Source organism: Streptomyces sp. LHD-70, assembly GCF_031157275.1.
In the GTDB taxonomy this organism is placed as follows: Bacteria; Actinomycetota; Actinomycetes; order Streptomycetales; family Streptomycetaceae; genus Streptomyces.
Window position 1 is genome coordinate 225,684 of the sequence record NZ_JAVIFW010000003.1, and the last position, 230,686, is coordinate 456,369.

Annotated in this window: 191 protein-coding genes and 4 pseudogenes (1 of these 195 running past the window's edge); 91 read left to right on the plus strand and 104 right to left on the minus strand. The window is 72.0% G+C overall.

Features of this window, described 5'->3' with window-relative positions:
* The 4 genes from RCO28_RS09150 to RCO28_RS09165 form a co-directional block, all read left to right on the plus strand.
* A protein-coding gene (locus tag RCO28_RS09150) for an HNH endonuclease family protein (RefSeq protein WP_308940493.1) crosses the window boundary here: on the plus strand, window positions 1-216 show its end. The gene continues 507 nt to the left of window position 1, outside the view; 216 of the gene's 723 nt are visible here — the last part of the coding sequence; its start codon lies off the left edge, out of view; it ends in the stop codon at window positions 214-216.
* Between the two features lie 2 nt (window positions 217-218).
* A complete protein-coding gene (locus tag RCO28_RS09155) occupies window positions 219-488 on the plus strand; it encodes a hypothetical protein (RefSeq protein WP_374991126.1) in 270 nt (89 codons plus the stop codon).
* Between the two features lie 244 nt (window positions 489-732).
* Window positions 733-1,374, plus strand: a complete 642-nt coding sequence (locus RCO28_RS09160; RefSeq protein WP_308940494.1) for a PadR family transcriptional regulator — start codon at window positions 733-735, stop codon at window positions 1,372-1,374.
* A gap of 37 nt (window positions 1,375-1,411) precedes the next feature.
* Window positions 1,412-3,136, plus strand: a complete 1,725-nt coding sequence (locus RCO28_RS09165) for an acyl-CoA dehydrogenase family protein (protein WP_308940495.1) — start codon at window positions 1,412-1,414, stop codon at window positions 3,134-3,136.
* Window positions 3,137-3,247: 111 nt separating this feature from the next.
* Here RCO28_RS09165 and RCO28_RS09170 read toward each other — a convergent pair whose 3' ends face one another.
* From RCO28_RS09170 to RCO28_RS09270, 21 genes are all read right to left on the minus strand, one after another.
* Entirely contained in the window at window positions 3,248-4,168 is a 921-nt protein-coding gene (locus RCO28_RS09170) for a peptidoglycan-binding protein (RefSeq protein WP_308940496.1), read from the minus strand.
* Window positions 4,168-5,727, minus strand: a complete 1,560-nt coding sequence (locus tag RCO28_RS09175) for a DUF6519 domain-containing protein (protein ID WP_308940497.1) — start codon at window positions 5,725-5,727, stop codon at window positions 4,168-4,170. The genes RCO28_RS09170 and RCO28_RS09175 overlap by 1 nt, the downstream gene beginning before the upstream one ends.
* A 131-nt stretch (window positions 5,728-5,858) precedes the next feature.
* The gene (locus RCO28_RS09180) at window positions 5,859-8,000 is read right to left on the minus strand and encodes a hypothetical protein (RefSeq protein WP_308940498.1); all 2,142 of its coding nucleotides are present in this window, start codon (window positions 7,998-8,000) and stop codon (window positions 5,859-5,861) included.
* Between the two features lie 37 nt (window positions 8,001-8,037).
* A complete protein-coding gene (locus tag RCO28_RS09185) occupies window positions 8,038-11,814 on the minus strand; it encodes a putative baseplate assembly protein (protein WP_308940499.1) in 3,777 nt (1,258 codons plus the stop codon).
* Complete coding sequence (locus tag RCO28_RS09190) at window positions 11,811-14,942, minus strand: putative baseplate assembly protein (RefSeq protein WP_308940500.1); 3,132 nt, start codon at window positions 14,940-14,942, stop codon at window positions 11,811-11,813. The genes RCO28_RS09185 and RCO28_RS09190 overlap by 4 nt, the downstream gene beginning before the upstream one ends.
* Window positions 14,939-15,325, minus strand: coding sequence for a GPW/gp25 family protein (locus RCO28_RS09195; protein ID WP_308940501.1), 387 nt, complete (start codon window positions 15,323-15,325; stop codon window positions 14,939-14,941). Before RCO28_RS09195 ends, RCO28_RS09190 begins: the two co-directional genes overlap by 4 nt.
* Window positions 15,322-15,654, minus strand: coding sequence for a hypothetical protein (locus tag RCO28_RS09200; RefSeq protein ID WP_308940738.1), 333 nt, complete (start codon window positions 15,652-15,654; stop codon window positions 15,322-15,324). The genes RCO28_RS09195 and RCO28_RS09200 overlap by 4 nt, the downstream gene beginning before the upstream one ends.
* Window positions 15,655-15,682: 28 nt before the next feature.
* On the minus strand, window positions 15,683-16,219 hold the full coding sequence (locus tag RCO28_RS09205) for a phage baseplate assembly protein V (RefSeq protein ID WP_308940502.1): 537 nt from the start codon (window positions 16,217-16,219) through the stop codon (window positions 15,683-15,685).
* A gap of 42 nt (window positions 16,220-16,261) precedes the next feature.
* Window positions 16,262-17,353 carry a hypothetical protein gene (locus RCO28_RS09210; RefSeq protein WP_374991135.1) on the minus strand — a complete coding sequence of 364 codons (1,092 nt, stop codon included), beginning with the start codon at window positions 17,351-17,353 and terminating at the stop codon, window positions 16,262-16,264.
* A gap of 40 nt (window positions 17,354-17,393) precedes the next feature.
* Window positions 17,394-17,759 (minus strand): hypothetical protein, encoded by a 366-nt coding sequence (locus RCO28_RS09215; protein WP_308940504.1) that lies wholly within the window; start codon window positions 17,757-17,759, stop codon window positions 17,394-17,396.
* 10 nt (window positions 17,760-17,769) lie between these two features.
* On the minus strand, window positions 17,770-18,456 hold the full coding sequence (locus tag RCO28_RS09220) for a hypothetical protein (RefSeq protein ID WP_308940505.1): 687 nt from the start codon (window positions 18,454-18,456) through the stop codon (window positions 17,770-17,772).
* Complete coding sequence (locus RCO28_RS09225; protein ID WP_308940506.1) at window positions 18,456-19,052, minus strand: hypothetical protein; 597 nt, start codon at window positions 19,050-19,052, stop codon at window positions 18,456-18,458. Before RCO28_RS09225 ends, RCO28_RS09220 begins: the two co-directional genes overlap by 1 nt.
* A 26-nt stretch (window positions 19,053-19,078) precedes the next feature.
* Window positions 19,079-26,278, minus strand: a complete 7,200-nt coding sequence (locus RCO28_RS09230) for a DUF4157 domain-containing protein (protein WP_308940507.1) — start codon at window positions 26,276-26,278, stop codon at window positions 19,079-19,081.
* Window positions 26,275-26,571 carry a hypothetical protein gene (locus RCO28_RS09235; protein ID WP_308940508.1) on the minus strand — a complete coding sequence of 99 codons (297 nt, stop codon included), beginning with the start codon at window positions 26,569-26,571 and terminating at the stop codon, window positions 26,275-26,277. The genes RCO28_RS09230 and RCO28_RS09235 overlap by 4 nt, the downstream gene beginning before the upstream one ends.
* Window positions 26,562-28,571: an ATP-binding protein gene (locus tag RCO28_RS09240; RefSeq protein WP_308940739.1), complete on the minus strand. Its 2,010-nt coding sequence runs from the start codon at window positions 28,569-28,571 to the stop codon at window positions 26,562-26,564. Before RCO28_RS09240 ends, RCO28_RS09235 begins: the two co-directional genes overlap by 10 nt.
* A gap of 36 nt (window positions 28,572-28,607) precedes the next feature.
* A complete protein-coding gene (locus RCO28_RS09245; protein WP_308940509.1) occupies window positions 28,608-29,645 on the minus strand; it encodes a DUF4255 domain-containing protein in 1,038 nt (345 codons plus the stop codon).
* A 64-nt stretch (window positions 29,646-29,709) separates the two neighbouring features.
* The gene (locus RCO28_RS09250) at window positions 29,710-30,453 is read right to left on the minus strand and encodes a hypothetical protein (RefSeq protein ID WP_308940510.1); all 744 of its coding nucleotides are present in this window, start codon (window positions 30,451-30,453) and stop codon (window positions 29,710-29,712) included.
* Window positions 30,450-31,202 (minus strand): hypothetical protein, encoded by a 753-nt coding sequence (locus RCO28_RS09255; protein ID WP_308940511.1) that lies wholly within the window; start codon window positions 31,200-31,202, stop codon window positions 30,450-30,452. The genes RCO28_RS09250 and RCO28_RS09255 overlap by 4 nt, the downstream gene beginning before the upstream one ends.
* 78 nt (window positions 31,203-31,280) lie before the next feature.
* Complete coding sequence (locus RCO28_RS09260) at window positions 31,281-31,805, minus strand: phage tail protein (protein WP_282537086.1); 525 nt, start codon at window positions 31,803-31,805, stop codon at window positions 31,281-31,283.
* Between the two features lie 31 nt (window positions 31,806-31,836).
* A complete protein-coding gene (locus RCO28_RS09265; protein ID WP_308940512.1) occupies window positions 31,837-33,702 on the minus strand; it encodes a phage tail sheath C-terminal domain-containing protein in 1,866 nt (621 codons plus the stop codon).
* A gap of 423 nt (window positions 33,703-34,125) precedes the next feature.
* A complete protein-coding gene (locus tag RCO28_RS09270; protein ID WP_308940513.1) occupies window positions 34,126-34,566 on the minus strand; it encodes an STAS domain-containing protein in 441 nt (146 codons plus the stop codon).
* A gap of 357 nt (window positions 34,567-34,923) precedes the next feature.
* Between RCO28_RS09270 and RCO28_RS09275 the strand changes: the two genes are divergently transcribed.
* The gene (locus RCO28_RS09275) at window positions 34,924-36,111 is read left to right on the plus strand and encodes an acyl-CoA dehydrogenase family protein (protein ID WP_308940514.1); all 1,188 of its coding nucleotides are present in this window, start codon (window positions 34,924-34,926) and stop codon (window positions 36,109-36,111) included.
* A 136-nt stretch (window positions 36,112-36,247) separates the two neighbouring features.
* Here the strand turns inward: RCO28_RS09275 and RCO28_RS09280 are convergent, their stop codons facing one another.
* From RCO28_RS09280 to RCO28_RS09295, 4 genes are all read right to left on the minus strand, one after another.
* A complete protein-coding gene (locus RCO28_RS09280; RefSeq protein WP_308940515.1) occupies window positions 36,248-37,150 on the minus strand; it encodes a LysR family transcriptional regulator in 903 nt (300 codons plus the stop codon).
* Between the two features lie 22 nt (window positions 37,151-37,172).
* On the minus strand, window positions 37,173-38,363 hold the full coding sequence (locus RCO28_RS09285; protein WP_308940516.1) for a glycine C-acetyltransferase: 1,191 nt from the start codon (window positions 38,361-38,363) through the stop codon (window positions 37,173-37,175).
* Window positions 38,364-38,415: 52 nt separating this feature from the next.
* Window positions 38,416-39,444 carry an L-threonine 3-dehydrogenase gene (gene tdh, locus RCO28_RS09290; protein ID WP_308940517.1) on the minus strand — a complete coding sequence of 343 codons (1,029 nt, stop codon included), beginning with the start codon at window positions 39,442-39,444 and terminating at the stop codon, window positions 38,416-38,418.
* A gap of 198 nt (window positions 39,445-39,642) precedes the next feature.
* On the minus strand, window positions 39,643-41,961 hold the full coding sequence (locus RCO28_RS09295; RefSeq protein WP_308940518.1) for an FdhF/YdeP family oxidoreductase: 2,319 nt from the start codon (window positions 41,959-41,961) through the stop codon (window positions 39,643-39,645).
* A 234-nt stretch (window positions 41,962-42,195) separates the two neighbouring features.
* Here RCO28_RS09295 and RCO28_RS09300 point away from each other — a divergent pair, with 234 nt between their 5' ends.
* The 7 genes from RCO28_RS09300 to RCO28_RS09330 all read left to right on the plus strand — a co-directional run bounded on the left by RCO28_RS09300 (window position 42,196) and on the right by RCO28_RS09330 (window position 50,736).
* Window positions 42,196-43,371 (plus strand): Dyp-type peroxidase, encoded by a 1,176-nt coding sequence (locus RCO28_RS09300; protein WP_308940519.1) that lies wholly within the window; start codon window positions 42,196-42,198, stop codon window positions 43,369-43,371.
* A complete protein-coding gene (locus RCO28_RS09305) occupies window positions 43,368-44,180 on the plus strand; it encodes a family 1 encapsulin nanocompartment shell protein (RefSeq protein ID WP_308940520.1) in 813 nt (270 codons plus the stop codon). The genes RCO28_RS09300 and RCO28_RS09305 overlap by 4 nt, the downstream gene beginning before the upstream one ends.
* Before the next feature lie 102 nt (window positions 44,181-44,282).
* Window positions 44,283-44,909: a hypothetical protein gene (locus RCO28_RS09310; protein ID WP_308940521.1), complete on the plus strand. Its 627-nt coding sequence runs from the start codon at window positions 44,283-44,285 to the stop codon at window positions 44,907-44,909.
* Between the two features lie 136 nt (window positions 44,910-45,045).
* Window positions 45,046-45,921 (plus strand): oxygenase MpaB family protein, encoded by an 876-nt coding sequence (locus RCO28_RS09315; RefSeq protein WP_308940740.1) that lies wholly within the window; start codon window positions 45,046-45,048, stop codon window positions 45,919-45,921.
* Window positions 45,903-48,122 carry a serine/threonine-protein kinase gene (locus tag RCO28_RS09320; RefSeq protein WP_308940522.1) on the plus strand — a complete coding sequence of 740 codons (2,220 nt, stop codon included), beginning with the start codon at window positions 45,903-45,905 and terminating at the stop codon, window positions 48,120-48,122. Before RCO28_RS09315 ends, RCO28_RS09320 begins: the two co-directional genes overlap by 19 nt.
* A gap of 73 nt (window positions 48,123-48,195) precedes the next feature.
* The gene (locus RCO28_RS09325) at window positions 48,196-49,758 is read left to right on the plus strand and encodes an NAD(P)/FAD-dependent oxidoreductase (RefSeq protein ID WP_308940523.1); all 1,563 of its coding nucleotides are present in this window, start codon (window positions 48,196-48,198) and stop codon (window positions 49,756-49,758) included.
* An 84-nt stretch (window positions 49,759-49,842) separates the two neighbouring features.
* Window positions 49,843-50,736: a hypothetical protein gene (locus RCO28_RS09330; protein ID WP_308940524.1), complete on the plus strand. Its 894-nt coding sequence runs from the start codon at window positions 49,843-49,845 to the stop codon at window positions 50,734-50,736.
* Between the two features lie 132 nt (window positions 50,737-50,868).
* Here RCO28_RS09330 and RCO28_RS09335 read toward each other — a convergent pair.
* A pseudogene (locus RCO28_RS09335) lies at window positions 50,869-52,679 on the minus strand (serine hydrolase).
* A gap of 175 nt (window positions 52,680-52,854) precedes the next feature.
* On the opposite strand from RCO28_RS09335, the gene RCO28_RS09340 reads away from it, so the two are divergent.
* The 3 genes from RCO28_RS09340 (at window position 52,855) to RCO28_RS09350 (ending at window position 56,960) form a co-directional block, all read left to right on the plus strand.
* Window positions 52,855-53,970, plus strand: coding sequence for a nitronate monooxygenase family protein (locus RCO28_RS09340; RefSeq protein ID WP_308940525.1), 1,116 nt, complete (start codon window positions 52,855-52,857; stop codon window positions 53,968-53,970).
* Window positions 53,971-54,182: 212 nt separating this feature from the next.
* The gene (locus tag RCO28_RS09345) at window positions 54,183-55,733 is read left to right on the plus strand and encodes an acyl-CoA synthetase (protein WP_308940526.1); all 1,551 of its coding nucleotides are present in this window, start codon (window positions 54,183-54,185) and stop codon (window positions 55,731-55,733) included.
* Window positions 55,734-55,859: 126 nt separating this feature from the next.
* Window positions 55,860-56,960, plus strand: coding sequence for an ionic transporter y4hA (locus RCO28_RS09350; RefSeq protein WP_308940527.1), 1,101 nt, complete (start codon window positions 55,860-55,862; stop codon window positions 56,958-56,960).
* Here the strand turns inward: RCO28_RS09350 and RCO28_RS09355 are convergent.
* From RCO28_RS09355 to RCO28_RS09365, 3 genes are all read right to left on the minus strand, one after another.
* Window positions 56,950-57,153 (minus strand): ferredoxin, encoded by a 204-nt coding sequence (locus RCO28_RS09355; protein ID WP_308940528.1) that lies wholly within the window; start codon window positions 57,151-57,153, stop codon window positions 56,950-56,952. The genes RCO28_RS09350 and RCO28_RS09355 overlap by 11 nt on opposite strands.
* Window positions 57,154-57,226: 73 nt before the next feature.
* Window positions 57,227-58,450: a cytochrome P450 gene (locus RCO28_RS09360; RefSeq protein WP_308940529.1), complete on the minus strand. Its 1,224-nt coding sequence runs from the start codon at window positions 58,448-58,450 to the stop codon at window positions 57,227-57,229.
* 234 nt (window positions 58,451-58,684) lie between these two features.
* Window positions 58,685-61,165, minus strand: a complete 2,481-nt coding sequence (locus RCO28_RS09365; protein ID WP_308940530.1) for a penicillin acylase family protein — start codon at window positions 61,163-61,165, stop codon at window positions 58,685-58,687.
* Between the two features lie 151 nt (window positions 61,166-61,316).
* Between RCO28_RS09365 and RCO28_RS09370 the strand changes: the two genes are divergently transcribed.
* Window positions 61,317-62,840, plus strand: a complete 1,524-nt coding sequence (locus RCO28_RS09370) for an acyl-CoA synthetase (RefSeq protein ID WP_308940531.1) — start codon at window positions 61,317-61,319, stop codon at window positions 62,838-62,840.
* Between the two features lie 95 nt (window positions 62,841-62,935).
* Here RCO28_RS09370 and RCO28_RS09375 read toward each other — a convergent pair whose 3' ends face one another.
* From RCO28_RS09375 to RCO28_RS09400, 6 genes are all read right to left on the minus strand, one after another.
* A complete protein-coding gene (locus RCO28_RS09375; protein ID WP_308940532.1) occupies window positions 62,936-63,493 on the minus strand; it encodes a GNAT family N-acetyltransferase in 558 nt (185 codons plus the stop codon).
* Window positions 63,494-63,570: 77 nt separating this feature from the next.
* Window positions 63,571-64,863: a phenylacetate--CoA ligase PaaK gene (gene paaK / locus RCO28_RS09380; RefSeq protein ID WP_308940533.1), complete on the minus strand. Its 1,293-nt coding sequence runs from the start codon at window positions 64,861-64,863 to the stop codon at window positions 63,571-63,573.
* Window positions 64,864-64,998: 135 nt separating this feature from the next.
* Window positions 64,999-65,775 (minus strand): polysaccharide deacetylase family protein, encoded by a 777-nt coding sequence (locus RCO28_RS09385; RefSeq protein ID WP_308940534.1) that lies wholly within the window; start codon window positions 65,773-65,775, stop codon window positions 64,999-65,001.
* 168 nt (window positions 65,776-65,943) lie between these two features.
* Window positions 65,944-66,303 carry a hypothetical protein gene (locus tag RCO28_RS09390; RefSeq protein WP_308940535.1) on the minus strand — a complete coding sequence of 120 codons (360 nt, stop codon included), beginning with the start codon at window positions 66,301-66,303 and terminating at the stop codon, window positions 65,944-65,946.
* A gap of 122 nt (window positions 66,304-66,425) precedes the next feature.
* On the minus strand, window positions 66,426-67,490 hold the full coding sequence (locus RCO28_RS09395) for a glycoside hydrolase family 5 protein (protein WP_308940536.1): 1,065 nt from the start codon (window positions 67,488-67,490) through the stop codon (window positions 66,426-66,428).
* Window positions 67,491-67,755: 265 nt separating this feature from the next.
* Entirely contained in the window at window positions 67,756-69,381 is a 1,626-nt protein-coding gene (locus tag RCO28_RS09400; protein ID WP_308940537.1) for an acyl-CoA synthetase, read from the minus strand.
* Window positions 69,382-69,548: 167 nt separating this feature from the next.
* On the opposite strand from RCO28_RS09400, the gene RCO28_RS09405 reads away from it, so the two are divergent.
* The 5 genes from RCO28_RS09405 to RCO28_RS09425 all read left to right on the plus strand — a co-directional run bounded on the left by RCO28_RS09405 (window position 69,549) and on the right by RCO28_RS09425 (window position 73,919).
* Window positions 69,549-70,358 carry a crotonase/enoyl-CoA hydratase family protein gene (locus RCO28_RS09405; RefSeq protein WP_308940538.1) on the plus strand — a complete coding sequence of 270 codons (810 nt, stop codon included), beginning with the start codon at window positions 69,549-69,551 and terminating at the stop codon, window positions 70,356-70,358.
* Window positions 70,359-70,377: 19 nt separating this feature from the next.
* The gene (locus RCO28_RS09410; RefSeq protein ID WP_308940539.1) at window positions 70,378-71,322 is read left to right on the plus strand and encodes an OB-fold domain-containing protein; all 945 of its coding nucleotides are present in this window, start codon (window positions 70,378-70,380) and stop codon (window positions 71,320-71,322) included.
* Complete coding sequence (locus tag RCO28_RS09415; protein WP_308940540.1) at window positions 71,323-72,387, plus strand: thiolase domain-containing protein; 1,065 nt, start codon at window positions 71,323-71,325, stop codon at window positions 72,385-72,387.
* A complete protein-coding gene (locus tag RCO28_RS09420; RefSeq protein ID WP_308940541.1) occupies window positions 72,384-73,559 on the plus strand; it encodes a thiolase domain-containing protein in 1,176 nt (391 codons plus the stop codon). The genes RCO28_RS09415 and RCO28_RS09420 overlap by 4 nt, the downstream gene beginning before the upstream one ends.
* A gap of 117 nt (window positions 73,560-73,676) precedes the next feature.
* Window positions 73,677-73,919, plus strand: a complete 243-nt coding sequence (locus tag RCO28_RS09425; protein ID WP_308940542.1) for a DUF397 domain-containing protein — start codon at window positions 73,677-73,679, stop codon at window positions 73,917-73,919.
* Window positions 73,920-74,013: 94 nt separating this feature from the next.
* Here RCO28_RS09425 and RCO28_RS09430 read toward each other — a convergent pair whose 3' ends face one another.
* The 3 genes from RCO28_RS09430 to RCO28_RS09440 all read right to left on the minus strand — a co-directional run bounded on the left by RCO28_RS09430 (window position 74,014) and on the right by RCO28_RS09440 (window position 76,692).
* On the minus strand, window positions 74,014-75,042 hold the full coding sequence (locus tag RCO28_RS09430; RefSeq protein WP_308940543.1) for an NAD(P)-dependent oxidoreductase: 1,029 nt from the start codon (window positions 75,040-75,042) through the stop codon (window positions 74,014-74,016).
* On the minus strand, window positions 75,039-76,208 hold the full coding sequence (locus RCO28_RS09435) for a lactate 2-monooxygenase (RefSeq protein WP_308940544.1): 1,170 nt from the start codon (window positions 76,206-76,208) through the stop codon (window positions 75,039-75,041). Before RCO28_RS09435 ends, RCO28_RS09430 begins: the two co-directional genes overlap by 4 nt.
* 133 nt (window positions 76,209-76,341) lie before the next feature.
* Window positions 76,342-76,692 (minus strand): hypothetical protein, encoded by a 351-nt coding sequence (locus RCO28_RS09440; RefSeq protein ID WP_308940545.1) that lies wholly within the window; start codon window positions 76,690-76,692, stop codon window positions 76,342-76,344.
* Window positions 76,693-76,847: 155 nt separating this feature from the next.
* Between RCO28_RS09440 and RCO28_RS09445 the strand changes: the two genes are divergently transcribed.
* Together RCO28_RS09445 and RCO28_RS09450 are read left to right on the plus strand one after the other, a co-directional pair.
* Window positions 76,848-78,731 (plus strand): NAD-binding protein, encoded by a 1,884-nt coding sequence (locus RCO28_RS09445; protein ID WP_308940741.1) that lies wholly within the window; start codon window positions 76,848-76,850, stop codon window positions 78,729-78,731.
* 131 nt (window positions 78,732-78,862) lie between these two features.
* Window positions 78,863-80,314, plus strand: coding sequence for an aldehyde dehydrogenase family protein (locus tag RCO28_RS09450; protein ID WP_308940546.1), 1,452 nt, complete (start codon window positions 78,863-78,865; stop codon window positions 80,312-80,314).
* Between the two features lie 192 nt (window positions 80,315-80,506).
* Here the strand turns inward: RCO28_RS09450 and RCO28_RS09455 are convergent, their stop codons facing one another.
* From RCO28_RS09455 to phnA, 3 genes are all read right to left on the minus strand, one after another.
* On the minus strand, window positions 80,507-81,640 hold the full coding sequence (locus RCO28_RS09455; protein ID WP_308940547.1) for a TIGR03364 family FAD-dependent oxidoreductase: 1,134 nt from the start codon (window positions 81,638-81,640) through the stop codon (window positions 80,507-80,509).
* 72 nt (window positions 81,641-81,712) lie between these two features.
* Window positions 81,713-83,083, minus strand: a complete 1,371-nt coding sequence (locus RCO28_RS09460; protein WP_308940548.1) for an MFS transporter — start codon at window positions 83,081-83,083, stop codon at window positions 81,713-81,715.
* Window positions 83,084-83,187: 104 nt separating this feature from the next.
* The gene (gene phnA / locus RCO28_RS09465) at window positions 83,188-84,435 is read right to left on the minus strand and encodes a phosphonoacetate hydrolase (protein ID WP_308940549.1); all 1,248 of its coding nucleotides are present in this window, start codon (window positions 84,433-84,435) and stop codon (window positions 83,188-83,190) included.
* 248 nt (window positions 84,436-84,683) lie between these two features.
* On the opposite strand from phnA, the gene RCO28_RS09470 reads away from it, so the two are divergent.
* Entirely contained in the window at window positions 84,684-85,595 is a 912-nt protein-coding gene (locus tag RCO28_RS09470) for a LysR family transcriptional regulator (protein WP_308940550.1), read from the plus strand.
* A gap of 20 nt (window positions 85,596-85,615) precedes the next feature.
* On the opposite strand, the gene RCO28_RS09475 is transcribed toward RCO28_RS09470, so the two are convergent.
* Both RCO28_RS09475 and RCO28_RS09480 read right to left on the minus strand, forming a co-directional pair.
* On the minus strand, window positions 85,616-86,335 hold the full coding sequence (locus RCO28_RS09475; protein ID WP_308940551.1) for a carbon-nitrogen hydrolase family protein: 720 nt from the start codon (window positions 86,333-86,335) through the stop codon (window positions 85,616-85,618).
* A 43-nt stretch (window positions 86,336-86,378) separates the two neighbouring features.
* On the minus strand, window positions 86,379-87,581 hold the full coding sequence (locus RCO28_RS09480) for a helix-turn-helix domain-containing protein (protein WP_308940552.1): 1,203 nt from the start codon (window positions 87,579-87,581) through the stop codon (window positions 86,379-86,381).
* A 123-nt stretch (window positions 87,582-87,704) separates the two neighbouring features.
* Here RCO28_RS09480 and ureA point away from each other — a divergent pair, with 123 nt between their 5' ends.
* The 6 genes from ureA (at window position 87,705) to RCO28_RS09510 (ending at window position 96,263) form a co-directional block, all read left to right on the plus strand.
* Window positions 87,705-88,313 carry an urease subunit gamma gene (gene ureA, locus RCO28_RS09485; RefSeq protein WP_308940553.1) on the plus strand — a complete coding sequence of 203 codons (609 nt, stop codon included), beginning with the start codon at window positions 87,705-87,707 and terminating at the stop codon, window positions 88,311-88,313.
* The gene (locus tag RCO28_RS09490; RefSeq protein WP_308940554.1) at window positions 88,310-89,995 is read left to right on the plus strand and encodes an urease subunit alpha; all 1,686 of its coding nucleotides are present in this window, start codon (window positions 88,310-88,312) and stop codon (window positions 89,993-89,995) included. Before ureA ends, RCO28_RS09490 begins: the two co-directional genes overlap by 4 nt.
* 25 nt (window positions 89,996-90,020) lie before the next feature.
* Entirely contained in the window at window positions 90,021-91,676 is a 1,656-nt protein-coding gene (locus RCO28_RS09495) for an amidohydrolase (protein ID WP_308940555.1), read from the plus strand.
* A 108-nt stretch (window positions 91,677-91,784) separates the two neighbouring features.
* Complete coding sequence (locus RCO28_RS09500) at window positions 91,785-93,119, plus strand: MFS transporter (protein WP_308940556.1); 1,335 nt, start codon at window positions 91,785-91,787, stop codon at window positions 93,117-93,119.
* Entirely contained in the window at window positions 93,116-94,840 is a 1,725-nt protein-coding gene (locus RCO28_RS09505) for a thiamine pyrophosphate-dependent enzyme (protein WP_308940557.1), read from the plus strand. The genes RCO28_RS09500 and RCO28_RS09505 overlap by 4 nt, the downstream gene beginning before the upstream one ends.
* Window positions 94,833-96,263, plus strand: a complete 1,431-nt coding sequence (locus RCO28_RS09510) for an aminobutyraldehyde dehydrogenase (RefSeq protein WP_308940558.1) — start codon at window positions 94,833-94,835, stop codon at window positions 96,261-96,263. The genes RCO28_RS09505 and RCO28_RS09510 overlap by 8 nt, the downstream gene beginning before the upstream one ends.
* 354 nt (window positions 96,264-96,617) lie before the next feature.
* Here the strand turns inward: RCO28_RS09510 and RCO28_RS09515 are convergent, their stop codons facing one another.
* Entirely contained in the window at window positions 96,618-97,340 is a 723-nt protein-coding gene (locus RCO28_RS09515) for a leucine-rich repeat domain-containing protein (RefSeq protein WP_308940559.1), read from the minus strand.
* A gap of 45 nt (window positions 97,341-97,385) precedes the next feature.
* Here RCO28_RS09515 and RCO28_RS09520 point away from each other — a divergent pair, with 45 nt between their 5' ends.
* The 3 genes from RCO28_RS09520 to RCO28_RS09530 all read left to right on the plus strand — a co-directional run bounded on the left by RCO28_RS09520 (window position 97,386) and on the right by RCO28_RS09530 (window position 99,334).
* Window positions 97,386-98,018, plus strand: a complete 633-nt coding sequence (locus tag RCO28_RS09520; protein ID WP_308940560.1) for a CGNR zinc finger domain-containing protein — start codon at window positions 97,386-97,388, stop codon at window positions 98,016-98,018.
* 231 nt (window positions 98,019-98,249) lie between these two features.
* The gene (locus RCO28_RS09525) at window positions 98,250-98,663 is read left to right on the plus strand and encodes an ACT domain-containing protein (protein WP_308940561.1); all 414 of its coding nucleotides are present in this window, start codon (window positions 98,250-98,252) and stop codon (window positions 98,661-98,663) included.
* A 170-nt stretch (window positions 98,664-98,833) separates the two neighbouring features.
* Window positions 98,834-99,334, plus strand: coding sequence for a hypothetical protein (locus RCO28_RS09530; RefSeq protein WP_308940562.1), 501 nt, complete (start codon window positions 98,834-98,836; stop codon window positions 99,332-99,334).
* Window positions 99,335-99,417: 83 nt separating this feature from the next.
* On the opposite strand, the gene RCO28_RS09535 is transcribed toward RCO28_RS09530, so the two are convergent.
* A complete protein-coding gene (locus tag RCO28_RS09535) occupies window positions 99,418-101,397 on the minus strand; it encodes an N-acetylmuramoyl-L-alanine amidase (RefSeq protein ID WP_374991127.1) in 1,980 nt (659 codons plus the stop codon).
* 285 nt (window positions 101,398-101,682) lie between these two features.
* The gene (locus RCO28_RS09540) at window positions 101,683-102,918 is read right to left on the minus strand and encodes an ROK family transcriptional regulator (RefSeq protein ID WP_308940564.1); all 1,236 of its coding nucleotides are present in this window, start codon (window positions 102,916-102,918) and stop codon (window positions 101,683-101,685) included.
* A 189-nt stretch (window positions 102,919-103,107) separates the two neighbouring features.
* Here RCO28_RS09540 and RCO28_RS09545 point away from each other — a divergent pair, with 189 nt between their 5' ends.
* The 7 genes from RCO28_RS09545 to RCO28_RS09575 all read left to right on the plus strand — a co-directional run bounded on the left by RCO28_RS09545 (window position 103,108) and on the right by RCO28_RS09575 (window position 112,517).
* Window positions 103,108-104,622, plus strand: coding sequence for a sugar ABC transporter ATP-binding protein (locus RCO28_RS09545; RefSeq protein ID WP_308940742.1), 1,515 nt, complete (start codon window positions 103,108-103,110; stop codon window positions 104,620-104,622).
* Window positions 104,619-105,617, plus strand: a complete 999-nt coding sequence (locus RCO28_RS09550) for an ABC transporter permease (protein WP_308940565.1) — start codon at window positions 104,619-104,621, stop codon at window positions 105,615-105,617. Before RCO28_RS09545 ends, RCO28_RS09550 begins: the two co-directional genes overlap by 4 nt.
* Complete coding sequence (locus RCO28_RS09555; protein WP_308940566.1) at window positions 105,614-106,645, plus strand: ABC transporter permease; 1,032 nt, start codon at window positions 105,614-105,616, stop codon at window positions 106,643-106,645. The genes RCO28_RS09550 and RCO28_RS09555 overlap by 4 nt, the downstream gene beginning before the upstream one ends.
* Window positions 106,642-107,847 carry an ABC transporter substrate-binding protein gene (locus RCO28_RS09560; protein ID WP_308940567.1) on the plus strand — a complete coding sequence of 402 codons (1,206 nt, stop codon included), beginning with the start codon at window positions 106,642-106,644 and terminating at the stop codon, window positions 107,845-107,847. The genes RCO28_RS09555 and RCO28_RS09560 overlap by 4 nt, the downstream gene beginning before the upstream one ends.
* Window positions 107,844-108,716, plus strand: coding sequence for a sugar phosphate isomerase/epimerase (locus RCO28_RS09565; protein ID WP_308940568.1), 873 nt, complete (start codon window positions 107,844-107,846; stop codon window positions 108,714-108,716). Before RCO28_RS09560 ends, RCO28_RS09565 begins: the two co-directional genes overlap by 4 nt.
* A gap of 71 nt (window positions 108,717-108,787) precedes the next feature.
* The gene (locus tag RCO28_RS09570) at window positions 108,788-111,916 is read left to right on the plus strand and encodes a ThuA domain-containing protein (RefSeq protein ID WP_308940569.1); all 3,129 of its coding nucleotides are present in this window, start codon (window positions 108,788-108,790) and stop codon (window positions 111,914-111,916) included.
* A gap of 55 nt (window positions 111,917-111,971) precedes the next feature.
* Window positions 111,972-112,517 (plus strand): sensor histidine kinase, encoded by a 546-nt coding sequence (locus tag RCO28_RS09575; protein ID WP_374991136.1) that lies wholly within the window; start codon window positions 111,972-111,974, stop codon window positions 112,515-112,517.
* A 53-nt stretch (window positions 112,518-112,570) separates the two neighbouring features.
* On the opposite strand, the gene RCO28_RS09580 is transcribed toward RCO28_RS09575, so the two are convergent.
* Window positions 112,571-113,701, minus strand: a complete 1,131-nt coding sequence (locus tag RCO28_RS09580; protein WP_308940570.1) for an aminoglycoside phosphotransferase family protein — start codon at window positions 113,699-113,701, stop codon at window positions 112,571-112,573.
* A gap of 232 nt (window positions 113,702-113,933) precedes the next feature.
* On the opposite strand from RCO28_RS09580, the gene RCO28_RS09585 reads away from it, so the two are divergent.
* Entirely contained in the window at window positions 113,934-115,430 is a 1,497-nt protein-coding gene (locus tag RCO28_RS09585; protein WP_308940571.1) for a hypothetical protein, read from the plus strand.
* 156 nt (window positions 115,431-115,586) lie between these two features.
* Here RCO28_RS09585 and RCO28_RS09590 read toward each other — a convergent pair whose 3' ends face one another.
* The 4 genes from RCO28_RS09590 to RCO28_RS09605 all read right to left on the minus strand — a co-directional run bounded on the left by RCO28_RS09590 (window position 115,587) and on the right by RCO28_RS09605 (window position 120,062).
* Window positions 115,587-117,023: a SpoIIE family protein phosphatase gene (locus RCO28_RS09590; RefSeq protein ID WP_308940572.1), complete on the minus strand. Its 1,437-nt coding sequence runs from the start codon at window positions 117,021-117,023 to the stop codon at window positions 115,587-115,589.
* A 280-nt stretch (window positions 117,024-117,303) separates the two neighbouring features.
* A complete protein-coding gene (locus RCO28_RS09595) occupies window positions 117,304-117,864 on the minus strand; it encodes a dihydrofolate reductase family protein (protein WP_308940573.1) in 561 nt (186 codons plus the stop codon).
* Window positions 117,865-117,937: 73 nt separating this feature from the next.
* Entirely contained in the window at window positions 117,938-119,146 is a 1,209-nt protein-coding gene (locus RCO28_RS09600) for a lactonase family protein (RefSeq protein WP_308940574.1), read from the minus strand.
* A gap of 100 nt (window positions 119,147-119,246) precedes the next feature.
* Complete coding sequence (locus RCO28_RS09605) at window positions 119,247-120,062, minus strand: NAD(P)H-dependent oxidoreductase (protein ID WP_308940575.1); 816 nt, start codon at window positions 120,060-120,062, stop codon at window positions 119,247-119,249.
* Between the two features lie 257 nt (window positions 120,063-120,319).
* On the opposite strand from RCO28_RS09605, the gene RCO28_RS09610 reads away from it, so the two are divergent.
* The 4 genes from RCO28_RS09610 (at window position 120,320) to RCO28_RS09625 (ending at window position 125,794) form a co-directional block, all read left to right on the plus strand.
* Complete coding sequence (locus RCO28_RS09610) at window positions 120,320-122,320, plus strand: kelch motif-containing protein (protein ID WP_308940576.1); 2,001 nt, start codon at window positions 120,320-120,322, stop codon at window positions 122,318-122,320.
* A gap of 319 nt (window positions 122,321-122,639) precedes the next feature.
* Window positions 122,640-123,716, plus strand: a complete 1,077-nt coding sequence (locus RCO28_RS09615; protein ID WP_308940577.1) for a Ppx/GppA phosphatase family protein — start codon at window positions 122,640-122,642, stop codon at window positions 123,714-123,716.
* Between the two features lie 433 nt (window positions 123,717-124,149).
* Window positions 124,150-125,475, plus strand: a complete 1,326-nt coding sequence (locus RCO28_RS09620; RefSeq protein ID WP_308940578.1) for a dGTP triphosphohydrolase — start codon at window positions 124,150-124,152, stop codon at window positions 125,473-125,475.
* Between the two features lie 22 nt (window positions 125,476-125,497).
* Complete coding sequence (locus RCO28_RS09625; protein ID WP_308940579.1) at window positions 125,498-125,794, plus strand: hypothetical protein; 297 nt, start codon at window positions 125,498-125,500, stop codon at window positions 125,792-125,794.
* A 113-nt stretch (window positions 125,795-125,907) separates the two neighbouring features.
* On the opposite strand, the gene RCO28_RS09630 is transcribed toward RCO28_RS09625, so the two are convergent.
* A complete protein-coding gene (locus tag RCO28_RS09630) occupies window positions 125,908-126,789 on the minus strand; it encodes an alpha/beta fold hydrolase (RefSeq protein ID WP_308940580.1) in 882 nt (293 codons plus the stop codon).
* Between the two features lie 140 nt (window positions 126,790-126,929).
* Between RCO28_RS09630 and RCO28_RS09635 the strand changes: the two genes are divergently transcribed.
* Window positions 126,930-127,652: a methyltransferase domain-containing protein gene (locus tag RCO28_RS09635; protein ID WP_308940581.1), complete on the plus strand. Its 723-nt coding sequence runs from the start codon at window positions 126,930-126,932 to the stop codon at window positions 127,650-127,652.
* Window positions 127,653-127,890: 238 nt separating this feature from the next.
* Window positions 127,891-129,258, plus strand: a complete 1,368-nt coding sequence (locus RCO28_RS09640) for a M20/M25/M40 family metallo-hydrolase (protein ID WP_308940582.1) — start codon at window positions 127,891-127,893, stop codon at window positions 129,256-129,258.
* Between the two features lie 118 nt (window positions 129,259-129,376).
* On the opposite strand, the gene RCO28_RS09645 is transcribed toward RCO28_RS09640, so the two are convergent.
* The 6 genes from RCO28_RS09645 to RCO28_RS09670 form a co-directional block, all read right to left on the minus strand.
* On the minus strand, window positions 129,377-129,859 hold the full coding sequence (locus RCO28_RS09645) for a carboxymuconolactone decarboxylase family protein (protein ID WP_308940583.1): 483 nt from the start codon (window positions 129,857-129,859) through the stop codon (window positions 129,377-129,379).
* Between the two features lie 233 nt (window positions 129,860-130,092).
* Window positions 130,093-131,241, minus strand: a complete 1,149-nt coding sequence (locus RCO28_RS09650; protein ID WP_308940584.1) for a serine hydrolase domain-containing protein — start codon at window positions 131,239-131,241, stop codon at window positions 130,093-130,095.
* A gap of 122 nt (window positions 131,242-131,363) precedes the next feature.
* On the minus strand, window positions 131,364-131,867 hold the full coding sequence (locus tag RCO28_RS09655) for a GNAT family N-acetyltransferase (RefSeq protein WP_308940585.1): 504 nt from the start codon (window positions 131,865-131,867) through the stop codon (window positions 131,364-131,366).
* A gap of 405 nt (window positions 131,868-132,272) precedes the next feature.
* On the minus strand, window positions 132,273-134,000 hold the full coding sequence (ctaD, locus tag RCO28_RS09660; RefSeq protein WP_308940586.1) for a cytochrome c oxidase subunit I: 1,728 nt from the start codon (window positions 133,998-134,000) through the stop codon (window positions 132,273-132,275).
* 161 nt (window positions 134,001-134,161) lie between these two features.
* Window positions 134,162-135,379: a S1 family peptidase gene (locus tag RCO28_RS09665; protein ID WP_374991128.1), complete on the minus strand. Its 1,218-nt coding sequence runs from the start codon at window positions 135,377-135,379 to the stop codon at window positions 134,162-134,164.
* Between the two features lie 226 nt (window positions 135,380-135,605).
* The gene (locus RCO28_RS09670) at window positions 135,606-135,926 is read right to left on the minus strand and encodes a zinc-ribbon domain-containing protein (RefSeq protein ID WP_308940587.1); all 321 of its coding nucleotides are present in this window, start codon (window positions 135,924-135,926) and stop codon (window positions 135,606-135,608) included.
* A gap of 478 nt (window positions 135,927-136,404) precedes the next feature.
* Here RCO28_RS09670 and RCO28_RS09675 point away from each other — a divergent pair, with 478 nt between their 5' ends.
* Window positions 136,405-137,505: a pyridoxal-phosphate dependent enzyme gene (locus RCO28_RS09675; RefSeq protein ID WP_374991137.1), complete on the plus strand. Its 1,101-nt coding sequence runs from the start codon at window positions 136,405-136,407 to the stop codon at window positions 137,503-137,505.
* Window positions 137,506-137,882: 377 nt separating this feature from the next.
* Window positions 137,883-138,038, plus strand: a complete 156-nt coding sequence (locus tag RCO28_RS09680) for a hypothetical protein (RefSeq protein WP_308940588.1) — start codon at window positions 137,883-137,885, stop codon at window positions 138,036-138,038.
* 334 nt (window positions 138,039-138,372) lie between these two features.
* Here the strand turns inward: RCO28_RS09680 and RCO28_RS09685 are convergent, their stop codons facing one another.
* Window positions 138,373-138,780 (minus strand): ATP-binding protein, encoded by a 408-nt coding sequence (locus RCO28_RS09685; RefSeq protein ID WP_308940589.1) that lies wholly within the window; start codon window positions 138,778-138,780, stop codon window positions 138,373-138,375.
* 437 nt (window positions 138,781-139,217) lie between these two features.
* Between RCO28_RS09685 and RCO28_RS09690 the strand changes: the two genes are divergently transcribed.
* On the plus strand, window positions 139,218-141,176 hold the full coding sequence (locus tag RCO28_RS09690) for a hypothetical protein (protein ID WP_308940590.1): 1,959 nt from the start codon (window positions 139,218-139,220) through the stop codon (window positions 141,174-141,176).
* Window positions 141,177-141,306: 130 nt separating this feature from the next.
* Here the strand turns inward: RCO28_RS09690 and RCO28_RS09695 are convergent, their stop codons facing one another.
* The 3 genes from RCO28_RS09695 to RCO28_RS09705 form a co-directional block, all read right to left on the minus strand.
* Window positions 141,307-142,431, minus strand: coding sequence for an NAD(P)/FAD-dependent oxidoreductase (locus RCO28_RS09695; RefSeq protein ID WP_308940591.1), 1,125 nt, complete (start codon window positions 142,429-142,431; stop codon window positions 141,307-141,309).
* 110 nt (window positions 142,432-142,541) lie between these two features.
* Entirely contained in the window at window positions 142,542-143,621 is a 1,080-nt protein-coding gene (locus RCO28_RS09700; protein WP_308940592.1) for a phosphatidylinositol-specific phospholipase C domain-containing protein, read from the minus strand.
* Between the two features lie 80 nt (window positions 143,622-143,701).
* Window positions 143,702-145,462 carry a coagulation factor 5/8 type domain-containing protein gene (locus RCO28_RS09705; protein ID WP_308940593.1) on the minus strand — a complete coding sequence of 587 codons (1,761 nt, stop codon included), beginning with the start codon at window positions 145,460-145,462 and terminating at the stop codon, window positions 143,702-143,704.
* Window positions 145,463-145,767: 305 nt separating this feature from the next.
* Between RCO28_RS09705 and RCO28_RS09710 the strand changes: the two genes are divergently transcribed.
* The gene (locus tag RCO28_RS09710) at window positions 145,768-146,775 is read left to right on the plus strand and encodes a LacI family DNA-binding transcriptional regulator (RefSeq protein WP_308940594.1); all 1,008 of its coding nucleotides are present in this window, start codon (window positions 145,768-145,770) and stop codon (window positions 146,773-146,775) included.
* A gap of 80 nt (window positions 146,776-146,855) precedes the next feature.
* On the plus strand, window positions 146,856-147,785 hold the full coding sequence (locus tag RCO28_RS09715; RefSeq protein WP_308940595.1) for a carbohydrate kinase: 930 nt from the start codon (window positions 146,856-146,858) through the stop codon (window positions 147,783-147,785).
* A gap of 13 nt (window positions 147,786-147,798) precedes the next feature.
* Here the strand turns inward: RCO28_RS09715 and RCO28_RS09720 are convergent, their stop codons facing one another.
* The 3 genes from RCO28_RS09720 to RCO28_RS09730 all read right to left on the minus strand — a co-directional run bounded on the left by RCO28_RS09720 (window position 147,799) and on the right by RCO28_RS09730 (window position 151,362).
* A complete protein-coding gene (locus RCO28_RS09720) occupies window positions 147,799-148,536 on the minus strand; it encodes an aquaporin (protein WP_308940596.1) in 738 nt (245 codons plus the stop codon).
* A 246-nt stretch (window positions 148,537-148,782) separates the two neighbouring features.
* Complete coding sequence (locus tag RCO28_RS09725; RefSeq protein WP_308940597.1) at window positions 148,783-150,303, minus strand: amino acid permease; 1,521 nt, start codon at window positions 150,301-150,303, stop codon at window positions 148,783-148,785.
* Window positions 150,304-150,357: 54 nt separating this feature from the next.
* Entirely contained in the window at window positions 150,358-151,362 is a 1,005-nt protein-coding gene (locus RCO28_RS09730; protein WP_308940598.1) for a hypothetical protein, read from the minus strand.
* Between the two features lie 253 nt (window positions 151,363-151,615).
* Between RCO28_RS09730 and RCO28_RS09735 the strand changes: the two genes are divergently transcribed.
* The 3 genes from RCO28_RS09735 to RCO28_RS09745 are packed head-to-tail and all read left to right on the plus strand — an operon-like array spanning window position 151,616 to window position 155,810.
* Window positions 151,616-153,082, plus strand: coding sequence for an FGGY family carbohydrate kinase (locus tag RCO28_RS09735; RefSeq protein ID WP_308940599.1), 1,467 nt, complete (start codon window positions 151,616-151,618; stop codon window positions 153,080-153,082).
* Window positions 153,079-154,545 carry an FAD-dependent oxidoreductase gene (locus tag RCO28_RS09740; RefSeq protein WP_308940600.1) on the plus strand — a complete coding sequence of 489 codons (1,467 nt, stop codon included), beginning with the start codon at window positions 153,079-153,081 and terminating at the stop codon, window positions 154,543-154,545. Before RCO28_RS09735 ends, RCO28_RS09740 begins: the two co-directional genes overlap by 4 nt.
* Entirely contained in the window at window positions 154,539-155,810 is a 1,272-nt protein-coding gene (locus tag RCO28_RS09745; RefSeq protein ID WP_308940601.1) for an FAD-dependent oxidoreductase, read from the plus strand. Before RCO28_RS09740 ends, RCO28_RS09745 begins: the two co-directional genes overlap by 7 nt.
* Before the next feature lie 16 nt (window positions 155,811-155,826).
* Here RCO28_RS09745 and RCO28_RS09750 read toward each other — a convergent pair whose 3' ends face one another.
* Window positions 155,827-156,279: a hypothetical protein gene (locus RCO28_RS09750; RefSeq protein WP_308940602.1), complete on the minus strand. Its 453-nt coding sequence runs from the start codon at window positions 156,277-156,279 to the stop codon at window positions 155,827-155,829.
* A gap of 238 nt (window positions 156,280-156,517) precedes the next feature.
* On the opposite strand from RCO28_RS09750, the gene RCO28_RS09755 reads away from it, so the two are divergent.
* Window positions 156,518-157,831 carry a DUF1266 domain-containing protein gene (locus tag RCO28_RS09755; RefSeq protein ID WP_308940603.1) on the plus strand — a complete coding sequence of 438 codons (1,314 nt, stop codon included), beginning with the start codon at window positions 156,518-156,520 and terminating at the stop codon, window positions 157,829-157,831.
* A gap of 406 nt (window positions 157,832-158,237) precedes the next feature.
* Window positions 158,238-159,182, plus strand: a complete 945-nt coding sequence (locus RCO28_RS09760; protein ID WP_308940604.1) for a TauD/TfdA family dioxygenase — start codon at window positions 158,238-158,240, stop codon at window positions 159,180-159,182.
* A gap of 66 nt (window positions 159,183-159,248) precedes the next feature.
* On the opposite strand, the gene RCO28_RS09765 is transcribed toward RCO28_RS09760, so the two are convergent.
* Both RCO28_RS09765 and RCO28_RS09770 read right to left on the minus strand, forming a co-directional pair.
* Window positions 159,249-160,085, minus strand: coding sequence for a DUF4097 family beta strand repeat-containing protein (locus RCO28_RS09765; protein WP_308940605.1), 837 nt, complete (start codon window positions 160,083-160,085; stop codon window positions 159,249-159,251).
* Between the two features lie 55 nt (window positions 160,086-160,140).
* Entirely contained in the window at window positions 160,141-160,662 is a 522-nt protein-coding gene (locus RCO28_RS09770) for a hypothetical protein (RefSeq protein WP_308940606.1), read from the minus strand.
* Window positions 160,663-160,964: 302 nt separating this feature from the next.
* Between RCO28_RS09770 and RCO28_RS09775 the strand changes: the two genes are divergently transcribed.
* On the plus strand, window positions 160,965-162,005 hold the full coding sequence (locus RCO28_RS09775; protein ID WP_308940607.1) for a glutathione S-transferase C-terminal domain-containing protein: 1,041 nt from the start codon (window positions 160,965-160,967) through the stop codon (window positions 162,003-162,005).
* Between the two features lie 144 nt (window positions 162,006-162,149).
* Window positions 162,150-162,722 (plus strand): DUF4232 domain-containing protein, encoded by a 573-nt coding sequence (locus RCO28_RS09780; protein ID WP_308940608.1) that lies wholly within the window; start codon window positions 162,150-162,152, stop codon window positions 162,720-162,722.
* Between the two features lie 113 nt (window positions 162,723-162,835).
* Here the strand turns inward: RCO28_RS09780 and RCO28_RS09785 are convergent, their stop codons facing one another.
* Window positions 162,836-163,240 (minus strand): DUF5997 family protein, encoded by a 405-nt coding sequence (locus tag RCO28_RS09785; protein WP_308940609.1) that lies wholly within the window; start codon window positions 163,238-163,240, stop codon window positions 162,836-162,838.
* A gap of 108 nt (window positions 163,241-163,348) precedes the next feature.
* Between RCO28_RS09785 and RCO28_RS09790 the strand changes: the two genes are divergently transcribed.
* Window positions 163,349-164,161 (plus strand): LysR family transcriptional regulator substrate-binding protein, encoded by an 813-nt coding sequence (locus tag RCO28_RS09790; protein WP_308940610.1) that lies wholly within the window; start codon window positions 163,349-163,351, stop codon window positions 164,159-164,161.
* A 50-nt stretch (window positions 164,162-164,211) separates the two neighbouring features.
* Here RCO28_RS09790 and RCO28_RS09795 read toward each other — a convergent pair whose 3' ends face one another.
* The 4 genes from RCO28_RS09795 to RCO28_RS09810 all read right to left on the minus strand — a co-directional run bounded on the left by RCO28_RS09795 (window position 164,212) and on the right by RCO28_RS09810 (window position 168,141).
* The gene (locus RCO28_RS09795; RefSeq protein WP_308940611.1) at window positions 164,212-164,883 is read right to left on the minus strand and encodes a 1,4-alpha-glucan branching protein; all 672 of its coding nucleotides are present in this window, start codon (window positions 164,881-164,883) and stop codon (window positions 164,212-164,214) included.
* 23 nt (window positions 164,884-164,906) lie between these two features.
* A complete protein-coding gene (locus tag RCO28_RS09800) occupies window positions 164,907-166,136 on the minus strand; it encodes an alanine--tRNA ligase-related protein (protein ID WP_308940745.1) in 1,230 nt (409 codons plus the stop codon).
* 260 nt (window positions 166,137-166,396) lie between these two features.
* The gene (locus RCO28_RS09805; RefSeq protein WP_308940612.1) at window positions 166,397-166,924 is read right to left on the minus strand and encodes a GNAT family N-acetyltransferase; all 528 of its coding nucleotides are present in this window, start codon (window positions 166,922-166,924) and stop codon (window positions 166,397-166,399) included.
* 5 nt (window positions 166,925-166,929) lie between these two features.
* Window positions 166,930-168,141: a hypothetical protein gene (locus RCO28_RS09810; protein ID WP_308940613.1), complete on the minus strand. Its 1,212-nt coding sequence runs from the start codon at window positions 168,139-168,141 to the stop codon at window positions 166,930-166,932.
* Between the two features lie 414 nt (window positions 168,142-168,555).
* On the opposite strand from RCO28_RS09810, the gene RCO28_RS09815 reads away from it, so the two are divergent.
* The 3 genes from RCO28_RS09815 to RCO28_RS09825 all read left to right on the plus strand — a co-directional run bounded on the left by RCO28_RS09815 (window position 168,556) and on the right by RCO28_RS09825 (window position 170,966).
* Window positions 168,556-169,233 carry a cupin gene (locus RCO28_RS09815; RefSeq protein WP_308940746.1) on the plus strand — a complete coding sequence of 226 codons (678 nt, stop codon included), beginning with the start codon at window positions 168,556-168,558 and terminating at the stop codon, window positions 169,231-169,233.
* Between the two features lie 300 nt (window positions 169,234-169,533).
* On the plus strand, window positions 169,534-170,742 hold the full coding sequence (locus tag RCO28_RS09820; RefSeq protein WP_308940614.1) for a cytochrome P450: 1,209 nt from the start codon (window positions 169,534-169,536) through the stop codon (window positions 170,740-170,742).
* A 26-nt stretch (window positions 170,743-170,768) separates the two neighbouring features.
* Window positions 170,769-170,966 (plus strand): ferredoxin, encoded by a 198-nt coding sequence (locus tag RCO28_RS09825; protein ID WP_308940747.1) that lies wholly within the window; start codon window positions 170,769-170,771, stop codon window positions 170,964-170,966.
* Window positions 170,967-171,059: 93 nt separating this feature from the next.
* Here the strand turns inward: RCO28_RS09825 and rbsD are convergent, their stop codons facing one another.
* Genes rbsD through RCO28_RS09845 form a run of 4 tightly spaced genes read right to left on the minus strand, consistent with a single transcriptional unit; the run spans window position 171,060 to window position 176,023 of the window.
* Window positions 171,060-171,449, minus strand: coding sequence for a D-ribose pyranase (rbsD, locus tag RCO28_RS09830; RefSeq protein ID WP_308940615.1), 390 nt, complete (start codon window positions 171,447-171,449; stop codon window positions 171,060-171,062).
* Entirely contained in the window at window positions 171,446-173,419 is a 1,974-nt protein-coding gene (locus RCO28_RS09835; RefSeq protein ID WP_308940616.1) for a substrate-binding domain-containing protein, read from the minus strand. Before RCO28_RS09835 ends, rbsD begins: the two co-directional genes overlap by 4 nt.
* The gene (locus tag RCO28_RS09840) at window positions 173,409-174,986 is read right to left on the minus strand and encodes a sugar ABC transporter ATP-binding protein (RefSeq protein ID WP_308940617.1); all 1,578 of its coding nucleotides are present in this window, start codon (window positions 174,984-174,986) and stop codon (window positions 173,409-173,411) included. Before RCO28_RS09840 ends, RCO28_RS09835 begins: the two co-directional genes overlap by 11 nt.
* Window positions 174,983-176,023 carry a LacI family DNA-binding transcriptional regulator gene (locus tag RCO28_RS09845; RefSeq protein ID WP_308940618.1) on the minus strand — a complete coding sequence of 347 codons (1,041 nt, stop codon included), beginning with the start codon at window positions 176,021-176,023 and terminating at the stop codon, window positions 174,983-174,985. Before RCO28_RS09845 ends, RCO28_RS09840 begins: the two co-directional genes overlap by 4 nt.
* Window positions 176,024-176,506: 483 nt before the next feature.
* Here RCO28_RS09845 and RCO28_RS09850 point away from each other — a divergent pair, with 483 nt between their 5' ends.
* Window positions 176,507-176,986, plus strand: a complete 480-nt coding sequence (locus tag RCO28_RS09850; protein ID WP_308940619.1) for a hypothetical protein — start codon at window positions 176,507-176,509, stop codon at window positions 176,984-176,986.
* A 50-nt stretch (window positions 176,987-177,036) separates the two neighbouring features.
* On the opposite strand, the gene RCO28_RS09855 is transcribed toward RCO28_RS09850, so the two are convergent.
* The 3 genes from RCO28_RS09855 to RCO28_RS09865 form a co-directional block, all read right to left on the minus strand.
* The gene (locus tag RCO28_RS09855) at window positions 177,037-177,267 is read right to left on the minus strand and encodes a hypothetical protein (protein ID WP_308940620.1); all 231 of its coding nucleotides are present in this window, start codon (window positions 177,265-177,267) and stop codon (window positions 177,037-177,039) included.
* 143 nt (window positions 177,268-177,410) lie between these two features.
* Complete coding sequence (locus RCO28_RS09860) at window positions 177,411-179,405, minus strand: alkyl sulfatase dimerization domain-containing protein (RefSeq protein WP_308940621.1); 1,995 nt, start codon at window positions 179,403-179,405, stop codon at window positions 177,411-177,413.
* 300 nt (window positions 179,406-179,705) lie between these two features.
* Window positions 179,706-180,332, minus strand: coding sequence for a TetR/AcrR family transcriptional regulator (locus RCO28_RS09865; protein WP_308940622.1), 627 nt, complete (start codon window positions 180,330-180,332; stop codon window positions 179,706-179,708).
* A 183-nt stretch (window positions 180,333-180,515) separates the two neighbouring features.
* On the opposite strand from RCO28_RS09865, the gene RCO28_RS09870 reads away from it, so the two are divergent.
* Together RCO28_RS09870 and RCO28_RS09875 are read left to right on the plus strand one after the other, a co-directional pair.
* Window positions 180,516-180,692 (plus strand): hypothetical protein, encoded by a 177-nt coding sequence (locus RCO28_RS09870; protein ID WP_308940623.1) that lies wholly within the window; start codon window positions 180,516-180,518, stop codon window positions 180,690-180,692.
* 148 nt (window positions 180,693-180,840) lie between these two features.
* Window positions 180,841-181,320, plus strand: coding sequence for a GNAT family N-acetyltransferase (locus RCO28_RS09875; RefSeq protein WP_308940624.1), 480 nt, complete (start codon window positions 180,841-180,843; stop codon window positions 181,318-181,320).
* A gap of 30 nt (window positions 181,321-181,350) precedes the next feature.
* Here the strand turns inward: RCO28_RS09875 and RCO28_RS09880 are convergent, their stop codons facing one another.
* The gene (locus RCO28_RS09880; RefSeq protein ID WP_308940625.1) at window positions 181,351-182,370 is read right to left on the minus strand and encodes a LacI family DNA-binding transcriptional regulator; all 1,020 of its coding nucleotides are present in this window, start codon (window positions 182,368-182,370) and stop codon (window positions 181,351-181,353) included.
* Window positions 182,371-182,780: 410 nt separating this feature from the next.
* Here RCO28_RS09880 and RCO28_RS09885 point away from each other — a divergent pair, with 410 nt between their 5' ends.
* The 6 genes and pseudogenes from RCO28_RS09885 to pulA all read left to right on the plus strand — a co-directional run.
* A complete protein-coding gene (locus RCO28_RS09885; protein ID WP_308940626.1) occupies window positions 182,781-184,055 on the plus strand; it encodes an extracellular solute-binding protein in 1,275 nt (424 codons plus the stop codon).
* 90 nt (window positions 184,056-184,145) lie between these two features.
* Window positions 184,146-185,171, plus strand: a complete 1,026-nt coding sequence (locus RCO28_RS09890) for a sugar ABC transporter permease (RefSeq protein WP_308940627.1) — start codon at window positions 184,146-184,148, stop codon at window positions 185,169-185,171.
* A gap of 5 nt (window positions 185,172-185,176) precedes the next feature.
* Window positions 185,177-186,055: a sugar ABC transporter permease gene (locus RCO28_RS09895; protein ID WP_374991129.1), complete on the plus strand. Its 879-nt coding sequence runs from the start codon at window positions 185,177-185,179 to the stop codon at window positions 186,053-186,055.
* Between the two features lie 68 nt (window positions 186,056-186,123).
* Window positions 186,124-187,857, plus strand: coding sequence for an alpha-amylase family glycosyl hydrolase (locus RCO28_RS09900; RefSeq protein WP_308940628.1), 1,734 nt, complete (start codon window positions 186,124-186,126; stop codon window positions 187,855-187,857).
* The gene (locus RCO28_RS09905) at window positions 187,845-188,939 is read left to right on the plus strand and encodes a LacI family DNA-binding transcriptional regulator (RefSeq protein WP_308940629.1); all 1,095 of its coding nucleotides are present in this window, start codon (window positions 187,845-187,847) and stop codon (window positions 188,937-188,939) included. The genes RCO28_RS09900 and RCO28_RS09905 overlap by 13 nt, the downstream gene beginning before the upstream one ends.
* Window positions 188,940-189,338: 399 nt before the next feature.
* A pseudogene (pulA, locus tag RCO28_RS09910) lies at window positions 189,339-191,924 on the plus strand (pullulanase-type alpha-1,6-glucosidase); the annotation flags it as partial.
* Window positions 191,925-192,017: 93 nt separating this feature from the next.
* Here pulA and RCO28_RS09915 read toward each other — a convergent pair.
* From RCO28_RS09915 to RCO28_RS09925, 3 genes are all read right to left on the minus strand, one after another.
* The gene (locus RCO28_RS09915) at window positions 192,018-193,277 is read right to left on the minus strand and encodes an aminotransferase class I/II-fold pyridoxal phosphate-dependent enzyme (protein ID WP_308940630.1); all 1,260 of its coding nucleotides are present in this window, start codon (window positions 193,275-193,277) and stop codon (window positions 192,018-192,020) included.
* A gap of 183 nt (window positions 193,278-193,460) precedes the next feature.
* On the minus strand, window positions 193,461-194,240 hold the full coding sequence (locus tag RCO28_RS09920) for an alpha/beta hydrolase (protein ID WP_308940631.1): 780 nt from the start codon (window positions 194,238-194,240) through the stop codon (window positions 193,461-193,463).
* 28 nt (window positions 194,241-194,268) lie between these two features.
* Complete coding sequence (locus tag RCO28_RS09925; protein WP_308940632.1) at window positions 194,269-194,835, minus strand: GNAT family protein; 567 nt, start codon at window positions 194,833-194,835, stop codon at window positions 194,269-194,271.
* Between the two features lie 227 nt (window positions 194,836-195,062).
* Between RCO28_RS09925 and RCO28_RS09930 the strand changes: the two genes are divergently transcribed.
* Window positions 195,063-195,563 (plus strand): MaoC family dehydratase, encoded by a 501-nt coding sequence (locus RCO28_RS09930; RefSeq protein ID WP_308940633.1) that lies wholly within the window; start codon window positions 195,063-195,065, stop codon window positions 195,561-195,563.
* A 163-nt stretch (window positions 195,564-195,726) separates the two neighbouring features.
* On the opposite strand, the gene RCO28_RS09935 is transcribed toward RCO28_RS09930, so the two are convergent.
* A complete protein-coding gene (locus RCO28_RS09935) occupies window positions 195,727-197,082 on the minus strand; it encodes an LAETG motif-containing sortase-dependent surface protein (RefSeq protein WP_308940634.1) in 1,356 nt (451 codons plus the stop codon).
* A 308-nt stretch (window positions 197,083-197,390) separates the two neighbouring features.
* Between RCO28_RS09935 and RCO28_RS09940 the strand changes: the two genes are divergently transcribed.
* The 5 genes and pseudogenes from RCO28_RS09940 (at window position 197,391) to RCO28_RS09960 (ending at window position 200,637) form a co-directional block, all read left to right on the plus strand.
* Window positions 197,391-198,179: a hypothetical protein gene (locus RCO28_RS09940; RefSeq protein WP_308940635.1), complete on the plus strand. Its 789-nt coding sequence runs from the start codon at window positions 197,391-197,393 to the stop codon at window positions 198,177-198,179.
* A gap of 444 nt (window positions 198,180-198,623) precedes the next feature.
* Window positions 198,624-198,816: pseudogene (locus RCO28_RS09945) on the plus strand (alpha/beta hydrolase); the annotation flags it as partial.
* A 164-nt stretch (window positions 198,817-198,980) separates the two neighbouring features.
* Window positions 198,981-199,616: pseudogene (locus RCO28_RS09950) on the plus strand (dioxygenase); the annotation flags it as partial.
* Between the two features lie 171 nt (window positions 199,617-199,787).
* Window positions 199,788-200,210 carry a helix-turn-helix transcriptional regulator gene (locus RCO28_RS09955; RefSeq protein ID WP_308940636.1) on the plus strand — a complete coding sequence of 141 codons (423 nt, stop codon included), beginning with the start codon at window positions 199,788-199,790 and terminating at the stop codon, window positions 200,208-200,210.
* Between the two features lie 10 nt (window positions 200,211-200,220).
* The gene (locus RCO28_RS09960) at window positions 200,221-200,637 is read left to right on the plus strand and encodes a VOC family protein (protein ID WP_308940637.1); all 417 of its coding nucleotides are present in this window, start codon (window positions 200,221-200,223) and stop codon (window positions 200,635-200,637) included.
* Between the two features lie 34 nt (window positions 200,638-200,671).
* On the opposite strand, the gene RCO28_RS09965 is transcribed toward RCO28_RS09960, so the two are convergent.
* The 5 genes from RCO28_RS09965 to RCO28_RS09985 all read right to left on the minus strand — a co-directional run bounded on the left by RCO28_RS09965 (window position 200,672) and on the right by RCO28_RS09985 (window position 204,739).
* Window positions 200,672-201,439, minus strand: coding sequence for a hypothetical protein (locus RCO28_RS09965; RefSeq protein WP_308940638.1), 768 nt, complete (start codon window positions 201,437-201,439; stop codon window positions 200,672-200,674).
* Window positions 201,440-201,526: 87 nt separating this feature from the next.
* Window positions 201,527-201,760: a hypothetical protein gene (locus tag RCO28_RS09970; RefSeq protein ID WP_308940639.1), complete on the minus strand. Its 234-nt coding sequence runs from the start codon at window positions 201,758-201,760 to the stop codon at window positions 201,527-201,529.
* A gap of 16 nt (window positions 201,761-201,776) precedes the next feature.
* Window positions 201,777-202,463: a TNT domain-containing protein gene (locus RCO28_RS09975; RefSeq protein WP_308940640.1), complete on the minus strand. Its 687-nt coding sequence runs from the start codon at window positions 202,461-202,463 to the stop codon at window positions 201,777-201,779.
* 268 nt (window positions 202,464-202,731) lie between these two features.
* Entirely contained in the window at window positions 202,732-204,156 is a 1,425-nt protein-coding gene (locus RCO28_RS09980; protein ID WP_308940641.1) for a gluconate:H+ symporter, read from the minus strand.
* A gap of 46 nt (window positions 204,157-204,202) precedes the next feature.
* Window positions 204,203-204,739, minus strand: a complete 537-nt coding sequence (locus tag RCO28_RS09985) for a gluconokinase (RefSeq protein ID WP_308940642.1) — start codon at window positions 204,737-204,739, stop codon at window positions 204,203-204,205.
* Window positions 204,740-204,888: 149 nt separating this feature from the next.
* Between RCO28_RS09985 and RCO28_RS09990 the strand changes: the two genes are divergently transcribed.
* Complete coding sequence (locus RCO28_RS09990) at window positions 204,889-205,590, plus strand: FadR/GntR family transcriptional regulator (RefSeq protein WP_308940643.1); 702 nt, start codon at window positions 204,889-204,891, stop codon at window positions 205,588-205,590.
* A 63-nt stretch (window positions 205,591-205,653) separates the two neighbouring features.
* On the opposite strand, the gene RCO28_RS09995 is transcribed toward RCO28_RS09990, so the two are convergent.
* On the minus strand, window positions 205,654-206,163 hold the full coding sequence (locus tag RCO28_RS09995; protein WP_308940644.1) for a GNAT family N-acetyltransferase: 510 nt from the start codon (window positions 206,161-206,163) through the stop codon (window positions 205,654-205,656).
* A gap of 77 nt (window positions 206,164-206,240) precedes the next feature.
* On the opposite strand from RCO28_RS09995, the gene RCO28_RS10000 reads away from it, so the two are divergent.
* The 4 genes from RCO28_RS10000 to RCO28_RS10015 are packed head-to-tail and all read left to right on the plus strand — an operon-like array spanning window position 206,241 to window position 208,860.
* Window positions 206,241-206,852 (plus strand): TetR family transcriptional regulator, encoded by a 612-nt coding sequence (locus tag RCO28_RS10000; protein ID WP_308940645.1) that lies wholly within the window; start codon window positions 206,241-206,243, stop codon window positions 206,850-206,852.
* Between the two features lie 38 nt (window positions 206,853-206,890).
* Entirely contained in the window at window positions 206,891-207,496 is a 606-nt protein-coding gene (locus RCO28_RS10005) for a TetR/AcrR family transcriptional regulator (protein WP_308940646.1), read from the plus strand.
* Window positions 207,493-208,488 (plus strand): DMT family transporter, encoded by a 996-nt coding sequence (locus tag RCO28_RS10010; protein WP_308940647.1) that lies wholly within the window; start codon window positions 207,493-207,495, stop codon window positions 208,486-208,488. Before RCO28_RS10005 ends, RCO28_RS10010 begins: the two co-directional genes overlap by 4 nt.
* A gap of 24 nt (window positions 208,489-208,512) precedes the next feature.
* Window positions 208,513-208,860: a VOC family protein gene (locus tag RCO28_RS10015; protein ID WP_308940648.1), complete on the plus strand. Its 348-nt coding sequence runs from the start codon at window positions 208,513-208,515 to the stop codon at window positions 208,858-208,860.
* 6 nt (window positions 208,861-208,866) lie between these two features.
* Here RCO28_RS10015 and RCO28_RS10020 read toward each other — a convergent pair whose 3' ends face one another.
* Window positions 208,867-210,852 carry a DUF2264 domain-containing protein gene (locus RCO28_RS10020; RefSeq protein WP_308940649.1) on the minus strand — a complete coding sequence of 662 codons (1,986 nt, stop codon included), beginning with the start codon at window positions 210,850-210,852 and terminating at the stop codon, window positions 208,867-208,869.
* A gap of 20 nt (window positions 210,853-210,872) precedes the next feature.
* Window positions 210,873-211,853, minus strand: a complete 981-nt coding sequence (locus RCO28_RS10025) for a hydroxyacid dehydrogenase (protein WP_374991138.1) — start codon at window positions 211,851-211,853, stop codon at window positions 210,873-210,875.
* 440 nt (window positions 211,854-212,293) lie between these two features.
* Here RCO28_RS10025 and RCO28_RS10030 point away from each other — a divergent pair, with 440 nt between their 5' ends.
* On the plus strand, window positions 212,294-212,830 hold the full coding sequence (locus RCO28_RS10030) for a hypothetical protein (protein ID WP_308940651.1): 537 nt from the start codon (window positions 212,294-212,296) through the stop codon (window positions 212,828-212,830).
* Window positions 212,831-212,887: 57 nt separating this feature from the next.
* On the opposite strand, the gene RCO28_RS10035 is transcribed toward RCO28_RS10030, so the two are convergent.
* Complete coding sequence (locus tag RCO28_RS10035; protein WP_308940652.1) at window positions 212,888-213,661, minus strand: alpha/beta hydrolase; 774 nt, start codon at window positions 213,659-213,661, stop codon at window positions 212,888-212,890.
* Between the two features lie 145 nt (window positions 213,662-213,806).
* Window positions 213,807-215,096: an APC family permease gene (locus RCO28_RS10040; protein ID WP_308940653.1), complete on the minus strand. Its 1,290-nt coding sequence runs from the start codon at window positions 215,094-215,096 to the stop codon at window positions 213,807-213,809.
* 169 nt (window positions 215,097-215,265) lie between these two features.
* Here RCO28_RS10040 and RCO28_RS10045 point away from each other — a divergent pair, with 169 nt between their 5' ends.
* Complete coding sequence (locus RCO28_RS10045) at window positions 215,266-215,772, plus strand: hypothetical protein (protein WP_308940654.1); 507 nt, start codon at window positions 215,266-215,268, stop codon at window positions 215,770-215,772.
* Window positions 215,773-215,866: 94 nt separating this feature from the next.
* Here the strand turns inward: RCO28_RS10045 and RCO28_RS10050 are convergent, their stop codons facing one another.
* Complete coding sequence (locus RCO28_RS10050) at window positions 215,867-216,301, minus strand: MarR family winged helix-turn-helix transcriptional regulator (protein ID WP_308940655.1); 435 nt, start codon at window positions 216,299-216,301, stop codon at window positions 215,867-215,869.
* Between the two features lie 261 nt (window positions 216,302-216,562).
* On the opposite strand from RCO28_RS10050, the gene RCO28_RS10055 reads away from it, so the two are divergent.
* Together RCO28_RS10055 and RCO28_RS10060 are read left to right on the plus strand one after the other, a co-directional pair.
* Window positions 216,563-216,994 (plus strand): SSI family serine proteinase inhibitor, encoded by a 432-nt coding sequence (locus RCO28_RS10055; RefSeq protein ID WP_308940656.1) that lies wholly within the window; start codon window positions 216,563-216,565, stop codon window positions 216,992-216,994.
* A gap of 141 nt (window positions 216,995-217,135) precedes the next feature.
* Window positions 217,136-218,278 carry an acyltransferase family protein gene (locus RCO28_RS10060; protein WP_308940657.1) on the plus strand — a complete coding sequence of 381 codons (1,143 nt, stop codon included), beginning with the start codon at window positions 217,136-217,138 and terminating at the stop codon, window positions 218,276-218,278.
* Here RCO28_RS10060 and RCO28_RS10065 read toward each other — a convergent pair.
* Both RCO28_RS10065 and RCO28_RS10070 read right to left on the minus strand, forming a co-directional pair.
* The gene (locus RCO28_RS10065) at window positions 218,242-218,958 is read right to left on the minus strand and encodes an HAD family phosphatase (protein WP_308940658.1); all 717 of its coding nucleotides are present in this window, start codon (window positions 218,956-218,958) and stop codon (window positions 218,242-218,244) included. The two genes, RCO28_RS10060 and RCO28_RS10065, sit on opposite strands and share 37 nt — an antisense overlap.
* Before the next feature lie 55 nt (window positions 218,959-219,013).
* Window positions 219,014-219,502 (minus strand): Lrp/AsnC family transcriptional regulator, encoded by a 489-nt coding sequence (locus RCO28_RS10070; protein WP_308940659.1) that lies wholly within the window; start codon window positions 219,500-219,502, stop codon window positions 219,014-219,016.
* Window positions 219,503-219,753: 251 nt separating this feature from the next.
* On the opposite strand from RCO28_RS10070, the gene RCO28_RS10075 reads away from it, so the two are divergent.
* From RCO28_RS10075 to RCO28_RS10085, 3 genes are all read left to right on the plus strand, one after another.
* Window positions 219,754-220,671, plus strand: a complete 918-nt coding sequence (locus RCO28_RS10075) for a M23 family metallopeptidase (protein WP_308940660.1) — start codon at window positions 219,754-219,756, stop codon at window positions 220,669-220,671.
* Window positions 220,672-220,893: 222 nt separating this feature from the next.
* Window positions 220,894-222,405 (plus strand): FUSC family protein, encoded by a 1,512-nt coding sequence (locus RCO28_RS10080; protein ID WP_308940661.1) that lies wholly within the window; start codon window positions 220,894-220,896, stop codon window positions 222,403-222,405.
* Between the two features lie 101 nt (window positions 222,406-222,506).
* Complete coding sequence (locus RCO28_RS10085; RefSeq protein ID WP_308940662.1) at window positions 222,507-223,541, plus strand: lactonase family protein; 1,035 nt, start codon at window positions 222,507-222,509, stop codon at window positions 223,539-223,541.
* 133 nt (window positions 223,542-223,674) lie between these two features.
* Here the strand turns inward: RCO28_RS10085 and RCO28_RS10090 are convergent, their stop codons facing one another.
* The 5 genes from RCO28_RS10090 to mmuM form a co-directional block, all read right to left on the minus strand.
* A complete protein-coding gene (locus RCO28_RS10090) occupies window positions 223,675-224,601 on the minus strand; it encodes a hypothetical protein (RefSeq protein ID WP_308940663.1) in 927 nt (308 codons plus the stop codon).
* Between the two features lie 211 nt (window positions 224,602-224,812).
* The gene (locus RCO28_RS10095) at window positions 224,813-225,787 is read right to left on the minus strand and encodes a BadF/BadG/BcrA/BcrD ATPase family protein (protein WP_308940664.1); all 975 of its coding nucleotides are present in this window, start codon (window positions 225,785-225,787) and stop codon (window positions 224,813-224,815) included.
* A complete protein-coding gene (locus tag RCO28_RS10100; RefSeq protein ID WP_308940665.1) occupies window positions 225,784-226,461 on the minus strand; it encodes a uracil-DNA glycosylase in 678 nt (225 codons plus the stop codon). The genes RCO28_RS10095 and RCO28_RS10100 overlap by 4 nt, the downstream gene beginning before the upstream one ends.
* 186 nt (window positions 226,462-226,647) lie before the next feature.
* Window positions 226,648-227,805: an exo-alpha-sialidase gene (locus RCO28_RS10105; protein WP_308940749.1), complete on the minus strand. Its 1,158-nt coding sequence runs from the start codon at window positions 227,803-227,805 to the stop codon at window positions 226,648-226,650.
* A 658-nt stretch (window positions 227,806-228,463) separates the two neighbouring features.
* A complete protein-coding gene (gene mmuM / locus RCO28_RS10110) occupies window positions 228,464-229,420 on the minus strand; it encodes a homocysteine S-methyltransferase (RefSeq protein ID WP_308940666.1) in 957 nt (318 codons plus the stop codon).
* A 63-nt stretch (window positions 229,421-229,483) separates the two neighbouring features.
* Between mmuM and aroQ the strand changes: the two genes are divergently transcribed.
* Entirely contained in the window at window positions 229,484-229,945 is a 462-nt protein-coding gene (gene aroQ, locus RCO28_RS10115) for a type II 3-dehydroquinate dehydratase (RefSeq protein ID WP_308940667.1), read from the plus strand.
* Between the two features lie 88 nt (window positions 229,946-230,033).
* Here the strand turns inward: aroQ and RCO28_RS10120 are convergent, their stop codons facing one another.
* Window positions 230,034-230,462, minus strand: coding sequence for a nuclear transport factor 2 family protein (locus RCO28_RS10120; RefSeq protein WP_308940668.1), 429 nt, complete (start codon window positions 230,460-230,462; stop codon window positions 230,034-230,036).
* Window positions 230,463-230,686: the final 224 nt, after the last annotated feature.

Sequence of the window (230,686 nt, forward strand, 5' to 3'; positions counted from 1 at the left end):
GCCAACGACCTCACGCACCCCCAGCTGATCGCCGTCTCCGCCTCCTCCAACCGCTCCAAGGGCGACCAGGGCCCGGACGAGTGGCAGCCGCCCGCGAAGACGTACTGGTGCGTGTACGGGCGGGCCTGGGTCTCCGTGAAGTCCACGTACGAGCTGACCGTGACCGAGGCCGAGAAGCGCGAGCTCGACGAGATGCTGGACACCTGCGGGGCATGAGCGTGAGCGAGCGGCGACTCGTGGCCGACGTGCGGGCCGGGCCCGGTGGGGTCATGACGGACGAAGTCGGCGTCGTCACGGGGGAGTTGACCGTGGCCGCCGAGGAGCTGCCGGACGGCGGCGTGGCCGTCACCGTCCAGTACGCCGGTGCCGAGGAGTGGTACACGGTCACCGGCAGCCCTGTCCCCGCCCGGCCCGAGGGTCTCGCCGCTGTGCACGAGGAGATGTTGGCCAGGGTGCGGCGTGGCGGGGGAGCGACGGTGCGGGGCTAGGGCTTCTCTCTTCTCCCCGCCCCGCCCCTTCCCGAATCTCCTCAATCGCCGGAGGGGCTGAAAATCAGCCCCTCCGGCGATTGAGGAGTGGGGGTCCGGGGGTGGAGCCCCCGAAGCGCCGCAGGCCTTCGGGAAGGGGCGGGGCGGGGAGAAACACCAGGCCGTGCGCGTCCCGGGTGAGACGCGTCTCATCCGCCCAGCCTCGGCTTGCTTATGCAACAAGTTGCATAGCAGGATCCCTCGCATGGCGATCGAGCACGCGATCCTCGTGTCCCTCCTGGAGCGGCCGGGCTCCGGCTATGAGCTGGCCCGGCGGTTCGAGCGGTCCATCGGCCACTTCTGGACGGCGACCCACCAGCAGATCTACCGCGTGCTCAAGCGGATGGAGAACGACGGCTGGGTCGATGCGCTGGTGGTTCCGCAGCACGGGCGGCCGGACAAGAAGCAGTACTCCGTCGCCGACCTCGGCCGGGCCGCGCTCACCAGCTGGCTGCACGACCCGATCGAGCCCGAGACCGTGCGGCACGACCTCGCCGTGAAGATCCGGGGCGCCGCCTTCGACGATCCGAGCGCCCTGATCCGCGAGGTCGAACGGCACCGGCAGGCGCACACCGACCGGCTCGCCCACTATCTCGCCGGCGAGGAACGGGACTTCGGGCACGACACCGACGGCGGCCCCTACGGACCTGAGGACGCCGAGCGGGAACTGCAGCACGCCGTGCTGCGGGGCGGCATCGCGTACGAACGCATGATGATCGCCTGGCTCGACGACGTGCTCGCCACCCTCCACCGCTTCCGCGACGACCGCCCCAGCGCCGACCCCTCCAGCGCCGACCCCTCCAGCGCCGACCCCTCCAGCGAAGACCGCTCCCGCGCCGACCGCTGAACTCCGACCTCCCACCCCGCGAAAGGCGGCACCCCTCATGGCCGACCAGCTCCTCTTCAACCCGCACACCTACGACCCGGCGCACTTCGACCCCGAGACGCGGCGGCTGCTGCGCGCCACCGTCGACTGGTTCGAGGCACGCGGCAAGCGGAGGCTGATCGAGGACTACCGCGACCGCGCCTGGCTCGCCGACTTCCTCGCCTTCTCCGCGAAGGAGGGCCTCTTCGAGACGTTCCTGACCCCGGCCGCCGAGGAGGGCGAGGGCGCGCCGGACAAGCGCTGGGACACTGCCCGGATCGCCGCGCTCAACGAGATCCTCGGCTTCTACGGCCTCGACTACTGGTACGCCTGGCAGGTCACCATCCTCGGCCTCGGCCCGGTCTGGCAGAGCGACAACGCCGCCGCCCGCGCCCGCGCGGCCCAACTCCTCGCGGAGGGCGAGGTGTTCGCGTTCGGCCTGTCCGAGAAGACGCACGGCGCCGACATCTACTCCACCGACATGCTGCTCACCCCCGACGGCGCGGGCGGCTTCCGCGCCACCGGCTCGAAGTACTACATCGGCAACGGCAACGAGGCCGGTCTCGTCTCCGTCTTCGGCCGCCGCACCGACATCGAGGGCCCCGACGGCTACGTCTTCTTCGCCGCCGACAGCCGCCACGACGCGTACCACCTGGTCAAGAACGTCGTCGACTCCTCCAAGTACGTGAGCGAGTTCCGCCTGGAGGGCTACCCGGTCGCCGCCGACGACGTCCTGCACACCGGGCGCGCCGCCTTCGACGCCGCGCTCAACACCGTGAACGTCGGCAAGTTCAACCTGTGCACCGCCTCCATCGGCATCTGCGAGCACGCGATGTACGAGGCCGTCACGCACGCCCAGAACCGCATCCTGTACGGGCGTCCGGTCACCGCTTTCCCGCACGTGCGCCGGGAGTTGACCGACGCGTACGTCCGGCTCGTCGGCATGAAGCTGTTCAGCGACCGCGCCGTCGACTACTTCCGCACCGCGTCCCCCGACGACCGCCGCTACCTCCTCTTCAACCCGATGACGAAGATGAAGGTGACCACCGAGGGCGAGAAGGTCGTCGACCTCATGTGGGACGTCATCGCCGCCAAGGGCTTCGAGAAGGACAACTACTTCGCCCAGGCCGCCGTCGAGATCCGCGGCCTGCCGAAGCTCGAAGGCACCGTGCACGTCAACCTCGCCCTGATCCTGAAGTTCATGGGCAACCACCTCCTGAACCCGGCCGAGTACCCGCCCGTGCCGACCCGCCTCGACGCCGCCGACGACGCCTTCCTGTTCCGCCAGGGCCCCGCCCGCGGCCTCGGCTCGGTCCGCTTCCACGACTGGCGGCCCGCCTTCGACGCGTACGCGCACATGCCGAACGTCGCCCGCTTCCGCGAACAGGCCGACGCGCTCTGCGAGTTCGTCCGCACCGCCGCGCCCGACGAGCAGCAGAGCCGCGACCTCGACCTGCTGCTCGCCGTCGGCCAGCTCTTCGCGCTCGTCGTGCACGCCCAACTCGTCCTGGAGCAGGCGGGGTTGACGGACCTTGACGCGGACGTCCTGGACGAGCTCTTCGCCGTCCTCGTCCGCGACTTCTCCGCGCACGCCGTCGAACTGCACGGCAAGGACTCCGCCACTGAGGCGCAGCAGACCTGGGCGCTCGGCGCGGTCCGCCGCCCGGTCGTGGACGAGGCCCGCTCGGGCCGCGTGTGGGAGCGCGTGGAGGGGTTGTCCGGGGCGTACGAGATGAATCTCTAAGTCACCGTGTGGTTGGTGCGGCAACAGCATGCACCGTTCCCGCACCAACCAGGTGCCGACTCGGGGGCCAGCCCCCGGACCCCCGCTCCTCAAACGCCGGAGGGGCTGAATTTAGGACTTGGGCACCCGCAGCAGATCCCAGCTGACCTTGCCCGGGATGCCGTCCGCGTCCTTCCCCTTGAAGCGCAGATGCTGCTGCCACGCCTGGTACGACCTGCGGTCCGCGTCCGTCCACTCCGGGCTCGGGCCCACCTCGTACCGGCTGCAGCCCTCCTCCACCAGGCGCTTGCCCATGGCCTCGATGACCGGGTGCACCTGGCCCACGTGGAAGAAGCCGCTGCCGGGGAACGCCGCGTAGCCCGCGGGCTGTTCGGGCTTCGGCCGGGGCTTCGGCTTCGGGTCCGGCTGCGGCTTCGGGTCCGGGGCGTCGCCGTCCCCGCCGCCGCGCAGCCGCTCCGCGATGCGCCCCCGCATGCTGTCCATGGTGAAGCCGCGCGGGTCGATCTTGCCGGGCTGCCACTCCTTGTGGCCGATCACCGAGCGCTCGTTCCAGCCGTGCGCCCGGCAGATCGCCGCCGACACCCGCTCGATGGCCTCCTTCTGCGCGGCCGGCCACTCGTCCTTGCCGTTGCCGAGGTTCACGCACTCGAAGCCGTAGAAGTGCCGGTTGCCGTCCGTGTCGGCCTCGTCGTCGGCGGGCAGCCGCCGCTCGTCGACGACCGCGTTCAGGACGTCCCGGTCGCCGAGGCCCGCGTGGTTGGCGCGGCCGTTGCCGACCAGGTGCACATGGCCCTTCTTGTCGATCACGCCGTGGCACAGCGGGCCGGGCAGGCCCGCCCGGCCCTCGTAGCAGAGGTTCACCGAGCCCTCGGTGCCGGAGGACGCCGTGTGATGGATCATCACACCGTTCACCGGACCCCACGGCCCCTTCGCATTACGGTGGTGGCGGCGCCAGTTGCGCACCTCGTGGACCGTGAGGCCCTCGGCACGCAGGATCTCCACCAGCTTCCCCGCGGACAGCGGTTTCGCCATCACAGCCCCCCTTCGTCGACCGCCGCCTCCGCGGCGGACGTCGTCTCCGACCTGCTCATGCCGGACGGCGCCGCGTTCTCCGCCGCGTACTCCTCGTCGCGTGCCCGCGCCTCCGCCGCGAGCTCCGCGTCGCTCGCGTGCGGGATGCTGCGGGTGGCGAGCGCGCTGAACGCGAGCCGCAGGTCCACCGGCTCCTGCTCGCCCTTGACCAGGGCGAGCGGCGCGTAATGCCGCACGATGCCCGCGGGCCGGGCGAGCAGCGGCTTGCGGGCGGCGTTCACCGGCCACTCCACGTCCCCGGTCGCCGTGCGCGCCGCGACCGCCCAGTAGTCACCGGTGCGGTAGCGGCCGCCCTTCTCGAAGTACACCTCTACGCCGTCCTCAAGGGGCAGCCACGTGCCCTCCTCGACCTTCACAGCGCCGCCGCGCAGCGCCGCCGTACGGCCCTTGCGGCGCACGCCCTCGCGGTGGTCCCAGCGGCGCAGGAACGGGTGCAGCTCCGGTCGGCGCCCCACCCGCGCGTCCGGCTCGGCCGAAAGACGCACCCGGCGCCCCGGCAGGTCCAGCTCCTCCACCCGAAGCAGCGGCAGCGGCTCAAGGCGTGACACGTACGCGGTGTCCCCGAACTCCACCAGGTCACCCACGTCCAGATCCAGCTTGTCGTCCTGCCCCAGCGAGGCCAACTCGACCCAGGTGCCGTCGAGTTCCTCGACCGGGAACACCACCGAGCCGTTCTCCCGCGACCACTTGAACGTGGCCTCGCCCGCCGCGCCGCCCTCGTGGATCTCCACGCGGTACAGCTGGTTCTCCGGGCCCCGGTAGCGCGCGTCCGGCTTCACCAGGCACGGGTCCTCGTCGGCGTGCTCGGGCCGCTGCGCACGGGCCGCGAACCGGCCCGTCGACGCCTGCTCCCTGGCCCACCTGTCGAACGCGGAGCGCACCTCGGCCGGGTCGGCGCCCTCCGGGTCGTCCAGGTCGAGCGCCGACGCGGGCAGCGGCAGCGCCTGCCACACCACCTTCGCGCGCGCCGCCGTGTCCACCAGCGCCGCGCCGAGCGCCACCTCCCGCAGCGCCGGGTCCTCCACGGCCGTCACGGACCGCTCCCACACCTTCAGATACATCACGTACGGGTACGTGGTGGGCAGCCGGTCGCCCGGCCGCTCCGGGTCGCGGTACGCGTCGGGCTGGTCCCAGTAGTGCCAGACTGTCGGTGCCTCTTCGCGGGCGTCGTCGTCCTCCGAGCCCTCGTCCGGGACCGCGTCGCCGTCCGTGGGCCGGTCGGCGTCGCAGAGGATGCCGTCGACGTAGTAGCGGCCGCCGTGGATCTCCAGGTCGTCGATCTCCCGGTTGCCGCCCGGGAAGTGGATGTGGAAGCCCGCGTTCTCGCGCGGCCCGCCGTGCCGGCCGATCAGGTCGGCGGCGAGCGTGCGCGCCTGGTGGAGCTGGATCGCGGCCTGCTCGTTGGCGTCGGCGTCCAACTGCACGCGGCCCTGCTGGGCGAGGACCGCGGAGTAGTGCCGGCCGGGCCGGAACGTCGAGCGGGAGAGGTCTGCGTGCATGAAGGGGGTCCCCCTGGTTCAGGAATGTGCGGTTCAGCAAGTCGGTGGCGGGCGGCCCGTGGTGGTCGGGCGCCGTGGTTCAGGTCCCGTGGTTCAGTTCCGGTTCAGTTCCCGTGGTTCACGTCCCTGGTTCACGTCACGAAGAAGATCCCGGCGTCCGCCCCGGCGGGCACGTACTCGGCGAGCCGGGCGCGCAGGCTGTCCTCCCGCTGCGGGCGGTACAGCTCGTGGAACGCGCCCAGTTCGGCCCCGTCGTCCGCGCCCCGCCGGATCTCGGGCGCGCAGCGGTCCGCCAACTGCCCGTACCACGGTGTCCCGTAGCGCTCCGAGGCGAACAGTGGGCGCACCCGTGCCGCCTCGTCCGGGCCCACCAGGTCGGGCTGGCAGCGGTGCCGGCGCGGGGTGCGCGAGCCCGGCGGAACGTAGCTGTACCGGACGCAGCCGATGCCGCGCCGGGCCACGTGCACCCGGCCGGTGAACACCGCGTTCTCCGCGATCTCCACGGCATGCGTGTGCACCTCGCCGATCACCGTCGAGCGGTGCAGATGGAGCACGGCGTGCGCGTGGCGGCAGTCCGGCGCGGACAGGGCCTCCCGGTCGCTGCCGGTCGCGTCGAGGATGCTGTCCCGGATGTGGATGTCCAGGGGGTCCTCGGACACCTCGTCGCCGATCACCTCGATCGTGCCGAGGATGCTGTCCTCGACCTGAAGGCAGGCCGTGGTCCGCTCCAGGACGATGCTCGGCTCCTCCGGCGCGTGCGGATCGCACTCCGGCTCAAGTGACCACCCCGGTACGAGAGTCGAGTGCCGGACCACGACCGCGTCCACCGGCCCGGTGACGTTGATCCCGCGCCCGGCGACAAGGAGCCCGTCGAGCGTGACCCGAGGCCGCTCGCCGGGGGCGCAGTCCTCCGACAGGCCCCGGACGTTCAGCGCGTCCGGCCGGTTGCTGTACCAGTCGAGCAGCCGGATCACCGGCCGCGCGCCCTCGGCGGCCCGCAGCTCGAACCGGTCGCCCGGATCCAGGTCGAAGTCCAGCTGCTCCTGGTAGGCGCCGCTGTGCGTGATCTCCACGATCCCCTCGGGACCGCACCGCCCGGCCCTGCGGTCGTGCTGCCAGGCCCGGAAGGCGTCCATGATGCGCTGGTACGGCTGGTCGGGCCCGACCCGGTAGAACTCCGCGTCGGGCCGCTCGGGCCGGGTCCGCTCGTACTCTCCGCCGCCCATGTCGGCGCCGTACGCGTAGTGGTAGTCCACCCACACGCCCTGCCGGGGCGCGGAGCGCGAGCCGAACGCGATCCGGCCGAGCTCCGGGTCGACCGCCACCTGCCCGCGCTTCGGCCGGTAGCGCCAGTCCGACAGGTCCGCGACGACGATGTCCGACAGCGGCACCGGCCGGTCCTCGCCGTCGCGCCGGATCACGAAGCTCTTGCCGGGCCCGTAGTAGTCGGCGAGCCGGTCGTGCAGCTGGCGGCGCCGGATGAACGCCGGGACGTTGTCGACGGTCGCTATGTGGGTGGGCGAGGGCTCCGGCACCGGCTTGGTCACCAGCGGGCTGTCGTTGCCGAGGATCGAGAACGTGTACAGGTTGCGCGCCCGGTCGATGCAGTACGCGGGCGACGACGTCAGCGCGTACGCCTTCAGCCGCCACACGAAGAGCGCCACCCCGGCCGGACTCGAACTGCCCTGCCTGCGCGCCGAGTTGGCGCTGCGGACGTCGACCGTGCGGGCCGTGGTCCCGAACGGGCCGCCCGCCAGGTCGAGTTCGGCACCTTCCCGCACGTCGGCGAGGCGGCCGCGCGCGGCCCGGTGCGGCGCCCCGTCGGCAAGGAGTTTCACCGGCTGCTGGTGTGCCACGAGCCGGGACAGCTCCACGGCCCGCGCGGGCCACGCCGCGACCTGCTCGGAGATCTCCTCCAGGAGGTGCAGCGTGCCCTTGCGCCGCCGGTGCGCGACCGTCGCCGCCACATCCGCGCGCGGTGCAAGGGCCTGTGCGAGAGCCGCCGGGCTGGAGCCTCGAAGACCCGTCGTGAGGACCCGCTCGTACCCGGGCAGGGAACGATGCCCGACGAGATCGCCGATGTACGGCAGCACCCAGGGCGCCGCCGTCTCCACGAACAGGTCCTCGTAGCCCTGCTCCACGCCGTCCCGCACCCGGTCCAGCTGCTCCGCAAGCACCGCGAGCAGCGCCCGCAGCGGCTCACCCTCGGTGGAGTCCCGCAGCCGGTGCCACTGCGGCAGCAGCTCGGCGAGCCCGTCCGGTTCCCTGGACATCACATGACCTCCCACTCGAACTGCGCATCCAGGGCCATCACTTGACCTCCGTAAGAATCAACGTGTCCGCCGCCCGGGGCGACAGCAGCGCCAGCTGGGCCGGGCGGATCCCGCGGAACACATACACCGAGCTGCCCTTCTCCAGGCGGCGCGTGTCGGTGATGTCGGGGTTGAGGCGGAGCAGCTCGGCGAGCGGCAGCCCGTACCGCTCGCAGACCGACGAGAGCGTCTCCCCGCCCTCCTCGCGCACCGTGTGTACCCGCTCGTCGTACGTCGCCGTGCGCGCCGGAACCGCCGTGCGCGGCTCGCCGGGGTCGCGGACGATGTCGAGCAGTTCGGCGGGGGTCGCGGACGCGGGCACGCCCGTGAACACGTCGACGTCCACGTAGTCCACGCCCGGCACCGAGTGCGCCGCCGCGAGGACCTCGGACAGGGCGGCCGGCTGCCCCAACTCCCGCCCCTCGAAGCCGAGTCGGCGCAGGAGCGCCTGCCGGAGCCGGGGCTCCACCAGCGACCAGGTGTGGTCCGGCGCCACCTTCACGCGTGCGGCGAGCAGCAGCAGCACCAGCTCCCGTACGTCCACACGCACCGCGAGCCGCGGGTCCCCGTATTCCGAGAGGGAGGACCTGAGCGCCCGCAGCACATCGGCGTCATCCGCGATGGGAACGTCGTCCGTGCCCGCCACCGTGACGTGCAGGAGGCGGCGCCGGCCGTCGTACAGCTCGCGGGCCGAGGCGCGGCCGATGCCCGCACGGGAGCGCGCGAAGTCCTCGTAGTCGACGGGGGAGACGAGCCGGTCGAGTGCCGCCACCGCGAGCGGCACCGTGCGCCGGGTCAGGCCGGGCCCGTCCGCGTCCGAACCGCCCGTCGCGGGCACCGGGTTGGTGACCGCGGTGACGCCGAGCGGACGCGTCACGGCCTGCGTGATCCGGTCCGCGGGCACGTTCGCCGCGCGGCCGGTGCCGAAGCGGTAGCGGGCCCGCACGTTCTCGTGCCCGCTGGGAAGCCGCGCCCCGTGCACCCCGTCCCCGAACGTCACCGTCGTCCGGCCGTCCGAGGTGGACCCGGTGATGTAGACGCGCTCGCGCGGTCCGCGTCCGGCGAGGCTGTCCACCTCGTGCCAGAGCACCCCGTCGACCCGCACCTCCAACACCGGGGTCGCGCCAAGGGGGTTGTCGGCCGCCAGCCAAGTCAGCGGCGACTGCCAGAGCGCGAACGTCTGGTTCGTCCGGTCCGAGTCGCCGCTGCCGATCGGCTCGTCCCTGCCCTCGCCGTGCGTCGCCGCCACGACGTTGCCGAGCACCTTCACCGTCTCGCGGCGGTAGCGGTACGCCAGGTCCGTGGTGAGCGTGAGGCGGGTGTGCGGCGCGCCGCCGGGAGGCACCTGGTCGGCCACCGGGTCCGCCCTGTCGAGCACGACCACCTCGGTGGCCTCCACACCCGTCACCCCGGGCACGTCGCTGCGCTCCCCGGACACGATCAGCGTACGGCCGGGCTGCAAGCCCTCGTACAGCTCGGCCAGTTCGATCTCATTGCCGTGCACGTCCTCGCCGAGCGGCTCGTCCGCCATCCGCAGCACCTCGCCCGCCGCGTGCACGGTGGTGTCCCTGATATGCGAGAGCAGGACGTCGAACTCGTCCAGCCACGGGTCCGCGAGCACCAGTTCCGTACCCCGGCCGGTGATCCCGTAGTTGGTGTACGCGGCCGTACGCACCGCCTTGACCTGCGTCGTCACGAACGCCAGCTTCGGGTCGCCCGGGATGCCGCCCTCCTTCGGGTCCTTGCCCTTGCGCGGCCGCTCGATCGCCACCCAACTGCCCACCGTGATCCGGTCGTACACAGAGTCCAACTGGAGCACGTTCCGGTTCAGCGGCTCCGGCTTCGTCGCGATCACGATCTCCACGTTCGCGGGCGCACTGCCCACCGTGTACGAGACCGCCACCTCGTACTCGCCGTGCGTGAACTGCCGGGACTCGCCGGGCCTGAGCGTCTGCGGCTCCGTACTGCCGTTGTGCAGCAGCACCTGCACATGGCCCTCGTCGTCGGGCCGGGACACGAACAGGCCGCGCTCGGGCAGGCCCGCGAGCAGCCGGGCCGTCACGCCGGGCTCCTGCGAGTCGGTCGGGCGCCGCCCCAGCCAGCTCAGCTCCCGGTCCTGCCCGGCCCGCGCGGACAGCCGCACCCGGCCGGGCCCGAGCGGGAACTCCACCGGCTGCGCGCCGATCAGGTTCTCCGAGCGCTGGTCCGTGCCCGAACCCTCGACGTACTGGAACTCGGCCTTCTCCGGCACCTTCCCCGACGTGTCGAAGACGACCCGCATCGACGTCAGGACGGCCCCGGTGAGCGGCCAGTCCGCGGTGCGCACCACCCGGCCCCGGTCGTCCTGCACGGGCTTGAGCGGCGCGGTCGCACCGAACGGCGTCGCCCGCGCCCGCATCGCCAGGATGGCGCGCAGCAGTTGCGCCCCCGCCCCCGGCGCCTTCACGCCCCGCCACGCGCGCTGCAACGGGCCCCGCAGCTCGGGGTGCAGGGCCGCGAGCAGCCGTACGGGATCGGCGCCCGGTACTCCGCCTCCCGTCGTCCGCACGCGAGCTGACGCCTTGCCGCTGAGCGCGGGAAGCAGCCGCCCGAGCGCCGCCAGCGGATCGCCCTCCGTGGGCTCGGCGCGCAGCGGCCCCGGAGCCTCCTCCCGCTCCACCGGCTGCGCGGGCGCCAACTCCATCGCTCGCTCGGCGAGTTCGGCGAGGACCGCCTCCAACCGCGCGAACCACGCGGCGACATCCTCGTACGCCCCGGCGAGCACCTGCGCCTCACCGAGCCGCTCGACCGGGCCCGCGAGCCGCGCCGCGAACCGCTCCGGGGTGCCCGCCGACGGCAGGGTCTCCCGCAGCGGCGCGAGCACCTGCTCGTCGAAGTCCTCGATGTACCGGCTGATCGGACGCGGGTTGGGCACGTCGGGTGTGGGAGGCTCCTCGCCCGGCTCGCCGGGGCCCTGCGGCGCCGCGATCCAGCGCTGCGCCTCGTCGACGAGCTCCTGGAGCGTGGGCGGCGCCGAGCGCGGCAGGGCGAGCGCCGTCACGTCGTCGTCCCGGTCCACGCGCACCCGCGCCACCGGCAGCAACTTCCGTACGCCGCCCGCCTGTTCACCGAAGACGAAGAGCAGCTGGTCGCCGGTCTGCAGGTGGGTCGACGTGCCTTCCACGAACAGCTCGGAACGGCGCTCCAGGTCGTCCGGGGTGAGCAGCGTGGGGCGCCGGCGGCGCACCTTCAGCTCGTTCCAGTCCCAGCGCGCCGTGAGGTCCTCGGCCGTCTCGAAGGTCTGCGCGTCCTCCTCGGCCGACGCGGGCACGCTGTGGCTGCGCGCCCCCCGCGGGACGAGCACCTGCAGCGACTCGGCCCGCGGATCGCGGTCGAGGCGGTACGCGAGATGCGTGGACGCGGCGACGCCGGGGCGCGGCCGGTGCCCGACCAGACGCCCGAGCAGCACGAGCGAGCGGTGCTCGTTCGCGGTCCGCAGATAGGCCTCGTCGGCGATCCGCTCCGAGTGGAACGTGAGCAGGTCGCCGAGGACCGCCGTCGCGTCGAGCAGCCCGATCGCCGGGTCGTCCGGCGTCCGGACCGTGAGCCCTTCGAGCGCCGGATACGCGGGCGAGGCGAGCCGGTCCAACTGCGCGGCCAGGAACGAACCGTACGTCCCCACCCGGTAGTTCAGGGCCGTACGGCCGGGCGGATTGTGCGGGGCGACGGGAGCCCGCCGCTCGTCGTGACCGGCGGCGGCGCCGCACGCGCCGCCGCAGGAGCAGGCGTCGCTCATCGGGCACCCCCCAGGGATATCTGAAGCAGGCCGTTCTCCGGCCGGTCCGGGTCGTTGTCGCACCTGGCGATCTCCAGCGGGCCGAGCCGCAGCACGCCGTCCTCCCTCTCTCCGCGCTCCTCGTGGAACAGCCGCTTCAACCGGGTCACCCGCACGCTCTCCACCCCCGGCACCGCCGCCGCGACGGCCACCAGACGGCTCAGCCGCACCGGCTCGCCGAACGTCAGCGCGTCCGGGTGGAAGAAGCCGAGCCTCCCGCCGGAGAGGCGGCCCGTGCCGAGGACGCGGTACAGCTCGGCGAGGATCTGCCCGTGCTGATGCCCCGGCAGCGCGCACACCGTGAGCGCGATGTCGAGCGGCACCGTCCGGGCCGGGCCCACCACCAGGTCGTGCCCGATCCGCCGGTACGCCTCCAGGGAGTGCGCCACCGCGTCGAGCAGCTCAGGGCCGGGCGTGCCCGTGCCGTGCGCGTCGATCGCGACGTGCGCCTCCTGCACACTGCCCGTCCAGCGGATCTCGGCCGCCGCACGCTGCACACCGGGCAGGCCCGCGGCGAGCGCCGCGTAGTCCTCGGCGGTCACCGCACGGAGCCGGGTGCGCCGCAGGTCGAGCGGCGCCAACTGCCGTACCTGTTCCAGGGGTTCGGGCTCCACGCCACCCCTCGCGGCCAGCGGATTGCGCACCCCGGCCACCGGAACGTCCCCTGACTCCTCCGGGGCCCGGCACACCACCAGATGGTTGATGGCCTCCGCGCCGACGTTGCCGCCCGTGCCGCCGCCGAGCCGGTAGCGCAGCTCCAGACGGGCACCTGGAGTGGGCCGCGCGCCGTGCACGCCGTCGCCGAAGCGCAGCGCGAGGCGGCCGTCGTCCTCCAGCTCGCCCACGAAGTGCCGGTCGCGCGGCCCGGAGCCGAGCAGGTCACGGCGCGGCTCCCACACGTGCTCGCCGTCCCGCAGCCGTACGGCGGGCAGCGCGCGCCGCGGGTCCTGGTCGAGGGCGGCGCTCGCGGAACCGCGCAGCACCGGCTCCTCTGGGTGCAGGCCCGCCGCGTAAGCCGGGCCCCAACTGTGCGCGATCTCCCACGCGATGTGCCCGTCCAGGACCGTGCCCGCCCGCGCCCGCGCCGTGAGCACCTCGATCCGGCGCCGCTTCTGCGCGAGCAACTCGTCCTGCCGGTAGAGGAGTTCACGCAGCGCCCGCACCGGATGGCGGCGAAGCTCGTACTGCTCGACCACCTTCAGGCCGAACACCACGGTCAGCTCGTCGATCTCCTCGTCCCTGAGCCCGTCGCTGTCCCGCGCGCTGCGCCACAGCTCCACCAGGCGCCCGCGCAGCCGCTGCGGGATCGCCGCGAGCCGGTCCGCCTGACCCGCCGCGACGAGCGCCGGGTCCGGGTACGGGCCGACCTGCGCGACGGGGGAGCGGGACAGGCGCGGCCTGAAGCGCGGCACGAGCCCCGGGTACACGGACTGCGCGAGCAGCGTCCTGAGCGCCGCGGCCTGCGCGTACGCCGTGCCCGGCACCACCCGCTCCTCGCGCGTGCCCGCCCGCTCCAGGCCGATCCCGGCCCGGGTGACCGCCGCGTCGCCGACGACGGCGAACAGCTCGCGTACGTCGTCGGCCGTGAGCTGCGTACCGCATTCGGCCTTGTCCGTAAGGGAGTTGATGAGCCGCCCTGGCGCATTGCCCTCATCGTGGTCCACGCACCCGATCGCGGGCGGTGTGCAGTCACCCGCCACCGCCGGGTCGTGCGGCACCGTCAGCGTCTCCGCGAGCCCGTCCCCGCACCAGTCGAGGGTCCGGCCGTGGTCGACCAGGCAGACGTTGCCGCGCGCCAGGGTCACGTCCTCCACCGGCTCGCAGTCCCGCCCGCCGAGCGTCGCCAGCCGCAGCGGGAAGCGCAGCGCGTCCTCGACCGCCCAGGTCACCTCCAGGACGGGCTGATCCTCGACCCGGTCGAGGCCCGGCGTCACCGAGGTGAGCCGCACGACCTGCCGGTGACGCGGATCGGCGTCACCGGGAGTGCCGGTCCGCGCCCCCTTGACCTCCTCCAGAATCAGCAAGTCCCCTGTACACAGGTCGAGTTGACGCTCCGCGCAGGTCTCCGGGTCCCGCCAGGCGTCCCGCAGCGTCGCCCCCGTCGCGCCCTTCGGCAGCGCGCACACGTCGCCGCCCCACGTCCACAGCCGGATCGCGTTGTGCGCCGCCCGCAGCCGCAGCGGCTCGTCCACCGCGACCGGCTCGAACACCTCGACCGAGCCCCGCTCGTCCAGGTCCACGAGCTCGCCGTCGTCGACGACCGTGCCCGGCTCGGGCCGGTCGTGCGGGTCGAGCGAGCGCACGTCCACGGAGGCGAAGCGGTACGTCCCCGGCAGCAGCGTGTGCTCGCCGACGGTCTCCACGGACACGTACGCCCGCGCCGCCTGCCCGTCGTGCATCGCGTAGTCGATCAGCCGCACATGCCGCCGCACCGAGACGCGCCGCCGCGCCGTGTCCAGATACGCCTCCGTCGCCACCGCGTCCTGCTGGTAGCTGATCTGGTCACCGGTGTACGCCAGCAGCTCGACCAGCGTCATGCCCAGGTCGGCCGGGTTGCGCTCCACCCAGTCCGGCGTGGTCAGCGCGAGCCGGTCGAGCAGCAGCTTGCGGATCGTGTCGTAGTCACGCGCGGTGTAGTCGACGACGGGCGCGGCGGGAAACTCCTGCTCGCCCTCCGGCCGGCCCTTGCAGTCGAACGGCGTCGGACAGTCCGGCAGGAAGCTGAACTCCGCGCTGTGGTACCGCTGTTCGAACCCCCGGAACGGCACGTCACCCGGCCGCCCGTACGGATCGGTCTCCACGATCGACAGCCGGTACCGGGAGGTGTCCCCGGCCTTGTCGACGGTGACATACAGCCGGTCGTCGAGCTCCGGGTCCTCCTCCCGCTCCACGCTGATGTCCACGGCCGCGATGTCCGTGATCCGGCGCCCGCCGTCGATCCGCACGTTCTCGGCACACAGGCCGTGCGGCGCCTTCCCGAGGAACGTGACGGTCAGGATCAGCCCGTCGTCGCTCACCTCGACGGCGTCGACGCCGTTCAGCTGAGCCGCCCGGATCCGCGCCCGGCGGTTCGTCGTAGCGGTGCTCACGCCCCCGTCCTCCCCTCGAATACTTCGTCCCGTACGGTCCCGGTGGCCCGTACGGCATACGCCAGACTCACCCGTACGACGTTCTCCTCACCGGACACGTCCAAGGCCTCCACCTCGATCAGCTCGCCCAGCCAGCGCTGCAGCGACGCCTGCACGGACAGCTCCAACGTGCTCGTCAGCTCAGGGCTGTTGGGCGCGAACACCAGATCCAGGAGCCCGCACCCGAAGTCGGGCCGCATGACCCGCTCGCCGGGGCTGGTGAACAGCACCTGCTCGATCAGGTCACGTACGTGCTCGTCGTGGGCCGCGTGCGCGGTGCGTCCCCGCCGGTCGATCCGGAAAGGAAACGCCCAGTCACTGCGTATGCGGGTACGGGCGGTCATCGGATGCTCACCTCTCGCTGCGCGCTGTGGACGACGGGTGGCCCCTGCGGCACGAACGCCGCTGTGAGGCACTGCGCCGCCGAGGTGTCGAGCAGCACCGGGGCGCCGTCGACGGTCACTCCCGTCTCGCCGGCCGTCCACCGCACCGTCACACAGGGCGACGGCACGCCGTCCACGGTGTGCGAGCAGCCGGTGACGGCAAAGCTGTGCGCGGCGGTGGCGACGGGCATGCCGTTGATGCGCACGGCCGAGGCCCCCGCCGCGGCAGTGGCCCGGCCGCCGTGCGGACAGCCGACCAGCGCACCGGCGCCAAGCAGATTCCCGGATATCCCGGACACGTCTCTTCGTCCCCCGTCTCTATCGCTTCGCAGCGACGTTGAACTGGCCGTCGTTGAAGATGACTTGGTCGCCATCAAGGGTGATCTTCGCCCCGGCCCCGTTGGCGATCACCACGGTCTCCTTGGTGATCCGGATGTACGCACCGTTCTGCGCCTGCAGCAGGATTCCCTGATCGGGCCCCGCCGGATCACTCATCACGATCTTGTGCGCGCCGGGTGTCTCCACGACGACGGGCTTCACCTGGGAGGCCCCCTGCACGAGCCGCCGCGCGTCCGGCGGCAGCTCGTCCTCCTCCCCGTACCAACACCCCGTCCAGATGGGGAAACTGGGATCCCCCTGCTCGAACTCCACCCACACACCGGCCCCCGGCGACGGCACCACGAACTGCCCCGCCTGCGGCCCGGTGAACGGCAGACAGGGCAACGCCCAGGTCGACGGCTCGTCCCCGAGCACGTCCGGTACCTCGACGGTGACCCGCCCGATGTGCAGCGGATCGTTGTTGTCCACGACTCGGCCGCGGAACTTGCCGAGGTAGCGGTTGCTGGGTGCGGCCATCCTGGGGTGCTCCTGATGTGTGCGGTGTCTCTGTCTGCTGGTCTACGGGCGGACGTAGGCGCTGCGCGCCTCCAACCCCTCCCGGCTGAGGGTGAAGTTCTGCTGGAAGGACCCGGGCCGCAGCACATGGGTCACGGACTTCACGTAGTAGTCCCCGTCGTACGCCCGCCCGGACCCGCGCACGCCGACGAGCTGGCGCGGCTGCAGCAGATATCCGTGCCGGTTGACGTCGAGCGACCCGGACCCCGAGATGACGTCGGCGGAGGTGGCCGCCCGGGCGAGCAGCTCGGCCTCGGCCTGCTCGGGCTGGTACTTGGCGGTGCCGGACAGCCTGCGCTGCTTCAAGGCCGGAGTCGGCCGCTTCCCGAGCGGAGGCCGCAGCGGGCTGATCGACGGCTGGGGGAGCGGCGTGGACTGCCGGGTGCTCGGATCCTGCCAGCGCGCCTGCGGCTCCTCGCGGGCGGTCCCGTCGTACGCGAAGGTCAGCTGGTCGACCGTCGAGTTGGCGTCCATGTTGACGTTGAGCGCGTGCTGGCGGATGCCGACGCGGACCTCGGGTCCCCAACGGGCAGAAGACTGCCCGGGGTTGGGCCCCGGCTCGAGATAGAACACATACCCGTTGGCCTTGGCCAGCTCATTGATGTACTGCAGATCGGTGCTGGTCTGGTAGTGCACCCGCAGGTTCTCGCGCGGCGGCTGCGTGACCTTCTCGGCGTAGACGTCGGGCCGGATCCCGTACCCGGAGTACCGGCGCAGGATGTTGAGCACGCGCTGCGAGGGCGGCAGATTCGGGTACTTGTCCGTCCGCTCCTGCAGATCCATGGCGAGGCAGAGGTCTTCACCCGTGACGGTGAGGGTGGAGTGCCCCGGCTGGTTGCTGGCGCCGACCTCCTGGCGCACGATCAGCCCGTCGAAGAGGACTTCGGGGGTGCCGCGGACGGTGACGGTGATGATGAGGCGGGTTTTGGGGTCGAAGAAGCCCTGGGGGAGGAGGGTTTTGCTGATGAGCCCGTTCTTGGTCAGATCGAAGGCCAACTGGAACCCAGAGCGCTCCCCGGCGGTGGCGGTGATCTGCGCGGAGAGGAGTGCTTCGGCGACCTCGGCGGGCACGGGGCGGGCGAGCTTGGGCCCCATGTGGAGGGTTACGTGAACGGGGCCGCGCCCGATGGGCAGTTCAGCCACGCCTGTCCCCCCGGGGGAAGTGGCCGGCGAGGGGAATGTCGACCTCGTGGCCGGGCTCGTCGGTGAGTTCGCGTGGGTCGATGACCGGGTTGGCGTCGGCGATCTGCCACCACTGCGCGGGGTCGCCGAAGTACCGCTGGCCGAGGAGGTCGGGGCGCTCGCCGGTGCGGACGGTGTGCGTCTGCGTCTCGTCCTCTTCGAGCGGTGGCAGCAACCGCCGCTTGGCGTACCGCACTTCGGTCCCGTCGGGCAGTCGGTGCACGCCTATCTCGGCGTCGTGGTAGCGGCTGGTGCGGGGGTACGGGTGGGCCCCCGGTATCGCGTCGAGTGCGCTCTCGTAAGGCTCGATGCCGTCCATGGTGGTGTGGTCAGCCCCTTCCCGCGCCTATGTGACCGGAGTTGAGCCCGAGCGTCCCGAGCCCCGCCGTCCGTGCGGCCCCGGCGAGCCGCTCCTTCTGCGCGAGGTGCGCGTAGTACAGCTCGGCGCCGCGGTGCCCCATGGGCAGATCGCTGACGGTCAACACCTTCAGCCCAATACTGAGACTCGCTCTGATCGGGTTGAGGTTGACGTCGAACGCGGACTCGTTGATGGACAGCTCGGAGAGCCGCACGGGCATGACGCGCTTACTCCCCCAGGTGAAGAGGGTCAACGGCATCTCGATCGGCGAGATCTCGATGGTCCCCTTCTTCGACTGCCGGCTGGCTTCGCGTAATTGCGCAGAGGTCGGCTGCACGAGCATTTCGAGCACGGCGAGTTGGGGGTGAATCCCATCGGGCGCGGCGATCTCGAACTGATCGGTGGCGTCGATCTCGGCAGTGAACTTCCAGGTCTCCTGGGCGGGCCCCTTGAGCCGCAGGGCCTCGTTCCGGTCACCGCTACCGGCCCCGCCCCCGCCGGAGTCCCCTCCACTGCCGGCGGTCTGCGGTGAGAGGCTCCGCTCCAGCGTGTCCGGGTTGAACTGCAACACGATGGCGCGCTGCGGCGTACCGAGTTCGGGGTCGACCAGGACTATCCCGGAGCGGATGGGTTTGGGGATGTTGGCGTAGCGGGTCATCAACGCCCTCCTTCAGCCTGTTGGATCGCGTCCAAAGCCTTGCGGGCCTCACCAGCGATTTCGGGATCCGAATCTGATGAGGCGATACGAGCGAGGTCTTCCCGGTACTCGTCCCACTCTGAATAGATCATCGCCCATACTGAGGCCCGTCGGACTCGAGGATCCCTGTGGTGTGAAGACTCGCGGACTCGCTCCATCAGGCCGTCGTCCGGGAGCGCTGGAGAAATAAGTCCCAGGAGCAGGACGGACTTTGCCCGCGAAGGTGCGAACGCGGCGGCACCATAAGAGCGGAACGCTTCGTCGAGTGACCAGACCGCCAGTGACTGCTCAATGATCGCGATGACCCGTTCGGCCGTTCTCGGGTCGCTGTCCATGGCCACCATGTAGCTTTGGCAGGCATAGTCATCCACGATGTAATGCAGCGACCCGTCCTTTCCAGTGGCCCACCTGGCCTCGTAGAAGGTGCCTTGCGCAGGATCTGGCTCCACGTCCCCCGCGTATCGCCATTCATTCCGCTCGGTAACCTCGAAGATATCGTCTTCAGTGACGGAATCCCGGAGAATTACTTTACGGCTGATGCAGGGTTCGGCTGGCATGTGAATGGGCCCTCGCGTTCTTTCGGTCACTTGCTCTTGATTCCGTTGACCCGATAAACTTCTTCGCGGATCTTATCCACGAGCTTCTGCTTCGCGTCCGCCTCATCGGCGAAGTCCAACTCTAGCGACTTGGCCCAGCGCTGAAGGTAGTCGATTTCACGAGCAGCCATCTTCTGTCCGCCCGCTGTGTCGTTCACCTTGCCCTGCTGTGCGGCCTCGCTCCATGCGTGTTGCGCGTATATTTTCCTCCATTCCCGCATCTTCTGCCTGGCCTCCTCACGCGCAGCAGCATCCGGAGTTCCGTCATCCTTCTTTGCGCTCTTCTGCTTGGATATCCTGGAGTACTCTTCAGGAGTTATTCCATGCTCTCTCTTCAGGTAGGTCCTCATTGTGCTCTTGGTGCCGGTAAGTTTCTTTACTTCCTTGTCCGTCAGGCCTTCCTGCATGGTCATGTCCACCATATCGCGGGCAACGGATTCCCTGCTGCTGCCCATGCTCACCCTGTCCTCGAACGCCAGCCTGAAGTCCAGTTGGCGGGCTATGGATTGCGCCCCTTCCTTCTGACGCTTTGTCTTCCCGTTCGGCTGCTTGATATTTGATGGCAGAGACAGCGGGAGCTGTTCGAGAGCCTCTCCGAGAGTTCCCAGGCCCGCTTGCCGCTGCGCATCGGTTACCTGGCTGCCCGAGCGGGCTCCCAGGGAGAATGCCAGTGACCGGTAGACGACATCGCTGCGGGAGCGATTCTCCTCCACTGCGCCGAGGGTGTGTTGAAAGGTGCGTTGGTGAACAGGTGCTTGCCGACCAGAACTCTGGCCCGACATGTCATCAATTATTGACTGTGCGAGGAGCGGCTGATCCAGAGTGGTGCCGAGATCCCCGTTGGAGAACATTTCGGCGTAATCATGACTGAACTTCTGGTTCTCGTCGACGCCGGGTTGCTCCACGAATTGGTTTCTCGGTGAGCTTGCATCCTGCTTGAGCGAAGTCTTGTTCACGCCGCCGGCCTGGACTCGGGCGTATTCTCCACCTTGGAGAGGATTGGCGCGAAGGTGTGCTGCGAGACCACGCGTCTGTGGCGTTCGCCCGACATCGATACTTCCGTCGCTGCCACGTTTTATTCGACGCTGCTGCCTGTATACCTCCGGAGACCCCTGGACCTCTTCTGCTATTTCGCGAACGATCCTCAATATTTCGTCGGAATCGATGCGAACACCCGCAATGACTGTGTCCTCGGGGTTCAGGGCCGCTTCGATGTTGAAATGGTCTCCGCTCGAAATTGCAAGACGCGTGAGGCGGTACCACATGCGGATCGGCGGCAGAGTAGATTTGAGGGAGGAGTGCTGTACCCCCATCTTGAGTAGCTTCCTCAGGACTGGCCGGATGCGCGCGATGATTTTACGAAGTCGCGCATCCTTGGATTCCTTGGAATCCTCGTCCTTCTTGCGCTTCTCCTTTTCGGGCTTCGACCTGGGGCGTCCTGGACCAGCCTTCTCCGGCTTCGGCTTGGGCTTGCCTGGCCCCTTCCCGTCCGGCCGGCCCTTCGGCCTGCCAGGGGCGTCCTTGTCCGGCTTGGGTTTCTTGCCGTCGCCGTCCTTCGGCTTGCGCGTGCCAGGGGCGTCCTTGCCGTCCTTGTCCTTCGGCTTGGTCGGGGTGTCCTTGCCGTCGCCCTTCGGCTTGTTGGGGTCCTTGGGCTTCGTCGGGTCCTGATCCTTCGGACGGTCCTTGTCCGCGGCCTTGCCGTCGGCGTCCTTCGGCTTGTCCGGAGCGTCCTTGTCGTCCTTGGACTTATCGGGCGTCTTGTCGTTCGGGCCCTTCGGCTTTGCGTCCGGGTCGGGCTTGGGCTTCGGCTTGGGCTCCGGCTTCGGCTTCGGGGCCGGGGTTGGGCGGGTGTCCGGCTTGTCGTCGTCCTTCTTGTCCGGGCCGGGCTTCTTGTCCTGGCCCGGCTTCGAAGGGGCGTCGGCCTTGGGGTCCTTGTCCTTCGGGGGCGTGGGCTTCTTCGGGTCCGGTTTCGACGGGGGCCTCTTGCCGGGCGGGACGTTGGACGGGCTCGGCTTGGCGGGGGCGTCCTTGTCCTTGGGCTTGTCCCCGCCGGGGCGGTCGCCCTTGCCGTCCTTCGTCGTCGGCTTCTCGTCCTTCGGCTTGTCGCCGGCCTTCCCGTCCTGGCCGGGCTTCTTGCCCTTGTCGCCGCCCTTGTCCTCGTCCCCGCCCGAACCGTCCTTGCCCTTGTCCCCGTTGCCGCCCTTGTCCTTGCCGAGGTTCTGCGCCACGCCCTTCAAGCGGCGGCCGACCTTCGAGACGTACTTGCCGATGCCGCTGAGCAGGGCCTCGTAGGCTAGTTCGAGCAGGGCCACGATCCCGGCCGCCACCGCCTTCGCGAAGAGCACGCCGGCGCCGCCCCTGCGGACCGACTTCAGCCACTCGATGACCGCGCCTATCGCACGCAGGATCTCGCTGAGCGCGCCGATCGCCGTCTTGATCGCGTCGATGACGGCCATCACCCAGCCCGCGCCGGGGATCAGCTTCGCGATCACCTTTGTGATGACGATCTCGCCGATGATGAACGGGAGCATGGGGACGATCGCGTCCCAGGTCTCCTTGGCGATTTTCTCGAGCGAGTAGCCGCCCTTGATGAGCTTGTCGAGGATGGCCTTCGGGACGCCGATGATCTCTTCGATCTTGGACTGGAACCAGTCCTTCACCGCGGACTTGACCTCGCGGAACAGATGGTTCTTCGCGCCGTCCACCGCGGAGTTCTTCGCGCCGCTCAGCCAGCCGCCCGGGTCCGACATGAAGTCGACCGCGATCATCATGAACTCGCCGAGGGCGCCCAGGAGTTTGGACGCGTACTCAAGGACCGTCTTGATCGCGTCCACGACGGCCTTGACGACGTCCATGAGCATCTTCTTCAGGACGCTCAGGATGCTGCTCAGCGCCTTCGCGATGCGGTCGAGCAGGTCCGTGATGGCCTTCTTCAGGGCCGCCGCGAGCTTCGTGACGAACGCGATCGCCGCGGCGACCAGGTCCGTGATGAGCTTCCAGATCCGCTTGGCCAGCTCGACGATCGCCTTGACCAGGTTCTTCGCGAACTCGATCAGGTCTTTGATGAGCTCCGTGACCGCTTCGACGATGGCCTTACGGGCCGCGTTGATCCAGCCCTCGACCCGCTCCTTGAACTCCTTGATCTTTGTGACGATCGCCCTACGAGCGGCCTTGATGGCCTCGACGATCTTGTTCTTGATCTCGATGACCTTCTTCTTGATCCAGTCGAAGGCCTCCGAGACCCAGTTCCCCGACTCGTTCGCCGCGGTCTTGGTGTGGTTCTTGGCTTCGTCCTCGCCCTGCTTTCCCCTCTTCTGGATCCTTCCGTCGTTCTCCTTCTCCTCCGTCTTCGCCTTGTCGTCGGTCTTCTTCTCTTCGTCCTCGACGTCCGTACGGGCCTTCTTGTGGCGCTCCGACTTCTTCGTGCCGAGCTTCTTGAGCTCCGCGTCCTGGTCCGTACGCCACGTGCCGCGCTCCGTCTTGACCTCGGCCTTGGCCTTCGCGCGCTCGTCCGCCTGTTCCCTGGTGCTCTTCGCTACCTCAGTCTTGACCTGCCGCTTCTGCTTCTGCTCCGACGCGCGGAAACCCTGCTCCTTGGTCTTGCGCCCCTCGGACACGCCCTGCGCGCCCTTGCTGAACGCCCCCTGGAACTCGGCCTTCCGGTCGTGTTCGGCCACCTTCGACGCGGCCTCCGCGGGCACCGCGCCCGTCGACGCCTTGCCCGTACGCACCCCGCCCTTGCCGGCCTCGCCGCCCGGCACCTTGGCCTTCAACTGCTCCTTGGGCGCGTCGGGGTAGACCTGGTCCTCGCCCATCGAGCGGCCGGCGTCGTCCCGGCCGGTCTCGACCGCTTCCTGGCCCTTGCTGTCGACCGCCTCGCCCTGCTCGTTGGCCTTGTCGTCCGCGGCGCCCTTCATCTCCACGCCCGGCGCCTGGCCCGACTTGGCCTCCTTGAGGGCATCGTCCCCCGTCGGCAGACCGGCGAACTTGGCGGCCAGTTTCTGCTCGTCCACCACGGGTTCGTCGGCGCCGAAAACGCTCGCGATCCCGTTCACGAGCTTCCCGCCGACGAAGCCCAGGCCCATCATGAAGGTGTCCCAGCCGCCTGGCTCCTCCATCTTCTCGGCGTCGATCTGGCCCTCGGGGTTCTTCGCTCCCTTGACCTCGGCCTTCTCGTCCTTGGGCGCGTCGGACTTCTTCGCCGCGTCCTCGTTGTACTGGGCGGGCGCGTCGGTCTTCGGCTTCCCCTCCAAGGTCTCCGGCGAGCCCGCCGGACGCTCGACGTTCGGCGGGGCCGAGGCGAGCTTCTTGTGCTCGTCGCCGACCGTACGGTCCACCGAACCGCCCACGCCGCCCATCGCCTCAAGTGCCCTGTGCGGCTTCAGTTTTGACGCCGACGACAGGCCGGCCTCCGGCGACACCTGGGACAGGTTCGGGGCCGGGGGAGATTCCTTGCTCTTGCCCTTGCCGCCCCCGCCTCCCTTGGCACCGCCTCCGCCTCCGCCACCGCCGCCCGGCGTCTTGGGCGCAGGGGCCGCCTTGGGCGACGCGGACGCAGGTTCGTCCTTCGCGGCCGGCTCTTCCTTACGTGCCTTCGTCTCCTGGGCGGAACTCTTCGGCGGGTCCTTGGGCTCGGGCGCCGGCTCCTTGGGGGACGCCTTGGAGGCCGGGGTCTTCGTCTCCTTCGGCTCCTTCTCGGCCTGCGCTGAGCCTGACTCCTGCGCCGCCCCGGAACGCGACCCGGAATCCGTCCCCGACTCCGTCGAGCTGTTCGAGCCGCCGGTGACGTGTGAATCCCGTGCGGGGGACGGGGACTTGTCGTCCTGCTGCTTGCCGTCGGCCTGGCCCGCCGAGTCGCCGCCGCCCTGCTCGGCCTGGCCCTTGGACGCGGGGTCCGACTCCGACTTCTGCTGGCCGTCGTTCTTCTGCTCGTCCTTCTTCGGCTCCCCGCCCTTGCCGGCCGTCTCCGAGGCGGCCGCCGTACCGCCCGCCGCCTGCTGGGAACCCTTCTCCGGGGCAGCCCCCGCCTTGTCGCCTGCGGCCGGGGAGCCCTTCTCCTCCTTGGCCGCGGGCTCCTTGGCCTCGCCGCCGCCCTCCGTCTTGCCCGGCGCCTCCTGCGCCACACGCTGCGCGGCGGCCGGACCGGCCTTCGGGTCGGCCCCGTCCTTCGGGTCCTTCGACGGTGAGCCCGGACCGGGACGCTGGTCGGCGCCCTCCAGGCCCGCCCGCTCGTCGCTCTCGGGGCTGCCCTCCGTCTCGACCGACCGCTCGGGCTCCGCGGCTCCCTCCGCCTCCGCCTCCTCCGGTTCGGCCTCGGCCTGCTCGTCCTCGGCGTCCTCCGCGTCCCGCTCCGCCTGCACCTTGTCGGCCTTCGTCGGCGGCGGAGCGGGGAACGTCGGGGCCTGGGCCGTACTGGCCGAGCCGGGGCCGATCTTGTCGGCGGTGGGCACGCCGGACACGTCGAGGTCCTTCTCCGGCAGGAAGTCCTCCGGGGCCAGCTTGGTGTCCCAGGCGCTCTTCTCGGCGCCGCCGACGTCCACCTCGGAGTCGCTGCCCGACCCGAACGGGTCCTCGTCCGCCCGTTCCTCGTCGTCAAGGAAGTCCTGGTTGCGTACGGCGTCCAACCTGCTGGTCCTGCCGGGGAGTTGAGTGTCCCGGCCCGCCGCGGGAGAGCCCTCCGGCTGCTTCGCCCCGGCCTTGTCCTCCTGCTTCTCCTGCTGACCCGCGGCGAGCACGTCGGCCGCGCCGGGACGGTTCTTGGCGGCCGACTCCTCCTCGCTCTCGGCCTCCGCGGCCTGCTGCTCGGGCTGCTCCACGCCCTGCTCGCCGGCCTTCTCCCCCTTGCCGGCGTCGTCCTTGCCGCTCTTGCCGGAGCCGCTCTTGCCCGAGCCGTCCTTGTCGGAGCCGCCCTTCTCGGAGCCGCTCTGCTGGGAGTCCTGCGCGCCGGACTCCTGCTGCTCGCCGCCCTTGGAGACACCGCCCGACGTCTCCTGGTTGGGCGCCTCGGACTCCTGGGCCCCCTGCCCGCCGCCCTGCTCCTGCCGGCCGCCGGCCTGCTCCGGTGACCGTGAGCCGCCGCCGCTCTCCGTCCCGGAGCCCGGCCGCTCCTCCCGCTGGTCCTCTTCACCGCCGCGCGGCGCATCCGCGCCCTGCGGGGTGCTCCCGCTCCGCGGCGTACCGCCGTTCTGCGGTGTGCTGCCCTGCGCGCCGTCCGCTACGGCACGGTCCTTCTCCGGGCCCGGCGCCGCGTCCGGCCGTTCCTCCTCGGCCTGCAACTCCGCGGCCGTCTCCTGCTCGGCGGTACGGTCGGCCCGCAACTCGCCCGCCGTGTCCGCCTCGACCGCCGGTGCGTCCTGCGCCGCCCACTCCGCCGAGTCGGCGCCCAGCTCGCCCTGCGCCTCGATCTCAGCGATGAAGTCGAGCACCCGGTCGTGCTCCGAGCCGAGCAGCCGGTTCTCCAGGCGTACGAGAACTTCGTCGACGAACTCCTCGGGCAGCCGGGCAAGCCGCCGACGGGTCCGCTTCGACAGGTCCTCCGGGTCGCCGCGCAGCGAGCGCACCACGTCGTTCGCCAGGCGGTCCACCAGGGACGACGGGTCGATCTGCTCGGCGCGACTGCGGTCCGCGTCGACCGTCGCGTACCGCAGCCAGCCAGGAGTGCCCTGACCCTCCTCGACGTCGACGGCCGCCCCGTCCCCCTCGGCCCGCTCCGCCGACGAGGGTTCCACCAGCGCCTGCGCCGCCGACTCCGCCTCCCGCTCGATCGCCTGCTGCGGCAGGCTCACCGCGCCCAGGTCGCGCCCGGCCCGAAGCGCACCCAGGCCGTGCGGGTTCTGCACCGTGTGCAGGAGCTCGTGCGCGAGCAGGCGGCGGCCCTCGTCCGTGCCGGGCCGGTACGCGCCCTCGCCGAAGAAGATGTCCTTGCCGACGGCGACCGCGTCCGCGCCGAGCAGGTCCGTGAGGGCGCCCGCGTCCCGGTCCGTGTGCAGGCGGACCTGGCTGAAGTCGTGGCCGAGCTGCTCCTCCAACTCCCGCCGCACGCCCACGTCGAGGGGCTGGCCCGCGCCGCTGACGATATTCTTCGGCTCGGGTGCGCGGTTCTTCGCGGACCGCTCCTTGCGTTTGCGGCGCCGCTCGGAAGCCGCCTGCTCGGCGGCCTGCGCGTCCTGCGATGCGGAAGTCGTCACCGTGCCACCTCCCCCCGCCCCGACAACCCCGAGTGCACCGCGCGCGCCAACTCCTGGCCCAGGCGGCGCGCCGACAACCCCGCGGACAGCGGCGGAAGCCCGGAAAGGGCATCCACGGACAACGCCCCGGACGCCGCGAGCGGCACGCCGTGCTCGCGTACGAGACGGGTCAACTCCCGTTCGAACGAGGCCGATACGCGCCCCGGGTCCACCCCTGGCCCGAAGCCGTCGAGGACCAGCTCGCCGATGTCCACTCGGATCTCGCGAGGTTCTCCTGTGCCGTTCACACCCATCCGCGGACCTCCGTCGGCGTCAAGGAGCGCTCCAGTTTCAGATACTCCGTACGGGCCGCCGCCAGCATGTGCCGCATCTGCAGCCGGTCGCCCTCCTCGGCGGCGAGGAACGCACCGGACAGGGCGATGTTGCGGATCGAGCCGCCCGCGACGGTGAGTTGGGCGAGGAGGGCCGGGTCGATGCCCTTCGTCGGGGTCTGTGGCGGCAGCACCCGGCGCCAGATCTCCGCGCGCTCGTGCTCGGCGGGGAACGGGAAGTCGACCACGAAGCGGATACGGCGCATGAACGCCGTGTCCAGGGCCTTCTTCATGTTGGTGGTGAGGATCGCCAGGCCCCGGTACGCCTCCATGCGCATCAGGAGGTAGCTGACCTCCAGGTTCGCGTACCGGTCGTGGCTGTCCTTGACCTCGCTGCGCTTGCCGAACAGCGCGTCGGCCTCGTCGAACAGGAGGAGCGCGCCGCCGCGTTCGGCCGCATCGAAGACCTTGCGCAGGTTCTTCTCCGTCTCGCCGATGTACTTCGACACCACCTGCGACAGGTCGATGATGAACAGGTCGAGGCCCAGTTCCTTCGCCATCACCTCGGCCGCGAGGGTCTTGCCGGTGCCCGAGCCGCCCGCGAACAGTGCGGTCACGCCGAGGCCGCGCCGCAGCGTCGCCGCGAAGCCCCACTCCTGGTGCACGGTCGCCCGCTGCCGTACGTGCGCCACGATCTCCCGGAGCACGCTCGTCTGCCGCTCGTGCAGCACCAGATCGCCCCAGCCCGCCTCGGGTTCGATACGGCGGCCCAGTTCGTCCATGCCGATCCTGGCCTCGTCGAGGGCGGCGTTCCAGGCGAGTCGCGCGGGGTCGGTCTCGTCGTCCGCGGTCAGCCCGGGCGTGTCGCGGCTGACGATCGATGCGGCCGTACGCACGACATGCGGCGGCAGCTGGAACTGGGCCACCAGGGAACGCAGTCCGTGTTCGTCGATGTCCGCCACCCCCTCGAACGCGCCCGCCCACAGGCCGAGTTGCTCCTCGTCGTCCAGGTGCGGCACCGTCACGCGTTCGCCGCGGGCCTGTTCCGTACGGCGCGGGTCGGGGCTGGACACCACCATCGGCACGGCCGCGCCCGCGAGGAACGCGTCGGTCGCCGCGTGCTGGTCCCGGTCCAACTCGCCGACCTCGACGAGGAGCGCCGCGGGCAGCAGGATCGCCTCGCGCTGCCAGAGCCGGGCGAGCCGGTCGCGCTCGGCGGCGTCCGTCGGGATGTCGTCGGCGGCCATCGCGTACAGGCCGAGCCCCGAACGCGCCGCCGCCGCTGCCGCGATGTCGGCGCGGCTGCGCAGGTCCCCGCCGACCACCTCGACGAGCATCGGCGTGTCGGGCCGCGCCCCCGCCGTCCACGCCCCGGAGAGCCGGCTCGCGGCCAGGTCGTACGACGGCGGCAGCGTGTCCGGCACGGGGGCGCGGCGCAGCTGGCCGTGCAGCCGGGCGTCCAGGTACGGCGAGTCGAGCAGGAAGTGCAGGATCCGCTCGTCGAGCCGGAGCCGGGAGGTCGTCAGCCGGGTCTCGTCCTCCAGGTCGAGCAGCCGCCAGCGCCGCAACGGCGCGACCGGCGTGAGCGCGCTCCAGTGCGGCTCGCCGAGCGCGGCGAGCGCGAGCGAGAACGTCGGGTACGCCCGCTCCGGATCCCCGCTCGCGGCGGCACACCGCGCGGCCGTGGTCGGGTCCAACTCCTGTGCGGCGGTGAGGAGTACGAGATCCCGCTCGAACGTGGAGAGCCCGAAGCAGGTGGCCAGCGCGGTGAGGGGCGCGGAGGCGGTGGGAACGGCCGGGGTGGTGTCGGGGAGCGGGGTTTCGGCAGGCTCGCTGGTTCGGTCCTTGTCCTCCCGCGTGTCGCGGCCGCTCGCCCGCTCCGCGTGCCCGTCGATGCGCGCCAGTACGCGGGCGATCTCGGCGGACAGCGGCAGCGCGCCGCCGCGTATGTGCGCCGAGTCGCCGCTGCCGCCCGCCGCCATGTCCTCACCTGCCCCGGAATTCGCCACGCCGCCGCCTCAGCTCTCCGTGTCCGAGCCGGTGCTGGTGCCGGTGCTGGTGCTGGTGCCGGTGCCGGTGCCGGTGCCGCTGTCCGAGTCCGTACCCGTGTCCGTGCCCGTGCCCGAGTCGGACTGCGCGCGCTTGCGGGTGCGGGGGCTACGGGACTCTCCGGACGTACGGGAACCACCGGTCGTACCGGAACCACCGGTCGTTCCGGAACCACCGGTCGTACGGGAGGAGGAAGCGGCCTTCTTCGCCGACCGCTTGGCCGGAGCCTTCGTCGGAGCATCAGCCTTGGCCGGGGCCTTCTTGGGCGTGTCGGACTCGTCCGGAGAGGCGCCGGGAACTTCGGCCTCGGGCGTGTCGGCGGCTGCCGGACCGGAAGGCGGTTCGGAAGACGGCTCGGGAGACGGCCCGGACATCCCCGGCCGTTCCGGCGCCCCCGGAGCCCCGAACGGCGCCACCCGTACGGTGTGCCGCTCCACCGGCCGCGGTGGCTGCGGCACTTCGCGCCCCTCGATGAAGATCAGGGCCGCCTGGTACACCACGGACAGCGTGTACGGCGTCTGGTGCAGCATGCCCCACAGCTTGGACGTCTCGTCGATGTCCATGACCGTCGGCGTGAACCGCACCCGCTGCACCGCCTCGGCCAGGTCGCTGCCCGCCAAGTACGGGCGCTCACCGGCGAGTTCGATGACATCGGCGGGAAGGACGGGTATCTCGTGCAGCGTCCGCACCACCGAACCGATCAGCCGCTGTCCGACGAGCTCGCTCTCCTCGCCGTACGCGCTGATCAGGAAGTGCACGTCGAGCGCGGCGGCGGGCCGCTTGAGGAGCGTGCCGTCCGAGGACCGCGTGGGCAGGTCGTTGTTCCGCTGCGAGGTGTTGGGCGTGACCTGGTACGGGAACACGGTGATCGTCGGTTCGGTCGGAGGGTCGGCCGGGGGTTTGCGCGGCTCGACCTTCACGGCCATGTCGATCTCGGGCTGCAGGTTGGCCTCGATGAGCAGGGCCAGGGCCTGGGTGACGTGGGCGATGGCAAGTGCGTTGCTCATGGGGTCGGTTCCTCGCGTCCCTCGTGCCCTACGGATTCCACCGTGCGTACGTCTACGGCGTCGTTCACTCGCGCCCCCGTGCCAGGTAGTCGGAGAGGTTCACCGTCGCCTCGCGCCGCTCCCGCGCGGCCGGGCGCCGGGCCGTGGGCGTCTGCCCCCCGGCGGTGACCTCAAGGCGCCCGATCTGCACCTGCACGACCTGCTCCGGGGGCTGCCCCCGGCGTCGCGCACCGCTCTGCCGTACGGCCTCCCGGGCCGCCGCCGTGTCGACGCCGCTGGGGCGCAGGGGAGTGGCGGGGCCGGGCGTGACGGTGCCGTCGGCGGCCGAGGGGTGGAGGGGCGCGGGCGTGTCGCGTCGTACTGCGGAACCGGCGTCGCTGTCCGTGTGGCGTGTCGCGTCCGGTACGGGCCGCAGCCGGGGCGCGGCGGCGGCCGCGGGGCGAAGGAGCGGCGCGGGGAGGGTGGCAGGGGCCGCCGGACGCGGTCCCTGCGCGGGCTCCGCCGCACGGTCCCGCTCCGTGCGGACGACGGTCCGCTCCCGCTCGGTCAGCTGCCGCACTTCGCGTACGAGCGGCCCCAACTCCCCGTCATGAGCGGCAGGTTGAGCTGATGGCGGCCACAGGGGTGCCGTCTCCTCCGGCTCCTCCGCGGCCCCGCGTACCGCCTCGACGCGCTCGAACGGACCGGTCAGGCGCGGCTGGACGCGTACGACACCGGGGCGCGCCGGAGCGGCCGGCCGGTGCCGGGCGAGCAGCCGGTCGAGGAAGTCGGGGGCAGGTTCGGGGGACGCCCCGGTGGAGTCGGTCATGGTGCACACAGCTCCAGGTAGTAGCGGCGCCGCAGCGGGCTGAGCGCCAGGATCTGGGGTTCGCTCCAGCCGTAGGCGGTGGCCAGGAGGTGGACGTCGAGGAGTACGTCTCGGGCCCAGGCGTCCAGTTCGGTCCACAGGTAGGAGGCGATGTCGAGTTCGGCGCGGGTTGCCGTGGCGCACTCGGGGCAGCTGATCGTGAGGTTCACGTCGGCGGCCGGGTCGGCGGCCTCGGCGGCCTCGGCGACGCGCCGCTCCAGCGCGGCGGGCAGCGAGTCGACGGGCAGGTGCTCCCCGTCACGTACGACCGCCGTCACGCAGCTGTGGAGCAGCGCACGCCGTGGGTCGGGCAGCCGGGCCGCCGCCGCCAGATCGGCGACGGCCGGCAGCCTGAACTCCACGTTCCAAGGGCCATCGGAGATGCTCAGGGCCCCGTCGTCGGCGGCCGGGGTGCGATCCGGGCCCGGCTCCAGGGAGCGCATGAACTCCCCGGCGTCCAGCTCCAGTTCGAGGTCCTCGCCACACGCCGAGCAGTCGAGCCGCACCTGCATCCGGTCCCCGAAGAGGGCCCGGCGCAGCGCGAACAGATCGGCCTCGCGCGCCCCGACGGGCAGCGCGAGCAGTGCCCCGCTGTCCCCGGCGAACTCCGGGCGCGCGATGCGGTGCAGGAGCAGGGCACGCCCGAAGCCGTCCTGCCCGAGCCCGGCCTCCCAGGTGGCCAGGAGGTCGGCGGCCTGTGTGCTCGCCATGCCCGCCCCCGTTTCCGTACCGCGTCGCCCCGACTGTGCTGGTGGTGCCGTTTCCCCCGAACCTCAACCAGCCCTGGATCAGGCTGGGTTGAGGAAGGAGGGCTCTTGCGGTTCGGGGACTTCGTAGTCCCGCTCCCAGCCCTCGCACTCCAGCTTCAATGACTGGATCGCCACCGCGTTGGCGTTGGCGTCCATCTCGCCGAGCACCTGGTACTCGCTCGGCCAGCTGCGGTACAGCTTGTGCGAGACGGCGACCTGACCGGCTTCGTTGAGGACCTGGATGACGATGTCCTTGCGGAAGTCGGCGAGCGACACCTCGGAGCCGAGCCCCGCGCCGACCTGCCAGACCTTGTTGGCCCAGCGGTCGAACTCGGGGTCGTGTGTGACACCGCGCTCCAGGGTGACGCCCTCGAACTCGGAGCGGCCCGGTGACTTGCGCGGCGAGCTGGGGTCGCCGCCGTGCCGGTGTTTGACGACCTCGGTGGTCCGCTTCAGCGGGCTGATCTTGCTGATGCCCGCGACCGTCCGACCGTCCCACAGGACCAGGAACTTGAAGTTCTTGTACGGATCAAAGCGTTGGGCGTTGACTGTGAACTCAGGCATCGGATTCCTTCTCGGTCTGGCTCAGACTGGCTCAGAGCGCGAACTGGCCGGCCGTCTGCTGGAGTTTGACGATCACGAACTCGGCGGGCTTCACCGGCGCGATGCCGACCAGCACGTTCACCACTCCGTTCGCGATGTCCTCGTCCGTCGTCGTGTCGTGGTCGCACTTGACGAAGTACGCCTCGCGCGGCGTGCCGCCCTTGAAGGCGCCCTGCCGGAACAGGTTGTGCAGATACGAGGAGGCGCTGAGGCGGATCTGCTGCCACAGGTTCTCGTCGTTCGGCTCGAACACCACCCACTGCAGGCCGCGGTGCAGGCTCTCCTCGACGTGCAGCGCGAGCCGCCGCACCGGCACGTACGCCCACTCGCTGTCCAGGGCGTCGGAGCCCTCCAGGGTGCGCGCGCCCCAGACCAGCGGGCCGACCATCGGGAAGGTCCGCAGGCAGTTCACGCCCAGCGGGTTGAGCAGGCCGTTCTCCCGGTCGGTGAGCTTGACCGTGAGCGAGTGCACGCCCGCGAGCCGCGCCTCGGTGCCGGCCGGTGCCTTCCATACGCCGCGCTCCGCGTCCGTACGCGCGAACACGCCCGCGAGGGCGCCGGACGGCGGGAAGGAGCGCAGCCGGCCCGTGAGCGGGTCGGTGACCTGGATGTGCGGGAAGTACAGGCCCGCGTGGTTGCCGCGCACCGGCTCGAACGCGGCGAGCCCGGCCCGCGCGGTGTCGACGCTGACCCAGGTGCTGGGCGCGTCCACGAGCAGGAAGATCCGCCGCTCCTGGCACAGCCGCTGCGCGGCCGACACGACGGTGAGGATGTCCTCGACCGATTCGTACGCGGCCAGCTCGGGCAGTACGAGGAGGTTGACGTCGGGTTCGTCGCGCAGCGCCTGGATGCCGGTCTTGCCGGACTCGCTGCCGATGAGGTCGCGCGGCCCGGGCGGGTCGCCGTCCTCGCCGCCCTCCAGCGGGAAGACGGGCGGGTTGACGGAGGCTTCGAGGCCCAGGTCGTTGGCGCACTCGCCGACGAAGCGGACGACGTCCTCGGGGTCGGTGGAGCCCGCGACGACCTGGATACGGCGGCCGAACGCGGTGACCTCGGCGCCCGCGAAGGCGTGCTTGCCGGGCGCGTCCGGCAGGGCGCGCAGCTTGCGCTCCAGGAGCTGGGCGAGCTCGGTGACGTTGCACGGCGCTTCGCCGTCGCAGTCCGGGTCGTAGAGCGTGAACTCGCGCTCCACCTCGCCGATCTTCACCGTCAAGTCGACGGCCAGATCGGGGAGTTCATGCCCGAACGGCTTGGAGACGGTGCCCGACGGGTCGGGCCTGCCCTCGTCCACCGCTTCCACGCGGATCAGCCGGGAACCGGAGTTGATCACCGTGGGTGCGTACCGGCCGTGCGAGGCGTCCATGGACAGGCCGGTGAAGGCCTCGCGGGCGCCGCCGCGCGCGTCGTACACGCGCAGGTTGAAGGTCTCCTCCGGGCGGGGCGTGTCGTAGTCGACGGCGACACGCAGTCCGTTGCCCCAGACGCCGGGTTCCTTGGCGTGCACTTCGAGGACGGGGCACTCGCTCTTGCCCTCGGTGGACTCCAGCGTGACGCAGGCCGCCTTGCCGCTGCGGGCCTTGGCGACCCGGACGAGCACGGCGACGGTGCCGCCGTTGCCGAAGAACTGGTGCACCGCGTAGCCGACGGCGCTCTGCGAGCTCAGGCCACCGAAGCGGCGCTCGAACTCGGCGAAGCTGGTGATGCGCACCGGCTCGTTGAGCGGGCCGCGCCGGGTGTGTCCCACGAACGCGGTCACCGAGGTCGTGACGGTCGAGATGGTGCGGGCACTGCTGGGAAGCTCTTCGACGTAAACGCCGGGATACGTCGGCTTGGCAGCGCTCACTGCATGCGTCGGCATTCCCCCTCCTATCCCTTCTCAGGCACCGGTTGACAGGCACCAAGAGGCGGCAGAGGGATGCGACACCACGCCGCGCGCCGCCGCGTCTGGCCGGACGCGGCACCACGCGCACTTGATCAGTTTCCCCCGTCAGTGCCCGAGCGTTTCGATCGATCGGGCCAAGCTGTGCGCTTGTGACTCCTGATGCTCGAGTGCTGAACGCAGTATTAGACGCGGGGAGTTGACGTAACAAGGCGTCTTCAGGACACCTCGAGAGGAGGTTGTGTGAAGAGTTGCGCCGTGGGCGTTACTCCCCTAACTCCGCGGCAGATAAACGGAGTTGGTCATCTCCGTCTCGGCGTGGCGGGGTTGACACGGGAAGCCTGGGTCATCGGTCGTCAGTCGTCTGTCATCGCTCACCGGTCGTCGTGGCATGACGTCCCCTCAAGAGGTGGTGCGATGCGCGCCGTTGCTCGAACGCCCCGCCGCGCCCGATCCGGGCGGCGCGCCGCACGCGGCGCACGGCTCTCGTGGTGCGTCCAGCTCGGGGGGCAGCGCCTCCCAGTTCGAGAAGCACGGTTCGAGCCCGGTGAGCAGCAGGACGCGGCGGACTCGGGGGATGCCGCGGACAAGCCGCACCTGGGCGTCGCGCGCCGTGCAGTGGCGTCTGATGCGGACGAGCAGCCGCAGTCCGCTCGCGTCCAGAAAGGTCACCGGACGGAGGTCCACGACGACTTCACGCCAGGGCAGTTCGACGAGCAGACCCGTCAGGCGTGGCGCCAGTACCTGATGGGCCCATGCGTCGATCTCGCCGTACAGGACGAGCACGAGCGTCTCGCCCACTGAGCGGTGCTGGAGGCCGAAGGCCGGCTCAGAGAACTTCATGGCCCACCTGGAAGACTCAGCTCCTTATACGAGGAGTGACGAAAGCGGGAGTGGCGCTGGCTGTTGCTCCGGCGCCCGTGGCCCCCCGTCAGCCGGGGAAGCGCGACCGTGTCGAAGGCATCATTCCCGCTCAGGGCGTTCGTAAGCGTGTTCCGTCGGTACGGGCGCCGCTTCGGCGTCACATAAGGCGCGTGTCAGCATCGACTACGCACGGTAGCGGTACGGGAGTTGGGGTGAACGGCACCCCAACACCACCCGGATGTACGGGACTTGACGCCTGCGGCCTGCCCCTTCCCTATTCCTGAAACGCGTTCTACCGTGTGCGCCGCCGCAGGACCGCGAGAGTCTGGAGGGGCCGTGCACCTCGAATACACGCCTGAGCAACAGCGGTTGCGCACCGAGCTGCGCGCCTACTTCGCGGAGCTCGTACCGGATCAGGCCTACGCGCGCTACGAGGACCCCGCCGAACAGAAGCGGTTCTACCGCGAGACGGTGCGCCGCCTCGGCTCCGACGGCTGGCTCGGCGTGGGCTGGCCGAAGGAGTACGGCGGCCGGGGCCTGAGCCCGATGGAACAGTTCATCTTCTTCGACGAGGCCGCGCAGGCCGGCGTGCCGCTGCCGCTGATGGCGCTCAACACCGTCGGTCCGACGATCATGCAGTTCGGCACCGACGAGCAGAAGGCGTACTTCCTGCCGAAGATCCTCGCCGGTGAGATCGACTTCGCCATCGGCTACAGCGAACCCGAGGCGGGCACCGACCTCGCCGCGCTGCGGACGAAGGCGGTGCGCGAGGGTGACACGTACGTCGTGAACGGCCAGAAGATCTGGACCACCAACGGCGACACCGCGGACTGGGTGTGGCTCGCCGTGCGCACCACCGTCCCCGAGGAGGGCGTGCCGCCGCACAAGGGAATCACCATGCTCCTGGTGCCGACCTCGGACCCCGGCTACTCCTGCACCGTCATCAACACCCTCGCCTCGCACGACACGACGGCCAGCTACTACGAGAACGTCCGCGTACCCGTGGCGCACCGCGTCGGCGAGGAGAACAAGGGCTGGCGCCTGATCACCAACCAGCTCAACCACGAACGCGTCACCCTCGCCGCGCACGGCACGATGGCGATCCGCGCCCTGCACGACGTCCAGCGCTGGGCGGCCGGAACGAAGCTCGCCGACGGCCGCCGCGTGCTCGACCTCGGCTGGGTCAAGCAGCGCCTGGCCCGCACGCACACCAAGCTCGACGCGATGAAGCTCCTCAACTGGCAGATGGTGAACGCCGTCCAGAACGGCACGCTCACCCCGCAGGACGCCTCGGCGGTCAAGGTGTACGGCTCCGAGGCGCGGCGTGACGCGTACGCGTGGCTGATGGAGGTCGTGGCTGCGGCGGGCCCGCTGAAGGAGGGGTCTGCGGGGGCGGTCCTCCACGGTGAGCTGGAGCGCGGTTACCGGTCCGCGGTGATCTTCACCTTCGGTGGCGGCAACAACGAGATTCAGCGGGAGATCATCTCGTGGATCGGGTTGGGGATGCCGCGGGTTCGGCGGTGAGGTGCGGCTCCGCCCCGGTTGGATTTCTCCTCCCCGCCCCTTCCCGAAAGCTTGCAGCGGCTGACATTCGGCTTGCCCGCCGTCGTGGCTGGTCGCGCAGTTCCCCGCGCCCCTAACGGGGCCCGTGAACCGCGCCTCAGCCCGCAGCCGCCCGACGCAGCGCGTCAAGCACCGGTCGAATCAGCGGATGCGCCTCCGCCCCGTGCCGTACCGCCGCGAACACCTTCCGCTCCGGGGCCACCGCGTCCACCGGACGTACGGCCGCCTCCGCCAGGTCCACCCCGCGCAGCGCCGAGCGCGGGACCAGGGCCACGCCCGCGCCCGCCGACGCGAGGGCGACCACCGCGCGGAAGTCGTCCGACGAGTGCTCCAACTGCGGGGAGAAGCCCGCGTGTTCACAGGCGAGGACGACCACGTCGTGGCACGGGTTGCCGGGGTAGGGCCCGATCCACGTGTCCTGCGCCAGATCGCCGAGCCGGATCCACTCCGAGTCCGCGAGCCGGTGCGTGGCCGGAAGCACCGCGTCGAAGGGCTCCGCGTAGAGCGGCACGCGCGTGATGCGGTCGTCGTCCGCGCCGGGCGCGCCGCGGTACTCCACCGCGACCGCGACGTCGATCCGCCGGTCGAGCAGCAACGGCAGGCTCGCGTCGCCCTCGGCGTCCTGGACGCGGACCCGGATGCCGGGGGCGGAGACCGCGAGGTGCCCGAGGGCGGGGCCCACGACCAGGCCGATCCCGGTCGCGAACGAGGCCAGCGTCACCGTGCCCGCCTCGCCCGTGCTGTACGCGGCCAGCTCCGCCTCCGCCCGCTCCAGCTGCGCGAGGACGGCGTTGGTGTGGGTCAGCAGGATCTCGCCGGCCGCGGTGAGCCGGACACCCCGCGCGCCCCGCTCGACCAGCTTGTGGCCCGTCTCCTGCTCCAGGGCCGTGAGCTGCTGGGATACCGCCGAGGGCGTGAGGTAGAGCGCGGCGGCGGCCGCCGTCACGGTGCTGTGGTCGGCCACCGCCCGGAGGATGTGCAGCCGCCGCGCTTCGATCATGTACCCGATTGTCCCAAACCGGTCAGCCGAGCTGCGCCCGGGCGTCGACGAAGGCGTCCACGGCCCGGTTCACGTCCTCGGTGGAGTGCGCCGCCGACAGCTGGACGCGGATCCGGGCCTGGCCCTGCGGGACCACCGGGTACGAGAAGCCGATCACGTACACCCCGCGCTCCAGGAGCAGCTCGGCCATCCGCCCGGCCACCGAAGCGTCGCCGATCATGACGGGCGCGATGGCGTGGTCGCCGGGGAGGACGTCGAAGCCCTCCTCCGTCATGCGGGTGCGGAACAGCTTGGTGTTCGCCGCGAGCTGCTCGCGCAGGTCACCCGCCGACTCCAACAGGTCGAGGACCTTGAGCGACGCCGCGGCGATCACCGGGGCGAGGCTGTTGGAGAAGAGGTACGGGCGCGAGCGCTGGCGCAGCAGGGCGACGATCTCCGCGCGCGCCGCGACGTACCCGCCGGACGCGCCGCCGAGGGCCTTGCCGAGAGTGCCGGTGATGATGTCGACACGGTCCATGACGCCGTGCAGCTCGGGCGTGCCACGGCCGCCGGGGCCGACGAAGCCGACGGCGTGCGAGTCGTCGACCATGACCATCGCGTCGTACCGCTCCGCGAGGTCGCAGATCTCGGCGAGCGGCGCCACGTAACCGTCCATGGAGAACACGCCGTCGGTGACGATCAGCCGGCGGCGCGCGTCGGACGCGTCCTTCAACTGCCGTTCCAGATCGGCCAGATCACGGTTGGCGTAGCGGAAGCGGCGGGCCTTGGAGAGGCGGATGCCGTCGATGATCGAGGCGTGGTTGAGGGCGTCCGAGATCACCGCGTCCTCGGGGCCGAGCAGTGTCTCGAAGACCCCGCCGTTGGCGTCGAAGCAGGAGGAGTAGAGGATCGTGTCCTCCTGGCCGAGGAATGCCGACAGCCGGGCCTCCAGCTCCTTGTGCACCTCCTGCGTACCGCAGATGAAGCGCACCGAGGCCATGCCGTAGCCCCAGCGGTCCAGGGCCGCGTGACCGGCCGCGATCACCTCGGGGTGGTCGGCGAGGCCGAGGTAGTTGTTGGCGCAGAAGTTGAGCACCTCGCCGGGCCGCCCGCCCGAGGTCACCTCGACGCTGGCGGACTGCGGGGTGCCGATGACCCGCTCGGGCTTGTGCAGACCGGCCGCGGTGATCTCGTCGAGGGTGGTGCGGAGGTCGTCTCGTACGTTCTCGAACACGGTGAAAGTCCTTCGGGGAGTGGGGAGTTGAGGGCGCGAGGGGATGCCGGGCTCAGGCGGTCCAGTCGAGGATGACCTTGCCGCCGCGGCCGCTCGCCGCGTCCTCGAAGGCGGCGTCGAAGTCGGTGTACGCGTACCGGCCGGTGATCACGGGGGACAGGTCGAGGCCGCCTTCGAGGAGGACCGACATCGCGTACCAGGTCTCGAACATCTCGCGGCCGTAGATGCCCTTGATCGTGATCATCGAGGTGACGACGCGTGCCCAGTCGACGGCGAAGTCCTCCGCGGGCAGGCCGAGCATGGCGATCCGGCCGCCGTGCGTCATGTTGGCGAGCATCTCGCGCATCGCGGCGGGGTTGCCGGACATCTCCAGGCCGATGTCGAAGCCCTCGCGCAGTCCGAGTTGGCGCTGCCCGTCGGCGATCGTGGACCGCGACACGTCGAGGGCGAGGCTGACGCCGACCTTGCGGGCCAGTTCGAGGCGCTCCTCGCTCACGTCGGTGACCACGACGTTGCGGGCCCCGGCGTGCGCCGCGACCGCCGCCGCCATCAGGCCGATCGGCCCGGCGCCGGTGATCAGCACGTCCTCGCCGACCAGCGGGAACGACAGCGCGGTGTGCACGGCGTTGCCGAACGGGTCGAAGATCGCCGCGATGTCCAGGTCCACGGGCACCCGGTGCACCCACACATTGGACGCGGGCAGCGCCACGTACTCGGCGAACGCCCCGTCGCGGCCCACGCCCAGGCCGACGGTCGCGCGGCACAGGTGGCGCCGCCCGGCCTGGCAGTTGCGGCACGTCCCGCAGACCAGGTGGCCCTCGCCGCTGACGCGGTCGCCGATGTCGATCCCGGTCACGTCACGGCCGGTCTCGACGACCTCGCCGACGAACTCGTGCCCGACGACGAGCGGCGCCGCGATCGTCGACCGCGCCCAGCCGTCCCAGGCGCGGATGTGCAGATCGGTGCCGCAGATCCCGGTCCGCTGCACCTTGATCAGCACGTCGCCCGCGCCGATGGCGGGCTCGGGCACGTCCGCGAGCCACAGGCCCGGTTCGGCCTTCTCCTTGACCAGTGCCTTCACGGCTCGACTCCTTCTCGTCGCGCACGCGGGCAGGGCAGGGCACGGCCCGGTACGGGGAGAGCGATGGGTGGGATGGCGGCCGTCCCACCGCCGCGCATGACTCTTCCGTACGGGCGGCCCGGGGTCCATCGAGGTTTTCTTAAGCGCGGCCGCAGCTTTCCTGCACGCCTGCTCCTGCGAAGCGCCCCACGAGGTGCCTCAACCGCCCCCGGCGGGCCGGACAGTGACGCGTACATGCTTCATGATCGGCTGATCGCTCTGCGTGCTGTAGTCACCGAGCGCGCACAGCACATTCATCTCCGGCATGTATCCGGCCGCGCAGCCCCGCGGAATGTCGTACGGCACCGCCAGATAGCCCTCGACCGACCTCTCGCTGCCGTCGCGCGCCGTGCTCGTGATGTGCACCGGCGCCATGTCGTCGATACCGCGCTCCCGCATGTCGGCCCGGTTCATGAAGACGAGCGTGCGCAGGTTCTTGATGCCGCGGTAGCGGTCGTTGTCGGAGTAGATCGTGGTGTTCCACTGGTCGTGCGAGCGCATCGTGCCGAGCGTGAGTGTGCCCGGCTCGGGGACGACGTTCGGCAGGGGAGCGGCGGAGAACTCGGCGCGCCCCGACGGGGTGCGGAAGACCAGCTCGCGGGCGGGCTGCTTGATGCGGAAGCCGAGCGGCAGCCGCACCCGCCGGTTGAAGTCCTCGAAGCCGTCGAGTGCTTGGGCCATGGTGTCGCGGATGCGGTCGTAGTCCTCGATGTACCAGTCCCAGGGCGTCTCGCTCTCCGGCAGCGCGGCGCGCGCGATGCCCGCGACGATCGCCGGTTCCGAGAGCAGATGCTCCGACGCGGGCCGCTTCATGCCGAGCGACAGATGCACCATGCTCATCGAGTCCTCGACGGACGTCCGCTGGGCACCCTTGCGCTGATGGTCCTTCTCGGTACGGCCGAGGCACGGCAGGATCAACGCCCGCTTCCCGTGCACCACATGACTGCGATTCAGTTTCGTGCTGACCTGCACGGTCAGCGAGCAGTTGCGCAGCGCCTCGTACGTGACGGGCGTGTCCGGCGCCGCCAGGGCGAAGTTGCCGCCCATGCCGACGAACACCGTCACGTCACCGCGCCGCATCGCCTTGATCGTGGCCACCGTGTCCAGGCCGTGCTCGCGGGGCGGCTCGATCCCGCAGACCTCGGCGAGCCGGTCGAGGAAGGCTTCGGTGGGCCGGTGGTCGATGCCGCAGGTGCGGTTGCCCTGGACGTTGCTGTGCCCGCGCACGGGGGAGGGGCCCGCACCCTCGCGGCCCAGATTGCCGCGCAGCAGAAGGAGGTTGACGATCTCCCGGACCGTGTCGACACCGTGCTCGTGCTGCGTCAGGCCCAGGCACCAGCTGACGATGGACCGGTCCGCCTCCTCGTACACGCGCGCCGCCTCGAGGATGTCGGCGCGGCTGAGGCCCGACTGCTCCTCCAACTCGTCCCAGGACGTGGACGCGCAGAGCGCGCGGTACGCGTCGAAGCCCGTGGTGTGCCGGTCGATGAACTCCCGGTCCAGGGCCTTCGGGTCCTGCGCCGACCGCTCCAGGATCGCCTTGGCCATCCCGCGCAGCAGCGCCATGTCGCCGCCGATGCGCACCTGAAGGTTGAGGGTGCTCGTCCTCGTCGTCTTGAACCGGGCCATGTCGAGGAAGTCGTGCGGCACGATCGTGCGCGTCGCGGCCGCCTCCACCAGCGGGTTGACGTGCACGATCTGCGCGCCGCGGTGGTACGCCTCGGCCAGTGCCGTCAGCATGCGGGGCGCGTTGGAGGCCGCGTTGACGCCGAGGATGAACAGCGCGTCGGCGGACTCCCAGTCCTTGAGGTCGACGGTCCCCTTGCCCGTGCCCAGGGCGGCCTGGAGCGCGCGGCCGCTCGCCTCGTGGCACATGTTGGAGCAGTCCGGCAGGTTGTTGGTGCCGAGCTCGCGGGCCATCAACTGGTACAGGAACGTGGCCTCGTTGCCGAGCCGCCCCGAGGTGTAGAACGCGGCCCGGTTCGGGTCGTCGAGCTCCCGCAGATGCCGTCCGAGCAGCTCGAACGCGTCCTTCCAGCCGATCGGGACGTAGTGGTCGGTGTCCGGGTCGTACACCATCGGCTCGGTCAGCCGGCCCTGGTCCTCCAGGTCGTGGTCGCTCCACTCGAACAGCTCCGTCACGGAGTGCGCGGCGAAGAACGCGCGGTCGACCCGCTTCGGGGTCATCTCCCAGGTGACGTGCTTGATGCCGTTCTCGCAGATGTCCAGATGCAGGCCCTTGGTGTCGTCCGGCCAGGCGCAGCCGGGACAGTCGAAGCCGGTCCGCTCGTGGTTCATCTTCATGACGGCCCGCGGCCCGTCCACGAACGCGTGCTCGCGTACGAGGAACGACGTCACGCTCCTCGCGGCGCCCCAGCCCGCGGCGGGGTGGTGGTACGGGCGGAACTCGGGCTGTCCGTCGGGGGCGGGACCCACCTCGGGCTCCCGGACGTCCGGTCGCTCCTCGTCGATGCTCAAGACTCTCAACCCTTCCCGTGTACGGGTGCGAGGTGGCCCCTGTGGGGGTGCGGGGTGACCCCTTGTGCGGGCGCGAGGTGGCCCCGCAGGCGGGCGCCCCGGCAAGCGGTCCGGTCCTCGGGGTGCGTACGCGGGGCTGCACCCTCGGGCGGCCCCGCCTAGGCTGACGCCGACCAATCGGTCCGCTTTGTCACCGTTTGGTGACGTTCTCTGTCATTCTCCGACGGGAGTCCCATGGTCGCAGCGCAACCCGTCATCACCCCGCCCGCGAAGGCCGCGGTCTTCCTGGTCGCCACCGTGAACCCCGGCGGCGAGGACGCGGTGCGCGAGACGCTCCAGGACCTCGCCGGGCTGATCCGCTCGGTCTCCTTCCGCGAGCCCGCGGCGGGCCTCGCCTGTGTCGCCGGGATCGGCTCGCACGCCTGGGACCGCCTCGCCGGCGGGCCCCGCCCCCGCGAGCTGCACCCCTTCGAAGCCCTCCAGGGCCCCCGGCACGCCGCCCCGGCCACCCCCGGCGACCTCCTCTTCCACCTGCGCGCCCGCCGCCTCGACCTCTGCTTCGAGCTGGCCCGGCTGATCGTGGACGCGCTGGGCGACGCCGTCACCGTCGTCGACGAGGTGCACGGATTCGGCTACTTCGACGCCCGCGACCTCCTCGGCTTCGTCGACGGCAGCGAGAACCCCACGGGCGGCGCCGCCCACGACGCGGTCCACATCGGCGACGAGGACCCGCCCTTCCGCGGCGGGAGTTACGTCATCGTGCAGAAGTACGTGCACGACATGGCCGCCTGGAACGCGCTCAGCGTCGAGGAACAGGAACGCGTCATCGGCCGCAGCAAGGCGGACAACATCGAGATGGCCGACGACGCCAAGCCCGCCGACTCGCACGTCGCGCTCACCACGGTCGAGGACGACGACGGCACGGAGCGGAAGATCGTCCGCGAGAACATGCCGTTCGGGCAGGTCGGCCAGGGCGAGTTCGGCACGTACTTCATCGGCTACGCGCACACGCCCGACGTGACCGAGCGGATGCTGCGCAACATGTTCATCGGCGATCCGCCCGGCACCACGGACCGCATCCTCGACTTCTCCACGGCCGTCACCGGCGGCCTCTTCTTCGTACCCAGCGCCGAGCTGCTCGAGGACTTCCCCGCCCCGCCGTCCGCTTCCGCTTCCGCTCCCGCTTCCGCTCCCGCGTCCGAGTCCGGGCAGGCCCCGGAGCCCCAACCCGCTGGAGCCTCCCTCGCAGACCCCGACCCCGGCCCGTCCGCCGTGGCGGTCCTGCCCACCGAGTCCGTCGAACTCGCCGAGCCCGCCGCACCCGCCGCACCGGCCGAGGCGCCCGAGCCCGCCCCGCAGCCCGTCCGCAGCGGCTCCCTCGGCATCGGCAGCCTGAAAGGAACGCCATGACGCCCCCCGTCGTCACCAACCTGCACCGCGAACTCGCCCCGATCACCCCGGCCGCCTGGGCCGAGATCGAGGAGGAGGCCCGCCGCACCTTCCGCCGCCACGTCGCCGGCCGTCGCGTCGTCGACGTCCCCGACGCCGGCGGCCCCCAGCTCTCCGCCGTCGGCACCGGCCACCTCATCGACATGACCCCGCCCGCCCCCGGCGTCACCGCCCGGCTGCGCGAGTGCAGACCGCTGGTCGAGCTGCGAGTGCCGTTCACCGTCGACCGCGCCGCCGTCGACGACGTGGACCGCGGCGCCCAGGACTCCGACTGGCAGCCCGTCAAGGACGCCGCGCGCACCATGGCGCACGTCGAGGACCGCACGATCTTCGACGGGTACGCCGCCGCCCAGATCGACGGCCTGCGCGCCTGCTCCTCCAACCCGGTCGTGAGCCTCCCGGCCGAGGCGCGTGACTACCCCGACGCGGTCAGCCGCGCCCTCACCGAACTCCGCCTCGCCGGGGTCGACGGCCCGTACCAACTCCTCCTGGGCGCCGAGGAGTACAGAGCCGTCAGCGAGACCTCCGACCACGGCTACCCGATCGCCGCCCACCTCGCCCGCATGCTCGACGGCACCCCGATCTGGGCCCCCGCCCTCAGCGGCGGCTTCGTCCTCTCCACCCGCGGCGGCGACTTCGAACTCCACCTCGGCCAGGACGTCGCCATCGGCTACGCCTCCCACGACGCCCACCACATCGAGCTCTACTTCCACGAGGCGCTGACGTTTCTCGCGTACACGGACGAGGCGGTCGTCGTGCTCGAAGCCTGACCGCACCTCCCAACCCCCTTACCCGGCACCGGAATCGACGTTCGGAGGCCGTACGTGATGGAATCCCCCACGAAACGGCAGGTAGACGGGGGAGGACCTCAGGTGGGCAGGGCGACGGAGCGGACGCGGGCCGCGGTCGAGCGGGCGCGGGACCAGGTGCCGGCGGGGGAGGCGGTGCGCGGGGCGCATGTGGCCGCGGTGGCGACGCGGGCGCCGAAGCCCGGGAGGTTCCGCCGACCCCGCGTCCTGCGGGGTGAGTGGCGCACGCTCTTCAGCTGGTGCCTGACCCCGTTGAACGTCTACCTGGTGCTCTCGACCCTCACCCTGGTCCCGGACCCGTCCGGCGGCAGGAAGAGGCCCGGCGGCAAGCCCTTCAGCGGCGGCTGGGACAGCCTGGCCGGGCAGCTCGCCCGCGCCCTGCACCCGCGCAGCAGAAACGGCGTGGACACGGTCATGCAGGTCACCGACCGCCGCCTCCAGCTCGTGTACGTCTCCCACGCGGGGTCCTTCCGCGGCACACCCCGCCGCGTCGAGGCCGGCTGGTCCATGGACGTGCGGCATGTCAACTGGATCCGGGACCGCAGCGACGACGTCGGCGGCTGCCACGAGATCGGGTTCTCCGACGGCTCGTGGTGCTCGGTGCAGTTCCAGGGCCAGGGCTGGCACAAGATGTCCGACGCGTTCCCGTACCGCCTGAGCCACCTGGACCCGCACCCGTACGGAGGCTGAAACCCGCCCCCTCCCGCCCGGCGGGCCACGCGCCTACCCTGGGTAACAAGCGGCAGGAGGCGCGACCGTGCGGGACGTGAGCAGCGGCGAGGGCGCGGATCCCGGGTTCTTCGGGCCCGGCACCGTGACCTGGCAGATGCACGCCGACCCGATGATGTGGATCGCGGGCGTCCGCGCGCTGTACCTGCAAGCCCTGCACCCGCGCGTCGTCCGCGGCGTCCTGCAGAACTCGGACTTTCGCCGGGACGCCTGGGGCCGCCTGCTCCGTACCGCGGACTTCGTCGGCACCCTCAGCTACGGCACCGCACAGGACGCCGAACAGGCCGCCGCCCGGATCCGCCGCATCCACCGCCGGCTCAAGGCCACCGACCCCGACACCGGCGAGGTGTACCGCGTCGACGAGCCCGAGCTGCTCCTGTGGGTGCACTGCGCCGAGGTCGCCAGCTACGTCGAAGTGCTGCGGCGCTCCGGCTTCCCGCTCACCCCGTCCCTCGCCGACCGGTACATCGACGAACAGCGCGAGAGCGCCCGCCTCGTCGGCCTCGACCCCGCCGACGTGCCCGCCGACCGGGCCGAGATGCGGGCGTACTTCGCGCGCGAACGGCCCCGGCTCGCCGTCGGCGCAGAGGCGCGGGAGGTGGACGACTTCCTGCGGAGCCCGACCACACCGCCGCTCCTCGTCCCCGCGCGCGACCTGCTCTGGCGGCGCGTGGCGAACCTCGCGTACGCCGCACTGCCCCCGTACGCCCACGAGTTGTACGGCCGGCGCGCGCCCGAACAGGGGGTGGTGGACCTGCGGTTGCGCGCCGCCGGTAACATCCTGCGCTGCGTTCCCGCATATCTGCGCTGGCAGCTGCCGCCCAAGCACATCCTGCGGGCGATGGCGCGGCTCGGCCCCGGCAGCCGACCCGCACCGTACAAACTCCGCGGACAGGCAGCCATACTGGACGGGCCGGGGAGGGCGATGCGAGGCGACGGGGGCGATACCACGAGATGGCGGACACCAGGCTGATCCAGGGCCGGTACCGGCTGCTCGACCGGATCGGGCGCGGCGGCATGGGCGAGGTGTGGCGCGCCCACGACGAGTCGCTCGACCGGCATGTCGCCGTGAAGTGCCTCAAGCCGCTCGGCCCCCAACAGGGCGACCCGGGCATCGGCAAGGTGCTGCGCGAACGCTTCCGGCGCGAGGCCCGCGTCGCCGCGTCCCTGCAGCACCGCGGCATCACCGTCGTGCACGACTTCGGCGAGGACGACGGCGTGCTCTACCTCGTCATGGAGCTCCTGGACGGCCGCAACCTCAGCCAGCTGATGGACGAGAACGGCCCCGGTCCGCTCTCCGTGCCGGACGTCGTCGACGTCACCGAACAGGTCGCGCACGCCCTCGCGTACACCCACGACCAGAGCATCATCCACCGCGACCTGAAGCCCGCCAACATCATGCGGCTCACCGACGGCACGGTGAAGATCTGCGACTTCGGCATCGCCCGGCTCGGCCACGACGTCGGCTTCACCGCGAAGCTCACCGGCACCAACATCGCCATGGGCACCCCGCACTACATGTCGCCCGAGCAGATCGGCGGCGAGCCGATCGACTACCGCAGCGACCTCTACTCCCTCGGCTGCGTCCTGTACGAGATCGCCACCGGCGCCCCGCCCTTCAACCACGGCGACGCCTGGGCCGTACTCCTCGGACACCGCGACACCACACCCGATCCGCCCCGCAGCCACCGGCCCGAACTCCCCGAGTTCCTGGAGCGGATCGTCCTGGACCTGCTCGCCAAGTCCCCCGACGACCGCCCCGGCGACGCCCGCGAACTCGCCCAGCGCATCACCGCCGCCCGCGGCGGCACCCTCGCCCACCCGGCCCCACGCCCGGCCGCACCGCAGAAGGCCAACGCCCAACTGCCGGACTGGACCCGCGGCATGACCACGGGCCCCAAGGCCACCGGCGCCGTCGACCTGCGCGCCGTCCCGCTCGACGCCGCCGCAGGCCTCACCGGCGAGTGGATCTCCCGGATCGACGGCCGCCGCACCCCCGACGCCGGACAGCCCCGCCGCGCCGAACGCTCCACCGCACCCCCGGAGTTGCTCTCCGTCCTCGCCACCCGGCACACCGCGGGCCTCAGCCTGAGCCGCCTCGGCCGCTGGGACGAGGCCGTCGAGGTGCACCGCGAAGTCGCCGCCGAACGCGAACAGGCCCTCGGCGCCGGCCACCCCGACACCCTCGCCAGCCGGTACGAAGTGGCCTTCACCCTCAGCCGCACCGGCCGGCCCGGCGAGGCCCTGCGCGAGTTCGAGCACGTCGCCCGCGGCCGCGAACGCGCCCTCGGCGCCGACCACCCCGACACGCTCGGCGCCCGCCAGGAGGTCGCCTACGTACTCGGCCAGCTGGGCCGGCACTTCGAGGCGCACGAGGTCTACTCGGCCGTGCTCGCCGGCCGCGAACGCTCCCCGCGCCTCGGCCCCGACCACCCCGACACTCTGCGCTGCCGCCACAACCTCGCCTACAACCTCAGCCGCCTCGGCCGCCTGGAGGAGGCGCACCGCACGGCCGGCGAGGTGGCCGACGCCCGCGCCCGTATCCTCGGCCCACTGCACCCCGACACGCTCGTGACGCGGTACGAAGTGGCGTACGCCCTGGGCCAGTTGGGCCGCTGGGCCGAGGCGCTGCAGACCTACCGCGAGGTGGCCGAGGCGCGCGGCCAGGCCCTCGGGCCCGAGCACCCGGACACGCTCGCCGCGCGCTACGAGGTCGGCATCAGCCTCGGCCGCCTGGGCCACAGCGCCGAGGCCCTCGCCCTCTACCGCGACCTGGCCGCCGACCGCGCCCGCGTGCACGGCCCCGAGCACCCGGAGACGCTCCGCGCCCGGCACGGCATCGGCGTCAACCTGGGCCGCCTCGGCCGCTGGCAGGAGGCCCTGGCGGAGGCCCAGGAGGTGTGCGCCGCGCGCGTACGGGCCCTGGGCGCCGACCACTCCGACACCCTGGTCAGCCGCCGCGAGGTCGCCGTCGGGTGCGGCTGGCTCGGCCGCTGGGATGAGTCGCTCGCCGAGTACCACCGGATCGCCGACTCCCGCGAACGTGTCCTGGGCACCGGCCACCCCGAGGCCCTCGCCGCCCGCCACGACGAGGCGCAGTGCCTGGAGCAGCTGGGGCGCGGGGCGGAGGCGGCTGAGCTGTACGGACGGATCGCGGCGCAGCGGGGGAGGTAGCGGTTCGCTGGGAGGTGCCCCCAGGACGGGCTGAACGGGTGGCCCCCACCCCACCCCCGTGTTAGCAAGAGCCATGCCCACCTCGACCAGCAACACCTACGACGCCGTGATCGTCGGCGGCGGCCACAACGGCCTCGTCGCCGCCGCCTACCTCGCCCGCGCCGGACGCCGTGTCCTCGTCCTGGAACGCCTCGACCACACCGGCGGCGCCGCCGTGTCCCGTTACGCCTTCGAAGGGGTGGACGCGCGCCTCTCCCGGTACTCGTACCTGGTCAGCCTGTTGCCGAAGAAGGTCGTGCGGGACCTCGACCTGTCCTTCGCGGTCCGCAAGCGGGACGTTTCCTCGTACACGCCGGTCAGCCGCGGCGGCCGCGACACCGGGCTCCTCGTCACCGGGCAGGCCGCCCGCAATCGCGAGGGCTTCCGTGAACTCACCGGTTCCGAACGGGAGTTCACGTCCTGGCAGGAGTTCTACGCGAGGACGGCGCGGCTCGCCGAGCGCGTCTTCCCGTCCCTGACCGAACCGCTGCCCACCAGGGCCGAGCTGCGCGAGCGCATCGACGACGAGGCGGCCTGGCGGATGGTGTTCGAGGAGCCGATCGGCGCGGCGATCGAGGAGCACTTCGACGACGACCTCGTCCGCGGAGTGGCCCTCACGGACGCGCTGATCGGCACGTTCGCCGACGCCCACGATCCATCCCTGCGGCAGAACCGCTGCTTCCTCTACCACGTGGTCGGCGGCGGCACCGGCGACTGGGACGTGCCCGTCGGCGGCATGGGCGCGCTGACCGACGCACTCGCCGAGTCCGCGCGCGCCGCGGGCGCCGACCTCCGCACCGGCCACGAGGTGCTGCACATCGACACCGACGGCAGCCGTGCCGAGGTCACCCACCGCACCCCCGACGGCACCGAGGCCACGGTCACCGCACGGCACGTCCTCGTCAACGCCTCGCCCGAGGCCCTGGCGTCCCTGCTCGGCGAAACCCCGCCCGAGCCCCCGGCGGAGGGCGCCCAGCTCAAGGTCAACATGCTGCTCAAGCGGCTGCCCCGGCTCCGCGACAGCGCCGTCGACCCGCGCCGCGCCTTCGCCGGTACGTTCCATGTCGCCGAGGGATACGGGCAGTTGGCCACCGCGTACGCCGAGGCGAGCGCGGGCCGGCTGCCCACCGCGCCCCCGTCGGAGATCTACTGCCACTCCCTGACCGACCCGTCGATCCTCGGCGCGGAGCTCGCCGCCGAGGGCTACCAGACCCTCACCCTCTTCGGCCTGCACGCCCCGGCCCGCCTGTTCACCGCCGACAACGACGCGGCCCGCGAGGCACTCCTGAAGTCGACCCTCGCGCAGCTCGACTCCTACCTCGACGAGCCCCTCGCGGACTGCCTGGCGGAGGACGCGCAGGGCCGCCCGTGTATCGAGGCGAAGACCCCGCTCGACCTGGAACGGGACCTCAGGCTGCCCGGCGGCAACATCTTCCACCGCGACCTGTCGTTCCCGTACGCACAGGAGGGAACCGGGCGGTGGGGTGTGGAGACCTCGTACGCCAACGTCCTGCTGTGCGGGGCGGGCGCGGTGCGCGGCGGGGGCGTCAGCGGCATTCCGGGACACAACGCCGCGATGGTCGTTCTGGGGCACTGACCAGGGGCGGAGGAGGCCCGGCCGGTGTGAAAGGGTGACCCGACGGCGGAACGTGCAAGGTCTGCCCGCCGGGGAGGGAGAACCGTGAGCACTGGCCAGGTCCGCACCATGGTGAGCCTGATGGCGCAGGGGGCGCCCGTCGAGGTCACCAGCATGTGGGCGACCGTGGGCAAACTGTCCCGACTCGCGCACCTCGGTGAGCAGTTCGGCTACCAGTACGCCGACGCCCGCTATGTCAGCAAGGGCACCCAGCTCCTGATGGTCCCCGACACGCAGCCGCAGGCGCAGCAGCGTGCGCAGCAGGCGTGGGCGCAGTTCCCGCAGGCGGCGGCCGGCGGTCAGCTGCCGCCGCTGCCGCAGCAGGCGCCCGAACTCCTCAAGACGCAGGTCCACTTCGACCTCAGCGGCCGGCACAACGAGAAGCGCCGCGTCCTGGCGGTCATCCCGATCACGGTCGTGGTGCTGCTGCGTCTGATGCGGGACGGTGCGGACGCGGCGGCGTTCTGGATCCCGTTCTGGGTTTTCGCGATGTGCCTGGCTGTGGGGATGGTGTTCTACCACCGCAAGCAGCACGCCAAGTACGGGGCGCAGTTGCAGGCGGCCGGGTATGTGCAGGTCCCTGACCCGACGGGCCGGGTGCATTACGTCCCTGCGGGCAGCTCGCTCGCGGCCCATGCGGTGCCGATGGGGCCGCCTGCTGGGCAGGTTCCGCCGCAACAGCAACAGCCGTACGGCGGGCAGCAGTTCGGCAACCAGGCGCCGCAGGTTGCGCAGCAGCAGTATCAGCAGCAGCCGCCGCCGCAGCAGTATCAGCAGCAGGAGCCGCAGCAGTACCAGCAGCAGCCTTACGCGCCGCAGCCCCAGCAGCAGCCCCAGCCTCCGGCTTACGGTCAGCAGCAGCCGTACGGCGGTCAGCCGCAGCAGCAGCCGTACGGGCAGCAGGCGCCGTATGGACAGCAGCCTCCGCAGCAGTACTGAGGTCGGGCCGGGCGGGCCAGGGCGTTCCTTTCCCCTGCCCGCCCCTTCCCGAAAGTCCTGCGGACAGCGGCACCGCAGATCGCCCTTCGGGCGCGTCCTCACACGCCGGACGGGCTGAAATAGGGGCCCGTCTCAGTCCGACGACCGCCCCCACCCGACCGCCACAACCCCCGCCGCATCCCCCGGACGGGCCTCGTCGAAGACCGTCCGTGCTCCGTCCTCCACCCGCACCCCGTCCACGTACACCCCCCGCCCCACGTACAACCGATCCGTGGCGTACCGCCACCGCAGCCGGACCTGACCGCCCCGCCACCGTGCGAGATCCGCCGTCAGGCGGTGCCAGACGCGGCCCGCGTAGCCCGAGACGGAACCGGACGTGTGGTGCTCGGGTTCCTGACCGGCGCGGCGGGTCGTGAAGGGCACCGGGTGCCAGGTCGTGCCCCCGTCGTCGGACGCCTCCAAGTGCAGCCGGTCGGAGCCGGGCTCGGTGTCCCACCACAGGGAGCAGCGCAGCCGGGCGCGGGTGGAGGAGAGGCCGAGGTCGGGGAGCGTGAGCGTGGCCGTGGTCGAGCCCGCCATGCCGGAGTACCAGGCGGTGCGGCCGTGGGCCGGTCGTACGGGAACGGCGCGGGCGAGCCGGTTCGCCGCGGCCACCCGGGGCGCCGAGCCCGAGCGCCAACTCCGCGCCGGATGAACGGAGTTGCCGAGCATCACCAGGAACGAGTCGGTGGTCGGGTCGAGGACCAGGCAGGTGCCGGTGAAGCCGGTGTGGCCCGCGGTGCGCGGGGTGGCCATCGCGCCCATGTACCAGTGCTGGTAGAGCTCGAAGCCGAGGCCGTGCTCGTCGCCCGGGAAGTCGGTGTTGAAGTCGGTGAACATCAGCTCCACCGACTCCGGCCGCAGGATCCGGGCCCGGCCGTACGAACCGCCGTTGAGCAGCGTGCGCCCGAGCACGGCGAGGTCCCAGGCGCAGGAGAACACGCCCGCGTGCCCGGCGACCCCGCCGAGGCTGAAGGCGTTCTCGTCGTGCACCTCGCCCCAGACCAGTCCGCGTTCGAGTCCTGACCAGGGCTGCCGGGCGTCCTCGGTCGCGGCGATCTTCGGGCGCCAGGACGCGGGCGGGTTGTAGCGGGTGCGGCGCATGCCGAGCGGTGCCGTGATCTCGTCGCGGAGCAGGGCGTCGAGCGGCCGTCCGGTGATCTTCTCCAGGACCAGCTGGAGGGAGATCAGGTTGAGGTCCGAGTAGAGATAGGCCGTGCCGGGCGGGGCGAGCAGCTGCTCGTCCCAGATGAGCTGGAGCTTGCCCTCGTACGTCGGCTCCTTGTAGAGCGGGATCCAGGCGCGGAACCCGGACGTGTGCGTGAGGAGTTGGCGTACCGTCACGTGCTGTTTGCCGCCGGAGCCGAACTCCGGCAGATGCTGCGCCACCCGGTCCTCGAGCCCCAGTTCGCCCCGCTCGATCTGCTGGACGGCCAGGATGGACGTGAACAGCTTGGAGACGGACGCCAGGTCGTAGACCGTGTCGGCGGCGGCCGGGATCTGCTGCTGGGCGGGAACTCCACACCGGTGTCGGTCTTCTCCTCGTACGCGGAGTAGCGCACGGCCATGCCGATCGGCTGGTGCAGCGCCACCGTTCCGCCGCGCCCGGCGAGGAGCACAGCGCCCGCGTACCAGGGATGCCTGGGCGAGGGGCCGAGGAACTTCTCGGCGTCCGCGACGAGTTGGCGCAGCTCGCCGGGGAGCAGCCCGGCGCGTTCGGCGGAGCCGTGGCGGAGTGTGGGCCGGTCGCCGGGGGCGTCGGGCGCGGCCTCCGGTGGGGCCGCCGCCGCGGGGCCCGCGGGGAAGGGGGCGAGCGCGACCGCCCCGCCCAGGGCCATCAGGCCGGTGCCGAGGCGGCGCCGGGTGAGGCCTCGTCTGTCGCCGTCCGCGCGGCCTTCCCCCATGTGCCCGCCTCCCCGCGTGAAAGTATCTTTCGTACGCGCCCTCGACAGCTGAAACTTTCTTGCCGGGCCTGGTCGGTGTCAACCCCGTGAGCCGAAGTGGCGGCAGCCGCAGGGAATCTGACACTGCATCAGAAAATCTCTTCCGTCGGCCGACGCGCTGCGGCATCCTGCGCGCATGCAGACGGAGCTGAGCAAGAAACTCGGAGTCGAGCACGCCATCTTCGGCTTCACGCCCTTCCCCGCGGTGGCCGCCGCCATCAGCAGGGCCGGCGGTTTCGGCGTGCTCGGAGCAGTCCGCTACACCGCCCCCGACGACCTCAAACGCGACCTCGACTGGGTGCACGCCCACACCGACGGCAAGCCCTACGGCCTGGACGTGGTGATGCCCGCCAAGAAGGTCGAAGCCAAAGGGAATCAAACACTGTCCGAGGCCGATGTCGAGGCGATGATCCCGGCCGGGCACCGGGAGTTCGTCCAGGCCACCCTCGCCAAGCACGGCGTACCCGAACTCGCCGAGGGGGAGGCCTCCGGCTGGCGCATCACGGGCTGGATGGAACAGGTCGCCCGCAGCCAGCTCGACGTCGCCTTCGACTACCCGATCAAACTCCTCGCCAACGCCCTCGGCTCGCCGCCCGCCGACGTCATCGAGCGCGCCCACGCCCACGGCATCCTCGTCGCCGCCCTCGCGGGCAGCGCCCGGCACGCGCGCAAGCACGCCGACGCCGGGATCGACATCGTCGTCGCGCAGGGCTACGAGGCGGGCGGCCACACCGGCGAGATCGCCTCCATGGTGCTCACACCCGACGCGGTCGAGGCGGTCGCCCCGCTCCCCGTCCTCGCCGCCGGCGGCATCGGCAGCGGCGAACAGATCGCCGCCGCACTGGCGTTGGGCGCGCAGGGCGTGTGGACCGGCTCCATCTGGCTCACCACCACCGAGGCCGACCTGCACTCCCGCAAGCTCACCGAGAAACTCCTCGCGGCCACCTCGTCCGACACGGTCCGCTCCCGCGCCCTCACCGGCAAACCCGCGCGCCAGCTCCGCACCGAGTGGACCGACGCCTGGGACGACCCGGCCGGCCCCGGCGCCCTGCCGATGCCCCTCCAGGGCCTGCTCGTCGCGGAGGCTGTGTCCCGGATCCAGAAGTACGAGGTGGACGCGCTCCTCGGTACGCCGGTGGGGCAGATCGTCGGCCGGATGAACGCCGAGCGGAGCGTGCGGGGTGTCTTCGACGAGCTGACTCGGGGGTTCGAGCGGGCGATCGATCGGATCAATCGGATAGCGGGCCGTTGAGCCGCGCTCCCCTGTTTCGTTGTTTTCCGCGGGCAGGTGGGGGCTGGTCGCGCCCACGCGGCGGAGCCGCATATGTCACAGCCCCGCGCCCCTGAGGGGCCCGGGAGATGGCGCACGAAGTGCCCATCTCAGGGGCGCGGGGAACTGCGCGAGCAACCACGACGAAAGCCGCACCCGGCCAGGAACAGAACTCCGCAGAAGGGATGCCGCACATGCCCGACCACCCCAACGGCTTCTGGGCGCAGGCCCAAGCCGACCAGGACCGCACGGTCCTGCACGCCCCGGACGGGGAAGAATGGTCCGCAGCCCGCCTGCACGCCGCCGCCAACCGGATGGTCCACGCCCTCCGCGAGGCGGGCCTCGAAAAGGGGGACGCCTTCGCCGTCGTCCTCCCCAACGGAGTGGAGTTCTTCACCGCCTACCTCGCCGCCGCCCAGGCCGGCTTCTACCTGGTCCCCGTCAACCATCACCTCGTCGGCCCCGAGATCGCCTGGATCGTCTCCGACTCCGGTGCCAAGGTCCTCATCGCCCACGAGCGCTTCGCCGACGCCGCCCGCGCCGCCGCCGACGAGGCGAAGCTCCCCGACAGTCGGCGGTACGCGGTCGGCACGGTCGAGGGATTCCGTCCGTACGACCGACTCCTGGACGGGCAGCCCGAGTCCGCGCCCGCCGAACGGACCCTCGGCTGGGTCATGAACTACACCTCGGGCACCACCGGCCGCCCCCGGGGCATCCGCCGCCCGCTCTCCGGAAAGCTCCCCGAGGAGTCGTACCTCGGCGGGTTCCTCGGCATCTTCGGCGTCAAGCCCTTCGACGGCAACGTCCACCTCGTCTGCTCGCCGCTCTACCACACGGCCGTGCTGCAGTTCGCGGGCGCGTCGCTGCACATCGGGCACCCGCTCGTCCTGATGGACAAGTGGACGCCCGAGGAGATGCTGCGCCTCATCGACCGGCACTCCTGCACGCACACGCACATGGTCCCCACCCAGTTCCACCGGCTGCTCGCGCTGCCGCAGGAGACCAAGGACCGGTACGACGTGTCCTCGATGCGGCACGCCATCCACGGCGCCGCGCCCTGCCCGGACCATGTGAAGCGGGCCATGATCGACTGGTGGGGGAGCTGCGTCGAGGAGTACTACGCGGCCAGCGAGGGCGGCGGCGCCTTCGCCACCGCCGAGGACTGGCTGAAGAAGCCCGGCACCGTCGGCAAGGCCTGGCCGATCAGCGAACTCGCCGTCTTCGACGACGACGGCAACCGGCTGCCGCCCGGCGAACTCGGCACCGTCTACATGAAGATGTCGACCGGCGGCTTCGCCTACCACAAGGACGAGGACAAGACCCGGAAGAACCGGATCGGGGACTTCTTCACCGTGGGCGACCTCGGCGTCCTCGACGAGGACGGCTATCTCTTCCTGCGCGACCGCAAGATCGACATGATCATCTCCGGGGGCGTCAACATCTACCCGGCGGAGATCGAGTCGGTGCTCCTCGGCCACCCCGCCGTCGCCGACGCCGCCGCGTTCGGCATCCCGCACGACGACTGGGGCGAGGAGGTCAAGGCCGTCGTCGAGGTCGCCGACGGCCACACCTCCGGGGACGCGCTCGCCACCGACATCCTCGCCCACTGCGAGGAACGCCTCGCCGGCTACAAGCGGCCCAAGTCCGTCGACTTCATCGCCGCGATGCCCCGCGACCCCAACGGCAAGCTCTACAAACGACGGCTGCGCGCACCGTACTGGGAGGGCCGCGAACGCGCACTCTGAGGACTGTCCGCGCGGCCGGGCTCCGGTACGACACCGCTGGTCACAGCCGTGTGGGCCACCTCGCGAACCGTGCGTGTCGGGCCAATTCGGGCAGCGGATCACGCGGTCGCCTGAGAGCGTGTGCTCATGGCTTCACAACCCGGTCCGCTCACCAAGGTCGGCACGATCGTGGTGCCCCTGCTCGCCGTCGTCGTCCTCGTCTTCACCTGGGGACGCGATCTGCCGGGGCCCGTCGTGGTGCTTGTCGCGGTCGTCCTCGCGGGCGCGGTGCTCTCCGCCGTGCACCATGCCGAGGTCGTCGCGCACAAGGTCGGCGAACCCTTCGGGTCGCTGGTGCTCGCGGTCGCCGTGACCGTCATCGAAGTGGCCCTGATCGTCACCCTGATGGCCGACGGCGGGGCCAAGACGTCCTCGCTGGCCCGGGACACCGTGTTCGCCGCTGTGATGATCACCTGCAACGGCATCGTCGGCCTCGCCCTGCTCGTCGGCGCCTGGCGCGGCGGCGTCGCGCCCTTCAGCACCGAGGGCACCGTCGCCGCCATCGCCACCATGGCGACCCTCGCCACGCTCAGCCTGGTCCTGCCGACGTTCACCACCAGCAAGCCGGGGCCGGAGTTCACCGGCGCCCAACTCGCCTTCGCCGCCGTCGTATCGCTCGCGGTGTACGGGCTCTTCGTGGCCATGCAGACCGTCCGGCACCGTGAGTACTTCCTGCCCGTCACCCGCGACGGCGAGGTCCTGGACGAGGAGGACATCGCCCACCCGCCCAGCGACAAGGAGGCGCTTCTCAGCCTCGGCATGCTGCTCATCGCCCTGGTCGCGGTGGTCGGCGACACCAAGACCATCTCGCCGGTCATCGAGTCCGGCGTCGAGGCGGCGGGTCTGCCGCAGGCCTTCGTCGGCGTGATCATCGCGCTGATGGTGCTGCTCCCCGAGACCCTCGCCGCGCACCGCTCCGCGCTCCGCGACCGTACCCAGATCAGCCTCAACCTCGCGCACGGCTCCGCCATCGCGAGCATCGGCCTCACCATCCCGGCGATCGCCATCGCCTCCATCTGGATGGAAGGACCGCTGGTCCTCGGCCTCGGCCCGACGCACATGGTGATGCTCGCCCTGACTGTGGTGGTGAGCATCCTGACCTTGGTCACGGGCCGCGCGACGCTGCTGCAGGGCGGCCTGCACCTGGTGCTGTTCGCCTCGTTCGTGTTCCTGGCGATCAGCCCCTGACCGTGATGGCGGCCGCCGGGCAGAGCCCCGCCGCCAGCCGGGCCGCGGCGCGCTGTCCGGGTCCCGGCCGAGGGGTGAGCAGCAGCACGCGGCCGTCCTCGTCGTCCTGGTCGAAGACCTCGGGCGCGGTCAGGGCGCACATGCCGGAACCGGCGCAGCGCTCGCGGTCGACGGTGAGCTCGGTGGATTCCATGACCCTCTTCCTCTCCTCTGCCGTCCGGCGTGTCCTCTGCCGTCCGGCGTGTCCTCTGTCGTCCGGCGCGTGTTCAGTCCCGGTCCCAGGTGACCGGGAGGCTCCGTACGCCGTAGATGTTGTTCCGCTCGCGCATCGGGACCTCGGACGGGTCGACCGCGAGACGCAGCGTCGGGAAGCGGCGCAGCAGGGCCGGCAGCGCGATCTGCATCTCCACGCGGGCCAGTTGCTGCCCGAGGCACTGGTGCACTCCGTGCCCGAACGCGACATGACCGGCGGCCCGGCGGCGCAGGTCGAGCCGGTCGGGCTCGGGGAACTGCGCCGGGTCGCGGTTGGCGGCCTGGAAGGAGAGGGTGACCGTCTCGCCCGCCCTGATCAGCCGCCCGTCCACCTCGACGTCCTCCAGGGCGGTCCGCACCGCGGGGTCGGCCACCGTGAGGTAGCGCAGGAGCTCCTCCACGGCCGGGCCCGCGAGTTCGGGTTCGGCGCGGAGCGCGGCGAGCTGCTCGGGGTTGCTCAGGAGCGCGAACGTACCGAGGGCGATCATGTTGGCCGTGGTGTCGAGCCCGGCGGCGAGCAACAGGCCGCCCACACCGGCCAGTTCCTCGTCGGAGAGGTCGGTCTCGGTGAGGTCGCTGAGCAGGTCGTCGGTCGGCTCGGCCCGTTTGGTGGCGGCGAGGTCCTTCACGTACGACTCGACCGCGCCGTAGGCCGCGGCCTTGTCCTCGGCGCTCGCGCGCTGGTCGAAGAGCGTCGCCACCTGCCCGGTGAACCGCTCGCGGTCGGCGTACGGGACGCCGAGCAGCTCGCAGATCATCTGAGCCGGAACCGGGTGCGCGTACGCCTGCACCAGGTCGAGGCCGGGGCCGTGCGCGGCCATCGCGTCCAGGTGCGTGGCGGTGATCTCCTCGACCCGGTCGGTGAGCAGGCGCATCCGGCGGACCGTGAACTTGCCGGTGAGCAGGCGCCGGTAGCGGGTGTGGTCCGGGGCGTCCATGCCGGTGAAGTCGCCGGGCCCGGCGGGCGGTATCTCGACGCCCTCCAGGCCCGGCATCGGCAGGTGCAGCAACTCGTACCGGGCGCTGAACCGCTGGTCCGCCATGATCGCGCGGACCGCGCCGTGCCCGGTGGCGAGCCAGCCGTGGTGCCCGTCCGGGTACGTCATCCGACGCAGCGGCTGCTCCTCGCGCAGGGCGGTGAGCTCGGCGGGCGGGTCGAAGGGGCAGCCGGTGTGGCGTTCCGTGGGGAAGGCGGTCACGTCGGCGGGGGTGGGCGTGGGCGTGGGCTCTTGCGTCATGGGGTCCTCCGTACGACGGCAGGTCGGTGAGCGAGAGGCTCGGTGACGCCATAGTGGCACATGTATGGCGCCAATGCGAGCAACCTTGGCGCACATGCGGCGCCAAGGCGTCAAGGTGTCAAGGCGTCAAGAGGGTCAAGAGCGCCAAGAGGGCCAAGAGCGCCAAGCGTCAAAAGAGAAGTGGGGCCGGTGAACCGGCCCCACTCGACGCTCACGTACCGTCCCTCGCCCCGCCTACCGCTGCCGCACCTTCACCACCTTCAGCTCGGGCGAGGCGAGGATGTCCCGCTCGCAGAAGCGCGAGGTCGCCCAGCGCTTCTGTGCGTAGAGCCGGGTCTGGTCGCTCAGATGCGGCGACTTCGGGTTCTCGGACTGGGAGTACGTCAGCAGCGTGCGCGCCACCGGGCAGCGGCTGCCGTCGAAGCCGACCGCCTGGATGTAGCTGGAGCCGTGCGCCACCTCCGTATAGCCGGCGGCCGGGTCCCATGTGGGCTCCAGCTTGTTCCACACGCCGAGCGACTCGGTGCCGCCGTGCACCGGGATACGCTCCCCGGCCCGCTCCACCGTCTGGTGTGCCGACAGCGGCGCGTCCGGCGCGATGCCCGCCCGGTCCAGCTCGGCGACCGCGTCCGCGAGGGCGCGCGCGAAACCGGGGTGCGCGGTGTCGAGGCTGTGCGGGGTGCGCACCGGGTCGGCGGCGGAGAACGGCACCTTCCACCGCTCGGCCGCCGGAACGCCCGCCGTCAGCTTCCGCCAGAACCGGTCGAAGAGCAGCGCGCCCCTGCTCTCCGGGTTCATCGTCCGGTCCCAGGCGCCGATCGCAGCACAGGCCGCTCGCACATCAACTGCCTTGCCGTCACTGCCCGTTGCTCTGCCGTCGGGCAGCGCCGCGCAGGCCTTCGCCACGTCCTCGGCGGTACGGTCACCGGCCGGAACGCGGTTCGCGAACTGCTGCTTCTGCAGGTCGCGCACCGTGAGCCGACCCCGGTCCGCCATCGCCGCCACGTCCTCGACGGCGCCCCGCGTCCGCATCGACCGCTGCGTGCCCACCGTGCCGAAGATCCGCTCGTACCCGGTCAGCGGCCGGTCCAGGTTGGCCAGCCACGCGCTGTCGTTGGAGTTCTCGGCGTACGGCGCGTCCTCCAAGGTCGGCATCCGGCTCGGCCCGAACACGCCGGGCTGCAGCGCGTCCGGGTCCTCGCCGAGCGCGCACTCCCCGCGCGAACCGTCGAGCACGGCGAGCCCCGCACTCGGGTACGTGGCCTCGCCGAGCGCCGTCGAACAGCGCTCCGCCAGCTCGTCCGTGATCCTCGGCAGCACCTGCGACTGCGTGAACAGCGTGTGCCCCGCCGAGTCGGCCGCGATGGTGTTCACCCACGGATGCCCCTGCGTACGGGCGAGCGCCGCTTTGATCTCCTTGGTGCTGCGCGCCTTGTTGAGCGCGAGGGAGGCGTCGCTCAGGCGCATATTGGCGGCGTTCGGGTCGTTCAGCGCGTACGCCGTCGACTTCGTCCAGGGCAGCGGAAGGCCGGCGCCGAGCGAGGTGACGACCGGGCCGTAGCGCGTCCACCACTGGGACCGGGTGACCTGCTCGCCGCCCTCGGTGCCGACGGTGACCGTCCGCTTCTTCATACGGTGCCGCTCGCCGTCCACGAGGTACGTCGTCGGGTCGGACGGGTCGAGCTTCAGCTCGTGCAGGTTCATCGGCACGCCGGTCGCCACGGTGTGGCTCCACGCGACGGACGCGTTGTGCCCGATCGACACGGAGGTGGCGCCGAGCAACGAGCCGCCGGAGACGTTCAGTTCACCGGGAATCGTCTGCTGCGACTGCCAGAACCTGCGGCCGCCGTGCCACGGATAGTGCGGGTTGCCGAGCAGCAGGCCGCGCCCGTTCGCCGTGGTCGAGCCCGCGAAGGCGACCGCGTTGGAACCCATGTCGGCGTTCTGCGCGGGGAACAACTCGCGTGCGGCATCGGCCACTTGGTCCCGGTCGGGCGCCGCGGTCGCCGTACGCGCGGTCGTCGCCGTACGCGTCGTTGCCGTACGCGCAGTTGTCGTACCCGTGGTCGCCGTCCGCGTGCCCGTCGGCGGCTGTGCCGACGTGATCGCGTCGGCCGCGCGGCCCTGGCCGCCGAGGACGGCGAGCGCGAAGGCCCGCCGGGCCACGTCGAGGGAGGTGATCGGCCGCACCCACGGCGCGCCCTTGCACGCCGGGTCGGTGATGGGGTTCTGCTCCAGCCAGGCGTTGTAGCCCGCCGCGTATCCGCGCATCAACTCCCGCACCTCGTGCCCCGGACCGACCGGCGCGTCCACGGCGAGCAGCTTCTCGACGGTCTTCGCGTCCCGCACCCCGCGGAAGAACAGGTCACTGGAGAGATTCGTGGACGCGGACGACAGCGACTGGTCGGGCTTCCCCTCCGCGCCGAAGAACTTCGACCGCTCGCCGCGCAGCGTCACATGGCCGTCGGCGAGCGTGCACACCTGGTCGTTCGCCTGCGCCCACCCGGTGCCGAAGCCGAGGTTCGCGTAGTCCTTCGCCACGATGTGCGGAATGCCGTACTCGGTGTACCGGATCGTCGCGGCGAGCCCGCCGCCCGAGGCCCGCTCCGCACTCCCGCTGCCGCCCCCGGCGTCGGCCGGGGCGGGGGACGCGGTGGCGGCTACGGACAGCAGCGCGGTGGCCAACAGAATGAGCCGTCTCCAGCGGTTTCGCATGGCACTCCCAACAGGTCTGCGGGCAGGGCCGGTTGAGCGTACTAAGCGGTAGGTCAGTTGGTACAGGGTCCGGAACGGACACGCCCGACACGGCACACCCGGCACCCCCGACGTCTTGACCACCCGTCGTGCGGCGACCGAGGATCACGCCATGACGGACGTACGAGGCGAGAGCCCGGCGCACGGCGGCGCGCGGGGCGACACGGTCGACGGGATGCTCCGGCGCAGCGCCCGCCGCACCCCCGACCGCACGGCACTGCGCTACGCCGACCGCACCTGGACCTACGCCGCGCTCGACGACGCGGTCTCCCGGGCGGCCCGCGTGCTGCTCGACCAGGGCCTGCGCCCCGGCGACCGGGTCGGCGCCTACGGGCACAACTCCGACGCGTACCTCATCGGCTTCCTCGGCTGCGCCCGGGCCGGGCTCGTGCATGTGCCCGTCAACCACAACCTCACCGGCGACGACCTCGCGTACATCGTCCGCCAGTCCGGCAGCGCGCTCGTCCTCACCGACCCCGATCTGCGCGAGCAACTCCCGCAGGACGTACGGGCGTTGGCGCTGCGCGACACGGACGACGCGCTCCTGTCCCGGCTCCCGGCGGCTGCTCCGTACGACGGTCCGCAGCCCGGCGCCGAGGATCTGGCGCAGCTGCTCTACACCTCGGGGACGACGGCCGACCCCAAGGGCGCGATGATGACGCACCGGGCGCTCGTGCACGAGTACGTCTCCGCGATCCACGCGCTCGACCTGGGCGAGGCCGACCGGCCCGTGCACTCGCTGCCGCTGTACCACTCGGCGCAGATGCATGTGTTCCTGCTGCCGTATCTCGCCGTCGGCGCGGAGAACACCATCATCGACGCCCCGCAGCCGCAGCAGATCTTCGACCTGGTCGAAGCGGGCCGCGCGGACAGCCTGTTCGCGCCGCCGACGGTGTGGATCGCGCTCGCCAACCACCCCGAGTTCGCCACGCGCGACCTGGGCCCGCTCCGCAAGGCGTACTACGGCGCCTCGATCATGCCCGTACCGGTCCTGGAGCGGCTGCGCGGACGGCTGCCCGGGCTCGCGTTCTACAACTGCTTCGGCCAGAGCGAGATCGGCCCGCTCGCCACCGTCCTCGGGCCCGACGAGCACGAGGGGCGGATGGACTCGTGCGGGCGGCCCGTCCTCTTCGTCGAGGCGCGGGTCGTGGACGAGTCGGGCAAGCCCGTCCCGGACGGCACGGCGGGCGAAGTGGTGTACCGCTCCCCGCAGTTGTGCGAGGGCTACTGGGACAAGCCGCAGGAGACGGCGGAGGCGTTCCGCGACGGCTGGTTCCACTCCGGTGACCTGGCGGTACGGGACGCGGAGGGCTATTTCACCGTCGTGGACCGCGTCAAGGACGTCATCAACTCCGGCGGCGTCCTCGTCGCCTCGCGCCAGGTCGAGGACGCGCTCTACACCCACCCGCAGGTCGCCGAGGTCGCGGTGATCGGCCTCCCGCACGAGCGGTGGATCGAGGCGGTCACGGCGGTGGTCGTACGGCGCGGTGCGGTGGACGAGGCCGAACTCGTCGCGCACGCCCGAGAGTCGCTGGCCGCGTTCAAGGCTCCGAAGCGGGTGGTCTTCGTGGACGAGCTGCCGCGGAACGCGAGCGGGAAGATCCTGAAGAGGGAGCTGCGGGATCGGTGGTCGTGAGGCTCCGGCGACTCGGGTGCCGTTGATCGCCCTGCGGGCTCGTCCTCAAAGTCCCCCAGCTACCGCTGGGAGGTGCCCCAGGGCGGGCTGATTTTTCACATGGGGAACGAGCGCAAACGCAGCTCCCCGGCGGGCCACCCCGCGCCGTTCCCGTCCTCGTCCTCCCGCAACGCCGTCCACATCGTGCGCAACGGCATCACCACCGGCCCGGCGTGCTGCTCGACCAGAACGTCCTGCTCAAGCAGGTGCCAGCCGAGCCGCCCGTACAGCGCCACCAACGGCGGGCGGCAGAACAGCAGGGCGTGCCGCGGCCCCATGGTGCGGGCGTGGTCGAGCGCCGCCGCGAGGACCTGCCGGGCGAGACCCCGCCCCCGCACATCGGCGGCGACCGCGACGCCGCCCACGCCGACCAGCTCCTGTTCGTCGTCCCCGACCGTCACCGGCAACCGCAGCAGACCGGCGTGCGCCACCAGGCGGCCGTCGAGCCTGATGCCGAAGTGGACCTCCTTGGGCAGCCAGGTCAGGCCCGTCTCGGCGACGCCGAAGGGGTCGTCGCCGTCGCCGAGGATCTCGACCTGCTCGGCACGGGAGTAGGAGTCCAGCCGAACTGCACGCAGACCCAGCGCGGTTGAGGGGGTCACAGGTTCCGTCATGCGCCCATGGTCGCGTACGGGGGTCACTTCGGCCGTTCGTCCACGATCCGATCCGCCGGGACTTCGTACGGGCGGGGTCACTTCGGCCGCTCGTCCACGATCCGCCGGAACTTCCCGACCGACCGCTCCAGCGTCTCCGGGTCCACGATCTCCACGGCCACCGAGACACCCACCCCGTCCTTCACCGCCGCCGCGATCGAGCGCGCCGCCTCCGCCCGCTGCTCGGGGCTCGCCTGCGCACGGGCCTCCGCGCGGACCGTCAGGGCGTCGAGCCGGCCCTCGCGGGTCAGACGGAGCTGGAAGTGCGGGGCGACGCCCGGGGTGCGCAGGACGATCTCCTCGACCTGGGTGGGGAAGAGGTTCACCCCGCGCAGGATCACCATGTCGTCGCTGCGGCCCGTGATCTTCTCCATGCGGCGGAACGACGGGCGGGCCGTGCCCGGCAGGAGGCGGGTCAAGTCCCTGGTCCGGTAACGGATCACGGGCATCGCCTCCTTGCTGAGCGAGGTGAAGACCAGCTCGCCCTGTTCGCCCTCGGGCAGCACCTCGCCGGTCAGCGGGTCGACGACCTCAGGGTAGAAGTGGTCCTCCCAGATGTGCAGGCCGTCCTTGGTCTCCACGCACTCCTGCGCGACGCCGGGGCCCATGACCTCCGACAGGCCGTAGATGTCCACCGCGTCGATCGCGAAGCGCTCCTCGATCTCCCGGCGCATCTGCTCGGTCCACGGCTCGGCGCCGAAGATGCCCACTTTCAGGGATGTGGAGCGCGGGTCGACGCCCTGGCGCTCGAACTCGTCGAGCAGCGTCAGCATGTACGAGGGCGTCACCATGATGATCTCGGGGCGGAAGTCCTGGATCAGCTGGACCTGCCGGGCCGTCATGCCGCCGGACGCGGGCACGACCGTACAGCCGAGCCGTTCCGCGCCGTAGTGCGCGCCGAGGCCGCCCGTGAACAGGCCGTATCCGTAGGCGACATGGACGATGTGGCCCGGTCTGCCGCCCGCCGCGCGGATCGAGCGGGCCACGACGTCCGCCCAGACGTCGAGGTCACGGTCCGTGTACCCGACCACCGTCGGGCGGCCCGTCGTACCGCTGGAGGCGTGGATGCGGCGCACCCGGTCGCGGTCCACGGCGAACATGCCGAAGGGGTAGTTGTCCCGCAGGTCGGCCTTCGTGGTGAACGGGAAGCGGGCCAGGTCGTCCAGGGAGCGGCAGTCCTCGGGGCGCAGGCCGGCCTGGTCGAAGGCGGCGCGGTAGAACGGGACGTTCTCGTACGCGTGCCGCAGGGTGGCGCGCAGCCGCTCCAGCTGGAGGCTGCGCAGGCCGTCCGGGCCGAGCTGCTCCGCCGCGTCGAGTTCCGCTGCCGTCATCGCGCTTCTCCGTCCCACAGCCATTACGGTCAATCGGCCTGAATCGGACGACCGATCATTCGGTTGCTCTGCTGGGGTTCAGTTATCCAGGGGGTGGGCGGGGGCGTCAAGACGTGTGACGTGATCTTCGTGCGGTCAGACGTAATCCTCGATACGGGCCACCGCGAAGCCCTGCTCGGTGATCGTCCGCAGCAGCTCCACGGTGACCTCGGTGAGAGTCCTGTCGCCGAGTCGTTCGGGCGGGAAGAAGTGGAAGAGGACGATCTCGCCGGGGCGGAGCCGGTCGGTGCCGTTGTCGTAGCGCAGGCCGTCGGGCTGCATGTTGACGCCCCACATCACGGAGGCGCGCAGCCCGCAGTCGGCGACGGCGCGCAGGGTGGTGGGGTCGTAGTGGCCGCGCGGCGGACGGAAGAGGGTGGGCCGCTCGCCGAACTCCCCCTGGAGCCGCTCCTGTTGACCGCAGATCTCGGCCCGCTGGCGTGCGTACGGCAGTCCGGCGAGGCTCGGGTGGGTGAGGGTGTGGTTCTGTACGCGGTTGCCGCCGCGCCGCAGCCGGTCGAAGTAGCCGTAGTCGTCACCGGCCATGGAGTCGGTGAGGAACATGCTGAACGGCACCCGGAGTTGCCGCATCAGGTGGGCGAACTCCGGGTCCTTCGCGATGCCGTCGTCGATGGTGAGGAACACGACGCGGTCGCGGGTCGGCACGCGGTCGAGCACGGGGGCCGACCCGTGGGCGGGCGGGAGCGCGGGCTTCTCGCGCGGTGGCGGCGGGGGGTCGAGGAGGCGGGGGAGTGCGGGCCGGGTCGAGGGCGCGGGCCGCCCCCGCTCCGGGGTGCCTGGGTCCGTGCCCTCGCCTGCGCAGCCGCCCGCGAGGAGGGCGGTGGCGAGCAGCGGGGCGATGCCCCGAAGCACTGCTGCCGCCCGCCGCACCGGTCTCGCTCCCGTTCCTGTTCCGGTTCCTGTTCTCGTTCCCGTTCCCGTTCCCGTTCCGTACGCTCCCACGTACGGACCCTGCCACCGCTTGGGCCGCAGCTGGGTGAGCGGCAGGTGAACTTACGGTTCCGGGGCTTCGCGGCGCGGTCAGCCCATGAACGCGAGGACGGCCACGGTGAGCAGCAGGACGGAGACCGGGGCGACGACGGAGCAGAGGACGCGGCGGTGGGACAGGCCCGGGTGGCGGACCAGGGCCCAGGCGATCCACAGCAGGCAGAAGGGCACGAGCAGCCCGTAGCGGAAGATCCCGATGGGTAGCGAGGCGGGCGAGCCCGAGTGGTCCTCGACCGCGGAGGCGCCGAGGACCACGAGGAAGTGCGCGAAGAATGCCAGCGGCAGTGTGACGGCCGTGGAGAGCAGTGGGCCCACCCAGGCGAGACCGATGCGGGTGTCGGCGGCGTCGGGGCCCAGTGCAGGGGCGGCGGCTTGGGGCTGGGAGTTGCTCATACCTTCATTCAACCCGCTCGCGGCCGCGGCCACATGAGTCGTCGTACTCAGAAACCAGGGGCCGCGGCCCGGGAGGTCCGCCCCCACGAGCGCACCTCCCGGGCCGTGTCGTGCGCGGAGCCTCAGCCCTTGACGCGGTCCCGGATCCAGATGCCCGCCTCCTTGAGGACGTCCGTGCCCGTCCACTGGTCGCCGGAGCAGGTGCCGGGCTTGAAGACCGCGCCCGAGCGGTCGTCGTCGGAGTAGTTCCAGTTGGTCCAGGAGATGCCCTTCTCCGCCATCAGGTCGATGTACTTCTGGGCCATGGTGAAGTCGTTCGCGCCCTCGCCCGCCGAGTTCTGGGTGCCGAACTCCGTGACGAACATGGGGAGTTCGTCGGCGGCGCGGGACAGCGTGCGCAGGTACTCGTCGCCGTGCGAGGCCGCGTAGAAGTGGAAGGTGTACATGATGTTCTCCGCGTCGACCGGGTTGTCGATCACCTCCCGCTCGTCGCCGTCCTCCGAGACGCCGAGTGAGGACCAGGCGCGGGTGCCGACGAGGGCCACGCCGTCCGGGTCGTGCTGCCGGATCACCGGGATGACCTCCTCCGCGTACGACTTGATCTCCGCCCAGGAGACCCCGCTGGGCTCGTTGGCGATCTCGTAGAAGACGTTGGGCTGGTCCTTGTACTTCGAGGCCATGTCCGTGAAGAACCGCTTCGCCGAATCGGTGTTGGCGTTCGGGTCGCCAGGGTTGAGCTGGTGCCAGTCGATGACGGCGTACATGCCGCGCTCGATGGCCTGGTCGACGACGCGCTGGGCGAGCTGCGTGAACTTCGCCGGGTCGGTCTCGTAGCCGCCCTCCTGTACGTACGTCGAGACGCGCAGCACGTCGGCGCCCCAGTCCTGGGCGAGCGCGTCGAGGGAGCCGTCGGTGAGGCACTGCGCGTACCACTGCGTGCCGTGCGAGCTCATGCCCCTGAGCTGGACGGCCTTGCCCTGCGCGTTGCACAACTTCTCGCCACAGACGCTGAGTTGACCGTTGCGCGCGACGGCGGAACCGGCCGGGGCGGTGGCGTCGGGCGTCGATCCTGCGGTACCGGCGCCGGCGCTGAACTGGGAGGCGAGGGTGAGGAGCAGTGCGCCCGAGAGGGCGGCTCCGAGGGCCGCCTTCGCGGGGCGCCTGCGGGTGGGGGAGTGCTTGGCCATGGCGGTGTGCCTCCTGAGGGGGCGTCCGGTGGGGGGTGGGCCGCGCTGTTCCGTGGGGGTGGCAGGTGGCGGGAAAGTTAGGGATGTTTCCCAGGGGAGTCAAGGGGTTAGGAAAGTTTCCTTACGATTAGGGGCTGCGGGCAGGCCGCCCCACATCGCCCCGCGCAAGTGCAGGGGGACCCCCAACTCAAACGCCGGAGGGGCTGATTTCTCAGCCCCTCCGGCGAATCAGGAGGCCCGTCCGGCAGGAACGCCCCCAGCGGCCTCAGCCCCGCCCATCCGCCTCCGCCGCCACCGCCTTCGCCCACCGGTAGTCCGCCTTGCCGCTGGGTGACCTCTGGATGTGGTCGGTCACGACGAGTTGCCGGGGGATCTTGTAGCCCGCGACATGGGTGCGGCAGTGGGTCTGGATGGCCTCAAGGGTCAACTGCGCCGCGCCCGCCCGTAGTTGGACCACCGCCGCGACATGGTTGCCCCACTTCTCATCCGGCACCCCCGCCACCAGCGCGTCGTACACATCCGGGTGCGACTTCAGTGCCTGCTCGACTTCCTCCGGATAGACCTTCTCGCCCCCGGAGTTGATGCACTGCGAGCCACGGCCGAGCACCGTGACGATGCCGGCCTCGTCGACGGTCGCCATGTCGCCGAGCAGCACCCAGCGCTCGCCGCCCTTCTGGAAGAACGTCTCGGCGGTCTTCTTCTCGTCGTTGTAGTAGCCGAGCGGCACGTGACCCCGCTGCGCGAGGCGCCCCGGCTCGCCCACGGCCACCGGCTCGTACGTGACCGGGTCGACCACCCGCGTACGCGCGTTGACCTCCAGGCGGAACCCCTTCTCGGGGCCGGAGTCGTCCGTCGCCTTGCCGTTGGAGCCGGACTCGGACGAGCCGAAGTTGTTCAGGAGCAGCACGTTCGGTACGAGGGCCTGGAACTCGGCGCGCACCGTCTCCGACATGATCGCGCCCGACGAGGAGACGCTGAACAGCGACGACATGTCGGTGCCCTTGCAGGGGCCGTTCAGCGCGTCGATGAGCGGGCGCAGCATCGCGTCGCCGACGAGCGAGACGCTGGACACCCGCTCCTTCTCGATCGTACGGAGCACCTCTTCGGGCGCGTACTTGCGGTGGATCACCACGCGCTGGCCGTAGTTGAACGCGATGAACGAGGTGAGCGTGGACGTGCCGTGCATCAGCGGGGGAGTGGGGAAGAAGGTGATGCCGCTGCCGCCCGCCGCGACCTTCTCGGCGAGCTCCTCGGGGCGCGAGACCGGCTCGCCCGCCGGGTCGCCGCCGAACAGGCCCGCGAAGAACAGGTCCTCCTGGCGCCACATCACGCCCTTCGGCATGCCGGTGGTGCCGCCGGTGTAGATGATGAACAGGTCGTCGGCGGAGCGGGGCCCGAAGCCCCGCTCGGGCGAGCCGCTCGCCTCGGCCCGTGCGAACGGCACGGCGTCCAGTTCGGGTGCGCCCGCCGGGACCGTACCCACCCGCACGAGGTGGCGGAGCTTGTCGGTGCGCGGCGCGGCGGCCGCCACGCGCTCGGTGAACTCGGCGTCGAAGACGAGCGCGGCGAGGTCGGCGTCCCGGTAGAGGTAGATCAACTCCTCTTCCACATAGCGGTAGTTGATGTTCACTGGGACGATCCGGGCCTTGAGGCAGGCGAGCACGGTCTGCAGATACTCGACCCCGTTGTAGAGGTGCAGGCCCAGCTGCTCGCCGGGGCGGATGCCGCTGTCGACGAGGTGGTGGGCGAGGCGGTTGGCGGCCGCGTCGAGTTCCGCGTAGGTGAGGCGGCGTTCCGAGCCGGTGCCGGGGTGGTCGACGTAGACGAGCGCCTCGCGGTCGGGCACCACGTCGACGACGGACTCGAACAGGTCGGCAAGGTTGTACTCCACCGCTCCTCCTGACCCCGGAAATTGTTGGCTCGGCCGTCATTAGAGCGTCGCCCGGCACAACTGGGAAGGGGTGCCGTCAAGAAATCTGACTGGCTGTCAGAAAGCTATTGAACTGGGACCCGTGCTCCTGCAACCTGTTCTAGGTCTGAGACGGGAGGACCCAACCCATGGGACCAAGTGGTGGGACGGAACACCTGGACGTACGGCGCGAAGGCGCCACTCTGGTGCTCACACTCAACAGGCCCGAAGCCAAGAACGCGCTCTCGCTGCCCCTGCTCGTCGGGCTCCACGACGGCTGGGTCGAGGCCGACGCGGACGACGGGATCCGCTCCGTCGTCCTCACCGGCGCGGGCGGCGACTTCTGCGCCGGAATGGACCTCAAGGCCCTCGCGGGCCAGGGCATGGCGGGCGAGCAGTACCGGGACCGACTCAAGGCCGACCCCGACCTGCACTGGAAGGCGATGCTCCGGCACCATCGCCCGCGCAAACCCGTCATCGCCGCCGTCGAGGGGCACTGTGTCGCCGGCGGCACCGAGATCCTCCAGGGCACCGACATCCGCGTCGCCGGGGAGTCCGCCACCTTCGGGCTCTTCGAGGTCAAGCGCGGCCTGTTCCCCATCGGCGGCTCGACGGTGCGGCTGCAGCGGCAGATTCCCCGTACGCACGCGCTGGAGATGCTGCTCACCGGCAGGCCGTACAGCGCCGCCGAGGCCGCGTCCATCGGGCTGATCGGCCAGGTCGTGCCCGACGGCAGCGCGCTTGAGGCGGCCCTCGCGATCGCCGAGCAGATCAACGCCTGCGGTCCGCTCGCCGTGGAGGCGGTCAAGGCGTCCGTGTACGAGACCGCCGAGATGACCGAGACGGACGGGCTGAGGTCCGAACTGGAGCGCGGCTGGCCGGTGTTCGCGACCGAGGACGCCAAAGAAGGTGCCAAGGCCTTCGCGGAGAAGCGGCCCCCCGTCTACCGGCGAGCCTGACACCCTAAGGAGTACGAGCGTGCCCGAAGTCCTCAAAGCCCCCCTCATCGTCGAATTCCCCTTCACCCGCTCCCTCGGCCCCGTCCAGAGCGCCTTCCTCACCGGACTGCGCGAGCGGACCGTGCTCGGGGTGCGGACCAGTGCGGGGAAGGTGCTCGTCCCGCCCGTCGAGTACGACCCGGTGACCGCCGAGGAGATACGCGACCTCGTCGAGGTCGGCGCCACCGGCACCGTCACCACCTGGGCCTGGAACCACGAACCGCGCCCCGGCCAGCCGCTCGACACCCCCTTCGCCTGGGTCCTGGTCGAACTCGACGGCGCCGACACCGCCCTCCTGCACGCCCTCGACGCCGAAGGCCCCGACAACGTCCGCACCGGGATGCGCGTCCGGGTCCGCTGGGCCGCCGAACGTGCCGGCACCATCAACGACATCGCCTGCTTCGAGCCGTACGACGGTGAAGCGGAGGCTCAACCTCAGCCGCACAGCGGGGAGTTCGAGGACGCCGTCACCGGAATCGTCGCGCCCGCGCGGCTCGACTACACCTACTCGCCGGGGCGCGCCCAGACCGGCTACATCAACGCGCTCGCCGAGCGACGCGCCGTCGGCGAGCGCTGCCCCTCCTGCCGGAAGGTGTACGTGCCGCCGCGCGGAGCCTGCCCCACCTGCGGCGTCGCCACGAACGAACAGGTCGAGACCGGTCCCGCCGGGACGGTCACCACGTACTGCATCGTCAACATCAAGGCGAAGAATCTCGACATCGAAGTCCCGTACGTCTACGCCCATATCGCCCTCGACGGCGCCGACCTGGCCCTGCACGGCCGCATCGCCGGGATCCCGTACGACCAGGTCCGGATGGGGCTCAGGGTCGAGCCGGTGTGGCGGGAGGGCGGGCGCTATCCCGATCACTACCGGCCCACCGGTGAGCCCGACGCCGACTACGAGACGTACAAGGAGCTGATCTAGATGGCCGCCGCAGGGCCCCTGAGGGACGTCGCGATCGTCGCCTTCGGGCAGAGCGACCACACCCGCACCAGCGACGAGCACTCCGAGGTGGAGATGCTCATGCCCGTCCTGCACGACGTCCTCGCCCGAACCGGCCTGAAGACCAGCGACATCGGCTTCACCTGCTCGGGATCGTCCGACTACCTCGCGGGCCGCGCCTTCTCCTTCACCATGGCCCTCGACGGCGTCGGCGCCTGGCCGCCGATCTCCGAGTCCCACGTCGAGATGGACGGCGCCTGGGCGCTCTACGAGGCCTGGGTGAAGATCCTCACCGGCGAGGTCGACACCGCACTCGTCTACTCGTACGGAAAGTCCTCACCCGGCTCCGTGCGCGACGTCCTCACCCGGCAGCTCGACCCGTACTACGTGGCCCCGCTCTGGCCCGACTCCGTCGCGCTCGCCGCGCTCCAGGCGCAGGCGCTGATCGACGCGGGGGAGACGGACGAGGTCGCGCTCGCCGGGGTCGCCGCCCGCAGCCGGGAGTCCGCCCTTGCCAACTCCCATGCCCAGGTGCGCGGTGCGCGCCCGCAGGGGGACTATCTCGTACGGCCGCTGCGCACCGGGGATGTGCCGCCCGTCGGGGACGGCGCGGCCGCCGTGATCCTCGCGGCCGGGAACCGGGCCCGTGAGCTGTGCGAGCGGCCCGCCTGGATCCGGGGCATGGACCACCGCATCGAGGCGCACTCGCTGGGCGTGCGCGACCTCACGGATTCGCCGTCTGCCCGCCTGGCCGCCGAGAAGGCAGGCGCCTTCCAACGCCCTGTCGACACGGCCGAGTTGCACGCCCCGTTCACCTCCCAGGAGGTCGTCCTGCGCAAGGCCCTCGGGCTCGGGGACGAGGTGGTGGTGAACCCCTCGGGCGGCGCCCTCGCCGCCAACCCCATGATGGCCGCCGGGCTCATCCGGCTCGGTGAGGCCGCCGCCCGCATCCAGCGCGGCGAGTCCGACCGCGCCCTCGCCCACGCCACCTCCGGGCCGTGCCTGCAACAGAACCTGGTCGCCGTACTCGAGGGGGAGGCGCGATGAGCGTGTCGTCGAAAGAACCCGTGGCCGTCGTCGGCGTCGGCCAGACCAAGCACGTCGCGTCCCGCAAGGACGTCTCCATCGCCGGACTCGTCCGCGAGGCCGCCCAACAGGCCCTGGAAAACGCCGAGTTGACGTGGGCCGACATCGACGCCGTCGTCATCGGCAAGGCGCCCGACTTCTTCGAGGGCGTCATGATGCCGGAGCTGTACCTCGCCGACGCGCTCGGCGCCGTCGGCAAACCCATGCTCCGCGTGCACACCGCCGGTTCCGTCGGCGGCTCCACCGCGCTCGTCGCCGCGGGCCTCGTCGCCGCCCGCGTGCACGGCACCGTACTCACCCTCGCCTTCGAGAAGCAGTCCGAGTCCAACGCCATGTGGGGGCTCTCGCTGCCCGTGCCGTTCCAGCAGCCGCTGCTCGCCGGGGCGGGCGGCTTCTTCGCCCCGCACGTGCGCGCGTACATGCGGCGTACCGGCGCCCCGGACACGGTCGGCTCGCTCGTCGCGTACAAGGACCGCCGCAACGCCCTGAAGAACCCGTACGCGCACCTGCACGAGCAGGACATCACCCTGGAGAAGGTGCAGGCGTCCCCGATGCTGTGGGACCCGATCCGCTACTCGGAGACCTGCCCGTCCTCCGACGGGGCCTGCGCGATGATCCTCACCGACCGTGCGGGCGCGGCCCGTTCACCCCGGCCGCCCGCCTGGATGCACGGCGGCGCCATGCGCAGCGAACCCACCATGTTCGCCGGGAAGGACTTCGTCTCGCCCCAGGCCGGCAAGGACTGCGCCGCCGACGTCTACCGGCAGGCGGGCGTCAGCGACCCGCGCCGCGAGATCGACGCCGTCGAGATGTACGTGCCGTTCTCCTGGTACGAGCCGATGTGGCTGGAGAACCTCGGCTTCGCCGCCGAGGGCGAGGGCTGGAAACTCACCGAGTCCGGCGTCACCGAACTCGACGGAGACCTTCCGGTCAACATGTCCGGCGGCGTCCTCTCCACCAACCCCATCGGCGCCTCCGGCATGATCCGCTTCGCCGAGGCGGCCCTGCAGGTGCGCGGCCTGGCGGGCGAGCACCAGGTCGACGGGGCCCGCAAGGCACTTGGGCACGCGTACGGCGGCGGCTCGCAGTTCTTCGCGATGTGGCTGGTGGGGGCGGAACCGCCGACGAGTTGAGCGGGGGCCGTACGGGACAGGTCCGGCCAGGGTCCTCCTCCCGTGGCCTGTCCGGCGCCCGCGCCGCTCGCTAGGCTGGGCGCGGACCGAACGGGCAGTACCGGGAGGAGCACGGACGTGGCCGAGAGCACCACCGCCCAGCAGACCTTTGCGAGTTGGCAGAAGCCCGACCTCGATCTCAGCGACGCCGCCTGGCAGTCCAGCAGTCAGGGACGCGGTGACGTACAGATCGCCTTCGTCGAGGGCTTCATCGCGATGCGCAACGGCGGCAGTCCGGACAGCCCGTCCCTGATCTTCACGCCCGCGGAGTGGCGGGCCTTCGTGATCGGCGCGCGCGAGGGCGAGTTCGACCTCACCTGAGGTCGCCCCCGCCGGGGCTCCGCCCCGGACCCCGTTGAAGGGGCGGGGTGGGGGAAAACCCTGCGGGACCCGGGAGACCAGGGAGCAACACCCCCTAGTTCACGACATCCTGTGGCCGCTTGCCCTCCAAGTACGCCGCCACATTCTGCGCCGCCGCGATCGCGATGCGTACGACCGTCTCCCGGGTCACGCCGCCGACGTGCGGGGAGAGCACCACGTTCGGCGCGCGCAGCAGGCGCAGGGTCACCGGAGGGGGCTCCGGGTCGAAGACGTCGAGGCCCGCGCCCGCGAGCGCACCGGACTCCAGGGCGTCCGCCAGCGCCTCCTGGTCGATCAGCGCGCCGCGCGCCGTGTTCACGACGAACGCCGTGGGCTTGAGGAGAGCCAGGCGCTCCGCGGAGAGGAGGCCCCGGGTGGCGTCGGTGAGCGGAGCGTGCAGGCTCACGTAGTCCGACATGCGCAGCAGCTCGTCCAGGTCCACGTGCCGGGCGCCGAGCCGCTCCTCGACAGCGGGTTCCGCGCGGCGGCGGCCCGCGTACACCACGTCCATCGAGAACGCGCGGCCCCTGAGCGCCACTTCCTGCCCGATCTGCCCGAGGCCGACGATCCCGAGGGTCTTGCCGGACAGTTCGGTCAGGGACGGCTTCAGGCGGGGCAGCGCCCAGTCGCCCTCGGCCAGCGCGGTGTGCGCCGGGACCAGCTGCTTGGCGAGGGCCAGCATCAGCGCGAAGGTCTGCTCGGCGACGTTCTGCTTCTCCGCGCCGCTCGAACCGATCGTGCACACCGGTATGCCGCGGCTGCGTGCCGCCGCCGTGTCCACGTAGTCGAAGCCGTGGCTGGAGCATTGCACCAGCTCCAACTCCGGTGCGGCGGCGAGGTGTTCGGCCGTCACCGGGGCCAGCGCGGTGATCAGCACGCGGGCGGTGCGCAGTGCCCGCGGGTCCTCGTCGACGGACTCGACGACCGTGACCTTCGCCGGGGGCGGCAGCAGGGCCGCGAACCCGGTCCCGGCCGCGCGCCCGCCGACGTGCGCGGGGACGACGGCGAGGACGTGCTGCTCCCCGGCGGCTGCGGATGAGGCGGTTGCGTCGGTTGTGTCGGTTGAGTCGGTTGCGTCGGTCATGCGGTCTCCGTCTCCAGATCGTCCGCCGACACCGTGCCCGGCGCGGCGTGCCCGGTCAGGGCGAGGGTGAGGTCCAGCTCCGCGAGCAGGCAGCGGATCACGTGCTCGACACCGGCCTGACCGTCGAGGCCGAGCCCGTACGCGTACGGCCGCCCCACGAGCACCGCCTGCGCGCCGAGCGCCAGGGCCTTGAACACGTCGTCCCCGGTGCGTACGCCGCTGTCGAACAGCACGGTCAGCCGGTCGCCGACCGCCTCGGCCACGCGCGGCAGGGCGTCGGCCGCGGCGACCGAACCCGCCACCTGGCGGCCGCCGTGGTTCGAGACCACCACGCCGTCCATGCCCGCGTCCGCCGCGAGCCGTGCGTCGTCCGGGTGCAGGATGCCCTTCAGGACGATCGGGCCGTCCCAGTTCTCCCGCAGGAACGCCAGGTCGGGCCAGGTCTTCGCCGGGTCCGAGAACATGCCCACGAAGTGCATGACCGCCGCGTTCGGGTCCTCGTGCACCGGCTTGGCCAGACCGGCCTGGAACGCCGGGTCGGTGAAGTAGTTCGCGGTGCCCACACCGTGCAGGAACGGCAGGTACGCCTGGTCCAGATCGCGCGGCCGCCAGGCGAGCAGCGGGGTGTCGAGCGTGACGAGCAGGGCCGTGAACCCGGAGGCCTTCGCACGGTCGAGGAAGCTCTTCGTCACCTCCCGGTCCTTGGCCCAGTACAGCTGGAACCACCGCTCCGCGTCGCCCATCGCCTCCGCGACCTGCTCCATCGGCGTGCTCGACGCCGAGGACAGCACGAACGGGACGCCCTGCGCGGCCGCCGCCCGCGCCGCGGCGGACTCCGCGTCCGGGTGCATGATCGACAGGACGCCCACGGGCGCCAGCGCGAGCGGCGCGGGCAGCGAACGCCCCAACACCTCGACGGACAGGTCGCGTTCATGGACGTCCCGCAGCATCCGCGGCACGATCCGGCGCCGCTCCAGGGCCGCCCGGTTCGCCGCGGCGGTGCTGCCGCTGCCCGCGCTGCCCGCCACGTAGCCGACGGGCCCGGGCCCGAGCCGCCGCTCGACCAGCTCTTCCAGGCGCGTCAGATCCGTGGGCAGCCGGGGCACGGCCCCCGTCATGCCGTTCAGGTAGATCTCGTACTGAAAGTCCGCCCAGTGCTGCGCCATCCGAACTCCCGCCTCCCGGGTCGTGTGTCCCGCGTCGTGCGTGCTCCGGGAGATCTTGGCACGGAGTGCCGGGCGGGAAGTAGGGCCGGGCCGCAGGGATTTCCGTGGCCGGGGCGGGTGGTCCAGGCGCTCATCAGCGGGAGCGGCGCGCCACCCGGCGGCGCAGCCCCCGCAACAGCCCGCGCCGCGACCGCACCCGCCGCGGGAGCCGCCCCCCGGCACCGGTGGGCCCCGCCGGGCGGGCCACGGGCCGCCACTCCTCGTCCGGCGAGAGCAGCGGACTCTTCCGCCGCGCCTGCGCCTGCACCTCCACATGCGCCTCGTACGACGTCACCTTGAACGCCTCGTCGTACGCGGCCATCGCGGCACTCACCCCACCGCCCGCCGCACCCCGCCGCCGCACATGCACCGCGAGCCAGCCGCAACCGGCGAGGACGGCCAGCATGCCGAGCGCGATCAGGAGCAGGGGCAGGGCTTCACTCATGACGTCGAGGGTACGGGGGCGACCCGTACGCCGTACGAGAACTTCCACGCCGAAGATCGCCAAGGCTTGGAACCGCGACCGCCTCTCGGGCACTCTTGCCTTCCGTGTCATCCGTACCGCAGCAGCAGACCCAGTCAACTTCCGCCGCGCCCCGCATGGTTGTGTGCGGCGACGACGCGCTCGGCCAGCGGCTCGCCGAGGAGATCCGCGAGGTCTACGGGCAGCAGGTGACCCTTGTCGTGCCGACCAGCGGGGACAGACGGGGCCAGCCGCTGTCGGTGCGCACCCGGGCCAGCACCTTCTTCGGACGGTTCACCGCCGCCGTGGGCCGGGCGGCGGGCAACACCGCTGACGACGACGAGCCCGCCGACCACTCCGCGGGACCTCTCATCGAGGCATCCGAGCTGACCGACGAAGTCCTCCTGGAAGCGGGCATCGCGCAGGCCGAGGCGCTCGCCCTCGTCAACGACGACGACGAACTCAACATCAGGGCCGCCCTCACCGCCCGCCGCCTCAACCCGCACCTGCGCCTCGTCATCCGGCTCTTCAACCGCAAGCTCGGCCAGCACCTCGCCGAACTCCTCGACCAGGCCAGCGCGTTGGCGTCCCCGGACCTCGACACCGCCCACGCCACCACCACCGTCCTGTCCGACGCCGACACGGCGGCGCCCGCACTCGCCGCCACCGCCATCGCCGCCACCAGCAAGGTCGTCGAGGTCGACGGACTGCTCCTGCGCGCCGCCGAGCGCGCCCCCACCCGCAGCGGACAGCGCGCCGACGGCGGACTGTGCACCCTGGCCCTCCTCTCACCCCCCGACGACGCCCCGGGACGGCGGGGCGGGGGCGCCGTGGAGTGCGAGCTGCTGCCCGACGACGAGGCCGTGGCCGCCGCCGCCGGACGCGGCACCGTCGTCCTGGAGACCGTCGAGTACAACGGGCCCGAAGCCGCCCCGCGCCGGGTGCGCGGTGTGCCCATCGGCCAACTGTTCTCCCGGCGTCTGCGCTGGACCGTCGCGGGCCTGTTCGTCTGCGCGCTCGCCCTCGCCGTGGCCACCTGGCTGACGCAGGAGTACAGCCCGCTGCACGCCACCTACGTCACCGTGCTCGACATGTTCGCCATGGGCGACCCCGCCGAGGACGAGCCGCGCAGCCGCCGCGTGCTCCAACTGCTCTCCGGATTCGCCGGGTTGCTGCTCCTGCCCGTGCTGCTCGCCGCCGCACTCGAAGCCTTCGGCACGTTCCGTACGGCGTCCTCGCTGCGCCGCCCGCCGCGCCGGCTCTCCGGGCACGTGGTGCTGCTCGGCCTCGGCAAGATCGGCACCCGTGTCCTCGCGCGGCTCTTCGAGCTCGGCATCCCCGTCGTCTGCGTCGAGGAGGACCCGGAGGCCCGCGGCGTCGACCTCGCGCGGCGGCTGCGGGTCCCCGTCGTCCTCGGCGACGTCACCCAGGAAGGCGTCCTGGAGGCCGCCAAGATCAAGCGCGCCCGCACCCTGCTCGCCCTGACCAGCATCGACAGCACCAACATCGAAGCGGCCCTGTACGCCCGCTCGGTGAAGTCCGACGTGAAGGTGTCGCTGCGGCTTTACGACGACGAGTTCGCCACCGTCGTCAACCGTACGCTGCGCTCGGCCCACCCCAACTCCCAGACGCTGAGCCGCAGTTGCACCCATCTCGCGGCGCCCGCCTTCGCCAGCGCCATGATGGGGCGGCAGAACCTCGGCTCCCTCTCCGTGGAACGCCAGGTGCTGCTGTTCGCCGCCGTGAACGTCGCGGGCCATCCGCTGCTGGAGGGCTGCACCGTCGGGGAGTGCTTCCGGCCCGGCCGCTGGCGCGTGATCGGCCTCGACGCCGCCGACCCGGCCGAACGCCGCCCCGACCTCGCGGCCCCCCAGCAGGACGCCGAGGAACGCCCACCGGGCCTGGTCTGGAACCTGCACCCCGGGTACGTCCTGCGCTCAACGGACCGCGTCGTGGTCGCGGCGACGCGGCGGGGGCTCGCGGAGCTGGTGGGGCGGCGTCGGGTGGTGGGGGTTTCCTAGTGGAGGGGAAATAGCCCTGAGCTATCGCGGGCATTGGGCAATCACGCATTGTGGGCGCCCCGCACCTGGGCGAGCCTGACCGAGGCTGCCGGCGGCGTGTCGGCGCTGTCCAGCGAAGGGGAGGGCAACAAGTGGCACAGCACCTTCGGCTCAACTTCGTCGACGGGCGATGGGCCCCGGCGGAGTCGGGGCTCACCCGGGAGAACGTCAACCCGGCCGACTTCTCCGACGTACTCGGGGAGTTCGCCGAGTCCGGCGGCGTGGACACCGACCGGGCGGTGGACGCGGCGGCGGCCGCGCTCCCGGCCTGGCGTGCGCTCGGCCCGATCCGCCGGGCCGCCCACCTGACCGAGGCCGGACGGCTGCTCGCCGCGCGGGCCGAAGAGGTGGCCGCGGCCATCACGCGGGAACAGGGCAAGCTCCTCGCGGAGGCCCGCGGCGAGGTGCAACGGGCCCTTTCCGTACTGGAGTTCACGACCGGCCAGGCCCGGCGGCTCGGCGGTGTGACGGCACCCGCGGAGGACGAGCGCACCTTCGCGTACACGTTCCGCCGCCCCATCGGCGTCGTCGGCCTCGTGACGCCGTGGAACTTCCCACTCGCCATCCCGATGTGGAAGGTGGCGCCCGCGCTGCTCTCGGGCTGTACGGCGGTGCTCAAACCGTCGCCGCTCACCCCGCTCACGTCCGCGCTCCTGGTGGAGGTGTTCCAGCAGGCGGGCGTGCCGGACGGGGTGCTCAACCTCGTCCAGGGCGACGTGGCGGCCGGTGAGGCCCTGGTCGCCAACCCGGCCGTCGCCGGCATCAGCTTCACCGGCTCCCTCGGCGTCGGCACCGCCATCCACACCGGCGGCGCCCACCGACTCCTGCGTACCCAGCTGGAGTTGGGTGGCAAGAACGCGGTGGTCGTGTGCGACGACGCGGACCTGGACCGGGCCGTGGACGCGGTGGTGCACGGCGCCTTCGGGCAGGCGGGCCAGCGGTGCAGCGCGACCAGCCGGGCCGTCGTGGACGTCCGGGTACGGGACCGGTTCCTGGACCGCCTGGTGGCGCGGGTCGCGGGCCTGCGCGTGGGGCCGGGCGACGATCCGGCCTCGCAGCTCTGCCCGGTGGTGAACACCGTACGCAGGGACGCCGCGCTCGCCGCGATCGAGGGCGCGCAGCGCGACGGCGGCAAGGTGCTGTGCGGCGGCGGACCCGAGGTGCGGCCGGGGCTGCCGGAGGGCTGCTACGTCCAGCCGACGGTGATCCGGGACGTGCCCTGGGACAGCGAGCTGGCGCAGGAGGAGGTGTTCGGGCCGGTGCTCGCGGTCGTCGACGCGGATGGATTCGACGACGCGATCCGGATCGCCAACTCCGTCAAGTACGGGATGAGCGGCACTGTGTTCACGGCCTCGCAGGCGCGGGCGTTCGAGGCGGTGGAGCGGTTCGAGGCGGGCATGCTGCATGTGAACCGGGCCGGGGTCGGGGCGTATGCGCATCTGCCGCATACCGGGGCGAAGGCTTCGCAGTACGGGCCTCCGGAGTGCTCGCCGGAGGTCTTCGAGTTCTACACTGCGTGGCATTCGGCGTGTATCGGGTACTGAGGTACTGCTGCGCAGACGGAGGCCCGGCGGGGTGGTTCCCGCCGGGCCTCCTGCTTTTCCCCTCCCCGCCCCTTCCCGACTGTGTCGATATGCGGCTGGCGCCGCGTGGCTGCGGAGCTTCGGGGGCTCCGCCCCCGGACCCCCGCTCCTCAATCTCCCCCAGCTACCGCTGGGAGGTGCCCCCAGAGGGGCTCAATTTGCCACCACCTCCTCCGCCAACCCGAACGACAGCGTCATCCCCGCCCCGCCGACGCCGTTGACCACCGTCACGCCCGGCTCGGGGGACACCACCAGTTCCGTGCGGCCGTCGCGCAGGGACGGGTAGTAGCCGGTCCAGCGTTCGGTGACGCGGGGGTCGGGGAGGTCGGCGAACGTGCGCAGGTAGTCACGTACGGCCTCGTTGATGCCCTCGTCCTCGAAGGGGTCGTGCGTCGTGCCGTAGGCGTGGCTGTCGCCGATGGTCAGGCGGCCGTCGGCGGTCTGGGAGAGCAGGACGTGAATGCCGTGCTCGCGGTGGTGCGGCAACTCCTCGCCCATCCGCTCCGCGAGCGCCTCCCGCGCCGTGAGGCCGTCGAACGCCGCGTAGTGCAGCAGCGTCAGACCGCCGCACAGCATCGGGCCGAGCGGCCGGCCGCCGGGCTGCACCCCGGTGCGCATCATCTGCAGCTTGCAGCGCACCAGACCGCTGTCGGCGTACACCTCCGGGTAGAGCGTCGCGAAGTCGTTCCCGCTGCACACGAAGACCCGCCCGGCCCGCCACTCGCCGGCCGTGGTGGACACGGTCGGCAGGTCCACGGAGCGGACGGTCGTACCGAAGCGGATGTCGACGTCGTACTCCGAGACGAGGTGCTCCGCGACGGCGGGGAGCGCGAGCCGCGGGTCCACGTTGAGCTCGGTCGGGCTCCACATCGCCGCCAACAGCCCCTCGGGACGGGCCACATGGCTTCTCTCCAGGGCCTCACGGGGCGTCACCATGGTGACTCCCCGTTCACGGGCGGCGGGAGCGGAGGCGACGAACTCCTCCAGGACCGCCACCTCGTCGGGGCGGTGGGCCAGGTGCAGGGAGCCGCTCGGCTCGGCCCAAAGCCCGGTCTTGGCGGCTATGTCCAGCCAGATCTCCCGGCTGCGCAGGGCACGCCGGTAGATCGCGCCGCGCTGCTGCCCCACCGCCCAGATCATGCCGAAGTTGCGGATGGAGGCGCCCACGGCGAAGTCGTCCCGCTCGAAGACGACGACGCGTTCTCCGCGGCGGGCGGCGGCGAGGGCGTGCGCGAGTCCGACGATGCCCGCGCCGACGACGACGGTGTCGGCCTGGTTGACGCTCATGATGGGGAAACCTCTCTCAGTACGGACGGGTCCAACGAGGGGAGGAAGTGGGGGAGTCGGGGTCGGCGCGGCTCAACTCGCCGTGCGCGGGCGCCGGTTCCAGTGCGGCAGCATCAGCAGTCCGGCGAGGAGGGCGGCCCCCGCGAAGCCGGTGAACAGCACACCGCCGGAGAGGAACCCGGGCAGCAGCCCGCCCAGGATGGCCCCGACGGAACCGCAGCCGTTGACGAGCCCGGCGGCCGTGCCCGCGCCCTTGTCGGTGCCGAAGTCGACGGCCGCGACACAGGAGATCATCGAGTCGGCGGCGTACACGGTGAGCCCGATCACGGCGAGCACGGCGATCATCACGGGCACGCTGCCGGTGGCGGTGAGCGGCATGAACAGCGTGAGCGTCACCGTCAGCAGGCCCAGGGCGAGTACGCACGGCGGCACACGGCGGGAGCCGAACAGCTTGTCCGAGAGCCAGCCCACCACGATCGGGGCGAGAACTCCCGCGACGCCGAAGGAGATCGGGATGAGGACCGCGCCCACCTTGTCCACATCGGGCAGCCGCCGGCTGACGAGCACCGGGCCCCACAGCAGAATCGCGTAACGGGCGGGCTTGAGGAGGAAGTAGGCGGCGCCGAGCGTGAGCACCATCCGGTCGCGCAGCGTCTCCCGGTAGAGCGCGAGCCCGGTCCTGCGTGGCTCCGGCGGCTCGGCGGGTCCGGACTCCTCGGCGGATCCGGGCTTCTCGGCCGCGGCGACCGGCTGGTCGGGCTCCTCGGCCGCGGCGACCGGCTCGTCGGCCTCCGCTATCCCCGCGTCGTACGGGGAGTTCTTCTGCAGCAGCACGAACAGCAGCAGGACGACGGCGAGGGTCGCCGCGCCCGCGAAGAACGCGATCCGCCAGCTGTCGAACAGGGAGTAGGCGACCCAGCCGAGGAACGGCGGTGCGGCGAGCCCGCCGAAGGCGTAGTTGGTGCTCCACAAGCCGAGAACACGTCCCCGTTGGCGTACGGGGAAGAAGCTGCCCATGTTCTTGCACAGCGGCGCCCAGCCCGCGGACTGCGCGAGGCCCTGCACGACCATGGCGCCGCCGAAGACGAGCAGCGCACTGCTCACCCCCATCACACACGCGGCGACGATCGCGCCGACCATGCCGCCGATGACGACGACCCGCGGCCCGAACCGGTCGGCCCACATGCCCCACAGGAACTGGCCCACCGCGTACGCGGCGAGATAGACCGCGTCGATGACGCCGAGAACCTGCTCGGTGAGGACGCCGCCCAGCGCCGGGTCCTCCAGGATGCCGAGTTTGGCGACCGAGAAGGCCTGGCGTACGAAGTAGAAGCCCGCGTACGCGAGCCAGGTGACGGCGAAGATCCGCCAGCGCCAGCGAGTGGCTTCGGTGCTCCCCCTGTCGGTCCGTGAACTGCCTTGCAGTGGTGCGAGGTCGGCCATGGCGGTGTCCTGTCCCTCGTCCTCGGTGCCGATACGGATGCGTGGGGGGTGGTCGTTTCCTGGAGCAGCGGCGGGTCCCGCGCACGGGCGCGGGACCCGGTCGCTCAGGCGGCGGGCAGCGGTTCGCCCGCGGCGACGGCGGTGCCCACCCAGTACGCGTCGAAGTTCCGCAGCCGGTGTCCGGCGGGCAGGCCCTCGACGGGCGCGTTGACGAGGAACGGCACCTTCTGCTCGCTGAGTCCGCCGTGTGAGCGCAGCGGTTCGGTGAAGCCGGAGATGTCGTGCCGGGCCGGGGTGGTGCCGAGGGCCGTGTTGCGCTCGGCGATGACGACGAGGTCGCCGATCCGGTCGCCGGGCAGTTCGAACCGCCCGCAGGCCGCCTCGCGCGTCAACACCTCGTCCACGCCGTCGAGTCGGGCGAGCCCGGCGGCCACGACCTCCCGGTCCGCCGAGTCGGGCAGATGCACGGTCGCGTACGAGCCGAGCGCGCCGTGGTGCACGGTGTACGGGTCGGTGATGGGCAGCACGACCCGCGCGGCGCCCGGTTCGAGTCGGTCGTCCAGGGTGTCCTGGAGGAAGACGACGCGTGCGGCGCCCGCGCCGTCGGCCTTGGCGTTCATGCCGTGGTCGGCGGTGACGACGAGGACGGCGCCCAGGGCGTCGATGCGCTCGAAGTACTGGTCGAGCATGGCGTAGAAGTTGTTCGCGACGGGCGAGCCCGGCGCGTGCTTGTGCTGGATGTAGTCGGTGAGCGACAGGTACATCAGGTCGGGGCGGTCCTTGTCGAGGATGTCGGCCCCGGCTGCCATGACGAGTTCGCTCAGCTCGGCGCTGTACACGGACGGCAGCTCCATGCCCGTACGCTCCAGCACCTTGCCGATGCCGTTCTCCTCCTCGGTGGCCTGGTCGGCCTTCTCGGCGGAGAAGCAGATGCCGTCCTTCAGTCCGCTGCCGAGCAGCCGGCGCAGCTTGTCCTTCGCGGTGATGACGGCGACCTTCGCCCCGCGCTGCGAGAACGCCGCGAACAGCGTGGGCGCGCGCAGCAGTTCGGGGTCGTTCATCATGACCTCGGTGCCGGACGCGGTGTCGTAGAAGTAGTTGCCGCAGATGCCGTGCACGGCGGGCGGCACACCCGTCGCGATGGACAGGTTGTTGGGGTTGGTGAAGGACGGCATGGTGCAGTCGGCGCGCAGGTCGGCGCCGCCTCGCAGCATGCCTTCCAGGAACGGCATGCGGCCGTCCGCGATGGCCCGCTCGTGGTAGGCGTCCTCGCTGCCGTCGATGCACACGACGACTACGGGCCGGTGGGGCCGGTGGTAGTGGCGGCCGTTCACAGTCAGCGGCTCGGTCATGTACGGATCCACCCCTGAGGTCGAAGTCTCGCGGCCGGCCTCCTCGTTCACCGTGCCGCGTCTCCATGGGTAGCACCGGCGGCCGGGCCGGAAGAACCACCGGATTCGCTATGGCGGCCATAGCCCCCCGTTCCGAGAGCGGGCAGGTCCGGGGCCTCCCCGGCGGGCCGGGGGCGGGCTAGGCTCGGCGCCCGGTGATCGGCTGGAGTGGGCCGGGTGATCTACGAGAGCGTGGGGCGAGGGGGCGCGTGGAACTCAACCTCCACCGTTTGTGGATCTTCATGCAGGTCGTGGAGCACCAGGGCTTCTCCGCGGCGGCGCAGCGGCTCTACATGAGCCAGCCCTCCGTCTCCAACCAGGTGCGCAGGCTCGAACAGTCCCTGAAGGTCACCCTGATCGACCGCTCGGGCTCCCGCGCCCGGCCCACCGCCGAGGGCGAGGTGCTCGCCGAGTACGGCAAGCGCGTGTTCCTGCTCGCCGAGGAGGCGGTGGCGGCCGTGCAGCAGGTCAGCGGCCTCGCTTCGGGACGGCTCCTCGTGGGCGGTTCGACGACGGTCGGCACCTATCTGCTGCCGTCCCTCCTCGCCCGCTTCCAGGAGCGGCACCCCGGCATCGAGTGCGATGTGTTCGTCGGCAACAACGAGGCCGTGCTGGAACGGCTCCTGGCCGGTGACATCGGCGTCGCGGTCGTCGCGGGTGTGCCCACCGCCTCCCAACTCCTCACGGAGACCGTCCTCGACGAGCGCCTCGTCCTGGTCGCGTCCCCCGCACACCCCCTCGCCGGGCGCGCGGAGGTACGGCCGCAGGACCTCGCCGACTGCCGCTTCCTGCTCCGCGAACCGGGCTCGCAGACCAGGGTGCTGCAGGAACAGGCCCTCTCCGAATGGGAGTTGGACGCCGTGTCCCGCGGCGCGGTGTGGGGACCGGAGGCCGCGAAGCAGTGTGTGGCGGCGAGCCTGGGGATCGCGCTGATCTCCGAGCACGCGGTCGTCGACGACGTACGCGCGGGCACGCTGACAGTTCTCCCGGTCAGCCCGGCGCCCCGCCCCCGCCCGGTGAACCTGGTCCGCCGCCGCGACCGCCTGCTCTCCCCGGCGGAGCGCGCCTTCATCGACCTCCTCCGCTCGGCGGGGGGCTGGCCACGCGAACTGCCTGCTTAGGGCCTTAGGCCGCTAGGTTCCTAGGCCGCACCGGGTTCCACATCCGCCAGGACGACCATGGCCCGCTCGGCATCCGCCTGGACGAGCAGGCCGCCGCCCGGCGACCACAGCCCGGAGCGGCCGCAGCCGGTCCAGGGGCCCGCCGGGCCGACGTGGTTGGCGAGGACGACGTGCAGGCCGAACGCCTCGGCGATGCCGGGATACACCCTCGCCAGCTCCTCCACCCCGCCGCTCGTGCCGTACAGAGAGCTGGCGAGGAGCACCTGGCACCGGTCGGCGGCGACCCGGGAGAGGAGGGCGGAGAAGTGGTTGTCGAAGCAGGTGGCCAGGCCGAAACGCAGTCCGCCGAACTCGAACCGCCCGTCGTGCCGCCCCGCCACGAACGCTTCCTGCTCGTGCTCGAACAGATGCTGTTTCCGGTACGTGGTGAGCAGGTCGCCTTCCGGCCCGAAGACCAGTGTCTCGATGGCGGGCCGCTCCTCCTCGGTGGCCGCGACGCAGTTGACGACGATGCCGATGCCCGCCGCCCGAAGCGCGTCCAGGCGGGCGTCGTCCGGCCGGATCCAGAGGTCGCGCCGGGACAGTACGGCATCGAGCTCGTACCCGGTGAGGGCCAGCTCGGGGAAGACCACGAGCTCGGCGCCCCGCCCGCGGGCCTCTTCGGCGAGGCCGCCGAGCTGCTTCAGATTCCCCGTGAGGTCGGCAGGGGTGCAGGTGAGCTGGGCTGTCGCGATCTTCATGGAACCGCAGCATGCCAGTACGCCGCGTCGCCTCGGACACGGCCTAGGCCGGTTCGGGCCCGGGGCGGCGGGCCCGCAGGGCGACCGCGACGAGGGCCGCGTCGTCGGGGCGGCGTGGGTCGCGGCCGGTGAGTTCGTGGAAGCGGGCGAAGCGGTGCTGGACGGTGTTGCGGTGGCAGTAGAGGGCTTCGGCGGTCTCCGCGATGGAGCCGCTGCCTTCCAGGTGTGTCCGTACGGTCTCCAGGAGCCGGGCCGCCTCCGAGCGTGAGACGGCGGGGGCGTCCAGGCCGCCCAGGACGTCGTCGGCCAGATCGCGCGCGAAGTCGCCCGCGCGGTGGGCGAGTACGTCGAGCCAGCAGTCCTCCAGGAGGCGTGGTGCGTGCGCCTGAGGCGGCAGCACCTGTGCCGTGGCGATGGCGAGACCGGCGGCGCGGGGTACGGCGGCCAGGCCCGCCGCTTCGGGAGCGATCCCGCACGGCGAGTCCGCGAGCAGCTCGGTGACGCGCTCGCGGGTGGTCTGGCGGCCCAGTTGGACGACGAGCACCGCGTCGCCGCCCACCATCTGCTGCTGCACCGGAGCACCGGCGGCCCGCAGCGCCGTCGCCGCCTGGTGCAGCCCCGGCCCGGCCGCCGCGGACGACGCCGCGCACAGGAAACGGCCGTCCGCCGCGAACCCGAGGGCGAGCCCGGCGTCCCGTACGACCGTGGGGTTGTGGCCCTCGCTCTCCATCAGCCGCGCGAACCACATGCGCCGCTCGTCCGCCTCGCGTCGGCCCATCTCCAGGACCGTGCGCTGATAGGCCGTCATGATCCCCGTGACATGGCCTTCGACGGCTTCCCACACGTGGTAGGCGGAGCCGACGAGTTCGGTCATGTCGGCCGGTTCGGCCCGCCGTACGAGCGCTGCCCACACCACCCGGAAGTCGAGGCGCGCGGCTTCGAGGAGAGCGTCCAGGGGAACGCCCTGCAGAGCCCGGTTCTCGCCGACCCGGCGCGAGACGTCGGCGATGTGCGGCGGCACCGGCAGCTGAGCCACCGTGCGCAGGAGCAGCTCGAAGGCCTGCCACGCCGAGTCGCGGAACTGGGCGTCGGGCACCCGGTCCGCGTACGAGGACCGCACCGGGTGGACCATGTCCAGCCAGTCGCCGATGAGCCCGTCGATGTTGTCCAGGCACTGCCCCGCCAGCTCGGCGATCCGGGGCGAGGGTGCGGGGAGCGTGGGGTCCGGCCCCGGGGAATTGTGCATGTGCCCAATTCTGGGGGCCGTACGGGTGATGTTTCCACCTTGGATTTGTGCCTGCCGCCCCCGAAGCTGAGGCGGTCCCGAGGCCGACCGCCCGGGTCCCACCGATCAGGAGGGCCACTCGACGTGCATCTGACCCCTCGCGAGCAGGAGCGGCTGCAGATGTTCACCGTGGCCGAACTCGCGCGCCGCCGCCGTGCCCGAGGCCGCCTCCTCAACGCCCCCGAGGCCATCGCGCTGATCTGCGACGAGATCCTCGAGGCCGCCTGGGACGGGCTGAGCCTCGACGAGGTGATCGAGGTGGCCCGCCGGGTGCTGACCACGGACGACGTGCGGGACGGCGTCGCCGCCATCGTCTCGACCGTGCAGGTCGAGGCGCTGTTCCCGAGCGGCACCTCGCTGGTCGCCGTCGACCACCCGATCAAGGCGGGCGGCCCGGCCGCGCAGAGTGGTGCCGAGCCGCCCGGTGCCGTACGGACCGGCGAGACCCCGGTGGAGATCAACGTGGGCCGCCCGCGCACCACCCTCACCGTGCGCAACACCGGCGACACGGTCGTCTACCTCTCCTCGCACTACCCGCTGCACGAGGTCAACCGGGCCCTCGACCTCGACCGGGAGGCCGCCCGGGGCCTGCGCCTCGACATCGCCGCCGGGACCGCCCTCGCCTTCGAGCCCGGCGAAGAACGCGAAGTCGTCCTCGTCCCGGCCAGCCGCAAGACTCAGGAGCGCGCATGACCAGCGTCGACCGCCGTACGTACCAAGCGCTGTACGGGCCCACCACCGGAGACCGGATCCGGCTCGGCGACACCTGTCTGTGGGTGGAGGTCGAGGCCGACGACGGCACCCCGGGCGACGAACTCCTCGGCGGCTGCGGCAAGACCGTCCGGGACGGGCTGCTCGCCTCGCCGCGCTCCGACCGAGAGTCCGCCCTCGACATGGTCGTCGCCGGGGTGGTCCTGATGGACCCGGTGCTCGGTGTGCGCAAGACCGACATCGGGATCAAGGACGGGCGGATCGTCGCCGTCGGCGGCGTCGGCAACCCCGACGTCATGGACGTGGACTACGCCATCGACTCGCACACCTCGGTCGTGCCGGGGGAGGGCCTCATCGCCACCCCCGGTGTGGTCGACAGCCATGTGCACCTGTCCTCGCCGGAGGTCGCCCCGGCCGCGCTGTCCGCCGGGGTCACCACGCTCGTCGGCATGGGGCTCGGGGGCGTGTGGGAGATCGGCTGCAACCCGGCCCACAATCTGCACACCCTGATGAGCGCCTGGCAGGGCACGCCCCTCAACATCGCGTTCCTGGCCCGGGGTTCGTCGAGTTCGAGGGCGCTGCTCGACGAGATCACCCTCGCCGGGGCCGGCGGCTTCAAGATCCACGAGGACTTCGGCGCGACCCCGCGGATCATCGACACCTGCCTCGACACCGCCGAGCAGGCCGACCTGCCGGTGGCCCTGCACACCGACTCCATGAACGAGTCCGGGTACTTGAGGGACACCGTGGGCGCCACGCGTGGCCGGACCGTGCACGCGTACCACGTGGAGGGCGGCGGCGGACACCCCGACCTCCTGGAGATCCTCTCCGAGCCGAACATCCTGCCCTCGTCGACGACACCCACCGTGCCGTACACCCCGAACACGGTCGGCGAGCTGTTCCCGATGACGATGACCGTGCACCGGCAGAACCACCACTCCGCGAGCGATGTGGCGATCTCCAAGGGGCGCATCCGCGAGCACGCCATCGCCGCCGAGAACGCCCTGCACGACCTCGGCGCGATCTCCATCGTCAACTCCGACTCGATGGGCATGGGCCGGATCGCCGAGACCGTACGCAGGACCTGGCAGCTCGCCCACGTGCAGGCGCGCGCGAACGGTGGCGGGGGAGCGGAACGGCCCGAGAACGCACGGGCGTTGCGCTACCTCGCCAAGATCACCCTCAATCCGGCGCTCGCGCACGGCCTCGCCCACGAGGTCGGCACCGTGCAGGCGGGGCGGATGGCGGACCTCGTCCTGTGGGACCCCAAGTGGTTCGGCAGCAAGCCCGAGTTGGTCATCAAGGCCGGGTTCGTGGCGTGGGGCAACACGGGCTCGGGCTCCGGCTCGACCCGGCTCACCCAGCCGCGCGTCTACCGCCCCTACTTCGGGGCCCTCGGCGCGGCGCCCGCACGGCTCGCCAAGGTCTTCGTCGCCGAGGCCGCCCTCACCGACCGGGCCGCGCGGGCCGCGCTGCCGTCCGGTCTCACGTACGCGCCGATCCGCGACAGCCGCGGCCTCACCCGGGCCGACATGCTGCACAACACAGCGACGCCCCGCGTGGTCGTGCCGCGCGAGCCCGCGCCCGTCCTGGTCGACGGCGTCGAGACCGGCACCGCGCCCGCCACGGAACTGCCGCTCGCCCAGCTGCACCACTTCGCCTGAGCCCCTATCCGGAGGCGCCCCGCCCATGCGACTCGACCTGCTCGTCCGCAACGCCCACATCCGCACCCTCGACCCGGACCACCCCACGGCCCACACCCTCGGCGTACTGAACGGCCGCGTAGTGGGCCTGGACGACGACGTGGCCGCCCTGCCCGCGCGGCGCGTCCTCGACGCGGGCGGCGCCACCGTGCTGCCCGGCTTCAACGACGCGCACTGCCACACCGCCTGGTTCGGCCTCAACCTCACCCAGCTCGACGTCTCCGGCTGCCGCACGGTCGAGGAGGTCTACGCCGCGGTCGCCACCCATGCCGAGCAACTCGCCGCGGATGCCTGGGTGTTGGGCGCCGGGCTCGACCACAACAACCTCGGCGGCCACTACCCGCACCGTGACGCCCTCGACCGCGCGGCGGCCGGCCGTCCGGTGTGGATCAAGCACACCTCCGGGCACGCCTGCGTGGTCAACACCCCCGTGCTGCGCACGGCCGGAGCCCTGGAGGACGGATTCCCCGACCCGGACGGCGGTCTCGTCGCCCGCGATCCGGACGGCCGCCCGAACGGACTGCTCGAAGAGACCGCCCAACGGCTCGTGCAGGACCAGGTGTTGCCGTACCCGGCGGAGGCCGTCGCCGACGCCGTGGACGCGGCGACCCGGCACTATCTGACCGAGGGCGTCACGAGCTTCACCGAGGCGGGGATCGGCGGCGGCTGGATCGGGCACACCCCGGTCGAGCTCGGCGCCTACCAACTCGCCCTGGAAACCGGCAGGTTGCACACCCGAGCCCAGCTCATGGCCGCCTCCGACGTCCTGCACCCGCTCACCGCGCACGCCGACGACGCGATCACGCTCGGCCTCGACCTCGGGATGCGCACCGGCTTCGGCGACGAACGGCTCTCGCTCGGCCCGGTCAAGATCTTCCTCGACGGTTCACTGCTCGGGCGTACGGCGGCGGTCACCGAGCCCTTCTGCGGCTGCCCGCACAACGAGCAGCGGCCCACCGGCTACTTCCAGGGCGACGCCGACGCCATGACCGACCTCGTCGTGGGCGCCCACCGCTCCGGCTGGACCGTCGCCGCCCACGCCATCGGCGACCGCGCCGTCGACCTGGCGCTCGACGCGTTCGCCCGCGCCCACAAGGAGCGGCCCCGCCCCGGCGTGCACCACCGGATCGAGCACGCCGGCATCGTCCGCCCCGACCAGCTGGCCCGCTTCGCCGAACTCGGCGTCGTGCCCGTACCGCAGCACAACTTCCTGCACACCTTCGGCGACGCCATGGCCGCGGCGCTCGGCCCCGAACGCACCGCCTGGTCGTACCGGATGCGCTCCTTCCTGAACCTCGGACTGCCCGTCCCCGGCAGCTCCGACCGGCCCGTCGCCCCCGGCGCGCCGCTCCCCGCCATCCAGTCGATGGTGACGCGGCTGACGGAGACGGGCGTCCCGTACGGCCCGGACGAGAGCATCCCCGTGCTCGCCGCGCTGCGCGCCTGGACCGACGGCTCCGCCCGCGCCACCGGCTTCGGCGGCCGCAAGGGACGGCTCGTCCCCGGGCAGCTCGCCGACCTCACCGTCCTGGACGGCGACCCCGTCCGCACCGACCCCGGCCGCATCGGCGATATCGGGGTCCTCGCCACCGTCGTGGGCGGCGATCCCGCCCACGACCCGCACGGCCTCACCCGCGCCTGAACCGCAAACGGCCGCACCCGCACCCGCATCCCCACCCGCATCCGACCCGCACGCTCCGGTCCCCCGTCCCCTCGGCCCGCCCGCGGCCGCACCTCCCCAGGAGTACGCGTGAGCACGCCCACCAAGCCAGAACTCAAGGACATCAGAAGACTGCTGACAGCGGCCTTCAGCGGCACCGCCCTGGAGTGGTACGACTACTTCCTCTACGGCACCGCCGCCGCGCTCGTCTTCAACAAGCTGTTCTTCCCCGAACTGGACCCGGCGGTCGGCACGATCGCCGCGTTCGTCACCTTCGCCGTCGGCTTCGTCGCCCGGCCCATCGGCGCCGCGATCTTCGGCCACATCGGCGACCGCTACGGCCGCAAGGTCTCCCTGATCATCACCGTCGTGATGATGGGCGCCACCACCGGCTGCATCGGCCTGCTGCCCACGTACGACACCATCGGCATCTGGGCGCCCGTCCTGCTCTCCGCCTTGCGCTTCCTCCAGGGCGTGTCCGTCGGCGGCGAGTGGTCGGGGGCGATGCTGCTCACCCTGGAGCACACCCCGAAGGAGAAGCACGGCAGCTACTCCGCCGTCCCCCAACTCGGCTCGCCCGTCGGCACGTTGCTCTCCTCCGGTGCCTTCGCGCTCGTCGGGATGCTGCCGGACGACGCGTTCTACTCCTGGGGCTGGCGCGTGCCGTTCCTCGTCGCCTTCCCGCTGCTCGGCTTCGCGCTCTGGCTGCGCGTCCACATCGAGGAGTCCCCGGTCTTCCGCGAGATGCTGGCCGACGCCGAACAGAACGGCCCCAAGCCCGCCCCGCTCGTCCAGGCCTTCCGCCGCACCTGGGGCCGCATGATCATCGGCATCGGCGCCGCGTTCCTCGGCGTCGGCGGCTTCTTCCTGATGAGCACGTTCATCATCTCGTACGGCACCGACCAACTCGGCATCGACAAGCAGACCATGCTCAACGCCACGGTCATCGGCGCCGTCGTCGAGATCGTCGTCCTCGTCCTCGCCGGACGACTCGCCGACCGGATCGGCGCCTGGCGGGTCTGCGCCCTCGGCGGCCTCGTCACGATGGCCGTCGCCTTCCCCGCCTTCTGGCTCGTCGACACCGGGCAGACCGGCCTGGTCTACCTCGGCGTCTCGCTCGGCATCGGCGCCCTGTCCATCCCGTACGCGCCGATCGGCGCCGTCGTCTCCGGCATGTTCCCGGAGGAGTTCCGCTACAGCGCCGTCGCCATGTCGTACAACCTCGCGGGCGTCGTCTCCGGCTTCGTGCCGCTCATGGCCGCCGCCCTCACCGGTGCCGCCGGCGGCGCCTCCTGGGGCGCCGCGCTCCTGCTCATCGCCATCGCCGCCTGCACCGTCGCGGGCTCCCTCGCCGCAGGCCGGGTCCTGCGCCGGCGCGGCGCCGCCCTCTCCACCCCGTCCGAGAACGTCGAGGTCCCCGCATGAACCCGCCCCACCCTGTCCGCACCGGCGGACAGGTCCTGATCGACCAGCTCGTCGCGCTCGGCGTCGACACCGCCTACGGCGTGCCCGGCGAGAGCTACCTCGCCGCGCTCGACGCCCTGCACGACGCCCCCGTACGCATGGTGGTGTGCCGCCACGAAGGCGGCGCCGCCTACATGGCGGAGGCGCACGGCAAGCTCACCGGCCGCCCCGGGGTCTGCTTCACCACCCGGGGCCCCGGCGCCACCAACGCCCTGGTCGCCCTGCACACCGCCCACCAGGACGCCACCCCGCTCGTCCTGTTCATCGGCCTCGTCCCGCGCGGCCACACCGACCGGCACTCCTTCCAGGAGCTCGACCTGCGCGCCACGTTCGGCGCCAGCGCCAAGCTCGTCGAGACGATCGACGACGCCACGCGCATCCCCGAGTACGTCGCCCGCGCCTTCGCCGTGGCGGAGGGCGGGCGGCCGGGCCCGGTCGTCGTCGGCCTGCCCGAGGACATGCTCACCGACGTCGTCCGCGTCCCCGACCTGCAGCCCGCCGCCCCCGCCGAAGGGGCCGTCTCGGAGGCCGAACTCACCCTCCTCGACGAGCTGTTGAGCACCGCCGAACGCCCCCTCGTGCTGCTCGGCGGCAGCCGCTGGACCGACGCGGCCCGCGCCGACGTACGGGCCTGGGCCGAAGCCTGGCGGCTGCCCGTCGCCACCGACTTCCGCTGCCAGGACCTCATCGGCCACGACTCCCCGTCGTACGTCGGCGCCCTCGGCTACGGCCGCGCCGACCACCTCGCCGAGCGGCTGCGCACCGCCGACCTGGTCATCGCGCTCGGCGCCGCCCCCGGCGACGTCCCCACGGACGCCTTCACACTGCTGCCCACCACCGGCGGCGGACCCCGCCTGGTCACAGCGCTGCCCGAACCGCTGCCCCCGGGCGTGCTCTACGCGCCCGACCTGCCCCTGCTCGCCGCCCCCGCCGCCGTAGGCCGCGCCCTGCGCGGACACCGCCCCGACTCCACCCCGCCCTGGGCCGTCCGCACCAAGGAGGACCGGGACGCCCATCTCGCCTTCCGCGCCCCGCTGCACGACGCCGACCCGCTGGACCTCGGCGCCGTCTTCGCCACCCTCGACGCCCGGCTCCCGTCGGACCGGGTCGTCACCTTCGGCGCGGGCAACCACGCCATCTGGGCGCAGCGCTTCCTCGCCCTCGACGAGGGTGCACGCCAACTCGCCCCGCGCAACGGCTCGATGGGCTACGGCGTCCCGGCCGCGGTCGCCGCCGCGCTCGCGCACCCCGACCGGACCGTGGTCTCGGTCGCCGGTGACGGCTGCTTCCTCATGAACGGCCAGGAACTCGCCACCGCCGTCGCCGAGGGCGCAGCCCCGCTCGTCCTCGTCCTCGACAACAGCCAGTACGGCACGATCCGCCAGCACCAGGAGCAGACCTACCCCGGCCGGGTCAGCGGCACCGCGCTCGGCAACCCGGACTTCGCCGCGTACGCCCGTGCCTTCGGCGCCCACGGTGAAACGGTCACCGCCACCGAGGAGTTCGGGCCCGCCCTGGAACGGGCCCTGGCCTGCGGCCGGGCCGCGCTGATCGAGCTGAAGGTGACCGAGGGCAGGCTCGCGCCCGGCGTCACCGTCGCGGGCCTGCGCCGGGAACACACGCACGTCACCGTCGCGGGCCTGCGCCAGGAACACACGCACAAGGAGACCGCCGATGTCTGACCTCACTCTGCACAACATCGTCGACGGCGCCCCGGTCAAGGCCGCCGACCGGATGGAGCTGACGGACCCGTCGACGGAAGCGGTGTACGGCACGTCGCCCCGTTCCTCCGCGGCCGAGGTGGACGCCGCCGTCGCCGCCGCCCGGCGCGCCCTCCCGGCCTGGCGCCGCAGCACCCCGGCCCGCCGCCAGGAGGCACTGCTCAAGCTGGCCGACCTCGTCGTGGCGCACGCCGACCGGCTCCTCGACGCCGAGGTGCGCAGCACGGGCAAGCCGCGCGAGGCGACCCGTACGCTCGAAATCCTGCGCGGGGCCGACCAGTTGAGGTTCTTCGCCGGGGCGGCCCGAGTCCTCGAAGGCGTCGCGGCCGGGGAGTACGCGGAGGGCCACACGTCGTACGTACGACGCGAGCCCGTCGGCGTCGTCGCCCAGGTCACGCCGTGGAACTACCCGTTCATGATGGCCGTGTGGAAGCTCGGCCCCGCGCTCGCCGCCGGCAACACGGTCGTGCTCAAGCCGTCCGACACCACGCCCTGGTCGACCGTGCTCCTCGGTGAACTCGCCCAGCAGGCGTTCCCGGCGGGCGTCGTCAACATCGTCTGCGGCGACCGCGACACGGGCCGCGCCCTCGTCGCCCACCCGGACGTCGACATGGTCGCCATCACCGGCAGCACCCGCGCCGGCTCCGAGGTAATGGCCGAGGCGGCGCACGACGTGAAGAACGTCCACCTCGAACTCGGCGGCAAGGCCCCCGCGATCGTCTTCGCGGACGCCGACCCGGTGCGCACGGCCCGCGCCCTCGCCCCGGCGGCCTTCTTCAACGCGGGCCAGGACTGCACGGCCCTGACCCGCGTACTCGTCCAACGCCCCGTCCACGACGCCCTGTTGAGGGAACTCGTGGAGAGCGCACGGGCCACGCGAGTCGGCGGGCCGGACGAACCCGACGCGTTCTGCGGGCCGTTGAACAGCGCCGCCCACGCGGAACGGGTGGCCGCGGTCGTCGCGGACCTGCCCGCCCACGCCCGCGTCGAGACCGGCGGCCGCCGCCTCGACCGCCCCGGCTGGTTCTTCCCGCCCACGGTCGTCTCCGGCGTACGGCAGGAGGACGACGTGGTGCAGCGGGAGATCTTCGGGCCCGTGGTCACGGTCCAGCCCTTCGACACGGAGGCCGAGGCGATCGAGCTCGCCAACGGGGTGGACTTCGGCCTCGCGTCCAGCGTGTGGACGACCGACCTCGCCCGCGCGATGCGGGTCAGCGCGGAGCTGGACTTCGGCTGTGTGTGGCTGGGCTGCCACCAGGTCATCCCCGCCGAGATGCCGCACGGCGGCTACAAACAGTCCGGCATCGGCCGCGACCTGAGCCGCTACGGCCTCGACGACTACACCCGCGTCAAACACGTCATGGCCGCACACGGCGCGGTCTAGAGCTCGGCTCCCTGATCTTTGCGGATCAGCCCGCTGCCTCTCTGGTGCAGTGCATCGGCTTGCGCCCGGATTGCCCTCGTACTGGACGTTCTTGGGTGATTTCGGTGTGCGGCGAGGTGCCGTGCCTGGGGGCACCTCCCGGCCGAAGGCTGGGGGAGTCGCGGCCCCGCAGAGATCGGGAGACTGCCCTAGCGCCCCTGGGCGACCCGCTTGGCGCCGAGCAGTACCCGCTACGGCTCCCGCCCCGCGAACTCGGCCAGTGACCACACAACGGGCCGCCCCACCTCCGCACGCAGATGCAGTACGGCGTCGTCCCGGCCCACACCCCCACGTGGCGCCGTACGGGTCGCGCGCTCACCACAACACCACACACCCCCGTGCGGAGAGCCGCGCCTCCGCCTCGGCCGGAACCTCCACCGGGTTCCACCGCAGATCCAGCTTCTCCAGTACGGGCAACTCCTCGACCCAGTCCGGCAGTTCACGCACCGCGTTCCCGCGCAGATCGATGCGCCGCAGCAGCGGAAGCCCCCGCAGCGGCTCCGGCACGGCCGTGAACCGGTTCTCCCGCAACTCGATCTCCCGCAGCCCGCGCAGCTGTCGTACGGAGCCGGGCAACGTCGTCAGCCGGTTGCCGCGCAGCCACAGCTCACGTACAGCGGCAAGGTCACCGACGGACTCGGGAAGTGCGACGAGGCGGGCGTCCTGTGCGCGCAGCTCCACCAATTCCCGCATCCCGCCCAGGGCTTCGGGTAGCCGGCCGAGCGGGTTCTCGCCGACGTTCAGGTAGCGCAGCCGAACCAGTCGGCCCAACTCCTCGGGCAGCGCGGCGAGTTGGTTGTCGTGCAGATACAGGAAGCCGGACAGCCCCCGCAGCTCACCGATCGCCTCCGGCAACGCGACCAGCCGGTTGTGCCCGAGGTCCAGGGTCCGCAGCCGGGTCAGCTCCGCAAGGCGCGGGGAGACGGACGTGAGGAGGTTGTCCGCGAGGATCAGCTCCTCCGCGTCCACGCGCGCCCACACGGACTCCGGTACGCGCGTGAGCCCCGCCTTCCAGTGATCGATCCGCTTCCGGGCCATCCCCGTACCCCCTCGCCGCCGGACGCCGAAGCTAGCATCGAGCCCATGCCCGCACACCGGCTCGTCCTCGACCTCGCGCTCACCGTCCGCCACGACGGCAAGGGCGGAGTCGCCGACGATCTGGACGGGGCCGACGGGCTGGCCCGCTGGGTCGCCGCGCACAGCGATGAGCTCGCCGAGGCCGGGGCGCCGCTCGACCCGTTCGCCGCCGACGCGGACGCCCTCGCCGCCGTACGCGCACTCCGCCAGGCCGTACGCGCACTGTTCGCCCGGGCCGTCCGCCCCGGGCCGCCCAGCCCCGCCGACGCGCAGCGGCTGCTCCCCGACGCCGAGGCCCTCGACCGGCTCGCCGCAGCCGCCGCCCGCGTCCCCGTCGCGCCCCGCCTGACCTGGCCGGAGTCCGCCGCACCCGAGATCACGTACGCGCCGACCGCCCCGGCACCGCCCGCCGACCTGCTCGTGGCCGCGCTCGCCCGCACCGCCACCGTCTTCCTCGCGAGCGACGACCGCACCCGGCTGCGGGCCTGCCACGCCCCGCGCTGCGTGCGCTATTTCCTCAAGGAGCACCCGCGCCAGGAGTGGTGCAAACCCTCCTGCGGCAACCGCGCCCGCGTCGCCCGCCACCACGACCGCCACCGCACCGAGAACGCCCAGGGGACCTCTTCCCGGACGGCCTGAGCCGAAGGAAACGACCTAGGCCGTGTCCGTAAAGTCCCGCCTGCCCGGCGACGCCTGGCACGCTCCCCCAGCCTCCGGCCGGGGGGACCCCCACTCGCCGCACCGGACAAAGGCCCAAGTAGCTCCGCTACGAGAACCTTCGCCCGGCACGCCGAGAGCACGCACCAGACGCCGCCGGGCCGCCCTCCGGGCGGACGACGGGACTTTACGGACACGACCTAGCCTGACCCCATGCCCCGGAACCACAAGCCCGAACGCGACCTCACCCGCCTCCTCACCGGCCTGCGCCCCCACCTGGACCCGCATCGGTACGTGTACGCCACCGTCACCGGAGCGACCCCGCCCGGCCTGGACCCGGTCGTCACGGTCCGCGAGGACGAGGGCCGCACCCTCGTCGTACGGCAGGAAGAGGCGGACCGGGCCGGGCTGCCGTACGCGTACGTCGCCGGGTGGGTCACGCTCCGCGTGCACTCCGCGCTCGACGCCGTCGGCCTGACCGCCGCCGTCGCCGGTCTGCTCGCCGACGCGGGCCTCAGCTGCAACGTCGTCGCGGGCTTCCACCACGACCATCTGTTCGTGCCGTACGAGCGGGCCGAGGAGGCCGTGGACCTGCTCAAGCGGCTGGCCGCGGACGCGGGGGCTTGAGGAGAGCCAACCCGTGAACTCGCTCGGGTCCGGCCGGTGTTGTGTCCCGAACAGTCGGGCGGCCCGTCGCCCACAGGGGTTCTGACCGGCCCGCATGCGCTCCGTGACGGGCATCGGGCCGGTCGGGGCCCGGCGTCCGGCCGTGTCGAAAGCCACGTACCATGGACGGCATGTCCTTCCTCCGCCGCCGAAGCGCCCCCACCCCCGCCGGCCCGGACTTCGACGTCCTGGCCATGGACCCGGGGGACTGGCCCGGCAACCTCGGCGCGGGCCTCCTGCCCGCCCCCGACGGCAGCTGCCAGGGCGTGTTCCTGCGGTACGACCTGTTCGGCGGCCGCGGACCCGCCATGGTCATCGGCAACCTCCCGGAGGGCTCCCCGGCCCGCGAGATCGGCGAGAAGGACGTTCCGTTCGAGGTGGCGCAGCTGCTGCTCGCCCTGGAGAACGACGAGGACATCGAGGTCGTCGAGACCGAGGACGTGCCCGTCATGCAGGGCGACAACCTGCTGATCGTGCGCCGCCTCAAGCTCTCCGAGAGCCGGATCTCCTGCGTCCAGTTCGACCGCAGCGACAACGTCCTGGTGACCATCGCCGCCTGGGACCGCCCGATCACGGACGATCTGTACGCGCTCCTGAAGCCGCTGCCCGCGGAGCTCTTCCAACAGGGCTGACCGCCCACCCGCCGACACACATACGCCGGGCCCGGACCTGCCCCCACGCAGATCCGGGCCCGGCGAGTTTCTCCTAGGCCCTCCTACGAACCCGAGGGCACGACCCGCACGTCCGCGGCCCGTACGAACGCGATCCGGTGACCGAACTGGATCTCGTAGTACGTGTCCTTGCCGCGCACCACCTGGTGGTCGGACGTGTCGAACGTCGCCGCGTAGTAGTACTCGCCCGGGACCTTCCCGCCCGTCGCGTACTTCTGGCCCTTGAGCACCTTGTACGGCAGCGGCGACACCGGCTGCGGCTTGATGTCCGACGGGTAGGCCGAGCTCTCCGGGTACGGGCGCCCGTACACCGGGATCTCCTCGGCTCCCGCCTTCGGGGTGATCGTCGGGCCCGCCGCGTCGACCGCGGTCGGCTGCTTCTTCGGGTTCTTGAACCAGGCCTTCTGCCCGAGGAACCAGACCGCCGTCCAGTCGCCCTCGCGGTCCGCGACCGCGTACTGCTGGCCCGTCGACAGGCGCGAGCCGAGGTCGTTCACGCCGGTCGTCGAGTCACCGCCGCCGGGGCGCAGGCCGATGTCCTTGACCAGCGGGGCGTCGTCGCGCGGCTCGGTGTGCACCCGGACCGCGCTGGAACCGTGTGCCGGGCACGTGTCGCCGGGCTCCTCGCAGCTGGTGAACTCCGGCTTGTGCGCGTCGTATTGGGGCGCCACGGTCACCAGGCCGCCGTCCGGTCCCGCCGTCCGCTTGAACGGCTTGCCCATCAGCGTGAAGTAGTGCTGCCAGTCCCAGTACGGGCCCGGGTCCGTGTGCATGCCCGGGATCGTCGAGGTCGTGGTGCCCGGCACGGTGTCGTGGCCGAGGATGTGCTGTCGGTCGAGCGGGATGTCGTACCGCTTCGCGAGGTACTTCACCAGGCGGGCCGAGCTGCGGTACATCGCCTCCGTGTACCAGGCGTCCGGCTGGGTGAGGAAGCCCTCGTGCTCCAGGCCGATCGACTGCGCGTTGACCGCCCAGTTGCCCGCGTGCCAGCCGACGTCCTTCAGCTTCAGGTGCTGCGCGATGTGGCCGTCCGTGGAGCGCAGCGTGTACTGCCAGGACACGTACTCGGGGTCCTGCACCAGCTTCAGGGTGGTGTCCCAGGTGCCCTCGGTGTCGTGCACCACGATGTACCGGATCTTCTGGTCCTTCGGCCGGTCGGCCTTGTCGTGGTTGCCGTAGTCCTCGTCGCCGAACTCCTCGTACGGTGCCGGGATCCACTCGCAGGAGATCGTCTCCGGGCAGTCCGTCGCGGCTGCCGAGGCGCGGCGCAGGCCCAGCTTCTCCATCCGCGTGGCGTCCGGCTCCAGGCCCCTGGTGGCGGCCAGCCGGACGCGCTGGCCCGCGTCGGTGGTGCGGGTCTGGCCGTCGCGGATCACCGCGAACACCTCGTTGGCGTACGGGGCCGCGGAGGCCTGGTCGTCGGCGCCGGAGAACTTCGCGACGGCCGCGTACCAGTCCGCCGGGTCCGCGCTGTCGGTGTCCGCCCCGGCCTCGCGCTGCGCGGCGGCGAGCAGGGCGGCGCCGCCGCGGACGTTCGCCGCCGGGTCGGTGCGCAGCTCGTCGGCGTCGATACCGGTCAGCTCGGCGGCCTTCGGCAGGGTCCGGAGGCGTTCGGGCAGCTCGGACGCGTCGGGCAGCTTCGCCTCGGGCACCCGGGCCGGGCGGCGGGTGTCGCCGCGGGCGTCCTCCTCACCGTGGCTGTGGTGCGGGGCCTCCTCGATCGCGGTACGCGCGTCCGTCAGATGCATCGGGCCGTAGCCGCCGCTGACGCTGGGGGCGCCGGCGTGCCCGTCCCAGCGGGACTGCAGATAGGAGACGCCGAGGAGCACGCTCTGCGGCACCCGGTACTCGGCGGCCGCCGCGGCGAACGCGCTCTGCAGCCGCGCGGACGAGGCCACCGGGGAGCTCTCTGACGGCGCCGCCGCCAGCAGGGGCAGCAGCAGGGCGGCCGATGCCACGGCGCCCGAGGTCCTCGTCAGACGTCGGCGCACGGTCACATCTCTGGCAGGGGCTGACCTTCGCAATGCTGCCTCCCGGGGCGATGGTTCGCGATGGGGCGTGCGGGGCCGAACGTGGGTGTCAGTGGTACCGGCTCTCCGACGATCCGTCAATCATGCCTACGGCACCGGGATTTCCCATGTCAGGACGGTTCCCGGCGGGTTTCCTCCGCGCACGTCGGCCCGCCTGCGCCCCGTCAGTGGCCTGGACCATTGAACGCCCGCTGAGCAGGCCCGACACGGACCGCTGAGCAGGCCCGACACGGACCGCTGAGCAGGCCCGACACGGACCGCTGACCACACCGGGCCGGTTCAGCGCGCGGCGCCCGCCAGGGCCCGGTCCACCTGTTCGGGGGAGAGCGCGTGCTCGATGGCGAGGATGCCCGCGCCGACGGCCGCGGCGTTCTCTCCCGTACGGCTCGGCTCGATGCGCAGGACGTGCGTGGCCAGCGGGTGCGAACGGCGGTACACGGCTTCCCGTACGCCCGCGAGGAGTTGGTCGTGGACCGCGGCGAGGGCGCCGCCGAGAACCACCGCGTCAGGGTTGAAGAAGTTCACCAGACCGGCGAGCACCTCGCCGACCGCGCGCCCCGCCTCGCGCACCATCCGCACCGCGTCCCGGTTCCCGGACTGCACCAGGCGTACGACATCGCTGCCCGAGGACGCGTCCAGGCCGAGGTCGGCGAGGCGCCGGGCGAGGGCCGCGCCGCCCGCGACCGCCTCCAGGCAGCCCGAGTTGCCGCAGCGGCACGGGTCGTCGAGTTCGCCGACGCGGATGTGCCCGATGTCCCCGGCGCTGCCCTGCGCCCCGCGGTGCAGCCGCCCGTCGGCGACGATGCCGCAGCCGATGCCCGTACCGACCTTCAGGTAGAGCAGGTAGCGGGTGTCGGGGAAGGCGCGGCGCTGCTCGGCCAGGGCCATCACGTTCACGTCGTTGTCGACGAGGGCGCGGGCGCCGTAGCGGGACGCGAAGAACTCCGGGATCGGGTACTGGTGCCAGCCCGGCATGATCGGCGGGTCCACCGGGCGGCCGGTGGAGAACTCGACCGGACCCGGCACCCCGACGCCGATCGACCGCAGCCCGTGCCGCTCGCGGCCCGCCTCCGCGAGCAGGCCGTCCAGGGTCCGCTCGACATGGCCGAGCACCGCCTGCGGGCCGTCCGCGATGGACAGCGGGTCCTCGCGCAGGGCCAGCATCTCGCCGCCGATGTCGAGCAGCGCCACCCGGCAGTGCGAGGCCCCCAGGTCGACGCCCGCGACCGCGTGCTCGCGCGTACGCAGCCGGAGGCGGCGGGGCGGGCGGCCGCCGGTGGAGCCGCCGTCGGCGTTGTCCTCGTCGAGGAAGCCGTGCGCGACCAGGGCGTCCACGCGCTGCGAGACCGTCGAGCGGGCCAGCCCTGTCAGCCGGGCTATGTCGGCGCGGGTCGCCGCCGCCCCCGAGCTGATCAGCGAAAGCACCTCGCCCGGTGAGTACGCGGAGGACAGCGGGGAGTGGGCGGGAGGGGCGGCCGGGGCCGGCGCGGAGGCGTACTCCGGGGCTGGGGACATGCCAGTCACCCTAGGGACGACTTCGGCCACTCACAAGGCGTGCAATGTTCGGCGATCGACCTAAGTCTCCGTCAATTTCCTTGTGAAGAACGGTGCTTGAGACCTTGACAGGTCAAACCAGGGCCAGCACATTGCTCCGCGGTGCGCTTCCGCGCCCGCTGTCGAAGGAGAGCCGTACGAATGCCGGCGATGCTGACGATGCAGGGTGTGTCCAAGAGCTTTCTCGGAGTACGGGTGCTGCACGGTGTGGACCTCGACCTGGAGGCGGGCGAGGTGCACGCCCTCGTCGGTGAGAACGGCGCCGGCAAATCGACGTTGATGAAGGTCCTCGCCGGGGAGCACGTCCCGGACGAGGGCGTCATCCGGCTCGACGGCACCGCCCACCGCTTCGGCCATCCCGCCCAGGCCCAGGCCGCCGGGATCGGCATCATCCACCAGGAGTTCGCGCTCCTGCCGCACCGCACGGTCGCCGAGAACGTCTTCCTCGGCCGCGAGCCGACCCGCCGCGGCCTCGTGGACCGGCGCGCGATGCGCGAGCACACCGCGCGCCTGCTGACCGAACTCGGCATCGGCGCGGCGGAGGGCCTCACCCCGGACACACCCGTCCGCGAGCTCTCCGTGGCCCGCCAGCAGACCGTCGAGATCGTCAAGTCCTTGGGAGGCGCCTCCGACGTACGCGTCCTCGTCATGGACGAGCCGACCGCGCCGCTCGCCGACCACGAGGCCGGACTCCTGCATGACCTCGTACGCCGACTCGCCGCCCGCGGGCTCGGTGTCCTCTACATCTCGCACCGGCTCCGCGAGGTCTTCGAACTCGCCGACCGCGTGACGGTGTTGAAGGACGGCCGCCGCGTCACCACCACCCGCACCGCCGACACCGACACCGACCGGGTCGTCCGCGCCATGGTCGGCCGCGAGCTCAGCGCCTACTACCCGCCGCGCGCCCGCCCCGAGGAGCTCGGCGCGCTCCGGCTCACCGTCACCGGCGGGGGAAACGACCGGCTGCACGCCATCGACCTGCGCCTGCGCGCGGGCGAGATCACCGGTGTCGCGGGCCTCCAGGGCTCGGGCCGCACCTCCCTGGCCCGCGCCCTGTTCGGCGCCGCGCCCTTCACCCGCGGCCGGATGACCGTCGGCGACCGGGAGTTGCGTCCGAGCCGCCCGCGCCAGGCCATCCGCGCGGGCCTCGCCCTCGTCACCGAGGACCGCAAGACCGAAGGGCTCGCCCTGCGCCAGTCCGTACGGGACAACGCCCTGCTCGTCACCCGCGCCGTCACCACGAAAGGCCCGCCCGCAGGCCGCTCCCTGGCCGGGCTCCTCGACCGCGTCAGGCTCCAGGCGCGCGGCGAGGACCAGCAGACGCAGTATCTGTCCGGCGGCAACCAGCAGAAGGTCGTCATCGCCAAATGGCTCGCCGCCCACCCGCAGGTGCTGATCGTCGACGAGCCCACGCGCGGCGTCGACGTGGGCGCCAAGGCCGCCATCCACACCCTGATCCGCGAACTCGCCCGCGACGGCCTTGCCGTGCTGCTCATCACCTCGGAACTGCCCGAGCTGATCGGCATGAGCGACCGCGTCCTCGTCATGGCCAAGGGCCGGATCGCCGGTGAACTGCCCGCGGGCGCGGGCGAGGAGGACATCATGCGGCTAGCCACCTCGGCCGCGGAGAGACCAGCGACGTCGGCCGCGGAGGGAGCCGTATGACCGGCACCGCACTCGCCCCCGCACCGGTCACGTCCCCGCCGCGGAAGGCATCCCGGCTCACCGACCCCGTCGTCGGCGTCTGGCTCGCCGCCCTCGCCGTCACCCTGCTCGGCTGGCTCGTCGTCACCCTCGACGGCGGTACGTTCCTCACCCAGGCCAACCTCACAAGCATCCTGCAGAACAGCGTCGCCCTCGGCCTGGTCGCCGTCGGCCAGAGCGCCGTGATCCTCACCGGCTCCCTCGACCTGTCCGTCGCGTACCTCATCGGGCTCGGCACGCTCGTCGCCGCCGAGACCATGCAGAGCGGCAGCGTCGTCACGGCCGTGCTCGCGGTGCTCGCCCTGTCGGCGGCCGTGGGACTCGCCAACGGGCTCGTCGTCACCGGGCTCAAGGTCAACGCGTTCATCGCGACCCTCGGCACCGCGTTCATCCTGCGCGGCTGGATCGAGCACCACTACACCGGCCCCGCGGGCAAGGTGCCCGCCTCCTTCCAACGGCTCGGCTACGACCGCATCGGCCCGCTGCCCGTCTCCCTGTTCCTGCTCGCCGCCGTCGCCGTCGCCCTCTGGCTGATCACCCGGCGCACCCGGCTCGGCCACCACATGTACGCCACCGGCGGCGACGAGCACGCCGCCCGCCTCTCCGGCGTCCGCACCCGCCGCACCGTGATCGCCGCGCACGTCCTGTGTTCCCTGTGCGTGGGCGCCGCCGCCCTGTTCCTCGCCGCCCGGCTCGGCGCGGGCTCCCCGTGGGCGGGCACCGAGGCGCGGTACGACCTGGAGTCCATCGCCGCCGTCGTCCTCGGCGGCACCGTCCTCGCGGGCGGGCGCGGGGGAGTGACCGGCACCCTCGGCGGCGTCCTCGTCCTCGCCGTCCTGGACAGCGTCTTCAACCAGCTGTCCGTCGACCCGTTCTTCAAGAACGTCGTACGCGGCGTCGTCATCATCGCCGCCGTCGCCCTGTACGCGCGGCGCGGCGCGAGGAGGTCCGCATGACGGTGGCAACTCCCGTACGCGGCAAGCGCGTTGGGATTACCTTCGGCCCGGGTGCACCCGTGTACGTGCTGCTGATCGTCCTCCTCGCCGCGCTCGCCCTGACCGATCCCGGCTTCTACGACCCGGACCGCTTCCTCGCGTTCGTGAAGCGCGCGGCGCCCCTCGTGCTGCTCGCGGCCGGTCAGTACCTGGTCATCGTCAGCGGCGAGTTCGACCTGTCCGTCGGCGCGATCGTCACCGCCGGAGTGGTCGTGGCGGCCGAGCTGTACGGCTCGTACCCCGGCGCGCACTGGCTGCTCGTGACGCTCGCGCTGCTGCTCGCCGGAGCGGTCGTCGGCCTCGCCAACGGGCTGATCAGCACCGCCCTGCGCGTGCCCTCCTTCATCACCACGCTCGGCATGATGCTGATCCTCGAAGGCGCCGTCTTCTACTGGACCGGCGGCTCCCCGCAGGGTGTGCTCCCCGAGGAGTTCCGCGCCCTGGGTCGCGGCACCGCCTTCGGGTGGCTGCCGTGGGCCGTGCTCGCCTGCGTCTCGGCCGCCGTGTTCGCGGTGTGGCTGATGCGCCGCGACTTCGGGCGCACCCTCATCGCCACCGGCGACAGCGAACGCACCGCGGCCCTGTCCGGTGTACGGGTCCACCGCGTCCGCGTCCTCGCCTTCGTCCTGTCCGGGGTGGCCGCCGCGCTCGCCGCCGTCCTGGTCGGCGGCTTCTCCGGGGTGTCCGCGCAGGCCGGGCGCGGTATGGAGTTCGAGGCGATCACCGCCGTCGTGCTCGGCGGGGTGGCGCTCGGCGGCGGGCGCGGCTCGGTGCTCGCCGCGATGGCCGGGGCGTTCTCGCTCCAGGCCCTGTTCACGCTGCTCAACCTCCAGGGCGTCTCCGGCGCCCTCGAATCCACCGTCCAGGGCGTCATCGTCATCGCCGCCGTAGGCATCGGGGCCGCGGACTTCGCCCGCCTGCGCCGCCGCCGTACGCAGTCCGCGGCGCGCAGCCCACGTACGCATTCCTCGGAAGGAAGTACGCCATGAGCCGCCCCCGCCCCCTGCTGATCGGCTCGGCCGCGGCCCTCGCCGCCGCCCTCCTCGCCTCCTGCACCAGCGACGTCCCGCCCGAAGCTCCCGCCGCCGCATCCCAGAGCAGTGGCTCGGAGACCGACGGCAAGCAGTCCGAGTTCTTCCAGCAGGCCGAGTACGAACGGCAGTTGAAGCTCGCCGAGGCCACACCGGAAGGGCCCGAGGGCAAGCCCTGGGAGCAGATGCTCGAACCCGAGATGAAGGACACGTCGCAGTACGCGAAGAAGGGCTCCGGCGGCGTCCACCTCTGCTTCTCCAACGCCGGGGTGTTCAACCCGTGGCGCCAGGTCGGCCTGAAGACCATGAAGGCCGAGGTCGAACTCCACGACGAGATCAGCGAGTTCACCGTCCTCGACGCCCAGGGCAAGGACGACAAGCAGATCTCCGACATCCAGGAGCTCACCGGAAAGGGCTGCGACGCGCTGATCGTCTCGCCCAACACCACCGCCACCCTCACCCCCGCCGTGAAGGAGGCCTGCGGCAAACTCCCCGTGATCGTCTTCGACCGGGGCGTGGAGACCGACTGCGCCGTCACCTTCATCAACCCCATCGGCGGATACGGCTACGGAGACGTCGCCGCCGACTTCCTCGTCGACAAGGTCAAGCCCAAGGGCAAGATCCTCGCCCTGCGCATCTCGCCCGGCGTGGACGTCCTGGAGAACCGCTGGTCCGCCGCGAAGGTCGCCTTCGACAAGAGCGAACTCGACGTCGTGGACGTCAAGTTCACCGAGGGCGACACCGCCAAGACCAAGTCCGTCGTCGCCGACGCCATCTCCCGGCACGGGCAGATCGACGGCGTCTGGATGGACTCGGGCGCCACCGCCGTCGCCGCCGTGGAGGCCTTCGAGGACGCGGGCGTCGACGTACCGCCCATCACCGGCGAGGACCAGCAGGACTTCCTCCAGGCCTGGAAGGACAAGGACCTCACCGCGATCGCCCCCACCTACCCCACCTTCCAGTGGCGCACCCCGGTCATCGCCGCCTTGCGCGTCCTCGACGGCAAGCAGGTCCCCGAGGAGTGGAAGCTGCCGCAGCCGACCGTCACACAGGACAACCTCGACACGTATCTGAAGGACGGCATGCCGCCGCTGCACTACGCGATGTGCGGCTGCGAGAAGCTGCCCGGCTTCCCTGAGGACTGGGGAGGCAAGAAGTGACCGCCCCCGCCAGGCAGTTGGGCGCCAACCCGTGGATCTGGCACTCGCCCGTCACCACGGAAGCCCTCGCCGAGACCCTGCCGCGCCTCGCCGGCTGGGGCTTCGACTGCGTCGAACTGCCCCTGGAGGCGGCCGACGACTGGGACCCGGCGAGCTGCGCCAAACTCCTCGACGCCACCGGCCTCTCCCCGGCCGCCGTCATCGGCGTCATGCCACCCGGCCGCGACCTCGTCCGCACCACACCGGACACGGTCCGCACCACCCAGGACTACCTGCGCCGCAGCGTCGACCACGCGCACGCGATCGGCGCGCCCGTGGTCGCCGGGCCCCTCTACGCGGCCGTCGGCCGGACCTGGCGCATGGACTCCCGGGAACGGTCGGCCGCGTACGCCGAGTGGCGCGAGCACCTCGCGCCCGTCGTCGAGTACGCCCGGCGCGCCAGTGTCCGCCTCGCCGTCGAGCCCCTCAACCGGTACGAGACCAGCTTCGTCAACACCGTCGCCCAGACCCTCGACGCGCTCGACGGCCTGCCCGCCGACGGCATCGGCCTCGCCCTCGACACGTACCACCAGAACATCGAGGAACACTCGCTGCCCGCCGCCGTGTACGCGGCCGGTGACCGCATCGTGCACGTCCAGGTGTGCGCCAACGACCGCGGCACCCCCGGCGCCGACCACCTCGACTGGCCCGGCTTCCTGCGCGCCCTCGCCGACGTGGCACCCCAACTCCCGCTCTGCATCGAGTCGTTCACCGCCCACAACGACGCCATCGCGGTCGCCGCCTCCGTATGGCGCCCCCTCGCCCCCACCCAGGACGCCCTCGCCACCGAAGGCCTCGGCTTCCTGCGCCGCACCCTCGCGGCACTCTGAGCACCCACTGATTTCCGGCACGCACCACCATCCGGCACCACCTCACCCGTACGACGAGAGAGGAACGGTCCATGGGTCGTCACCCACGTGCACTGCCGAAACGCATACGAAGAACACTGCTCACCCTGCTCGCCGCCCTGGCGCTCGCGCTGACCGCACTGCCCGCCACCGCCGCGGGCAAGGCACCCGAGTTCCGCGCGCTGCTCTTCACCAAGGCGGTCGGATACGTCCACGACTCCATCCCCGCCGGAATCCAGATGTTCAAGGAAGAGGCGGAGGACAACAACTTCGAAGTCGTCCAGACCGACGACGCCACCGTCTTCGCCGACGACAAGCTCAAGGACTTCGACGTCATCGTCATGCTGCAGAACTCCGGCATGGTCTGGGACACCGACGCCCAGAAAGAGGCGATACAGGACTACGTGCGCTCCGGCAAGGGCGTCGTCGCCCTCCACAACACCCTCGACATGGGCGTCGAGGAGGAGTTCCCGTGGTGGGACGAGACCATCAACGCGGGCGCCCACATGCCCGCGCACTCGCCCGGCGTCCTGAAGGGCACCGCGAAGGTCGCCGACCGCGTCCACCCCTCCACCAAGGGCCTCCCGGAACGCTGGGAGCGCCCCGAGGAGTGGTACAACTTCGACCGGAACCCCCGCGGTGAGGTGCACGTCCTCGTCACGGCCGACGAGACCACGTACGACCCGGGCGGCTCGGCCATGGGCGCCGACCACCCGATCTCCTGGTGCCGCACCACCGAGGGCGGCAAGGTCTGGGCCACCGCGATGGGCCACGACAAGGCGTCCTACAGCGAGGCGTACTTCCGCGAGCACGTCATCGGCGGCGTCAAGTGGGCCGCGGGCAAGGCGAAGGGCGACTGCGGCGGCACCGTCTGGAACGGCTACGAGAAGATCACCCTCGACGACAACACCGCCGACCCGATGGAGCTGGACGTCGCCGCCGACGGCAAGGTCTTCTACGCCCAGCGCAACGGCGAGGTGAAGATCTTCGACCCGGCGTCCCACCAGACCACCAGCGCGGGCCAGTTGGACGTGTACACCGGCGGCGAGGACGGACTCGTCGGCCTCGAACTGGACCCGAAGTTCAAGGACAACCACTGGATCTACCTCTACTACGCGCCCGCCGGGTCCAAGGACGACATCAACCGCCTGTCCCGCTTCACCGTGAAGGACGGCAAGCTCGACAAGGCCAGCGAGAAGCAGCTCATCGACGTCCCCGCGTACCGCGACCGCACGTTCCCCGAGCCCGGACACACCGGCGGCGCCGTCGAGTTCGGCCCGGACCGCACCCTCTACCTGTCCACCGGCGACGACGTGCCGCCCAACCTCGACCCGAACTGGCAGGGGTACGCCCCGCTCGACTGGCGCGAGGGCAAGCACATGCTGGACGCCGCCCGCACCGCCGGCAACACCAACGACCTGCGCGGCAAGATCCTCCGCATCAAGCCCAAGGACGACGGCGGCTACAGCATCCCCAAGGGCAACCTCTTCGCCGAGGGCACCGACAAGACCCGCGCCGAGATCTACGCGATGGGCTTCCGCAACCCGTTCCGCTTCACCGTCGACCCGAAGACGGGCTATGTGCACGTCTCCGACTACGGGCCCGACCGCGGCGCCCCCACCACGGACCGCGGGCCCGAGGGGCTCGTCGAGTACAACGTCATCAAGAAGCCCGGCAACTACGGCTGGCCGTTCTGCCACGGCAACAACCAGGCGTACGCCCCGTACAACCCGGACACCCAGGAGGTCGGCGCCAAGTTCGACTGCGCCAACCCCACCAACCCGTCCCCGAACAACACCGGCCTGAAGGACCTGCCGCAGCTCGTCCAGCCCGAAATCTGGTACGGATACGGCGAGTCGAAGGAATTCCCCGAGATGGGCTCCGGCGGCTCGGCCCCGATGAGCGGACCCGTCTACCACTACGACGCGAAGAACCCGTCGAAGACCAAGTTCCCCGCCTACTTCGAGGGCGCGAGCTTCTTCTACGAGTGGGCGCGCAACTCCGTCAAGGAGATCCGCTTCGACCAGGACGAGAAGCTCCTGAAGATCAACGACTTCATGGACTCGGTGAAGTTCAACAAACCCATGGACATGACCTTCGGCCCCGACGGCTCCCTCTACGTCCTCGAATGGGGCTCGGAGTTCGGCGGCGGCAACAACGACTCCGGCCTCTACCGCATCGACTACGCGCAGGGACAGCGCAGCCCCCTCGCGAAGGCCAAGGCATCCGCCACCAACGGCCCGACACCCCTGAAGGTCGACTTCTCCAGCGAGGGCACCAGCGACCCCGACGGTGACGCCCTCACCCTGGCCTGGGACTTCGACGGCGACGGCACCTTCGACTCCACCGAGGCCAACCCCAGCCACACCTACACCACGAAGGGCGACTTCACGGCCCAGCTGAAGGTCACCGACTCCACCGGCAAGACCGGCTTCGCCAACATCCCGATCACCGCGGGCAACACCGCCCCCACGGTCAAGGTGGAGACCCCGCTCGACGGCAAGCTCATCACCTTCGGCGACAAGATCCCGTACAAGGTCACGGTCACCGACCCGGAGGACGGCACCGTCGACTGCTCCAAGGTCACCGTCAACCCGGCCCTCGGCCACGACGACCACGAGCACCCGACGACCGACATCCCCGGCTGCGAGGGCACCGTCGACACCGGCGACCTGGGCGGCCACCCCGAGGGCGCGGACCTCACGTACGTCCTCAACGCCAAGTACACCGACCAGGGCGCCGAGGGAACATCGGCGCTCACCGGCTACGGGCGCTCGGTGCTTCAACCCCGCCACAAGCAGGCCGAGTACCGCGACGACCAGTCCGGCACCCGCATCGTCTCCCAGGCGGGCGCGGAGAACGGCAAACGCATCGGGGACATCAGCAACGGCGACTGGATCGCCTTCGACCCGATGAGCCTGGACGGCGTGGACCAGGTCAGCTACAAGCTGTCCTCGCCGTACGGAGTGGGCGCGATCGAACTCCGCGCCGGCGCCCCGGACGGCAAGCTCCTGGCGACCACTCCGGTCCCGAACACGGGCGGCTGGGACACCTATCAGGAGACGCCCGCGGTCCCCGTCGAAGCCCTGTCCGGCGGCGGCCACAAGCTGTACCTGGTCTTCACGTCACCGCAGGACAACGCCTTCGACGTGGACGCGGTGCAGTTCCACAGCGGTACGTGACCGACACCTGACGGCACCAGGGCCCGTCTCCCCGATCTTTGCGGGTCCGCGACGCCTGGCACGGCACCTCGCCGCACGCCCGAATCACCCAAGTACGTCCAGTACGAGGGCGATCCGGGCGCACGCCGATGCACCGCACCAGACGCCGCGGGCTGATCCGCAAAGATCAGGCAGACGGGCCCTGGCCGCCGAACGCGCCACCAGCAGCGCCCGCGCCCTGTCCGCCCAGGAGGACGAGCGCAGCCGGGTCGCGCGCGAACTGCACGACGAGGTGGGCCAGACCCTCACGGCCGTCCTGCTCCAGTTGAAGCACACCGCCGACCAGGCCCCCGAGCCGCTCCGCGAGGAACTGCGCCAGGCCCAGGAGGCCACGCGGGCCGGGCTCGACGAGATCCGCCGGATCGCCCGCCGGACGCTGCGCCTGCTCGTCCGGGACGACGGCCGCGGCATCGGCACGGCCGAGGAGGGCGCGGGCATCCAGGGCATGCGCGAACGCGCCCTGCTGATCGGCGCGGGCCTGCATGTGGGGGCGTGCACCCACGGAGGTACGGAGGTGCGCCTCGACGTGGTGATTCCCCTGACCCGCCCCTTCGGCGACTGAGGCGACTGAAGACAGGGGTGCCGGGGCCTGAGCCCCGACACCCCTGTCCTCCCTCAGCGAGTGCCGACCGCCGCGCGCACCGCCCTGCGGGCCAGCGCGCAGTCGTCGTGCAGCCGCCGCAGAAGCAGCCGCTGCTCCTCGCCGGACGGCGCAGCACCGGCTTGGGCCTGACCCGGTGCTGCCGGGGTCTGGTCGTGCATGGCGCGCTGCACGGCCGTCTCGTACATGCGGATCTCCCGGGTGAGGACCAGCATCAGGTTCACCAGGAACGCGTCCCGCGCCGCCGGGCCCGCGGACTGGGCGAGCTGGCTGATCTGACGGCGTGCCAGGGGGGCGTCACCGAGACAGGACCAGAGCGTCGCCAGGTCGTACCCCGGCAGGTACCAGCCCGCGTGCTCCCAGTCGACGAGGACCGGGCCCGCCGGGGAGAGCAGGACGTTCTGCAGCAGCGCGTCGCCGTGGCAGAACTGGCCCATGCCGCTGGGGCCCGCGGAGACCGCGATGCCGTGCAGCAGCTTCTGCAGGTCGCCCAGGTCCCGGTCGGTGAGCAGACCCAGCTCGTGGTAGCGCGAGATCCGCGAGCCGTAGTCCAGCGGGGCGTCGAACATCCCCGCCGGCGGCCGCCAGGCGTTGAGCCGGCAGATCGCGCCGAGCGCCGCACGGATGTCCGCGCGCGGCGGCGCCTCCACCGGGTGCCGCTGCACGGCCGCGACCCTTCCCGGCATCCGCTCGATCACCAGCGTGCCGCCCACCGGGTCGGCGGCGATGAGCCGCGGCGCACGTACCGGCGGACGGTGCCGGACGAACGCGCGGTATGAAGCTATTTCGTGCTGGAGCCGCTCCGACCACGCGGGGGAGTGGTCCAGTAAGCACTTGGCGACCGCGGTGGACCGTCCGGTCGTACCGACCAGGAGTACGGAGCGTCCGCTGCGCCGCAGCACCTGCACCGGGTTGAACTCCGGGCAGATCCGCAGCACGGACGCGATGGCCGTGCGCAACTGCGCGCCCTGGGCGCCGGACAGGTCGAGTCTGCCGCTGAGGGGTTGCGTGCCGGGGGCCGGGCGGCGCATCCGGCCGCCTATGGCGGGGACCGCCTGCCGGGACGGTGCCAAGTACGGACCGCTGCCCTGACGGTGGGCCTGCGGCCGGGGCGGAGCGGACACGGAGGACGATGCTGCGTACATGGGCGAGACAGATCCCTTCGTGTGCCGACGAGTCACATACGCCACCCGCCCGGCTGCAGTGCAGCACCCTGGGGAGTGCGGTACGACCGCCGGGGCGGGGTGGCGCATATCTACCTGACACCTCCCGGCGCCTGGCACACCATGTGGCGCACCCTGGCGAACCCTGGCGAATAGTCGCACCGCATCTGACAGGCGGTTACTGTCAACTCAGCCGAGAACCTGGGGGCTTGACGTGAGCAGCGAACCCAACACTCGCCTGCAAGACCTGTTCGGCCTGGCCGGCTGGTCCAAGGGCGAACTGGCGAGACTCGTGAACCGGCAGGCGGCGGCCATGGGCCATCCGCAGCTGGCGACCGACACCTCGCGGGTGCGGCGCTGGATCGACATGGGAGAGATCCCGCGCGATCCCGTACCGCGGGTCCTGGCGGCCCTGTTCACCGAGCGACTCGGCCGTGTCGTGACCATCGAGGACCTCGGTCTGGTCCGGCACGGGCGTACGGGAAAGAGGCAGAGCAAGGGGCAGCAGGACAACCCCGACGGACTGCCTTGGGCGCCCGAGCGGACTGCTGCGGTCCTCACCGAATTCACGGGAATGGACCTCATGCTCAACCGACGCGGCTTGGTGGGCGCGGGCGCCGCGCTCGCCGCGGGATCCGCACTCAGCAGCGCCATGCACGACTGGCTGCACACCGACCCGGCCCTGACCGCCGACGCACCCCGCTCCCACGACCCCCTGCATGCCGACCCCGCTGGGTACGACCGGTACGAGGCCGCCCCCATCGGGTCGCAGGAGATCGAGGAGCTGGAGCGTTCGGTGGAGGTGTTCCGCGCCTGGGACGCCTCCCGTGGCGGCGGGCTGCAACGCAAGGCCGTGGTGGGCCAGTTGAACGAGGTGGGCGGCATGCTCGCCTACCACCACCCCGACCATCTCCAGCGGCGCCTGTGGGGCGTCGCCGCCAACCTCGCGGTCCTCGCGGGCTGGATGTCGCACGACGTGGGCCTGGAGCCCACCGCCCAGAAGTACTTCGTGATCGCCGCGCACGCGGCCCGCGAAGGCGGCGACCGGCCGCGCGCCGCCGAGGCGCTCTCCCGGGGCGCCCGCCAGATGGTGCACCTGGGCCGGCCCGACGACGCCCTGGACCTGATGAAGCTCGCCAAGTCCGGCTCGGGCGACCAAGTCCTGCCGCGCACCCAGGCGATGCTGCACACCATCGAGGCCTGGGCGCAGGCCGCCATGGGCAAGGGCCAGGCGATGCGGCGCACCCTCGGCGAGGCGGAGGAACTCTTCGTCTCGGACAAGGGCGATGTGCCGCCGCCGAGTTGGATGCAGATGTTCGACGAGGCCGACATGCACGGCATGCAGGCCCTGGCGTACCGCACGCTCGCCGAGCACGACCCCGGCGCCTCAAGCATCGCCCAACGGCACGCCAAGGAAGCCCTGGAGCTGCGGGTCGGCGGGCGGCAGCGCTCGAAGATCTTCGACTACATCTCGCTGGCCTCCGCCTGCTTCATCGCCGACGACCCGGAGCAGGCCGACCGGTACGCACGCCTGGCCCTGGTGTCCATGGGCGAGACCTCCTCGCACCGCACCTGGGACCGGCTGCGCGAGATGTACCGGCTCACCGGCCAGTACGCCTCGTACCCGAAGATCCAGGATCTGCGCGAGGAGATCGAACTCGCCCTGCCCAAGGTCCAGTCGAAGGGGAAGGGCAAGAGCATGAGGGCATGACGACCCTTGACGGTCGGCCGGACTGCGGGGCCTCGTCTGCCGGGTGGCCGTTCGTCGCCGGGTGCGGGCCCGTGGCCCGTCCTCGCGCCCACGCGGCGCCAGCCGCACATCGACACAGCCCCGCACCCCTGAGGGCGCCCCCTCAGGGCGTTCCCCTCAGGGCGCCCCGATCCTCGCGACCAGTACGCACGCGTCGTCCTCGCGCTCGGCCTGTCCGAACTCCTCGACGACCGTGCGTACGCAGTCCTGCGCGCCGCGCGCCCCGGCGAACCGGGGGGCCAGGCCCAGGAGGCGCTCGGCGCCCGCGGTGCCGTCACGTCCGGGCACGAGGCCGTCGGTGTGGAGCAGCAGCAGATCGCCGATCTCCAGGCGCTCTTCGGCCTGTTCGTACACCGCGCCCGAGGTGGCGCCCAGAAGCACTCCGTCCGGCGGTGTCAGCGCGCGCCCCGTCCCTCCGCGGAACAGCAGGGGGGCGGGGTGCCCGGCCTGCGCCCAGGTGAGCGTGCGGTGCACCGGGTTGTACCGGCAGCACACCGCGCTGCCCAGGGCGGGCTGCACGGCGGTGTCCAGCATCTGGTTGAGGTGGCCGAGCAGCGGTCCTGGCTGTGAACCGGCGATCGCCATCCCGCGCAGCGCGCCGAGCAGCATCGCCATGCCGGAGGTGACGGTGACGCCGTGCCCGGTGAGGTCGCCGACGCTCAACAGGGCGTCACCGTCCGGGAGTTGCAGGGCGTCGTACCAGTCGCCGCCGATCAGCGCGCTGGAGGAGGACGGCAGATAGTGCGCCGCCAGGTCCAGGGCCGCGGGGCTGCCGTGCGGGAAGCGGAGCGAGCCGCGCCAGGGCGGCAGCACGGCTTCCTGCAGCTCCACGGCGACGCGGTGCTCGGTCTGCGCCAGCTGCTGCTGGCGCTGCAGGGACTCCTGGCTCTCGCGCACCGCGAGCTGGCTGCGGCGCAGTTCGCTGACGTCCCGCAGGACGGCCCACATCGACGCGGTCATGCCGTTGGCGTCGAGTACGGGCTCGCCCATCATGTGCACGGTGCGCACGTCGCCGTCGGGGCGGACGATCCGGAACTCGCCGTCGATGGGCCGCCCGTCGACGAGGCAGTCCGTCACCATCGTGGTGAGCAGGCGCTGGTCCTCCGCGTGCACGAGGGCGGGGAGTTCGTCGAGTGTGAGGGGCTGCTTGGCCTGGTCCCAGCCGAATATGGCGTAGAGCTCGCCGGACCAGGTGACCTCGTCCGTCAGGAGGTTCCACTCGGCGCTGCCGACCCTGCTGAGCAGGGATCCGCGCTGCGGTTCGGGCCGCGACGGGGTGGCCACGGCTGCCTGGCGGCCGTCCTGCAGGGAGTCGGCCGGGACGCCGGCGCGCAGCTGGCCCAAGTGGGTGTTGAGGTCGTCGAGTTGGTGCACGGCGAGTTCGCACAGGGCGCGCTGCCAGCGGCCCCGCGGGTCCATGGCGTCGGGCACGGTGTCGCGGCGCACGGCGTCCACGTCCCCGCGAAGGCGCTGCGTCTGGGAGATGAGCGCGTCGACCGTGCCGCGCTCGGGCGGCTGAGGTGCGGGGCGGTCCGCAAAGAGAGGGGACGGCATGACGTACTCCGATGCAGGCGCGGTGCGACCAAGGCTGACGGAAGAGCCGGTTACGACTGTTGCACAGGCAGCCATGCCCCGTAAGGGATTTGGCAACACACGATCCGGTGGTGCTGTCGGCATATGCCGGTGTCCTCGCATGTGTCTTGTCCCGATTCGCGCGGTTTGCCGGGCGCTTTATGGTGTTGCGCAGGGCCCTCAACTGTGCCTGACGGTGCGGTAGTTGAGGCCGAAAATCGCCGTTTGCCCCGGGCGGGCGACGCGCCGGGGCGGATCCGGTTCAGCTGCGGGGCGCGTACCGCAGAAACGTCGTGCCGCCCGCGAAGCGGCGCTCTTCCAGCAGTTCGAGGCCGCTGCGGAACCCGGCGGGAAAGGCCCGCTTGCCGCCGCCGACCAGGCAGGGGACGAGGAACACCCGGCACTCGTCGACGAGCCCCGCGGCGAAGGCGTGCCGGGCCAGTTCGGGCCCGCCGACGGCGAGGTCGCGGGTGGCCGACTCCTTGAGCCGCGCGACCGCCCCGGGGTCGAATTCGCGCTCGATCCGGGTGCGCGCGGTCGAGACCTCGCGCAGGGTCCGGGAGTACACGATCTTGTCGGCTTCGAGCCACTGCCGCGCGAAGTCCACCGCCACGGGTGGCTGACCGGGCTCGTCGAGGACGGTCTCCCAGAACTGCAGCACCCCGTACATGCGCCGGCCGAGGAGTTGGGTGCCGACCGAGCGCTCCTGGTCGTTGATGAACGCGTGCACCTCGTCGTCGGGCGCGGCCCAGTCGAAGGAGCCGTCCTCGTCGGCGATGAAACCGTCGAGCGAGGTGATCACGGTGTACAGCAGACGTGCCACGGGTCCTCCGGTCGTCCGGCGGGGTGCGTACGTCCATTGTGGCGCCGCCGGGCGGTGAGCACCCGTCGTCCCGTCACAGCGGCAGCGCGCACACCGCCCCGGGGGAGGCGAAGCCCTCGCCGACGGGCCGCAGCGCGCCGTCGGCCGGGTCGACCGTGAAGGTGCTGACCGTGCCGGAGCGCTGGTTGGCGGCGAAGAGGAGGGTGCCGTCGGGGGAGAGGGCGATGTGGCGGGGGAAGTCGCCGCCCACGGGGACCGTGTCGAGCAGCCGCAGGCGGGCGCCGCCGGACTCGATCCGGTACCGGGTGAGGCTGTTGTGGCCGCGGTTGGCGAGGTAGGCGTAGGAGCCGTCGGGGGTGACCGCGAACATCGCCGGATGGCTGGTGCCGGACCCGGTGCCGGTCTCCTGCGGCTCGCCCGGCGTGAGGCGGCCGCTCGCCGGGTCGTACGCGCAGACGACCGCGGTGTTGTCGAGCTCGGCGGCGACGTACGCGTACCGCCCCGAGGGGTGGAACGTGAGGTGCCGGGGGCCCGCGCCGGGCCGGAACGCGGCCGATGCGACGCGGGTCAGGGTGCCCGCCGACGGGTCGAGCCGGTACGTGTAGACGGTGTCCGTGCCGAGGTCGGTGGCGAGCAGATGGCCGCCGTCGGGGGCGGTGAGGAACTGGTGGGCGTGCGGCCCCTGCTGCCCGGGGCCCGGCGGCGGGCTGTCGTGGGTGACGAGGTCGGCGCGCTCGCCGAGGGCGCCGGACGCGTCGATCGGGTGGACGGCGACGCTCCCCGAGCCGTAGTGGGCGCTGAGCAGCCACTTTCCGCTCGGGTGCACCGACAGGTGGCAGGGGGCGGCGCCGCCGCTGTCGCGCCGCCCGATCACCTCGTGCGGGCCGCCCGGCCGGAAGCGGATCGCGGTCAGACCGCCCTGCTCCTGCTCGTTCACCGCGTAGTACGTCCGCCCGTCCGGGTGGACCGCCAGATACGACGGGTCGTCGATGCCGGTGAGGGTCTCGCCCTCGGTGATCGTCCCGTCGGCCGGGTCGTACGAGGTCACGCCGATGCCCTTGCCGCCGGCCCCGGCCGAGGTGTACGTGCCGATGAGGAGGGGGCGCGGGCCGGTCTTCTCGCGGCGGGGCGGCGCGGGCTGCGGGCGGCGCTGCGACGGCGGGGGCGCGGGCGGGGCGCTCGCCGCGGACAGTGTGGCCAGGGCGCCCACGGCCGAGAGCGCGCCGAGGAAGCGACGCCGGCCGGGGCTGCCCGTGGGGGTGGGAGGTGTGGGGCCATCCATGGGGACACAGTGACGGGTGTGGCTCACGCCCGGCAAGTACCGCAATTCGAATTGCACGCTCCGCAACGGGAGTTGGGGTACCCGGGGTCGGTCCGCTGCCTCAGCGCCCCGCCCCCACCCGGTCCCGTACGTCGAGCCGCTGTGCCGCGACACCTGTTCGTCCCGGTGCCACATCGGGTCGCAGCACCAGATCGCCGTCGTGGTCGCCGCCCTGCTCGTGCCGGTAGCGCAGCGGCTCCTCGTCCGCCAGACCGCGCAGCCGGTCGCTCAGGGCCTCGGTCGTGGTGTGGGCGCCCGCCGGGGTCATCCGGTCGGCGCCGTAGACGGTGAACGGGGCGAGCGGGGTCATGCCCGTGTACCAGAACGTGCCGTGCAGGAGCGGGAACAGCACCTCGTCGATCGGGCCGTGGATGCCGCGCGGGCCGAAGCTGGACTCGCGTGCCCCGACCGACGTGACGATCAGGGCGCGCTTGCCCGCGAGCCCGCCGTCCCCGTACCGCAGGGTCGTGCCCGCCTCGTCCTTGAGGCCGAAGGCGAAGCCCTGCACCAGGACCCGGTCGAACCAGCCCTTCAGGATCGCGGGCGGCCCGAACCACCACAGCGGGAACTGGAGGACCACGGTGTCCGCCCAGGCGAGCTTCTCCTGCTCGGCACGGATGTCGGCGCTCAACTCCCCTCGTCCGTACGCCTGTTCCTGTGCGGCGCCGACGACGAGCCGCTCGTGCCCCGGGGCGGCCGACTCGGTTCCGGGCTCCCGGAAGTCCTCCGCGTCGACGACGGCCTTCCAGCCCATCGCGTACAGGTCGGACATCCGGTGCTCGTGGCCGAGGGAGTCGAGGGTGCGCAGTCCCGCGTCGAGCAAGGTGCCGTTGAGGGAGTGCCGTTCGGGGTGGGCGTAGATCCACAGGATTCTCATGCCTCGATCCTCCATCTGGCCCCCAGGGCGAACCAGTGGCCAGATAGACCCGTACCGCAAGCATCTGGCCATCCCGCGGTGCCCGGAGTGCGGTCCGCCGCGCCGGGAGGGGCGGCCGGACCCCCGGTCGGCCGAGGGCCAAAGTCCCTACGGTCATCCAGGACTAATGTCCGGACTCGTCATAGAGTGCAAAACGTGCAAAACGCCCATTGGTGGGTGTCAGGGTCGCTGCCGTAGTGCCTCATGGGGAGTTGTCGATGGGATACCGTCCGAGCCGCCGCACCACCAGGGTCCTGATGGGCGGCGCCGTCGTCCTTGTCCTCGCGGGGACCAACGCCCCGGCGGTCTACGACTTCGCCTCGGAGCGGTATCACGCGTACGAGATCGATCAGCCCGAGTACAAGGCGAAGAACGGCCAGTGGAAGGTCGTGGACGTACCGGAGAAGTACCGCATCAACACGATCCACGCCGCGCTCCTGCACACCGGGAAGGTCCTCCTGATCGCGGGCTCGGGCAACAACGCGAAGATGTTCGACGCGAAGACCTTCCGCACCGTGCTGTGGGACCCGGTGAAGAACACCTTCGAGAACGTGCCCACCCCCGCCGACCTGTTCTGCGCCGGACACACCCAACTCCCGGACGGGAACTTGCTGGTGGCGGGCGGAACACAGCGCTACGAGTCGCTCAAGGGCGACGTGGAGAAGGCCGGCGGCCTGATGATCGTCTACAACGAGAACCCGGACAAGCCGAAGACCCTGCCCGCCGGCACCCGCTTCACCGGCCAGGAGAACGGCAAGACCTTCGAGTCGCAGGTCAGCCTGGTCGTGCCGCGCGCGAAGAAGACCACCGACCCGAGGACCGGCAAGCCCAAGGTCACCGCGAGCAGCGCGCGCGTGTACGTGGAGGCACTGGAGAAGGGCGAGAAGCATCAGACCGGTAGCCAGGACCAGTACCGCATCTCCGGCCTCAAGGGCGACGAGCGGCAGAACATCTACGGCATCGCGCAGAAGCTGTCCTTCGACAAGAAGGACTTCCAAGGGATCAAGGACGCCTACGAGTTCGACCCCGTCGCCGAGCGGTACATCAAGGTCGACCCGATGGGCGAGGCCCGCTGGTATCCCACCCTGACCACCCTGGAGGACGGCAAGGTCCTCTCCGTGTCCGGGCTCGACGAGATCGGCCAGGTCGTGCCGGGCAAGAACGAGGTGTACGACCCGAAGACCAAGAAGTGGCGCTACCTCCCCAAGTCCCGCTTCTTCCCCACCTATCCCGCCCTCTTCCTCGCCGACGACGGGCGGCTCTTCTACACCGGCTCCAACGCCGGGTACGGACCGGACGACCAGGGGCGCGAGCCCGGCCTGTGGGACCTGGACTCCAACGAGTTCACGAAGGTGCCCGGCATCAGTGACCCCGACATCCTGGAGACCTCGATGTCGGTGCTGCTGCCGCCGGCCCAGGACCAGAAGTACCTGGTGCTCGGCGGCGGTGGCGTCGGCGAGTCCGAGAAGGCCACCGACCACACCCGCATCGCCGACCTCAAGGCGGCGAGCCCGCGCTTCGTGGACGGGCCCGACCTGTACGAGAAGGCCCGCTACCCCACGAGCGTGATCCTCCCGGACGACAAGGTGCTCACCACCAACGGCTCCGGCGACTACCGCGGCAAGGGCGACACCAACGTGCTCAAGGCCGCCCTCTACGACCCGGAGAGCAACAAGTTCACCTCGGCCGCCGCCCCGCTCGTGGGCCGCAACTACCACTCCGGCGGGCTGCTGCTCCCGGACGGCCGGGTGATGACCTTCGGCTCCGACTCCCTCTTCGCCGACAAGGCCAACTCCAAGCTGGCCACGTTCGAGCAGCGCATCGAGCTCTACACACCCCCGTACCTCCACCAGGGCGGCGAGCGGCCCGAGTTGCGGGATCCGAACGGCGGGCGCAGCAGTGTCGAGCTGGGCAAGAAGAAGACGTTCAGCAGCAAGGACGCCGCGTCCATCAAGAAGATGCGGCTGATGCGGCCGGGTTCCTTCACGCATGTCACCAACGTCGAACAGCGCTCCATCGCCCTCGACTTCGAGCGTACGAAGGACGGCGTCGAGGTCACCCTGCCGAAGAACCCGGCACTCGTGCCGCCCGGCTGGTACATGGTCATGGCCGTCGACGACCGCGGCGTCCCCTCGGAGGCGGCCTGGCTGCACGTCCCGGTGAGCGAGGACGCCCCCACACGCAAGACGACGGCGAAGATCCCGGCTGCGGCGCACTGAGGATCGGTGGGGGCCTGCGGCCCCCGCGCCCCTGCCCGGGGCTGCCGCCCCTGGACCCCGCTTCGGGGCTCCGCCCCGGACCCCGTATCGCGCTGAGGCGCTCGTCCTCAAACGCCGGACGGGCTGGGTTTGATAGGGGCGCGGGGCTGTGACATGTGCGGCTCCGCCGCGGGGCGCGACCAGCCACGACGGCGCGGCAGTCGAACGACAGCCGAACGACGGCCTCGAAGCGCGGCCCCGGGGGTACCGGCGAGCGACCTGGCCAACGTCAGCCCCCACTTTCCGCATTGGCACCTCCTTCCTCGGGTACCGGGAAGGAATGCGTATGGGAGTGATCGATGTCGGTTCGAACACGGTGCGTCTGGTCGTCGCGGACACGGACGGCGCCGTCCCGTTGCCGGTGCACACCGCGAAGCGGGCACTGCGCCTGGCCGAGCACGTCGACCGGGGCGGCCACGTGCCTGACGACCAGGTGGACCGGATCGTCGACGCGGTGGCCGCGGCCCGCGCCGAGGGCCGCCGCTGGGGCGTGACCGAGCCGTTCGCCTTCGCGACGGCCATCGTCAGGGACGCCCCCAACCGCACGGACGTCCTCCGCAAGGTCGCCGCCCGCACCGGACTCCACCTGAACGTGCTGCCCGGCGAGGTGGAGGCCGAGCTGACCTTCCTCGCGGCACGCCGCTGGATGGGCTGGCGCGCCGGGCCCCTCGCCATGCTGGACATCGGCGGCGGCTCCCTCGAAGTGGCCTTCGGACGCTCGAAGTTGCCGGACTTCGCACTGTCCCTGCCGCTCGGCGCGGGCCGCCTCACCCGCGAGTTCTTCGGCGCCCAGGACCCGCCCGCGCCCCGCCGCATCAAGGCGCTGCGCCGCCACGTACGCCACCAGATGCGGGACGCCTCCGCGCGGGTCCGCTGGGAGGCGCCCCGGACGGCGGCGGCGACCTCGCGTACGTTCCAGCAGCTGGGGCGGCTGTGCGGGGCGGCGCCGGGACGGTTCGGGCCGTTCACGCCGCGTCGGCTCGCGCGCGCGGATCTGCGCGTGGCCCTGGACGAGTTGGCGCGGCGCACGAGCGCGGAGCGGGCCGAGCTGCCGGGCATCTCGGCGGCGCGGGCCCGGCAGTCCCTCGCGGGCGCGGTCGTCGCGCACACCGTGATGAAGCTGACCGGCATCGACGAGCTGACGATCTGCCCCTGGGGCCTGCGCGAGGGCATCCTGCTGCGCTGCATCGAGGACGGCGGTACGGAGTGGTGGCACCGGACGGCGGACGTCGGCCTCGCGGAGCCGGGCGGCGACCCCGGAGCGCAGTCCGCGTGGCCCGTGCCCGCCCTGCAAGGTGTCCTGGTCGAGCAGGGCGCGGGCGACCGGCACAACGGCGCCTCGGTGTGCGGCGCCTGACGGGGCGCTCTCCCGGGCCCCGGCGCTCCGTTCACATCGACGTGGTCGATGAGCGCCGGTGCGCCGGGTCGGGTGCCGTCCCGTCTCCATGGGTGGCGGCACCGCGGTCGACGTCGCACTCGAACACCCCGGACTCGTACGGGCGTTGGCCGTAAGCCGCCTGGGTCGAGGCGTTCACGCGTATGGCGCCCGGGCCGAAGCGTTCCTTCGACGACAGGGACGCCCAAGTCCGCGCACTGCTAGGGGAGATGACCGCCCGCACCCTCGCCAAGCACACCGCCGACGAGCCCGATCCGCGGATCCCCGTCACCGACACCTGCCGCCGCGCACTACCCCAACCTGGAACGCCCCGAGCTCCACAACACCCTCGTACGGGACTTCCTCGCCGCAATTCCGGAAGGCTGAGCGGCGCGGGCCCGCGTACCATCCGGCCATGCGACCCGCCCAGTACAGCGATGACGACCTCGAACAGCACTCCCTGCGGCGCCGGGTGTCCGACGACGGGCAGCGGTCCGGCTTCGAGCACGACGTGGACCGCATCCTCTACTCCACGCAGTGGCGGGCCCTCGCGGGCAAGAGCCAGGTCGTCGCGAGCGGTGAGCTCGGCGCGTACCACACCCGCCTCACCCACTCCATGAAGGTGGCCCAGCTCGGCCGCCGCATGGCCGAGCGGCTGCAACGGCGGTACGGCGGCCCGAACCCGGCGCTCGTCGAGGCGGCCTGCATGGCGCACGACATCGGGCACCCGCCGTTCGGCCACGCGGGCGAGACCGCGATGCGCGCCACGATGGACGAACTACGCGGCCGGGACAGCCAGTTGGACAGCTTCGAGGGCAACGCGCAGACCTTCCGCGTGGTCACCTACCTCGCCGCGCACAAGTACCCCGGCCACCGCGGACTCCACCTCACCCGCGCCTGCCTCGACGCCGCGACCAAGTACCCGTGGGAGCGCGCCCCGCTCGCCGAGAACCCGGCCCGCCACGTCAAGTGGGGCGTGTACGACGCCGACCTGGCCGCCTTCGCCTGGGTGCGGAACGGGCGCGCCGACACCGACGTGCCCGTCGAGGAACAGCTGATGGACTGGGCCGACGACGTCACGTACGCCTGCCACGACGTCGAGGACTTCTACCGCACCGGACACATCCCGCTCGCCTCCCTCTTCCCGCCGCCCGGCGCCGCGGGCGGCGACACCGAGCGCGAGGTGCGGCGCTTCCTCGACTACGTGCAGGGCAAGAGGTCCCGTGCCGGTGAGCCCTTCGACCGTGACGCGGCCCAGGGGCTCCTCACGGAGATCGGCAAGCGGCTGACCGTACCCGCGCCGTACAGCGGCAGCCACGACGACGCCGTCGCCGTCAACCGCCGCACCTCCGACCTCATCGACTACTTCACCCGCGGCATCACCCTGGACATCGGCGGCAGTGCGCCCATCCGCTACGGTGCCCGGCTCGTCATCCCGGCCGAGCGGCGCGCCGCCTGCGATCTGCTCAAGGAACTGGTGTGGGCGTACGTCATCGACCGGCCCGCCCTCGCCACCCAGCAGCACGGCAAGCGGCGCATCGTCGGCGAACTGCTGCGCTGGACCCACGAGTCGCCCGAGCTGCTCCCGCCGGAGCGGGCCGATGAACTGGCCGAGCACGGCGATGTGCTGCGGGCGGCGGCCGACCATGTCGCCTCGCTCACCGAGGACCAGGCGGTGGCGCTGCATCGGCGCCTCTCCGGCACCGGCCTGGGGTCGGTCAACGACAACGTGGGGCTGTGACCGGACCGTAGGATCAACTCCCATGTACATAGCCCTGGTTTCCATGATCGCTGTCGTCGTCCTCTTCGCCTGCAGCGCCATCGAGAGCAAGATCAGGCGAGTGGAGAGCAGGACCGCCCGCGTCGAACGGAAGCTGGACCTGATCATCGAGCACCTGGGCGTGGACGCGGGCGGCCTGATGCCGAACCTCGCCCCGGTCCACCTGCTCCTGGAGCAGGGCGAGCGGATGAAGGCGATCAAGGAGTACCGGAAGATCACCGGCGTCGGCCTGAAGGAAGCGGTGGACGAGATCCAGCGCCTGACCGGGACCCACCGCTGATCGCCGCGCACTCGGATACGTACCCGCGCGAGGAACCCGAGGAGCGCCGCGTCATCGACACCGGCCGCGCCTGACGGACTCACCGTCGGGCGCGGCCGGCCTCCGTCTACGGCTCAACTCACCGCCGACAGGCAGGTGGTGGGCTTCGCGTGCTCCGGGTCGAGTGCGTTGGCCACCTCGTGGAACGCGAGCCGGTCGGTCAGGCCGATCGCCACGTGCTCGGAGAGGTCCGCCGCGCACTTGTCCTGGATCAGCACGTTGGTGACGCCGGGCCCGTCGAGGAACTGCGAGGCGTACGGCGTGACGACCTGGTCGTACTTGGTCGCGATGACCGTGTACGTGACGCCGGGCACCGTGTCGCCGCCCTCGTTCAGCTTCGTCAGGAACGGCGATCCGGCGATCTGGTCGGTGAGGGCGGGGGTGTTCTCGTCCACGAACTCGCGGGCGCCGGGGAACACGTCGAGCAGCTTGGTGAGGCCGCTCATGGTCGTGCCGTGGTTGCTGGGCGCGATGCCGACGAGCGCGTTCACCTCGTCGGCGCCGCCGAGGAACTTCAGGTAGTGGCGCGGCATCATCCCGCCCTGTGAGTGCCCCACGAGGTCGGCCTCGCGGGCGCCGGTCGCGGCGAGCACCTTGTCGACGTACGCGTCCAACTGCTCGGCGGACTTCTCGACCGGGCCGAGGCCGTGGAACAGCGGGACGTTCGGCAACTGCCCGTAGTCCAGGGAGAAGACGCAGTAGCCGCGCTTCACCAGATACGGGGCGAGGCCCAGCCAGTTGTCGACGGAGTTCCCGAACGTGCCGTGCACGAGCACGATCGGACGGGGGTGCGCGGCGGACGGCCGGCAGTCGTAGTCGTTCCAGCCGCTGCTCGGCGCGGCGGCTGGTGCGGTGGGTTCGGCCTGGGCGGCGGTGACCGGCGTCAGTGCGGCGGCGGCCAGGAGCAGGGCGGTGAGGGGGCGCAGCGCGCGCCGGAAACGGGAACTGGGTGGCATCGAACGGACTCCCTTGCGGCTGGTGGGGGAGGAGCGTCGTGCGCCAGCCAAGTTACGGGCGGGTAGGCGTAGCGGGGAAGTAACGGGTCGGCAAAATTGACACAGAGTCAATAACGAGGGCCGGCGGCTAGGGTGGCGGAATGTTCACCTCCAAGGGGCCGACCCTGCGCGAACTGGCCGAACAGGCGCTGACCTCCGTGGAGCGGGGCTACGACCTCCTCGCCCCCAAGTTCGACCACACCCCGTTCCGCACCCCGGACCGCTTCCTCGAAGCCACCGAGTCCGCGCTCACCCGCCTCGGCCCCTTCGACTCCGGCCTCGACGTGTGCTGCGGCACCGGCGCCGGGCTCGACGTCCTGCGCGCGGTCTGCCGTCGTCGAGTCACGGGCGTCGACTTCAGCGCCGGCATGCTCGATCGGATCCGGGGGGACGAGCCCGGCCCGCCCGCCGTGCATCGCGTACGGGGCGACGCCCGCGCACTGCCGTTCGGCGCCGCCTTCGACCTGGCGGTCAGCTTCGGTGCGTTCGGCCACTTCCTGCCGGCCGAGCGGCCCGGACTGTTCGCCGAGGTGCACCGGGTGCTCCGGCCAGGCGGCGTCTTCGCCTTTCCGGTCGCCGCCCCGCCCCGAATCGGCACCCCGATGCACTGGACGCTGCTCGGCTTCGACGTGGCGATGCGGGTGCGGAACCGGGTGTGGCGGCCGCCGTTCGTCATGTACTACCGCACGTGGCCGCTGGGCGCGGTCCGGGCGGATCTGGAGCGTGCGGGGTTCGTGGTCGAGCTGCACGCTCTGGAGGAGTTCGGCCGCAGGGCGGACGGGAGTCCGCGGTGCCGGTTGGTGGTGGCCCGCAAGCCGGGGTGAGGTCACCCGTACGGCCGTGTGATCTTTTCCCCTCCCCGCCCCTTCCCGAAATATGCGGGCCAAATTCAGCCCCTCCGGCGATTGAGGAGCGGGGTCCGGGGCGGAGCCCCGAGGCCGACCGCAGGTCTTTCGGGAAGGGGCGGGGAGGGGATACACAACCCGCCCGGCCCCGGATGCGCCAGGTGCACCACTCCGCGATGCTCACCCCGTACCGCCATGCGACGAGAGGTGTGCCGGAATGCAGGACGACGCCCACGACCTCCCCGCCACCGTCGACGCCCTGATGGACGGCCTCCGCTCCGACCTCGAGGAGCTCGCCGCCATCCCGTCCGTGGCCTTCCCCGGCTTCCCCTCAGGGCCCGTCCACGAGGCCCACGACCTGCTCGTCCGGCTGCTGCGCGAGGCGGGCGTCCAGAACGTCGACCGCATCGACCTGCCCGACACCGCGCCCGTCGTGTTCGCCGAGATCCCGCCCCCCGACCCGGCCGCGCCCACCGTGCTGCTCTACAGCCACTACGACGTCCAGCCGCCCGGCGACGAGTCCCTGTGGCTCTCCCCGCCCTTCGAGCCGACCCGCGTCGACGGCGGACTGCGGGCGCGCGGCATCGCCGACGACAAGTCCAACGTCATCGCCCACCTCGGCATGCTGCGGGCGTACGGCGGCAGGCCCCCGGTCGGCGTCAAGATCGTGTTCGAGGGCCAGGAGGAGTACGGCAGCGCCTTCGACACGTATCCGCAGACCAGGCCCGAGCGGTTCGCCTGCGACGCCATGGTCATCGCCGACCTCGGCAACCTCCGCCCCGGAACGCCCACCCTGACCACCGGACTGCGCGGAGCGAGCGAGGTCGTCGTCGAGGTCCGCACCCTCGAAGAGCCGCGCCACAGCGGCGGGTTCGGCGGTGCCGCACCCGACGCCCTGCTCGTCCTCATCAAGGCCCTCGCCACCCTGCACGACGTGCACGGAGACGTTGCCGTGGAGGGCCTGCGCCGCGAATCCTGGCCCGGCACCGGCTACACCGAGGACGAGTTCCGCACCCTCGCCGGAGTCCACGACGACCTGCCGCTGCTCGGCTCCGGCGAACTCGGCGAGCGGCTCTGGAGCGGGCCCGCCATCACCGTCATCGGCCTGGACGCGCCGACCGTCGAGGGCGCCGCCTCCGCCGTCGTGCCGTACGCCCGCGCCAAGCTCAACCTGCGCTTCCACCCCCGGCAGGACCCGACCGAGGCACAGGCCCGGCTCGTCGACCACCTGCGCTCGCTGCGCCCCTTCGGCGTGCCCCTGACCGTCACCCCCGGCGACACCGGGCCCGGTTACGAGGCCGCCACCGAAGGACCCGCCTACCGCGCCGCCCGCACCGCCCTCCAGGAGGCCTGGGGCGAGGACGCCGCGTACGTCGCGAGCGGCGGCTCCATCCCGCTGGTCAACGGGCTCGCCCAGGCCGCGCCCGACGCCGAGGTGCTGCTCTTCGGCGCGCAGGACAGCATGTGCAACCTGCACGCCCCCAACGAGCGCGTCCTGTTCTCCGAACTGCGCAACACGGTCCTCGCGATGTGCGCGTTCGTACGGGAGTACGCGACGGACTTCCGTAGGGACACGGCTGGATGAGCAGGCCCGTCGGTGGTGCTGCCCACCTGCGGTTCGTCCGGCCGCTCCTGGCCATCCTGTCCGTGCTGATCTGCGCCTTCGTGGCGCTCGGCGCGATCATGACCTGAGGTGTTGGCGCTCAGTCGGCCAGCGCTGCGAACATGCCCGGCTCGTACGACCCTCCAGGGTTGTTCACGATCACGTTCAGCCGCGTGGCCGCGTTGATCACGGCGATCACGCAGACGAGGGCGCCGATCTGGTCGTCGTCGAAGTGCTTCCGCGCCGCCGCCCAGGTCTCGTCGGTCACGCCCCGGCCGTCGAGCAGCGTGCCCTCCTCGGCGAGCGCGAGCGCGGCCCGCTCCGGTTCCGTGAACACCGTGGTGTGCCGCCAGACGGCGACCAGGCCGAGCCGCAGCGCGCTCTCACCGGCCGCCGCGGCCTCTTTGTTGTGCGCGTCGACGCAGAAGCCGCAGCCGTTGAGCTGCCCGACCCGCAGCTCGACCAGCTCCCGCACCGCCTTCGGCAGCGTCGACTGCTCCAGCGGCAGTGCGGCGTTGAAGAACCGCTTGGCGACCTTCGCGGCGGTCGGGCTGCTCGTCATCAGGTTGAAACGGGGTTCCATGGCGTACGTCCTCCCGGCCTTGGCGCGGGCTCGGTGCGCCGCGCCGTACGCACATAGGACGCCGGGACCATCTGTTCTGTGACAGCAGGGTGTGTGACGTGGGTCATACTTCGGTGCTTCCGGAGCGCATCTCGGGCCCGCTGGCAGATCGGGCGCAGCCCCCCGGAGCGCTGGCCGCGGAGGACTTCAGGGAAGGGGCGGGGAGGGGAGACCGCGATCGCGCAACCCCGCCCTCACGCCGCCCCCACACAAGACCGCAGCGCCGAGATCAACCGGTTCGCCCGGTCGTCCCCATGGCCCACCATGCGATTCGCCACGTACGCGAAGCCCACGCCGAACTCGTCGTCCCCGAAGGCGAATTGACCTCCCGCACCGTCATTGCCGAAGCTGCGCGCCCCGAGCAGCGGGCGGAACGACGGAGAGTCGAGCAGGAAGCCCGAGCCCCAGCGCACCCCCATGTCGAGCCCCAGCCACGAAGGCCCGGACGACACCTCCCGTACCGCATCGGTCACCGTCGACTCGGACAGCAGCCGCGGCGCGCCGTCGATGCCGGTCGCGGCGGCCGCGTAGAGCCCCGCCAGGCCGCTCGCCGAGGCCAGCGCCCCGGAACCCGGCAACTCCATGGCGAGCAGCGCCGGGTCGTTCCAGCCGTGCGGCTGGTCCAGGCCGGGGAAGGCGAGCGCGCCGTTCATCGTCACGATGCGCGTCAGCAGATGCTCGGGCCCCGGCATCGCGGGCCGCCCCTCCGCCTCCACAAGGCGGGCCCGCCCGGCCAGTTCGGCCTCGGACGCGCCGATCCACGCGCGCAGCCCCAACGGCTCGGCGACGGTCCGGCGGAAGTGGGCGCCCGGCGTGTACCCGGTGATCCGCCGCACCACCTCACCGAGCAGGAAACCGAGCACCTGCCCGTGGTACTCGTACGCCGAACCCGGCTCCCACAACGGCTTCTGCTCTTCGATGGCCTGGACCACGGGCGTCCACGCGGCGATCTCGTCGAACGACAGCGACGCGTCGAGCGCCGGCACACCCGCCCGGTGCCCGAGGACCATGCGGCAGGTCACGGACTCCTTGCCGTTGCGCGCGAACTCCGGCCAGTAGCGGGCCACCGGCGCGTCCGGATCGAGCAGTCCCTGCTGCGCGAGGAGGTGTACGGAGACGGCCACCAGGCCCTTCGCGCAGGAGAACACCGGCACGACCGTGTCCTGCTGCCAGGGCCGCCCGCTGCGCTCGTCGGCCACCCCGCCCCACAGCTCCACGACCTTGCGGCCGCCCACGAACACCGTGGTGGCGGCGCCCAGTTCGGGGAAGTCGTCGAAGTTCCCGGCGAAGGCGTCGGCCACGGCGCCGAACCCCTCGTCCACCCAGCCCTGCTGCGCTGCCACTGCCGTCGTCCGTTCCTGGTGTGCGTACGCGGATCTCCGTCCGCCGGTGCGAGGGCAGACCGGCGCACGCTATGCGCTCGCGCGCGGGGACTGCCACCGAATTACGCGCGGGAGCGCACGAATCAGGTGAGGGACCGGCTGAAGCGGAGTGCCGGTTCCTCGCTGAAGGGCGACTCGCCGACGCTGAGGGTCGTCTCGCCGACGCAGCGGAAGCCCGTACGCGTGAGGACCGCGCGTGAGCCCGCGTTCACCCGGGTGGTCTCCGCGAACAACAGGTGCAGGCCGTACGAGTCGGCGGCGAGCCGGAGGATCCTGTGCACGGCGGTGGTGGCCAGGCCGCGGCCGGCCGCGCGTTCGGCGATGCGGTAGCCGAGGTGGGCCGTGCCGTCCTCCACGTCGACGAGGTTGATCCGGCCGAGCACCGAGCCGTCCTCGTCGACCACGACGTGGAAGTGGCAGGCGCCGGCGGCCTGTTCGGCGAGCCGGGCCTGATGGAGGTCGGCGAACTCCGTGAAGTACGCGTCGCCCCGGTCCGGAACCCACTGCGCGAAGTAGGCACGGTTCTCCCGCTCGAAGTCGAGCAGAGCGGGGGCGTGTTCGGGGCGCAGGCGCTGGAGTTCGGGCATGGCGCCACCGTAACGGCTGTGGGGTACGGGTCGACGGCCGCTCGATCGTCTGATCTTTGCCCGAAGTGTTCGAATCGGGCCCGCGAATTGCCCCGTCTCGAAAGCCGAGTTGACCAGCGCCGATTACGCAGGGCGAAGAACTCCCGCAGCGGAGGCCTTGGTTCCGTCACCCATGTGGGGCAATGGGGCGCATCCCGCGCTTATGGCGATTCTGTGAAACTGCATTCCTATCCGATGACCGGGGTGCCGGACGTCGCGGCGTGGACGGGGTGGTGCGCGCCGCGGCCCCACGGCGGTCCCGGGCCGGATGCGCGTATGCCGGACGCGGCTGGCTCGGCATACGCGGCGGGGGCTCCGGCGCACCACGGAGCCCCCGCGCAACTTCCCTCCGGCGACTGTCTCCTGTCAGTGGCCGCTCCCGCCCCCGGCCCGCAGGCGCTCCTGGTCGGCGTGCTCGATCGCGATGATCTCCGGATGGTGCAGATCGAACGCCGGGGACTCGGACCGAATGCGCGGCAGCGCCTCGAAATTGTGCCGGGGCGGCGGGCAGGAGGTGGCCCACTCGAGCGAACGCCCGTACCCCCACGGGTCGGCCATGCCGACCGGCTCACCGTATTTCGTCGTCTTCCAGACGTTGTAGAGGAACGGCAGAACCGAGAGGCCGAGCAGGAACGCGCTCATCGACGAGACCGTGTTGAGGGCGGTGAATCCATCGGCCGCGAGATAGTCCGCGTACCGCCGCGGCATGCCCTCCGCGCCCAGCCAGTGCTGCACCAGGAAGGTGCCGTGGAATCCGACGAACAGCGTCCAGAAGCAGACCTTCCCGAGCTGTTCGTCCAGCATTTTCCCGGTGAACTTGGGCCACCAGAAATGGAATCCGGCGAACATCGCGAATACCACGGTGCCGAACACCACGTAATGGAAGTGCGCCACCACGAAGTACGAGTCGGAGACATGGAAGTCCATCGGCGGCGAGGCCAGGACGATGCCGGTCAGGCCGCCGAACAGGAACGTGACGAGAAAGCCCGTCGTCCACAGCATCGGCGTCTCGAAGGAGAGGCTTCCACTCCACATCGTGCCGATCCAGTTGAAGAACTTCACCCCGGTCGGTACGGCGATGAGCATCGTCATGAACGAGAAGAACGGCAGCAGCACCCCGCCCGTCGCGTACATGTGGTGCGCCCAGACCGTGGCCGAGAGCCCGGCGATGGCGATGGTCGCGCCGATCAGACCCACGTAGCCGAACATCGGCTTCCGCGCGAAGACCGGAATGACCTCGGAGATGATCCCGAAGAACGGCAGCGCGATGATGTAGACCTCCGGGTGCCCGAAGAACCAGAACAGGTGCTGCCACAACAGCGCACCCCCGTTCGCCGGGTCGAAGATGTGCGCCCCGAACTTCCGGTCCGCCTCCAGAGCGAAGAGCGCCGCGGCCAGGACCGGGAACACCATGATCACGAGAACGGCCGTGAGCAGGACGTTCCAGCAGAAGATCGGCATGCGGAACATCGTCATTCCCGGTGCCCGCATGCAGATGATCGTGGTGATGAAATTGACCGAGCCGAGAATCGTGCCGAATCCGGAGAACGCCAGGCCCATGAGCACCATGTCCGCGCCGATATCGGGCGAGCGAACCTCGCCCGAGAGCGGCGTGTACATGAACCAGCCGAAACTCGGCGCCCCGTCCGGCGTCAGAAAAGAGCCCACGGCGATCAGCGAGCCGAAGAGATACAGCCAGTACGCGAACATGTTCAGCCGCGGAAAGGCCACGTCCGGCGAGCCGATCTGCAACGGCATGATCCAGTTCGCGAACCCGGCGAAGAGCGGTGTCGCGAACATCAGCAGCATGATCAGGCCGTGCATCGTGAACGCCTGGTTGAACTGCTCGTTGGAGATCAAGTGCGTGCCCGGACGCGCCAGTTCCGCACGCATCGCGAGCGCGAGCAGACCTCCGAACATGAAGAACGCGAACGACGTGACCATGTAGAGCGTTCCGATGGCCTTGTGGTCCGTGGTCGTCAGCCACTTCACCACCGTGAGTCCGCGCCCGGTCTGCCGTGGCGCCGCCTGTGCGTGCGGGGCGCCCTCCTCGGACGCGGGCTGCGGGGATGGGGACGGGGGATGGATGGCCACGCGAACACCAGGCCTCTCTGCATGGACGACATCGGCACGGGAGCCCGCCCATGACGGACCCCCGCGACGACGATGTCCCCGCGCGACCGCACGACGCACGGAGCCACTCGGGTGCGTCACCCGGACAGCTCGCCCGTCCGGGTGGCGCACGCCGGGACGACTCAGGCGGTGTGCAGCGTCAGCCCGTACCGCCCGAGTATCTCGTTCACCGGCTGGAACCAGGTCTCGCCGCCGCCGGAGCAGTTGCCCCAGCCGCCCGAGGTCACGCCCTGCGCCTGGTCGCCGCTGATGAACGAGCCGCCGGAGTCGCCCGGTTCGGCGCACACGCTCGTCTTGGTCATCTGGTGCACGGCGCCCTGGCTGTAGTTCACCGTCTCGTTCTTGGCGAGGAGCGTGCCGCAGTGCCAGTGCGTCGTGGAACCGGAACGGCAGATCGACGCCCCGACCGGCGCCTCGGCCGAACCGCGCACCAGCTGGTCCGGGACCGTGCCCCAGCCCAGGACCACGGGCACCGTCCACCAGCCGTTGCCGACACTGACGTACGCGTAGTCGTCGCCCGGGAACGACGAGCCCTGGAAACTGCCGATGTCACTGCCGTCCCAGCCGCGCACACCCGCCCCCGTCGGCCCGCAGTGCCCGGCGGTCACGAACCCGCCGTGCACGGAGAAGCCGATCGAGCAGCGGACGTTGCCGGTGTAGTACGGGTCGCCGCCCACGGTCCCGGCCGCGAACGTGGCCGGAGCCTCGGCGACCGCAGCGACGCGTACGGGAACGGCGGCGGTGGAGCGGGCACGCTTCAGGAAGGACCTGACATCGTTGTCGCCCTGCTGCCCTTCGACCACGCTCACGACGAGCCGGTTCTCCTGCGGGGCCACATGCCAACTCGCCACGCCGCTCGGTGCGTTCAGCCGGTCCACACGGGCCTTGGCGGCGTCGAGCCGGGCGGCGCTGCGCTCGACGATCCGGACGGCGGCGCCGGTCGCCCGTACCGCGTCGGCCTTGTCCTTGCCGGTGAGGGCGACGGTCAGCCGCCCGTCGGCGCCGCTCCTGGACGGCGTGAACCAGGACCCGCCGTAGGCCGCCCCGGCCGCCTTGCGCGCGGCGCGCTCGGTCCGGGTGGCTTCGCGTTCGGCGCCGAGCCGGGTACGGGCCTCGGCGGGCGTCAGGTCGAGGTCGCGCCGGAGGGCTTCGAGGAGTGAGCCGGAGGCGGCTTCGGGCGCGGGCCCGGGCGGGGGAGCGGCGGCGGCGGAGGGGGCGAGGAGGGCGGCTGTGCAGGTGCCGGCGAGGAGTAAGGAGGAGAGGGCGATCCGGGTAGTGGTCGTACGTCTGGTCTCGCGCCCGGTCTCGCGTCTCGTCTCGCGTCTTGTCTTGCGTCTCACGATGAGGACCCTTTCGTCGTTCCCGGAGACGGGGTGGAACAGGGTGGGGTGAGAGCGCTCTCAGAACTGGCCGAGGCGGAGCTTAGAAGAGCCGCCTCGGCCATGTCCATACCAAGTCGTGAAGTTGTACGCGGAGGGGGTGTGCCCGGGGGATCCCTTACGCGCAGGGGGAGTTGGTCCCGCTCATACGCGGCCGGTGCTCATGCCCGAGGGCCACGGCAGGCTCTCACGCGTACGGATTGTTGCCCTGCGACGGGCCGCCGGACTGCGGCTGGCCGGGCGCGCCCTGGATGCCCTGGCCGCCCTGGCTGCCGGAGCCGTGCGCGAGCAGGCCGTCCGCCTGGTCCTTCGGCACCTTGTGCTCGGTCCCGCAGAACGTGCACTGCGTCTGGTACGACGTGGCGATCGGGAACAGCGGCACGAAGAACAGCGAGAACTTCGTGACCTTCTTACGCAGTGAATGGGCGGCGGGATTGCCGCAGTTGCCGCACACCAGCGTGACGATGGCCAGCTGGTACAGATAGCTCTTCGTGCCGAAGATGATCACGGGCAGCCCCTCCCGGTCCCGGTCGGCCGCCTGCCTTGAGCGACGGCTTGTGCGGTCATCGTACGTGGGTGCTGTACGGGCGGGCACACGGTCGCGAGAGGGAGGGTACGCGGCGCGACGGTGGCGGCACGCTACGGGGTTCTGCGTAGGGAGAACTCGTTGCGGTCCGGGTCGAGGAGCTGGGCCCAGGGCCCAGCTGCGTCGGCGTCGGTGCACGTGGCGCCGAGTGAGCGGAGGCGGTCGATCTCCCCGATTCCCGAACTCCACTGGTCTACGCGGCTGTTCGCCCTCCCGGCAGGTGGGCTGCTCGCCCTCGCGGGCAGAGCCTAGGTGCGGACGTCCGCTGCCGCGTCTGAAATCCGCCGCCGGGCCCAGGTGGAGACCCGACGCGGGGCGAAGGCCGCACGGAACCGGTGCTGGACCGGCGGACGCTCGTCTGCGCACGCTTGCTCCCGTGTCAGCCGACTCCGCAGAAACGATGTCCTCCGCCTCCCGTACGCCGATGTGGTGGTCGCACGCCGCCGCCCGCTCATGGACCTGCGCCCCCGCACCCGCCGAGGCCCGCGCCTTCCACGCGGCGCTGCCCGGCTACGGCCCGACGCCCCTGGTCGAACTCCCATCCCTGGCCGATGAGTTGGACCTGAGCCGCGTCTTCGTCAAGGACGAGTCCGCACGCCTCGGGCTGCCCGCGTTCAAGGCGCTCGGCGCGACCTGGGCCGTGCACCGTGCCCTTGAGGGGCGGGCGGCGGGCGCGGTCACGTTGGTGTGTGCCACCGACGGCAATCACGGCCGCGCCGTGGCCCGTACGGCCCGACTGCTCGGTGAGCGGGCCCACGTGTTCGTGCCGCAGGGCGTCCACCCCGACGCCGTACGCGCCATCGCCGCCGAACAGGCCGACGTGACCCGGGTCCGGGGCCCGTACGACGACGCCGTGCGCCGCGCTGCCGAAGCCGCCGCCGCGCCGGACGCGATCCTGATCCAGGACAGCGCGTGGCCGGGGTACGAGCAGGTGCCCGCGTGGATCGTCGAGGGGTACGCCACGCTCTGCGCCGAGATCGACGCCCAACTCGCCACTGCGGAAGCCGGGTTGCCCGGGCTCGTCGCCGTACCGGTGGGCGTGGGATCGCTGGCGCAGGCCGTGGTCACGCATTACCGCAGCCGCCCGTCCGGGCCGCCTCCGGCGCTCCTCTCCGTCGAACCGGACTCCGCGGCCTGCGTCCTGGAGAGCCTCGCGCACGACGAGCTCCGCACCGTCACCACCGGCGAGACGACGATGGCCGGACTGAACTGCGGTACGCCGTCCAGCCTCGCGTGGCCCGTCCTGCGCGGCGGCCTCGATGCCGCGATCGCCGTCACGGACGCCGACAGCGCCCGCGCGGCGGCCACCCTCGCCGCGCTCGGCGTCTCCTGCGGCCCGTGCGGCGCGGCCCCGCTGGCCGGGATCCGCGCGGCCCTGACCGGCCCGGGCGCGCAGGACCGCCGCACCCTGCTCGGCCTCGACCGGGACTCGGTCGTCGTACTCCTCAGTACGGAGGGAGCGGCGGCGAATCCGCAGCTACCGGAGGTCGGGCATACGTGAACAAGTGATTGGGCGTACGTGAACAAGTGAAGGGGCAGGGGCGGAGCGGGCGGCCCGCCCCGGAGCGTCCGCCTCCGCCCGGCATGTGATGTACCGCACGAGACGTGTGGAGTGTGGCGTACGCCGCAAGGACGGGGTGCTGGGCCGGGCGGGCGGAGTGATCTGCGTCATGGGGAACGGCGTATTCCGGCCATGATCGGGTGCGTTGAGGGATGTCCTGTCCCGGAATGGGGTCATGTTTCCGTCCCCGCCCGTGACCATTTGGTGACGAGGAGTTTTATCGACCCCCCTGCAAAGCGGGGAAACGAGCTCGTAGACTCACTCCTCGCTGTCGCCAGGCAGTACGAAACATGTCCCCGAGGGAAAGAGGCTTCACGGTGAGCCCCGCTGACAGTGCCGAAGCTCCGATCTACGCCGACCTGGTGGAAGAGAGGGGAGACGTTCCCGCTGCGGCGCGCCAGGCCGCCGAGGAGACCCTGCGCGAAGCCGACCGCGTGCTCGACTTCAGCACCCTCGAAGTGACCGCGGCCTAGCCCCGCCTACGGTCGGTCCTGGGCGGCGCACTGCCCAGTGGCCGAATACCGTCTGCGGGCGAGCAGCTGGGCCTGCGGTATGCCCTCGCCCTCACTGGGCGGGCGCACCATCCGCGTACACGGCTCGAATCCTGCCTCGCTCGCAGCGTCCAGATGAGCCGTCACCCGGCCCTGGCCGCAACACCCCTCCACCACGCGCCTCCACGACCGGCCCACCCCCGCCGGTCCGCACCAGCGCGGCGAAGAGCGCGAGCACTGCTCTGTCCGGAGCGGTGAGAGCACCACTCTGTCCGGAACGGTGAGAGCCCCGCTCCGTCCGGACGGCGAGCCCCGCTCACCCCAGCGGCACACTCGCGCAGATGCGCTTGCCGCCCGCCCGCTGCTCCACCGTCACGGCCCGGCTCAGCGCGTGCACGATCTCCAGGCCGTGCCGGGAAGGGCGCAGCGCGTCCGGCGCCGCCATCACCGGCAGGGCCGGTTCCGTGTCCCAGACGCTGATGTGCAGGGCGTCCGCGGTCAGTTCGAGCTCCAGGACACACGGGCCCGACGCGTGCTTCACGACGTTCGTCACCAGTTCCGTGACCACGAGGAGCGCCGCACCGAGCGCCTCCGCCGGCACCGTGAACGCGGCGCTCGCACGCAGCCGGGCGACGAACTCCGACACCAGATCCCTGGCGTGCACGGCGCTGTCCGTACGGCCCTCGAAAGCCGCACCCGCGTAAGTGCTGCAGCCGGTCGGCATGATCGCGGCCCTCTCCTGTGGTGCTTGTTCAGTCCTGCGGCCCGCGCTGATGAAGCGACGGGCCGGTGCGGCGCGCCTCGGGTACGGACCCCGTACTCCCCAGGCACCTCTCACCTGGAACGCGGATACCCGCCGCGTGCCACCGCATGCATGTATCGGGCAAGTGAATCTCAGCTCACATCGGTGAGTCTCCGCTCGCGTCGGCTCTCGACGGGGCGCCGCTCACAAGGTCCTCACCCCTGGCCTCCGATTCGTACACAGTGCCTGGTCGTCGCCGCACTGCGGGGTAGAGGCGGAGTGCTCGATACCGCATAGGGGGCACCGCAGTTGGAGGTTTCGCTGTTCCCGTTGCAGTGACGATTCTGCAAGGGAGGGTGGTTCGGGCCGGACCCGCTTGTGCGGCGGCCGTGTGCGGGGAGTGAACGGGGAGTCGGAGCGTGCGCAAGCACCAGCGTGGGGCGGGACGCCGGGGCGGTGAGGGGCGCGTACGGGCTCCCGTGGCGCTGGTGGGACGGGACACGGAGCTGGCGACGGTGCGCGGGCTGCTCGCGTCGGGCCGGCTCGTCAGCGTCGTCGGCACGGCCGGTGTCGGCAAGAGCAGCGTCGCCCGCGCCGCGGCCACCCTCGCCCGCCGCTCCCTGCCGCCCGAGGCCGCGGTGGCGCGCGTCCTGCGGGTGTCCTGCTGGCAGGACACCCCCGGCGGGCGTTCGGGCGGGACACCGGGTGGCGTGGTGAGCGCGCTCGCGCGGGCGCTCGGGGGCGGGCCCGGGCCCGCGGGCGTACGGGACGTGGTGGACCGGCTGCGGTCGCGCCGGGTCCTGCTGGTGCTCGACGACATCGACCCGGTCCACGCCGAGGGCATCCACCTCGTCCAGAGCGTCCTGCAGCACGCGCCCGGCGTACGCGTCCTCGTCACCGGGCGCCAGCCGCTCGGGCTCGGCGAGGAGCAGGTGGTGCGGCTCGGCGGGCTGCCCGCGACGGCGCCGGACGGCGGGGACGGGCCGGCCGTCGAGCTGTTCCTGCGGCGGGCGCGGGCCGTGCGGCGCGGGTTCACGGTGGACGGCGCCGGGCGTCGGCTCGTACGCGGTCTCTGCGAGCGGCTCGACGGCCTGCCGCTGGCGATCGTGCTCGCGGCGGCGCAGGTGGCGCGCTTTCCGCTGCCCCGCCTTGCGCGGCTGCTCGACGCGGGCCAGTGCTGGCTGCGCGACGAGTCGCTCCCGGCGCGGCGGCAGCGCTCGCTGCGGGCCGCGATGGAGGCGCAGTACGCGCTGTGCGACCGCTCGGCCCGGGTCGTCTGGGCCCGACTGTCCGTCGCCGCGGGGGACTTCGCGCTCGACGCGGCGGTGTTCCTGTGCCAGGGCGGTGGCCTCGACCCGCGGGAGGTCCCGGCCTGCCTGGCCCGGCTGGCCGCTGCCGCGATCCTCGAACCCGTACGGGAAGCGGGCGGGGTGCTGCCGCCGCGCTACCGCATGACCGCCGCGGCCCGGGACTTCGGCGCCGAACGGCTGCACGCCGCGGGCGAGTCCGAGGAGGCGGTCGACCGGCACCTGCTCTGGTACAGCAGGGTCGCGACCGACGCGCACGATCTGTGGCGCGCCGGTCAGCCCACCCGCGCCACACTCCTCGTACGGGACGAGGCCGCCAACATCCGGGCGGCCCTCGACCGGGCGCCGCGCGACGAGATCCAGGCCGGTATCGCCCTGGCCCTGGTGCTCGACCTGTGGTTCTGGTGGGCGGTGTGCGGGCACGCGGCGCACGGGCGCGAGGTCGTCGAACGGCTCCTTCCGCTCACCGACACGACCGGACCGCTGTACGGGCGGGGGCTCTGCCTCGCCGCGTGGCTGGCGGCCGGGACCGGGGGAGAGGGCGTCGAGGAACTCCTCCGCCGGGCCTGGGAAGCGGCGGTGCCGGCCGGGGACGCCGCCACGGCCGGTCATGTCGCCCTCGTCCAGGGCATGGTGGCGCTCGGCGCGGGCGAACTCGACCGGGCGGCGACCTTCCTGGCGGACGCCGCCCACATCGTGCCCGCCGCCCCCGCCTACGGCCCGCCCGCCGCGTTGAGCCTGCTGCTGCTCGGCGTGACGCGGGCGTTGCGCGGCGACCCGGCCGAGGGCCTGCGGGACATCAGGCGCGCGCTGCGGGACCCGGCCGCGCAGCCCGATCTGCTGATCCGCTGCCTCGGGCAGTACGGCCTCGCCCTGGTCGACCACCTCACCGGCCGCCGCAGCCGCGCCTGGCGCCGCGCCCACCGCGCCCTCGCCCAGGCCGTCTCGCTCGGCTGCCCGTCGGCGGTGTTCGCCACCCAGCATCTGCTGCAGGACCTGGAACGCGGCACGGCCGGTACGGTGCCGCGTCCACCGGGGCTGTTGTGCGAGGCGGCGGCGGAGAATTGGTGAGGGCGGGCGGGCGGCGGCGCGTGTCAGAGGTCGTGGCGGGACCGGTCTGTCAGCGGCCGTGGCGGGGCCGGTGGTGGTCAGCGGCCCTGGCGGGGCCGGTGGTTGTCAGCGGGCGTGGCGGGACCGGTGGTCACAGGCCGTGGCGGCCGGTGCTTCCGACCCGCTCGCAGACCTCGCGCTCGTCCCTCGCGGAGAACGGGGCGTACGAGGCACGCGGCAGGGCGGACACGGCGTCGGCCGGGGCGAGTTCGGGCTCGGCGACCGCGCGGCGTTCCGCCACCGCGGCCCGGGTGTCCTCGGCGATCAGGTCGGCGTTGACCGCCGCCCCGGCCCGCAGGCCCGCGGCCGCCGCGACCATCACCTGGCCGCTGACCTCGACCACATTGCCCGCCGCCCACACGCCCGGTACGTCCGTCTTGCCCAGCGGGTCGGCCGGGATGTGGCGGCCGACGACCGTGCCCTGGACGACCTGCTCGGCGAGTTCGAGGCCGAGCGGCGCGAGCCAGTCCGCGCGGGCGTTCATCCGGGTCGCGACGGCCAGGGCCGCGACGTCGAACACCCGGCCCGAGTCGAGCCGCACCCCGGACAGCCGGCCATCGGCCCGCACCAGCTCGTCGACCGTCCCGTCCACGACCGCGATGCCGCGCGCCGCCAACTGCTCGTACTGCTCGTCGTCCGGCTCGGGACCGGTGTGCAGGAAGAGCGTCACGTCGTCGCTCCACTGCCGCCACAGCAGCGCCTGGTGCACGGCGAGCGGTCCGGTCGACAGGACGCCGATGCGCTGGTCCCGCACCTCCCAGCCGTGGCAGTACGGGCAGTGCAGCACGTCCGAGCCCCACAGCTCCGCGACCCCCGGCACCTGTGGCAGCTCGTCGACCAGACCCGCCGTCACGAGGAGCCGCCGGGCCCGTACGGCGGTGCCGTCCGCGAGGGCCACCCGGAAACCGGAGCCGTCGCGCTCGGCGGAGACCACCTCGCCCGTGCGCACCTCCGCGCCGTAGCGGCCGATCTCCTCGCGGCCGTCGGCCATCAGCTCGGCGGGCGGGGTGCCCTCCCGGCCCAGGTAGACGTGCACGCCGTCGGAGGGCGCGTTGCGCGGCCGCCCCGAGTCGATCACCAGGACGGAGCGCCGCGCCCGGCTCAGCGCGAGGGCCCCGCTCAGGCCCGCGGCTCCGCCGCCGACCACCACCGCGTCGTACACCTCTGCTTCCACCGTCGCGCCGGTTGTGGCTGCCTCGTTCATCGCCGTGTTCATCGCTGTGCTCCTTCGGCTCGTCGTCCGGTGCGGTCAGAGTGCGCCTGGCCGTACCGTCTTGACAAACCTTGTTGCCGAGACAGCAAAAGGGGCAGGGCGAGCGCATGCACCTACGACGCCGTGCCCCGGCCCACCACCATCGAAAGGACCTGCGGCAACGGGTACCAGTCCGACGACACCACGCTCGCGTGCCGCCCCGCCAGCTCGACGACCCGGTCACGGGCCGCGGACTCCGGCGGGTGCACGCCGTCGATCGCGGGCGGCACGTTGTGCGCGTCCGTCATGACCAGGAGATAGCCGTTCCGCGCGTACCAGCCCGTGTCGATCGAGCCGTTCGCGTACGCCGACGCGTCCCCGTCGAAGACGACGAACCACGGCCGCAGCGAGGCGTCCTCGTACCGGCCGCGCGGATCGCCGGACTCCGCCTTGTGCACCGCGGGGAACGCGCCCGCCTCGCCGAGCCGGCCGGCCGCCGCCAGATCCCGCAGGTGCGTCGCGTACTCGCGGTCCGTCCACAGCGAGTCCGCCGGGTTGCCCTCCTCGACCGTGCCGGGGATCAGCTCGACCACGAACTTCCCCGCCAGCGCGTCCCGTTCGGGCCAGCCGTCGGCCCGTACCGCGTCGTCGAGGGTCGCGTGCCCGGCCGCCAGGTCGCCCGGACGGTACAGGGCGTCGCCCAGCTTCGCCGAGAGCAGCGCGTCGAGATCCGCGGGGCCGCGCCCGTGCCTGCCCTGGAAGCCGTCCTTCAGCTCCATCTTGATCAGTACGGGCCGGTGCCCGGGGTGCGCGTCGTGCCAGGCGCGTATGTCGGCCAGGCAGCCGCCGAGGTCCTGGTCGCGCGCCTTGGTGCGCAGCTCGGCCGGGCTCGACGCGTTCTCGCAGTTGTTGTCGTTGCCCACCGGGTTGTCGTGCGAGACCCGCCAGGACGGGCCGAACGCATTGGTCCACACGTCGAGTTCGAGCATCGCCGCACCTGAGTCGAGCGCATCGGCGAAGTACGGGTACGAGCCCTTCTCGTACGCGTTGTGGACCCCGACCCCGGTCGTCGCGCCGTACGAGCCGGCGGCCCGCTCGGCTCCCTGCGCCTGCGTGCCCGCCGCCACCCCGAGGCCGAGCCCGGCGGCCACGCCGGCGGCGAGCACGCCCCGCAGAGCCCGTCCGCCCCCCGGCCTTCCTAAGACCCGTGTCATTCCGCTCCTTCGTCCAGGCCGCACCGGCGGCACCGCATCGCTTCAACGTGGCGGCACAGTAAGGGAGTTGGGTTACGGGGTTACGGATACTCGACGAGGTTGGCCACATTCGACGTCGAATTCGACGGCCCGCCCTGGTCGTTGACGACATGCCGGATCGTGCCCGTGCCGCCGAGCGACACGGTGACCATATTGCGGAAGCGCACGTCAGGACGGTTCGGCGCCGCGATCGCCCGCTCCGCCGTGACCCCCGGGTTCACGTTGAAGTAGCAGTAACTGCCCAGCCCGTACGCCTGATGCGAGGTGACGGAATCGGCGACCCGGTACGCGGCGTAGCCCTGCGTCCCGCCGTCCATCCAGGCGGCCTGGTCCGGCGGGTCGTACGGCATCTCGTTCTGGAAGAAGTACGTGCGCCCGCCGTTGCCGTTCCAGATCGTCTGGTCCTTCTGGTAGTGCTCGACGAACAGGCCGTACATCGTCACGTCGTCGCCGTTCACCACCAGGCCCGTGTCGACGGTGTTGGTGTTCCAGCCGACGCCCTCGCCGTGGTCGGCCCGCCAGATCCAGGTGTGGTCGCCGATCACGTCGTCGCTGTGCACGACCAGGCTCTTCGTGGCCTTGCCCGCGGCCGCGCCGCCGACCCGGAAGTACACGTCGTGCAGCGAGGTGGGGTCGGCCGCGTGGTCCGCGTCCGCGCCCTCGGCGCCGACCTCCATCAGGGTCTCGGAGTTGGTGGTGCCCGCGTCGAACAGCACGCCCGCGACCTTCACCCCGTCCACGTCGGCGACCGTCATCGCCGTGATGCCGCCGTCGGGGATGAACGTCGCCAGGCCGAGGCCGAGGACCACCGTGCCGGGCTTCGACACCTTCAGGGTCTCGTCGAGGTGGTAGACGCCGGGCGTGACCAGGAGATGCTTGCCCGCGTCGAGCGCCGCGTTGATGTCGCCCGCGCTCGCCCCCGGCTTCACCACGTAGAAGTCCTCGATCGGCAGGGACTCACCCTCCGCCGCACCGCCCGACCAGCTCGTCCCCGCCGACTCCTTCCGCAGCGCAGGCACGAACACCTGGTACGCGTCCGACTCGTCCACGTGCAGGAACGGCTTCTCACGGGAGACGGGCGTCTTGTCGACCCTGGTGTACGGCGGGTTCGGGAACTCGCCCGCCGGGGCGTTCCGCGCGCCGACGAACACCATGTTCCAGTTGGAGCCCTGCCAGCCGCTCCACTCGGTGTTCCGCGACAGCCACTGCTGCTGCGAACCCGAGCGCACCTGCCCGTCCACCTTCGTGTCCGCGAGCAGCCCGCCGCTCGACCAGCCGCCGTCGTCCAGCTGCAGATCGCCCTTCAGATGCATCCGGCGGTACGGCGCCGCCTGCGACACCGCCCAGCGATCGGCGCCGCCCTCCGGTGTCACGGCCAGATTCTCCGCGCCCCGCCAGAAGTTCTGCGTGGCGTTCCCGTCGAACCAGTCGGCCTCCGCGTGCACCGCACCGTTGATGTTCGTGTCGTCCGGACTCGCGCCGAGCCCGGCCACCTGCGTGTAGAACCCGACGTTCGCCTTCACGTCGTACGAGCCCGGCTTGAACAGCAGCGCATGCCGCTCGCTGCCGAACTGGTTGGTCTCCTGTGCCTTGAACACCTCGTCGAGGCGCGACTGGATCTGCTCCTTCGGCATCGACGGGTCGAACACGTCCACGTTCGGCCCGAGATCGGGAGCCGCTGCGGCGGGTTCGGCGCCCGCGCGCTGTTCTACGCCGACGGCGAGCAGGCCGGACACGAGGACCAGTCCTGCCAGCGCCATGGACAGTGGGGTGCGGCCGCGTGGGCCGGAGTGTTTGCGCATGGGTCTTCCTCGGGGGTGGGGGGTGGAAGGGTGCGCGGAAGAGGTTGGTCCGGACTTTCCTTGGCGCTTGAGTTAAGTGGTGAGGGAGTGACCCGTCAAGGGGTGTGCGGGGTCCTGGTGGGTTCAACTCTTGAATTAAGTCGGGGAGTTGGCGGGGGCGGCGCGGCTCGGCTGTGGCGAGTGAGAGGTGCTCGGTGGGCGGTGGTGGACCGGCAGGGCGAAAACGATTGCGTAAACGTTTACGTCTTGCGTTCCATGAGGTAGGTTCGGGCCCCGATCGAGACGGGCGAAGGGCTGGGAGAGCTGTGGCGACGATGGTGGATGTGGCGCGGCGCGCGGGCGTGTCCGTGGCCACGGTGTCGCATGTCGTCAACGAGACCCGGCCGGTGCGGCCCGCCACCCGCGCGGCGGTCGTGGCCGCGATCGACGAACTCGGCTACACGCACAACACGTTGGCCCGCTCCCTGGTGACCTCGCGTACGCACTCGATCGGGCTCGCGGTGTCGGCGACGGCCAACCCGTACTTCACGGACATCCTGCGCGGCGTCGAGTCCAGCGCCCTGGAACACGGCTACAGCCTGCTGATCGCCGACCCGCACGACGACCCCGAGCACGAGCTGCGCGCCGTGAAGCTGCTGCACGAGCGGCGCGTGGACGGACTCGTCGTCGCACCGTCCGCCCGGCCCGACGCGCTCCTCGACTACGTACGGCGCACCGCGCTCCCCACGGTGTTCCTCGACCGGCTCGCGGGCGACGGCCACGACCAGGTGTGCGCCGAGAACGAGGAGCCGGTCGCCCGCCTCGTCACGCATCTCGCCGCGGCAGGACACCGCAGGATCGCCCTGGTCGCGGGCGCGCCCGGCCTCTCCACGACCACGGAACGCATCGCAGGCCACCGCATCGGACTCGACCGGGCGGGCCTGCCGTACGACCCCGCCCTGGTGGTCGGCGGCGAGTCGAGCGCCGAGGGGGCCGAGCGGGCCACGGGCGAGCTGCTCGCCCTCGACCGCCCGCCCACCGCCCTGGTCACCGCCAACAACACGATGACGATCGGCGCGCTGCGGGCCCTGCGGTCGGCGGGGCTCAGGGTGCCGGATGACATGGCGCTCGCCGGGTTCGACGACTTCGCGTGGGCGGATGTGTTCGAGCCCCGGCTGACCGTGGTGGACCAGCCCAGCCGCGAGATCGGCGCCACGGCCCTGCGCCTGCTCGTCGACCGGCTCACCGAACCCCAACGGGCCCCGCGCACCGTCCGGTTGCCCTGCGCCTTCGTCCATCGCGAGTCCTGCGGCTGCGGCCCGGACGGGGCGTGACACGCCCACGCCCCGGCCCGAGCCCCGTCCCTTCCTGTCCCGCCTCCGTCCATCCGTACTGCCACCAGAAAGGCCAGCCCATGATCGTCGTCGCCGGCGAAGCCCTCATCGACCTCGTCCCCGCGGGGCCCGCCGCCGAGGACGAGCTGCCCGCGCTGCTGCCCAAGCGGGGCGGCGGCCCGTACAACACGGCGGTCGCGCTCGGTCGGCTCGGCTCACCGGTGGCGTTCTGCTCGCGGCTCTCCACCGACCACTTCGGTACGGCGCTGCTCGGCGGGCTCGCCGCGGACGGGGTCGACACCTCGCTCGTGCAGCGCGGTGACGAGCCGACGACGCTGGCCGTCGCCCATGTCGCCGCCGACGGCTCGGCCTCCTACAGCTTCCACGTCGAGGGCGCCGCCGACCGCCTCTTCGCCCTGCCCGCCGCGCTGCCGGAGGCCACGCGCGCGGTGTCGTTCGGAACGTGTTCGCTCGTCCTGGAGCCGGGCGCGAGCGCGTACGAGGCTTTGCTGCGGCGGGAGTCGGAGCGGGGCACGTTCACGGCACTCGACCCGAACATCCGGGCCGGGCTGATCGCCGACCCGGACGCGTACCGGGACCGGTTCCGCGCCTGGCTGCCGTACGTGTCGCTGCTCAAGCTGTCCGAGGAGGACGCGGTGTGGCTGGCGCAGTCGGACGATCTCGTCGCGGCGGCGAAGGGGTGGTTGGGGCTCGGGCCGTCGGCGGTGGTGCTCACGCGCGGCGGAGACGGGCTTACGGCGCTGACGCGTGCGGGTGGCCGGATCGATGTGCCCGGTGTGCCGGTGGAGGTCGTGGACACGATCGGGGCGGGTGACACGGTCAACGCGGCGCTGCTGCACCGTCTCGACAGCCACGGCGCGCTGGCGGATGCGGGAGCGGAACTCGGTGCGGAGCAGTGGCGGGACGTGCTCGGGTATGCGGCGAGGGCGGCTGCCCTCACCTGCTCCCGGGCGGGGGCGGAGCCGCCGTATGCGGGGGAGTTGGGGTAGGGGAAAAGTGCCCCTAGTCCGCCGGGAGGGCCGGGTGGGAGGGTGTGCGGGTCGGGCCGAAAAGCAGGGTGCCCAGGGCCACCCCGATGACCCCGCCCGCCAGTTGGGCTGCGACGAAGCCCGGCAGGGACGCGGGGGAGATGCCCGTGAAGGAGTCCGTGAAGGCGCGGCCGATCGTGGCCGCCGGGTTCGCGAAGGAACCGGACGAGGTGAACCAGATCGCCGCCGCGATGTACGCCGCCACCGCGACCGGCGTGAGCTGGGGGCGGCCGATGCGGGGCAGGCCGTAGATCAGCAGCACCAGGCCCGCGGTGGCGACGACCTCGCCGAGGAGCAGGCGGTCGCCGATGCGCGCCTGCGTCGACCAGGCGATCCTGGCCCGCCCGAACATCGCCTCCGCGAGCAGCGCGCCCACCACCGCGCCCGCGGCCTGGGCCGCGACGTACGCGGCGGCGTCCCGGGCGCGTGGGCCCGAGCCGTCGTGCCGCCCCGCCCACCAGGCGGCCAGGGTCACCACGGGGTTGAGGTAGCCGCCGGAGACCGGTCCGAACAGGACGATGAGCAGGCCGAGTCCGATCGCCGAGGCCAGTGAGTTGGCCAGGAGCTGTACGCCGATGTCGGCGCTGAGCGAGGCGGCCTGGATGCCGGAGCCCACGACGACGGCCACGAGCGAAGCGGTGCCGATGAGTTCGGCGGCGGCTCGTCTGACCAGCGGGGCGGAGCCGTGGGGCAGCGGGGCAGGGCTGTGCAAGGCCTCTCCTTCCAAGGGTGCGCGGAATGCCGTCGGTGCACAGGATGGTCACCTGCTGCGCGAGATAGCGGAAAATATATTCCGCAGTTCGGAACCGCGCTAGATGCGTGGGAAGGAGTGGCCGGGAGTAGTCCCGCACCGTCGACTCGGGCGAACGCCGGACGGGCTGATGAATCAGCCCGTCCGGCGTTTGAGGAGCTCGGCTCAGACGTTGAGGAGCTCAGCTCAGACGTTGAGGAGCTCGGCTCAGACGATGCTCTCCGAGATCTCCGCCTGCTCCCGCTCCGAGCCGTACGCCGAGGGCGTGCTGTACGAGCCGCGGGCGGCGAACCACCAGGCGGTGGCGAGGATCAGGACGACGGCCAGGGCGATGGCCGCGTAGTTCATCGAGTCGGCCGTCACCGGCGCGGACTGCGGCAGGCAGAACAGGATCGTCACGAAGCCCACCCAGACCACCGCGACCCAGCCGATCGGCTTGCTCCACCGGCCCAGGTTCCACGGCCCCGGTGTGAACCGGTCGCCCGCGCGCAGCCGCAGGAAGATCGGGATGGCGTACGCGGGCGTGATGCCGATGACGTTGATGGCCGTGACGGCGCCGTACGCGGTCGCCGAGTACAGGGAGGGCGCCGCGATCAGGGCGGCGAGGCCGACGGAGAGCCACACCGCAGGGACCGGGGTCTGGTTGCGCGGGCTGACCTTGCGCCACAGCGCCGAACCGGGCAGCGCGTTGTCGCGGCTGAAGGCGAACACCATGCGGCTGGCGGCGGCCACCTCGGCGTTTCCGCAGAAGAGCTGGGCCACGATCACCACGAGCAGCAGGCCCGTCGCCCCGGTCGTACCCACCGCGTCGATCATGATCTGGGCGGGCGGGACGTCGGCCGCGGCGGTCTTCTCGTAGTCCTGGATGGCGAAGGTCAGGCCCGCGAGGAGGACGAAACCGGCGATCCAGGAGGCCCAGATGGCGCGGACGATGCCGCGCGCCGCCGACACCGAGGCGTTGGAGGTCTCCTCCGACAGGTGCGCGGAGGCGTCGTAGCCGGAGAACGTGTACTGGGCGAGCAGCAGGCCGATGGCCGCGACGTACAGCGGGTTGGACCAGCCGGTGTCGTTGACGAAGTGGCCGAACACCTCGCCCGGGGTGCGGTGGCTGTCCGGGGCGATGATCAGGACGCCGACGATCAGCGCGACGCCGGCCACGTGCCACCACACGCTGATCGAGTTGAGCAGGCTGACCAGGCGGACGTCGAACAGGTTGAGCAGGGCGTGCAGGAGCAGGATGCACAGGAAGATCACGAAGGTCGAGCCCGGCGTCGCCTGGAAGCCGAACTGCAGGTCGAGCAGCGCGCCCGTGAAGAGCGCGGCGCCGTAGTCGATGCCCGCGATCGCGCCGAGCAGACCGAGCAGATTCAGCCAGCCCGTGTACCAGCCCCAGCGGCGCCCGCCGAGCCGGTCCGCCATGTAGTAGAGGGCGCCCGACGTCGGGTACGCGCTCGTCACCTCGGCGAGCGCGAGCCCGACGCACAGCACGAACAGGCCGACGCCCGCCCAGCCCCACATCATCACCGCGGGCCCGCCGGTGCCGAGGCCGAAGCCGTACAGCGTCATGCAGCCCGACAGGATCGAGATCACGGAGAAGCTGATCGCGAAGTTGCCGAAGCCGCCCATGCGGCGGGCCAGGACCGGCTGGTAGCCGAGCTCCCTCAGCCGGGCTTCCTCGTCCCGCACCTGTGGGGGCGGTGCGGATTTCGACAGGGTGGGGCGGGACACGCGCGTACCTCCGGAGGGGGACAGGGTGAGGTGGGGGATCGGGCGGTGTGCGGGTCAGGAACGGTCGCGGCTCCTGCGTCCGACGGCGGCCCGGCAGCGGGAGCGGGCCTGGACGAACAGGTCGGCCGCCGCCTCGGACGAGCCGGGAGAGGCGGTGCGGTACGACCAGGGGACGACCGTGAAGTACGGGTCGAGTGCGTCGAACACCCGCAGCGCGTCGTGGAATTGGTGCGCGCCCCACAACGCGTGCGCGAGGTGCCCCAGGTCGAGCAGCGACCGCGTGCCCGGCGCGGAGTGGTCGAACCACAGGCGCAGCGCGTGCACCGCGCCCCGGGTCGCCTCCTCGGAGATCCAGTGCAGGTCGAGGGCGCGCTCGTGGCCGCCCTCGCGGCGATAGCGCTCCACGCGCGCGTAGAGCGGGAGCAGGTGCAGGGCGGAGCCCGCAGGTGACGAAGAGGCCGCCCACTGCACGAAGTTGACGGCCGCCGTCATCGACGCGCCGGGCCGGTGCTGGTAGGCGAACTGCAGCATCCGGTGGTACGCCTCGCGGTTGCCGGGGTCCCGCTTGTCGGCCTGCGCGAGGAGCTGCCAGGGGCCGTCGAAGAGCATCGGCTCGGGCGCCGGGAGGCGGTGCTCCTCCCAGCGCCTGCCCTCGTCGAGCTGGGCGAGCGCCAGGAGCCCGATCCACGGCACCGGGTCCTCGGGGGAGGCGTGTGAGGCGTGTCGGCAGGCCTCGGCCGCCTCGCGCCACAGTTCGACGGTGCGCTGGTGGCCCGAGCGGTGGGCGCGCAGGGCCCGTTCGACCGCCACGCGCGCGTGCAGCACGGTCAGGACGACGCTGTACGGTTCCTCGGCGCGCCACGCCAGCAGGACGTCGGAGCCGGCCGCCGCCGTGGCGAGGATCTGCGTGCGCTGCGTCCACACGCCCCAGTCGGCGGTCTCGGCGAGCAGGGTGCGGGTGGAGACCCAGCGGCCCGCCCTGAGGTCCTCGAGGACGGCGCGCAGGGCGGCGTCGTGCCCGGCTGGGTGGTACACCGGGCGGGCGGGCGGCATAGGCATGAATCCTCTGGTCAACCCCTCTTCCCCGAGGGCGGGCAGGACCGGGCGCGGGCCGTCCGTGCAACGTCGCGCGAACTCCCTTACAGCAGAGCCTGGTTGGTCGGCGATCAGTGTAGAGCGGAAGGTTCCGATTCTGGCCGGGCCGGGGAAACTGTCTTGATCGAATCCGTCAAGTACGGGTCCAGGCATGAACGAACGAGGTAGGGGGCAGGTTCTCTTGACTGGGCCGCGAACCCTGTTGCACGCTGCCGCGGTGATCACAGCCGACCGCGCAGCACAGCCCGACCGCCCGGTGCTCGCCGTCGACCAGGGCACGTCCGGCACGAAAGCCCTCGTCGTCTGCCCGGAGCGCGGCGTGATCGGCATCGGCTCCGCGCCCGTACGCCCCCGCCATCTGCCCGGCGGGCTCTGCGAGGTCGACCCCGCCGAGCTGCTCGGCTCCGTCGTCACGGCCGGTCGCGCGGCCCTCGCCGACGCGGGCGAACCCGTCGCCGCCGTCGGACTCGCCAACCAGGGCGAGACGGTCCTCGCCTGGGACCGGGACACGGGTGAGCCGCTCACCGACGCCGTCGTCTGGCAGGACCGCAGAGCCGCCCCGCTCTGCGAGGAACTCGCCCCGTACGCCGAGGAGTTGCGGCATCTCACCGGCCTGCCCCTCGACCCCTACTTCGCGGCGCCCAAGATGATGTGGATCCGCCGCCACCGCACCCGCCACGGCGCCGTCACCACCAGCGACGCCTGGCTCGTGCACCGGCTCACCGGCGCCTTCGTCACCGACGCCGCCACCGCGGGCCGCACCCAGCTCCTCGACCTCGACACGGTCACCTGGTCGCCGCGCGCCCTCGACCTCTTCGGACTCACCGACGAGCCCCTGCCCCGGGTCGTCGACGCCGCCGGACCCGTCGGCACCACCACCGCCTTCGGGTCCGAACTCCCGCTCACCGGGCTGCTCGTGGACCAGCAGGCCGCCCTCCTCGCCCAAGACGTCACCGAACCCGGCGGCGCCAAGTGCACCTACGGCACCGGCGCGTTCCTGCTCGCGCCGACCGGCGAGCGGCCGCGCCGGGGCGGCTCGGGCCTCGTCAGCTGCGTGGCCTGGCGGCTCGACGGCCGCAGCAGCTACTGCCTCGACGGCCAGGTCTACACGGCCGCCTCCGCGGTGCGCTGGCTCACCGAACTCGGCGTCATCGGGGGCGCGTCGGACCTGGACCTGGTCGGCGCGGGCGTCCCGGACGCGGGCGGCGTCACCTTCGTGCCCGCGCTCGCAGGGCTCGCCGCGCCCTGGTGGCGGGGCGACGTCCGCGGCTCCCTCACCGGGCTCGGCCTCGACACCACGCCCGGCCATGTCGTACGCGCCCTCTGCGAGGGCATCGCCGCGCAGGTCGTCCAGCTCACCGACGCCGTCGCCGCCGACCTCGGCACCCCGCTGCGGTCCCTGCGCGTCGACGGCGGCCTCACCGCCTCGTCCCTCCTCATGCAGACCCAGGCCGACCTCCTCCAACTCCCCGTCGAAGTAGCCGAGTTGCCCGACGCCACCGCACTCGGCGCAGCCGCCGTCGCCCGCATCGGCCTGAACCCGAAGCTCACCCCGGGCGAGGTCGTCCCGCGCCGCGGAGGCGGCACCGTGTACGAGCCGCGGATCGGCGCCGACGAGGCCGCGCACCGCCTCGGCCGTTTCCGCGAGGCCGTCGCGGCACTCGTCGAACGGAGCCCGGCGTGAACGCTCCGGCGGCCGAAGGCCGCGTCACCCGCTACGGGCCCCTCCAGGGCTCTGTCCCGTACGACGTCGTGGTCATCGGCGCCGGTGTCGTAGGCGCCGCCATCGCCCGCGAACTCGCCCGGCACCAGCGGCTGCGCATCGCGCTCGTCGAGGCGTCCCACGACGTCGGCGACGGCACGTCCAAGGCCAACACCGCGATCCTGCACACCGGGTTCGACGCCACCCCGGGCACCCTCGAGGCCCGACTCGTCCGCGAGGGCCACGTCCTGCTCGGTGCGTACGCGGCCGAGTGCGGCATCCCCGTCGAACCGGTCGGCGCGCTCCTCGTCGCCTGGGACGAGGAGCAGCTCGCCGCCCTGCCCGGCCTCGCCGCCAAGGCCGCCCGGAACGGATACGAGGCGGCCCGGATCGTCGACGCCGACGAGCTGTACGCCCGCGAGCCCCACCTCGGCCCGGGGGCACGCGGCGCGCTCGCGGTGCCGGACGAGTCGATCATCTGCCCGTTCACCACCCCGCTCGCCTACGCGACCCAGGCGGTACGCGCGGGCGTCGACCTGCACCTCAACTCCCGTGTACAGCACGTCACATGGGACCCCGAACCGGCGAGCGGCGGCCACGCCCTGCACACCGAACGCGGCCCGCTGCACGCCCGCTGGCTCGTCAACGCGGCCGGACTGCACGCCGACACCGTCGACCGCATGCTCGGCCGGACGACCTTCACCGTCACCCCGCGCCGGGGTCAGCTCGTCGTCTTCGACAAGCCCGCCCGTGATCTCGTACGCCACATCCTGCTGCCGGTGCCGACGGCGCTCGGCAAGGGCGTCCTCGTGGCGCCCACCGTCTTCGGCAACGTGCTGCTCGGCCCGACCGCCGAGGACCTCGACGACAGGACCGCCACCCACTCCACCGAACAGGGCCTCACCGCACTGCACACGCAGGGCGCCCGGATCCTCCCCGAGCTCCTGGAGGAAGAGGTCACCACGGTCTACGCGGGCCTGCGCGCGGCCACCGAGGAGGACGACTACCGCATCGACTCCTGGGCCGAGCAGCGGTACGTGACGGTCGGCGGCATCCGCTCCACCGGCCTCACCGCGTCCCTCGCGATCGCCGCCCACGTCACCGGCCTCCTCGCCGAAGCGGGCCTCGACCTCGGTACGCCGACGAGCCTCCCGCCCGTCCGCATGCCGGGCCTCGGCGAACACTCCCCGCGCCCCTACCAGGACGCCGAACGCATCGCCGCCGACCCCGACTACGGCCGCATCGTCTGCCACTGCGAGCGGGTCACGCTCGGCGAGATCCGCGACGCGCTCGGCAGTACGGTGCCACCGGCGAGCCTCGAAGGTCTGCGGCGGCGGACCCGGGCGCGCGGCGGGCGGTGCCAGGGGTTCCACTGCGGGGCCGCACTGCGCGACCTCCTCGACGGTGAACTGTCCCGACAGAGCGGGGAGTTGACGCCGTGGTGAGGCAACCTGCGGGGAGGCGGACACGCGAGGTCGACGTGCTGATCGTCGGGGCAGGCCCGGCCGGTCTGACCGCCGCCGAGCATCTGGCCGCCGCCGACTGCGGCACCGTCGAGGTGCTCGAACGCGAGCGGCAGGCCGGCGGCGTGCCGCGCCACTGCCACCACGGGGGCTTCGGCACGCCCTGGACCAGCGGCCCGCGCTTCGCCGCCGCCCGGTCGCGTGCCGCGACGGAGGCCGGCGCCGTCGTCCGCACCTCCACCACCGTCACCGGCATCCCCGAGGCCCGCACCGTCGACGTCACCGGCCCCCACGGCCTGGAGCGCATCACCGCGCGCGCCCTCGTCCTCGCCACCGGCGCCCGCGAACGCCCCCGCGCCGCCCGCCTCGTGCCCGGCACCCGCCCCGCCGGGATCCTCACCACCGGCGAACTCCAGCAGGCCGTGCACCTGTACGGGCAGTACGTCGGCCGCCGAGCCGTCGTCGTGGGCGCCGAGCCCGTCGCGTACGCCGCCCTGGACACGCTGCGCCGTGCGGGCGTCACCGTCGTCGTCCAGCTCACGGAGCTCGACGGGCCGCAGGTCCCACCGCTGCGCGCCGCCGACGCCCGGCTCCGCCACACCGTGCCGCTGCTCACCCGCACCACGCTCACCGAAGTGCTCGGCCGCGGCCGTCTGACGGGCGTACGCCTGCGGCACGCGGACGGCCGTACCGCCCAAGTCCCCTGCGACACCCTGGTGTTCACCGGCGACTTCGTCCCGGAGGCCGAACTCGCGCGCGGCGCAGGACTGCGCCTGGACCGTGCGACCCGCGGCCCGCTCGTCGACACGGCGTTCCGCACGGACGACCCCGGGGTCTTCGCCGTCGGCAACGTCCTGCACGCCGCGGAGCCCGCCGCGACCGCCGCCGCCGAGGGACACACCGCCGCTGCGGCCGTACGGCGCCTGCTCGCCCACGAGGACCGCCCGCACGCGTTCGGCCCGCGCCTGGTCGCCGCCCCACCGCTGCGCTGGATCACCCCGGGCCGCCTGCCGCGCGACGCCCCCGCCGACGACACGCTGCGCTTCCTCGCACGCGCCGCCGAGCCGCTGCCCGCCCGCGGCGGCGCCACCCTCACCGTCACGCAGGACGGCTGTACGCTGCACAGCGAGCGGGTACGCGGCCCGGTGCGCACGGGCAACTCCCTTGAAATCACCGGCACTTGGGTGCGAAACGCCGCCCCGGACGGCGGTCCGATCCACGTCACGCTCGCCGCGCCGCGCCGCTGACCCGCCGGACAGGTCCCTAGAGCTCCTGCTCCGTCCGCGCGATCAGCTCCCGCGCCTCCGCCTCCCGCTGGTCGTACCGCTCCGGGTACGCCGAGACCTGGACGGCCTGCGCCAGCTCGCCCGGCGTGAGTGACGGGTCCTGCCCTTCGACCGTGAGCGCCCGCGTGAAGAACTGGCGTGCGGCGTACGCCACGTTCGTCACCTGCTCCGGCGAGCCCCAGCCCTGACTCGGGCGCTGCTGGAACACGCCCAGCGAGTCCTCCAGGCCGTGGTCGAGGTTCTCCATGCCCGACTCCACGAGTGCGGCCTCGAACGACGACAACAGCACCTTGTCGCTCGCTCCGAGCTCCCGGCCCACCCGGTACACGACCACCGCCACCGCGAGATCCGGCTCCCCGGTCCCGGGGCCCGGCGGCGGCCCGTCGTCGTCCGCCGCCCCGCGTCGCTCGCCCGCTGCCGTGTCCTCCATCGCGCGCCCTCCCCGTCGTGCGCTGTCGTGTCACCTCGACCGTACGCACGGGGGCCCGGAGGGGGAAGCCCGAATGCGCTGCTGCCGAACTCCGCTATCTGGCCGCGGAGTTCGGACCACTGTCGGCGGCGCGGCGGAGCGATCAGCCGCTGTCCGCGTGCAGTTGACGCCCGCCCCGAAGACTCGTGCGTACGTCCGATAACGTGCCCCCGAAAGATCGACACGGAGGGGAAACGGCATGGACACGGCCGACGGGGGCTCAGCGCAGGAGCACGCACACGACGTGCAGGACGTGGACCACGACGAGGGCTTTCCGCAGATCCCCGACCCCGAGGACGGCGCCCGCTGGCTCGCCCCGACAGACGTCGAGCAGCACCTGTACCGGCTGAGCCGCCGCGACCACACGTACGCCTATCTGCGCACCCTCGCCGCCGAGGGCGTCTACTACCCGGTCTGGCGGGAGGACGCGGACGCCGCGGGCGAGGACGAGTTCCCGATGTTCACGCGCGAGCGCGACGGCAGGCTCTGGGTTCCCGTCTACACCGAGGGGCTGCTGCCCCGCCCGCACCCCGACATGGTCTTCGAGTTCGCCAACCTGGCGCGCCTCGCCCGGATCGTGCCCGCCGAGGCCGACGTCCTCATGGTCAACGCGGGCACGCCCTGCCAACTGCTGCTCGCCGTGGACGAGGAGGAGCGCGACGCCTGGTACGAGCTGAGCGGCGATCTCTTCGACCCGGACGACTTCGGCGCCCGCGTCCTGACCCGCCGCAGCGGCAACGGCGTCCCCGACCTCGGCCCGCTCCTGCACGGCCTCGCCTGCGGCGCCCACCTCTGCTACGGCAACGGCGACGCCTGGAACACCCTGCACTGGCACGGCACCGGCTACCACAACGAGATCGAGCGGCTCAGCGAGTGGTGGGGCGTGGACAGCCGCGCCGACTGGCTGGAGATCCAGGAACGCCTCCTCACCCGCCAAGTCAGCCCCTGGTACTGGGACTTCGTGCTCGCCGCACGCGACAAGCTGCTGCTCGCAGCCCCCGGAATCGTCGAGGAGGCCGCCTGGCGCGACACCGTCGAGTCGACGCTGCGCGAACGCCTGCGGCGCGGCGGCCGCGATCACCGGCCGGGCGCGGACGCCGAGTTCGACGCGTTCGTCGTCGAACTCCGCGGCCTCGTCGGCAAGATCATGCGGTACGAGGCCCGCTTCCGCGCCGACGGACTCCTCCCGCCCGGCGGCATCGTGCGCACCGTCGCCGCCTGGGACGTCGGCCGCGCCTCGAAGATGGCCCGCTGGGGCCGCGGCGCCCGCTACGCCACCGAGCCGGAGACGTACGAGGCGATCGAGCGGGCCGGCGCCGGGGCGCGCGCCGCGTACCACTCGTGGGAGGAGTTCTCCGCGGGCTATGTCCTCGGCCGCTGTCTGCACTTCGACGAGGAGGAGTTCGGCCGCTGGTACACCACGGTCCTCGACGCCCACCGCGCCCTCGTCACCGACCCCGACAGCCCGTGGCTGACGGTGCCGTTCCTGGGCGGTGCTGTCCGCGGACGGTGAGCGGGGTGAGGCCGGTGAGCAGGGTGGGGCTAGAGAGCGGGGTGAGGCTGGTGAGCGGCGTGGGGCCGGGGCATGCACGGCCGGGCTTGACCGCGCGGTGCCCCGGACCGCAGGATGAGCACGTGATCGCGCACCTGACCTGTACCGCAGCCCGCTCCGGCACCCTGCCGGACCGCTGCGGCTGTGCGCGCAGCGGCTTGTAGCGGACGTCTTCCCGTCCCTCGCCGCCGACGGCGACCACACCACCACCCCCTTCCACCGGCGGGGCGCACCGCGTCCCCTCCGGGCCTTCCCCGTACCCCCGGATCCGCAACCGCCGTGCCCTGCACGGCGCATGCGCCACGACGGGCCGGGACGCCCGGCCGGACGTGCCGCCGCCCCGCCCTCAGCCCCCGGGAGCATGCCGATGACGCCGACCACCACCCCCGCACCCGCCGCGCCCACGCTGCGCACGGCCCAGATCCCGCCGAACGGCCTCTACGAAGGCCGACGCGTGCTGCGCCGCCTGCCGGACGGCGTGGCCGAGCGGCCGTACGAACTCTTCGCTCTCGTACCGCAGTCCGCGACCATCGGCGCCGAGATCAGCGGCGTCGACCTGTCCCGGCCGCTGACGACCGAGCTGCGCGACGAGCTGAACAGGGCGCTGCTCGAATGGAAGGTGCTGTTCTTCCGGCAGCAGCACCTCACCTCCCTCCAGCAGCGCCAATTCGCCCGCAACTGGGGCGAGTTGGAGACCAACCCGCTCCTCGAACCCGGGGACAGCGACGACGTCGTACGCTTCGACAAGAGCGCGGGAGCCACGCCCAGCTTCGAGAACGTGTGGCACACCGACGTCACCTTCCGGCCCCGGCCCGCCATGGGCGCGGTGCTGCAACTGCGCGAGGTGCCCGCGCGGGGCGGCGACACGATGTGGGCGGACATGGCCGCCGCGTACGACAACCTGCCCGAGGGCGTGCGGGCCCGCATCGACCGGGCCACCGCCGAGCACGACTTCCTGCCCGGCTTCCGCCGCTTCTACGGGCCCGAGCGGCTCGCCCCGATGCAGGACGTGTTCCCGCCCGTGACCCACCCGGTGGTGCGCACCCACCCCGCGAACGGGCGCCGCATGCTGTTCGTCAACACCTCGTTCACCACCCGGATCCACGGCCTTGAGCGCGCCGAGAGCGACGAACTCCTCCGGCTGCTCTTCCAGCAGGCGCACGTACCCGAGTTCCAGGTGCGCTTCCGCTGGCAGGCCGGCGACATCGCCTTCTGGGACAACCGCGCCACCCAGCACTACGCCGTGAACGACTACGGGGACGCGCGCCGGGTCGCGGAGCGCGTCGCGATCGCGGGGGACCGGCCGTACTGACCTTTCCGACACGGCAGTTGACGTTCCGTCAGGCGCGTCTCGTACGGGGCCACTCGGCCCGGTCGCTCAGGCGCGCCGCACCACAATGTCCCCCGCACTCGTCGTCGCCCGGACCTCCACCGTCTCGTCCGTGCTCCGCGGGCCCTCCGCCGTGCCGAGGGAGTTGAGGACCGAGCCGACGGCCGTGCTCACGTCCAGCCACGCCGCCGTGGACTCACGGATGCCGACCTCCAGGTCACCCGCCGCCGTCCGCAGCGTGATGCGGCCACGGGCCACGTCCCCGACCCGGATGTGCCCGCTGGCCGACTTGGCGTCCACGGAGGCGTGCGCGACATCCACCGAGATGCGGCCGTTGGACGAGTTGGCCTTCAGGTCGCCCACCGCCTCCCCGATCGCCGTGTCGCCGTTGCCGTTGCGCACCGTCGCCGCGGCGCCCAGGGTGCCGATCTCGATCCGGCCGGAGCCGTTCACCTCCGCCGCACCGTCGACCCGGCCCAGGGTGAGGTCGCCGTGGCTCGTGCGCAGCCGTACCGTGGCCGCCTGCTGCACGTGCAGGTCGCCGAGCGAGGTCTTGAACTCGCAGTGCCCGAGCGGGCCTTCGCAGACCAGGTCGGCCATCGGGGAACCGCCCTGCAGGCCGGAGCCGGCGGGCACCTCGATCGTGATGTCGAGGCTGCCCGGCCTGCCGAAGAGCGACCGCTTCCGGGGCCCCTTGACCAGCACCTTGCCGCCCGAGCAGGTCACCTTGGTCTGCTGCGCCGCCTGTACGTCGTTGTCGTCCGCGCCGTTGCGCGGCAGTACCTCCACGACGGTGTCGCGGCGCTCTCCCGCGACGATCCGTGCGGAGCCCAGGTCGAACTCGAGGGTCACCGAGACCGGTCCCGGGGTGTCGAAAGTCGGCATGGCCGTCCTGTCCTTGTGGTGGTGGCTGCGGGCTCCTGCGGTTCGGTCCGGCCGGTCAGCGCACCCAGCCCGTGAACCCCTGGTGCCCGCGGCCGCGCCCACGCGCGGGGGAGTGCGCGGCCGTATTGGTGTCCATCGCCGTGGCCACCGCCCGTACCAGCCATGCGTTCACGGACAGGCCCTCGCGCCCGGCCGCCTCCTCGACACGCGCCTTGAGATGCGCGGGCAACCGGAAGTTGATGCGCGACGTGCCGCCGTCGTCCCCGTCGACCGGAGCGGGCGGCGCCACCGGAGGCGCGGGCGGCTCGGCCCTCTCCTCGTACGCCTCAGGCCCCGCCGGGGCCGTCACCACGAACTCGGGGTCGCGCCCGCGCAGCCGTACGTCGACGGAGCCGGGCGCCAGGTCCTGGGTGACCTCGGCCATCGCCGCCGACAGCGCTTCCAGCAGCGTGAGGCGGGTGGCGGACTCCAGGGGCGCGGAGAGACGCTCGGCCAGCGCGCGGCTCTCCTCGCCGCCCGCCTCCGCGGCGACGGCGAGCTCTTGGCGGAGGTGGTCGACGTAGGGCGTGAGATCCATGGCGCCAGTATGGTGTCACGGTGGCGTCAGGACAAGTTTCCCGATGCGGTCCGCCGGTGCGACGTGGCTGGTCACGGCCATGCCGCCGGTTCCGTGGGGGCCGAGGCCCCGCCGCTGTGATTGCGCGGGTGCCCCCGCGCCCGCGATGGTGGCAGAGCGGGCCGGAACCGCAGCCCGGCCCGTAAGAGCGCTGTGCGCACCGTGGGAACCGCGCGGGCAGCGCGGACCGCGACGGAGAGGACGCGCTGTGCGCACCGTGGGAACCGTGCGGGCAGCGCGGACCGCGACGGAGAGGACCGGCCGTGAACGCCACCGAACGCGATGACGGGAGCCAGAGCGACGGCAACGCCGCGTACGGGCACAAGAAGTTCAAGCGGTCCAAGAGCCACTTCGCCGACCGCGTCACCGCCGACGGCCGCGACGGCTGGCCCGTGGAGCCCGGCCGCTACCGGCTCGTCGTCAGCCTCGCCTGCCCCTGGGCCAGCCGTTCCCTGGTCTCCCGGCGCCTGCTCGGCCTCGAGGACGCCCTGTCCCTCGCCGTCGCCGACCCGATCCAGGACGACCGCAGCTGGCGCTTCACCCTCGACCCCGACGACCGCGACCCGGTGCTCGGCATCCGCTACCTCCACGAGGCGTACGACGCCCGCGAGCGGGACTACCCGGGCGGGGTCAGCGTGCCCGCGATCGTCGACGTGCCCAGCGGCAAGCTCGTCACCAACGACTTCCAGCGGATCACCCTCGACCTCGCCACCGAGTGGACCGCCCTGCACCGCCCCGGCGCCCCCGACCTCTACCCGGAGCCGCTGCGCGACGAGATCGACACCGTCATGGAGGGCATCTACCGCGACGTCAACAACGGCGTCTACCGCGCCGGATTCGCCAGCGAGCAGAGCGAGTACGAGAAGGCCTGCCGGGACGTGTTCCGCCGCCTCGAAGAGGTGTCGCAGCGCCTGGCCGACCGCCGCTGGCTCGTCGGCGACACCATCACCGAGGCCGACATCCGGTTCTTCACCACACTCGTCCGCTTCGACGCCGTCTACCACGGCCACTTCAAGTGCAACCGCTACAAGATCTCCGAGGACCCGGTCCTCTGGGCGTACGCACGCGACCTCTACCAGACGCCCGGCTTCGGCGACACCGTGAACTTCGACCACATCAAGCGGCACTACTACCAGGTGCACACCGGCATCAACCCCACCGGCATCGTCCCCCTCGGCCCCGACCCGGCGGGCTGGACCACCCCGCACGGCCGCGAGGACCTCGGCGGCCGCCCGTTCGGCGACGGCACGCCCCCCGAACCCGTCACCTCCACCTCCGAAGACCTGAGCCACCTGAGGAGTTGAGCCTCGTCCACGGCACCGCAGCACGCACCGGACCCGCCCGCGGCGGCACGTACAACCGATCGCGCCCCTCGCGTGTCACACCGGACAACGCCCGTACGCATCCCTGGAACTGACCCTTCCGACCGTGAACCGACCCTTCCGACCGTGAACCGCGAGGGAACCGCCATGCTCACCCGCACCGCCACCACCGCGCTCGCCGCGGCCCTGCTCCTCACCGCCGCAGGCGCGGCCGCCGCCGCTCAGCCCGCTACGCCGGACGCCCGCGGCAAGGGCACGCCGCAGTGCCGCGCGAACCAGGTGCGGGTGGCCGCCGAGACCGTCGAACCGGAGTCCGGCTCGTACCCGAACGTGCTGCACATCCGGGTCACCAACGAGAGCGCCAAGAAGTGCGCCGTCGACCGCATCCCCACGGTCATCTTCGGCGACCTGGACGGCCCTGCCCTGCCTGTGCCGCTCGGCGAGAGCGGCCCGTACGACCTGGCCCCCGGCAAGACCGGGCACGCCGCGGTGCGGACGATCGAGGACGCGGCCGACCCCGAGACCCGCCAGGTGGACTACATCACCGTCGCCGGCGCCCCCGCCCACCCCGGCGCCCGCTTCACCGCCGACGACCTGGACATCACCGGCAAGATCCGGGTCTGGGAGCCCGTCACGACCTGGTGGCACCCGACCTTCGTGGAGGCGGAGGAGGTCCTGGCCAACCGGTTCCAGGCGTAGGCCGTGTCTTAAGGGCGTCTCCGCTGCACCCGGGTGTACGACGGGCCGGGACCGCCTCCCTGTACGGGGGCGGTCCCGGCCCGGACGTTTCGCGGGGGCGGTGCCTGTGGCGGTCAGCGGCCCTGTTCGGCGGCCTTCTGCGCCTGCTCCGCCTTCTTCTCCTTGAGGCGGATCGCCTCCTTGCGGACCTCGGCCTGCGTGGCGCGCTCCTTCTGCAGCCACTCCGGGGACTCCTGCTTCAGGGCCTCGATCTGCTCCGTCGTCAGCGGCTCCGTGACACCGCCGCGGGCGAGCCCGGCGATGGAGACACCAAGCTTCGAGGCGACCACGGGACGCGGGTGCGGGCCGTTGCGGCGCAGCTCCTGGAGCCACTCCGGCGGGTCGGCCTGCAGCGCGCTCAGCTCCGCGCGGGAGACGACACCCTCCTGGAACTCGGCGGGGGTGGCCTGGAGGTACACACCCAGCTTCTTCGCCGCGGTCGCGGGCTTCATCGTCTGGGAGTTCGCTTGCGTCGTCATGGTGTCAAGGGTAACGAGCCGATCGGCCTCCCTCTGACCACGGGGAACGGCCTCCCCTCCGACCACGCCCGGTGACGTGCCCGCGACCAGGCCCGGTAACCTGGCGGAGTGACTGGCTCGGAAGCAACCCCTTCGTTCCGGCTCGCCTACGTCCCCGGCGCGACCCCCGCGAAGTGGGTGCGGATCTGGAACGAGCGGCTGCCCGACATCCCCCTGAACCTCGTCGCGGTCCCGGCCGCCGAGGCCGCCGACCTGCTCCGGGACGGCGAGGCGGACGCGGGCCTCGTACGGCTGCCGGTCGACCGGGACTACTTCAGCGCGATCCCGCTCTACACCGAGACCTCGGTCGTGGTGATCCCCAAGGACCACCTCGCGGCCGCCTTCGACGAGGTGAGCGCGGACGACATCGCCGACGAGATCGTCCTGCACCCCTTCGACGACCCGCTCGACTGGGAGAAGCCGCCGGGGCAGCCCGCGTTCGAGCGGCCCGCGACGACCGCCGACGCCATCGAACTGGTCGCCGCCGGCATCGGCCTCCTCGTCGTCCCGCAGTCCCTGGCCCGACTGCACCACCGCAAGGACCTCACGTACCGGACGATCACCGGCGTCCCGCAGTCGCAGGTCGCCCTCGCCTGGCCCGAGGAGCGGACCACCGACCTCGTGGACGACTTCATCGGGATCGTGCGCGGCCGCACCCTGAACAGCACCCGTGGGCGCCGGGGCGGGCAGGAGGACGACAAGCCGGCGAAGAAGGGCGCGGCGTCCCCGGGGAAGTCCGGCTCGTCGCGGACGGGAAAGCCCGGCGGCAAGACCCCGCGCTCCGGCGCCAAGTCCGGCGGATCCAGGGCGGGCGGCGCCAAGGCGGGCGGCGCCCGGCCCGGAAGTGGCACCAAGCGGGGCAAGCCGCGCCGCAAGTCGTAGTCCTCCCGGGGGGCTGGGACACCAGGCCGCAGCCCCCGAGATCTCGGACCTCAGAGCCCCTGAACCGACGCCTCCACGAACCGCTCCCGGCCACCCGCGCCGCCCTCAAGCGGCTTCCAGTCTGCGGTGACGTGCCCCTGCGGGGCCTCGCCCTCCGCGGACTCGTGACGCCCGAGCACCCGGCGGATCCGCAGCTCCACGCGAGCGGCGGGGTCCGCGGTCTCCACGACGACCCGCGTGCCCTCCGCATCGTCCACCGCGGACAGCGAAGCGATGCCCGTGCCGAGCGCCGCGGCCTCGAACCGCGCGACCACCGACCGGTCCGGTACGGCCGTTTCGCTCTGCGCCTGCGCCTGCGCACGCCCCGCGAGCAGCGCGAGCAACTCCGCGGCGCAGACCGGGTCGTGGGCCGCGTCGTACACCCAGCGCTTGCCGAGCACTCCGTGTTCGAGCGTGCCGACGAGACCGTCCTCGGCGCCGTCGAGCGGAGCGCCCCGGTAGGTGAGCGGCACGTGGTACGGGACGGGCGTCCCGCCGGAGGTGTCGGTGACCACCATGAACTCGATGCCGACCTCACCCGCCGGGTCGTCGAGGCGGAAGCCGCCGGCCTTGCCGAGTGCGGGAGCCGTCCCCGTACCGGCGTACCAGGCGCGCGTCGGCAGCCAGTTGGTGAGGAGTTCGAGCTTGGTGGGCTTGACGGTGGTGTGGTGAATGACAGCCATGCCTGATGGATACCACCCGCACCTCACCGCGCGTCGAGCAGCCCTCCGTCCACGAGGTCACGCGGCAGCCCGTGCGTGTCGTGCAGATAGGCGTAGTCCTGTTCGGTGAGCGGGCCGTGGTACGCGCGGCGGGCGAGGACGCGTCGTCCGCGTTCCAGGAGCCGGCCGAACCGCTGTTCCTCGGCGCGCAGTTGGTCCCGTACGACGTCGCTGTCGGTGGACTGCCGGAAGTGGTGCAGGGTGTGCTCGACGAGTTCCACCGGCAGATCGCCGACCGTGTGCTCCGGGTCGTCGCGCCACAGCGTGGTGAGCAGCCTGCGCGTGAGGCGCCGCAGTACGTAGCCGCGCCCGGTGTTGGACGGACGGACGCCGTCGCCCAGCACGACCACGGCGGAGCGCAGATGGTCGCTGACCAGGCGCAGCGAGGGCCCGTCGAGGTCCCACAGCTGCGGTACGCGGGACATCCACGGCTCGAACAGGTCGGTCTCGTACACCGAAGTGCGCCCCTGCAACACCGTGACCAGGCGTTCCAGGCCCATGCCGGTGTCGACGGACGGGCGGTCCAGGGGTTCGAGGCGGCCGTCGGCGTGGCGGCGGTAGCGCATGCTGACGTGGTTCCACAGCTCGACCCAGCGGTCGTCGGTGGTCGGAGTGCCCTGGGGCGGATTGCCCTCGGGGTCGGTCCACACGAAGATCTCCGAGTCGGGTCCGCAGGGCCCCGTGGGGCCGTTGGACCACCAGTTCTCGTCCCGCGTCCGCTCGACGGGGAGGCCCGACTCCCGCCAGATGTCCAGGGACCGGGTGTCGGGGCCGACCTGTTCGTCGCCGCCGAAGACCGTGGCGTACATCCGCTCGACGGGGATGCCGAAGCCGTCGCGGAGCAGCTCGAAGCCCCAGCGCAGGCTCTGGCCGTGGTCGTAGTCGCCGAGCGACCAGGAGCCGAGCATCTCGAAGACGGTGAGGTGGGAGGAGTCGCCGACCTCGTCGAGGTCGGTGGTGCGCAGACAGCGCTGCACGTTGACGAGCCGGCGGCCGAGCGGATGCGGGCGCAGGCCCTCCAGGTAGGGCGTCAGCGGATGCATGCCGGAGGTCGTGAAGAGCACCGGGTCGCCGGGCGGGGGCAGCAGCGAACTGCCGGTCAGGGCACGGTGCCCGCGCTCCTCGAAGAACTCGACGAACGTACGCAGCGTGTGCTCGGTGCTCCTGCTCCCAGGGTTCTGGACGGGCTCGTTCTGGACGGGCTCGCTGTTCATGGCGCTGTTCATGGCGGTGTTCATGGCGGTGGCCTTTCGGTTCGGGGGACCGGAAAGGGGCCGCCATGGGCGCGGGCCGGGGAGAAGGGGTCGATCAGGTTCTGCGGCGCACCGGCGATCCGTTTCCGGTCGCCGGGGGAGAGGGTGAGGTCAGGCGGCGGCAACCGGCGAGCTGGTCGCTCGCGCGGTCGCGGTGCTGATGCGGACGCTGTTCCTCATACGGTCCACGGTAACAAGGCCCGCCGCGCCGCTCACCGGAATTACGTGCCCGCTCCGGCGTCCCGGGGAGCACCCGCGCGGCTCTTGGTGTACTCGAGCTTGGCGGGCCCCTCGCCGCCCTCGATGCGGCCGCCGAGGACCCAACCGCAGGCCTCGTAGAAGGACTTGGCGCTGGTGTTCCCCGGGAAGGTCTCCAGACGGATGTCCGGGTACCGGGCCAGGAGCGTCTCCTCCGCGTGCCGCAGCAGCAGGCGCCCGAGCCCCCGCCGGTGGTGATCCGGGTCGATCATCATCAGGTCGACCGTGGGGCCGTCGAGGACGGAGAGGCCGATGATCCGGCCGTCCTCGGTGAGGCAGTGCACGCCGCCCTGCTCCAGGTGGCTCTTCACGTGCGCGTCGGAAGCACCGCTGCCGATGAACCAGTCCACCGCCTCGTCACCCAGGAACCCTCGGTAACAGGTGTCGATCGTGCGACGCGCGAGCGCCTGGAGAGCACCGAGATCGGCCCCGGTGGCAGGGCGGACGGCGGGGCGGACGGCGGGGCGCTGGGGGCCCGCTCCGCTGGTCACCCCGGTCACGGTGATTCGCCCTTCTTCCGTGAGGCGTCCCGGAAGCGCCCGAAGGCGTTGGTCAGGGTGGTCGTCAGCGTCGAGCCCTCGGGCCGCGGCATCGGCGCGGCGGACGGCCTCGACTGCTGTGCGGGCAGCGGCGCGGACTCGCCGCGTTCCGCCAGCGCGGCCTGGGCGAGCTCGGCCGCCTCCCGGTACAGATCACGGGATTTGGTCATCGCTTCGAGCGCGTCGGCGTACTTGGTGACCAGTTCGCGCGTGCGGGCCAGCTCCTCCTCGATCGTCAACAGGTGCCAGCGGCGGCGCAGTTGCTCCACGGCCTGCTCCGCGTCGGCGGGCAGCGGACGGGGCAAGGACGCGAACTCCGTGATCTTCTCGATGAGTTCGGTGGGCTCGGAGCCGTCCAGGAACACGCTGCGCACGGCGAAGCGGTCCGCGTCGTACCCCGGCGGGGGCGGCGACGGCGGCAGGACGACGGCGCCGCCGCGCGGGACCCGGACGTCCAGGTCCTTCATGGCCCAGTTGACGATGTCGAACTGCTCGGGCGCCGCGCGGTGTTCGACCACGCGGTGGCGCAGGCTCGGCGGCAGAAACGGGGTGAGGGGTTCGAGGCCGCGCGCGTCGGGCGTCATCGCCTCGTGCACGACGACGTGGATGTTCCAGCTGCTGCGCGTGCAGTTCTTGAGCAGGCGGCGCAGATCCTTGTCGTCGTCGGCGACGAGGCGGTGCGTGCTGCGCAGGCGCGGGCCCGGCACCACGTCGTGGTCCCAGGGCGTCAGGTCGCTGTCGGGCCAGAACACCGTGGCCGGCGAGAGCCAGTCCAGGTCCCAGGGCCGCTCCGCCTCGGCGGCGATGCCCCACGACACCGCAGCCCCCGCGGAGCCGCCGCGCCTGCGCCCCGGGGCGTCGTACGTCGTCAGCTGGGCGCGCACCGTGACGTCCTCGTCGACCCGCCAACGGGCCTCGAAGAGCCGGCGCGCGGTGGGGGCGGGGGCCGCGGCGTCGTCGTCGGACGCGAAGGGGTCGGGCAGGCCTGCCACGTCGCCGGGGGACGAGTCGTCGGGCGCGAGGTCGAGGAAGTCGTCGATCAGGCCGATCGACTTCAGCGCGATGAGGTTGCGCCGGACGTCCTTCTCGGGCTCGGGCCCGAGGTGGCGCCCGTGGCCCAGCCATGTCGTGTCGGGGGCGGCGGTCACGGATGAGCTCGTCTTAGGCATGGAGTCGTTCTGTGGGTGGTCGCGTGGAGGCTCCAGTATGGGCCAGTCGCCCGGTCGGCGGTACGGGGAGGGGGAACGACATGCGGTGATCGCATCCCCGTCTCACAGTGCGGGCAGATCGGTCCGCGCCGTCGAACCCGTCCCGCCCGTCCCCCATGTGCGCACCGTTGACCGTCGTACGTGTCCGGCCTAGGTTCAAGGGGACGGAAAGCGCTTGCTGTCCGCTGGACAACGGCCCGTACCCCCGGAATTCCCTTGCCGGACTTCCCGTATCCCGGACTTTCCCGTACCCCCGGACCTTGAGGAGTGCCCGTGGCGACGACGTCCTCCGAACAGCGCGCGCCCGAAGAACCCGCAGGCCCCGCGGAAACCGCGGCCGAGGCGCCGGAATCCTTCACCGGACTCCCCGGTTCCGTGGCCGTCTCGCATCTCAGCGTCTACCACTGGCCCGCCGCCGACGGCCGTCGCGGCGGCACCCCGCACATGCATCTGACCTGCAGCGAGGGGTACGTCGTGACGGCCGGCCGGGGTGCCGTGCAGACCCTGACCGCCTCCGGGTACGAGGAGACCCCGCTGGAGCCCGGCACCGTCGCCTGGTTCACGCCCGGCACCATCCACCGCCTGATCGAGGCGGACGGCCTGCGCATCGTCGTCCTGATGCAGAACAGCGGACTGCCCGAGGCCGGGGACGCCGTGCTCACGTTGCCCCCGGAGCATCTGGCCGACCCGGAGGCGTACGCGACGGCGACCGCGATCCCGCCGGGCGCACCGCGTGCCGAGCAGGCGCGGGCCGCGCGCGCCCGCCGGGACCTCGCCCTCGACGGGTACCGCCGGCTCCGCGACGCCCGCGACCCGCAGGCCCTCGCCGAGTTCCACGCCGCGGCCGCCTCGCTCGTACGCCATCGGCTCGGTGACTGGCGGGAGCGCTGGGAGCGGGGCGCCGCGGCGGCCGCCGCGGCCACCGGGGAGCAGCTCGACCGGCTCGCAACCGGTGACGTCTCGCATCTGGCCGACGCGGCCGTACGGTCCCGACGCCCCGCGGAGCAGGGCAAGTTCGGCATGTGCGGGTACCTGGACGTGTACCGGTTCTGACGAGCGGGTGCGCGCGGCGGCCCGCCCGGACGCCTTCCGGCCCGCCCGTACCTGGCGCCTTTCAAGCCCTTGCTTACGGGGCGATCAAGCCGACGGAATGCTCGTACGTATGCACGGAGCCGACCGTTCCGTGGGCCTGACCTGGTGTGGCGCGCCCGGCCCCGGGCGCAGGGGGCAGGGGGCGGCGGGAACCGGCCAACGCTGCCGCTCGGCCATCTGGCCGGTGCGAGCGTGGACCTCTTAGGTGCCTCGGGCATCCAATGGAGTCGGCAACAACGGCCGAACGCTTGCGAGGTCAGCATGACGGATGTGCGCACGACTCAGGCAGTCGCCTTCCCGCAGAACCGCACCTGCCCCTACCACCCGCCCCAGGCCTACCAACCCCTGTGCGACGCCCGGCCGTTGAGCCGCGTCACGCTGTACGACGGCCGCTCCATCTGGGCCGTCACCGGGCACGCCGTGGCGCGTGCGCTGCTCGCCGACGGCCGGCTCTCCAGCGACCGTCGCAACGCGGCCTTCCCCATGCCCACCGAGCGTCTCGCGCAGATCAAGTTCGACGACCGCCGCGTCGCCCTGCTCGGCGTCGACGATCCGCTGCACAACACCCAGCGCCGCATGCTGATCCCCAGCTTCTCGGTCAAGCGGATCGCGGCGCTGCGGCCGCGCATCCAGGAGACCGTCGACCGGCTGCTCGACGCGATGGAGGAGCAGGGCCCGCCGGCCGAGCTGGTCGAGTCGTTCGCGCTGCCGGTTCCCTCGATGGTGATCTGCGCGCTCCTCGGCGTCCCGTACGCCGATCACGAGTTCTTCGAGGAGCAGTCCCGGAGGCTGCTGCGCGGGCCCAAGTCAGCCGATGTGGAGGAAGCGCGCGACCAACTCGACGCCTATTTCCTGCAGTTGATCGACGAGAAGCTGAAGCGCCCCGGCGAGGGCCTCCTCGACGACCTCGTCGCGCAGCAGCTCGCCACCGGCGCCGTGGACCGCGACGAACTGGTCGCGATGGCCACGATCCTGCTCATCGCCGGGCACGAGACCACCGCGAACATGATCTCCCTCGGTACGTTCACCCTGCTCCAGCACCCCGAACAGTTCGCGGCGCTGCGCGCGGACGACGGCCTGATGCCCGCGGCCGTCGAGGAGCTGCTGCGCTTCCTGTCCATCGCCGACGGCATGCTGCGCGTGGCCAAGGAGGACATCGACATCGACGGCGCCACGATCCGGACCGGCGACGGCGTCGTCTTCTCCACCTCGCTCATCAACCGCGACACGGAGGTCTACGGCGCGCCCGAGCAACTCGACTGGAACCGGGGCCCGTTGCACCACCTCGCGTTCGGCTTCGGCATCCACCAGTGCCTCGGGCAGAACCTGGCCCGCGCCGAGATGGAGATCGCCCTGCGCACCCTGTTCCGCCGCCTGCCCGGCCTGGCGCTCGCGGTGCCCGCCGAGGAGATCCCGTTCAAGCCGGGCGACACCCTTCAGGGCATGCTCGAACTGCCCGTCACCTGGTAGGAGTTGGCGCGACGATGGACCATCAGATGCGGGTACAGGTCGACCGGGACCGGTGCATGGGCGCGGGCATGTGCGCCCTCACCGCACCCGGAGTCTTCACGCAGGACGACGACGGCCTCAGCGAGGTGCTGCCCGGCCGGGCGGACGGGGGAGGGGACCCGCTCGTACGGGAGGCTGTGCGGGCTTGTCCTGTGGGGGCTGTGCGGGTGGAGGAGGCGGGGTAGGTCTACTGGGCGCCCGCTCCTCAATCTCCCCCAGCTACCGCTGGGAGGTGCCCCCGGAGGGGCTCAAACTGAGCCCCTCCGGAGTAACCCGCCCTAGAAGAACACCCCGCACCGCAGCAACACGTTCGCGTACGGCCGAGCCTCACCCGTGCGCACGACAAGGCGTGCCCCGGACGTCAACCGCTTCAACTCCTCGTGCGGTACGTGCCGCAGCTCAGGCACCCGCTCCGCGAGCAACCCCGCCGCCTCGGGATTGGCGTCACCGACCTCGACCGCCGCCACCCCGCCCTCGATCACCAGCTCATCGAGGAGCCCGTCGAGGACCTCCGCGAAGGACGGCACGCCGGCGCGGAAGGACAGGTCGACCACGCGCGGGCCGTCGGGTATCGGCATGCCCGCGTCGCACACGAGGACACCGTCGCCGTGGCCCAACTCGGCCAGGGCGCCCGCCAGTTGACGGTTCAGGATGCCGGAGCGCTTCACTTGAAGTCCCCCACGTTCTTCGACGTGACGACCTTGACGTCCACCTTGACGTCGTCGGGGACGTCCTTGCCCTGGGCCGCGCGGACCGCGTTGCGTACGGCGATCCGGCCCAGCTGCTCGGGCTGCTGGGCGACCGAGGCGTACAGCGTGCCCGCCTCGACCGCCTTGATCCCGTCGGGCGTGCCGTCGAAGCCGACCACGGCCACCGACTTGCCCGCCTTCGCGCCGAGCGCCTTGGCCGCGCCGAGCGCCATCTCGTCGTTCTCGGCGAAGACACCGTCGATGTCGGGGTGCGACTGCATCAGGTTCGTCATCACGTCCAGGCCCTTGGTGCGGTCGAAGTCCGCGGGCTGCTTGGCGACGACCTTGATGCCCGGGTACGCCTTGATGCCCTCGGCGAAGCCCTGGCCCCGCTCCCGGCTGGCCGAGGCGCCCGGGGTGCCCTGCAGCGTGACGACCGTGCCCTTGCCGCCGAGCTTCTCGGCCAGGGTCTTGGCCGCCTGCTTGCCGCCCGCGACGTTGTCGGACGCGACGAACGTGGTCGTCTTCGCCTTGTTGACCCCGCGGTCGACCGCGATCACCGGGATGTCGCCCTTGTTGGCGGCGCGTACGGACGGGCCCGCCGCGTCCGAGTCCACCGGGTTCACCACGATCGACTTCATGCCCTCGCCGCTGAAGTTCTGCAGCTGGTTGGCCTGCTGCGACGGGTCGTTCTGCGCGTCCGTGACCGTCAGTTCGACGCCCGCCTTCTCCGCCTCCGCCTGCGCGCCCTTCTTCATCTGGACGAAGAAGGGGTTGTTCAGCGTCGACAGTGACATGCCGACCTTGGTCGTCGTACCGGCAGGACCGGAGTTGAACAGCGACATCGCGCCGAGCACCGCGGCCACCACGACCGCCGCGAGCGCCAGCTTGAACGCGCCGCGCTTGCCGCCGTTGCCCGCACCACCGGCACCCGCACCGCCGGCGCCCGCACCCGCGGCACCCGCCGAGCCGCCACCGGCCCTGCGTCGCACCGTGTCCAGGAGTACCGCGAGAGCGATCACGACACCGATGACGACCTGCTGCCAGAACGCCGACACCGAGAGGAGGTTGAGGCCGTTGCGCAGGACCGCGAGGATCAGCGCGCCGATCAGCGTGCCCGACGCCTTGCCGACACCGCCCGCGAGGCTGGCCCCGCCGATCACTACGGCGGCGATCGCGTCCAGCTCGTACCCCTGCGCGGCCTGCGGCTGCGCCGAGACCAGGCGGGAGGCGAGCACGATGCCCGCGACGGCGGCGAAGAGACCCGACAGGGCGTAGATCACGAGCTTCTGCCGCTGCACGCGCAGACCGGAGAGCCGCGCGGCCTCCTCGTTGCCGCCGATCGCGTACATCGAGCGGCCGATGAACGTACGGCCCAGGATCAGCGCAGTGAGGAGGCCCGCCGCGATCATCACGAGCACGGGCACCGGCAGCCAGCCGCCGAGGGTGTCGCCGAGGACGGAGACCGAGTCGGGGAACGGGATCGGGCTGCCCTGCGAGATGACGAGCGAGAGACCGCGGCCGATCGACAGCATCGCCAGCGTCGCGATGAACGGCGGGAGTTTGCCGTACGCGACGAGCGCGCCGTTCACCAGACCGCAGGCGATGCCCGTGCCCACGGCGAGCAGCACCGCGATCCACACCGGCACGCCCTCCGAAGTGGCCGTCCAGGCGAGGACGGTGGCCGACAGGGCCGCCACCGAGCCCACCGACAGGTCGATGCCCGCCGCGACGATCACGAACGTCACACCGAACGCGAGGATCGCGGTGACGGCCGCCTGCACGCCGACGTTGAGGAGGTTCTGGGTGGTCAGGAAGTCGCCGGAGAGCAGCGACATCGCCACCACCAGGACGATCAGCGCGCTCAGGGCGCCGTTCTCGAGCAGAAAGCGGCGGACCGCTCCGGCGCCACCCGCGCCCGTCTTGCTCTGGAGCGTGTCAGCGGCCATCGGAGTCCTCCACGTCGTCGTAGGTCTTTTCAAGGGTGAGGTCGGTCGCCGCGCCTGCGGCCTGCGGGTTGGAGACGGCCAGGGCCATCACCGCGTCCTGGCTCGCCTCCTCGGCGCTGAGCTCGCCCGCGAGCCGGCCCTGCGCCATCACGAGGACCCGGTCGCTCATGCCGAGCACCTCGGGCAGGTCGCTGGAGATCATCAGGACGGCGTGGCCGGACGCGGTCAGCTCGTTGATCAGCTGGTAGATCTCGACCTTCGCGCCCACGTCGATGCCGCGCGTCGGCTCGTCCAGGATCAGCAGCCGCGACTTGGCGAGCAGCCACTTGCCGATGACGACCTTCTGCTGGTTGCCGCCCGACAGGGTGCGCACATGCTGGTCGATCCCCGCCATCCGCACGCCGAGCTGCTCGGCGACGTCGACGGCCGCGGCCCGCTGCCCCTTCAGGTCCACGAGCCCCGCACGCGTGGCCGCCCGCAGCGTGACCAGGCCGAGGTTCTCCTGCACGGACGCGTCCAGGACGAGCCCCTGCCCCTTGCGGTCCTCCGGTACGAGGCCGATCCCGGCGCCCATCGCGGCGTTCACATCGTGCCGCGGCAGGCGCTCGCCGAGCACGTCCACCCGGCCGTCGTCGTACGGGTCCGCGCCGAACACCGCCCGCGCCACCTCCGTACGACCGGCGCCGACCAGCCCGGCGAGGCCCACGACCTCACCGGCACGCACCTCGAAGCTGACGTCATGGAACACGCCGTTCCGGGTCAGCCCGCGGACCGACAGCAACGGCCGCTCCCCGTCCGCCTCCTGGACCGGTCCGCGCTCGCGCGGGTACTGCTGCTCGATGCTGCGGCCCACCATCAGCCGGACGAGCTCGTCCTCCGGAGTCGACGCGGGCACCTGGTCGATGCTCCGGCCGTCGCGCAGCACGGTGACACGGTCGCCGAGCGCGGCGATCTCCTCCAGGTGGTGGGTGATGAACACGATGCCGACGCCGTCCTCGCGCAGCCTGCGCACGATCGCGAAGAGCTTCTCCACCTCCTCCGAGGTGAGCACGGCCGTCGGCTCGTCCATGATCAGGACGCGCGCGTCCAGGCTCAGCGCCTTGGCGATCTCCACCATCTGCAGCCGGGCGATGCCCAGTTCACGCACGCGGGCCCGCGGCGACACCTGCACGCCGACCCGGTCAAGCAGCTCGGCGGCCTCGGCCTCCATGCGCTTCCGGTCGACGAGACCGAAGCGGCGCGGCTGGCGGCCCAGGAAGATGTTCTCGGCAACCGTCAGATCGGGAACCAGGTTGAACTCCTGGTAGATCGTGGCGATGCCGAGCGCCTCCGCGTCCTGCGCGCCGTGGATGCGCACTTCGCGCCCGTCGGCGAGGACGCGGCCGCTGTCCGGCCGGTACGCGCCCGACAGCATCTTGATCAGCGTGCTCTTGCCGGCGCCGTTCTCGCCGAGCAGTACATGCACTTCACCGCGGCGCAGGTCGAAGTCGACGGAGTCGAGCGCGACCACGCCGGGAAAGGTCTTGCGTATCCCTTCGATACGCAGCAACTCCTCCGGATGACTCACGGGTTGCTCCTCGGTCGGGGACGGGAGGACAGTGCTGCCGCAACGGCCTGCGCGCCGCACGAGCGGCGCACGACGAGCCGCGCGGGCAGCGTCACGGACCACGCGGGGCGGCCCTCGATCAGGGCGATGAGCGCGCGCACGGCGGCGCGGCCCAGCTCGCGGGTCGGCTGCGCGATCGCCGTGATCGGCGGATCGGTGTGCACGAACCACGGGATGTCGTCGAACGCGGCCAGCGCGATGTCACCGGGTATGTGCAGCCCCCGGGCGCGGATCGCGTCGAGGGCGCCCAGAGCCATCAAGTTGTCGGCGGCGAAGACCACTTCGGGCGGTTCGGGCAGCGCGAGGAACGCCTCGGTGACGCGCCGCCCGCTCTCCGCCTGGAAGTCGCCCTGGCCCACGTACGCCTCGGGCAGCTCCAGGCCGTACTCGCCGAGCGCCGCCCGGAACGCCGCGACGCGCTCGCTGCCGGTCGTGGTGGCGGCCGGGCCCGCGATGATGGCGAGCCTGCGGTGGCCGAGGCCGTGCAGGTGGGCGACCAGATCACGGACCGCGGTGCTGCCGTCGGCCCGTACGACCGGCACGTCCACTCCCGGAATCCAGCGGTCCACGAACACGGTCGGCGTCCCCGCCCGCGCCGCGTCGAGCAGCTGCGGCGAGCCGCCGTCGGTGGGGGAGACGAGCAGGCCGTCGATACGGCGGTCGAGCAGGGTGCGCACGTGGTCGTCCTGGAGCCGCGGCGACTCGTCGGCGTTGCCGATGATCACGCTGTAGCCGAGGGCCCGCGCCTGCTCCTCCACGGAGCGGGCCAGCTCGGTGAAGTACGGGTTCATCACGTCGCTGATGATCAGGCCCAGGGTGCGGGTCTGGGCGGTACGCAGGGAACGGGCGACGGCGTTGGGCCGGTAGCCGAGCTCCTCCACGGCGGCGAGTACCCGCGCGCGGGCGTCCTCGCTGACGGAGGGGTGCGCGTTGAGTACGCGCGAGACCGTGGCGACGGACACACCAGCCGCGGCCGCGACATCTTTGATGCCCGCCATCTCGGGACCACCTCTTCGTGGGTTCCGTGGAATCGATTACACGGAGGATTGGAAACGATTACACGGGGCTGGGGCAAGGGGGTGCGAGGGAGCGAGATTCAATTGTGATGTGGGGGGCGCAGATGAGCGGGGCGAGGGCCGCGAGCTGTGTCGGGGCGAAGGTGCCGAGGGGGCGCGTATATCAGGAGCGAGCAGCCATGAAGAGCAGCCGCGCAGGGTGGACAGGGTGCTCGCCAGGGAGAGGACCGCCAGGCCGATGGGTACGTTCCTGCGGAAGTGGCGGGGCCGTGCCGACAGGGATGCATTGTGGTTCATGCCTCCAGTGGAGCCGGAGGGCGGTTGCGGGGGCGTATGCGGTTTTCGATACGCCCGCGATACACGGCTCGGCCGCCGCCCGGCCTTCGGAGGCCGTCGACCTGGCCCTCTGTGCGAGACCTTCAGGACCGGCTGCCGGTCAATTCGCGCACAGGGCAAGATGGCGGGATGAGTGATCTGGTGTGGGCCGACGTCAAGCGGTTCTTCGACCCTGAACTCATGGGCGCGCTCCCGGATCTCCGCGTCCCGGAAGTCTCCGTCGCGGGCTGGCAGGCTTTGCTCGATCTCGTTGTGGAGAGCGACTGGCCGTTCCAGTACATCGAGGGAGAGGCCACGCTCCCCGTGCCGCGCGCGAAGGACGTGCTGTCTCGTCCGTACGGAACTGCCTATCCGCAGCTGCGCGTCTGGCCGGCCGCTGACATGCTGGCGATCTTCCGATTCACGGCGGCCGACGAGATCGACTTCGACGTGGACCTGCGCCAACTCCAAGGCCAGGAACGCCTCGACCTCTTCTGCCGATTCCTCGCGGCGATCGGCCGAAGACTCGGGCGGCCCGTCCTGATGAACCCCGAAGGCGGCAGCGGGAGTTGTGCCGTCCTGGGGTTCGACGTCGAGGCCGAGAGGGTCGCGCTGAGGCGGGGTGGGTAGGGGCGGGCGCAGCCCCCCACCTCACCCCCTAGCCAGCCCCCCCCAACTCCCTACGCCCCCTGCCGAACCCCGTCCCCAACCATCGCGTCCGCCACCAGTTGGAACAGGCGGCGTTCGTTGCCCGCCAGGCCTGCTGCGCGTAGGGCGCGGTCGGTTTCGGCCATGGGCTCGTGGAGCAAGGGTGGGGCGCCCGTGGGGTGCGATGTGTCGTCCAGCGTCGCGCGCACGCCCTTCATGAGCCTCACGTACGCCTGCACTGCCGCAAGTTCCAGGTCCGTCATCGTCCGTCTCCTCCTCTGAGCGTCGGACCTCCCAGTCTTGCGTGCACCACTGACAACGGGCCCGACCCGGGCCGTCGGTGCACGCGGACGGACCAAGATCCGCAGTCACCTCTCCGTGCACGGAACAGGACCAGGACCAGGACTCACGGCGTGACGATCGCGAAGTTCTTGTCCGGCTTGTCCAGGACGGAGAGGAGCGCGGTGAGCAGTGAGCGGTCGCCCTTCATCGTGATGCCCTCCGTGCCCTTCCCCGCGAGCAGTGCGAGGAGTTGAGGCTTCGTCATGGTCATCGTCAGGCCCGCGTCCGGGGCGGCGTCCTCGTCCTCGGTCCAGGTGAGGAGGCCGTGGGCGAGGCGAAGATGCCAGTAGCCGTCGCCGATGTGCCAGTCGACGGCCAGTCGTACGTCCCATGCCTTGGGGCCGTCGACGCGGACCGCGATGCTGTCGATCAACTGGCCTACGGTGAGGGCGAGATACATGTCCGGGCCCACCGTGGAGCTCTCGCCCGGCGTGACGCCCTCGGTGAGTTCCTGGGCGCCGGTGAGGAAGAAGTTGCGCCACACCGCGTTCTCGCTGTCGTGGCCGAGGCGGGTGTAGAGCGCGGCGAGCTGCCGCTTGGCCTTGGTGTCGTCGGGGTCGTTGAACACGGCGTGGTTGAGCAGCGTGACCGCGAACCGCAGGTCGCCGCGCCGCTCGTACGCACGCGCGCGTGCCCGTACCGCCGACTGCCCGCCGAGGCACTCCACCCAGCGCCGCGCCTCCTCCACCGGAGGGTGCTCCCAGAGATGCGCGGGGTTGCCGTCGAACCAGCCCATGTAGCGCTGGTAGACCGCCTTCACGTTGTGGCTGAGCGAGCCGTAGTAGCCGCGGTTGGCCCACACCTCGCCGATCTGCGGCGGGAGTTGGAAGGTCTCGGCGATCTCGGTGCCGGTGAGGCCCTTGTTGATCAGCCGTACGGTCTGGTCGTGCAGGTACCCGTACAGGTCCCGCTGCTGCGTCAGAAGCCCCACGATCGCGTCGTTGCCCCAGGTGGGCCAGTGGTGCGAGGCGAAAGCGACGTCGGCCCTGCCCTCGTACAGGCCGATGGACTCGGTGAGGTAGCCCGCCCAGGCGTGGGCGTCGCGGACCTGGGCGCCGCGCAGGGTGAGGATGTTGTGCATGGTGTGGGTGGCGTTCTCGGCCATGCAGACCGCGCGCAGCTCGGGGAACAGGAAGTTCATCTCCGCGTGCGCCTCGGTGCCCGGCGTCATCTGGAACTCGATACGGACGCCGTCCAGGGTGAGTTCGTCGCCGGTGGCCTCGACGTGCCGGGTGGGTGCGATCAGGCCGACCGTGCCGAGGGAGACGGTGAGGCCGAGCCCGCAGCCGATCTGGGCCTTCGCACCGGTGGGAAGTTTCGCCCCGTACATGTAGCCCGCACGGCGTGACATGGCCGGGCCCGCGTAGATGTTCTCGGTGACCGCGTGTTCCATGAAGCCCTGCGGCGCCACGATCGGGATGTCCCCGGAACCATCGGCACCCCCTGCACCTTCAGGGAGGATTCCTCGGCAGCCGCCGAAGTGGTCGACGTGCGGGTGGGTGTAGATCATCGCCCGGACCGCGCGGTCGCCCCGGTGCTCGCGGTACAGGGCGAGCGCCGCGGCCGCGGTCTCGGCGGAGATCAGCGGGTCGATGACGAGGATGCCGGTGTCGCCCTCGACGATCGTCATGTTCGACAGGTCGAGCCCGCGGATCTGGTAGATGCGGTCCGTGACCCGGTACAGGCCCTGTTTGGCGAGGAGTTGGGCCTGCCGCCACAGACTGGGATCGGCGCTTTCGGGGCTGCTGCTGCCGTCGCCCGCTCCTTTGCCCCCCTTCGGCCCCCGCAGGAAGTCGTACGCGCCCGGGTCCCAGGCGACGCGACCGTCCTTCGTCTTGATCGGCCCGCCGGTGAACGCGGAGATGAACCCTTTGTCGGCGTCGTCGAAGTCACCCCGGTCGTCGTACGGCAGTGCTTCCGTATGCGTGGGGGTTTCGCCCGCGTCGGCGGGACCGTCCGCCGCGAAGGCGGTCCCCGTCGTGAGCGGGTTGAGCGAGACGGCGGCGGCAGCGGCGCCCGCCGTGGCGGCGACGAAGCCGCGCCGATTCATCGGAGTCATCGTGAAGTCGCCTTCGGGATGAGGGTGTTGGACGCGCAGGGCACAGCGGAGCCGCCGCGTCGTGGGGGCGGGATCGGGGCTCCACGTCCGGCCACTATTGCATTGCTGCTGCAATAGGAGTCAAGGGTTTGGCAGGCGGCTTGTTGCAGGCGTAATGAAATAAGGGGTGGAGCTTTTCCCGCGCGTCGGACGTGCCGCAGGACCCGGACCCGGACCCGGACCCGGACCAGGATCAGGACCCGGGCCAGGATCAGGACCCGGGCCAGGATCAGGACCCGGGCTAGGACCAGGGCGGGTCCCCTATCGCCCCAGGGTCACGTCGGCAAGGAGCGCGCTCAAGGTGCGGCGGATCGCCGCGCGCGTCGGGGCCGGGTCCAGGCCGCGCCGGGTCCGCAGGTGGTCCCAGGCCGCCCAGGAGGAGGAGGCCTCCAGCGCGTCCAGGAGGCCCCCGGCCCTGCGGGCGCCCGGGGCGTGCCGGAGTTCCGGGGCGAAGGTGGCCGCGAGGTCGGCGCGCAGCCAGGCGTCGCCGTCGGCCATGACCCGGCGCAGGCCGGGCGAGTCGGGTTCGAGTCCGAGGCCGACCTTGCGGATCGGGGTCATCAGCTCGTACATCCGGCCGCGTTGATCGAGCAGCACCCGCACCTTGCGGTCGGTCGGCCACTCGGGCGGTACCGGCTTCGACAGGCACTGCCAGCGCTCGGCCTGACGCTCGGCGGCGCTGACGTAGAGCGCCTCGCGGTCGGCGAAGTGTACGAAGACGGTGCGTTCGGAGACGCCCGCGCGTTCCGCGATGGCCTTGCGGGTCGGCTCGCGGCCGTCCTCGGCGGTGAGTTCCAGCATCGTGTCGACCAGCGTCGCCCGTGTCCACTCCGGATCACGCCGCCAACGCCGGCCCGTCGTCTCCCCGTCGGCGGCACGTCTGGTCACGGGGCCCATCCTCGCACTCCGGGGGAGGGGCGGGCCAAGGGCGGTGCGTGCTTACGTGGCCGGGCCCGCCTTGGCCGTACGCAAGGGAGTTGCCCCGTGACGGCGACCGCCGAGCCACGCCCACGCCTCGGCCGTACGCAAATGGGGTTGCCGCCGCGACGGTGACCGCCGAACCATGGACCCATGACCGCCGACCCCGTGATCCGCCAGATCCGCCCCGACGAGTGGCCCGAGGCGAAGGCGCTGCGCCTGGCCGCACTCCGCGACCCCGCCGCGCCCCTCAGGGGCCGTCTCCCCGATCTTTGCGGGCCCGCGACGCCTGGCACGCACTCTCGCCGCACCGGGCAAAGGCCCAAGTAGCTCCTTCCCCAAGCTCTCGGCTCCTCCCCCAGCCTCCGGCCGGGAGGTGCCCCCAGAGCAGGGGAGGCCCCAATCGAGGACCTTCGCCCGGCACGCCGAGAGCACGCTCCCCCAAGCTCTCGGCTTCGCTCGAGCAGGGGGGACCCCCATGACGCCGCGGTCTGATCCGCAAAGATCGGGGAGACGCCCCCTCGCCTTCAGCGAGACGTACGACGTGGCGAGCACCTGGCCCGAGCAGTTTTGGAAGGACCGTACGGCGAAGGGTGCCCAGGGCGGGCCGCACCGGCAGTTCATCGCCGAGGGGCCCACGGGCGTGTGGGTGGGGACCGTGACCGTGCTCGTGGAGGAGCCCGGCAGCCTCGATGTCACCGGCCGCCGGATCGAGCGCCGCCAGGCCCACCTCGTCGCGGTCTTCGTGCGACCGGAGCACCGGGGCGGCGACATTACGCGCGGGTTGTTCCGGGCCGCCGTGGACTGGGCACGGGCGGAGGCGGGCGTGGAGCGGGTCCGGCTGATGGTGAACCGGGAGAACGGCCGGGCGGAGGCGTTCTACCGCAAGGCGGGGTTCGTTCGGGTCGCCGTGGTGGGGGACGAGTACGAGATGGAGTACCGGCCGGCCAGCGGGTGACTCACCTGACTGAGCGCGCGGTCGCCGCCGCTACCGCTTCGGTCCCGCCCCCGTGGACCCCCGTACCACCAGCTCCGGCAGGAACAGGAACTCGCCGGGCGGTGCCGGGGTGCCCGCGAGTTCTTCGAGCAGGGCGCGGACGGCGGCCTGGCCCATGGCGTGGACGGGCTGGCGGACCGTGGTGAGGGGCGGGTCGGTGAAGGCGATCAGCGGGGAGTCGTCGAAGCCGACCACGGAGATGTCGCCCGGGACGTTCAGGCCCAGGTCGCGGGCCGCGCGGATCGCGCCGAGGGCCATCAGGTCGCTGGCGCAGACGATGCCGGTGCAGCCGCGGGCGAGCAGGGTGGCGGCCGCGGCCTGACCGCCCTCCAGGGTGAAGAGGGAGTGCTGGATCAGCTCCGCCGTGTCCTTCTCCGGCAGGCCGAGGTGTTCGTGCGAGGCGCTGCGGAAGCCTTCGATCTTGCGGATCACGGGCACGAACCGCCGGGGGCCCACGGCAAGCCCGATCCGGGTGTGGCCGAGCGTCGCGAGGTGGGTGACGGCGAGGTGGGCGGCGGTGCGGTCGTCGGTGGAGACGAAGGGGGCCGTGACGTCCGGTGCGTAGCCGTTGACCAGGACGAACGGGACGCCCTTGCCGCGCAGCACCTCGTAGCGGGCGGGGTCCGCGGCGGTGTCGGCGTGCAGGCCGGAGACGAAGATGATGCCGTGGACGCCGCGGTCCACGAGCATCTCGGTCAGCTCGTCCTCGGTGGAGCCGCCGGGCGTCTGGGTGGCGAGCACGGGCGTGTACCCCTGGCGGGTCAGGTCCTGGGCGATGACCTGGGCGAACGCCGGGAAGATCGGGTTGTCCAGCTCCGGGGTGATCAGTCCGACGAGGCCCTCGCTGCGGCGTCGCAGCCGCACCGGGCGTTCGTAGCCCAGGACGTCGAGGGCGGCGAGGACGGATTCGCGGGTGCTCACGGCGACGCCGGGTTTGCCGTTGAGGACCCGGCTGACGGTGGCCTCACTGACCCCCGCCTGGGCTGCGATGTCGACGAGCCGTGCGGTCATGGGCGGACTGTACCTGCCATCCGTCGGCTTGCCCACCGCTCTTGCACGCTCTTTCCAGCAGGTTCTTGCAAGCGTCTTGCAGCGCGGTGGTGGCCGGATCGCGGAGGGTTCCTCGGCCGGTAGTCGCCGTCCGGGATCGGCCAAATCTTCCAGTTCTTCTGGGTTTTACGGAGGTGCTTGACGGTGTACGAGGGGGCGTGAGGCCTCCTTCATCGCTCTGGTCGGCCGCACCCAGGACACGCGGATGTAACGATCGCCGTTCCTTGCAGAAATTTCTCGCAATCTCTTTCGGCTGCTTTTCATCGCTGTTACGTTCCTGGCAACCCGGCGCCGCGTCGAGAGCGGCCCGCAGGAGATGCCCGGTTTCGGGGCGATCTCCCCCTGTTCCGGGATCAGTTGAAGGAGTTCACATGCGGCGTGGCATAGCGGCGACCGGCCTCATCTCGGCCCTGGCCCTGACGGCGACGGCCTGCGGCGGCGAGGACACCACCCAGAGCGGCAGCAAGGGCGGCAAGCTCTCCGGCACCGTCACCTTCTGGGACACCTCGAACGACGCCGAGAAGGCCACGTACGAGAAGCTCGCCAAGGGCTTCGAGCAGCTGCACCCCGGCGTGAAGGTGCGCTACGTCAACGTGCCGTTCGGCGAGGCCAACGCCAAGTTCAAGAACGCCGCGGGCGGCAACTCCGGCGCCCCCGACGTGATGCGCACCGAGGTCGCCTGGACCCAGGACTTCGCCTCGCTCGGCTACCTCGCGCCGCTCGACGACACCGCCGCGCTCGACGACGAGACCGACTACCTGAAGCAGGCCGCGGCCAGCACCAAGTACCAGGGCAAGACCTACGCGGCGCCGCAGACCATCGACACGCTCGCCCTCTTCTACAACAAGAAGCTCCTCAAGAAGGCCGGCGTGGGCGTGCCCAGCTCGGTCGACGACATCAAGTCGTCCGCGAAGAAGATCAAGGCGAAGACCGGCAAGACCGCCCTCTACCTGCGCGGCGACGACCCGTACTACTACCTCCCGTACCTCTACGGCGAGGGCGGCGACCTGCTCGACGTCAAGAGCAAGAAGGTCACCGTCGACGGCTCCGAGGGCGCCAAGGCGTTCTCCGTGATGAAGGACCTCGTCGACTCCAAGGCCGCCGTGACGGACGCGAGTGACGGCTACAACAACCAGCTCAACGCCTTCAAGGACGGCGACGTCGCCATGGCCCTCGACGGCCCCTGGTCCATCGAAGGCGCCCTGCAGGGCAAGGAGTTCAAGTCGGACAAGGGCAACCTCGGTGTCGCCCCCGTGCCCGCCGGCACCTCCGGCGGCCAGGGCTCCCCGCAGGGCGGCTGGAACCTCGCCGCGTACGCCGGGTCGAAGAACCTCGACGCCTCCTACGAGTTCATCAAGTACATGAGCTCCGCGAAGGTCCAGCAGCAGACCACCGAGAAGCTCAGCCTGCTGCCCACCCGCACCTCCGTCTACGAGCAGCAGTCCGTCAAGGACAACCAGATGGTGCAGTTCTTCAAGCCCGCCGTCGAGAAGTCCGTCGAGCGGCCGTGGATCCCCGAGAGCAACGCCCTGTTCGAGCCGATCCGCCTCCAGCTGGAGAAGGTGCTCAGCGGCAAGGCCTCGCCCGCCGAAGGCGCCAAGGGCGTCGGCGACGCGTACCGCAAGCTCCTCAAGGACTACAAGTAGCCCGTCGCCCCCCAAGAAACGTGAACCGGGAACGTGAAGAACGGGATCGTGAAGAACGGGATCGTGAAGAACAGGAGGGCTGAACGCCCCATGGCTGTCGACACCGGCCGGCCTGTGGTGCGGGCCGCGGACGCGAAGGGCGTCCGCGGCCGCGGCCACCACGACGGCAAGAACCCCGGCGGGAAGCACCCCGGCCGGCTGCGCCGCTCGCTGACCACCCACTGGTACGCGTGGTGCATGGTCGCCCCCGTCGTGCTCGTCATCAGCGTGATCGTCGGATACCCGCTGGTCCGCGGCATCTACCTGTCGACGACGAACGCCAACGAGGCCAACGTCGAACGGCACATCGGCGTCAACCACATCCCCGCCACGTACGAGTCCGTCGGCCTCGACAACTACACGGCGATCCTCAGCGACGGGGTCTTCTGGGACCGGCTCGGCTGGACCGTGGTGTGGACGGTGTCCTGTGTCGCCCTGTCCTTCGCGCTCGGCCTCGCCCTCGCCACCATGCTCAACCGCAGGCTGGCGGGCCGTTCCTTCTACCGGATGGCGCTGATCCTGCCCTGGGCGGTTCCGGCGTTCGTGTCCGTCTTCACCTGGCGGCTGCTCTTCAACGAGAAGAACGGCATCCTCAACCAGCTCCTCGCGGGCGGCGGCATCGACGCCATCCCGTGGCTCAACGACCCCACCTGGGCCAAGCTCTCCGTCATCACCGTCAACGTCTGGCTCGGCGTGCCCTTCATGCTCGTCGCCATGCTCGGCGGACTGCAGTCCATCCCCAGCGAGCTGTACGAGGCCGCCGAGATGGACGGCGCCAACGCCTGGCAGCGGTTCCGGCACATCACCCTGCCGGGACTGCGCACCGTCAGCAGCACCGTGGTCCTCATCAGCGCCATCTGGACGTTCAACATGTTCCCGGTGATCTTCCTGCTGACCAGGGGCGGTCCCGGCGACGCCACCGAGATCCTCGTGACGTACGCCTATCGCCTCTCCTTCGTCGTCAGCCCACGGGACTTCTCGGGATCCGCCGCCTGGGGCGTGCTCATCCTGCTGCTCCTGTCGTTCTTCGCGGTGATCTACCGCCGCGCGCTCCGCAAGCAGGGAGAGGTGTGGTGACCCCGGTGACTACGACTGCCAAGACCGAACTTGCCGCTCCCGTACGGAAGTTCAGGCCGCGCGGCGAGCGCGGGCCGCTGGCCTCCGTCGTCCTGCACGTGACGCTCCTGATCGCCTCGGCCGTCGCCGTGCTGCCGCCCCTGTGGCTGCTCGTGACGTCGTTCAAGCCGAAGAGCGAGGCCTTCTCCACTGCCCTTGTGAAGGACTTCACCCTCGGCAACTACGACCACGTCCTGAACGACACGTACTTCCTCAGCTGGCTCGGCAACTCCCTGCTCGTCGTCGGACTGACCACCGTCATCGGCGTGTTCATCTCCGCGACCACCGGATACGCCGTGTCGCGCTTCAAGTTCCCCGGCATGCGGCCCTTGATGTGGCTGCTGCTCATCACGCAGATGTTCCCCGTGGCCGTGCTGATCGTGCCGCTCTACAACCTGCTCGCGAGCCTCGGCCTGCTCAACCAGCCGGTGGGCCTCGTCATCACGTATCTGACGATCGCGGTGCCGTTCTGCGCCTGGATGATGAAGGGCTACTTCGACTCGATCCCCGTGGAGATCGACGAGGCCGGCCGGGTGGACGGGCTCAACCCCTTCGGCACGTTCTGGCGGCTGATCGTGCCGCTCGCCAAGCCGGGCCTCGCCGTCACCGGGTTCTACAGCTTCATCACCGGCTGGGCCGAGGTCGCGTACGCCTCCGCGTTCATGACGGGCGAGGAGAACCTGACGCTGGCGGGCGGTCTGCAGACCTTCGTCAACCAGTACACCAGCGACTGGGGTTCGCTGACGGCGGCGGCCGTGATCGTGGCCGTGCCCGCGGCGCTGATCTTCGGATTCGCCCAGCGGCACCTCGTCTCCGGACTCACGGCGGGCGCGACGAAGTCCTGAGCCGACCCTCACGACGCCGACCCTCACGACGCGACGCACCCCCCACCTCACACGAACCCAGGGAAGACATGACCCAGCATCTCGCTGCCCCTGCCGCCACAGCCGCCACGGAACCCGCCGCCACGGAACCCGCCGCCACGGAACCCGCCGCCACCGAAGCCGCGACCACCGAGGCCGCCCTCAGCGCCGGGCAATCCTCCGACTGGTGGCGCCACGCGGTCATCTACCAGGTCTATCCGCGCAGCTTCGCCGACGGCAACGGCGACGGCATGGGCGACCTGCGCGGCGTACGCGACCGCCTGCCGCACCTGCGCGACCTCGGCGTGGACGCCGTCTGGCTCAGCCCGTTCTACGCGTCCCCGCAGGCCGACGGCGGCTACGACGTGGCCGACTACCGCACCATCGACCCGATGTTCGGCGACCTCCTCGACGCCGACGCCCTGCTCCGCGACGCCCACGCGCTCGGTCTGCGCGTGATCGTCGACCTGGTGCCCAACCACTCCTCCGACCGGCACGAGTGGTTCAAGCGCGCCCTTGCCGAGGGCCCCGGATCGCCGCTGCGCGAGCGCTACCACTTCCGCCCCGGCAAGGGCGCGAGCGGCGAACTCCCGCCCAACGACTGGGAGTCCATCTTCGGCGGCCCCGCCTGGACCCGCGTCGCCGACGGGGAGTGGTACCTGCACCTCTTCGCGCCCGAGCAGCCCGACTTCAACTGGGAACACCCCGCCGTACGCGACGAGTTCCGCTCCATCCTGCGGTTCTGGCTCGACATGGGAGTCGACGGATTCCGCGTCGACGTCGCCCACGGACTGGTCAAGGCGGAGGGGCTCCCCGACATCGGCCGCGGCGACCAGCTCAAGCTGCTCGGCAACGACCGTATGCCGTTCTTCGACCAGGACGGCGTGCACGAGATCTACCGCAGCTGGCGCACCGTCCTCGCCGAGTACGCGGGGGACAAGGTCCTCGTCGCCGAGGCGTGGACGCCCACCGTGGAACGCACCGCGAATTACGTCCGCCCCGACGAGATGCACCAGGCCTTCAACTTCCAGTATCTGGGCACCTCTTGGGACGCGGCCGAGCTGCGGGCCGTCATCGACAGCTCGCTGGCCGCGATGCGTCCCGTCGGCGCCCCCACGACCTGGGTGCTCTCCAACCACGACGTGACCCGGCACGCCACCCGCCTCGCGAACCCGCCCGGCGGCGGCACCCAGCTGCGCACCCCCGGCGACCGGGCACTCGGCCTGCGCCGGGCCCGCGCCGCCACCCTCCTGATGCTGGCCCTGCCCGGCTCCGCCTACCTGTACCAGGGCGAGGAGCTCGGCCTGCCCGACGTCACGGACCTGCCCGACGAGGTGCGCCAGGACCCGTCGTTCCACCGCGCCGACGGTCAGGACGGCTTCCGCGACGGCTGCCGGGTGCCGATCCCGTGGACCGTCGAGGGCTCCTCGTACGGCTTCGGGGCCGGGGGCAGCTGGCTGCCGCAGCCGGACGGCTGGGGCGAGTTGAGCGTCGAGGCGCAGACCGGCGACCCGGACTCCACCCTGGAGCTGTACCGCAGCGCGCTCGCCGTGCGGCGTGCGCGGCCCGGGCTCGGCGCCGGCGAGTCGGTCGAGTGGCTGGACGCGCCCGAGGGCGTCCTCGCGTTCGCCCGGCCCGGCTTCGTGTGCACGGTCAACACCACCGCCCAGGCCGTACGGCTGCCCGCGCCCGGTCAACTCCTGCTCGCAAGCGCGGAGTTGGCGGACACGGAAGGCGGAGAGACGATCCTGCCCGGCGACACCACCATCTGGTGGGCGGTGTGACCCTGCCGGGCGTGAGGGAAGAGGCGAGGGCGTCGCGAACGGCGCCGCGCCTCGCCGACATCGCCGTGCAGGCGGGCGTCAGCGAGGCCACGGCGAGCCGGGTGCTCAACGGCCGCGCGGGGGTCGCGGCCGCCACCCGGCACCGGGTCCTCGCCGCCCTCGACGTTCTCGGCTACGAGCGTCCCGTACGCCTGAAGCGGCGCAGCGCGGGTCTGGTCGGCCTGGTGATCCCCGAGTTGACCAACCCGATCTTCCCGGCGTTCGCGCAGGTCATCGAGCAGGTCCTGGCCGGGCACGGCTACACGCCGATGCTCTGCACGCAGATGCCGGGCGGTGCCACCGAGGACGAGCTGGTCGGCCATCTGGAGGCGCGGGGTGTCAGCGGCATCGTGTTCATGTCGGGCCTGCACGCCGACACGTCCGCGGACCCGACGCGCTACCGCGAACTGGTGCAGCGCGGCACGCCGTTCGTCCTCATCAACGGCTTCAACGAGCAGATCCCGGTCTCCTGCGTCTCCTCCGACGACCGCTCGGCGGTACGGATGGCGGTACGGCACCTCGTCGACCTGGGCCATGAGCGCATCGGCCTCGCGGTCGGCCCGACGCGCTATGTGCCCTCGCGGCGCAAGGCGGAGGGCTTCGCGGCGGCCCAGGGCGAACTGCTCGGCCTCGAACCCGAGGAGGCCGAACTCCTCGTGGAGCGGACCCTGTTCACCGTCGAGGGCGGCCAGGCGGCAGCGGCCGCGCTGCTCGACCGCGGCTGTACGGCGATGGTGTGCGGCAGCGACATGATGGCGCTCGGCGCGGTCCGCGCGGTGCGCGAGCGCGGCCTGTCGGTGCCGGGGGACGTGTCGGTGGTGGGCTTCGACGACTCGCCGCTGATCCCGTTCACCGACCCGCCGCTGACCACCGTGCGCCAGCCGGTGCAGGCGATGGCGACGGCAGCGGTCGGGGCGCTGCTCGAGGAGATCGACGGAAACCCGGTGCAGCGCACCGAGTTCGTGTTCCAGCCGGAGTTGGTCGTCCGTGGTTCCACCGCGGCCCGCTCCAGGAATGACCGGCCCGACCGGCCGGGCGCGTAGGCCCCTCGCGGGGCTCTCGGCCGGCCGGACCGGAGTCTCTGCCCGGGAACGTAACACCGATGCAATGTCTTGCGGAAGAACTTGCGAACCGTTGAAGTCCTGTCCGCGCGGCCTCGGTCGATCGAGGCGCGCCCCACTCCGCGCGCCTTGGTCGATAGAGGCGCGCCCCACCCTGCGCGCCTCAGTCGGTAGAGGCGCGCCCCACAGACCGGCCGCCCGGCCCATCCATGTCCCCGCATGCCGGGCGGCCACCCACCCCTTGAGGAGAATCCCGTGACCGGCTCACCCCGACGTCGCACCGCGGCAACCGTGGCCCTCGCCCTGCTCGCCACGGCCGCGCCCCTCACCCTCACCGCGAGCGCCACACCGCTCGTCGCCCCCGCGGCGGCCGTCGCCGCGGCGCCCCTCGACGTGACGAAGTCCGCGGCCCAGTGGATCGACCGCGACACCCTCGCCTGGAAGCCCGCGGGCTCCGCGGAGGGTGCCGTGCACGCGCTCCGGTACGCGCCCGACGGCGGTCTCACCGTCAAGGACGGCGCACTCCACGGCGAGGCCGAGCGACTGAGCCTCACCCCGGTCGAGGGCGGCCTCACGGACGCGCAGCGCGCCAAGTACCCGCATCTGAAGGGCTATGCGGCCTTCCACCTCGACCCGCGCGACCGTGACCGCGTACGCGAGGCGCTCACCGGCCAGCTCGTCGCGACCCGGCACACCGCCGACGGCACCCTCGCCGCCGCGACCGGCGTGCAGACCCAGGGCGTCCTCGACGACCTCTACAGCGACCGCGCCACCAGGGCCGCACTCGGCCCGAGCTTCGCACCCGGCCGCACCACCCTCGCCGTCTGGGCGCCCACCGCGCAGCGGGTCTCCCTGGAGATCGGCGGACGCACGGTGACCATGCGCCGCGACCACACCTCCGGTGTCTGGACAGCGACGGGGCCCGCGAGCTGGGCGGGCAAGTCCTACCGCTATGTCGTCCAGGTGTGGGCGCCCAGCGTCCAGAAGGTCGTCACCAACAAGGTCACCGACCCGTACTCCACCGCCCTCACCGCCGACTCGCGGCGCAGCCTCGCCGTGGACCTCGACGACCCGAAGCTCGCCCCGAAGGGCTGGAGCACCCTGCGCAAACCCGCCGCCGCACCGGCCCGCGAGGCGCAGATCCAGGAGCTGCACATCCGCGACTTCTCCGTCGAGGACCGCACCAATGAGCACCCGGGCGAGTACCTGGCGTTCACGGACGAGGACTCCGACGGCATGCGGCACCTGCGCGAACTGGCCCGCTCCGGCACCTCGTACGTGCACCTCCTGCCCGCCTTCGACATCGGCACGATCCCCGAGCGCAAGGACCAACAGGCCTCTCCTGACTGCGACTTGGGGTCCTACGCGCCCGACTCCGAGGCCCAGCAGGACTGCGTGAGCAAGGCCGCACCGAAGGACGCGTACAACTGGGGCTACGACCCGCTGCACTACACGGTCCCCGAGGGCTCGTACGCCAGCGACCCCGACGGCACCCGCCGCACCGTGGAGTTCCGGCGGATGGTGCAGGCCCTCAACGGCTCCGGTCTGCGCACCGTCATGGACGTCGTCTACAACCACACCGTCGCGAGCGGCCAGGCCGACAAGTCGGTGCTCGACAAGATCGTGCCCGGCTACTACCAGCGGCTCCTGGAGGACGGCACCGTCGCCACCTCCACCTGCTGCGCCAACACCGCGCCCGAGAACGCCATGATGGGCAAACTCGTCGTGGACTCCCTGGTGACCTGGGCGAAGCAGTACAAGGTCGACGGCTTCCGCTTCGACCTCATGGGGCACCACCCGAAGGCCAACATCCTCGCCGTCCGCAAGGCCCTCGACGCGCTCACGCCGGAGAAGGACGGCGTCGACGGCAAGAAGATCCTGCTCTACGGCGAGGGCTGGAACTTCGGCGAGATCGCCGACGACGCCCGCTTCGAGCAGGCCACCCAGAAGAACATGGCGGGCACGGGCATCGCCACGTTCTCCGACCGCGCCCGGGACGCGGTGCGCGGCGGCGGCCCCTTCGACGAGGACCCCGGCGTGCAGGGCTTCGCCAGCGGCCTGTTCACCGACCCCAACTCCTCGAAGGCGAACGGCACTCCGGCCGAGCAGAAGGCCCGCCTGCTGCACTACCAGGACCTCATCAAGGTCGGCCTCACCGGCAACCTCGCCGGCTACACCTTCAAGGACTCCTCGGGCCGCACCGTCAAGGGCTCCGAGGTCGACTACAACGGCGCCCCCGCCGGTTACGCCGCCGACCCGGGCGACGCGCTCGCCTACGCTGACGCGCACGACAACGAGACCCTGTACGACGCGCTGGCCTTCAAGCTCCCCGCGACGACCAGCCCCGCCGACCGTGCCCGGATGCAGGTCCTCGCCATGGCCACCGCCGCACTCTCGCAGGGCCCGGCGCTCTCCCAGGCAGGCACGGACCTGCTGCGCTCCAAGTCACTCGACCGCAACTCGTACGACAGCGGCGACTGGTTCAACGCCCTGCACTGGGACTGCCGCGACGGCAACGGCTTCGGGCGCGGACTGCCGCCCGCCGCCGACAACAAGGACAAGTGGCCGTACGCCCGGCCACTCCTCGCGCGTGCAGCTCCGGGGTGCGAGGAGATCAACGGCACCTCGGCCGCGTACCAGGACCTGCTGAAGATCCGCAGCACGGCACCGGAGTTCAAGCTCGCCACGGCGCAGGAGGTGCAGAAGGCGCTGGCCTTCCCGCTGTCCGGCACGGCGGCGGAGACCCCGGGCGTCATCACCATGACCCTCGGCGACCTGGTGGTGGTCCTCAACGCCACACCGCAGGAGCAGCAACAGCGAGTCGAGTCCGCACAGGGAACCTCGTACGGCCTCCACCCCGTGCAGGCGTCCGGCGGTGACGAGACGGTCAAGTCGGCGCGCTACGAGGCGAGTTCGGGAACGTTCACCGTGCCGGGAAGGACGGTGGCGGTGTTCACCCGAGGCTGAGCCCGCCAAAGCCAGCCCGTCCGGCGCTTGAGGACGAGCCCGCAGGGCGACCTGCGGTGCCCGAGCCCACGGCGCCGGACGTGCTGCGGTCGGCTAGCCCTCCGCGCAGGCCAGCCGGACGCACACCGTCAGCGCGACGATGGCCTCCTCCAGCTCGGCGAGGCCCGGGTAGCTGGGCGCGATGCGGATCGTGCTGTCCTGCGGGTCGCGGCCGTACGGGTGCGAGGCACCGGCCGGGGTCAGCGCGACCCCGGCCTCACCGGCGAGCCGGACGACCTCACGGGCGCGGCCCTCACGGACGTCGAGGGTGACGAAGTAGCCGCCCTGCGGACGCGACCAGGTCGCCAGGTCCGTGCCGCCGAGCTCGCGCTGCAGGATGCGCTCGACCAGGTCGAACTTGGGGCGAAGCAGCTCGCGGTGGTGGGCCATGTGCGCCCGTACGCCGTCGGTGTCGCGGAGCACGCGGACGTGCCGCAGCTGGTTCAGCTTGTCGGGGCCGATGGTGCGCTTCGCGGCGTGCTTCAGGAACCACTCGACGTTGGCGGGCGACGAGCCGAAGAACGCGACGCCCGCACCGGCGAAGGTGATCTTCGAGGTGGAGCCGAAGACGAACGCCCGGTCCGGGTGGCTCGCGTCGGCGCAGGCCGCGAGCAGGTCGGCGACCTCGACTTCCTCATCGGTGAGGTGGTGCATCGCGTACGCGTTGTCCCAGAAGATCCGGAAGTCCGGCGCGGCCGTCTCCAACTCGGCGAGCCTGCGCACGGTCGCCTCGCTGAAGGTGATGCCCGACGGGTTGCTGTACTTCGGCACGCACCAGATGCCCTTGATCCGGGGATCGCCCCCGGCCAGCTCGGCCACCACGTCCATGTCGGGGCCCTCGGGCGTCATCGGCACCGGGATCATCTCGATGCCGAACCGCTCGCACAGGGCGAAGTGGCGGTCGTAGCCGGGCACCGGGCACAGGAACGCGATGTCGGGTTCGTCGCTCCAGCGCCGCTCCGCTCCCGGCAGCTCGCTCAGCAGCGCGTGCACGATCGTGTCGTGCATCAGGGCCAGGCTGGAGTTGTCCATCGCGACCAGCTGGTCGGCCGGTACCCGCAGCGGTCCGCTGAATATCTCCCGCAGCTCGGGCAGGCCCTTCAGACCGCCGTAGTTCCGGCAGTCGGTGCCGTCGGCCGCGTTGTGGTCGGACAGGTCGCAGGAGAGCAACTCTCCCGCCAGGTCCAACTGGCGCGGGTCGGGCTTGCCGCGGGTGAGGTTCAGCGCGAGTGAACGGTCGAGCAGGGCCGCGTAATCGGCGGCCGCCTGCTCGTGATCGATGGCCGGGCTGCTGGACTGCGGGAGCGTGGACATGTGCTGCTTCCCTCCGGGGTCGGCTTGCGGCGCGAACGATACCCGCAGCCCACCCGGTCATGACCAGGGCGTTTCTCACCTGCTGAGACGTTCGGGGGTCTTGCCCCGATTCGGATCCTGCGCCGGTTCGGATCCTGCCCCGGTTCGGATCCTGCCTCGGCTCGGATCTTGCCCGGTTCGCGTTCAGGCCTCGCGCGCGAGTGCGGCCGCCGTGGCGCGTACGAAGCCCTCCGGGTTGTCCAGCATGACGTTGTGCCCGCAGTCCGGCACCGCCACCACGGCCACCCCCGCGTCGACCAGCCGCCCCGCTCCCCGCACCGGCCCGTCCGCCTCGGGATACAGGAACGTACGCGGGATCCGCAGGCCGAGCAGCAGCTCGCGCATCGTGGGACGGGAACCGCGGACCAGCTCGACTGCGCTGCGGTGCAGGGCCCTGCCTCCCGCGAGGCGCATCGTGGACCACCAGTGCTCCCCGGCCTGCTCCCGCACCTCCTCCAGGCCGCCCGCCAGGAACTCCTCCTCGCCGTACGCGGCGATGCCCCGGCTGCCGAGCGCGCCGTGCTCGGGCTCCAGCGGGTCGAGGTTGGCGTCGACGAGCACGAGGCGGGACACCAGGTCCGGATGCCGGGCCGCGAGCACCACGGCAACCGAGCCGCCCATGCTGTGCGCCACGACCTGCGCATCCGCCACACCGGCCGTACGCAACGCCCCGGCCACGGCGTCCGCGTGCGCCTCCAGGGAGTACGAGAAGGAGTCCGGCCGGTCGCTGAGGCCGTGGCCCAACAGGTCCAGGAGGAGCGAGCGGTGCCCGGCGAGCGGTGCGCGGGTCGCCACGTCCGCGAAGTAGGCGGGCGAGGTGGCGCCCAGGCCGTGCAGGTACACGCGGGCGGGAAGGCCGTCCCGTCCCGGCAGTTCGACCCAGCGGATCCGGTCGCCCTCGGGTGTCACCTCGGCGCTGCGCATTCCTGCCCCTTCCTGCCGCTGCCCGCGCTCAGGCCGCGCGGCCGTGGACCGCCCGCCACTCCGGCGCGAGCACCGACCAGATCTCCATGTCGTGCCGCTCGCCCCGGTACAGGTAGCTCTCCCTGAGGACGCCGTCACGCGTCATTCCCAGGCGCCGGGCCACGGCGATGCTCGGTGCGTTGGCCGAGGCGACCCACCACTCGACGCGGTGGATGCCGCGCTCCTCGATCGCCCAGTCGATCAGCAGCCGCACGGCCCGCGTCACGAGTCCGCGGCCCGCGGCGGCCGGCTCCAGCCAGCAGCCCGCCTCCGCGACGCCCTGCGCCACGTCCATCGTGCGCAGGATGACCGCGCCGACGAGGGTGCCGTCCGCGAGGCGGATGCCGCAGATCCGGCCGGAGTCGGTGGCGGTCTTCTCCGCGTACGCCCGCAGATAGGCCCGGCTCGACTCCATGTCCCGTACGACGTCCGGGAGTTCGTTGTACCGGCCGATGAACTCGCGGCCCCGGTCCATGTGCGCGAGGAACTCCTCGGCCTGCCACGGCTCCAGCGGGCCAAGCGTCGCACCGTCATCGCCCAGTGACCTGGCGTACATCGCCACCCCTCCTGTCTCGACCGACGGACGATCTTCTCATGGGGTGCGGGCCAACTCCGGCTGGGGTGGGAGAAGTTGATGTCTCACTGTGACGTCACCTTGTCGTGGGGGGGTGGGGCGCCGGACTGAGCAGCCGGTGATCCGCGGTGCGGCGGGCGTGGGTCTGACGGCGGTCCCCGGTCCGACACAATGCCTCCCGGCCCCGACTCCACAGGAAGGCGGTCCGCATGACGGCTCCGATCCCGCCGAGCGCAGACTTCGCCGCGCCCATCGACGACCGCTACTACGAGGACTACGTCCCCGGCTCCACGTACACCTTCGGCCGCATCGCACTCACCGAGGGGGAGATCCTCGACTTCGCCCGCCGCTTCGACACGCAGAGCATCCACACCGACCCGGAGACCGCCCGGCACGGCCCGTTCAAGGGTCTGATCGCGAGCGGCTGGCACACCTCGGCTGTGATGATGCGCCTGTACGCCGACCACTTCGTGAGCAGGCCGGCGAGCCTCGCGTCCCCGGGCGTCGACGAACTGCGCTGGGTCCGGCCGGTGCGGCCCGGCGACGCCCTGGCCATCCGCACGACGATCCTCGACGCCCGCGTCTCCCGCTCCAAGCCGGACCGCGGACTCGTGCACACCCGCATCGAGGTCCTCAACCAGCGCGACGAGATCGTGCTCACCCTCACCGCCATGAACCTGTTCCTGCGCCGCCCGGATCCGGCCGTCTGAACCAGAGTCCGCACTCCGCCGGTGTGTGTGCTGCGCGGCACCGAGGCAGGAATGACCGGCACCGGCGCGGTGTGGTCTGGGTGCTCTCCGCGTAGGGGCGAGCGGAACGGTGGAGGGGAAGGAGCACCGGCCCCTTCCCCTCCACCGCACGTGACCTACGGGGTCAGCCCTGCGCAGCCGCCCTACGGCGCCGTACGACGAACACCGCGCCCGCGCCGACCGCCACGGCACCCGCGCCCGCGAGGGCGAGCGGCAGCGTGGCCGACGAGGCACCGGTCTCAGCGAGGTCGCCCCCGGCCTCGCCACCGGCCTTCCCGTCGGCCCCGGACTTCGCCGACGCACCGGCACCGCCCTGCGCGGAGGTGCCCTTGTTCTGTTCCGTGCCGGTCCCGCCCGGGCCGGGGCGCTCGTCGTCACCGCTGCCGGGCTTGCCGGGCTTCGCGTCGTCGACGTCGCCGGGCTCGCTGCCGACGGGCAGCACCTCGAAGTCGTAGCGCTTCATCGGACCGAGCACACACGGCTTGTACGCGTCGAAGGCGTCGGCGGCGAACAGCGCGAAGCCCTCGGCGTTCTTCGCGCCCTTCCCGACGGCCTTCGCGTCGACGGTGAGCCGCATCTTCACCTCGCTGCGCGCACCCGGCTTCAACTCGTCGATACGGCCCAGGTGTTCGGCACCCTCGTCCTGGTCGAGCGCGTGCCACGCGGAGCCGTCCGACCACTCCACCTTCAGCGCCTCGTCGAGCCGCGCGTCCTTCAGGTGCGCACCCGCCAGGGGGTCGACGCTCAGCGTGCGCGTGCCGCCGTTGGTGATGCGGAACGTGAAGCCGACGCTCTCGCCCGCCACCACCTTCGCGGGCAGTCCGACGGCGGCCGAGGTCAGCGCGTTGTCGCGGACGCACTCGCGGGCCTCTGCGAGCGCCTTGTCGGCGGCCTCCTTGGCCGTGCGTGCCTCGCTCAGCGCCTTCTTCACCAGGTGGTACTTGCGGGTCGCGGCCACCCGCGCGTCATCGAGCTCCGTGCGGGCGGCCTTCGCCTTGCCGCGTGCCGTCTCCAGCGCCTCGACGGCCTCGGCCTGTGCGGTCTCCGCCGCGTCCAGGGCCTTCTGCGCCTCGGCCTTCTCGGCCTCGCTCCCGGCCGCTTCGAGCGCCGCCTTCGCGTCCGTCACGTCCTGGTCGGCCGCGTCCTTCGCCTCGGCGGCGTCCTTCGCGACCTTCTCGGCGTCGCGCCAGGCCTTGTTGAGCGGGTGCGATTCGGACTCCAGCGCCTTCATCGTCGCCTCGACCTCCTTGCGGCCTTCGCTCTCGGCGACCACGGCGTCGTCGTACGCCGTCTTCGCCGTCGCGGCTGCCTTCTCGAGGTCTTCGTACGTGGGCACGTTCTCGTCGCCCGACGCGCTCGGCCGGGCGGCGGCCTGCGTCACGGGGGTGCCGTGGGCGAACGCCGGTGCGGCGGCCGCGAGGACGACGGGCGCGGTCACGGCGGCCACGACGGCGGTGGCAAGGGCGCGGTTCAGCGTCACAGGGGACCTCCCTGGTCGGGCGGAGTGGCTGGAGTGCGATGAGTGTAGGGCGCCCTCGGACCGCTCCCACCTGCGATTTCCGCCGGTACGAGGGGATCGGGCACCCTCGGCGTCACGCGAAGCGGGCATACCGGGAAGGTTGTGCACGGTGCAGGCGATTCTTCTGTGACTCATGCCATAGGCGGGGTTGGTGGTCCAACTCCCGCCCCGCGCAAGGGTGAGGTAATCCCGTTCGGTGGACGTCGGGCACACCCGCGTGAGTAGCATCCGGGCACACGACTCCAACAACTCGATGAAAGGGAGCCGTTGTGTCTGACGAGAATGTCACTTCCTCGGTCCAGGACCGGTACGCCCCGCAGTTCGCTCAGGAACTGGCCCGTAACGAGCAGGAGCAGAAGGAGCTCGAGGCGCGCCTCGCCCAACTCCGCGAGGACCACACGGCGTTGAGCGGAATGCTCGCCGCGCTCGGCCACGAGACCACACCCAGGAGCGAGCCCGAGACGGCAACCCCCGCATCCGTGACGGACGAGGCCAAGGCGGCGGGGGAGTCGGTGCCGCAGCAGCGAAGCTCCGGCAAGAAGCCGACGACGGCCAAGAAGTCGTCCGTCACGAACAAGGCCTCGGCGACGAAGAAAACTCCGGCCAAGAAGACCACGCCGAAGACGGCCACGAGCAAGGCAGCCACGAGCGATACGGCTACGACCAACACGGCCACGAGCAACACGGCCACGAGCAACACGGCCACCAAGGCACCAAGCGGCAAGACAGCGACCAAGGCCCCCGGAGGCCCCACCCTCCAGGACGTCATCGCGGGCCTGCTCGGCGGCCACTCCCCGGAGCGGCGCACCGTGCGGGAGATCTTCGACGAGCTGAAGCAGAAGCACCCCGAGCGCGCCTCCAGCACCCAGTCCGTGCGCAACGCCCTCAACGGCCTGCTGCGCAAGGGCGCCATCGAGCGCGAGGAGAAGCAGGGCGCGGTCTGGTTCGGCACGCCCGCCACCGCCGCCCCGACCGCCACCTCCACCGCCCCCTCGGCGACCACCACACCCGCAGCCGAGTCCGCCGACGAGAAGCCCAAGGCCCCCGCAGAGGCCTGACGGACGGAAGCGGGGGGCCGGGTAGGGCTCAGCCCAACATCCGGCCCAACTCGGCAAGTTGACGCTCCACCGGCCCGAACGTCAGCAACCCGCCGCCCGGCCCAGCACACACCACAGCGCCTCGTTGAGCAGATCCCGCGGCGGTGCGGGCGCCGTGCGCAGCCCCGTGCGGCCTCGTCGATCCGCCCGAGATCGGCGAGGAGCAGCGGCCGGACCCAGGGCTCGTGCGGACCCTGATCGGCGTCGGGGTCAACGGTGGCCGTCGTGCCGTGCAGAACGTCCACGGAGAGCAGGGCCAGCGGCAGCAACCCCTCGGAGAGGCCGGGCATCCCGGCGCCTTCGAGGGTGCGGGCCGCCTCGCGGTACGCGGCACGGGCCGCGTCGGCCGGTTGCGTCAAGGTCGTGCGCAGCCCCCGGTGCGGCCAGCGCAGCGCGGCGACGACCGGCAACCGCCTCACCATGCCCGTCACCGTCCTCCAGCAGGACTGGCGCCGCCCTCGGCCACGAGGCGGCCGCGCTGTGGGGAGCGTGGGCCGACAACCTCGACCACACCACCGTGACCTGCGGCCACTTCATGGCCGAGGAGGCCCAGAAGGAGGTCGTACGGGCGCTGCGCGCACTCCTCGCGCGGGCATGACACCGGGCCTCCTCGCGCGGGCATAACGCCCCCGCAGGGGCCAGGCGGCATCTGGGCAGCCGCAGTGGGCGCCGGTACGTTCCTCGACGACCCCACCTCGACGACCCCACCTCGGCCGACCGCTCGCCCGCACGGCCTGCGCCCAAGGAATGCGAGGTACCGACATGACACCGCCCCCGCCTCCCCCGCCGCCCCCCGACATCACCCGCAAGGCGCTCCTGAAAGCCGCCCTCGTCGCCGGAACCGTGCCCCTGCTCACCTCCGGCGGCACCGCGCTCGCCCGCGACACCGCCGCCCGCGGCGGCCCGCTCGCACCCACCCCGACCTGCGACGACGGCGACGGTCCCACCCATGAGCAGATGGAAGGGCCGTACTTCAAACCGAACTCGCCGCTGCGCAGCGACCTCGCGCCGCCGGGCACCCCCGGCATCCCGCTCACCGTCAGCGGCTATGTCTTCAGCCGCACCTGCACCCCGCTGCCCGGCGTGCTCCTCGACTTCTGGCAGGCGGACGACAACGGCGCCTACGACCTCGCCGGATACGCCTTCCGCGGCCACCAGTTCACCGACTCCACCGGCGCCTTCGCGCTCACCACGATCGTGCCGGGCCTCTATCCGGGACGCACCCGCCACCTGCACGTGAAGGCGCAGGCCCCGGGCGAGGCCGTACTCACGACGCAGCTGTACTTCCCGGACGAGCCGCGCAACCACACCGACGCCCTCTTCGACCCCGCGCTGCTTATGACCGTCCAGGACAACGGAACCGACCGGCAGGGCACCTTCGACTTCGTCCTTGACGTGGCGCCCGCCGCCCAACAGCGTTGACCCTGTGGGGGGTTGACCTCGTCCGGGCGGGCGCACCACACGCGCAGGCGCGCCCGCCCGTCACGAGCTGCCCCTCCCGCACGACCGGTCCAGCCGCCACAATCTGTGACCGAACCCCCCGCACGACGCCTGTGCGAAGCTGGACGGGTGAGCAATCTGGAGGACCTCGTACGGCTCCGCAAAGCCCGTGACGTCATGGACCGCGACTACGCACAGCCACTGGACGTGGCGGCCCTGGCGCGGGTCGCCCTCATGTCGCCGGGCCACTTCTCCCGCAGCTTCCGCGCCGCGTACGGGGAGACTCCGTACAGCTATCTGATGACGCGCCGCATCGAGCGCGCCAAGGCCCTGCTGCGGCGCGGCGACCTGTCCGTGACCGAGGTGTGCTTCGAGGTGGGCTGTACGTCGCTCGGCTCGTTCAGCTCGCGCTTCACCGAGCTGGTGGGCGAGAGCCCCAGCGCCTACCGGGCCCGTGACCACGCGGACGGGGCCGCCGTCCCTCCTTGCGTCGCGAAGGTCTACACCCGACCGGTCAGGAACGGAGAAGCGAAGCCCGTGCCCGGCGCCTAGCGTGAAGCGCATGGACATCAACCTCACCACCTGTTTCATCGCCGTCGACGACCACGACAAGGCACTGCCCTTCTACCGGGACGTCCTCGGCCTGGAAGTACGCAACGACGTCGGCTTCGAGGGCATGCGCTGGGTGACCGTCGGCTCGCCCGACCAGCCCGACGTGAACATCGTCCTCGAACCGCCGCTCGCCGACCCGAACGCCCCCGCCGCCGACCGGCAGGCCATGGCGGAACTCCTCGCCAAGGGCCTCCTGCGCGGCGTCATCTTCCAGACCGACGACGTCGACGCCACCTTCGAGCGGATCCGCGCCGCCGGCGGCGACGTACTCCAGGAGCCCGTCGACCAGCCCTACGGCGTCCGCGACTGCGCGTTCCGCGACCCCGCCGGCAACATGCTGCGCTTCAACCAGGCCCGCAAGAGCTGATCCCGCGGCCCCCGCGGCCCACACGCCCCCACCCTCACGGAAAGATCTGCTTGCTCGCGTCCCGGATCGCCGCCAACTCCCGCTCGTAGAAGGCGTGGAGAGGCGATCCGGGACGGTACGCGTGGCACGGCACCGACTGCCGGTCCGGCTGCGCGTGGTACTGCGTGACCACCAGCGCCTCGTCCATGCGGTAGATCGTCGACGCCCGGAAGCCGGGACAGGCCCAGATCTCCACCGCCCCGGCCGGCGCGGTCCCCGCGAGCCGGACGCAGTCGGCCACCGCCTCCTGGACCTTCGCGCGCACGTCGTGCTCCGTGTAGACCGGGTGGAAACGTGCGCCGAGCGCGGTCACACATGCAGGGTCGGTGTGGTCCGCGAGGAAGAACCTGACCTTCGCGCCCGGCCTGCGCACGAGCCGCAGCAGCTCCTCGCGGTGCGCGCCGCGCCAGGTCGTGGACCAGGCGCAGGACACGTCGAGGGTGCGGGTGCGGGCCAGGTGGTGGTCCCAGTCGAGCAGGTCGAGGTAGTCGGCGCCCACGGCGAGCAGGCCGCTCTGCTCGACGTCGTGCCGCAGGCCGATCGCCTCGGTCAGCTCCTGCCGGTCGCGGCGCCTGCCCGCGAGGTTCACGAGTACGGCGATGCCCACCGAGGTGATCAGCACCTCCCCGGCGACGGACCGGAGTTCGGCCGCGGACGGCCCGCTGGAGAGCAGCAGCACCGCCCCCGCGGCGAACGCCGCCGCCCCCAGGAACCAGGTGGCCAGACTGTTGAGCTGTCGATAGGGGAGCGCGGGCGCACGCATACGGGGTCGGTCTCCGTACGGATTCGGGGGGATGGGGAGCGGCCCCGGACCGTGCCGTCGCACGTTCCGGGGCCAGGCCGGGGCCCGTCAGGTGAGCAGACGCAACAGCGCCGCGCAGGCCTCGGCCTCCGTACTGTGGTGGGTGATCACTTCGTACATGCCGCGCTCGTACGCGCCGGTCTCCCACGCGCCATCGGGTGACCTGCGCAGGAACAGGAAGTCCGGGGGCGTGGGGGCCGGTTCGTGGACGCCTTCGATGCGGTAGTGGCCGTCGGGCACTCCCGCCGCGGTCAGCGCGGCACGCAGGGTGGTGCGGTTCATGGCGCGTCCGGGGCGGTCACTGCGGGACGGGGGCGAGGTAGCCGTGCTCCAGGAGCCACTTCACGTTCAGCCGCTGCCCCTCGCCCGGGTCGAGGAACACCGCGTCCAGCTTGATCTGCTGGCCCCCGCCGGGCTGCTCGAACCACGGGGCGATGCTGCCCTGCCACACCCAGAACGGCTTGCTGACCTTGTACACGCGGTAGTCGCAAGGGGCGCTCGCATCACGGGTGTTGAGGTTCTGCGGCGGCAGCGCCCGCTCCTCGTACGGGTCACCGGCCGGGGCGAGATACGCGCCGTACTCGGAGCCGAAGCGGTCCAGGCGCTGTCCCTCGCGGAGCTTGGTGGGCTCCTTGTCGATCTCGCCGTTCTTCTCGGCGAAGCCGTCGTTGGGCGGGTACTTCCAGCCGCCGCCGTCCGCCGGGCCCTCCCAGTACTTCTTCAGGTACGCGTCGTCGGAGAGGCCGCCGGTCCTGTTCCAGTTCTTGAGCAGCGGGCCGACCGGAGCGTGCCACTGCTTCGGCAGCCGCTTCGGGCCGAGGCGGGCGTCGCCGTGGTACTCGCCGGTGCACGTCGCGCCCGGTGCGGCCGCGGCGCGGGTCTGACCCGGCGCTTCGGGCGCGGCGGCGGCCGACGGCGCCAGGGCCACGGTGACCGTGACACCCAGGGCGGCGAAAACGATGCGGAGCGGGCCGGTCGGCTTCACTCGGGTCCTCCTCGTACGACACAGGGGCGGCCGTCCGGGCCGCCCACTCGAAGTACGCACGGTAATCACCGTGTCGCCGTGTGCATCCGCCGCAACGCCGAAGTGGCTTGATCCGTACGGCAGTCGACCGTGCGGAGACGCGGGTACGAGAACGCCGACCCGCCCTGCCGCGACGCACGGCCGGGGGGACCGTGGTGTCGGGCGGGGCGGGTCGGCGGGGCCGGAGGGGGTCCGGCCGGGGGAGGCCCGCGGTGGTGCGCGGGCCCGGCTAGATGATCAGCGAGAGCAGCAGGACCAGGGCACCGGCGACGACCGAGATGATCGTTTCCATCACCGACCAGGTCTTGATGGTCTGGCCGACGTTCATGCCGAAGTACTCCTTGACCAGCCAGAAGCCCGCGTCGTTGACATGGCTGAAGAACAGCGAGCCGGCGCCGATCGCGAGGACGAGCAGGGCGGTGTGCGCGGTCGACATGTCGGCGGCGAGCGGCGCGACCAGACCGGCGGCGGAGACCGTCGCGACGGTCGCGGAACCCGTGGCCAGGCGGATGACGACGGCGATCAGCCAGGCAAGGAGCAGCGCCGGGATCGCCCAGTCCTTGGAGATCTCCAGGACCATCTCGCCTACGCCGGAGTCGATCAGCGTCTGCTTGAAGCCGCCGCCGGCGCCGACGATCAGCAGGATGCCCGCGATCGGGGCGAGCGACTTCTCGACCGTGGCCGTGATCCGGCCCTTGGAGAAGCCGGCCGCGCGGCCGAGCGTGAACATACCGACGACGACCGCGGCGAGCAGGGCGATCAGCGGCGAGCCGATCACGTCGAAGACGCGCTGCACGGTGTGCTCGGGGTTGTCCACGACGATGTCGACCAGGGCCTTGGACAGCATCAGGACGACGGGAAGCAGCACGGTCGAGATCGTGGCCCCGAAGCTCGGCAGCTTGGCGACGTCACCGGAGGGGCGCTTGTCCAGCGCGTCGGACGAGCCGTCGGAGCCCACCATCTTCTCGGGCACCGGGATGTCCACCCAGCGGGCCGCGACCTTCGAGAACAACGGACCGGCGATGATCACCGTCGGTATGGCGACGAGCACGCCGAGCGCGAGCGTGACACCGAGGTTGGCGTCGACCGCGTCGATGGCGACGAGCGGGCCGGGGTGCGGCGGGATCAGGCCGTGCATCACGGAGAGGCCGGCGAGGGCCGGGATGCCGATGCGCATCAGCGAGTAGTTGCCGCGCTTGGCGACCATCAGGACGACCGGGATCAGCAGCACGATGCCGACCTCGAAGAACAGCGGCAGTCCGATGACGCTGGCGATCAGCACGATCGCCCAGGGCATGGACCGCCCGCCGGCCTTGGCCAGGATGGTGTCGACGATCTGGTCGGCGCCGCCGGAGTCCGCGAGCAGCTTGCCGAGGATCGCGCCGAGGGCGATCAGCACGCCGACGCCCGCGACGGTCGAGCCGAGTCCGGCGGTGAAGCTCGTGATGGCCTTGTCGAGCGGGGCACCGGCGAAGGCCCCGAGCGCGAGCGACCCGATGGTCAGCGCCAGGAACGCGTGCACCTTGAACTTGGTGATGAGCAGGACGATGACGGCGATGCCCGCGAGGACGGCGATCCCGAGCTGGGCGTGGCCCGCCGAGGTGATCGGCTCGACGGCATCCGCTGCCAACGTCTCGACGCTGAGACTGGTCACGGTGTTTTCCCTTGCAGGAGAGGGGTGGTTACGGGGGAGGAGGGTGCTACGGGGAGGGCGGTGCGCCGCCGTCCGCCGCGTCGAGGGTGCGGAGGGCTTCGACGGCGCGCTCGGTGATCTCCGCGGGGCTGCCCGCCACGTCGACGTCGACGCCCGCCTCGTCCGCGCCGAGCGGCTGGAGCGTGGCGAACTGCGAGTCGAGCAGCGCCGTCGGCATGAAGTGGCCCTGGCGGTGCGACATCCGGTCCTCGATGAGCTCGCGCGAACCGGTCAGGTGGACGAAGACGAGGCCGGGTGCGGCCGACCGCAGCCGGTCCCGGTAACTCCGCTTGAGCGCAGAGCTGCTGACCACGCCGCCGAGACCGGACCTGCCGTGGGCCCAGGCGCCGATGGCGTCCAGCCACGGCCACCGGTCGTCGTCGGTCAGCGGGGTGCCGGCCGACATCTTGGCGATGTTCGCCTCGGGGTGGAAGTCGTCGCCCTCGGCGTACGGGACGCCGAGCCGGGCCGCGAGCAGGGGGCCGATCGTGGTCTTGCCGGTTCCTGCCACGCCCATGACTACGACGACGTGGGGGGTGTGCATGGCTGCGCCTCGCTGTCTTCTTCGACATCCGTTCACACGGCCGCGGTCGTGCGTTACGCCACTGAAACTCATTAGGTCAGAGGAATTCAAGACTCTGTGACTTAAAAGTCAGACTTATTGTCGCCGAGCTCGCCTCGTAGGCTTACGCCATGACTGCACAGGTCCGAGGACTGCACGCCCGCGTACTGGAGAGCCTCGGGCCCGCCATCACGGGCGGCGCGTACCCGCCCGGCAGCGTCCTGAGGATGGACGAGCTGTCGAAGGAGTTCGAGGTGTCGCGCTCCGTGATGCGCGAGGCGGTGCGCGTCCTGGAGTCCATGCACCTGGTCGAGTCGCGCCGCCGCGTGGGCGTGACGGTCCTTCCGGCGCCCGAGTGGAACGTCTACGACCCCCAGGTCATCCGCTGGCGACTGGCCGGCGCCGACCGGCCGCGGCAACTGCGCTCGCTGACCGTGCTGCGCTCCGCCGTCGAGCCGACGGCCGCGGGCCTGGCCGCCACCCACGCGACCGCCGAGCAGTGCGCGGCCCTCACCGAGTGCGCGATCGGCATGGTCTCCCACTCACGCGGACGGCAGCTCGAGGGCTATCTGATCCACGACATCGAGTTCCACCGCACGATCCTGCGGGCCTCGGGCAACGAGATGTTCGCCCGCCTCGGCGACGTGGTCGCGGAGGTCCTCACCGGACGTACGCACCACCAGGTGATGTTCGAGGACCCGGACCCGGCGGCGGTCACGCTGCACGTCAAGGTCGCCGAGGCCGTACGGGAGGGCGACGCGGAACGGGCTCAGGAGCTGACCCGTGAGATCACGCTCGGCGCCCTGGAGGAGCTGGACGTTCTGGCCCCCTAGGCCCTGTCTTCAATCACCGCCCTTCGGGCGACGGCGGGAGATTGAAGACAGGGCCTAGGTCCGTCAGGCGAGTTCGAGCGTCCAGTTCTGGCCGACCAGGTCGTGGCCGAAGCTGTGGTGCGGGGACTCGTCGGCGAGCGTGAAGCCGTGGGCCTCGTAGATCCTGCGGGCGGAGACCAGTGAGGAGTTGGTCCACAGCGTCACCCGTCGGTACCCGGCCGCGCGGGCCAGGTCGAGGCAGTGCTCGACGAGCCGGTTGCCGAGGCCAAGGCCGCGCGCCTTCGGGGTGACGAGAAGGGTGCGCAGCCTCGCCGTGCCGGGCTCGTCGGCGGCCACCAGGAACACGCAGCCCGCCCGCTCCCCGTCGACCTCGGCGATCCAGGCGGCCTCGCGCGCCGGGTCGTGCCCGGCGGCGTAGTCGGCCACGATCCGGGCGACCATCGCCTCGAACTCTCCGTCCCAGCCGAACTGTTCGGCGTAGCACTCGCCGTGGGCCATCACCACCCAGCCCAGATCCCCGGGTCGGTCCGCGGGGCGTACGACGACGTGCGGGGGTCCGTCCTGAGGTGACATGGGGTGCTCCCGTGGCCTGTGCTCGCGCCTCCCGGCGCCCACTGACACGACTGTTTCAGTAGCTCTAGGCTAGGCCCATGTCCGAGGAAGCGACAACCCCCTCCGCCCGGCAGGTCGAACTCCTTGAGGCGGCCTACGCGTACGCGCTCACGCACGGCCTCGCCGACCTCTCGCTGCGCCCCCTGGCCGCCGCCATCGGCTCCAGTCCGCGCGTCCTGCTCTTTCTCTTCGGCAGCAAGGACGGTCTCGTACGGGCGCTGCTCGCGCGGGCCCGCGCCGACGAGCTGGCCCTGCTCGACCGCTTCGGCCCCACCGGGCGGAAGGAGTCCATCGGGCTCGTGCGGGCGGTCGAGGAGGTGTGGGCCTGGCTGGCCGCGCCCGAGCACCGGCCGCTGCTCCGCCTGTGGGCCGAGGCGTACGCCCGCTCGCTCGTCGAACCCGACGGCGCCTGGGGCGGGTTCGCGCGCCGCACCGTGGGCGACTGGCTCGACGCCCTCGCCGGCTGCCAGCCCCCGGCCGAGCGGAACAGTGAGCAGGGGGCGACCCGCCGCACCCTCGCCCTCGCCGTGCTCCGGGGCGCACTCCTCGACCTGCTCGCCACGGACGACGAGGCGCGCGTCACCGCGGCCGTACGGGCTGAGTTCGATCTGCTCGGGTCCGGGGGTGAGGAGTCCCGGCGCATCCGCTAGTCTAGGTAGACCTATCTACCTAATTAGTGGAGTGCGCGATGACGGGAACCGGCTCAGGCGCGGCGGGTGCGGGACGGCGGAGGCCCGCGAGGGAGCGGCTGCTCGCGGCTGCCGCCCGGCGCTTCTACGCCGACGGCGTGGCGGCCACCGGCATCGACACCATCACCGCGGAGGCCGGTGTCGCGAAGATGAGCCTCTACAACAACTTCGCGTCCAAGGCCGAACTCGTCGGCGCCTACCTCGACGCCCGGCACGAGGAGTGGCTCGGCCTCTACCGCGCCCGCCTGGAGCAGGCCGACGGTCCGCGTGCCGGAGTGCTCGCCGTCTTCGACGCGTACGCCGACCACGCCGCGTTCGCGTACGAGCAGGGCTTCCGGGGGTGCGGGCTGCTCAACGCGGCGGCCGAACTGCCCGCCCGGGACCAGGGCCGCGCGGTGGTGCGCCGCCACAAGGAGGAGGTCGAGCGGCTGATCGCGGATCACCTCGCCGAGCTGCTGCCCGAACAGCCGGACCGCGCACGGGAGTTGGCTGAGCACCTCGCGTTCCTCCTGGAGGGTGCGATGGCCCGCGCCGGCCTCGAAGGCGACGGCGCCCGCGTGCAGCGCGCCCGTACCCTCGCCGAGTCCCTCCTGGACACTCTGTGACCGGCGCGGTGGCCCAGCGGTCCGTGGGCCTCGGCGCGCTCTGCGTCCTCGCGGCCTCCGTGCTGTGGGGCACGACCGGTACGGCCGCGACCTTCGCGCCCGGCGTGGGCCCGCTCGCGATCGGCGCCGTCGCCATGGGCCTCGGCGGACTCCTGCAAGCCCTCATCGCCGCACCCCTGATCACCCGTCATGCGCCCGCCCTGCGCGCCCGGCGCGGCACCGTGCTGCTCGGCGCGCTCGCCGTGGCCGTCTATCCGCTCGCGTTCTACAGCTCGATGCGGCTGGCCGGGGTCGCGGTCGGCACCGTGGTCTCCATCGGTACGGCGCCACTCGCCTCCGCCCTCATCGAACGCGCCGTGGACCGGAGGCACTTGACCCGCCGCTGGAAACTCGGCGCCGCCCTCGGCCTGACCGGCACCGTCCTCCTCTGCCTCGCCGAAGCCGTGCACGCCCCCGCACCCGGCGGACCGGACGGCCGCTCCGTGGCGGGCACCCTCCTCGGCGTGGGCCTCGGCCTGATCGCCGCCACGACGTACGCCCTCTACTCCTGGACCGCCCACCGGCTCATCACCGACGGCATCCCCTCCCGCGCCGCGATGGGCGCCGTCTTCGGCGTGGGCGGGCTGCTGCTCGTGCCCGTGCTGCTGCTCACCGGTGCCCCGCTCCTCGCGTCGTGGTCCGCCGCGGCCGTGGGGGCGTACATGGCGCTTGTCCCGATGTTCGCCGGGTACGTGCTGTTCGGCTGGGGGCTCGCGCACGTACCGGCGAGCACGGCCACCACCCTGTCGCTGCTAGAACCGGCCGTCGCCGCCGTCCTCGCCGTCCTGGTCGTCGGCGAACGGCTGCCTGCCGTCGGCTGGGCCGGAGTCGCGCTCGTCGTCGCCTGCCTGGCCGTCCTCACCGCGCCGGGCCGCCGGCCGGCCGTGCGTGGGCGTGGGGCACGTGTGGAGACGGCGGTCGCGGAGAGAATCAGGGACGCATCACCGTCGTAGCGCCCTGAACAGGAGTGAGTGACCGTGACCATCCGCCGCGCCATGCCCGACTTCCGCACCGGCGACCTGGAGCAGAACCGGGACTTCTACGGCAAGTTGGGCTTCCAGGAGGTCATGAACCAGGGCTGGATCATGACGCTCGCCTCGCCGTCCAACCCCACCGCCCAGGTCAGCTTCATGACGCACGACAAGACCGCGCCCGTCGTGCCCGACCTCAGCGTGGAGGTCGAGGACGTGGACGCGGTCCATGCCGCGCTGCAAGGCAGCGGCGCGGAGATCGTGCACCCGCTGCAGGACGAGGAGTGGGGCGTACGCCGGTTCTTCGTGAAGGACCCCGACGGGCGCGTGGTGAACGTCGTCAGCCACCGCTGACCACGCTCACCGGGACCGGACCTTCGGCATACGGGCCTCCGTCACCACCCCGTCCGGCCAGTCGATGCGCGCCAGATGCCCGCCGTCACCGTCCGGCCGCACCTGGAGCGCGGGGTGGTGCGCGGGCGCCTCGCGCCTCAAGGTGACCGTGGCGGCGAGGGCCGTGCCGGGCGCGGGGACCTCGGCGGTCAGCCACGGCACGGCCGTGAACCGCCCGAGCGGACTGGTGCCTTCCTCCGTGTGGACGCCCGCCCAGGCGAAGCCCGTGAGCGCGTGCAGCTGCGACGTCAGCCCCTCCGTCGAGGCGGTCGCGTACGGCTGCGGGGCGTGCCCGGAATCCGATCCCGGCAGCGCGTCACCGGTCAACGGCCAGCCGCCCAGGCGGAGTTGGACGGCAGGACCCGGCGGACCCTCGACCCTGGCGAGGCGGACCTCGACCCCGTCGCGTACGACCGACGCGACCGTGACCACCGGACCGGGAACCGCCGGGCCGGTGCGGCCGGAGCCGTGGTCGAGGCCGGTGTCGCCGGTGAGGTCCACCCAGTGCACCCGGCCCGAGGAGAGCGCCATCAGGGCGCCGTCCGGGAGTTCCCGCGTGCCGTGGGCGTCGAAGCCGGTGCGGTGCGAGGCCCGGCCGTCGGCGTCGAGCAGAGCGACCGTGTTGTCCAGCGGGTCCGCGACGGTCGGGCCGGTCAGCGGCGGCAGCGTGGCCGTGGAGTAGCCGAGGCGGGCGTAGACCGGGGCGTCGGAGCGGACCGTGCCGGGCAGGGCGTGGTCCGTACCGTGGTTGAGGACCGTGACGATGCCGTCGGCGCGCCGGGCGGAGACCAGCCAGCCGGGCGCCTCGACCGCCCTGGACTGGTCGGACTCCTCCAGCGGCAACGGCTCCTCGACCGCCGTCCACACCGGATGGTCGGCGGGCAGCGCGAGCCCGAGCATGCCCTTCGCCGCCCAGTACGGCGATCCGGGGCCCGAGTAGGACTGCCGCATGCCGGGCCAGGCGTGATGCCAGCCGAGCGTCAACAGGCCTTCGGCGTCCGGCACTTGGCGTCGCGCGAAGTGGTCGAGCATGCCGCTCGCCGCGCGCCGGGTGAGCCCGGGGGCGAGCCGCCCGGCGCCCGTGTACGCGCCCACCCACAGCGGGGCCGCGGCCGCGTACCGGTAGATCAGGCTGCGGCCCTGCAGCAGCGGCGCACCGTCGGCGCCCACCAGGCGGACCGCGTCGTCCAGATACCGGGCGAGGTCCGCCTCCCAGCGGGCCTGCACCTCAGGCGGGCAGAGCGAGCCGGTGACGTCGAAGAGGCGGGTCCACAGCAGCGGGTAGGTGTGCAGCGCCCAGCCCACGTAGTGGTCGTAACCGCGCTCCTCACCGTCGGCCAGCCAGCCGCCCGCGCGCCGCATCGAGGCGTGGAACGCCAGGTCCTCCTCGATGTCCGTGGCCGACCAGGGCCCGCCCGCCTCGCGCAGAAAGGACTCGGTGACGATCCGGAACCACACCCAGTTGTTGCGTACGTACGGCTGGTTCACCACCGTCGACAGCCAGGCCACCGTCGCCTCGCGCACCCGGTCGTCGAGCTTGTCCCACAGCCAGTCCTTGGTCAGCTGGAGGATCAGGGCAAGGGAGGCGGCCTCCACCTTCGCCTGCCCCACCAGGTCGGGGCGCGGCCAGGCCTCGGGGTGATGCGGGTCGGTACCGGCGGCGAGCCCGGCCGCGTACCGCTCGATGAGGTGGTCCGGGTCGGCGCCGCGCTCGCCCGCGATCCGGAATCCGGCGAGCAGCAGGGAGCGCGCGTACCCCTCGAGGCCGTCGGAGTCCGGGCCCGACGAGCTGTACGGGCCGGGCAGGAGGATGCGGGCGCCGCCGGGGGAGCGGTGGGCGTCGAGGGCCTTCAGCATCCGGTCGGCGAGCGCGGCCCAGTGCCGCCGCTCCCAGCCGGTACGGGGAGAGATACGGGAGCGTGCGGGTACGTCAACTCCGTTGTGCGGCTTCATACTTACTCCTCGCGCGCGGCTCAGGCCTGCCTGGTCAGGGAGTCCCGGGTGAGGGGGGCGAGCGGGGGCCGGCCGTTCGTGAGGCGTTCCAGCTCGGTGAGGGCCATGCCGCTCATCCGGCGCGCCTCCGAGCCGAGGGAGCCCGCGATGTGCGGGGTGAGGATGACGTTCGGCAGCGCGTACAACGGCGAGTCTGCGGGCAGCGGTTCGGGCTCCGTCACATCGAGGATCGCGTGCAGGCCCGCGGCACACGCCTTCTCCAGGGCGGGGGTGTCGACGAGGCTGCCGCGCGCGGTGTTGATCAGGACCGCGTCCGGCGGCAGCGCCGCGAGTTCGGCCGCGCCGATCATGTGCCGGGTCTCGGGCAGGGCGGGCGCGTGCAGGCTCAGCACGTCGGCCTGCGGCAGGGCTTCGGCGAGGCTCACGGGTTCGGCGCCCGCCGCGCGTACGGCAGCGGGGTCGGCCACCGGGTCCACGACCAGGACGCGCGCCAGGTCGAGTTCGCGAAGGAGCCGCACGAGACGGCTCCCGATCCGGGAGAAGCCGACGACGACCACGGTCCGCCCCACACCACTGAGTTCGCCGCGCCCCTCGACGTACCGCAGATCTTCTCGGTACGTACGGGCGTCCTGCGCGAGGAACGGCGCTTTCTTGAACGCCCACAGGACGGCCGCCAGGGTGAAGTGCACTACGGGCTCGGCGTTGGCGTCGGCGGCCGTCGTGACGAGGATGCCCCGGTCGAAGACCGCCTCGGTGACATGCCCGCGCACGGAACCGGCCGCGTGCAGGACGGCCCGCAGGCGCGGTGCCGCGTCGAGCACGTCCGCATCGAGGCGCGGGCAGCCCCACGAGGTGATCAGCACCTCGGCCCCGGCCAACCGGCGCCGGGCCTCGGGCGAGGCCAACTCACTTACGGAGAGGGGCTCTTCGACGCGTGCGAGGGCGTGCAGCCGGGCTTGCTCGGCCGGGCCGAACTGCATGGCGAGCGCGCGGTCCTCCATGACCAGGAGGGCGCGGGGGCGGGGCGACTCGGCGGACGACACGGACGACACGGGCGACACGGACGACACGGACGTCACGGATGACGCGGGCGACACGGGCGACACGGATGACGCGGGCGACACGGGCGACACGGACGACACGGACGTCACGGATGACGCGGGCGACACGGGCGACAAGGGGCCTCCAACGGAAGGTGCCGGAAGGTGCGAGCTTCATCGGGGAACAGTCTGCGGCCGTGAACATCACCAGGGCAGGGTCCCGCGCGAACGCAGGCCGTCCGCCGTACCCCTCTGGCCCCGGACCGCCCCCCGGGGTACTTCGTCCGGCCCCCGCCGGGCGGCGCCGCACCGCCGTGCTCCCTAGCGTCGCTTGAGGCAGGGGCATGCCTCGACGCAGTGCAGGGGTGCCCGCGGACCAGCGGGAAGTGAGGGCGCGCACGATGCGAGCAGAGGTACGGGGCGCGGCGGGAATCCTGGCGGCGTGCGCGCTGACAGCGGCGGCGGCACCGGTCGCGACGGCCGACAGCACCGGCTCCTGGAGGGTGAGCGTCACGCCGAGCACGGTCGCCCCCGGCGGGCAGGTGACGCTCAGCTCCAGCGGCTGCCAGGTGCCCACGGTCAAGGTGGATGCGCCGATCTTCGACCCGGTCGAACTGAACGAGGGCCACTCCGCCACCGCACATGTCTACCCGGACGCCAACCGGGGTGCCGAGTACGAGGTCACGTTCACCTGCAAGCGCAAGACGAAGACGGTGCCGCTGAAGATCGCCGGAGGCGGCCACACAGGCGGACAGACGGGAGGGCACACCGGCGGCCGCACCGGCGGCCAGCACACGGGCGTGCCCCACCGAGGCGTGAAGGCGGGCGAGGGCGGCGCCTTCTCCGACATCAGTCCCACCCAACTCGCCCTGGGCGGCGCCCTGGTGGCGGGCGTCCTCGGCTTCACGGTGATGCAGGTACGGCGCAGGGACGAGTGAGCCGCGAGGCCCCGCCCGGCCCTCACCGGCCTCCCCCGCCACACGAGGCGGCCTCGTTCAGCTCAGGTGCCGGGTGAAGAAGCGGAGCGTGCTGTCCCCCTCGAACGCGGGGATCTCTCCGTGCTTGCCGGGGTTGGCGTGCAGCGTCTTCTCGGCCGAGGCCAGGGCGTCGAACAGCGCCAGGCTCGCGGCCCGGGGCACCCGCTCGTCGTCCCACTGCACCAGGAACTCCACGGGCACGGTGACCCGCCCAGCAGCCGACTCCGACTCCGACTCCGACTCCGACACCGACACCGAGTCCGACTCCGGCACCGAAGCCCCGCCCAAGCCCAGGACCGCCGCGCGGACCCGGGGCTCGGCGGCGACGAACGGGACGCCGAGCCCGCAGCCCAGCGACACTCCCCAATAACCCACCGGCCCGGCGCCGACGTGGCCGAGTTCCTGGACCGCGTCCAGGACCGCCCGCCATTCCGGGACCGTCCGGCGTGCCACCATCGCCTGGAAACCGGCGATCAGCGGAGCCAGTTCCTCCCCGGCCGCCACGCGGGCCGCGTTCCCGGTCGCGATCCGGTCGTACTCCTCGTCCTTCGGCCGGTCGCCATGACCGGGTACGTCGACCGCCACCACCGCGAAACCGCACTCGGTCACGAAGCGGCGGGCGCGGAACTCGATGCCGGGGGCCTTCTTGTGCTGACCGCCGCCGTGGCCCATCAGGATGAGGGGCCGCGTACCGGCGGCATCCGTCGGTGTCCACAGCACGCCGGGAATCTCACCGAGGGTGAAGAGCTGCTCGGACACACCGTCCGACGACGTCTGAGAGGTGAAGCGCATAGCGTTGCAAGCCTTTCGGGATGCCTTACGCGGGCACTCCCCGAGCCATGCGGGAGAGGGAGCCCCGACCTGTCACACCGTTGATCGGTCTCACCTCCTCGGTCCGCAGCGACGCACAGCGGCGGCGAACGTACCACAACCGCCTTCACGCGCCCCTGTGTTGGGTAAGGCCCCGCACCCCGTAGAACAGCGCACCCGCCCCGAGCACCGCACTCCCGGCCACCACCGAAGCGGTCGGCAGCGCGAAGGCGAGGAGCGCGCACCCGGCCAGGCCGGCCAGCGGGACGATCCGGGGCGGGCGGCCCTCGGCCGGAGTCAGCGTCCGGGCCGAGGCGTTGGTGACGGCGTAGTACGCGAGGACGGTGAACGACGAGAAGCCGATCGCCTCCCGCAGGTCCACCGTCGCCGCCGCCACCGCGACGACCGCGCCGACGGCGAGTTCCGCGCGGTGGGGCACCTGGAAGCGAGGGTGGACGGCGGAGAGCCCGTGCGGCAGATTGCGGTCCCTGGCCATCGCCAGCGTCGTACGGGAGACGCCGAGGATCAGCGCGAGCAGCGAGCCGAGCGCGGCCACCGCCGCACCCACGCGCGTGACCGGCACCAGCCACTCGGCATCCGCCGCGCGCGCCGCGTCCGCCAGCGGGGCGGTCGCCTCCGCCAGACCAAGGGGCCCGAGCGCGGCGAGCACCGCCACCGACACGGCCGCGTACACCGCGAGCGCGATGCCCAGGGCGAGCGGGACGGCCCGGGGGATGGTGCGCTGCGGATCGCGTACCTCCTCGCCGAGCGTCGCGATCCGCGCGTACCCGGCGAAGGCGAAGAACAGCAGCCCGGCCGCCTCCAGGACCCCGCCGGGTGTTACGCCGTCCCCGAGGGCGAGGCGGTCGCTCCACGCCGGCCCCGAGGACGTCCCCACCGAGACGGCGACGGCGATCACGACGGACGCGAGGACCGCGAGGACGACCGTGACGATCAGGCGGGTGAGGAGCGCGGACTTCTGCACGCCCGCGTAGTTCACGGCGGTCAGCACCAGGACGGCCGCCACCGCGACGGCATGCTCCCGCCCCGGCCAGACGTACGCCCCCACCGTGAGCGCCATCGCCGCGCACGACGCCGTCTTGCCCACCACGAAGCCCCAGCCCGCGAGGAACCCCCAGAACTCGCCGAGCCGGGCGCGCCCGTACACATAGGTGCCGCCCGACGCCGGGAAGCGGGCGGCGAGCCGCGCGGACGACGTCGCGTTGCAGTACGCCACCAGCGCGGCGATCCCAAGGGCCGGCAGCAGGGCCGATCCCGCCGCGCGCGCCGCGGGGCCGAGCGCGGCGAAGATGCCCGCACCGACCATCGAGCCGAGCCCGATCACGACCGCGTCGGAGAGCCCCAACTGCCTTCGCAGTGCCCCGGGTTGACTGTCTCCGCTCGCTGCCTCGTGCATGTCCTCACTCCGTTGCCCGTTACCCGTACTGGAAGAATCTTCTAGAAATCTGTTCCACTCGACCTGTGCCGAGGGTCATACTTCTCGGGGCCGCCGGAGTTCGGGGGACCGGCGGCCCTCGGTGGAAGGTAACTGCTCCAGGTAACGGGGCGCCGTACGGAGGGCGTTGGTGTCTGACCTGCTGGGGGCGGTGGTGTACGGGGTCGTCGCCGGGATGCTGCTCGGTCTCGCGGTATGGGGGTTCGTGAGGCGGCGCAGGGCGGCCCCGGAGTCGCCCGGGCACGTGGCGACCCGGCCCGAGGAGGAGACGGCGCGCACCGAACTGCGCCGCCTCGCCCGCCAACTCGACCGCGACCGCGACGAGTTGAGCGCCCAGGGCCACAAGGCGGAGGCCGCCTACCGGGCCCGGGCCGCCGTCGCGCAGTGGCAGCGGCTCGTCGCGGCTCAGCCCGGCCGTTACCAGGGGGAGCGGCACGCCGCGCTCGTGCGCCTGAGTGAACTCCTCGTGGAGACCGGCCGGCCCGAGGAGGCCGCCCGGGTACGGCAAGAAGCCGCCGAGGTCGCCTGGCGCGGCAGCCGCGGCCCGACCCTGCCCGGCCATCCGCCGCCCGCCCGCCCGGGCCCGGATACGGCCCCGCCGAAGCCGCCCTCGTCCGGCACCGGACGCCGAGGCTGAGCTGCGGCAGCGGCGCGGAGGTGGGCCGTGACTCCGCTTCACCGCTCCGGATGCCTGGTCGCGCCCACTTCGCCCGGCCCGGCTCCGACTCCCGCTACAGCGAGGGCGGATCTCCCCAAGGCGCCTCCAGGGCCGACCGCAGCGCGGCCACGTGCTCCTGCCCGATCCGCTCCGCTAGCACCTGCTCCAGCCGCGCGAGCGTGCACCGGGCCTGCTCGTGGGCGCGCTCGCCCGCCGGAGTGCGGCGGATCAGACGCCGGCGGGCGGAGTCCGGGTCGGGGGCCTGTTCGAGCAGGCCGAGAGTGATCAGGCCGTGCACCGCCTGATGGGTGGACTGCCGGGTCACGCCCATGCGCCTGGCCAGCTCGGAGACCGTCGTGCCGCCCTCGTCGAGGGCCGCGAACACGGCCGCCTGCGTGGGGGAGACGGGCTCGGCCCCGGCCCGCGCCAGCGCGTCGAACAGGGCTTCCTCGAACCAGCGCCTGGCATCGCCGAGGAGCTGCGGGAGCTGGCGACCGGCTGCGGGCATCGCTTCCTCACCTACGGAACGGGGCGGAGGGCGGGCGGGGAAAGGGCGAGCCTATCGCCCGGGACCCGCGGGCTTCCCGCCGATGACTCACTGCGTCAGGCTGCCTGACATGAACCCGAGCCCCTCGGCAGCAGGAGAAGCTGCTCCCGCCCGGCGACTTCGGGTTCGTACCGAGGAACTGTTCCCCGCCTGGTAGGCGACACGCGGCAGCTGGGTGACGGTCGCGGAACAACGGGGGCCGAAGAGCTACACGTATGACTTATGACTGCACGCATCTCTCGCACCCGCGTGGCGCTCGCCGCCGCGCTCTGTGCGATCGCCCTCGGGGCGCAGCCCGTCGCCGCCGCCTCGGATTCGGCACCCAAGCCGATGCGGCCCGGCGCGAAGCTGACCCTGATGAAGCACGACGGTCGCTCCAGCACCGTGCCGTCGGAGGCGTCCTTCGCGCTTCTGACCTGCAACCCTCCCGGTGGCACCCACCCGACGCCCCAGGCCGCCTGCGGGCTGCTGCGGGATGTGAAGGGGAACATCCACAAGCTCGACAAGAACCCGAACCAGATGTGCACCAAGCAGTACAAGCCGGTGACGGTGCACGCCTACGGCCACTGGCACGGCCGCTATGTGAACCAGTGGAAGACCTTCGCCAACGCCTGCGAGGCCAAGGCGGCCACCGGCGAGGTCTTCACCTTCTGACCGCCGCAGCTCGCCACCGAGGAGCCGTGCCGCACCTGCCTGCGGCACGGCTCTTCCGTTGCCCGCCACGACCGCACCGGACCCCTCTCGTTCACAGAGGGAAAGGACCGAAGGAAGCACGATGCGAGGAAGCAGCCGCCCGTGACCCTCTCCACGACGCTCCAGCCCCTGCGCCGCCGCCTCACACCGACCGGACCACCGGCCCCGCCCGGACGCGACCCCTTTTTCGACAACGCCAAGTTCCTGCTCGTGGTCCTGGTCGTCATCGGCCACAACTGGGCCGTCCTCGTACGGGACATGGAGACCGTCAAGGCCGCGTACACCGTCCTCTACCTCTTCCACATGCCGGCGTTCGTGCTGCTCTGCGGCCTCTTCTCGCGCGGATTCACCGGCACGGGCCCACAGATCAGAGCCCTGCTCACCCGCGTCCTCGCGCCGTACCTGCTCTTCACCGTCGCCTACAAGGCACTGCAGACCCTGATCTACGACGCCCCGTTCGCGCTCACGCCCACCGAACCCACCTACCTGCTGTGGTTCCTGGTCGCCCTCTTCCTGTGGCGCATCACCGCGCCCGTGTGGCGGGCCGTGCGCCACCCCGTCGCCCTCGCCGTGCTGATCTCGCTCGCCGCGGGCCTCACCGGCATCGGCTACGAACTCGCCCTGCCCCGCGTCCTGATGTTCCTGCCCTGGTTCGTGCTCGGGCTCCGGCTGCGCCCCGAGCACTTCCACCGCCTCCGCACCCGCGCTGTGCGCCGCTCGGCCCCGCTCGTGCTGCTCGCGGCACTCGCCCTCGCGTACGCCATCGCACCGCACATCAACGCCAACTGGCTCTACATGCGGAACAACAACGCCGAGCTCCAGACCGGCTCACTGGAATACCTCGCGATCCGGCTCGGCCTGTTCGTCGTGTCGGCCGCGCTGATCGTGGCGTTCTTCGCGCTGGTCCCCGCCCGTCGCACCGTGTTCACGGCACTCGGCGCGGCCACCATGTTCCCGTTCCTGGTGCACGGCCTGCTCGTCCAGACGGGACAGGCGTACGGGATGTACGAGCTGGTCGGACGGCTCGGCGCCGGGGCGCTGCTGCTGCTCGCGCTGTTCGGGGTGGCCGTGACCGCGGTGCTGTCCAGCGCGCCGGTCCGCCGCGTCCTGCGCCCCGTGGTCGAACCTCGGTTCCCCCGGTTCCTGATCCCCGACGATTCCCTTACGGTCCGTCAAGAAGCGGCGGGAGAAAGCTCGGTGACGTCTCGTCAGGACGCGACGCGTGCGGCGCGCAACCAGTCGTAGGCCGCCTTTGCCGTGAACTCTCGCTGTCCGCCCGGGAATACGAGACCCGCCGTGGCGAACGCCGGGTCGTCGGCGGTCGCCGCCACATACGGGATCGCGATACAGCCCATGCCCGCCTTGTGCGCGGCCACCGCGCCCGGCGCCGCGTCCTCCAGGACGACACAGTCGGCGGGCGCGACCCCGAGGCGGCGGGCCGCCTCCAGGAAGACATCGGGCTCCGGCTTCCCCTGCGGCACCTCCTCGGCCGAGACCAGCGTGGTCAGCAGCGCGTCGAGGCCCGTGCCCCGCAGGATCGCGGTGATCGCCGCCCGCGACGAACCCGACGCCACGGCCATCGGCACCCCCTGCGCGTGCAGCAGCTCGACGAAGGCCCGCATCTGCGGGTACGCGTGCGTCTCGGCCGCCGCCAGCTCCAGGTACAGCCGGTTCTTCTCGGCGAGCAGCGCCTCGAGCGGCGTGCTCAGCGCGTACTTCTCCCGCCAGATCGCCAGCGTCTCGGCCGTGCTGATGCCCACGTACGTCTCGTGCTCCTGCCACGTGAAGTCCGGGACGCCCTGCGCGGCGAGCAGCTGCCGGCCGGCCTCGAAGTAGTTGGGCTCGCTGTCCACGAGTGTGCCGTCGAGATCGAAGACGACGGCGGTGTGCGCGAGGCCGGGGGCGCTGCTGCTCGGAGTGCTCATGCCTCCCAGCATGCCAAGACGGGGCAGAAGTCGGCCGTGCGGGTGGGGACCGGGCTCAGCGCCGCTCGCGCCGGTCCGCCGCCGCCCCGACCGACGCGACGAGCGGCAGCAGCCGGTGCGGAACGCGTTCGCGCAGGGCGACCTCGGTCCGGGTGCGGACCACGCCCGGCAGCTGGATGAGCTGCTGGATGAGGTCCTCCAGATGCGCGTTGTCCCGCGCCGCGACACGGGTCAGCAGGTCGCCGCCGCCGGTGATCGAGAACGCCTCGATGATCTCCGGAACCGCCGCCAGGGCGTCCCCCACCTCGTCCAGGTGCCCCTGCGTGACCTCGACGTGCACGAACGCAAGCACCGGATGCCCGAGCGCGGCGGGCGAAAGCGTCGGCCCGGTCCCCGTGATCACGCCGTCCCGCTCAAGGCGGTCGAGCCGCGCCTGCAGGGTGCCCCGCGCGATGCCGAGCATCCGGGCGTACTCCCGCACGCTCGTGCGCGGCTGCTCCAACAGCAGCCGGAGAATACGGGTGTCGAGTGCGTCCACCGCCATGTCGCCCGGCCTCCTGCCCCCGCCCGGACGGTGTGCTCCGTCCGCGTCGTCCCTTGCCTCCGTACGCAATTCGATCCGTACGTACGCGATGTCCCGCCTCGAATGTACCAATGGCCCGCATACCCGGCCTGGCGATGGGCCAACGGCCGGCAGTCCCGGACCGGATCTGAGGCTGTGTGCGAACGGAGGGGTGCTCCGGACGGCGGCGGTCGGCGTGCACGGGGGGCGGGTGAGCCCGTGTGCTCGTTCGTATGGCCAACGAGGTGAGCTACCACAGCAGCACCGCGCAGCAGGCCCCGGCGACCCCGGGCGTCTGCTCCGCGGCCCCGAACGCGACACGGCGCCGGGCGCTCGGACTGGCGGCCGGGCTCCTCGGCGCCGGCGCCCTGGGCTTCCGCCTGCCGGTCCCCGAGAGCGCCCTGCTCGACCCCGCCGACGCCGGTCCGCTGACCGGGGGGTGCAGCGCGTACTACGACCACGAGTACGAGGAGCTGCTCGCGGCCGTCGACGAGTCACGGTTCCGGCTGACCGACGCGGATCTCCGTGACCCCGGACTCGCGGGCGGTTGCGCCGACCCCGCAGCGCAGGACCGCGGCGCCGGCTGGGAGCCGGGCGGCGGCACGGACTGGGCGCGCGAGACCGCACCCACCGGACCCTGGTCCTGGACCGGCAGCGGCGAGGGGCGCGGGAACGACGAACGGTCCCTGTGCCCGGCGGAGTCCGCCGCCGGTCCCGAGGCCGCGGGCGCCCCGGCGGTCGGCCGCCCCTGGGCCCGGCCGCTGACCCGCAGCTACCGCATCACCACCGGCTACCGCGTCCGCGGCGACTGGCTCGCCGGGTACCACACCGGCGTCGACCTGGCCGTCCCGCAAGGCACGCCGGTCTATTCGGTCGCCGCGGGCGTCGTGGTCCTGGCCCGCCGGTCCGGTGCGTACGGCAAGGCCGTGACGATCAGGATGCGGGACGGTCGCTACGTGCTCTTCGCGCACCTGTCCCGGATCCGCGTGAAGGCCGGAGCCCGCGTCCACGCCGGACAGCGGATCGCCGACAGCGGCAACACCGGCCGTTCCACCGGCCCCCACCTGCACCTGGAGATCCGCGCCCGGCGCGGCTACGGATCCGACATCAACCCCCTCACCTATCTGAAGAAGCGCGGGATCCGGATCTAGCGCGCCGCGCTCACGGGACCGCGGCAGTGGTCCGTTGGCCCTCCAGTGGTCGAGAGGGAACGCCCCGCACTGGGCCATTGGCCCAGCCGTTACGCCTGCTGTTGAACCATCAGCGGTCCAGGTGTTGAGATGTACGAGTCGATGGCGCTGCGGTTCCTCCGGGATCTCCGCGGCGCCTTTCTCATGTCGCGGTGCCTGCGGGCGCGGAAGGGGCGGGGCAACTTGCTGAAGAAGGCGTTCGTGACGCCGGACCCGGGGCGGGTACGGCTCCGGTTCGCGACGCGCGGCGTGCTCGGGATCGCGCTGGCCGTCGCGCTGTGCGGAGCCGTGGGGCATTCGCTCGTGGCGGCGATCACCGGCGGCCTGGCCGCGCTGCTCGCGCTGTTCACGGTGACCGACGCGACGGTGCGCGGACAAGCGGTGACGACGGCGCTGCTGCCGGCCGTCGGCCTTCCGGTGCTCGCCCTCGCGGCCGTGCTGCACGACGTCCCCCTCGCCCGTGACCTGGCCTTCCTCGCGACCGTCGGGGCGGGCGTGTACGCGCGCAGGTGGGGGCCGCGCGGGCACTCGCTCGGCGTGTTCGCGTTCATGACCTTCTTCGCCGCACAGTTCCTGCACACCGTGCCCGCGCAGCTGCCCGAGCTGTACGCCGCCGTCCTGCTCTCGCTCTCCGCCGCGGCCGCGGTGCGCTTCGGGGCGTGGTGCTACGAGCGCCGGTCGCCCGCCCCGGCGGCCGTGCCCGCGCCGACCGGCGGGACCGGGCTCAGGCGGATCACCACCCGGCAGGCCGTACAGGCCACCGTCGGCGCGGGCTTCGCGCTCGCGATCGGGCAGGTGCTGTCCGACGAGCGGTGGTACTGGGCCGTCGGCGCGACCTGGTGGGTGTTCGTGAACACGAGCTCGCGCGGCGAGACCGTCGTGCGCGGGTTCCGCAGGTTCCTCGGGACCGTCCTCGGCATCGTGCTCGGATTCCTCGTCGCCGTACCGCTGCACGACGAGCCGGTCGCCGCCGCCGTCATCGTCGCCCTGAGCGTCTTCGGGATCTTCTACACGGCGGCCGTCTCGTACACGTGGATGATGCTCGCCGTGACCGTGATGGCGAGCATGCTGTACGGCCTGCTCGGCGTCCTCGACCCGGCCCTGCTCGCGCTCCGGGTGAGCGAGACCGCTGTCGGTGCCCTCGGCGCCGTCCTGGCCGTGCTCCTCGTCCTGCCGGTCACCACGCACTCCGTGACCGACGCGTGGGTGGAGCGCGCTCTGTGGTCCGTGCACGCCTGCACCGCGGAGGCCGCCGCCCGGCTCGCGGGAAGCACCGAGGCGGACCCGGCCGCCAGGGTGGCGGAGCTCGAGACGAATCTGGGGCGCGTACGGCTCTCCCTCGCGCCCCTCGTGCATCCGTTCAGCCCGATGAAGGCACGCAAGGGGCGCGCCCGGCAGGTGCTCGCGCTGCTCGACGACTGCGCGCGCGAGGCGCGCGGGCTCGCCGCTGTCGCCGCCGACCCGGAGGCCTCGCACGACGCGCGGCTCGCCGCGGCGTGCTGGCGGGTGGAGGCCGCCGTCGAGGCGCTGACCGATGCGCCGAGCACCGGGGGAACTCGCCGCCCGGGCGCGACGCCCGCCCCCGAGCCGACCGGCACCGAACCGGTGCTCGCCCACCTCCGTGCCCTCGAGCACTCCCTGCTCGAACTCGCCGTGCCGCTGCGGCGCTCCGACCGGCTGCCGGTGGGCGCCTGACGGCGGGACGGCCGATCTTCGACCGCCTGGTCTAGACCTACTGCTACGGTCGTGCCCCGACAGGCACCGCCGTCGCAGGACGAACTCGCAGGGGGTCACACGTGGGCAGCGCCAGGGCGTTCATCGGTTCCTTCACCTCCGCCGGAGGGCGCGGCATCACCGCCGCCGCCGTCGACCCGGACAGCGGAGCCCTGACACCCCTGGCCTCCACCGCCACCGTCCCCGACCCCTCATACCTCGCCCTCACACCCGGCGGGGACGTCCTGTACGCGGTGAGCGAGACCGAGGACGGCGCGGCCGCCGCCTTCTCCGTACGCGGTGACGTACCGGAGCTCATCGCCCCACCCGTCCCTGTCCAGGGCGCGGGACCCACCCACCTCGCGCTCGCCGCGGGCCACCTGCTCACCGCCAACTACGGCTCGGGCAGCGTCTCCTGCCTGCCCTTGGGCCCCGACGCCGCACCCACCCCCGGTCACGTCCTCCGGCACCGCGGGGCGGGCCCGGACCCGGACCGGCAGGACGGCCCGCACGCCCACCAGGTGCTGCCCGCCCCGAGCGGCGGCTGGATCCTGACCGTCGACCTCGGCACCGACACCGTGGACGTCTGCACCCTCACCGACGGCACGCTGCGCGTCCACGGGCGAGCGGCCCTGCGCCCCGGCAGCGGGCCGCGCCACCTGGCCTTCCACCCCGACGGACGGACCGTCCACGTACTCCACGAGCTCGTCCCGGCCCTCACCGTCTGCGACTGGGACCCGGCCGCCGGCCTGCTCGCGCCGCGCGCCGAGATCCCCGTCCTCGACACCGTCCCGACCGGCGACGCCTACCCCTCGGCGGTTGTCGTCGCGCCCGACGGACGCTTCGTATGGACCGCGACGCGCGGCCAGGACGTCATCTCCGCCCTGGCGGCCGACCCGGACGCGGCGGACGGCTCGGGGCTCCGCCTCACCGCCACCGTCGACTGCGGCGGGCACTGGCCCCGCGACCTGGCCCTGCACCCCTCGGGCCGGTTCCTGTACGCGGCGAACGAGCGCTCCGGGGACGTCACCTGGTTCACCGTCGACCCGGACTCGGGCGTTCCGCGGCGCGGCGGCTCCGTCGCGGCCCCGGCGGCGTCCTGCGTGGTCTTCGGCTGAGCCGTCGTAGTCGGCGGGGGCGGCGCGGTCGGCGGGGTCCCGCGCGGGCACGAGGTGTACGCGAAGGGCCCGTCACCCGGCATCCCGGGGGACGGGCCCTTGGAGGCTCTGTCGGACGATAAAGCTGAGGCGCTCAACGCGACTGCGGGGCGCCCTGCGCCTGCGGCGGCGTGATGCCGAGAGCGGCCATGTACTGGGAAAGGGCCAGCTTGCCGATCGCCGGGTACGCACCCAGGGCCTCGGCGTAGGCGCAGCCCGCGTCCTTCGCGGCGGCGTCGAGGAGGCCCTCGGGCACCTCGGGGCCGATCAGGTGCGGGGCGAGCGCCAGGTGCGTGGAACCGGAGCCCCGCAGCTGCTCGGCGGTCGCGGCGATCGCGCCGTCCTGGTCGAGCGCGGCGGCCATCACCGGCACCGCGAGGCGCGCGGCGAGCAGCATGCCGGTGATCCCGGCCGCCTGCACCGCCTCCTCGCCGCCGATGGTCGCGAGGATGATGCCGTCCGCGGCCGTGGCGACCGTGAAGAGCCGCGCCCGGTCGGCACGGGCGAGCCCGGCCTCCGACAGGCGCACGTGCAGCGCCTCGGCGAGCAGCGGGTGCGGGCCGAGCACATCGGTCAGCTCGGCGGCCACGCGGCTGTCCATGACGGCCTGGCGGACCTGGCGCATCAGCGCGTTGTCGGGCCCCGCGAGCAGCGGTACGACGACGGCGACGGGGCCCTGCGGAGCGGGCACGTCGTGGCCGGCGGCGAGCGCCTGCTGGTGGCGGGCGGTGCGCTGCTCGGCGGCGTGCGCGAGCACGGTGGGCAGCGTCGGGTACTCGGCGTCGTCGCCGTCGAGGTAGCCGATCCTGGCGTCCAGGCCGGGCAGCTCGGAACGGGCGATGCTGACGACCTCTTCGGCGAGACCGCGCGTCGCGGCGGTGGGTGCGCCGGGCACGGCGAGAACCAGCGCGGGTGCTCCCTCGGGAGCCACCGCGGGTTCCGGACGGCGGTGCCGACCGGGCTGGCGAGGTCGCGGCATTCGTACGGGCAGGCCGTTGTCGGGCCCAGTGGGGGAGCTCATGGCGCCGCATGCTACTGGTTTCCCGCATGCCCTTGTTCGGGCAGGTGGCACCTGAGTGGTATCCGTCCGGTTTTTTCCGTTACGCGGCGAATTCCGCAACTGCCGGAATCCGCGCCCGAGTTGACGCGCATCGACACACCCGCAGGTCAGGAGCGGTGAACGTCACAGGGCGCGAGCCGCTGTGACGTTCCTCCCTCGTGCTGCTCCCCTCTTACGGCAGGTGCAGCATGCGCCCGTCGTGCGGCAGCCGCAGCGAGCCGTCCGCGAGCGCCCGCGCGAGGACCACGGCGCCGTCGAGCGGGTCCCCGTCCGCCACCACGGCGCGCGCGGCGGGCAGTTGGGCGGCCAGCTCGTCCTCGAGCGGTACGAGCAGGGGCGCGCCCATCTTGAACAGGCCGCCGGTGAGGGCGACTTCGCACTCCGTCCCGCCCGGGCTCACGGCGACCGCCGCCTCCGCGATATGCCGTGCCGCGTCGCGCAGAATCCCCGCGGCGACCTGGTCGTGCGGCGCGCAGCGGGCCACGTCGGGCGCGAACGAGGCCAGGACCGCGGGCCGGTCGGTCCGTGGGTAGAGCTTGCCGGGCAGCTCGTTCATCGGCCCGTCGAACCTCGCCTCGGCGCATGTAAGCAGCGCCTGTGAACCGCCGCGCCGACCGTCGTACGCACGCATCGCCGCGTCGAGTCCGGCCCGCCCGATCCAGGCGCCGCCACCGCAGTCGCCGAGGAGATGTCCCCAGCCGTCGGCCCGCCGCCAGGTCTCCAGATCCGTGCCGAGCGAGATCAGGCCGGTGCCACCGGCGACGACGGCGCCCGGCCGTTGCCCGAGCGCCCCCGCGTACGCCGTCACCGCGTCCGCCGCGAGCGCGAGCCGTCGTACCGCGAAGGTCTCAAGCAGCGCAGCGGGCAGCCGCTCCCGCAGGTCGTCGCCGAGCGTCGCCATGCCCGCGGCGCCCACGGCCACGGCGGCGACCGCTCCGCCACCCGCGCCCTCGATCAACTCGCGGGCCATCGGCGTCAGTTGATCCAGCAGATGCCCGGCGTCGATCCCCGCCGCGCCCGTGCGCACGGGCGTACGGGAGGCCAGGCTCTGGTGGCGGCCGCCCGCACCGTCTGCCGGTGCCAGGGCGACGCGCAGGCCGGAGCCGCCGGAGTCGACACCGAGCACCCAGGACGCGGCAGCGGTCACGGCAGCCGCCAGTCCACGGGCTGCGCGCCCTGCCGGGCCAGCAGGTCGTTGACGCGGCTGAACGGGCGCGAGCCGAAGAACCCGCGGTCCGCGGACATCGGCGAGGGGTGCGAGGACTCCACGGCCGGAAGGTCGCCGAGCAGGGGACGGAGGTTGCGCGCGTCCCGCCCCCACAGGATCGACACCAGCGGGCGGCCCCGCGCGGCCAGGGCGCGGATGGCCTGCTCGGTGACCTCTTCCCAGCCCTTGCCGCGGTGCGCCGCCGGGCGCCGGGGGGCCGTGGTGAGCGCCCTGTTGAGCAGCAGCACACCCTGCCGGGTCCACGGCGTGAGGTCGCCGTTGCCCGGCTGCGGCAGGCCCAGGTCGGAGCCGAGCTCGCTGTAGATGTTGATCAGGCTCGGCGGCAGGGGCCGGACCTCGGGCGCGACGGAGAAGCTCAGCCCCACCGCATGCCCCGGCGTCGGATACGGGTCCTGCCCGACGATGAGCACCTTCACCTCGTCGAAGGGCTGCTGGAAGGCTCTCAGGACGTGCGCCCCGGACGGGAGGTAGGTCCGGCCCGCGGCGATCTCCGCGCGCAGGAAGTCCCCCATCCCGGCGATGCGTTCGGCCACCGGCTCCAGCGCCTGGGCCCACCCTGGTTCGACGATTTCTTTCAACGGTCGTGCTGCCACGGCGTCACCCTACTGGTGCAACGGACCCGGCGATCAACCCCGAGATCAACCCGGTGCCTGGGCACGAGATCAGCCCGGAGACCATCGCCGGAGTCCGCCGTCGAGCCGCCCGTCGCGATCCCGCCCGTGGGCCCCGTTGGCCCCGTACCCCCGGATCCCCCCGGGGCCGGATCCCTCCCGCCCCGATCAGTCGTCGATCACCGCCGCCCGTACGCACAGCACGTCCGGCAGGTGCGAGGCGAGGAGTTGCCAGCTCTCGCCGTCGTCCGCGCTCGCGTACAGCTCGCCGTTGCGGTTGCCGAAGTAGACGCCTGCCGGGTCCGCGTCGTCCGTGCAGAGCGCGTCTCTCAGCACCGTGCCGTAGTGGTCGGTCTCCGGGAGGCCCTCGGAGAGCGGCTCCCAGGTCTTGCCCGCGTTCTGCGTACGGAAGACGCGGCAGCGGTGCTCCGCGGGGACCCGGTCCGCGTCGGCGTTGATCGGGAAGACGTACGCCGTGTCCGCGCGGCGCGGGTGGGCGGCCACCGCGAAGCCGAAGTCGGAGGGCAGGCCCTCGCCGATGTCGGTCCAGCGGGCGCCGCCGTCGTCGCTTCTGTAGACCCCCCAGTGGTTCTGGAGATAGAGCCGGTCCGGGTCGGCCGCGTCCCGCGCGACCTTGTGCACGCACTGGCCGAACTCGGGGTTCGGATCGGGCAGGAACACCGCGGACACCCCGGAGTTGGAGGGCGCCCAGCTCTCCCCGCCGTCCGCGGTGCGGAACACCCCGGCCGTGGAGACGGCGACCGTGATCGCCGCCGGGTCCCGGGCGTCGGTCAGGATCGTGTGCAGCCCCTCGCCGCCACCGCCCGGCTCCCAGCGCGAGCGCGTCGGGTGCTCCCACAGCGGCCGGACGAGCTCGAAGCTCTCGCCGCGGTCCTCCGAGCGGTACAGGGCGGCGGGTTCCGTGCCCGCGTACACCACGTCGGGTTCGGCCGCCGAGGGGTGCAGCTGCCAGACGCGCTCCAGCGAAGCCCCGGTGTCCTGGGGGAACTTGACGGGTGCCTTGGTGGGCTCGGTCCAGGTGGCGCCCAGGTCGTCGGAGTGGAAGACCGACGGGCCCCAGTGCGCACTGTCCCCGCCGGCCAGGAGGCGGGGGGTGGCGCCCCGGGTGTCGATCGCGACGGAGTACACCGCCTGCGCGTTGAAGTGCGGTCCGTCGAACTCCCAGGCGACGCCTCGCCTGCGTCCGAGGAAGAGTCCCTTGCGCGTGCCTACGGCGAGCAGAACATCGGTCGGCATGCCGACCACCTCCGGTGCATGTCGGTTGACCTCGTTGTCCACGACATGCCTCAGTCTGCACCCGGCCACTGACAACGGCCCGGAAAACACCCCGGACCTGCGACGACCCTGTAGATCGGCGTCGAGGGACCGTCTGCTGAGTGGTTGTGGAGCCTGGCGGTCCGGTCCGCCGAGCCGTCGTGGAGCCAGGTGTTTCGTTGCGGCGAGCGGTCGCGGGGCCTGGAGGCCCGGAGTCGGGCGGGCGGGGCTCCTGGTGCTCCGCTCCGTCGAGGCGTACTGGAGTCCGGAGGTCCGGTCCGTCGAGGCGGCGCTGAGCTTGGCGCTCCGCTACGTCCAGCCGTCGCGCAGCCTGGCCCTCAACTACGCCGAGCGTCGCGGGCCCCCTGGCCACACCACCGAGCTGATCGCCGCGATCTCCCCGGCCCGACCCGGCAGCAGCCGCGGAGTTCGCTGCCGTCAGCTCGTGACACCGAGCCTTGCGGGGCCTGGGGGTCCGGTTCGCCGTGCGGTCGTGGGGCCTGGGGGTCCGGTTCGCCGAGCGGTCGGGGAGCCTGGGCGTTCGGTTCGCCGAGCCATCCCGGAGCCAGGTGCTCCGGCCCGTCGAGCCGCAGCGGGGCTGCCCGGAGGATCGGCCCACCAAGGCGGCGCGGAGCGGCGGGCCGGTCCGTAAAACCGGCGCGGAGCGACGCGCTTCGCCACCTCCAGCCGTAGCGCACCAGGTCCTCCGTTACCCCGACCGGCCGCGGACCCCTCCCACCACCGAGCCGATCGCCGCGATCTCACCGGGGCCGACCCGGCAGCAGCCGCCCACGAGTCGTGCGCCCGCGTCCACCCAGCCCTGTACGCGCTCGGCCGAGAACGTGGCGGGGCCGCGCCAGGCGCGGGCCGTCGCGTCCCAGTGCTCGCCGCTGTTGGGGTAGACCACGACGGGCTTGCCGGTCACCCGCGCCGCGATCGGCACGGCCACGTCGGCGTCCTGCGGGCTGCAGCAGTTGACGCCGACCGCGAAGATCTCGTCGCACTCGGCCGCGAGCGCGAAGGCCTCCTCCAGGGGCTGCCCGGCCCGCGTCCGCGTCCCCGCCACGCTGTACGAGAGCCAGGCGGGCACGCCCAGGCCGCGCACCGCGCGCAGCAGTGCCTCCGCCTCGTCCGTGTCCGGCACGGTCTCCAGGGCGAACGCGTCGGGCCCGGCCGCGGCCAGGGCCTCCAGGCGGGGACGGTGGAAGTGCGCGAGCGCGTCGACCCCGAGCCCGTACCGGCCGCGGTACTCCGAGCCGTCCGCGAGCATCGCCCCGTACGGCCCGGCGGAGGCGGCCACCCACAGCGGGCGGCGCACTCCGGCAGCGAGGGCGCGCGCGGCGGCCTCGCGCGCCGACTGCACACTCAGGTGCAGCAGTTCGCTCGTGCGTGCGGAGTCGAAGCCGTACCGGGCGAAGCCCTCGTACGTGGCCTGGTAGCTGGCCGTGATGGCGACGCTCGCGCCCGCCTCGAAGTACGCGGAATGGGCCTCGGTGACGGCCTCCGGCAGGTCCGCGAGCAGCCGCGCCGACCACAGCGCGTCGCTCAGGTCGTGCCCGGCGGACTCCAGCTGGTTCGACATCCCGCCGTCGAGGACCACCGGCCCCGCGGCGACCGCCTCGGGCAGTGAGGGCCGCACGCGCGGCGGTTCCGTTGCTCTTCCCATACGTCGAAGCTAACGCGGACGCCCGCCGCGGGACCCCTGCGGACCCGGCCGTACGCTGGGGCCATGGCAACGGTACTGATCCTCAACGGCCCCAATCTGAACCTGCTCGGCACGCGCGAGCCCGGCATCTACGGGGCGCAGACCCTGAAGGACGTCGAGGCCCTGTGCGAGGAGGCCGCGGCGGGGCTCGGCCTGACCGCGGACTGCCGGCAGTCGAACCACGAGGGCGAGTTGATCGACTGGATCCACGAGGCGGGCCGCGAGCAGGCCGAGGGCCGGCTCATCGGCGCGGTGATCAACGCCGGTGCGTACACGCACACGTCGGTCGCGCTGCACGACGCGATCAAGGGGGTCGGGCTGCGCGCCATCGAGGTGCACATCTCCAACGTGCACGCGCGCGAGCCGTTCCGGAACCACTCGCACCTCTCCCCGGCCGCCGCGGGCATCGTCGTCGGCTTCGGCACGGAGGGCTACCGCCTGGCGATCGAGGGCCTGGACCGGCTCGCGAAGTCCGCAGCCGCCTGACCCTCGTCGTACGGAAGTCCTACGGAGTCGTACGGAAAAGGGGCGCGCCCGGGCGGGCGCGCCCCTTGCGCGTCGGGAGGGCAGCGGCTCAGCAGCGTGCGGTGAGCCGGACTCCGCACTTCGGGTCGAGGACCGGCTCGTCGGGCGCGGGGCCCACGCGGGAGAGCAGAAGCAGCCAGCCGTCGGGGACTTGGACCCAGGTGCGAGTGCAAAGAACCCGGGCGCTGAACGCGTGTCCGCGCCAGTGGCCCGAGGCGCTGAGCGTGCGGCGGGTGATGCCGGCGCGGCCGTTGACGGTCGCGATGGTCTCCTCCGGGACGAGCTCGGACACGACCAGGCGTCCGGTGGACAGTTCCTCTATCTCCGCGCTGCGATCGAAGCTGCGGCCGTCCGGGCGGACGGAGACGAATTGCGGGTGCAGCATCCGGTCGAGGGCGTCCATGTCCCGGTCCAGGACGGCGGCGCCGAGCCGCCGTTCGGCACCGATCAGGGCCTCAGCGGGAAAGATGTCGTCCATTGCGCCGATCGTACGGGTCCGTCGGGTCCCGTGGGAGGGTCCGCGGGGATGTGCGGCATGCACTTGCAACGATCATGCTCGCCCGCGGGCCGTCCGGCGGGCGCGGCGAGGGTCGGCCGCGCGGGCGCGTCAACTCCCTTGTTCGGAGGGTGACATGCGGAACGCCGAGGCGATCGACGCACCCCTGAGTGTCGGGCGGGCCGCCCGGAGCACTCATGGCGTAC

Bases quoted from the DNA above. Each gene is read 5' to 3' on its own strand.
- RCO28_RS09160 (WP_308940494.1), top strand. From the start codon at position 733: ATGGCGATCGAGCACGCGATCCTCGTGTCCCTCCTGGAGCGGCCGGGC.
- RCO28_RS09165 (WP_308940495.1), top strand. From the start codon at position 1,412: ATGGCCGACCAGCTCCTCTTCAACCCGCACACCTACGACCCGGCGCAC.
- RCO28_RS09170 (WP_308940496.1), bottom strand. From the start codon at position 4,168: ATGGCGAAACCGCTGTCCGCGGGGAAGCTGGTGGAGATCCTGCGTGCC.
- RCO28_RS09175 (WP_308940497.1), bottom strand. From the start codon at position 5,727: ATGCACGCAGACCTCTCCCGCTCGACGTTCCGGCCCGGCCGGCACTAC.
- RCO28_RS09180 (WP_308940498.1), bottom strand. From the start codon at position 8,000: ATGTCCAGGGAACCGGACGGGCTCGCCGAGCTGCTGCCGCAGTGGCAC.
- RCO28_RS09185 (WP_308940499.1), bottom strand. From the start codon at position 11,814: ATGAGCGACGCCTGCTCCTGCGGCGGCGCGTGCGGCGCCGCCGCCGGT.
- RCO28_RS09195 (WP_308940501.1), bottom strand. From the start codon at position 15,325: ATGACCGCCCGTACCCGCATACGCAGTGACTGGGCGTTTCCTTTCCGG.
- RCO28_RS09205 (WP_308940502.1), bottom strand. From the start codon at position 16,219: ATGGCCGCACCCAGCAACCGCTACCTCGGCAAGTTCCGCGGCCGAGTC.
- RCO28_RS09210 (WP_374991135.1), bottom strand. From the start codon at position 17,353: ATGGGGCCCAAGCTCGCCCGCCCCGTGCCCGCCGAGGTCGCCGAAGCA.
- RCO28_RS09215 (WP_308940504.1), bottom strand. From the start codon at position 17,759: ATGGACGGCATCGAGCCTTACGAGAGCGCACTCGACGCGATACCGGGG.
- RCO28_RS09220 (WP_308940505.1), bottom strand. From the start codon at position 18,456: ATGACCCGCTACGCCAACATCCCCAAACCCATCCGCTCCGGGATAGTC.
- RCO28_RS09225 (WP_308940506.1), bottom strand. From the start codon at position 19,052: ATGCCAGCCGAACCCTGCATCAGCCGTAAAGTAATTCTCCGGGATTCC.
- RCO28_RS09235 (WP_308940508.1), bottom strand. From the start codon at position 26,571: ATGGGTGTGAACGGCACAGGAGAACCTCGCGAGATCCGAGTGGACATC.
- RCO28_RS09240 (WP_308940739.1), bottom strand. From the start codon at position 28,571: ATGGCGGCGGGCGGCAGCGGCGACTCGGCGCACATACGCGGCGGCGCG.
- RCO28_RS09245 (WP_308940509.1), bottom strand. From the start codon at position 29,645: ATGAGCAACGCACTTGCCATCGCCCACGTCACCCAGGCCCTGGCCCTG.
- RCO28_RS09250 (WP_308940510.1), bottom strand. From the start codon at position 30,453: ATGACCGACTCCACCGGGGCGTCCCCCGAACCTGCCCCCGACTTCCTC.
- RCO28_RS09255 (WP_308940511.1), bottom strand. From the start codon at position 31,202: ATGGCGAGCACACAGGCCGCCGACCTCCTGGCCACCTGGGAGGCCGGG.
- RCO28_RS09260 (WP_282537086.1), bottom strand. From the start codon at position 31,805: ATGCCTGAGTTCACAGTCAACGCCCAACGCTTTGATCCGTACAAGAAC.
- RCO28_RS09265 (WP_308940512.1), bottom strand. From the start codon at position 33,702: ATGCCGACGCATGCAGTGAGCGCTGCCAAGCCGACGTATCCCGGCGTT.
- RCO28_RS09270 (WP_308940513.1), bottom strand. From the start codon at position 34,566: ATGAAGTTCTCTGAGCCGGCCTTCGGCCTCCAGCACCGCTCAGTGGGC.
- RCO28_RS09280 (WP_308940515.1), bottom strand. From the start codon at position 37,150: ATGATCGAAGCGCGGCGGCTGCACATCCTCCGGGCGGTGGCCGACCAC.
- RCO28_RS09300 (WP_308940519.1), top strand. From the start codon at position 42,196: ATGGTCGCAGCGCAACCCGTCATCACCCCGCCCGCGAAGGCCGCGGTC.
- RCO28_RS09305 (WP_308940520.1), top strand. From the start codon at position 43,368: ATGACGCCCCCCGTCGTCACCAACCTGCACCGCGAACTCGCCCCGATC.
- RCO28_RS09315 (WP_308940740.1), top strand. From the start codon at position 45,046: ATGCACGCCGACCCGATGATGTGGATCGCGGGCGTCCGCGCGCTGTAC.
- RCO28_RS09320 (WP_308940522.1), top strand. From the start codon at position 45,903: ATGGCGGACACCAGGCTGATCCAGGGCCGGTACCGGCTGCTCGACCGG.
- RCO28_RS09325 (WP_308940523.1), top strand. From the start codon at position 48,196: ATGCCCACCTCGACCAGCAACACCTACGACGCCGTGATCGTCGGCGGC.
- RCO28_RS09340 (WP_308940525.1), top strand. From the start codon at position 52,855: ATGCAGACGGAGCTGAGCAAGAAACTCGGAGTCGAGCACGCCATCTTC.
- RCO28_RS09345 (WP_308940526.1), top strand. From the start codon at position 54,183: ATGCCCGACCACCCCAACGGCTTCTGGGCGCAGGCCCAAGCCGACCAG.
- RCO28_RS09350 (WP_308940527.1), top strand. From the start codon at position 55,860: ATGGCTTCACAACCCGGTCCGCTCACCAAGGTCGGCACGATCGTGGTG.
- RCO28_RS09355 (WP_308940528.1), bottom strand. From the start codon at position 57,153: ATGGAATCCACCGAGCTCACCGTCGACCGCGAGCGCTGCGCCGGTTCC.
- RCO28_RS09360 (WP_308940529.1), bottom strand. From the start codon at position 58,450: ATGACGCAAGAGCCCACGCCCACGCCCACCCCCGCCGACGTGACCGCC.
- RCO28_RS09365 (WP_308940530.1), bottom strand. From the start codon at position 61,165: ATGCGAAACCGCTGGAGACGGCTCATTCTGTTGGCCACCGCGCTGCTG.
- RCO28_RS09370 (WP_308940531.1), top strand. From the start codon at position 61,317: ATGACGGACGTACGAGGCGAGAGCCCGGCGCACGGCGGCGCGCGGGGC.
- RCO28_RS09375 (WP_308940532.1), bottom strand. From the start codon at position 63,493: ATGACGGAACCTGTGACCCCCTCAACCGCGCTGGGTCTGCGTGCAGTT.
- paaK (WP_308940533.1), bottom strand. From the start codon at position 64,863: ATGACGGCAGCGGAACTCGACGCGGCGGAGCAGCTCGGCCCGGACGGC.
- RCO28_RS09390 (WP_308940535.1), bottom strand. From the start codon at position 66,303: ATGAGCAACTCCCAGCCCCAAGCCGCCGCCCCTGCACTGGGCCCCGAC.
- RCO28_RS09395 (WP_308940536.1), bottom strand. From the start codon at position 67,490: ATGGCCAAGCACTCCCCCACCCGCAGGCGCCCCGCGAAGGCGGCCCTC.
- RCO28_RS09405 (WP_308940538.1), top strand. From the start codon at position 69,549: ATGGGACCAAGTGGTGGGACGGAACACCTGGACGTACGGCGCGAAGGC.
- RCO28_RS09415 (WP_308940540.1), top strand. From the start codon at position 71,323: ATGGCCGCCGCAGGGCCCCTGAGGGACGTCGCGATCGTCGCCTTCGGG.
- RCO28_RS09420 (WP_308940541.1), top strand. From the start codon at position 72,384: ATGAGCGTGTCGTCGAAAGAACCCGTGGCCGTCGTCGGCGTCGGCCAG.
- RCO28_RS09430 (WP_308940543.1), bottom strand. From the start codon at position 75,042: ATGACCGACGCAACCGACTCAACCGACACAACCGACGCAACCGCCTCA.
- RCO28_RS09435 (WP_308940544.1), bottom strand. From the start codon at position 76,208: ATGGCGCAGCACTGGGCGGACTTTCAGTACGAGATCTACCTGAACGGC.
- RCO28_RS09440 (WP_308940545.1), bottom strand. From the start codon at position 76,692: ATGAGTGAAGCCCTGCCCCTGCTCCTGATCGCGCTCGGCATGCTGGCC.
- RCO28_RS09445 (WP_308940741.1), top strand. From the start codon at position 76,848: ATGGTTGTGTGCGGCGACGACGCGCTCGGCCAGCGGCTCGCCGAGGAG.
- RCO28_RS09455 (WP_308940547.1), bottom strand. From the start codon at position 81,640: ATGAGCGTCAACCAGGCCGACACCGTCGTCGTCGGCGCGGGCATCGTC.
- RCO28_RS09460 (WP_308940548.1), bottom strand. From the start codon at position 83,083: ATGGCCGACCTCGCACCACTGCAAGGCAGTTCACGGACCGACAGGGGG.
- phnA (WP_308940549.1), bottom strand. From the start codon at position 84,435: ATGACCGAGCCGCTGACTGTGAACGGCCGCCACTACCACCGGCCCCAC.
- RCO28_RS09475 (WP_308940551.1), bottom strand. From the start codon at position 86,335: ATGAAGATCGCGACAGCCCAGCTCACCTGCACCCCTGCCGACCTCACG.
- RCO28_RS09480 (WP_308940552.1), bottom strand. From the start codon at position 87,581: ATGCACAATTCCCCGGGGCCGGACCCCACGCTCCCCGCACCCTCGCCC.
- RCO28_RS09490 (WP_308940554.1), top strand. From the start codon at position 88,310: ATGACCAGCGTCGACCGCCGTACGTACCAAGCGCTGTACGGGCCCACC.
- RCO28_RS09495 (WP_308940555.1), top strand. From the start codon at position 90,021: ATGCGACTCGACCTGCTCGTCCGCAACGCCCACATCCGCACCCTCGAC.
- RCO28_RS09505 (WP_308940557.1), top strand. From the start codon at position 93,116: ATGAACCCGCCCCACCCTGTCCGCACCGGCGGACAGGTCCTGATCGAC.
- RCO28_RS09510 (WP_308940558.1), top strand. From the start codon at position 94,833: ATGTCTGACCTCACTCTGCACAACATCGTCGACGGCGCCCCGGTCAAG.
- RCO28_RS09515 (WP_308940559.1), bottom strand. From the start codon at position 97,340: ATGGCCCGGAAGCGGATCGATCACTGGAAGGCGGGGCTCACGCGCGTA.
- RCO28_RS09520 (WP_308940560.1), top strand. From the start codon at position 97,386: ATGCCCGCACACCGGCTCGTCCTCGACCTCGCGCTCACCGTCCGCCAC.
- RCO28_RS09525 (WP_308940561.1), top strand. From the start codon at position 98,250: ATGCCCCGGAACCACAAGCCCGAACGCGACCTCACCCGCCTCCTCACC.
- RCO28_RS09530 (WP_308940562.1), top strand. From the start codon at position 98,834: ATGTCCTTCCTCCGCCGCCGAAGCGCCCCCACCCCCGCCGGCCCGGAC.
- RCO28_RS09540 (WP_308940564.1), bottom strand. From the start codon at position 102,918: ATGTCCCCAGCCCCGGAGTACGCCTCCGCGCCGGCCCCGGCCGCCCCT.
- RCO28_RS09545 (WP_308940742.1), top strand. From the start codon at position 103,108: ATGCTGACGATGCAGGGTGTGTCCAAGAGCTTTCTCGGAGTACGGGTG.
- RCO28_RS09550 (WP_308940565.1), top strand. From the start codon at position 104,619: ATGACCGGCACCGCACTCGCCCCCGCACCGGTCACGTCCCCGCCGCGG.
- RCO28_RS09555 (WP_308940566.1), top strand. From the start codon at position 105,614: ATGACGGTGGCAACTCCCGTACGCGGCAAGCGCGTTGGGATTACCTTC.
- RCO28_RS09560 (WP_308940567.1), top strand. From the start codon at position 106,642: ATGAGCCGCCCCCGCCCCCTGCTGATCGGCTCGGCCGCGGCCCTCGCC.
- RCO28_RS09570 (WP_308940569.1), top strand. From the start codon at position 108,788: ATGGGTCGTCACCCACGTGCACTGCCGAAACGCATACGAAGAACACTG.
- RCO28_RS09580 (WP_308940570.1), bottom strand. From the start codon at position 113,701: ATGTACGCAGCATCGTCCTCCGTGTCCGCTCCGCCCCGGCCGCAGGCC.
- RCO28_RS09590 (WP_308940572.1), bottom strand. From the start codon at position 117,023: ATGCCGTCCCCTCTCTTTGCGGACCGCCCCGCACCTCAGCCGCCCGAG.
- RCO28_RS09600 (WP_308940574.1), bottom strand. From the start codon at position 119,146: ATGGATGGCCCCACACCTCCCACCCCCACGGGCAGCCCCGGCCGGCGT.
- RCO28_RS09605 (WP_308940575.1), bottom strand. From the start codon at position 120,062: ATGAGAATCCTGTGGATCTACGCCCACCCCGAACGGCACTCCCTCAAC.
- RCO28_RS09610 (WP_308940576.1), top strand. From the start codon at position 120,320: ATGGGATACCGTCCGAGCCGCCGCACCACCAGGGTCCTGATGGGCGGC.
- RCO28_RS09615 (WP_308940577.1), top strand. From the start codon at position 122,640: ATGCGTATGGGAGTGATCGATGTCGGTTCGAACACGGTGCGTCTGGTC.
- RCO28_RS09620 (WP_308940578.1), top strand. From the start codon at position 124,150: ATGCGACCCGCCCAGTACAGCGATGACGACCTCGAACAGCACTCCCTG.
- RCO28_RS09625 (WP_308940579.1), top strand. From the start codon at position 125,498: ATGTACATAGCCCTGGTTTCCATGATCGCTGTCGTCGTCCTCTTCGCC.
- RCO28_RS09630 (WP_308940580.1), bottom strand. From the start codon at position 126,789: ATGCCACCCAGTTCCCGTTTCCGGCGCGCGCTGCGCCCCCTCACCGCC.
- RCO28_RS09635 (WP_308940581.1), top strand. From the start codon at position 126,930: ATGTTCACCTCCAAGGGGCCGACCCTGCGCGAACTGGCCGAACAGGCG.
- RCO28_RS09640 (WP_308940582.1), top strand. From the start codon at position 127,891: ATGCAGGACGACGCCCACGACCTCCCCGCCACCGTCGACGCCCTGATG.
- RCO28_RS09645 (WP_308940583.1), bottom strand. From the start codon at position 129,859: ATGGAACCCCGTTTCAACCTGATGACGAGCAGCCCGACCGCCGCGAAG.
- RCO28_RS09655 (WP_308940585.1), bottom strand. From the start codon at position 131,867: ATGCCCGAACTCCAGCGCCTGCGCCCCGAACACGCCCCCGCTCTGCTC.
- RCO28_RS09675 (WP_374991137.1), top strand. From the start codon at position 136,405: ATGTCCTCCGCCTCCCGTACGCCGATGTGGTGGTCGCACGCCGCCGCC.
- RCO28_RS09685 (WP_308940589.1), bottom strand. From the start codon at position 138,780: ATGCCGACCGGCTGCAGCACTTACGCGGGTGCGGCTTTCGAGGGCCGT.
- RCO28_RS09695 (WP_308940591.1), bottom strand. From the start codon at position 142,431: ATGAACACGGCGATGAACGAGGCAGCCACAACCGGCGCGACGGTGGAA.
- RCO28_RS09700 (WP_308940592.1), bottom strand. From the start codon at position 143,621: ATGACACGGGTCTTAGGAAGGCCGGGGGGCGGACGGGCTCTGCGGGGC.
- RCO28_RS09705 (WP_308940593.1), bottom strand. From the start codon at position 145,462: ATGCGCAAACACTCCGGCCCACGCGGCCGCACCCCACTGTCCATGGCG.
- RCO28_RS09715 (WP_308940595.1), top strand. From the start codon at position 146,856: ATGATCGTCGTCGCCGGCGAAGCCCTCATCGACCTCGTCCCCGCGGGG.
- RCO28_RS09730 (WP_308940598.1), bottom strand. From the start codon at position 151,362: ATGCCTATGCCGCCCGCCCGCCCGGTGTACCACCCAGCCGGGCACGAC.
- RCO28_RS09750 (WP_308940602.1), bottom strand. From the start codon at position 156,279: ATGGAGGACACGGCAGCGGGCGAGCGACGCGGGGCGGCGGACGACGAC.
- RCO28_RS09755 (WP_308940603.1), top strand. From the start codon at position 156,518: ATGGACACGGCCGACGGGGGCTCAGCGCAGGAGCACGCACACGACGTG.
- RCO28_RS09760 (WP_308940604.1), top strand. From the start codon at position 158,238: ATGACGCCGACCACCACCCCCGCACCCGCCGCGCCCACGCTGCGCACG.
- RCO28_RS09765 (WP_308940605.1), bottom strand. From the start codon at position 160,085: ATGCCGACTTTCGACACCCCGGGACCGGTCTCGGTGACCCTCGAGTTC.
- RCO28_RS09770 (WP_308940606.1), bottom strand. From the start codon at position 160,662: ATGGATCTCACGCCCTACGTCGACCACCTCCGCCAAGAGCTCGCCGTC.
- RCO28_RS09785 (WP_308940609.1), bottom strand. From the start codon at position 163,240: ATGACGACGCAAGCGAACTCCCAGACGATGAAGCCCGCGACCGCGGCG.
- RCO28_RS09795 (WP_308940611.1), bottom strand. From the start codon at position 164,883: ATGGCTGTCATTCACCACACCACCGTCAAGCCCACCAAGCTCGAACTC.
- RCO28_RS09800 (WP_308940745.1), bottom strand. From the start codon at position 166,136: ATGAACAGCGAGCCCGTCCAGAACGAGCCCGTCCAGAACCCTGGGAGC.
- RCO28_RS09810 (WP_308940613.1), bottom strand. From the start codon at position 168,141: ATGCCTAAGACGAGCTCATCCGTGACCGCCGCCCCCGACACGACATGG.
- RCO28_RS09820 (WP_308940614.1), top strand. From the start codon at position 169,534: ATGACGGATGTGCGCACGACTCAGGCAGTCGCCTTCCCGCAGAACCGC.
- RCO28_RS09825 (WP_308940747.1), top strand. From the start codon at position 170,769: ATGCGGGTACAGGTCGACCGGGACCGGTGCATGGGCGCGGGCATGTGC.
- RCO28_RS09835 (WP_308940616.1), bottom strand. From the start codon at position 173,419: ATGGCCGCTGACACGCTCCAGAGCAAGACGGGCGCGGGTGGCGCCGGA.
- RCO28_RS09845 (WP_308940618.1), bottom strand. From the start codon at position 176,023: ATGGCGGGCATCAAAGATGTCGCGGCCGCGGCTGGTGTGTCCGTCGCC.
- RCO28_RS09850 (WP_308940619.1), top strand. From the start codon at position 176,507: ATGAGTGATCTGGTGTGGGCCGACGTCAAGCGGTTCTTCGACCCTGAA.
- RCO28_RS09855 (WP_308940620.1), bottom strand. From the start codon at position 177,267: ATGACGGACCTGGAACTTGCGGCAGTGCAGGCGTACGTGAGGCTCATG.
- RCO28_RS09860 (WP_308940621.1), bottom strand. From the start codon at position 179,405: ATGACTCCGATGAATCGGCGCGGCTTCGTCGCCGCCACGGCGGGCGCC.
- RCO28_RS09870 (WP_308940623.1), top strand. From the start codon at position 180,516: ATGACCGCCGACCCCGTGATCCGCCAGATCCGCCCCGACGAGTGGCCC.
- RCO28_RS09875 (WP_308940624.1), top strand. From the start codon at position 180,841: ATGACGCCGCGGTCTGATCCGCAAAGATCGGGGAGACGCCCCCTCGCC.
- RCO28_RS09880 (WP_308940625.1), bottom strand. From the start codon at position 182,370: ATGACCGCACGGCTCGTCGACATCGCAGCCCAGGCGGGGGTCAGTGAG.
- RCO28_RS09885 (WP_308940626.1), top strand. From the start codon at position 182,781: ATGCGGCGTGGCATAGCGGCGACCGGCCTCATCTCGGCCCTGGCCCTG.
- RCO28_RS09890 (WP_308940627.1), top strand. From the start codon at position 184,146: ATGGCTGTCGACACCGGCCGGCCTGTGGTGCGGGCCGCGGACGCGAAG.
- RCO28_RS09900 (WP_308940628.1), top strand. From the start codon at position 186,124: ATGACCCAGCATCTCGCTGCCCCTGCCGCCACAGCCGCCACGGAACCC.
- RCO28_RS09915 (WP_308940630.1), bottom strand. From the start codon at position 193,277: ATGTCCACGCTCCCGCAGTCCAGCAGCCCGGCCATCGATCACGAGCAG.
- RCO28_RS09920 (WP_308940631.1), bottom strand. From the start codon at position 194,240: ATGCGCAGCGCCGAGGTGACACCCGAGGGCGACCGGATCCGCTGGGTC.
- RCO28_RS09925 (WP_308940632.1), bottom strand. From the start codon at position 194,835: ATGTACGCCAGGTCACTGGGCGATGACGGTGCGACGCTTGGCCCGCTG.
- RCO28_RS09930 (WP_308940633.1), top strand. From the start codon at position 195,063: ATGACGGCTCCGATCCCGCCGAGCGCAGACTTCGCCGCGCCCATCGAC.
- RCO28_RS09960 (WP_308940637.1), top strand. From the start codon at position 200,221: ATGGACATCAACCTCACCACCTGTTTCATCGCCGTCGACGACCACGAC.
- RCO28_RS09965 (WP_308940638.1), bottom strand. From the start codon at position 201,439: ATGCGTGCGCCCGCGCTCCCCTATCGACAGCTCAACAGTCTGGCCACC.
- RCO28_RS09970 (WP_308940639.1), bottom strand. From the start codon at position 201,760: ATGAACCGCACCACCCTGCGTGCCGCGCTGACCGCGGCGGGAGTGCCC.
- RCO28_RS09985 (WP_308940642.1), bottom strand. From the start codon at position 204,739: ATGCACACCCCCCACGTCGTCGTAGTCATGGGCGTGGCAGGAACCGGC.
- RCO28_RS09990 (WP_308940643.1), top strand. From the start codon at position 204,889: ATGACTGCACAGGTCCGAGGACTGCACGCCCGCGTACTGGAGAGCCTC.
- RCO28_RS09995 (WP_308940644.1), bottom strand. From the start codon at position 206,163: ATGTCACCTCAGGACGGACCCCCGCACGTCGTCGTACGCCCCGCGGAC.
- RCO28_RS10000 (WP_308940645.1), top strand. From the start codon at position 206,241: ATGTCCGAGGAAGCGACAACCCCCTCCGCCCGGCAGGTCGAACTCCTT.
- RCO28_RS10005 (WP_308940646.1), top strand. From the start codon at position 206,891: ATGACGGGAACCGGCTCAGGCGCGGCGGGTGCGGGACGGCGGAGGCCC.
- RCO28_RS10020 (WP_308940649.1), bottom strand. From the start codon at position 210,852: ATGAAGCCGCACAACGGAGTTGACGTACCCGCACGCTCCCGTATCTCT.
- RCO28_RS10025 (WP_374991138.1), bottom strand. From the start codon at position 211,853: ATGGAGGACCGCGCGCTCGCCATGCAGTTCGGCCCGGCCGAGCAAGCC.
- RCO28_RS10030 (WP_308940651.1), top strand. From the start codon at position 212,294: ATGCGAGCAGAGGTACGGGGCGCGGCGGGAATCCTGGCGGCGTGCGCG.
- RCO28_RS10035 (WP_308940652.1), bottom strand. From the start codon at position 213,661: ATGCGCTTCACCTCTCAGACGTCGTCGGACGGTGTGTCCGAGCAGCTC.
- RCO28_RS10040 (WP_308940653.1), bottom strand. From the start codon at position 215,096: ATGCACGAGGCAGCGAGCGGAGACAGTCAACCCGGGGCACTGCGAAGG.
- RCO28_RS10050 (WP_308940655.1), bottom strand. From the start codon at position 216,301: ATGCCCGCAGCCGGTCGCCAGCTCCCGCAGCTCCTCGGCGATGCCAGG.
- RCO28_RS10055 (WP_308940656.1), top strand. From the start codon at position 216,563: ATGACTGCACGCATCTCTCGCACCCGCGTGGCGCTCGCCGCCGCGCTC.
- RCO28_RS10065 (WP_308940658.1), bottom strand. From the start codon at position 218,958: ATGAGCACTCCGAGCAGCAGCGCCCCCGGCCTCGCGCACACCGCCGTC.
- RCO28_RS10070 (WP_308940659.1), bottom strand. From the start codon at position 219,502: ATGGCGGTGGACGCACTCGACACCCGTATTCTCCGGCTGCTGTTGGAG.
- RCO28_RS10075 (WP_308940660.1), top strand. From the start codon at position 219,754: ATGGCCAACGAGGTGAGCTACCACAGCAGCACCGCGCAGCAGGCCCCG.
- RCO28_RS10090 (WP_308940663.1), bottom strand. From the start codon at position 224,601: ATGAGCTCCCCCACTGGGCCCGACAACGGCCTGCCCGTACGAATGCCG.
- mmuM (WP_308940666.1), bottom strand. From the start codon at position 229,420: ATGGGAAGAGCAACGGAACCGCCGCGCGTGCGGCCCTCACTGCCCGAG.
- aroQ (WP_308940667.1), top strand. From the start codon at position 229,484: ATGGCAACGGTACTGATCCTCAACGGCCCCAATCTGAACCTGCTCGGC.
- RCO28_RS10120 (WP_308940668.1), bottom strand. From the start codon at position 230,462: ATGGACGACATCTTTCCCGCTGAGGCCCTGATCGGTGCCGAACGGCGG.